Annotated in this window: 190 protein-coding genes and 1 tRNA gene (2 of these 191 only partly in view); 114 read left to right on the plus strand and 77 right to left on the minus strand. The window is 39.9% G+C overall.

Features of this window, described 5'->3' with window-relative positions:
* Both ACXACJ_RS17500 and ACXACJ_RS17505 read right to left on the minus strand, forming a co-directional pair.
* Nucleotides 1-289 carry the beginning of a hypothetical protein gene (locus ACXACJ_RS17500; protein WP_475135705.1) on the minus strand. It extends 947 nt beyond the left edge of the window, so the window shows 289 of its 1,236 coding nt (coding positions 1-289); the start codon lies at nt 287-289; its stop codon lies beyond the left edge, outside the window.
* 61 nt (nt 290-350) lie between these two features.
* Nucleotides 351-545, minus strand: a complete 195-nt coding sequence (locus ACXACJ_RS17505) for a hypothetical protein (protein WP_475135706.1) — start codon at nt 543-545, stop codon at nt 351-353.
* Nucleotides 546-876: 331 nt separating this feature from the next.
* Between ACXACJ_RS17505 and hpt the strand changes: the two genes are divergently transcribed.
* The 12 genes from hpt (at nt 877) to ACXACJ_RS17565 (ending at nt 15,035) form a co-directional block, all read left to right on the plus strand.
* Nucleotides 877-1,428, plus strand: coding sequence for a hypoxanthine phosphoribosyltransferase (gene hpt / locus ACXACJ_RS17510; RefSeq protein WP_475135707.1), 552 nt, complete (start codon nt 877-879; stop codon nt 1,426-1,428).
* 44 nt (nt 1,429-1,472) lie between these two features.
* On the plus strand, nt 1,473-2,051 hold the full coding sequence (locus tag ACXACJ_RS17515) for an adenylate kinase (RefSeq protein WP_475135708.1): 579 nt from the start codon (nt 1,473-1,475) through the stop codon (nt 2,049-2,051).
* Nucleotides 2,052-2,127: 76 nt separating this feature from the next.
* Nucleotides 2,128-3,135 carry a GTPase ObgE gene (gene obgE, locus ACXACJ_RS17520; RefSeq protein ID WP_475135709.1) on the plus strand — a complete coding sequence of 336 codons (1,008 nt, stop codon included), beginning with the start codon at nt 2,128-2,130 and terminating at the stop codon, nt 3,133-3,135.
* A gap of 133 nt (nt 3,136-3,268) precedes the next feature.
* Nucleotides 3,269-3,772 carry a PEGA domain-containing protein gene (locus ACXACJ_RS17525; RefSeq protein ID WP_475135710.1) on the plus strand — a complete coding sequence of 168 codons (504 nt, stop codon included), beginning with the start codon at nt 3,269-3,271 and terminating at the stop codon, nt 3,770-3,772.
* Nucleotides 3,773-3,973: 201 nt separating this feature from the next.
* Complete coding sequence (locus ACXACJ_RS17530; RefSeq protein WP_475135711.1) at nt 3,974-4,558, plus strand: nucleotide exchange factor GrpE; 585 nt, start codon at nt 3,974-3,976, stop codon at nt 4,556-4,558.
* 1 nt (nt 4,559) lies between these two features.
* Nucleotides 4,560-5,675 carry a molecular chaperone DnaJ gene (gene dnaJ / locus ACXACJ_RS17535; protein WP_475135712.1) on the plus strand — a complete coding sequence of 372 codons (1,116 nt, stop codon included), beginning with the start codon at nt 4,560-4,562 and terminating at the stop codon, nt 5,673-5,675.
* Nucleotides 5,676-5,798: 123 nt separating this feature from the next.
* A complete protein-coding gene (locus ACXACJ_RS17540) occupies nt 5,799-6,689 on the plus strand; it encodes a hypothetical protein (RefSeq protein ID WP_475135713.1) in 891 nt (296 codons plus the stop codon).
* 150 nt (nt 6,690-6,839) lie between these two features.
* Nucleotides 6,840-7,754 carry an ABC transporter ATP-binding protein gene (locus ACXACJ_RS17545; RefSeq protein WP_475135714.1) on the plus strand — a complete coding sequence of 305 codons (915 nt, stop codon included), beginning with the start codon at nt 6,840-6,842 and terminating at the stop codon, nt 7,752-7,754.
* A complete protein-coding gene (locus ACXACJ_RS17550; protein WP_475135715.1) occupies nt 7,751-9,049 on the plus strand; it encodes an ABC transporter permease in 1,299 nt (432 codons plus the stop codon). Before ACXACJ_RS17545 ends, ACXACJ_RS17550 begins: the two co-directional genes overlap by 4 nt.
* 128 nt (nt 9,050-9,177) lie before the next feature.
* Nucleotides 9,178-10,410, plus strand: a complete 1,233-nt coding sequence (locus ACXACJ_RS17555; protein WP_475135716.1) for a pyridoxal-dependent decarboxylase — start codon at nt 9,178-9,180, stop codon at nt 10,408-10,410.
* A 233-nt stretch (nt 10,411-10,643) separates the two neighbouring features.
* Complete coding sequence (locus ACXACJ_RS17560; RefSeq protein WP_475135717.1) at nt 10,644-13,493, plus strand: TonB-dependent receptor; 2,850 nt, start codon at nt 10,644-10,646, stop codon at nt 13,491-13,493.
* Nucleotides 13,494-13,496: 3 nt separating this feature from the next.
* On the plus strand, nt 13,497-15,035 hold the full coding sequence (locus ACXACJ_RS17565; protein ID WP_475135718.1) for a hypothetical protein: 1,539 nt from the start codon (nt 13,497-13,499) through the stop codon (nt 15,033-15,035).
* Nucleotides 15,036-15,051: 16 nt separating this feature from the next.
* Here the strand turns inward: ACXACJ_RS17565 and ACXACJ_RS17570 are convergent, their stop codons facing one another.
* Complete coding sequence (locus ACXACJ_RS17570; protein ID WP_475135719.1) at nt 15,052-15,660, minus strand: outer membrane beta-barrel protein; 609 nt, start codon at nt 15,658-15,660, stop codon at nt 15,052-15,054.
* Nucleotides 15,661-15,861: 201 nt separating this feature from the next.
* Between ACXACJ_RS17570 and ACXACJ_RS17575 the strand changes: the two genes are divergently transcribed.
* From ACXACJ_RS17575 to ACXACJ_RS17590, 4 genes are all read left to right on the plus strand, one after another.
* The gene (locus tag ACXACJ_RS17575; protein WP_475135720.1) at nt 15,862-17,082 is read left to right on the plus strand and encodes a sensor histidine kinase; all 1,221 of its coding nucleotides are present in this window, start codon (nt 15,862-15,864) and stop codon (nt 17,080-17,082) included.
* 184 nt (nt 17,083-17,266) lie between these two features.
* On the plus strand, nt 17,267-18,775 hold the full coding sequence (gene atpD / locus ACXACJ_RS17580) for a F0F1 ATP synthase subunit beta (protein WP_475135721.1): 1,509 nt from the start codon (nt 17,267-17,269) through the stop codon (nt 18,773-18,775).
* An 8-nt stretch (nt 18,776-18,783) separates the two neighbouring features.
* Nucleotides 18,784-19,032 carry an ATP synthase F1 subunit epsilon gene (gene atpC / locus ACXACJ_RS17585; protein WP_475135722.1) on the plus strand — a complete coding sequence of 83 codons (249 nt, stop codon included), beginning with the start codon at nt 18,784-18,786 and terminating at the stop codon, nt 19,030-19,032.
* Between the two features lie 104 nt (nt 19,033-19,136).
* Nucleotides 19,137-19,730 (plus strand): 2OG-Fe(II) oxygenase, encoded by a 594-nt coding sequence (locus ACXACJ_RS17590; RefSeq protein ID WP_475135723.1) that lies wholly within the window; start codon nt 19,137-19,139, stop codon nt 19,728-19,730.
* Between the two features lie 28 nt (nt 19,731-19,758).
* On the opposite strand, the gene ACXACJ_RS17595 is transcribed toward ACXACJ_RS17590, so the two are convergent.
* Nucleotides 19,759-20,445, minus strand: coding sequence for a hypothetical protein (locus ACXACJ_RS17595; protein ID WP_475135724.1), 687 nt, complete (start codon nt 20,443-20,445; stop codon nt 19,759-19,761).
* Nucleotides 20,446-20,530: 85 nt separating this feature from the next.
* On the opposite strand from ACXACJ_RS17595, the gene ACXACJ_RS17600 reads away from it, so the two are divergent.
* From ACXACJ_RS17600 to ACXACJ_RS17610, 3 genes are read left to right on the plus strand one after another with little or no spacing between them, the layout of a single operon-like run.
* Nucleotides 20,531-20,869, plus strand: a complete 339-nt coding sequence (locus ACXACJ_RS17600) for an MGMT family protein (RefSeq protein ID WP_475135725.1) — start codon at nt 20,531-20,533, stop codon at nt 20,867-20,869.
* Nucleotides 20,870-20,909: 40 nt separating this feature from the next.
* The gene (locus ACXACJ_RS17605) at nt 20,910-21,818 is read left to right on the plus strand and encodes a mechanosensitive ion channel domain-containing protein (RefSeq protein ID WP_475135726.1); all 909 of its coding nucleotides are present in this window, start codon (nt 20,910-20,912) and stop codon (nt 21,816-21,818) included.
* A 17-nt stretch (nt 21,819-21,835) separates the two neighbouring features.
* A complete protein-coding gene (locus ACXACJ_RS17610; protein WP_475135727.1) occupies nt 21,836-22,579 on the plus strand; it encodes a TerC family protein in 744 nt (247 codons plus the stop codon).
* Nucleotides 22,580-22,800: 221 nt separating this feature from the next.
* Here ACXACJ_RS17610 and ACXACJ_RS17615 read toward each other — a convergent pair whose 3' ends face one another.
* A complete protein-coding gene (locus tag ACXACJ_RS17615) occupies nt 22,801-24,243 on the minus strand; it encodes a sodium:solute symporter (protein WP_475135728.1) in 1,443 nt (480 codons plus the stop codon).
* Between the two features lie 237 nt (nt 24,244-24,480).
* On the opposite strand from ACXACJ_RS17615, the gene ACXACJ_RS17620 reads away from it, so the two are divergent.
* From ACXACJ_RS17620 to ACXACJ_RS17630, 3 genes are read left to right on the plus strand one after another with little or no spacing between them, the layout of a single operon-like run.
* The gene (locus ACXACJ_RS17620; RefSeq protein ID WP_475135729.1) at nt 24,481-24,762 is read left to right on the plus strand and encodes an ATP-dependent Clp protease adaptor ClpS; all 282 of its coding nucleotides are present in this window, start codon (nt 24,481-24,483) and stop codon (nt 24,760-24,762) included.
* 30 nt (nt 24,763-24,792) lie between these two features.
* Nucleotides 24,793-25,398 (plus strand): recombination mediator RecR, encoded by a 606-nt coding sequence (recR, locus tag ACXACJ_RS17625; RefSeq protein WP_475135730.1) that lies wholly within the window; start codon nt 24,793-24,795, stop codon nt 25,396-25,398.
* A gap of 35 nt (nt 25,399-25,433) precedes the next feature.
* The gene (locus ACXACJ_RS17630; protein ID WP_475135731.1) at nt 25,434-26,162 is read left to right on the plus strand and encodes an ion transporter; all 729 of its coding nucleotides are present in this window, start codon (nt 25,434-25,436) and stop codon (nt 26,160-26,162) included.
* A gap of 61 nt (nt 26,163-26,223) precedes the next feature.
* On the opposite strand, the gene ACXACJ_RS17635 is transcribed toward ACXACJ_RS17630, so the two are convergent.
* Nucleotides 26,224-26,682: a hypothetical protein gene (locus ACXACJ_RS17635; protein WP_475135732.1), complete on the minus strand. Its 459-nt coding sequence runs from the start codon at nt 26,680-26,682 to the stop codon at nt 26,224-26,226.
* Between the two features lie 237 nt (nt 26,683-26,919).
* On the opposite strand from ACXACJ_RS17635, the gene ACXACJ_RS17640 reads away from it, so the two are divergent.
* From ACXACJ_RS17640 to ACXACJ_RS17755, 24 genes are all read left to right on the plus strand, one after another.
* Nucleotides 26,920-28,119: a pyridoxal phosphate-dependent aminotransferase gene (locus tag ACXACJ_RS17640; protein WP_475135733.1), complete on the plus strand. Its 1,200-nt coding sequence runs from the start codon at nt 26,920-26,922 to the stop codon at nt 28,117-28,119.
* Nucleotides 28,119-29,114: a bifunctional heptose 7-phosphate kinase/heptose 1-phosphate adenyltransferase gene (locus ACXACJ_RS17645; protein ID WP_475135734.1), complete on the plus strand. Its 996-nt coding sequence runs from the start codon at nt 28,119-28,121 to the stop codon at nt 29,112-29,114. Before ACXACJ_RS17640 ends, ACXACJ_RS17645 begins: the two co-directional genes overlap by 1 nt.
* Nucleotides 29,114-29,437 (plus strand): cupin domain-containing protein, encoded by a 324-nt coding sequence (locus ACXACJ_RS17650; protein WP_475135735.1) that lies wholly within the window; start codon nt 29,114-29,116, stop codon nt 29,435-29,437. The genes ACXACJ_RS17645 and ACXACJ_RS17650 overlap by 1 nt, the downstream gene beginning before the upstream one ends.
* A 47-nt stretch (nt 29,438-29,484) precedes the next feature.
* Complete coding sequence (locus tag ACXACJ_RS17655) at nt 29,485-29,880, plus strand: DUF1801 domain-containing protein (protein WP_475135736.1); 396 nt, start codon at nt 29,485-29,487, stop codon at nt 29,878-29,880.
* Between the two features lie 103 nt (nt 29,881-29,983).
* Nucleotides 29,984-30,997, plus strand: a complete 1,014-nt coding sequence (locus ACXACJ_RS17660; RefSeq protein WP_475135737.1) for a sensor histidine kinase — start codon at nt 29,984-29,986, stop codon at nt 30,995-30,997.
* A complete protein-coding gene (locus ACXACJ_RS17665) occupies nt 30,994-31,686 on the plus strand; it encodes a LytR/AlgR family response regulator transcription factor (RefSeq protein ID WP_475135738.1) in 693 nt (230 codons plus the stop codon). Before ACXACJ_RS17660 ends, ACXACJ_RS17665 begins: the two co-directional genes overlap by 4 nt.
* A 186-nt stretch (nt 31,687-31,872) precedes the next feature.
* Nucleotides 31,873-34,182 carry a TonB-dependent receptor gene (locus tag ACXACJ_RS17670; protein ID WP_475135739.1) on the plus strand — a complete coding sequence of 770 codons (2,310 nt, stop codon included), beginning with the start codon at nt 31,873-31,875 and terminating at the stop codon, nt 34,180-34,182.
* 9 nt (nt 34,183-34,191) lie between these two features.
* A complete protein-coding gene (locus ACXACJ_RS17675) occupies nt 34,192-34,980 on the plus strand; it encodes a DUF4249 domain-containing protein (protein ID WP_475135740.1) in 789 nt (262 codons plus the stop codon).
* 24 nt (nt 34,981-35,004) lie between these two features.
* On the plus strand, nt 35,005-35,256 hold the full coding sequence (locus ACXACJ_RS17680) for an acyl carrier protein (RefSeq protein ID WP_475135741.1): 252 nt from the start codon (nt 35,005-35,007) through the stop codon (nt 35,254-35,256).
* A 130-nt stretch (nt 35,257-35,386) separates the two neighbouring features.
* Entirely contained in the window at nt 35,387-35,770 is a 384-nt protein-coding gene (locus ACXACJ_RS17685; protein WP_475135742.1) for a hypothetical protein, read from the plus strand.
* Entirely contained in the window at nt 35,751-36,326 is a 576-nt protein-coding gene (locus ACXACJ_RS17690; protein ID WP_475135743.1) for an RNA polymerase sigma factor, read from the plus strand. The genes ACXACJ_RS17685 and ACXACJ_RS17690 overlap by 20 nt, the downstream gene beginning before the upstream one ends.
* Nucleotides 36,327-36,383: 57 nt before the next feature.
* Complete coding sequence (locus tag ACXACJ_RS17695) at nt 36,384-36,566, plus strand: hypothetical protein (protein ID WP_475135744.1); 183 nt, start codon at nt 36,384-36,386, stop codon at nt 36,564-36,566.
* Between the two features lie 358 nt (nt 36,567-36,924).
* The gene (locus tag ACXACJ_RS17700) at nt 36,925-37,767 is read left to right on the plus strand and encodes a 3-keto-disaccharide hydrolase (RefSeq protein WP_475135745.1); all 843 of its coding nucleotides are present in this window, start codon (nt 36,925-36,927) and stop codon (nt 37,765-37,767) included.
* Between the two features lie 122 nt (nt 37,768-37,889).
* Nucleotides 37,890-39,020: a glycoside hydrolase family 43 protein gene (locus tag ACXACJ_RS17705; protein WP_475135746.1), complete on the plus strand. Its 1,131-nt coding sequence runs from the start codon at nt 37,890-37,892 to the stop codon at nt 39,018-39,020.
* A gap of 114 nt (nt 39,021-39,134) precedes the next feature.
* Nucleotides 39,135-40,622, plus strand: coding sequence for a bifunctional metallophosphatase/5'-nucleotidase (locus ACXACJ_RS17710; protein ID WP_475135747.1), 1,488 nt, complete (start codon nt 39,135-39,137; stop codon nt 40,620-40,622).
* Between the two features lie 74 nt (nt 40,623-40,696).
* A complete protein-coding gene (locus tag ACXACJ_RS17715) occupies nt 40,697-41,383 on the plus strand; it encodes a response regulator transcription factor (RefSeq protein ID WP_475135748.1) in 687 nt (228 codons plus the stop codon).
* Nucleotides 41,380-42,750: a sensor histidine kinase gene (locus ACXACJ_RS17720; RefSeq protein ID WP_475135749.1), complete on the plus strand. Its 1,371-nt coding sequence runs from the start codon at nt 41,380-41,382 to the stop codon at nt 42,748-42,750. The genes ACXACJ_RS17715 and ACXACJ_RS17720 overlap by 4 nt, the downstream gene beginning before the upstream one ends.
* Nucleotides 42,751-42,888: 138 nt before the next feature.
* The gene (locus ACXACJ_RS17725; RefSeq protein ID WP_475135750.1) at nt 42,889-44,187 is read left to right on the plus strand and encodes a TolC family protein; all 1,299 of its coding nucleotides are present in this window, start codon (nt 42,889-42,891) and stop codon (nt 44,185-44,187) included.
* Between the two features lie 18 nt (nt 44,188-44,205).
* Nucleotides 44,206-45,312, plus strand: coding sequence for an efflux RND transporter periplasmic adaptor subunit (locus ACXACJ_RS17730; RefSeq protein ID WP_475135751.1), 1,107 nt, complete (start codon nt 44,206-44,208; stop codon nt 45,310-45,312).
* A 5-nt stretch (nt 45,313-45,317) separates the two neighbouring features.
* Nucleotides 45,318-48,410, plus strand: coding sequence for an efflux RND transporter permease subunit (locus ACXACJ_RS17735; protein WP_475135752.1), 3,093 nt, complete (start codon nt 45,318-45,320; stop codon nt 48,408-48,410).
* A complete protein-coding gene (locus tag ACXACJ_RS17740) occupies nt 48,407-49,372 on the plus strand; it encodes a bile acid:sodium symporter family protein (RefSeq protein ID WP_475135753.1) in 966 nt (321 codons plus the stop codon). Before ACXACJ_RS17735 ends, ACXACJ_RS17740 begins: the two co-directional genes overlap by 4 nt.
* An 83-nt stretch (nt 49,373-49,455) precedes the next feature.
* Nucleotides 49,456-50,247 carry an N-formylglutamate amidohydrolase gene (locus ACXACJ_RS17745; RefSeq protein WP_475135754.1) on the plus strand — a complete coding sequence of 264 codons (792 nt, stop codon included), beginning with the start codon at nt 49,456-49,458 and terminating at the stop codon, nt 50,245-50,247.
* 2 nt (nt 50,248-50,249) lie between these two features.
* A complete protein-coding gene (hutF, locus tag ACXACJ_RS17750) occupies nt 50,250-51,635 on the plus strand; it encodes a formimidoylglutamate deiminase (protein WP_475135755.1) in 1,386 nt (461 codons plus the stop codon).
* Between the two features lie 163 nt (nt 51,636-51,798).
* Nucleotides 51,799-53,076: a serine hydrolase domain-containing protein gene (locus ACXACJ_RS17755; RefSeq protein ID WP_475135756.1), complete on the plus strand. Its 1,278-nt coding sequence runs from the start codon at nt 51,799-51,801 to the stop codon at nt 53,074-53,076.
* A 13-nt stretch (nt 53,077-53,089) separates the two neighbouring features.
* Here ACXACJ_RS17755 and ACXACJ_RS17760 read toward each other — a convergent pair whose 3' ends face one another.
* Nucleotides 53,090-53,980 carry a DUF72 domain-containing protein gene (locus ACXACJ_RS17760; protein ID WP_475135757.1) on the minus strand — a complete coding sequence of 297 codons (891 nt, stop codon included), beginning with the start codon at nt 53,978-53,980 and terminating at the stop codon, nt 53,090-53,092.
* Nucleotides 53,981-54,311: 331 nt separating this feature from the next.
* On the opposite strand from ACXACJ_RS17760, the gene ACXACJ_RS17765 reads away from it, so the two are divergent.
* The 4 genes from ACXACJ_RS17765 to ACXACJ_RS17780 all read left to right on the plus strand — a co-directional run bounded on the left by ACXACJ_RS17765 (nt 54,312) and on the right by ACXACJ_RS17780 (nt 59,060).
* Nucleotides 54,312-54,944 carry a lysophospholipid acyltransferase family protein gene (locus ACXACJ_RS17765; protein WP_475135758.1) on the plus strand — a complete coding sequence of 211 codons (633 nt, stop codon included), beginning with the start codon at nt 54,312-54,314 and terminating at the stop codon, nt 54,942-54,944.
* A gap of 48 nt (nt 54,945-54,992) precedes the next feature.
* On the plus strand, nt 54,993-56,138 hold the full coding sequence (locus ACXACJ_RS17770; protein WP_475135759.1) for a hypothetical protein: 1,146 nt from the start codon (nt 54,993-54,995) through the stop codon (nt 56,136-56,138).
* Nucleotides 56,139-56,253: 115 nt separating this feature from the next.
* Nucleotides 56,254-58,833 (plus strand): COR domain-containing protein, encoded by a 2,580-nt coding sequence (locus ACXACJ_RS17775; protein ID WP_475135760.1) that lies wholly within the window; start codon nt 56,254-56,256, stop codon nt 58,831-58,833.
* 2 nt (nt 58,834-58,835) lie between these two features.
* Nucleotides 58,836-59,060: a VF530 family protein gene (locus ACXACJ_RS17780; protein WP_475135761.1), complete on the plus strand. Its 225-nt coding sequence runs from the start codon at nt 58,836-58,838 to the stop codon at nt 59,058-59,060.
* A gap of 41 nt (nt 59,061-59,101) precedes the next feature.
* Here ACXACJ_RS17780 and ACXACJ_RS17785 read toward each other — a convergent pair whose 3' ends face one another.
* The 6 genes from ACXACJ_RS17785 to ACXACJ_RS17810 form a co-directional block, all read right to left on the minus strand.
* Nucleotides 59,102-60,478 (minus strand): cystathionine beta-synthase, encoded by a 1,377-nt coding sequence (locus tag ACXACJ_RS17785; protein WP_475135762.1) that lies wholly within the window; start codon nt 60,476-60,478, stop codon nt 59,102-59,104.
* Between the two features lie 264 nt (nt 60,479-60,742).
* A complete protein-coding gene (locus ACXACJ_RS17790; RefSeq protein WP_475135763.1) occupies nt 60,743-61,714 on the minus strand; it encodes an alpha/beta hydrolase in 972 nt (323 codons plus the stop codon).
* Nucleotides 61,715-61,719: 5 nt separating this feature from the next.
* Nucleotides 61,720-62,652 carry an aspartate carbamoyltransferase catalytic subunit gene (locus ACXACJ_RS17795; RefSeq protein ID WP_475135764.1) on the minus strand — a complete coding sequence of 311 codons (933 nt, stop codon included), beginning with the start codon at nt 62,650-62,652 and terminating at the stop codon, nt 61,720-61,722.
* Complete coding sequence (gene pyrR / locus ACXACJ_RS17800; RefSeq protein ID WP_475135765.1) at nt 62,652-63,200, minus strand: bifunctional pyr operon transcriptional regulator/uracil phosphoribosyltransferase PyrR; 549 nt, start codon at nt 63,198-63,200, stop codon at nt 62,652-62,654. The genes ACXACJ_RS17795 and pyrR overlap by 1 nt, the downstream gene beginning before the upstream one ends.
* A 53-nt stretch (nt 63,201-63,253) precedes the next feature.
* Complete coding sequence (locus ACXACJ_RS17805) at nt 63,254-64,819, minus strand: hypothetical protein (protein ID WP_475135766.1); 1,566 nt, start codon at nt 64,817-64,819, stop codon at nt 63,254-63,256.
* Nucleotides 64,819-65,226, minus strand: coding sequence for an EVE domain-containing protein (locus tag ACXACJ_RS17810; RefSeq protein WP_475135767.1), 408 nt, complete (start codon nt 65,224-65,226; stop codon nt 64,819-64,821). The genes ACXACJ_RS17805 and ACXACJ_RS17810 overlap by 1 nt, the downstream gene beginning before the upstream one ends.
* A 102-nt stretch (nt 65,227-65,328) precedes the next feature.
* Here ACXACJ_RS17810 and polX point away from each other — a divergent pair, with 102 nt between their 5' ends.
* The 4 genes from polX to purT all read left to right on the plus strand — a co-directional run bounded on the left by polX (nt 65,329) and on the right by purT (nt 69,591).
* Complete coding sequence (gene polX, locus ACXACJ_RS17815; protein ID WP_475135768.1) at nt 65,329-67,041, plus strand: DNA polymerase/3'-5' exonuclease PolX; 1,713 nt, start codon at nt 65,329-65,331, stop codon at nt 67,039-67,041.
* Complete coding sequence (locus ACXACJ_RS17820; RefSeq protein WP_475135769.1) at nt 67,034-68,050, plus strand: glycosyltransferase family 9 protein; 1,017 nt, start codon at nt 67,034-67,036, stop codon at nt 68,048-68,050. The genes polX and ACXACJ_RS17820 overlap by 8 nt, the downstream gene beginning before the upstream one ends.
* Nucleotides 68,047-68,313, plus strand: a complete 267-nt coding sequence (locus tag ACXACJ_RS17825) for a hypothetical protein (RefSeq protein ID WP_475135770.1) — start codon at nt 68,047-68,049, stop codon at nt 68,311-68,313. The genes ACXACJ_RS17820 and ACXACJ_RS17825 overlap by 4 nt, the downstream gene beginning before the upstream one ends.
* A gap of 123 nt (nt 68,314-68,436) precedes the next feature.
* Nucleotides 68,437-69,591 carry a formate-dependent phosphoribosylglycinamide formyltransferase gene (purT, locus tag ACXACJ_RS17830; RefSeq protein WP_475135771.1) on the plus strand — a complete coding sequence of 385 codons (1,155 nt, stop codon included), beginning with the start codon at nt 68,437-68,439 and terminating at the stop codon, nt 69,589-69,591.
* A gap of 350 nt (nt 69,592-69,941) precedes the next feature.
* On the opposite strand, the gene ACXACJ_RS17835 is transcribed toward purT, so the two are convergent.
* Entirely contained in the window at nt 69,942-70,517 is a 576-nt protein-coding gene (locus tag ACXACJ_RS17835; RefSeq protein WP_475135772.1) for a helix-turn-helix domain-containing protein, read from the minus strand.
* Nucleotides 70,518-70,587: 70 nt separating this feature from the next.
* Between ACXACJ_RS17835 and ACXACJ_RS17840 the strand changes: the two genes are divergently transcribed.
* The 9 genes from ACXACJ_RS17840 (at nt 70,588) to ACXACJ_RS17880 (ending at nt 84,868) form a co-directional block, all read left to right on the plus strand.
* Entirely contained in the window at nt 70,588-71,283 is a 696-nt protein-coding gene (locus ACXACJ_RS17840) for an HAD-IA family hydrolase (protein WP_475135773.1), read from the plus strand.
* Entirely contained in the window at nt 71,280-72,578 is a 1,299-nt protein-coding gene (locus ACXACJ_RS17845) for a DUF5690 family protein (protein ID WP_475135774.1), read from the plus strand. Before ACXACJ_RS17840 ends, ACXACJ_RS17845 begins: the two co-directional genes overlap by 4 nt.
* Nucleotides 72,579-72,582: 4 nt before the next feature.
* The gene (locus ACXACJ_RS17850) at nt 72,583-73,689 is read left to right on the plus strand and encodes a TIGR03364 family FAD-dependent oxidoreductase (RefSeq protein ID WP_475135775.1); all 1,107 of its coding nucleotides are present in this window, start codon (nt 72,583-72,585) and stop codon (nt 73,687-73,689) included.
* Nucleotides 73,690-73,881: 192 nt separating this feature from the next.
* Nucleotides 73,882-77,139, plus strand: coding sequence for a SusC/RagA family TonB-linked outer membrane protein (locus ACXACJ_RS17855; RefSeq protein WP_475135776.1), 3,258 nt, complete (start codon nt 73,882-73,884; stop codon nt 77,137-77,139).
* A gap of 20 nt (nt 77,140-77,159) precedes the next feature.
* Nucleotides 77,160-78,710: a SusD/RagB family nutrient-binding outer membrane lipoprotein gene (locus ACXACJ_RS17860; protein ID WP_475135777.1), complete on the plus strand. Its 1,551-nt coding sequence runs from the start codon at nt 77,160-77,162 to the stop codon at nt 78,708-78,710.
* 161 nt (nt 78,711-78,871) lie between these two features.
* Nucleotides 78,872-79,951, plus strand: a complete 1,080-nt coding sequence (locus tag ACXACJ_RS17865; RefSeq protein WP_475135778.1) for an alkaline phosphatase family protein — start codon at nt 78,872-78,874, stop codon at nt 79,949-79,951.
* A 123-nt stretch (nt 79,952-80,074) separates the two neighbouring features.
* A complete protein-coding gene (locus tag ACXACJ_RS17870) occupies nt 80,075-81,736 on the plus strand; it encodes an alkaline phosphatase family protein (protein ID WP_475135779.1) in 1,662 nt (553 codons plus the stop codon).
* A gap of 110 nt (nt 81,737-81,846) precedes the next feature.
* Nucleotides 81,847-83,172 carry a (R)-1-hydroxy-2-aminoethylphosphonate ammonia-lyase gene (gene pbfA / locus ACXACJ_RS17875; RefSeq protein WP_475135780.1) on the plus strand — a complete coding sequence of 442 codons (1,326 nt, stop codon included), beginning with the start codon at nt 81,847-81,849 and terminating at the stop codon, nt 83,170-83,172.
* Nucleotides 83,153-84,868 (plus strand): metallophosphoesterase family protein, encoded by a 1,716-nt coding sequence (locus tag ACXACJ_RS17880; protein WP_475135781.1) that lies wholly within the window; start codon nt 83,153-83,155, stop codon nt 84,866-84,868. The genes pbfA and ACXACJ_RS17880 overlap by 20 nt, the downstream gene beginning before the upstream one ends.
* Nucleotides 84,869-84,950: 82 nt before the next feature.
* On the opposite strand, the gene ACXACJ_RS17885 is transcribed toward ACXACJ_RS17880, so the two are convergent.
* Nucleotides 84,951-86,303 carry a PhoH family protein gene (locus ACXACJ_RS17885; RefSeq protein WP_475135782.1) on the minus strand — a complete coding sequence of 451 codons (1,353 nt, stop codon included), beginning with the start codon at nt 86,301-86,303 and terminating at the stop codon, nt 84,951-84,953.
* A 189-nt stretch (nt 86,304-86,492) separates the two neighbouring features.
* Here ACXACJ_RS17885 and ACXACJ_RS17890 point away from each other — a divergent pair, with 189 nt between their 5' ends.
* The 3 genes from ACXACJ_RS17890 to ACXACJ_RS17900 all read left to right on the plus strand — a co-directional run bounded on the left by ACXACJ_RS17890 (nt 86,493) and on the right by ACXACJ_RS17900 (nt 89,692).
* Nucleotides 86,493-87,860 (plus strand): Gfo/Idh/MocA family protein, encoded by a 1,368-nt coding sequence (locus tag ACXACJ_RS17890; protein WP_475135783.1) that lies wholly within the window; start codon nt 86,493-86,495, stop codon nt 87,858-87,860.
* Nucleotides 87,861-87,980: 120 nt separating this feature from the next.
* Nucleotides 87,981-88,610 (plus strand): ABC transporter ATP-binding protein, encoded by a 630-nt coding sequence (locus tag ACXACJ_RS17895; RefSeq protein WP_475135784.1) that lies wholly within the window; start codon nt 87,981-87,983, stop codon nt 88,608-88,610.
* The gene (locus ACXACJ_RS17900) at nt 88,607-89,692 is read left to right on the plus strand and encodes a hypothetical protein (protein WP_475135785.1); all 1,086 of its coding nucleotides are present in this window, start codon (nt 88,607-88,609) and stop codon (nt 89,690-89,692) included. The genes ACXACJ_RS17895 and ACXACJ_RS17900 overlap by 4 nt, the downstream gene beginning before the upstream one ends.
* A gap of 45 nt (nt 89,693-89,737) precedes the next feature.
* On the opposite strand, the gene ACXACJ_RS17905 is transcribed toward ACXACJ_RS17900, so the two are convergent.
* Nucleotides 89,738-91,519 carry a sodium:solute symporter family protein gene (locus ACXACJ_RS17905; RefSeq protein WP_475135786.1) on the minus strand — a complete coding sequence of 594 codons (1,782 nt, stop codon included), beginning with the start codon at nt 91,517-91,519 and terminating at the stop codon, nt 89,738-89,740.
* A gap of 80 nt (nt 91,520-91,599) precedes the next feature.
* Between ACXACJ_RS17905 and ACXACJ_RS17910 the strand changes: the two genes are divergently transcribed.
* The 12 genes from ACXACJ_RS17910 to ACXACJ_RS17965 all read left to right on the plus strand — a co-directional run bounded on the left by ACXACJ_RS17910 (nt 91,600) and on the right by ACXACJ_RS17965 (nt 109,001).
* On the plus strand, nt 91,600-92,490 hold the full coding sequence (locus ACXACJ_RS17910) for a nucleotidyltransferase family protein (RefSeq protein WP_475135787.1): 891 nt from the start codon (nt 91,600-91,602) through the stop codon (nt 92,488-92,490).
* Nucleotides 92,490-93,518 (plus strand): phosphotransferase enzyme family protein, encoded by a 1,029-nt coding sequence (locus tag ACXACJ_RS17915; RefSeq protein ID WP_475135788.1) that lies wholly within the window; start codon nt 92,490-92,492, stop codon nt 93,516-93,518. The genes ACXACJ_RS17910 and ACXACJ_RS17915 overlap by 1 nt, the downstream gene beginning before the upstream one ends.
* Before the next feature lie 40 nt (nt 93,519-93,558).
* The gene (locus ACXACJ_RS17920) at nt 93,559-94,128 is read left to right on the plus strand and encodes a YceI family protein (RefSeq protein WP_475135789.1); all 570 of its coding nucleotides are present in this window, start codon (nt 93,559-93,561) and stop codon (nt 94,126-94,128) included.
* 26 nt (nt 94,129-94,154) lie between these two features.
* Nucleotides 94,155-94,652, plus strand: a complete 498-nt coding sequence (locus ACXACJ_RS17925; protein WP_475135790.1) for a cupin domain-containing protein — start codon at nt 94,155-94,157, stop codon at nt 94,650-94,652.
* Nucleotides 94,653-94,725: 73 nt separating this feature from the next.
* Complete coding sequence (locus tag ACXACJ_RS17930) at nt 94,726-97,761, plus strand: CHAT domain-containing protein (protein WP_475135791.1); 3,036 nt, start codon at nt 94,726-94,728, stop codon at nt 97,759-97,761.
* An 18-nt stretch (nt 97,762-97,779) separates the two neighbouring features.
* Nucleotides 97,780-100,734: a CHAT domain-containing protein gene (locus ACXACJ_RS17935; protein ID WP_475135792.1), complete on the plus strand. Its 2,955-nt coding sequence runs from the start codon at nt 97,780-97,782 to the stop codon at nt 100,732-100,734.
* 18 nt (nt 100,735-100,752) lie between these two features.
* Entirely contained in the window at nt 100,753-103,734 is a 2,982-nt protein-coding gene (locus ACXACJ_RS17940) for a CHAT domain-containing protein (RefSeq protein ID WP_475135793.1), read from the plus strand.
* 18 nt (nt 103,735-103,752) lie between these two features.
* Nucleotides 103,753-106,725, plus strand: coding sequence for a CHAT domain-containing protein (locus tag ACXACJ_RS17945; RefSeq protein ID WP_475135794.1), 2,973 nt, complete (start codon nt 103,753-103,755; stop codon nt 106,723-106,725).
* Between the two features lie 213 nt (nt 106,726-106,938).
* A complete protein-coding gene (locus tag ACXACJ_RS17950) occupies nt 106,939-107,481 on the plus strand; it encodes a sigma-70 RNA polymerase sigma factor region 4 domain-containing protein (RefSeq protein ID WP_475135795.1) in 543 nt (180 codons plus the stop codon).
* A 7-nt stretch (nt 107,482-107,488) separates the two neighbouring features.
* Nucleotides 107,489-108,193 carry a tetratricopeptide repeat protein gene (locus ACXACJ_RS17955; RefSeq protein WP_475135796.1) on the plus strand — a complete coding sequence of 235 codons (705 nt, stop codon included), beginning with the start codon at nt 107,489-107,491 and terminating at the stop codon, nt 108,191-108,193.
* Nucleotides 108,194-108,313: 120 nt separating this feature from the next.
* On the plus strand, nt 108,314-108,634 hold the full coding sequence (locus ACXACJ_RS17960) for a heavy metal-binding domain-containing protein (protein ID WP_475135797.1): 321 nt from the start codon (nt 108,314-108,316) through the stop codon (nt 108,632-108,634).
* Between the two features lie 151 nt (nt 108,635-108,785).
* Nucleotides 108,786-109,001: a hypothetical protein gene (locus ACXACJ_RS17965; RefSeq protein WP_475135798.1), complete on the plus strand. Its 216-nt coding sequence runs from the start codon at nt 108,786-108,788 to the stop codon at nt 108,999-109,001.
* Nucleotides 109,002-109,049: 48 nt separating this feature from the next.
* Here the strand turns inward: ACXACJ_RS17965 and ACXACJ_RS17970 are convergent, their stop codons facing one another.
* The 3 genes from ACXACJ_RS17970 to ACXACJ_RS17980 form a co-directional block, all read right to left on the minus strand.
* Nucleotides 109,050-110,138 (minus strand): hypothetical protein, encoded by a 1,089-nt coding sequence (locus tag ACXACJ_RS17970; RefSeq protein WP_475135799.1) that lies wholly within the window; start codon nt 110,136-110,138, stop codon nt 109,050-109,052.
* A gap of 5 nt (nt 110,139-110,143) precedes the next feature.
* A complete protein-coding gene (locus ACXACJ_RS17975) occupies nt 110,144-111,232 on the minus strand; it encodes an MBOAT family O-acyltransferase (RefSeq protein WP_475135800.1) in 1,089 nt (362 codons plus the stop codon).
* A gap of 396 nt (nt 111,233-111,628) precedes the next feature.
* Nucleotides 111,629-112,681, minus strand: a complete 1,053-nt coding sequence (locus tag ACXACJ_RS17980) for an SGNH/GDSL hydrolase family protein (RefSeq protein WP_475135801.1) — start codon at nt 112,679-112,681, stop codon at nt 111,629-111,631.
* Nucleotides 112,682-112,878: 197 nt separating this feature from the next.
* On the opposite strand from ACXACJ_RS17980, the gene ACXACJ_RS17985 reads away from it, so the two are divergent.
* Both ACXACJ_RS17985 and ACXACJ_RS17990 read left to right on the plus strand, forming a co-directional pair.
* Nucleotides 112,879-113,919, plus strand: a complete 1,041-nt coding sequence (locus tag ACXACJ_RS17985; RefSeq protein ID WP_475135802.1) for a GHMP family kinase ATP-binding protein — start codon at nt 112,879-112,881, stop codon at nt 113,917-113,919.
* A 4-nt stretch (nt 113,920-113,923) separates the two neighbouring features.
* Nucleotides 113,924-114,616, plus strand: a complete 693-nt coding sequence (locus tag ACXACJ_RS17990; protein WP_475135803.1) for a nucleotidyltransferase family protein — start codon at nt 113,924-113,926, stop codon at nt 114,614-114,616.
* Here the strand turns inward: ACXACJ_RS17990 and ACXACJ_RS17995 are convergent.
* The 11 genes from ACXACJ_RS17995 to ACXACJ_RS18045 form a co-directional block, all read right to left on the minus strand.
* Nucleotides 114,609-115,709: a glycosyltransferase family 4 protein gene (locus tag ACXACJ_RS17995; RefSeq protein ID WP_475135804.1), complete on the minus strand. Its 1,101-nt coding sequence runs from the start codon at nt 115,707-115,709 to the stop codon at nt 114,609-114,611. The two genes, ACXACJ_RS17990 and ACXACJ_RS17995, sit on opposite strands and share 8 nt — an antisense overlap.
* Nucleotides 115,706-116,530, minus strand: a complete 825-nt coding sequence (locus tag ACXACJ_RS18000; RefSeq protein WP_475135805.1) for a sulfotransferase family protein — start codon at nt 116,528-116,530, stop codon at nt 115,706-115,708. The genes ACXACJ_RS17995 and ACXACJ_RS18000 overlap by 4 nt, the downstream gene beginning before the upstream one ends.
* The gene (locus tag ACXACJ_RS18005) at nt 116,523-117,476 is read right to left on the minus strand and encodes a glycosyltransferase family 2 protein (protein ID WP_475135806.1); all 954 of its coding nucleotides are present in this window, start codon (nt 117,474-117,476) and stop codon (nt 116,523-116,525) included. Before ACXACJ_RS18005 ends, ACXACJ_RS18000 begins: the two co-directional genes overlap by 8 nt.
* Nucleotides 117,473-118,372, minus strand: coding sequence for a sulfotransferase family protein (locus tag ACXACJ_RS18010; protein ID WP_475135807.1), 900 nt, complete (start codon nt 118,370-118,372; stop codon nt 117,473-117,475). Before ACXACJ_RS18010 ends, ACXACJ_RS18005 begins: the two co-directional genes overlap by 4 nt.
* 1 nt (nt 118,373) lies before the next feature.
* Nucleotides 118,374-119,318, minus strand: a complete 945-nt coding sequence (locus ACXACJ_RS18015) for a sulfotransferase domain-containing protein (protein WP_475135808.1) — start codon at nt 119,316-119,318, stop codon at nt 118,374-118,376.
* Nucleotides 119,305-120,261 carry a DUF4915 domain-containing protein gene (locus tag ACXACJ_RS18020; protein WP_475135809.1) on the minus strand — a complete coding sequence of 319 codons (957 nt, stop codon included), beginning with the start codon at nt 120,259-120,261 and terminating at the stop codon, nt 119,305-119,307. The genes ACXACJ_RS18015 and ACXACJ_RS18020 overlap by 14 nt, the downstream gene beginning before the upstream one ends.
* A gap of 78 nt (nt 120,262-120,339) precedes the next feature.
* Nucleotides 120,340-121,203, minus strand: coding sequence for a sulfotransferase (locus ACXACJ_RS18025; protein WP_475135810.1), 864 nt, complete (start codon nt 121,201-121,203; stop codon nt 120,340-120,342).
* Nucleotides 121,200-122,480 carry an oligosaccharide flippase family protein gene (locus ACXACJ_RS18030; RefSeq protein WP_475135811.1) on the minus strand — a complete coding sequence of 427 codons (1,281 nt, stop codon included), beginning with the start codon at nt 122,478-122,480 and terminating at the stop codon, nt 121,200-121,202. Before ACXACJ_RS18030 ends, ACXACJ_RS18025 begins: the two co-directional genes overlap by 4 nt.
* Nucleotides 122,481-122,558: 78 nt before the next feature.
* Nucleotides 122,559-123,677, minus strand: coding sequence for an acyltransferase family protein (locus ACXACJ_RS18035; protein ID WP_475135812.1), 1,119 nt, complete (start codon nt 123,675-123,677; stop codon nt 122,559-122,561).
* An 11-nt stretch (nt 123,678-123,688) separates the two neighbouring features.
* Complete coding sequence (locus ACXACJ_RS18040) at nt 123,689-126,082, minus strand: polysaccharide biosynthesis tyrosine autokinase (protein ID WP_475135813.1); 2,394 nt, start codon at nt 126,080-126,082, stop codon at nt 123,689-123,691.
* Entirely contained in the window at nt 126,079-126,759 is a 681-nt protein-coding gene (locus tag ACXACJ_RS18045) for a polysaccharide biosynthesis/export family protein (protein WP_475135814.1), read from the minus strand. Before ACXACJ_RS18045 ends, ACXACJ_RS18040 begins: the two co-directional genes overlap by 4 nt.
* A gap of 592 nt (nt 126,760-127,351) precedes the next feature.
* Here ACXACJ_RS18045 and ACXACJ_RS18050 point away from each other — a divergent pair.
* Together ACXACJ_RS18050 and ACXACJ_RS18055 are read left to right on the plus strand one after the other, a co-directional pair.
* Nucleotides 127,352-128,443, plus strand: coding sequence for an O-antigen ligase family protein (locus ACXACJ_RS18050; protein ID WP_475135815.1), 1,092 nt, complete (start codon nt 127,352-127,354; stop codon nt 128,441-128,443).
* A 127-nt stretch (nt 128,444-128,570) separates the two neighbouring features.
* Nucleotides 128,571-130,010: a family 20 glycosylhydrolase gene (locus tag ACXACJ_RS18055; RefSeq protein WP_475135816.1), complete on the plus strand. Its 1,440-nt coding sequence runs from the start codon at nt 128,571-128,573 to the stop codon at nt 130,008-130,010.
* A gap of 1 nt (nt 130,011) precedes the next feature.
* On the opposite strand, the gene ACXACJ_RS18060 is transcribed toward ACXACJ_RS18055, so the two are convergent.
* From ACXACJ_RS18060 to hflX, 3 genes are all read right to left on the minus strand, one after another.
* On the minus strand, nt 130,012-131,112 hold the full coding sequence (locus tag ACXACJ_RS18060) for a DUF1972 domain-containing protein (protein ID WP_475135817.1): 1,101 nt from the start codon (nt 131,110-131,112) through the stop codon (nt 130,012-130,014).
* A 431-nt stretch (nt 131,113-131,543) separates the two neighbouring features.
* Nucleotides 131,544-131,615, minus strand: a tRNA-Arg gene (locus tag ACXACJ_RS18065).
* Nucleotides 131,616-131,642: 27 nt separating this feature from the next.
* Complete coding sequence (hflX, locus tag ACXACJ_RS18070) at nt 131,643-132,842, minus strand: GTPase HflX (protein ID WP_475136795.1); 1,200 nt, start codon at nt 132,840-132,842, stop codon at nt 131,643-131,645.
* Nucleotides 132,843-133,009: 167 nt separating this feature from the next.
* On the opposite strand from hflX, the gene rfbC reads away from it, so the two are divergent.
* The 10 genes from rfbC to ACXACJ_RS18120 all read left to right on the plus strand — a co-directional run bounded on the left by rfbC (nt 133,010) and on the right by ACXACJ_RS18120 (nt 143,684).
* Nucleotides 133,010-133,555 (plus strand): dTDP-4-dehydrorhamnose 3,5-epimerase, encoded by a 546-nt coding sequence (gene rfbC, locus ACXACJ_RS18075; RefSeq protein ID WP_475135818.1) that lies wholly within the window; start codon nt 133,010-133,012, stop codon nt 133,553-133,555.
* Nucleotides 133,552-134,292 carry a tyrosine-protein phosphatase gene (locus tag ACXACJ_RS18080; RefSeq protein WP_475135819.1) on the plus strand — a complete coding sequence of 247 codons (741 nt, stop codon included), beginning with the start codon at nt 133,552-133,554 and terminating at the stop codon, nt 134,290-134,292. The genes rfbC and ACXACJ_RS18080 overlap by 4 nt, the downstream gene beginning before the upstream one ends.
* Nucleotides 134,293-134,295: 3 nt before the next feature.
* A complete protein-coding gene (locus ACXACJ_RS18085) occupies nt 134,296-135,276 on the plus strand; it encodes an SDR family NAD(P)-dependent oxidoreductase (RefSeq protein ID WP_475135820.1) in 981 nt (326 codons plus the stop codon).
* Between the two features lie 93 nt (nt 135,277-135,369).
* Nucleotides 135,370-136,773, plus strand: a complete 1,404-nt coding sequence (locus ACXACJ_RS18090; RefSeq protein ID WP_475135821.1) for a tetratricopeptide repeat protein — start codon at nt 135,370-135,372, stop codon at nt 136,771-136,773.
* The gene (locus tag ACXACJ_RS18095) at nt 136,774-137,535 is read left to right on the plus strand and encodes a phosphosulfolactate synthase (protein ID WP_475135822.1); all 762 of its coding nucleotides are present in this window, start codon (nt 136,774-136,776) and stop codon (nt 137,533-137,535) included.
* Between the two features lie 2 nt (nt 137,536-137,537).
* Nucleotides 137,538-138,476 carry a polyprenyl-phosphate transporter gene (locus ACXACJ_RS18100; RefSeq protein WP_475135823.1) on the plus strand — a complete coding sequence of 313 codons (939 nt, stop codon included), beginning with the start codon at nt 137,538-137,540 and terminating at the stop codon, nt 138,474-138,476.
* The gene (locus ACXACJ_RS18105; RefSeq protein ID WP_475135824.1) at nt 138,477-139,214 is read left to right on the plus strand and encodes a shikimate dehydrogenase family protein; all 738 of its coding nucleotides are present in this window, start codon (nt 138,477-138,479) and stop codon (nt 139,212-139,214) included.
* Nucleotides 139,215-139,290: 76 nt separating this feature from the next.
* Nucleotides 139,291-141,312, plus strand: coding sequence for an excinuclease ABC subunit UvrB (uvrB, locus tag ACXACJ_RS18110; protein WP_475135825.1), 2,022 nt, complete (start codon nt 139,291-139,293; stop codon nt 141,310-141,312).
* A gap of 84 nt (nt 141,313-141,396) precedes the next feature.
* Nucleotides 141,397-142,161, plus strand: a complete 765-nt coding sequence (locus tag ACXACJ_RS18115) for a hypothetical protein (protein WP_475135826.1) — start codon at nt 141,397-141,399, stop codon at nt 142,159-142,161.
* A 170-nt stretch (nt 142,162-142,331) separates the two neighbouring features.
* On the plus strand, nt 142,332-143,684 hold the full coding sequence (locus tag ACXACJ_RS18120; RefSeq protein WP_475135827.1) for an ammonium transporter: 1,353 nt from the start codon (nt 142,332-142,334) through the stop codon (nt 143,682-143,684).
* Nucleotides 143,685-143,772: 88 nt separating this feature from the next.
* On the opposite strand, the gene ACXACJ_RS18125 is transcribed toward ACXACJ_RS18120, so the two are convergent.
* From ACXACJ_RS18125 to ACXACJ_RS18140, 4 genes are all read right to left on the minus strand, one after another.
* Entirely contained in the window at nt 143,773-145,677 is a 1,905-nt protein-coding gene (locus tag ACXACJ_RS18125; protein ID WP_475135828.1) for a DUF3857 domain-containing protein, read from the minus strand.
* Between the two features lie 3 nt (nt 145,678-145,680).
* Nucleotides 145,681-147,594 (minus strand): DUF3857 domain-containing protein, encoded by a 1,914-nt coding sequence (locus ACXACJ_RS18130; protein WP_475135829.1) that lies wholly within the window; start codon nt 147,592-147,594, stop codon nt 145,681-145,683.
* 168 nt (nt 147,595-147,762) lie between these two features.
* Nucleotides 147,763-148,368, minus strand: coding sequence for a superoxide dismutase (locus ACXACJ_RS18135; RefSeq protein ID WP_475135830.1), 606 nt, complete (start codon nt 148,366-148,368; stop codon nt 147,763-147,765).
* Between the two features lie 31 nt (nt 148,369-148,399).
* Nucleotides 148,400-148,885, minus strand: coding sequence for a nucleoside deaminase (locus ACXACJ_RS18140; protein WP_475135831.1), 486 nt, complete (start codon nt 148,883-148,885; stop codon nt 148,400-148,402).
* Nucleotides 148,886-148,979: 94 nt separating this feature from the next.
* Between ACXACJ_RS18140 and aspS the strand changes: the two genes are divergently transcribed.
* The 8 genes from aspS (at nt 148,980) to ACXACJ_RS18180 (ending at nt 158,737) form a co-directional block, all read left to right on the plus strand.
* Complete coding sequence (aspS, locus tag ACXACJ_RS18145; RefSeq protein ID WP_475135832.1) at nt 148,980-150,725, plus strand: aspartate--tRNA ligase; 1,746 nt, start codon at nt 148,980-148,982, stop codon at nt 150,723-150,725.
* A gap of 76 nt (nt 150,726-150,801) precedes the next feature.
* Nucleotides 150,802-152,868 (plus strand): GAF domain-containing SpoIIE family protein phosphatase, encoded by a 2,067-nt coding sequence (locus tag ACXACJ_RS18150; protein WP_475135833.1) that lies wholly within the window; start codon nt 150,802-150,804, stop codon nt 152,866-152,868.
* 22 nt (nt 152,869-152,890) lie between these two features.
* Complete coding sequence (locus ACXACJ_RS18155) at nt 152,891-153,235, plus strand: STAS domain-containing protein (RefSeq protein ID WP_475135834.1); 345 nt, start codon at nt 152,891-152,893, stop codon at nt 153,233-153,235.
* A complete protein-coding gene (locus ACXACJ_RS18160) occupies nt 153,225-153,644 on the plus strand; it encodes an ATP-binding protein (RefSeq protein ID WP_475135835.1) in 420 nt (139 codons plus the stop codon). The genes ACXACJ_RS18155 and ACXACJ_RS18160 overlap by 11 nt, the downstream gene beginning before the upstream one ends.
* Nucleotides 153,645-153,651: 7 nt before the next feature.
* The gene (locus ACXACJ_RS18165) at nt 153,652-155,568 is read left to right on the plus strand and encodes a peptidylprolyl isomerase (RefSeq protein WP_475135836.1); all 1,917 of its coding nucleotides are present in this window, start codon (nt 153,652-153,654) and stop codon (nt 155,566-155,568) included.
* Complete coding sequence (locus tag ACXACJ_RS18170) at nt 155,555-156,430, plus strand: peptidylprolyl isomerase (RefSeq protein ID WP_475135837.1); 876 nt, start codon at nt 155,555-155,557, stop codon at nt 156,428-156,430. The genes ACXACJ_RS18165 and ACXACJ_RS18170 overlap by 14 nt, the downstream gene beginning before the upstream one ends.
* Nucleotides 156,408-157,766 (plus strand): peptidylprolyl isomerase, encoded by a 1,359-nt coding sequence (locus tag ACXACJ_RS18175; RefSeq protein WP_475135838.1) that lies wholly within the window; start codon nt 156,408-156,410, stop codon nt 157,764-157,766. Before ACXACJ_RS18170 ends, ACXACJ_RS18175 begins: the two co-directional genes overlap by 23 nt.
* Before the next feature lie 5 nt (nt 157,767-157,771).
* Nucleotides 157,772-158,737 carry an AAA family ATPase gene (locus ACXACJ_RS18180; protein ID WP_475135839.1) on the plus strand — a complete coding sequence of 322 codons (966 nt, stop codon included), beginning with the start codon at nt 157,772-157,774 and terminating at the stop codon, nt 158,735-158,737.
* Here ACXACJ_RS18180 and ACXACJ_RS18185 read toward each other — a convergent pair.
* Together ACXACJ_RS18185 and pheS are read right to left on the minus strand one after the other, a co-directional pair.
* On the minus strand, nt 158,734-159,597 hold the full coding sequence (locus tag ACXACJ_RS18185) for a 3-hydroxyacyl-CoA dehydrogenase NAD-binding domain-containing protein (protein ID WP_475135840.1): 864 nt from the start codon (nt 159,595-159,597) through the stop codon (nt 158,734-158,736). The genes ACXACJ_RS18180 and ACXACJ_RS18185 overlap by 4 nt on opposite strands.
* Nucleotides 159,594-160,613, minus strand: coding sequence for a phenylalanine--tRNA ligase subunit alpha (gene pheS, locus ACXACJ_RS18190; RefSeq protein WP_475135841.1), 1,020 nt, complete (start codon nt 160,611-160,613; stop codon nt 159,594-159,596). The genes ACXACJ_RS18185 and pheS overlap by 4 nt, the downstream gene beginning before the upstream one ends.
* Nucleotides 160,614-160,685: 72 nt before the next feature.
* Here pheS and galE point away from each other — a divergent pair, with 72 nt between their 5' ends.
* From galE to ACXACJ_RS18210, 4 genes are all read left to right on the plus strand, one after another.
* Complete coding sequence (galE, locus tag ACXACJ_RS18195; RefSeq protein WP_475135842.1) at nt 160,686-161,705, plus strand: UDP-glucose 4-epimerase GalE; 1,020 nt, start codon at nt 160,686-160,688, stop codon at nt 161,703-161,705.
* A gap of 112 nt (nt 161,706-161,817) precedes the next feature.
* Nucleotides 161,818-163,131, plus strand: a complete 1,314-nt coding sequence (locus ACXACJ_RS18200) for a UDP-glucose dehydrogenase family protein (RefSeq protein ID WP_475135843.1) — start codon at nt 161,818-161,820, stop codon at nt 163,129-163,131.
* Nucleotides 163,131-164,114: a UDP-glucuronic acid decarboxylase family protein gene (locus ACXACJ_RS18205; protein WP_475135844.1), complete on the plus strand. Its 984-nt coding sequence runs from the start codon at nt 163,131-163,133 to the stop codon at nt 164,112-164,114. The genes ACXACJ_RS18200 and ACXACJ_RS18205 overlap by 1 nt, the downstream gene beginning before the upstream one ends.
* A 40-nt stretch (nt 164,115-164,154) precedes the next feature.
* Nucleotides 164,155-165,522, plus strand: a complete 1,368-nt coding sequence (locus tag ACXACJ_RS18210; protein ID WP_475135845.1) for a capsule assembly Wzi family protein — start codon at nt 164,155-164,157, stop codon at nt 165,520-165,522.
* Nucleotide 165,523: 1 nt separating this feature from the next.
* Here the strand turns inward: ACXACJ_RS18210 and ACXACJ_RS18215 are convergent, their stop codons facing one another.
* Both ACXACJ_RS18215 and ACXACJ_RS18220 read right to left on the minus strand, forming a co-directional pair.
* Entirely contained in the window at nt 165,524-166,897 is a 1,374-nt protein-coding gene (locus tag ACXACJ_RS18215; protein WP_475135846.1) for an exopolysaccharide biosynthesis polyprenyl glycosylphosphotransferase, read from the minus strand.
* A 95-nt stretch (nt 166,898-166,992) separates the two neighbouring features.
* Entirely contained in the window at nt 166,993-168,507 is a 1,515-nt protein-coding gene (locus tag ACXACJ_RS18220) for a capsule assembly Wzi family protein (RefSeq protein WP_475135847.1), read from the minus strand.
* A gap of 147 nt (nt 168,508-168,654) precedes the next feature.
* On the opposite strand from ACXACJ_RS18220, the gene ACXACJ_RS18225 reads away from it, so the two are divergent.
* Nucleotides 168,655-169,329: a hypothetical protein gene (locus ACXACJ_RS18225; protein WP_475135848.1), complete on the plus strand. Its 675-nt coding sequence runs from the start codon at nt 168,655-168,657 to the stop codon at nt 169,327-169,329.
* A gap of 72 nt (nt 169,330-169,401) precedes the next feature.
* A complete protein-coding gene (locus ACXACJ_RS18230; protein WP_475135849.1) occupies nt 169,402-171,009 on the plus strand; it encodes a capsule assembly Wzi family protein in 1,608 nt (535 codons plus the stop codon).
* Between the two features lie 9 nt (nt 171,010-171,018).
* Here ACXACJ_RS18230 and ACXACJ_RS18235 read toward each other — a convergent pair whose 3' ends face one another.
* From ACXACJ_RS18235 to ACXACJ_RS18255, 5 genes are read right to left on the minus strand one after another with little or no spacing between them, the layout of a single operon-like run.
* Complete coding sequence (locus ACXACJ_RS18235; protein WP_475135850.1) at nt 171,019-171,780, minus strand: WecB/TagA/CpsF family glycosyltransferase; 762 nt, start codon at nt 171,778-171,780, stop codon at nt 171,019-171,021.
* Nucleotides 171,761-172,924: a glycosyltransferase family 4 protein gene (locus ACXACJ_RS18240; protein ID WP_475135851.1), complete on the minus strand. Its 1,164-nt coding sequence runs from the start codon at nt 172,922-172,924 to the stop codon at nt 171,761-171,763. Before ACXACJ_RS18240 ends, ACXACJ_RS18235 begins: the two co-directional genes overlap by 20 nt.
* Nucleotides 172,921-173,823, minus strand: a complete 903-nt coding sequence (locus ACXACJ_RS18245) for a glycosyltransferase family 9 protein (protein ID WP_475135852.1) — start codon at nt 173,821-173,823, stop codon at nt 172,921-172,923. Before ACXACJ_RS18245 ends, ACXACJ_RS18240 begins: the two co-directional genes overlap by 4 nt.
* Before the next feature lie 15 nt (nt 173,824-173,838).
* Nucleotides 173,839-175,272 (minus strand): O-antigen ligase family protein, encoded by a 1,434-nt coding sequence (locus ACXACJ_RS18250; protein WP_475135853.1) that lies wholly within the window; start codon nt 175,270-175,272, stop codon nt 173,839-173,841.
* A complete protein-coding gene (locus tag ACXACJ_RS18255) occupies nt 175,269-176,174 on the minus strand; it encodes a glycosyltransferase family 2 protein (RefSeq protein WP_475135854.1) in 906 nt (301 codons plus the stop codon). The genes ACXACJ_RS18250 and ACXACJ_RS18255 overlap by 4 nt, the downstream gene beginning before the upstream one ends.
* Before the next feature lie 181 nt (nt 176,175-176,355).
* Here ACXACJ_RS18255 and ACXACJ_RS18260 point away from each other — a divergent pair, with 181 nt between their 5' ends.
* Nucleotides 176,356-177,339 (plus strand): tail fiber domain-containing protein, encoded by a 984-nt coding sequence (locus ACXACJ_RS18260; protein ID WP_475135855.1) that lies wholly within the window; start codon nt 176,356-176,358, stop codon nt 177,337-177,339.
* A gap of 33 nt (nt 177,340-177,372) precedes the next feature.
* On the opposite strand, the gene ACXACJ_RS18265 is transcribed toward ACXACJ_RS18260, so the two are convergent.
* The 27 genes from ACXACJ_RS18265 to cysC all read right to left on the minus strand — a co-directional run bounded on the left by ACXACJ_RS18265 (nt 177,373) and on the right by cysC (nt 207,946).
* Nucleotides 177,373-178,629 (minus strand): oligosaccharide flippase family protein, encoded by a 1,257-nt coding sequence (locus ACXACJ_RS18265; RefSeq protein WP_475135856.1) that lies wholly within the window; start codon nt 178,627-178,629, stop codon nt 177,373-177,375.
* A 15-nt stretch (nt 178,630-178,644) separates the two neighbouring features.
* On the minus strand, nt 178,645-179,718 hold the full coding sequence (locus ACXACJ_RS18270; RefSeq protein WP_475135857.1) for an exopolysaccharide biosynthesis protein: 1,074 nt from the start codon (nt 179,716-179,718) through the stop codon (nt 178,645-178,647).
* 2 nt (nt 179,719-179,720) lie between these two features.
* Nucleotides 179,721-182,288: an SLBB domain-containing protein gene (locus ACXACJ_RS18275; protein ID WP_475135858.1), complete on the minus strand. Its 2,568-nt coding sequence runs from the start codon at nt 182,286-182,288 to the stop codon at nt 179,721-179,723.
* An 81-nt stretch (nt 182,289-182,369) separates the two neighbouring features.
* Nucleotides 182,370-183,500 carry a glycosyltransferase family 4 protein gene (locus ACXACJ_RS18280; protein ID WP_475135859.1) on the minus strand — a complete coding sequence of 377 codons (1,131 nt, stop codon included), beginning with the start codon at nt 183,498-183,500 and terminating at the stop codon, nt 182,370-182,372.
* Between the two features lie 120 nt (nt 183,501-183,620).
* Nucleotides 183,621-184,451 (minus strand): glycosyltransferase, encoded by an 831-nt coding sequence (locus tag ACXACJ_RS18285; RefSeq protein ID WP_475135860.1) that lies wholly within the window; start codon nt 184,449-184,451, stop codon nt 183,621-183,623.
* 96 nt (nt 184,452-184,547) lie between these two features.
* Nucleotides 184,548-185,609: an EpsG family protein gene (locus ACXACJ_RS18290; protein WP_475135861.1), complete on the minus strand. Its 1,062-nt coding sequence runs from the start codon at nt 185,607-185,609 to the stop codon at nt 184,548-184,550.
* Nucleotides 185,606-186,553, minus strand: a complete 948-nt coding sequence (locus ACXACJ_RS18295) for a hypothetical protein (RefSeq protein WP_475135862.1) — start codon at nt 186,551-186,553, stop codon at nt 185,606-185,608. The genes ACXACJ_RS18290 and ACXACJ_RS18295 overlap by 4 nt, the downstream gene beginning before the upstream one ends.
* 55 nt (nt 186,554-186,608) lie before the next feature.
* Nucleotides 186,609-187,844: a glycosyltransferase gene (locus tag ACXACJ_RS18300; protein ID WP_475135863.1), complete on the minus strand. Its 1,236-nt coding sequence runs from the start codon at nt 187,842-187,844 to the stop codon at nt 186,609-186,611.
* The gene (locus ACXACJ_RS18305) at nt 187,841-189,094 is read right to left on the minus strand and encodes an oligosaccharide flippase family protein (protein ID WP_475135864.1); all 1,254 of its coding nucleotides are present in this window, start codon (nt 189,092-189,094) and stop codon (nt 187,841-187,843) included. The genes ACXACJ_RS18300 and ACXACJ_RS18305 overlap by 4 nt, the downstream gene beginning before the upstream one ends.
* Nucleotides 189,081-190,088: a pseudaminic acid synthase gene (gene pseI, locus ACXACJ_RS18310; RefSeq protein ID WP_475135865.1), complete on the minus strand. Its 1,008-nt coding sequence runs from the start codon at nt 190,086-190,088 to the stop codon at nt 189,081-189,083. The genes ACXACJ_RS18305 and pseI overlap by 14 nt, the downstream gene beginning before the upstream one ends.
* On the minus strand, nt 190,075-190,605 hold the full coding sequence (locus ACXACJ_RS18315) for an acyltransferase (RefSeq protein ID WP_475135866.1): 531 nt from the start codon (nt 190,603-190,605) through the stop codon (nt 190,075-190,077). The genes pseI and ACXACJ_RS18315 overlap by 14 nt, the downstream gene beginning before the upstream one ends.
* A complete protein-coding gene (locus ACXACJ_RS18320) occupies nt 190,562-191,638 on the minus strand; it encodes a hypothetical protein (protein ID WP_475135867.1) in 1,077 nt (358 codons plus the stop codon). Before ACXACJ_RS18320 ends, ACXACJ_RS18315 begins: the two co-directional genes overlap by 44 nt.
* A gap of 1 nt (nt 191,639) precedes the next feature.
* Nucleotides 191,640-192,827, minus strand: coding sequence for an ATP-grasp domain-containing protein (locus tag ACXACJ_RS18325; RefSeq protein WP_475135868.1), 1,188 nt, complete (start codon nt 192,825-192,827; stop codon nt 191,640-191,642).
* Nucleotides 192,820-193,506, minus strand: a complete 687-nt coding sequence (gene pseF, locus ACXACJ_RS18330) for a pseudaminic acid cytidylyltransferase (RefSeq protein WP_475135869.1) — start codon at nt 193,504-193,506, stop codon at nt 192,820-192,822. Before pseF ends, ACXACJ_RS18325 begins: the two co-directional genes overlap by 8 nt.
* Nucleotide 193,507: 1 nt before the next feature.
* Entirely contained in the window at nt 193,508-194,719 is a 1,212-nt protein-coding gene (gene pseC, locus ACXACJ_RS18335; protein ID WP_475135870.1) for a UDP-4-amino-4,6-dideoxy-N-acetyl-beta-L-altrosamine transaminase, read from the minus strand.
* Nucleotides 194,716-195,732, minus strand: coding sequence for a UDP-N-acetylglucosamine 4,6-dehydratase (inverting) (pseB, locus tag ACXACJ_RS18340; protein WP_475135871.1), 1,017 nt, complete (start codon nt 195,730-195,732; stop codon nt 194,716-194,718). The genes pseC and pseB overlap by 4 nt, the downstream gene beginning before the upstream one ends.
* Complete coding sequence (locus tag ACXACJ_RS18345; protein WP_475135872.1) at nt 195,713-196,789, minus strand: Wzz/FepE/Etk N-terminal domain-containing protein; 1,077 nt, start codon at nt 196,787-196,789, stop codon at nt 195,713-195,715. The genes pseB and ACXACJ_RS18345 overlap by 20 nt, the downstream gene beginning before the upstream one ends.
* A 28-nt stretch (nt 196,790-196,817) precedes the next feature.
* Complete coding sequence (locus ACXACJ_RS18350) at nt 196,818-199,451, minus strand: polysaccharide biosynthesis/export family protein (protein ID WP_475135873.1); 2,634 nt, start codon at nt 199,449-199,451, stop codon at nt 196,818-196,820.
* Nucleotides 199,452-199,604: 153 nt separating this feature from the next.
* Complete coding sequence (locus tag ACXACJ_RS18355; RefSeq protein WP_475135874.1) at nt 199,605-200,027, minus strand: UpxY family transcription antiterminator; 423 nt, start codon at nt 200,025-200,027, stop codon at nt 199,605-199,607.
* Nucleotides 200,020-200,502, minus strand: a complete 483-nt coding sequence (locus ACXACJ_RS18360) for an ArsR family transcriptional regulator (RefSeq protein WP_475135875.1) — start codon at nt 200,500-200,502, stop codon at nt 200,020-200,022. Before ACXACJ_RS18360 ends, ACXACJ_RS18355 begins: the two co-directional genes overlap by 8 nt.
* A 185-nt stretch (nt 200,503-200,687) precedes the next feature.
* Nucleotides 200,688-201,821, minus strand: coding sequence for a DegT/DnrJ/EryC1/StrS family aminotransferase (locus ACXACJ_RS18365; protein WP_475135876.1), 1,134 nt, complete (start codon nt 201,819-201,821; stop codon nt 200,688-200,690).
* Nucleotides 201,821-202,876 carry an NAD-dependent epimerase gene (locus tag ACXACJ_RS18370; protein WP_475135877.1) on the minus strand — a complete coding sequence of 352 codons (1,056 nt, stop codon included), beginning with the start codon at nt 202,874-202,876 and terminating at the stop codon, nt 201,821-201,823. Before ACXACJ_RS18370 ends, ACXACJ_RS18365 begins: the two co-directional genes overlap by 1 nt.
* Nucleotides 202,876-204,174, minus strand: a complete 1,299-nt coding sequence (locus ACXACJ_RS18375) for a nucleotide sugar dehydrogenase (RefSeq protein ID WP_475135878.1) — start codon at nt 204,172-204,174, stop codon at nt 202,876-202,878. Before ACXACJ_RS18375 ends, ACXACJ_RS18370 begins: the two co-directional genes overlap by 1 nt.
* Complete coding sequence (cysQ, locus tag ACXACJ_RS18380) at nt 204,171-204,938, minus strand: 3'(2'),5'-bisphosphate nucleotidase CysQ (protein WP_475135879.1); 768 nt, start codon at nt 204,936-204,938, stop codon at nt 204,171-204,173. The genes ACXACJ_RS18375 and cysQ overlap by 4 nt, the downstream gene beginning before the upstream one ends.
* Nucleotides 204,938-206,200, minus strand: a complete 1,263-nt coding sequence (gene cysN, locus ACXACJ_RS18385; protein ID WP_475135880.1) for a sulfate adenylyltransferase subunit CysN — start codon at nt 206,198-206,200, stop codon at nt 204,938-204,940. Before cysN ends, cysQ begins: the two co-directional genes overlap by 1 nt.
* Nucleotides 206,200-207,105 (minus strand): sulfate adenylyltransferase subunit CysD, encoded by a 906-nt coding sequence (gene cysD, locus ACXACJ_RS18390; RefSeq protein WP_475135882.1) that lies wholly within the window; start codon nt 207,103-207,105, stop codon nt 206,200-206,202. The genes cysN and cysD overlap by 1 nt, the downstream gene beginning before the upstream one ends.
* On the minus strand, nt 207,092-207,946 hold the full coding sequence (gene cysC, locus ACXACJ_RS18395) for an adenylyl-sulfate kinase (protein WP_475135883.1): 855 nt from the start codon (nt 207,944-207,946) through the stop codon (nt 207,092-207,094). Before cysC ends, cysD begins: the two co-directional genes overlap by 14 nt.
* Nucleotides 207,947-208,011: 65 nt before the next feature.
* On the opposite strand from cysC, the gene ACXACJ_RS18400 reads away from it, so the two are divergent.
* The 7 genes from ACXACJ_RS18400 to ACXACJ_RS18430 all read left to right on the plus strand — a co-directional run bounded on the left by ACXACJ_RS18400 (nt 208,012) and on the right by ACXACJ_RS18430 (nt 214,947).
* The gene (locus ACXACJ_RS18400) at nt 208,012-208,692 is read left to right on the plus strand and encodes a heme exporter protein CcmB (RefSeq protein ID WP_475135884.1); all 681 of its coding nucleotides are present in this window, start codon (nt 208,012-208,014) and stop codon (nt 208,690-208,692) included.
* Nucleotides 208,693-208,750: 58 nt separating this feature from the next.
* On the plus strand, nt 208,751-209,413 hold the full coding sequence (gene ccsA / locus ACXACJ_RS18405) for a cytochrome c biogenesis protein CcsA (protein ID WP_475135885.1): 663 nt from the start codon (nt 208,751-208,753) through the stop codon (nt 209,411-209,413).
* Nucleotides 209,414-209,418: 5 nt separating this feature from the next.
* Entirely contained in the window at nt 209,419-209,676 is a 258-nt protein-coding gene (locus tag ACXACJ_RS18410) for a CcmD family protein (protein WP_475135886.1), read from the plus strand.
* Nucleotides 209,677-209,744: 68 nt separating this feature from the next.
* Entirely contained in the window at nt 209,745-210,143 is a 399-nt protein-coding gene (locus ACXACJ_RS18415) for a cytochrome c maturation protein CcmE domain-containing protein (protein WP_475135887.1), read from the plus strand.
* An 18-nt stretch (nt 210,144-210,161) separates the two neighbouring features.
* A complete protein-coding gene (gene ccsA, locus ACXACJ_RS18420) occupies nt 210,162-212,693 on the plus strand; it encodes a cytochrome c biogenesis protein CcsA (protein WP_475135888.1) in 2,532 nt (843 codons plus the stop codon).
* A gap of 79 nt (nt 212,694-212,772) precedes the next feature.
* Nucleotides 212,773-214,062, plus strand: coding sequence for an aminotransferase class V-fold PLP-dependent enzyme (locus ACXACJ_RS18425; RefSeq protein ID WP_475135889.1), 1,290 nt, complete (start codon nt 212,773-212,775; stop codon nt 214,060-214,062).
* A 108-nt stretch (nt 214,063-214,170) separates the two neighbouring features.
* The gene (locus tag ACXACJ_RS18430) at nt 214,171-214,947 is read left to right on the plus strand and encodes a Rossmann-like and DUF2520 domain-containing protein (RefSeq protein ID WP_475135890.1); all 777 of its coding nucleotides are present in this window, start codon (nt 214,171-214,173) and stop codon (nt 214,945-214,947) included.
* A 1-nt stretch (nt 214,948) separates the two neighbouring features.
* Here ACXACJ_RS18430 and ACXACJ_RS18435 read toward each other — a convergent pair whose 3' ends face one another.
* The 4 genes from ACXACJ_RS18435 to ACXACJ_RS18450 form a co-directional block, all read right to left on the minus strand.
* The gene (locus ACXACJ_RS18435) at nt 214,949-220,543 is read right to left on the minus strand and encodes a DUF8202 domain-containing protein (RefSeq protein ID WP_475135891.1); all 5,595 of its coding nucleotides are present in this window, start codon (nt 220,541-220,543) and stop codon (nt 214,949-214,951) included.
* 288 nt (nt 220,544-220,831) lie between these two features.
* Nucleotides 220,832-227,689: a DUF8202 domain-containing protein gene (locus ACXACJ_RS18440; protein ID WP_475135892.1), complete on the minus strand. Its 6,858-nt coding sequence runs from the start codon at nt 227,687-227,689 to the stop codon at nt 220,832-220,834.
* 152 nt (nt 227,690-227,841) lie between these two features.
* Complete coding sequence (locus ACXACJ_RS18445) at nt 227,842-229,005, minus strand: AIR synthase related protein (RefSeq protein WP_475135893.1); 1,164 nt, start codon at nt 229,003-229,005, stop codon at nt 227,842-227,844.
* Nucleotides 229,006-229,080: 75 nt separating this feature from the next.
* Nucleotides 229,081-230,686, minus strand: partial view of a CHU_0125 family OmpA-like outer membrane integrity protein gene (locus tag ACXACJ_RS18450; protein ID WP_475135894.1) — the 3' portion only. 470 nt of this gene lie beyond the right edge of the window; 1,606 of the gene's 2,076 nt are visible here — the last part of the coding sequence; the start codon falls outside the window, past its right edge; it ends in the stop codon at nt 229,081-229,083.

The raw sequence follows: 230,686 nt of genomic DNA on the forward strand, positions 1-230,686 counted from the left end.
TTTTTCTTACAGGTGTCCCGAGCGTATCCAAAAGGAAAAGATTTAGGTTTGGCATCTCATACGCTAATACCTTATTATCATATATGGCCTTTGTATATGGTGTAATATGGTAATAGTGAACAGAATCAAAAAGAGGAATACTATCCTGAATTCTCACAAAAGCCTTAGTCTTTTCTAAATTCAGGTTAAAATCAAAGTCAAGTCGAGTATGAGTTGTTTTTTCTCCTCCGCAACTCACGGCAAGAAGTAAAACAAAAAAAATTACTAAAAATTTTAAATGTGTATTCATTGAAAAAAACCCTCCAATATCCAAAGTATACTAGAGGGATTCGCTTAATTTTTTAAGATTATTATTCTGGTGTAATAATTATTGTATAGCAATCCCTTGGATCCCAATCACAATCTGGAAATTTCTCTCCATTAATTATTATTTCGATATAAGTAGACCATCCCTCTGTAGGTTCTTGAGCCTCAACCCGATCAAAAGTCAACACCGATAACCCCAACAAAGCTACGGCAATAAAAACGTACTTTATTTTTTTCATAAGTATAATATTTTAGTTATTTATAATAATACCACTTAAATTTAAATAAGTATTTTACAAATAATAATTATTTCAATTTATATTTTTATAAAATTAGCATATGTACCTCGAGATACCATCATTATTTTTCGGCAGCATATTTAATTTTCTAAATATTTAAGGTTGTTTCCTTAATAGGAACCGGAAAAACGAGAACCTCTCTAGGGACATCATTTAGATAAAAAAAAATTACACAATTCATTCAAGCCGAATAAATGTTATATAAAATCAACCGCTCTCATTTGTTAATTTACCCCCACAAGTAACTCATGATTTTCTATCTTTGTCACCTATGAATCACAATGAAACTGAAGTGCGCATACATGACAAAAGCTTCTTCATATACATAACTTCTAAACAAATTCAAGAGAAAGTCAATGAAATTGCTCAGCAAATAGACATTGAATATAAAGACAAAAACCCACTTTTGATTGGCATTTTGAATGGATCATTCATGTTTGCCAGCGACTTGATGAAGGAGATTTCTATTCCATGTGAAATCACTTTTATCAGAATGTCATCTTACAAAGGCGTTAGAAGTTCTGGAGCTGTTAAGCAGGTTTTAGGGCTTCAAGAAAATGTTTTCGGCCGCCATGTAATTCTAATTGAAGACATTGTAGATTCAGGCCTCACCATGGAACAAGTAATTGCTTTCTTTCAAGAAAGAGGCCCTAAATCGCTTAAGATAGCAACGCTTTTGGTGAAACCAGAAAAGGTTGAAACCGACATAAATCTTGACTTCGTAGGCTTCGAAATTCCCGAAAAGTTTGTGGTAGGTTATGGCCTAGACTATGATGCCCACGGGCGAAATCTCAAAGATATTTATCAATTGAAGGGCGAGTAAAATTTCCTTCACTATATTTGAACCCTCAAAATCCGATCTAGCGAATGGTAAACATAGTTCTATTTGGCCCTCCGGGTGCCGGAAAAGGCACTCAAAGCGAAAGAATAATCGATAAATTCGGGCTGAAACACATCTCTACAGGAGACTTATTTAGAAAGCACCTGGGAGAAGGCACTGACCTTGGAAAAAAGGCACAGTCGTTTATGGACAACGGCAAGCTTGTTCCAGATGAAGTGGTGATTGGCATGGTTGAGGACTTCCTAAATGCCAACTCAGAGGCCAAAGGCTTTATTTTTGATGGTTTTCCAAGAACCGTTGCTCAAGCAGAAGCTTTAGACGAGCTTTTGAGTAAGCACAACACAAGCATTGCCTGTATGATTATGCTTGATGTTCCTCAAGAGGAACTTAAAAAACGTTTATTGGAAAGAGGCAAAACTTCCGGTAGAGCCGATGACCAAAACGAAGAAAAAATCAACGTAAGAATTCAGGAGTACTTAGATAAAACCTTACCAGTAGCTGCGTTTTACGAAAAGCAAAACAAAGCTTGCAAAATTAATGGCGTAGGTTCGATTGATGGCATTTTTGAGCAAATCTCTGCTTCAATAGAGCCACATCACAACTAAGCCTTTCAGAAAAAATATTAATTTGGAGAAGATCGGTGTATGTCGGTCTTCTTTTTTATTTTCATAAGCTGCAATTATGGGCAATTCCAACTTTATCGACCATGTTAGAATTTATTGCCGTTCGGGCAATGGAGGTTCTGGTGCTGTGCATTTCAGAAGAGAAAAACACGTTCCTAAAGGAGGGCCTGATGGTGGCGATGGCGGCAGAGGAGGCCATATCATTCTTCGCGGCAACAAACAGATGTGGACATTACTCCACCTCAGATATCAGAAACACGTTTTTGCCGAGAACGGAGAAGGAGGTAGCGGCCATGGAAGTACTGGAGCCGATGGAAAGGACATCATCCTCGATGTGCCTCTTGGAACCGTAGCCAAGATTTCCGAACCTGAAGAACAATATCTGTTCGAGATAACTGAAGATGGTCAAGAAGTGGTTTTGATGCCCGGAGGCCGCGGAGGTTTAGGAAATACACATTTCAAAACATCCACTAATCAGACTCCTCGATTTGCCCAGCCCGGTGAACCTGGAAAAGAAGAACTGATTGTTCTTGAGTTGAAATTGTTGGCCGATGTTGGACTGGTAGGTTTCCCAAATGCGGGTAAATCAACCTTGCTTTCGGTGATTTCGGCAGCTAAACCTGAAATAGCAGATTACCCTTTTACCACTTTAGTGCCTAATTTGGGCGTGGTTCCTTACAGAGACCACCGCTCTTTTGTAGTAGCCGACATTCCCGGTATTATAGAAGGTGCTTCGGAAGGAAAAGGCCTTGGATTGCGTTTTTTAAGGCATATTGAGCGAAATTCCCTGCTTCTTTTCTTAGTTCCTGCCGATGCGGATGACATTGCTAAAGAATACGATATTTTGCTAGTAGAGCTTACCAAATACAATCCTGAATTATTGGACAAGCAACGGGTGCTGGCCATTTCAAAATGCGATATGTTGGATGAAGAAATGATGGAAGAAATGAAAACAATGCTTCCCCAAAGCTTGCCAACACTTTTCATTTCTTCAGTAGCTCAAATGGGCCTTCAAGAATTGAAAGATTTACTCTGGAAAAAGCTGACTCAAAACGAGTTAATATAAACCACAAAGATTAAGTCTTCTTATCAAGGATAATTTTCTATATATAAAGAACATATTTATGTGTTTTTTATATTTTTTGACATAAGTTATTTATTACTTTTAAGCCTATATTTTTTATTTAAACAAGAAGTTCATGCGTAAATCAATTGCTCTTAGTCTAATTATTTCATTTGTGTTTCTATCTAGTTGTGCATCCATAATTCATGGAGCATATCAGGATGTCACTTTTTCAAGCAGTCCCTCTGGAGCTAAAATTTTTGTTGATGGAGTAAATCTAGGAACTACCCCTAAAACTGTAGAATTAAGAAGAAAAGGGTACCGAAAAGATGACTTAGTGAAGAAGAAGGAGTATCAAGTCAAAATCGAGATGCCTGGTTATTTCCCATATGAAGTATCAATTAAAAGGGAAATGGATACATGGTTCTTAGGTAACATAATATTCGGAGGCATCATTGGTATTATCATTGACGCAGCCAACGGAGCAATGTATAAGCTTACTCCTGACCAAATAATAGCTCAAATGGCAAAGGATAATCAACAAGCTAAATTAAGTAGTGACGATGATGCCCTAAGTATCTTTGTAACACTTGAAGTAGACCCATCGTGGGAGAAAATTGGTCAACTACAAGTAAAATAGACTTAAAAAAAAATCAAATAAAAAGCCGCTAAAAGCGGCTTTTTTTTGTCATATATTTTGACATTCGGCCATAATTATCCTTTGAACTCATGTCAGATTGACACAGAATTTGGCTTGGCAATATAATTGCAGCCTCGCGCATGTTTTTATGCAATGAATAAGGCGCAAGTCGCACCCATTCAGTAAACATATTTTACACCGATGAAGAGTAAAAACGAAACGTTGGAAAAGGAAGAAGAAAAAAAAGCAGCTGAATCAGTAGAAAACACTGAGAATCAGGAGCAAAACGAAGAGCAAAAACAGGAAGAAACTGTAGAAGAAGCTCCAGAATTATCGGCTGAAGAAAAACTTGAAATAGAATTGGCAGAAGCCAAAGACAAGTATTTAAGGCTATATTCTGAGTTTGAAAACTTTAGAAGAAGAAATGCCAAAGAAAGAGGCGAATTGATCAAAACGGCTTCGGAAGGTCTTATGAAAGACTTAATCCCAACGGTTGATGATTTTGAAAGAGCCCAACAAGCCAATGAAAAGCAAACCGATGTGGATTCTATTAAAGAAGGCTTTAAGCTAATCCACAACAAACTTTTCAAGACTTTAGAGACCAAAGGTTTGAAAGTAATGAAAACAGAAAAAGGTGATGATTTTGATGCAGACTTGCACGAAGCCGTTACTCAATTTCCTGTTGAAGACGAAAAACTGAAAGGTAAAATTATTGATACAGTAGAGAAAGGATACTTCCTTGGAGAAAAGGTAATCCGATTCGCAAAAGTGGTGATAGGAGCATAAAATGGCAAAAAGAGACTACTACGACATATTAGGGGTAAGTAAATCGGCAACAGCAGATGAGCTCAAAAAAGCTTATAGAAAGCTTGCTATTAAATATCACCCCGATAAAAACCCTGACAATCCAGAAGCTGAAGATAAGTTTAAAGAAGCAGCCGAGGCTTATGAAGTATTGAGCAACGCTGAAAAGAAAGCTCAATACGATCGTTTCGGTCATGATGGCATGCGCGGTGGCTTTGGCGGACAAGGTGGCGGCATGAACATGGATGACATCTTCTCTCAATTTGGAGACATCTTTGGTGGTGGCGGTAGTCCATTCGAAAGCTTCTTTGGAGGCGGTGGCCGTAGCACCCGTCAGCGTAAAGGAAGCAACCTAAGAATTAAGCTTAAGCTTACCTTAGACGAAATTGCCAATGGTGTTGAGAAGAAGATTAAAGTAAATCGACTGATCAATGCCGAAGGAGTTACCTTTAAAACTTGCCCAACTTGTGGCGGTTCTGGCCAACAGAAGAAAGTGGTAAATACTATGCTGGGTCAAATGGTTTCTGCCAGTACTTGTAGCACTTGTCATGGTAGCGGAAAAATCATTGACCACAGACCAACAGGCGTAGACAGCACTGGCTTGGAAATGAAAGAGGAAATTATTCCAATTAAAATTCCTGCAGGTGTGGCCGAAGGCATGCAACTTTCAATGACGGGCAAAGGTAATATGGCTCCTGGCGGAGGCATTGCTGGTGACCTATTGATTGTAATTGAAGAAAAGGAACACGATGAACTAAAGCGCGATGGCAACAACGTGGTTTACGATTTGTACATCGGCTTTACCGATGCCGCATTAGGCACTAGTATTGAGGTACCAACCATTGAAGGGAAAGTTCGCATTAAAATAGACCCAGGAACTCAAAGCGGAAAAATTCTTCGCTTGAGAGGAAAAGGAATTAAGGATTTGAACGGTTACGGAAAAGGTGATCAGCTGATTCACGTCAATGTTTGGACACCTAAAAAGCTAAGCGCTGAAGAAAAGCAAATGCTTGAAAAACTGAGTCAATCAGAAAACTTTCAGCCGAAACCCGATAAGAACGACAAAGGATTCTTCGAAAAAGTTAGAGAATTCTTTTAACATTCTATAAAACTTAAACTAAAGGCCTCAAGAGTTAAATACTGCTTTTGAGGCCTTTTTTATTAGCTGAGGCCACTTTTTTAAATAATGAAACCCTATTTCCTGTTCAACGTATTCTAGTTCATGCTTAGGGTATTTTTACTGGCAATCATGTGTATGGGGATTGCGGGGTTGGATGTGAAGGGACAGAAGAAAGACCATTTTTCAGTGAAAAATGATGTCTCCTGTGAAAAGATACACTTCTTTTTAAAAGCCAGCTCAGGAACATGCGAAATACGAACCAGAAATGGTGAAACGCCTATTAACATAATGGGCGTAAGTGAAGAAGAATATGTAACCCCCGAATTTGGCCAACAACAACAAGGCGAAGTACTAAACGCCTGGCTTAATTTAAACGAAAGCGGAAAAGAGGGTTTTTCAAGCAAACTTTCAAAGATTTTCGCCAGAAAATCGACCGATGGAAAAAACTACTGGAGCATTTATTTCACCGACTACAAACCCTACGATTTAGACCTAAACTACGGTGTAGGAAAAGCCTATGTAGACCTTTCTGACATTGCTGTCGAAAAATTGAAAATAACTTCGGGCAACGCCCACGTAAAAGTAGGTTATCATTCTAAAATGAAGAACAAGGCAGAAATGGACACTTTTCTCGTGAATGTAGATTTAGGAGATGTGGAAATTGATCGCCTAAATATGGCCAGGGCAAAAACTGTTTTGGCTGAAGTAGGTTTCGGTACGGTGACTATGAATTTTGAAGAACTTCCTGAAACATCGAGCGAAATATGGGCACGTGTGGGAGCTGGAAATTTAACGGTTAATTTACCGATGGAATCCATTCCTATGATGATCAGGATTAAGGACACTTCTTACAGAAAAGTGAAAATGCCAGACAATTTTGTGCCCATCAGAAGCAACGTGTACGTAAGCCCTTCATATAATGAAGATTCCCCAAATCTATTAGTATTCAACATAGACCTTTCAATGGGCAGCGTTATTTTTGCCCAGAATTAATTTACCAAGTGGTTTAAATTCCGAAAAGCCGTAGCATTACCCGCTCAGCAGAATCTAAGGTTTCTTCCAAAAAGGTTTCTCAATATTTGATTACATTTAAAAGTATCACACACTTTTATCAAACTTAGTAATCACTCAAACCTCAGTATTTTGAATATCCTAGAAGCCAACAATGTATCTAAGAGCTATGCCCAGCATAGAGCTTTGAACAATGTGAGCATAAACATTCCGAAGCAATCCATTTTCGGTCTTCTTGGCCCAAATGGAGCGGGTAAAACCACATTGATCAGAATCATCAACCAAATTATTATGGCTGATGAAGGAGAAATCGTAATTAACGGAGAAAAGTTAGATCCAAAGCACATCCAGATTATCGGTTATTTACCGGAAGAAAGAGGGCTTTATAAGAAAATGAAGGTGGGCGAACAGCTGATGTTCTTGGCTCAACTGAAAGGCCTTAGTTCTGGTGAAGCTCGCGAAAGAGTTAAAAAATGGCTTTCGAAGCTTGGCCTTACGGAATGGGCAGGCAAAAAGGTTGAAGACCTTTCTAAAGGAATGGCTCAAAAAATCCAGTTCATTGCTACGGTTCTTCACGAACCTAAACTTCTGATTTTGGATGAACCTTTTTCTGGTTTCGACCCCGTTAATGCCAATTTGATCAAAGACGAAATTTTTGAACTTCGCGAAAAAGGTGCTACCGTTATTTTTTCAACCCACCGAATGGAATCTGTTGAACAACTTTGCGAGCACATCGCTATGATCAACAAGTCGGAAAAAATTCTGGACGGCACCAAAAAGGAAATCAAAGACTCCTTTAAATCGAATAAATATACGGTTCAGTACAAAGGAGAATTTTCAGATTTAGACCCCTCCTATTCACTTTTAGAAAACCGCATTTTGGAAGATAATCTTTTCGAGGCCATCATTCAATCTCCTAGTGGAAACAACCCTAACGACCTTTTGCGTCAATTGATCAATAAAACCGAGGTTCATTCATTTATGGAGGTTATTCCTTCTGTAAATGACATTTTTATTCAAATCGTGGAAGGAGGTAAAAAATCATGAAACAGATATTTCTAATTCTAAAAAGAGAATACACTACCCGAGTTAAGAAAAAGTCGTTTTTATTGGCTACCATTCTAACTCCACTTTTATTCCCAACCATTGTTTTCGGAATCATTTACCTTTCTACAAGAGACGGTGATTCTGGGCCAAAAGAAGTCTTTGTTTTAGACGAAAGCGGATATTTTCAAAATGAATTCAACGATGCGGATTATACATACAATTATGTAGATGGCACTTTAGAAGAGGCCAAAACCCAATTTCAAGAAGAAGGGGCTTACGGCTTAATGTATATTCCAAAAATTGATTTGGACGACACATCAAAAACCTTCTACGATGATTTCGCTTTCTATTCCAAAACCAACCCAGGCATGCAAATCATGCAAGGCTTTTCAAGCGACATTAGAAAAACACTGGAGAGAATTAAGTTAGACCGATCTGGTTTAGACCCTGCCGTGATCAATTCACTTAAAGTTTCTGTCGATCTGGATTCTTACAATGTAACTGAATCTGGCGAGGCTAAAAAAAGCAACTCAGGCTTAAGCTACGGGGTTGGCTACCTTTTCGGCTTCTTGATTTACATCTTCATTTTTGTTTACGGAAGCCAGATTATGCAATCCGTACTGGATGAAAAAACAAGTAGAATTGTTGAAGTGATTGTTTCTTCGGTTCGTCCATTCCAATTGATGATGGGTAAAATCTTAGGCGTTGGGAGCGTTGGTTTAACTCAGCTTTTAATTTGGGTTTCATTAGTCACTTTGCTTTCCACGGTTGGATTTTCAGTAATTGGTGGCGGAGTTGAAATGGGACAAACTGCCGACTTAAGCCAATCTCAAGAAGTAGCAGCTGAAGTGCAAAATGCGCTTAGCTCTATTCCAATTACCCAAATTGTACTTTGTTTTCTATTCTACTTTGTAGGCGCTTATTTACTCTATTCAGCATTGTACGCTGCGGTGGGTTCAGCTGTAGACAATCTACAAGATGCCCAACAATTTATGTTCCCAATCATTGTTCCTTTGATTGCGGCTATTGTTGCGCTAAACGTAGTATTGCAAGACCCGAACAGCACCATGGCCGTAACGCTATCCATGATACCATTTACTTCTCCTATTATTATGATGGGGCGTTTGCCATTTGGTGTACCAACCATCGAATTGATTGCCTCAATGGTGCTTCTAGTTTTAGGATTTATAGGTACCACATGGGTAGCGGGAAGAATTTACAGAGTAGGTATTTTAATGCATGGCGTGAAAGTGAACTGGAAAACCATTAGCAAGTGGTTTACAATGAAGATTTAAGACACACCTTACCAATATCAAAACATCAAAGGCCAGGTTTTTACTTGGCCTTTCTTTTTGCCTTCCGTAATACCAGTTCACTAAAAAAATGAGAAATTGCGACCCAAATAGAAATGGAAATTTAGAATATGTACTGGGAAAGCTATTCGCACAAAAAAATTAAAGACACCGTATTCAAAGCACTCAAACAAAACCTTGATTATAGAGAAAAACCTGTTCTAGGTTTACCTGCCTCTTACCTTGATACCGAGGTTTTCTATGATGATGCGCCATTCTTAAAAGATGCGCCATTCCTAAGTGCCTTAATTGCCAACCCAAACCACATCGGCTGCCACACGCTTAATGAATCGGAAGCTGCATTTCAAGGAACACATAAAATCGAAAAAGAACTGATCGACCTCTGTGCTCAGCAAATTTTTGAAGGAGGAAAAGACGATTTTGACGGTTATGTAGCTTCAGGCGGAACTGAAGCTAATATTCAAGCCATCTGGATTTTGAAGCGCTATTTCGAAGTAGAATTCAACGCCAAACCAGAAGAAATTGGAGTGATCTATTCTAAAGACGCTCATTATTCAATGCCAAAGGCTTCGAAACTATTGAGTTTAAAAGCGTTTGTCACCCAGGTAGACGATAGCACAAGAAGAGTAACAAAAGAAAGCCTTTCGGAAAATATAGAAAAGGCGAAGGAAGAAGGCGTAAAACACTTTATCGCTATTATGAACATGTCAACCACAATGTTTGGCTCTGTAGATGACATTGTTGAAATAACAGGTTGGCTTGATGAATTAAAGGTAGATTACATGGTTCATGTCGATGGTGCTTTTGGAGGCTACATCTACCCTTTCACCACTTCGAATCTCGACTATACTTTTCAAAACCCGAAAATCAATTCCTTCACCTTGGATGGACACAAAATGCTTCAATCTCCATATGGAACGGGCATCTATCTAACCCGAAAAGGATTTATGGAATACGCCCTTACGGAAGAGGCAAACTATGTTAAGGGAAAAGATTACACATTAATCGGAAGTAGATCTGGCGCAAACGCTATTGCGGTTTGGATGATTATGCGCACTTATGGTTCAGATGGCTGGAAAGCCAAAATTCAAAGACTTATGGCAAAAACCGATCGTCTTTGCAGCAACCTTAGCGAAAGAGGCATTGAGTACTTCAGAAACCCAGAAATGAACATCATTACCATTCGAGCTAAATATGTATCACCCGAACTAGCGCATAAATATTTGCTAGTGCCAGATGCCCATGGCAATAATGTGAAGTGGTGGAAAATTGTGGTGATGGACCACGTAACCCAAGGTCTAATAGATAGCTTTTTAAACGATTTGGATGCTGAACTTCAATAGTAATTATAGCTACTAAACATCCGAATATCATATGCATCACCACTTAAAATCTACCATATAATATTCTGTCATTTTTATAAAACACAAGCCAAAACAACCATCCTATCCATTTAAACTCGTTATTTACTGTTTGTCAAGATTTTCTCGAGGTATAGTTTTTTTTAACTATTCTTAAATCAAATTGCAAGTAGCAAAACTTAATCAAACCGAATTATTAACTCAACTTTTTAAAAATGATATCAAGGTATCTATTACTTTTTTCAATATCATTTATTTTCTTGTTCCAAACTCAAATGGAAGCACAAGTTCTATTTGGTAGAGTAATAGGTAAAGAAAGTAAAAAGGCTGTGCCTTATGCAAGTATAAAGCTTATCGGCTCTAAATATTTAAATAAACAAGTTGGGGTTTCGGCAGATGAAAATGGACTTTTCTCTCTGGCGGTAGCCAATTTCCCTGTTCAAATTGAGGTCTCTTCCGTTGGTTTTAAGCCTAAACAGTTAGAGGTTTTAAAGCTATCAGACAATTTAATAATAGAACTTGAATCTGGATCCACTCTTCTAGAGGATGTAATAATTTCAGGAGAAAAAATATCTCAAGAAGAGCTTCGCTCCCCTATACAAATTGAGAAGCTATCCATGAAGGAGTTAAAAAATACTGCTTCTTTTAATTTTTATGATGCCGTTACAAATCTCAAAGGCGTTGATGTAGCAACCCAAAGCATTATCATTAACACAGTGAATACTAGAGGATTTAACTCTAATACTAACTTAAGGTTTCGTCAATTTACTGATGGCATAGATAGTCAGGCACCAGGCTTAGGTTTTTCTTTAGGGAACATTGTTGGGCCAAGTAATCTCGATGTAGAATCCTTAGAACTTATACCTGGCCCAACAACATCAAAATATGGAAACGGGGCATTCAACGGAGTTCTGGATATGAAGTCGAAAAACCCATTTGATTATCAAGGCTTGAGTTTCGAAGTTAAAGGTGCATCCTTAGGAACAGATGAGTATGATTCGCAATTCATTAGTATAGGTAATGACTTTATAAAAGAAGGAGCCCTTAGATTTGCGACAGCATACAAAGACAAAATTGGTTTTAAAATAAATGGCTCTTTCCTTTCTGGGGTTGATTTTAAAGCAGTCAACTATGACAACATTGGTCCTGGTGCAGCATTTGAAAACACTACAAATTCCGATAACCAAGGTATCAATGGAGTTAATATATATGGAGATGATAGAGTTGCCTATATGGTTGTCCCTCTTCGAGTTTCAAATCCTAATGGTGATGGAATTTTTAATATATCCCCAAGAGATACTGCTTTTGCTGTAACAAGAAAAGGCTATAAAGAAGAAGACCTAGTGAATTATAATGCAGAAAACATAAAATTAAATGGTGCTCTGCATTTTAGATTTAATGATAATTCAGAACTATCCCTTGCATCATTTTATGGTAAGGCATCAACTATGATTACTGGAGATGACAGGATAGCACTGAGAGACTTCTCTATACAACAGCATAAAATCGAATTAAATATTAAATCATTTAATGTTAGAGCTTACACTACGATGCAAGATGCTGGAAACACCTATAATGTGGGAAGATTAGCTGAATCATTAATTCAAACCGCCAAACCTGATGCCATATGGTACAACCAATATGAAAGGTTATACAGAGGAGGAAGAGGAGGTTTTCAGACAGCGAGGAGAATAGCAGACACTGGATTTCCAGGAAACTATTTAGCTCGATTTGAGCCAGAAACAGAAAGATTCGATTCGCTAAGGTCAAAGATAATCACCTCAATAGATCCTGGTTTTGGTGCCAAGATTTTCGATAAATCAAAAATTTATCACCTAGAAGCAAATACGAAAATCAAGAAGTGGGGCGACTTCTTCTCAGATTTTGAGGTTGGCATGAGTGCCAGATTGTATGACCCCGAATCTGCGGGGACAATATTTACCGATAGTACTGGGAATAATGTAACTAACTTTGAAATTGGAGCATTTGCTGAGGCCAGCCATAAAATAGATGATAAAACAGAAGCCACAGCATCGTTAAGAATTGACAAAAACGAAAATTTCAACATCATATCAAGCCAACGGATATCAGCGGTCAGACAAATCAAGAATAATACTTTTTTAAGAGGCTCATTACAAAGAGGGCAAAGGTTACCTAACATAAGAGAGCAATTTTTTAACCAAAACCTTGGGGACTTAACCATAGTCGGGGGGTTACCTCAAGTTGTCGGGGCTTACGACCTAAACAATAACGCCATTTTGCAGAGTTCAGTAGAAGCTTACAATGAAGCTATAAGCAATGAAGTAAACAGAATTTTAGCTCAACCTGATGCAACTGTTAATGTTGAAAATTTGAGATTAAGATACCTAAATATCATTCAAGACGGAGTAATTGGCTCAAATCAGCTGAAAGGAATCAAACCTGAAACTATTACGAGTTTAGAATTCGGTTTCCGCAGTTTAATTGAAGAAAAACGCCTAATAGAAGCAATCCTATATATCAACCACTATCAAGACTTTATAGGTGTAACAAGAGTAATTAAACCTCGTACAAGCCCTACGATAGATTTACTTTTAGCAGCAGAGCAGGCCAATAACCCAGGAGCAAGTGACCAATATTATATATCCGATAATTCAACAAAACCAATTATTACGCAAGGCTTGGAATTAGTTTATGATGTTACGAGTGATGGAGGAACAAATTTCGCTATCAATATGACATTTGCTAATATCATTCAAAAATCAAACGATTCACTCACTCCTGGTTTCAACACTCCTCCTTTCAAACTTAACATGAGTTTAGGCCATAGCGATATAGCCCCTAATTTTGGAGCCAAATTATCGTGGAGATACCGCTCAAAATATGACTGGGAGAGTAATTTTGTTGATGGTGAAATTCCAAGCTATAACACCTTTGATTTCCAATTTACCTATAGGATACCTTCAATCAATACTGCAATACGTCTCGGAGGAAACAATGTGTTGAATCAAGCTCAATTCAATGCATTTGGAGGCCCTGAAATAACCTCATTCTACTACATATCGCTCACCTTTGATCCTTTTTAAATCATGCGAAATCAATACATAAAATCTTTTATAGGTATAAATCGCTCAATTTTATTTTTTGGAGTTTTTTTAACCATTTGGAGCTGTCAATATGAGTTTCCTGAGAAACCAAAAGATATAAAAGATGACTTAGGCGAAATTGACTTTAATAATCCAGTTTTTTTAGGAGGAACCCAATTTAGTGGAGTTAGTAATGGTGCGATATCAACATCTTCAAGTTCTAGCTCCATTCCTCAAATTCTACTAAATAAAATTCATGGTTTAGAATCTTCCAGTTCTTATCCATCACCTGCTGTGAGCTCTGAAAATGGTTTCAATATATACGAAAATTCAAGTTTTAATTCAAGCGTTGGTCAATACCGATTAATATATCCTTCATTAGATACTGGAGACTTCACAACAGTTCTAACAGAGGGAGATCCTTTTCAATATATTAACCCAAATGGGACACTTAGTAATTTTTCTTTCCCTCAAACACAAATATTGGATTTCACTGAATCCAACAGAATTCAAAATCCATATTTACAAGCTTTCTATTCTAGCCTTAGTCAAAGCATTCTTAAAAGTATAGAGGAAATGTCTCCCTCCTTTTTTCTCTTAAATCTAGGCTATGAAGACATATTAGCATACGCATCCAATGGGGCTGAAGGTCAAAGCAATGTTTCTAATCCCGAAACACATTCATTCGGTGATTTGATCAGTGAAGAATTGTTTGAACAGAAGCTAACCGAAACAGTTGAAGGATTGTTAGCTTCCAATCCAAACGCAAAAGGATTGTTGATGAATATACCTGATTTCTTGAAATTCCCATTTTTCACTGAAGTTAAATTTGATATTACTCCTTATATCCAAGGAACTCCATTATATAATCTAACTGTACAGGCTGCTGCCCAATATAATACCCAGCTCGATAATTATTATCAGCAAAACCCCAACATACCATATTGGGAAAGAAGACCCTATCTGGACTTTGCTTCGGATAGAGCCTTCAATTGGGGCATAATTGTAACAGACAAAGATTTGGATGAAGCATATGGTTATACAGGGGAACCATTACCTAAAATACGCCATGCACACAGAAAAGATCTTATTTTTCTCCCTCTGGAAACAGTCCTAAATAAATCGAAAGGACATTTTTACACCAATGCATTAACCGAGAAAGAATACTTAAAAGAAGTAGAAGCTCAATTGATTTCTTCCAAGATAAACTCTTTCAATCAAATCATAGAATCTGTTTCCTCTCGCTATAATGGACGGATATCAGTAGTTGATATGTTTTCCTATTTTCAACAGATGTATGAAGGCTTTGATCCATTCCTTAACAGAAGGGCAGATGGAAAAGAAATTAATGGGGTCTTATTTTATCCTGGAATAGAGAAATTTGGGATTTTCTCAGCTGACGGACTTAACCTTAACCCCAGAGGAAATGCTCTAATTGTAAATTTGATCATTGAGGAGCTCAACAATTCATTTGGAGCAGAAATACAGCCAGTAGACCCAAATTCATTTCAAGGAACCCACATCTATCCATTTGATCAATAGCAAAAAGTAATTATAACTAGTTCGCAATTTTCAGCAACAAGAAGAACTGAACATATTGGTTCTTCTTGTTGCTTTGATCTAAGATTGGGTCGTAGTCCGAAATATTGGTGAAAGCTTTGTTATAGCGAAGGCCCAAATCCATAAAAAAATCGACCGAGTAGCTAATGCCCAAAGTTCCGGAAAACTCCCAATCATTACTGTAAGCACCTCCGATATTTACCCTATTTCCTTCGCTTGTGTGATTATATGCTTTTGAAAGGCGTAAAATCTCCGGCCCTGCGCTAATTTTTACTCTATTGTTCAAAAAATAATCGAACAAAATTGGGCCGCCCCAATAGTTGAATTTATAATCCAAATCAGCGTTGTCAATTTCGGCTCCTTTTAAGGTATAGCCCGGTTCAATGGACATTCCCACCCCTTTAGCCAGTGGAAAACTCAAAACTCCCGACACGCTGAATCCTTTAATGGTTTGCAATTCATAGTTGCCTTCTCCCTGCTTTGAATTCATTGAAGATAGATTGAACCCTCCCTTTATGGCAAAATAGACACCATCTACATTTTGAGAAAAACCATTATGCTGAGCAACCAAGAATAAAATTGCTATTCCTAAAAATCGAAGCTTCATGTTTTGTCTGTAAAAAGTGAAATTAAAATTAGAAAGATATCTTAAATAAAAAGCTTTTACCTTACTTTTTAACTTAAAAATCACATTCTAATGATAAAACTCTTACAGATTTAATACTTGATAAAAATGAGTTTGTCTCTTGAAAAGCTAATGTCATAGTTGTTTATACATTCATTTCAATAATTTTCGTTACTTCCCAGTATGCAAAATCCGTTCAAGGGTTCATTAAACATCGACTTCTACAATAACCAGTCTACTATTAAATACATCATTTTAATAGTAGCTGTAGTAATTGGCATTGGGTCAATTATTTACACGTCTCAACTGGTAAAAGTCTTGAAACAGAGAGAGCGTGACAACATCAGTCTTTGGGCCAAGGCGGTTGAATTTTCCACAATAGATGAAGGCCCCAGCTTAACCTTTATTGCGAACAACATTATTCGCCCCGACAACTCACTTCCTGTAATCATATTGGATTCAGCTACCCAAAACATCATGGCTCAGCGGAATGTGGAGCCCAACGATTCATCATTAGATGCCGAAGACGACCCCAATATTCAGAGAACGCTGAATAAAATGAAAAGCGAAAACGAGCCCATTCCGATTGTTATGCGCGATGGCCCGAATGGAAGCATCTCTAGCGTTCAGTATGTGTATTACAGAAATTCGAGATTACTGAGGCAGCTTAGCGCCTATCCTTATATTCAATTGTCGGTAATTGCCATTTTTGGCTTCATTGCCTATTTAGCTTTCAGTTATTCAAGAAAAGCGGAGCAAAACAGGGTTTGGGTAGGCTTGGCTAAAGAAACGGCTCATCAATTGGGCACTCCTCTTTCTTCACTTATGGCTTGGGTAGAATACTTAAAAAGTATGCCCCAGATGGAAGGTAAAGAAGATATTATTGTAGAACTGGACAAGGATGTTCATCGCTTGGAAATGATCACTTCCAGATTTTCCAACATAGGTTCTTCTCCTATACTTAAGGATGAAAACCTGCTAAATGCCATTGAAAATACCATCAACTACTTGAAACCTCGAGTTTCGTCCAAAGTCAGTTTTCATATCGATGCTGATGCACCACATCTGACCGCAAAGATGAACCGCCCTCTTTTCGAATGGGTTGTTGAAAACATTGTAAAAAATGGAGTGGATGCCATGAGTGGCATTGGGAAAATCACCATCACCATAGGGCAAGAATCAGAAAATGCGGTATTTATCGACATTCAAGATAATGGCAAAGGAATAGCCAAAGGCAAAATTAAAGAAGTGTTTAAACCTGGTTTTACTACCAAAAAAAGAGGCTGGGGTTTAGGCCTTACTTTGGTAAAACGCATTGTAGAAAATTACCATCTCGGACGTATTTTCGTCAAATCATCTCAGACTGATGTGGGAACTACTTTCAGAATTATTCTTCAAAGCTAAAACCAGAAACCATCACTCCGTCAAGGTTTTAACACGAAATACTGCGAAAAACGAATCACTTTTGGAGTAGCAAACTTTCGGGGTCTCATTTTCTTTACAACCCTTTGGTTTAATCGATATTAGACCTACCTTTGCACCCAGAAAAGTAAACCCCATTTTTCCTATCTTAGATAAACAATAACGAATGGCAAATATTGGAAAGATCACCCAGGTAATTGGGCCTGTAGTGGATGTAAGCTTTGATGCCGCTGGAGCGAAATTACCAAACATCCTTGATGCTTTGGAAGTAACCAAAGAAAATGGTCAGGTAGTAGTGCTGGAGTGTCAGCAACACCTAGGTGAAGACAGAGTAAGAACCATCGCGATGGACTCTTCTGAAGGTCTTACCAGAGGAATGGACGTTGTAGACACTGGATCTGCAATCTCAGTTCCTATCGGTGAAGATATTAAAGGTCGTTTGTTCAACGTAGTAGGTCAAGCTATCGATGGTATCGATCAGCCAAAAGGAGAAAAAACTCTTCCTATCCACAGACCAGCTCCTAAGTTCGAAGATCTTTCCACTTCAACTGAAGTTCTTTTCACAGGTATCAAAGTAATCGACCTTATCGAGCCTTATGCAAAAGGTGGTAAAATTGGTTTGTTCGGTGGTGCCGGTGTAGGTAAAACTGTATTGATCCAAGAGTTGATCAACAACATTGCAAAAGGACACGGAGGTCTTTCTGTATTTGCAGGTGTTGGAGAGAGAACAAGAGAAGGAAACGACTTGCTTCGTGAGATGATTGAATCTGGCATCGTTAGTTACGGTGATGATTTTATGCATTCTATGGAAGAAGGCGGATGGGATCTTTCTAAAGTAGACAAAGAAAAATTAGCTGAATCTAAAGCTACCTTCGTATTCGGTCAGATGAACGAGCCTCCAGGTGCGAGAGCAAGAGTGGCCCTTTCTGGTCTTACTATCGCTGAATACTTCCGTGATGGTGATGGCGAAGGTCAAGGAAGAGATATCCTCTTCTTTATCGATAATATTTTCCGTTTCACTCAAGCAGGTTCTGAAGTATCGGCCCTTCTAGGTCGTATGCCTTCTGCGGTAGGTTACCAACCAACCCTTGCTACTGAAATGGGTGCCATGCAAGAAAGAATTACTTCTACTAAGAATGGTTCGATTACTTCTGTACAGGCCGTTTACGTTCCTGCGGATGACTTGACTGACCCTGCTCCTGCAACTACTTTCGCTCACTTGGATGCTACTACCGTACTTTCAAGAAAGATTGCTGAGCTAGGTATCTATCCTGCGGTAGATCCATTGGATTCTACTTCAAGAATTTTGACTGCTGAAATCCTTGGTGATGAGCATTATGACTGTGCTCAAAGAGTAAAAGAAACGCTTCAGCGTTACAAAGAACTTCAAGATATCATCGCTATCCTTGGTATGGACGAATTGTCTGACGAAGATAAATTGGTTGTATCAAGAGCAAGACGTGTACAAAGATTCCTTTCTCAGCCATTCCACGTTGCTGAGCAATTTACAGGTTTGAAAGGTGTTCTTGTAGACATTAAAGATACCATCAGAGGTTTCAACGAAATTCTTGATGGTAAGCATGACGACCTTCCTGAAGCTGCATTCAACTTGGTAGGAACCATTGAAGAAGCTAGAGCGAAAGGTGAGAAACTATTGGCAGAAGCCACTAAATAAGAATGTCTATGCTACTAGAAATAGTAACACCAGATAAAAAAGTCTTCGAAGGCGAAGTGAGTTCTGTCACGTTTCCAGGAGCAAAAGGCGAGTTTCAGGTTTTAACAAACCACGCCCCAATGATCAGTGCCCTTGGCAGAGGAAAAGTGAGCATTATGGCTTCTGGTAAAAAAGAAGAATTGCTTATTGATGGCGGAGTTGTTGAAATTTTGAACAACAACGTAGTCGTATTAGCCGAGTTGGTTATTGAAGAATAGACTCTATTAACTGTATTATATAAAGCCTTTCTGAGCAATCAGAAAGGCTTTTTTGTTTTTGCGTGTTCAGAATTAATCCTAGATTTGGCGAAACACTTTTTAATATGTCGGTTACTTTTCCATTTGGACTACCTCAAAATCCCCACTTCGCAGAATTCATTTACTATAGCGACCTTTTTCTTTCACACGAAGTAAACCGAGTTCGATCTTTATGGGACACACATGAAACGCAAGAGGCGAAATTAAGTGCCGGGCAAGAAGCCACTGAGGACAAGGATTTACGCAGATCTAAAGTGACATTTATTGCTCCTGACGACCAAAACCAATGGATTTACCAGAAGCTAGCCAGCGTAGCCATTCAAAGCAACAACGAGCGCTACGGCTTCGATATTCATGGCTTTCACCACGGTTTGCAATTAGCGCGTTATGGCGAAGGAGATTTTTTTGATTGGCACCTTGATTTTGGACCCGGCCAAACTTCTAACCGGAAACTGAGCATTTCGGTACAACTTTCGGATTCTGATGAATATGAAGGCGGAGATCTTCAGTTTATGATCAATCAGAAAATCGTAAACGCTCCAAGAGCTAAAGGTACCATAGTGGTGTTCCCTTCATTCATCATTCACAGAGTAACACCAATTACAAAAGGTGAGCGCCAATCCATTGTGGGCTGGTTAGCTGGACCTCCTTACAGATAAACTACGATTTGTCAGAAGTTAATTTCCTTCACTTAACCTCTGTAAGCTCAATATTTACGCTTCCGTAAAGCCAATGATCTTGAGCCACAACGGCCCCAGACTCCAAGGTAAGGTAGTTTTCCCATGTAAACTCCATTCCGCCTAATGGCAAAATGGAAACCCACATTTTAACTGAAGTAGGACGGCCAAATTCGTCCAAAAACCAGACATAGCTATCGCCTGGCGTTGAACCACCTTGCGTGTAAGTCACCATTAAACCTTCTCTCCCATCACCAAGTGTAACTAGCTTTCTTTCAGTACCAGGATCAAAAGCTTTGAAGGGAGCACAGAGCCAAAAACTATCGTTATTAAAAAAGTCCCAAGCTTTTTTAATCAAGTCGGCAGGTTCTTCCTTTAAATGATTCGGAGCTTGAAGAATTTCACCTGATGCCGTTTCTGGATTCAATTCAATTTCGATCTGATCCCAACGCACATTCACCTTGTTCTGTACTCGATCCCAATCGTAATGATGAATGCCCTTAAATGTCCAAGAAACGGTTTCTGTAGTATCCCAAGCAGCTTTATTTAGCGACTCCATCATTTTAAGAGCCATTTCATCTGCTTTGGCACCAGCTTGCCCCTCAGGCTTCGATTCATTTTTAATCAAATAGAAAATGAACAAAAAGGCGATTAAAGCAATCAAGCCAATAGACAATATGCGAAACAGCTTTTTCATATTTTAGGGTTATGGTTTAAGGCAAATCTGAAATTGAAAACGGATTGAAACGTTACATTGCCCTTCTTCCTTATAAATTTACAGTATGGCGAAAGATCACACTAATTTTTTTAACGATGTATATGAGGTTGCGCGTTTAATTCCTGAAGGAAGGGTTACTTCATACGGAGCGATTGCTACCTACTTGGGCACCAAAGGCAGTTCCAGAATGGTGGGCTGGGCTATGAGCGCAGCGCATGGGAAAGCAAACGTGCCTGCACACAGAGTGGTTAATCGGGCGGGCATTTTAACCGGTAAAAATCATTTTGAAACGCCCACCATCATGCAAGAACGTTTGGAAGCCGAAGGAGTAAAAGTGGTAGATGATAAAATTCAGGATTTCAAAAATGTTTTCTGGAACCCCGTGGACGAACTCGGATTGTAAAAGATTAAAATCCTCTACTTTTGCCAAAGATTTTGATTGAATGATCAGGAAAAAACCGACACGAATAAACCGCCCCTTAGATCAGGTGAAAGAAGAAGGTAGAAAACGCGTATTCTTCATCTTGAAAATCTTATTGCTGATTTCCATACTAACATGGAAAGATCAGTTTGGAGGCAGTTACGAAAGATTTAACAGCGCCTACGGCCATATTTTACCAGCCATTTTAAACTATGTCACGGGTATTCTTATTATCTCCTTCGGAAGGCTTTCACTGGTATATCTTTACCTTAAAAGAAGACACAAAGAAGACGATTTCAAGGATAATTTTATTCTAGGCATCAACAGAATTGCTTCCATTCTTTCGGTAGTTGTTCTACTCATTTCCGTATTGGTTTATTTCGATATAGAAGCCAAAGAATTTCTTACCTCACTGAGTATTGTAGCTGCCGCAATCGCCATCATTTCCAAGGACTACATCGTGAATATGATCAATGGATTGATTCTGATGTTCTCTAACCAGCTCTCGCTAAACGACTACATTAAGATCGATGAATTTGCGGGCAGAATTCTGGACATCAACTTGATGAATATCATTTTATTGAGCGATGAAGACGAGATAATTTACGTTCCGAATACTTTGGCCATCAATGCCAGTGTGATTAACAGCACCAAGAAGAACTTTAAAAAATTAAGCTTCGACTTTGAGCTTTCTCCCGAAACATTGGGCAACCCCGATAGTTTGGAAGATTATATTGTTGAAGCACTAAAAGCCCAATTCAAAAATATCAACCTGGAGAAATTCAATTTGAAAGTAGCTGATATTAAGAAAGATACCGTAAGCTTAAAACTTTATATAACGCTGGACAAGAAGGACAAAGACCTTGAAAAACCAGTGAGAAGATTCATCAACAAAACAATTTTGAACTACGCTGCTGAAAACAAAAAATAGCAGTCAATTTTTATTCAATGGAAGCACTACTTACATCGCAGGGACTTATCGCCCTTTTAACCCTCGCTTTTTTAGAGATTATTCTGGGCGTGGACAACATCATTTTCATTTCTATCATTTCAAACCGATTGCCTGCCAACCAGCAGAAAAAAGCCAGAAACACAGGGCTTGCTTTGGCTTTGGTTATGCGAATTGGCCTTTTGTTGGGAATTAGTTGGATCATCGGTTTCACTGAACCGCTATTCACTTTACTAGATCATGGGGTAAGCATTAAAGACCTGATTCTAATTGTAGGTGGTTTGTTCCTAATTGGCAAAAGCACCACGGAAATCCATCATACTTTAGAAGGTGATGAACAACATGAATCAAAAAACAAGGCCACCACTATTGGCAAAGTAATACTTCAAATTGTAGCGCTCGATGTTGTATTCTCTTTCGATTCAATTCTTACCGCGCTAGGGCTTACTGAAGAAATTCTGATTATGATTATTGCGGTAACACTGGCCATGTTTGTAATGATGACCTTCGCTGGCAAAATCAGTGCTTTTATCAACAAGCACCCTTCTTTGCAAATGCTCGCAATGTCCTTCCTGATTCTGATTGGGTTTATGCTTGTACTAGAAGGCATTGGCCACCATATTGAAAAAGGATATATCTACTTTGCCGTGTTCTTCTCTCTAACTGTTGAGATTCTAAACATGAGAAAAAGAAAGAACGATATGGCTGTTAAACTCAGAAAACGTATTGTGGGAGACAAGTAATTAATCTTGCTCAATTCTCCCTTTCAAATCTTCGGTAAAGGCTGTTTTATCATCTATATAAATGGCCAGTACCGAAGATTTTTTTCTTTCAGAAATTCTTAGCTTAAATGAGCCATTGATAAAACCCTCATGCCTTTCTTATCCTGAGCATAGCGAAGGAACTAGTTTCAACAAAGAGTCCCTTCGTATCCTCAGGGAAGAAAGTTTCCTTAAAACTCAATTCAGCCCTTCCATTTAGCAATGGCCAGCATACCCACAAAAGTTAGAGCTCCATTCAAAATCAGAATAAAGAAGCCGAACTGAAACCCGTTGAACCAAACGGCTGCATTAGCATCGATAATGTATGAGATGAGCGGAGAGAGCAAACAAAGCGGCAAAACCAATTTATCGCGCACCTGAAGCTTGGTTAAAAGGCCGAACGAAAATAAGCCCAGCAAAGGCCCATATGTATAACCAGCAGCAGTGAAAATGGAGTTGATAACGCTGTCGTCATTTATGGCATTAAAGACTAGAATTACCAAAAATAGCAGTATGGAAAAACCGACATGCACTTTCAGGCGAATAGGTTTCTTTTCTGGCTCAGCTCTTTTTTCGAAGTTCAGAAAATCGACACAAAAAGCCGTTGTAAGAGCAGTTAAGGCAGAATCAGCACTTGAATAAGCTGCAGCAACAATGCCCAATAAGAACACCACCCCTGCGAAAGTGCTTAAATGATCAAGTGCTATTAATGGGTAAAGATTATCGGTTTTAGCAGGGATTTCAATACCGTTTTGGCCTGCATACAAATAGAGCAAAGCACCCAAACCAAGAAAAAGCAAATTAGCAATGACCAAAACTACACTGAACCAGAATACATTTTTCTGAGCATCGCCCAAACTGCGGCAGGTCAGGTTCTTTTGCATCATATCTTGATCCAGGCCTGTCATTACAATGGCAATAAAAGCACCCGAAATAAACTGTTTGAAAAAGTCCTTTTTATTGTTCCAATCGAAGAAGAAAATCTGTGAGTAATCGCTCTCTCGAATTTGGCCAATAGCATCACCAAAGCCAATACCCATTTCTTTGGTAATCAAATAAATGGTAACCACCACAGCAGTTAGCATAAAGAACGTTTGAAGCGTGTCAGTCCAAACAATGGTTTTAATGCCTCCTTTGAATGTATAAACCCAAATCAGCGCAATGGTAATTAATACTGAAACCCAAAAAGGAATTCCGAAGCTATCGAAAAGGGCAAACTGAAGTACACCTGCTACCAAAAACAATCTGAAAGCCGCGCCTACAGTTCGCGAAAGCAAAAAGAAAAGCGAGCCCGTTTTGTAAGACCAAAACCCGAATCTTTCTTCCAAATAGCCATAAATGGAAACCAAATTCAGGCGGTAATACAAAGGCATAAGCACAGTGGCGATAACAACATAACCCACCAAATAGCCCAAAACTACCTGAAAGTAAGAGAAAGAGCCTGCGCCCACCGCACCAGGAACAGAAATGAAAGTGACACCCGAAAGCGAAGCGCCTATCATTCCGAAAGCCACTAAATACCAAGGCGATTGCTTATTGGCCGTAAAAAAGGTTGCAGAATCAGCCTTTTTAGAGGTAATTCTGGCAATAATGATCAACAGTAAAAAGTATCCGCCAATAATGGCAGCAACTAAACTTGGGCTCATGTAGTGTAGGTTTTAACTCGAATATCTCCTTAGGTTGATTGGTAAACAAGACTTTCCTAAAAAGATTACAAACTTAGTTAAGATAAGTGCTTTGTTTCATTTTGACTGCGCAACTTGACATAACCCCATGAATATCAGACAAAAATAATTTACCACAAATAAATTCAGGGAACCTTCTAAAGTATAGAATGTTTACTGAGCAAACGAATTTTCGTACATTTGAAAAAATTTCGAGATATGAATTTTAACTATCAAGAAGAAGAGTTAGTCGAGGTGCTCGACAAAACAACTGATGAGGAGTTATGCGATTTGGTAGTATTCAATGATGATGTCAATACTTTTGAGCACGTAATTAACGTGCTTATGAAAGTTTGCAAACACACTGTAGAACAAGCCGAACAATGTACATACCTTATTCATTTTAAAGGAAAATGCACGGTTAAGCATGGTTCTTTTATTGAATTAAAACCTATGTGCGAAAGCATTCTTTCTGCCGGCATTACTGCTACCGTTCTATAAATTATCTAGCCTTAATTCTTCGATTTACATTTGAACTTCCCTCCTAAAATTGTTGAAAACGCAATAGAGGAAATCTCCAAACTACCGGGCATAGGCAAAAAAACCGCCCTTAGATTGGTGCTCCATCTGCTAAAACAAGAACCGATTAATACCACACACTTAACCAATTCCCTAAACGAATTGAGGGAAGGCGTAAAGTATTGTAGCACCTGCCACATTATTTCCGACACTACGGATTGTACCTGCAAAACCATTAAGCGCGATTTGACCACAATTTGCGTGGTTACAGATACGCCCGATGTAATTGCGGTAGAAAACACCGCCCAATATCGTGGCCTTTACCATGTTTTGGGAGGCGTTATTTCACCTATTGAAGGCATTGGCCCAGCCGATATTCACATTGATTCGCTGATAGCGCGAGTAAAAAACAGCGAACCTAGAATTGAAGAGGTGATTTTGGCCTTAAGCCCTACCATGGAAGGTGACACTACGGCCTTTTACATTACCAAAAAACTTAAGGAGTTTGACGTAAAAATCACTTCGATTGCCCGTGGTATTCCTATGGGCGGTGAGTTAGAATACACAGATGAAATTACTTTGGGCCGAAGCATTATGACCCGTTCGGAGTATAAATAGATTTTTCTTTCCTTTTATTCCTATTTTGCCATGAAATGAGGAAAAAGTTAAGACTAATCATTGAAGACAATACAACAAAGCAAGGAAGGCTCTTTGACTATTTTGTTCAAGGCTTAATCTTGCTTTCTCTGATTTCCTTTTCAATTGAAACCTTACCAAATAATTCGAATGAGTTAAAGAAGGTGCTTTCTTTTATAGAAATCAGTTGTGTAATGATCTTCTCTTGCGAATATCTGCTTAGGGTTTATGTAGCTGAAAAACCACTCAAATACATATTTAGCTTTTATGGAATAATTGATCTTTTCTCCATTTTACCATTCTATTTAAATAGAACGATAGACTTAAGAGCGTTAAGGTCTTTCCGTATCCTACGAATATTCCGAACCCTAAAACTCATCCGTTATAACAGAGCCCTTCACAGATTTCATATTGCAGCAAGAATCGTTAAAGAAGAGATGATTTTGTTTTTCATAGTTACTTGCATTCTCATATTCCTATCGGCTTCAGGCATTTACTTCTTTGAGAACGCGGAACAACCCGAAACATTCAGTTCTGTTTTTCACAGCCTTTGGTGGGCAATTGTAACCCTAACTACGGTTGGTTATGGTGATTCAATTCCAGTTACTATGGGAGGTAGAATCTTTACGTCCTTTGTGTTGATAATAGGAATCGGAATTGTCACAGTTCCTGCCGGGCTAATCGCCACAGCTTTAACCAAAGCAAGAATTATTGAAGAAGAGGAGATACAAAAAGAGTATGATTAAAAAAAAGGACGACACTTGATCAGAATGTCGTCCTTTGTTGATCTATTGCTACGGCTAATGCCTAATTGGTTTCTAAAACGCCAGCTGCATAAAATCGCTGAATATTCAGGGCTGAAAGTAGAATCTCCAAATGATCTAATGCGTCTGCTATGGTTCTTTTGGTTTCGTAATCCCGTTCTTCCGCTACCAACTGGTCTACTTCTTTGTAAACCTTATCGATTCTTCTTTTCAAAAGATCGATCATCTCCAAATCACTATACTTCAAAAACTTCATTTGAAAATAGATGAATACCGGAGCCCATTGTTTGCCGTGTAGTAATTCAATCTCCTTGCTCGAAGCACCAATCCCTTTGAAAAGAAGAGATTTAGTTGCTGCCAAATTACTTTCGTGAATTGCGAAGTAATCTTTCGCATCTTCCGAAAGGCACATATCGTGCATAAAGTGAGCAATTTTAGCCGTGTTAGCGATCTTTAAGATTACGGCCTTCATTCTTTGGTGATTCGATTCTACAGTTTTCATAGCGTTTTGGATTTGCACATATAAATGTGATAATCGTGCCAAAACAGAAAAACATGCGAAAACACTACAGAAAAGGCATTTACTCTGCTAAAGCTTTATGCCAATGCAGGGTAATTTTTTCTACAAATGAGAATTTTTGGGTCGAATTGAAAGAACACTTTTCGCTTCGTCAACATTCCTTTCAGTTGTTGGTACTACATTCTATAAATCCCTACTTTTGCCCCGTATATAAAGAACATGTCTACAATGGTATCTGATCGAGTGAAAAACATGGCCGAGTCGGCCACGCTTGCCATGGCCGCTAAAGCCAGAGAGTATAAAGAGCAAGGCATTAATGTAATTAGCCTAAGCTTAGGAGAACCCGATTTCAAAACCCCTCAACACATTCAAGATGGCGCCAAGGCCGCTATTGACGAAGGCAAATACTTTGCTTATCCGCCAGTAAACGGTTATGCCGACTTGAGACAAGCCATTGTTAAAAAGTTTAAGGAAGAAAACGGACTTAACTATACTGCCGATCAGATTGTGGTTTCTAACGGAGCTAAGCAATCTATTGCCAATATCTTCTTAGCCCTTTTGAACGAAGGTGACGAAGTAGTGGTATTTTCTCCATTCTGGGTAAGCTACTCTGCCTTGATCGAATTGGCGGGCGGTGTACCTGTTTACATCAAAGGAGGCATTGAATCAGACTTTAAAGTAACTGCAGATCAGCTTGAAGCTGCTATCACGCCAAAAACCAAAGCGGTTATTTTCTCTTCTCCTTGTAACCCTACAGGTTCTGTTTTTACTAAAGTAGAACTAGAAGCCATTTCTAAAGTGGTTTTAAAGCACGAAAACCTTGTGGTTATTGCCGATGAAATTTACGAGCACATTAACTACACCGGAGCTCACGCCAGCATTGGTGCTATTGATGGCATGCTGGAAAGAACCGTTACCGTAAACGGAATGGCCAAAGGTTTCGCCATGACGGGCTGGAGAGTTGGTTATATTGGCGCTCCAACTTGGATCGCCAAAGCCTGTAATAAAATTCAGGGTCAGTTAACTTCTGCCAACTGTAGCATTGCCCAAAGAGCCGCTTTAGTAGCTTTAACCACCGATCTTGGCCCAACTCAAGAAATGGCCAAAGAATATTTAAGAAGAAGGGATTTGGTGAAAGAACTTTTAGACGAAGTTCCTGGCTTTAAAACCAACCTACCAACCGGAGCTTTCTACTTCTTCCCCGATGTAAGTGAATTATTCGGTAAATCTGATGGTTCTACCACCGTCAAAGATGCCAACGACCTAAGCATGTATATTCTAGAAAATGCCCATGTTTCTGTTGTAACCGGAGATGCTTTTGGCGATGAAAACTGCATAAGACTGTCTTACGCAGCTTCTGAAGCCGATCTTCGCGAAGCCATCAAAAGAATTAAAGAAGCAGTATCAAAATTGAAATAATGTCGCATACCAACGTCAACGATCTTTTCGAAGCATTTTCTAAACTCAAAGTACTGGTTATTGGAGATGTAATGGTCGATTCTTATGTATGGGGAAAAGTTTCTCGCATTTCGCCAGAAGCGCCCGTACCCGTAGTTTTAGCCGAAAGAAAAGAGAAGAGACTTGGTGGCGCTGCCAATGTAGCACTCAATGTACAGTCGTTGGGTGCTACACCTATACCTTGTGCCATTGTGGGCGAAGACCTTGATGGCGAATTCTTTTTATCTCGATTAGAAGACAAAGGCATTCCTAGCAAAGGAGTGATTACCAGCGCTGAAAGAGAAACCACCGTAAAAGAGAGAATTCTTGCAGGTTCTCACCAAATGCTCCGCGTAGATACCGAAACGGATCGTGATTTAAGCGAACTCGAACAAAAGTCACTTCTTCAGCATATCAAAAACCTATTGCCTGAGTGCGATGTGGTGATTTTTGAAGACTATGACAAAGGAGTTATCAACCCAACCATTATTTCAGAAACCATAAGCGAGGCCAACCGTTTGGGCATTCCCACGGTAGTGGATCCCAAAAAGCGCAACTTTATGGATTATAAAGGCGCCACACTCTTCAAACCTAATTTGAAAGAGCTTCGCGAAGGTTTGGGAATAGCAGTTGACCCCAAAGATCTGAACTCCATCCGCGAAGCTGTAAAACTGCTTCAGGAAAAACTGAATGTAAAAATGGTGATGGTAACGCTTTCAGAACATGGCGTTTTCATTAAAGACAACGGAGACACTCACCTTATTCCAGCACATGTGCGTCAAATTTCAGATGTTTCCGGAGCTGGTGACACTGTAATCAGCGTAATGGCCTGTGCCTTGGCTTCTGGTTTATCGGCTAGTACATCTGCGGCTATCGCAAATTTAGCAGGTGGTTTGGTTTGCGAATATGTTGGCGTTGTGCCTATCAATAAAGAGGATTTAGCCGAAGAAATCGAAGACAACGAAATTCTGAGCTAATGCCTTTCATTAATCTCGAACATGTAGAAGCAAAGGAAATTGTGCCAGGTTTTACCGCCAGAATGGTGCATTCCGAAAACATGACCTTGGCTTATTGGGACATTAAAGCGGGCAGTGTATTGCCTGAACATTCACATCCTCACGAACAAGTTGCTGCGCAGGTAATCAGCGGGGAATTTGAACTTACCCTTGAAGGAGAAACCAAGCTGATGAAAGCAGGCGATATAGCCGTTATTCCTTCCAACGCCATCCATTCAGGCCGAGCCATTACCGACTGCCAACTGCTCGATGTTTTTAGCCCTGTAAGGGAAGATTATAGGTGAGGGAAAGGATTTCTTAGATTTGATTTCCACTTTAAAAGTCTATAGAAATGCCAAACCTCCTCCGCTACTCCGGTAAAGACATTCAGGATATAGACTTTGATTTTTGGCTCGAACAAAAAGCTGAAATACTTAGGCCACTTGCTGCTCAATGGATGGAAGCAATTAAAAACGTTGGTCCCGAAGTAGAGACCATTATTCACGACAATTACCCTATTGGCTGCATTGAGGACGCACCTTTCGCCTATGTGAATGCCTTCACATCGCATGTAAATGTTGGTTTTTTCTATGGAGCTTATCTACCCGACCCTTCAGGAATATTAGAAGGCACAGGAAAACATATGCGCCATGTAAAGCTTAGACCTGGTACTGAGCATAATGAGAAAGCTATTTCTACTTTGATAATGGCAGCTTACAAAGACATAAGGAATAGGCTGAACTATTAATCAAACCATACCTTCTTCCACAAACTCCTTCCCTTTTTCTCATTTTTTTGAGGTGGGACAATAATATCGTTGGTTTGTAGAGTAAATCTGATTCACAAAAGAAATGAAGGTCAAACCATTCACCTTTGCAACTCATACACTGATATGGATATTACTTCTGGTAATTCCATACGTTTCTACCGATCAGGTTTATAGCGCATTGGATGCTTCCTCTGACAAAAGGTACTTGCTGCTCTGCCTAGCCCTAAGCTCAATTCTGATCATTGTCTTTTACTTCAACTATCTATTTCTAATTCCAAAGTACCTCCTCACCAAAAGGTATTGGCTTTACTTTGTATTATTATTCCTAGTGATTGTTGCCGTTTTTCTGATTTCTGGAATGATTTTCTTCTCTCCCGATTTCAAATCAGAAACAGTGCCCGAAACGGAGAAGATCTTTCCGGTAATTATCGTCAACTCCTTTCTATTATGGCTGCTTTCCATAGTGTCGTCTATCTTGTGGACAGGTTATAACAGACTGAAGCAAACCGAAAGTGAGAAGCTTTCAGCTCAAATTGCCTCGCTCAAATCACAAATCAATCCACATTTCCTGTTCAACACCCTAAATAACATTTATGCCACTGCCATAGATAGCTCACCAAAAACAGCCGACATGGTAGACAAGCTCTCTGAGATGATGCGCTATTCCATGAAAAACTCTCAGCAAGACTTTGTGCTTCTTGAAGATGAAATAAACTATGTAAGCAATTTCATCGAGCTGCAGAAAATGAGGTTAGACCGAAGTGTTAAACTAGAATTCAATAGCCCGGAAAGCATACCTTCCTTGCGAATTGCACCTATGCTGATAATACCATTTGTTGAGAATGCTTTCAAGCACGGTGTCAATTCTGAACAGAAAAGTCATATTAAAATTGAAATCTCGATGGAAAAGGAGCAGTTTCAACTGAATGTCACCAACAATAAAGTTGATGTTCAAAGGGATATCTCTGAGAGCAGCGGTTTGGGTATTGAAAACACAAAACACCGGTTAAATCTGAGTTACCCATCAAAGCATCTTCTGGTAATTAACGACAGAGAAAAGACGTTTTCAGTCTCACTACATATCAACCTACAATGATGAATGCCATTGCCATAGACGATGAACCTTTAGCACTTTCTGTGATTCTATCCTTGTGCGAGAAAAGCGATAGCGTTAGTCTCATCAAAACCTTTACCCAGCCAAGTGAGGCACTAAAGCATTTGAAGAAATTTCCAGTAGACCTTATTTTCTGTGACATTCAGATGCCAGCAATGACGGGCATTCACCTGGTCAAATCAATGCAGCAAAACACCATGGTAATTTTTACCACAGCCTTTAGCGAATATGCGGTTGTTAGCTATGAACTAAATGCTATCGACTATTTGCTAAAACCTATTAATCAAAAGCGGTTTTCAAAAGCCATTGCTAAGGCCAAGGAATACTTCGACCATATTCATCAGAAAGACAATAGTGAAGAAAAAAGCATTTTCGTTCGTGCAGACTTCAGTTTAGTCAAGATTCCTCTGGACGACATACTTTATATAGAGGGGCTGGCAGACTACCTGAAAATTCACATCAAAGACCGAAAACCTGTTGTGGCCAGAATGTCCATGAAGTCAATGATGCAGAAACTACCTGAAACAGACTTCATAAGAATACACAGAAGCTTCATTTTACCTTTCAAAAGCATTGAAGCTGTTAGAGGAACCACCATCAGTATTGGAGAAAATGAGTTCCCAATTGGAAAGACATACATCAAAGACTTTTTTGCTCGATATTCTTCTTGATCGGTCTTCAACATAAGCCTGATTATAACTCATCTTAAGCCAGAACTCGTCCTTCTTCGCTCAATCCTAGCCCTTCTTCTCAAAAAATTTGTGGGCACTCCTGTTTGCTACACTTTCGTGAAGTCAAAAACAAAATTTCACAAATGCAGAGTGAGTCGAAATGTCACTCTGCAACAATTCACGAGTATGTATAGGAAATCATCAATAATCGCCCTACTGCTTCTTTTGGGAACTCAGCTTATTCTGGCTCAACAGAAGCACACCATCAGTGGCACAATCAAAGACAAGGAAACAGGTGAAACCATGATTGGTGTAACCATTTATCCTCTAGAACTTTCTGGAGTTGGAGCAATATGCAATGAGTATGGCTTTTATTCTCTGACCTTACCTCAGGGAGAATACCACATTGTTTACACATTCATTGGATACAAAACCGATACGGTTCTGGTAAACCTTAACGCAAATGTGAAATTAGATCGAGCTCTATCCGAAGAGGTTTTAGAGATGCAAGAGGTTGTAGTTACAGCAGAACGGGAGGACGACAACATTACCAAAGCCGAAATTGGCGTGGAAAAGCTGGATGTAAAGGAGGTGGCCAAACTGCCTGTCATCTTTGGCGAGAAAGACGTGCTTAAGACTATACAATTGTTGCCTGGTGTGAAATCGGCCGGTGAAGGAAGTAGTGGCTTCTTTGTGCGAGGTGGTTCAACAGATCAGAACCTGATCTTGTTGGACGAAGCACCGATATATAATGCCTCCCATCTTCTGGGCTTCTTTTCAACCTTTAACAGCGATGCCCTGAAAGATGTGACCATCATTAAAGGGAACAGTCCTGCACAATACGGAGGAAGACTATCGTCTGTACTGGATGTTAAAATGAAAGAAGGCAATAACCAGAGATACACTCTTTCTGGCGGAATTGGTCTTATAAGCAGTAAACTCAGCCTCGAAGGACCAATTGTAAAAGACAAAGGTTCATTCATAGTCTCAGGTAGGCGTACTTATGCTGACCTATTTCTAAAACTCACAGACGACTTTAAGGATAACTCATTGTATTTCTATGATTACAATGTGAAAGCCAACTACCGGATCAATGATAAGAACAAACTCTTTCTTTCCGGGTACTTTGGTAGAGACAAATTGCTAGTTGGTGCCTTTGGTATTGATTGGGGAAACAAAACCGGCACCCTCAGATGGAACAGCTTAATAAGCCCGAAGCTCTTCTCTAATACATCAGTGATTTTCAGCAACTACAGTTATAAACTGGGCATTACTAGTGGAGACAGTTACCTAAATATTAACTCAGAAATTACAGACTGGAACTTCAAGCAAGAGTTTCAATATTTCCCTGACTTTAAAAACTCTATCCGCTTTGGATTCAATAGTATCCACCACAATCTTGTTCCTAATCGGTTTACAGGAAATGTCATTGATGAGCCTCAAAAGAGTGGCAGATACGGTTGGGAAAACGCTGCCTTCATCAATAATACCATGGAGCTAAACCCTAAATTCACTCTTGACTACGGTTTGCGTTTCAGCGCTTACTCCATACTTGGCGGAGACACCTACAATATTTATGATCAAGGTGTTCTTACAAATAGCATAGTGTTAGAATCGGGAGATTTTGGGAAAACCTATTATAACCTTGAGCCTCGAATGCAATTCAATTTCTTGCTCAATCCAACCAGTAGCATAAAAGGTGGCTACGCCCGAAATACACAGCATATGCACTTGTTGAGTAACAGTGGCTTCAATACTCCCACAGATCAATGGATAGGTAATTCCTACAACATTAAACCTGAAATCTCAGATCAAATCAGTTTGGGCTATTTCAGAAACTTCAAGGATAATCAATACCAGTTCAGCGTTGAAACCTATTATAAAAACCTCCAGAACCAGGTAGACTATAAAAACGGGGCTGACATTAATTCTGCACCCGACATTGAAAGTGAGCTGCTTTATGGAAAAGGAAGAGCCTATGGTGTTGAATTATTAATAAAGAAAGCACAAGGCAAATTCACAGGTTGGGTTGGCTACACTCTTTCCAAAACCGAAAGAAAGATTGAAGGTATCAACAACAGCAATTGGTACAATGCCAAGCAAGATCGCACCCATGACCTTTCTGTAGTGACCATGTATGAGCTGTCGGATCGCTGGTCACTCTCAGGTCTTTTTGTTTATAATACCGGTAATGCCGTTACCTTTCCAAGTGGAAAATATGGTATTGGAGACAATACGGTTTTCTACTATGACAAGCGCAACAGCTACCGCGTTCCGGCCTATCACCGCCTTGATTTTGGTGCGACCTACACAAAACCACATAAAAACAAAAGGTTCGAATCTTCGTGGAACTTCAGCATTTACAATGTCTATGGCCGACAAAATGCATTTTCAATTCGGTTTGAAGACGATCCAAGTGATTTGACAAGAACCAGGGCAATGCAGACATCACTCTTTCGCTGGGTTCCTTCAGTTACCTACAATTTCAAATTCTAAGACATTATCATGAAAAAATACATAAGCATCTTTTTGGTCATTTGTTTCTTCACTTCGTGTGAAAAAGAGATCGATCTAGATTTAGACAATGCCGGTTCACAGATTGTGATTGAAGGCAATATTTCTGACCAATCCGGTCCATACAGGGTAAGGATCACTAAAACGGTCGGCTTTTCTGACCCTAACAGCTTCCCTCCTGTTTCTGGTGCTATAGTCACCATTTCTGACAATGAAGGGACAATAGACAACTTAACAGAGACTTCCCCCGGCATTTATGAGACAAGCATTATCTCAGGTAAATCTGGAAACACCTATACCCTAAATGTTAATGTAGAAGGCAAAGAATATTCTGCTGTTTCAACTATGCCAGAAAAGGTCAGTTTAGATACCATTCAATTCGATGAATTCAATGAACCCGGAGAAACAGACACCTACTCCATAGTTCCACTGTTTATCGATCCCGAAGAGTTTGGCAATAACTACCGCTTTTTCTTCACTGCGAATGGCATTGCAGATAAGTCCTTTCAGGTGACTAATGACAATATTGGTAATGGAGGGCTCAACCAGCAACCATTCTTCAGCGATGACCTGAAGTTTTATAAAGGCGATAACATAGAGGTAACTATGCTCTGCATTGATTTAGACACCTACAACTACTATTATACTCTGTCTCAAATTGAAGAGAGCGGTCCAGGCGGTGGGGCAACCCCATCTAATCCACCGAACAATATTACTGGTGGCTCATTGGGTATTTTCTCCGCTTACACAACTGAAACAAAAACCGCGATTATCAGGTGATAACAGACACATCAAGATTAAAAAGTGAAATCAGAAACCAGAAGACAATATTTTAATGTCATCAGGCAACTGCTCATTAAAACCGGAGTTCCAAATTCACAAATATCTCCCAAAACGATGTTAAGGGATGATTTAAAACTAGACAGCAACGACTACTACTTCCTAAAGGTCGATATCGAGGAGCTATTCAATACCCCCATCGATATCGACCTCGTTTTTGAATCGAAAACGATTTCTGACTTGGTAACACTTCTTGTAAATTCAATACCAGAATAATTTTGGTTAAACCATTAATATTCAACCCATTAATTAGAAACCAGCAAAAAATTCACTATCAACCTAAAATATTTTCTTGGCTCGGTTGTCTACCTAATCAAGAGCATAGATTAATGATCGCAAAATGAGAATGAAAGGGTTTATATTTAAATACAGGTTCATCTTCTTTCCACTGTTTGGAGCCATAGCCTTGACCTTATTCGGGTCGGTTATTATGCTGCTGTGGAACTGGCTAATGCCCGAAATTTTTGGCTTAACCACCATCACTTTCTGGCAGGCACTTGGGCTATTCGTATTATCAAGACTCCTTTTTTCGGGCATGGGACCAAAAGGTAAACACAACCACCGTGGAAAATGGGGATCGCATGCCGGGCGTGAAAAGTGGATGAACATGAGCCCAGAAGAACGCAGGGAGTGGTTCAAAAAAAGGAAGTTTGCCGAGTGGCAAAGCCGTATGGAAAATTTCTGTTCCGATTCAGAAACCCACGAAAAAGATGCTCCTCACGGTGAGTAAAACTGAACATAGGGAAAATATTGAAAGACAGATTAAGGAGCATCAGCCCCGAATTCGATCTTTCATTAAAAACAGGGTGCGAACCACCGAAGACGCTGAGGATATAGCGCAGGATGTGTTCTATCAGTTTGTGCAAACCATGGACACTACGCACAATCCGATAGAAAATATTTCGGGCTGGCTGTTTCGTGTGGCACGAAACCTTATCATAAACAAAAACAAGAAAAAGAAAGAAACCAGCCTTCCGATTGATGCTGACGCAGATGAACAAGATGACATTATTTCATCCTTGTTTCCACAGGCCGATGAATCCGAAAGTCCGGTAAATGTATATATCCGCTCACTGATGTGGGAAGAACTGGAAAGAGCACTAACAGAACTTCCCCTTGAGCAACGCGAAATCTTTGAACTGACAGAACTGGAAGGATTGCCTGTAAAAGAGATTTCGGAAGTAACAGGAGTGGCCGTAAACACTTTGCTTTCAAGAAAGCATTATGCGGTAAAATTTCTTCGGAAAAGGCTCCGATCAACTTATGAAGAACTGATAAATCAATAATTCAAAACAACCTTACTCAAAACTATTACTATGATCCACGTTTTTAAAACTTCTGTAATGAGCGAAAATCAGGCTAGTCTCGTGGGCTCATTTTTGAATATTTTGCTGCCTTTGGAAAAATGGAATTTCGATCTGGAAGACTGCGATAAAATACTTCGGGTAGAAGCCGCTGAAATTCCTCCACAAACTGTAATCACCATTCTCAACAGCCAAGGCTTTGATTGTGACGAGCTGCCTTAGAGATGCTTTAATTCTAACCGACAGAACTACAACTTTCCAAAAGCTCTAAACTTTTGGAAAGTTTAATCCCCTTCATTGATCCAAAGTTCTGAACTAGCATTTATACCAAGCATTCAGAGCGAATGTTTAGGAGAAATAACCACTACCACTTCAGATTTTAAAGAGAGCGATTTAAGCGTTCCGCTTTTAGGGAAGTTTTTAGATAAGAAGTAATTTCCAGCAGAGCTTTCCAAAAGTCTAGAACTTTTGGAAAATTTATCATGTCCCTTCCCTCCTACCACTCATGGATTTGCAAGGCAATAAGTGTTGAAATACTATAATTACTTCTAACTTATTTCTCATAATCAACCTTAGTACCATGAAGCCATTTCTTTTTATAGGCACCTGCCTTCTTTTTATCTCCTGCCATTCTCCAAAACAATCCGAAAAACAAGAAACCAGCCAATGGACAAACCTCTTCAATGGTAAAGACCTTTCTGGTTGGGACACTTACGTAGGTCCCAATTACAATCCGGAAACCAAACAATTTGAAGGCGAAAACATGGGCTTAAACAACGACCCAAACCATGTTTTTTCAGTAGTAGAAGAAGATGGAGCTTCTGCCTTACGCATTTCGGGAGAAAATTTTGGAGGTATTTCCACCACTCAAGAATTCAGCAATTTTCACTTGCAGCTTCAATTCAAATGGGGCGAACTTAAATGGCCTCCACGCGAAAACTCAAAGCGCGATAGTGGTGTGCTCTATTTTGCTGTGGGTCCACATGGCGTGGATGCCAATGCTTGGATGCGCTCTCAAGAGTTTCAAATTCAAGAAGGCGACTGTGGCGATTATTGGGGTGTAGCAGGTGGCGCATTTGATATTCCGGTGGTAAAGGATGGTGAAAACTTCATCTACGACCCGAAAGGAGAGAAAATGTATTTCAGCGAAAACAGCGAAAATAACAGACATGTAGTGAAAAGCCCTGATGGAGAAAAGCCGACAGGCGAATGGAATACAGTCGATTTATATTGCTTCAATGGAACTGCCGTGCATATGATCAATGGAAAAGTAGTGATGGTGCTTTACAATTCGCGTCAAATTGAAGGCGAATCATTAGTGCCTCTAACCAAAGGGAAAATTCAAATTCAGTCCGAAGGCGCAGAGGTTTTCTACCGAAACTTAAAAGTTGAAAATATCAGTGAGCTTCCTGAAGGGGTATAAACAATTGCCTGGAACTCAACTTTCTCAAAGTTTAAAACTTTACGAAAGTATATTCATCTAGAACAGAGCTTCACAAATTCCATTCAACATGCATTCGAGATGCTTTTCATTAAATTCACTCCATGAAAAAAGCCCATTACCTACTTTTAATCGTTTCAGCCATCATTGTTTCCTGTAAAGAGAAGAAGAAAGAAACCACCAACGAGACTATAGCAACTTATGCGAACCCGATAGATGTAGAATTTGGAGATCCATATATTCTGAATGACGGAAACGGCACTTACTATATGTATGGCACGGGCGGTGGTGCCGAAGATGGATTTGCAGCCTATTCTTCTACTGACTTGGTTAATTGGAATTTTGAAGGCCAAGTGTACACCGGCAATACAGCAGATTCTTGGAACGAAAAGTGGTTCTGGGCTCCGGAAGTTTACAAACGAAACGGCAAGTATTACATTTTCTTCAGCGCTCAATGGAAAGAAAACCCCACCCATGAAGAAGAAAACTTTATGATTGGCGTAGCGGCATCGGACAAACCCACTGGTCCCTTTACCGATCTTTACGATCGCCCCATTTTCAATCCTGGATACCCCATTATCGATGCCAACGTACTTTTCGATAAAAACGGAAAAACGTACCTGTACTATTCACGCGTTTGCTATAAACATCCTGTAGAAAGCGAAGTGGCAGATTGGGCTCATGAAAAAGGTTTGTATAATGAAATCGAAGAAAGTTGGGTATATGGCGTTGAGCTTAAATCCGATTTTAGTGGAGTAATTGGTGAACCTCAGTTATTGCTGAGACCGCCAGTAAATATGGACGATGAGCAAGCGGAATGGGAAAGTAGATCGGTCACTTCTCAAGAAATCAACAAAAGATGGACGGAAGGCTCTTTTATTTTTGAGCGCAAGGGCACTTACTACATTATGTATTCTGCCAATTATTTTGCTGGTAAAAACTATGCAGTGGGTTACGCCACAGGCGATAATCCGCTGGGCCCATTTACCAAAGCGGCCAACAACCCTGTATTGCAAAAGAATATTGACCAAGGAGGCGATGTAACTGGCACGGGCCATAACATGGTTTTGTTCAATGCCGATAGTTCTAAAATGTACACTGTGTATCATGGCAGAACTACCCAAAGTGGCGATAATAGAGTAGTTTTCATTGATGAAATGCACATTAATGAACAAGGTCAGCTTATCGTAGATGGCCCAACTACAAAATCTCAGCCTCTACCTTTCAAGCCATAAGAAGATACTTTTCATGCCACTTTCCTATGATTTAAAACATGGGAAAGTGGAACTCCAGCGCTTCACACCCTTCTATTTTCTTACCTTTATTCCTGCTATTAAAATCCATTTTTCATGAAAACCATCATCCAATTTTTCTGTCTTGCCTTTCTTTTATCGGCCATTTCTTGTGCTCCAAAAAAGTCAGAAAAGGTAGAGTTCATTATCCTTCAAATGAATGACGTTTATGAAATTGCTCCATTGGAAGGCGGTAAAGTTGCAGGCATGGCACGAGTAGCTACAGTGCGAAAGAATTTGCTGAAGGAAAATCCGAACGTAATCACCACCCTTTCGGGAGATTTTGTGAGCCCTTCTTTAATAGGAACTTTGACTTACCAAGGCGAGAAAATCGCGGGCAAACATATGGTGGAAGTGATGAATGCCCTTGGTGTTGATATTGTAGTGCCTGGCAATCACGAATACGATATTAAGGAAGGAGAATTACTGAAACGCATTGCTGAATCGGAGTTTGACTGGACTACCACCAATGTTTTTCATGTGGTAGATGGAAAAGTAACCGACTGGCAGCAAAACGGAAAGGCTTTTCCAGACCATATCATGAAGACTTTCGATGGCGTTGATGTTGCTTTTTTTGGTAGCACCGTGCCCTTCAACAAAAAGGATTACGTTAGCTATACTGACAAATACGCGTCCGTAAAGCAAGTGTATGAAAAGGTGAAAGATGAAGCCGAAGTATTGGTCGGCATTACGCATTTGGAAGAGGAAATGGACGATTCTTTGGCTACTTATTTTGTGCCAGAACTCGACCTTTTATTAGGTGGCCACGATCATACCAACATGAAATACAACTTTGGCAAAACCATTATGACCAAGGCCGATGCCAACGCAAAAACTGTGTATGTTCATCGCGTGAGTTTTGACAAAGCAACGGACAAAGTCAGCATTAATTCTGAGTTGGTTCATATCGATTACACCATTCAAGAAGACCCTGAAGTGAAAGCTGTCGTAGACAAATGGGTCAACATTTCGAATGAAAGCATGGCGGCCATGGGATACACACCGGATGAAATCGTAATGACAACTTCTGACACTTTGGATGGCCGAGAAAGCAGTATTCGCTATGAACCTACAAACTACCCAATCATGACGGCCGAATCATTTCTATTTGTGGCTCCACAAGCCGATTTAGCTGTTTTTAACTCAGGCTCTATTCGCCTGGATGATCAGCTTACAGGAACCATCACCGAATATGATATTTTGCGCTCCTTCCCTTTTGGTGGTGGCATCGCGCTCGTGGATTTAAAAGGAGATGTGGTTGAAAGAATTCTGGAAACCGGCACCGTAACCAATATTGGGATTGGTGGCTATTTGCAGTTGGCTAATGCAGAAAAGAAAACAGACGGATGGTACATTAAAGGCGTAAAACTTTCACCTAACAAAACTTACAAAATGGCCTTACCTGAATTTGTTATGGGCGGAGGAGAAGCCAACCTTGAGTTCATCAAAAACTACGAAAGCCAAGCCACAAACCCAGAAAGTTTTGGAGACATCAAAAATGATGTCCGAGATATTATTATGGCTTATTTTAGATCGTTGGACTAACAATAGTAGTAAAGTCGAATAGACTGACCTTGATACCTTTCTATTAAATTCTAGTTATTAGTATTTTTGCTGCGATGAAAATACTAGTCATAGAAGACGATCCTACCTTAAATAAAAACATCAATGAGGCACTAACTGCCGAAGGATTTAATGTTGAGAGTGTCTTTGATGGGCTATTAGCTGAAAAATTACTTCACCGAGAAACATTCGATTGTATTGTGATGGACATTAATCTACCTGGAAAAACTGGGTTTGATCTCTCCAAAACATTCCGGTTTTTCAATCTTGACACTCCAATTATTATGCTAACCGCTTTTGACGAATTGGAAGATAAAGTCAGAGGTTTTCAAAATGGAGCAGACGACTACCTTACCAAGCCTTTCTTCATGAGAGAACTTATCATTAGAGTTAATGCATTGATCAAGAGAGCCAAAAACAACAAGTCAGATGCTGGCGAAAATGCTCCCATTATCGCAGGAGACATTACCATTTTCCCTCTACAGAAAAAGGTTCTTCGGCAAGGAAAGGAGATCTCTTTTACACCGAGGGAATTTCAAATACTCAAAATGCTTTGCCAAAACAAAGGGGAGCTTGTTGCCAAAAAGGAACTTATTTCTGAAATATGGGGAAGCTCGTTCGATGCTAACACCAATACTATTGAAGTGTATGTGAATTTTTTACGCAAGAAGCTAGATAAGCCCTTTGGGAAGAATAGCATAAAGACAAAAGTGGGTTATGGCTATTATCTGGATGTAGAATGACTATCCGCAATAAAATATTAATATACTTCTCTAGCACAGTCATTGTGCTGTCTGCCATTTCTTTGATCATCATTTACATTCTATTCTCAGAATACAGAGAAGAACAGTTTCAGCAACTACAAAAAGATAAGGTCAGATATACAATAAAGCTCATTATTGAATACAAACAAATGAGCGAGGAGCTTGCCAGTATTATGGATGAGCTTACAATCCATGACTTTTATGACGAAAAAATGCTGGTATTTGACTCAAAGAAGGACCTTATCTTCTCCAGTATTGATGATCTGCAGATTGAAAGCTATGGACACATTCTCAATGAACTCTCTCCTGCCAAACAGTGGATTGAAACTAAAGAGGGAGAATATGACATAGTTGGGGTTTATCTGGAAAACAATGAAAAAAGCTACTATGCTATTAGCAAGGCCTTTGATGCTGTTGGCTATTCTAAAATGTATTTCCTAAGAAACGTTCTGATCGTACTGTTTACAGCCATTGTTGTTGCAGTAAGCTTTGTGGCACACTTCTTATCTAATAGAATATCAAAACCTCTGACAAAACTGGCCGAAAAACTTGGCACACTGGACCTAAGTGGAGAACTCACTCCTGAGTTAAAACCAGAAACTTCATCTTACGAGCTTGAATTGCTCACTGAAAGGTTCAACCAACTTTCAAGAAGAACCAATGAGGCCTTTGCTTTTCAAAAACACACTATTCAGCACATATCTCATGAGTTGAAAACCCCCATTGCTATACTAGTCTCTGAACTGGAGAAACTAAAAGACTACTCCGATGTAGCCAAAATTAAAACGGAACTAGATCATCAAATCAATAAGGCCAAAGCTTTGGGAGATATAATAAAGGCACTGCTTGAAATTTCTAAAATAGAGTCCGGGCAAAAGATTTACTCCGAGAACATCCGTCTAGATGAACTGATCTTTGATATCATTCAGGAGCTAAATAGCATTCACCCGGATTTCAATTTCGAGGTTAATTACGAACCTGAAGATATAGACGAAAATACGCTGGCCTTAAAAGCTAATAGCATGTTAATCAAACAGGCTTTTCAAAACTTACTTGCCAACTGCATAGCATACTCTGACAACAAAAAAGCCGAAATAAAAATAGACTGCACCAACCCTGAGAAATTAAAAATATCCGTGATCAACTCTGGTAAAACCCTTTCCAAAGAAGAGGCCAAATACCTATTCGATCACTTTTTTAGAGGTGAAAATAGCCGTGGCAAAACCGGGTTCGGCCTAGGTTTGGTTCTTGCTAAAAAGATATTTGCCTTTAGCAATGGTAGTATTTCCTACTCATCCACTCTTCCTAATGAGAATGCCTTCAACATAGTTTTTTCTGCAAGCTAACTGTTTTAAAACCTCTCCAAAAATTAGTAATTAACTGGCTTTCAATGGTTAACACACAATCCATTTAAGCTCAATTTTATTCGCTTTAAGGTTTTCTTAAGATTGTTGCCCTCACTTTTGTGGACTTAGAGAATTACTATGAACCATATAAAGCGCAGCACCCTTTTTTTCAGCCTTTTAATCCTTTCTATATCCACCAAAGCTCAAGACACCTTAAGATTAAGCAGTCAAGAATATGAAGCCATTTTTCTGAAAGAGAACCTATCTCTAATGGCTGAAAAGCTTGAAATACCCCAAGCTGAGGCTCAACTCATTCAAGCCAAACTATGGCCTAACCCAACTATTACCTTAGACCAGGTAAATCTTTGGGCTACACCAGGCCAAACTGGAGGAAATGAGGTAGTTCCTCCTCTCATTGGCGACTTAGGTAGAAACCAACAGTTTGCCTTTGAAATTGAGCAATTGATCATTACAGCAGGCAAACGCAAGAAGCTGATGGATTTGGAGCAAGTCTCAATAGAAAAATCCAAACAATATTTTGAAGACATATTGAGAAACCTCAAACTCGAATTCCGAGGCCAACTCATAAACCTTCAACACTTACAGTTTAGCAAGAACATTTACATCAATCAGTTAAACTCTGTGAGACAACTCACTCTGGCTTATCAAAGACAGGTAGAACTAAGCAACATTGCTAAAGGAGAGCTAATACGTCTTAAAGCCCTTGAGTTAGATATGGCTAAAAACATCAACTCCATTAACACTGAAATTCATAGTGCACAAAAAGAATTAAAGCTTTTAATGCACCTATCTCCAGCTACCTATATTGAAGTTTCACCTGACGGGTATTTCAAAAAAACTGACCATCTAAAACTACTGATGGTCAACGACCTAATTATTGATGCCAAAGAATTTAGGCCCGACTATCAATTGGCAATCCTCGAACAAAGCTATACTAGCAAATTGCTCGATTATGAAGTAGCTCAAAAAACTCCAGACCTTGCCCTAAAGGCATTATATGATAGAAATGGTAGTACCATGCTCAACTTTGTTGGCTTTGGAGTTTCCATATATCTCCCCTTTTTCAACCGTAATCAGGGAAACATTAAGCACGCACAGATTGGAGTAGAGCAATCCGAAATCTTGGCAAAACAAAAAGATGCAACGGTTGAACAAGAAGCTGCATTGGCTTATCAGAACCTACTTAATGCTATTGATTTTATAGAGAGTATCGAACCTAATTATGAGAATTCTCTAGATGAACTTTTAGAAAGTTACACTACCAACTTCACTAACCGCAACATCAGCCTATTGGAATATCTCGACTTCCTTGATGCTTATCTGGAAAACAAGAAAATCATTTTGGAAGCCACAAAAGACCTCAATGAGAAAGCTGAAGAATTGAATTATGCCATTGGCAAAGAAGTGATCAACTAAATCATCAGAAAAAAGAAAATGAAAAATAAGAATCAATTGATTTGGGCACTCTTTATAGTAGCCCTATTGTCTGCTTGTGACAATAACAAAGAGCCACAGAACGATCATATAGTAGCTGACAAATTCTGTTTAGATGACTCCTTCAAAAGTAAAATTTCCCTTGAGCAATCAATTAAAAAACCTGTTACTGAAGGAATTCACCTCACGGGTGCAGTAGAGCCAAATCCTGACAAGGTGATTCATTTCATAAGTCTGGTTGGAGGTATAATTTCTAAAACTTATTTCTCATTAGGCGATAAAGTTAATGAAGGCCAGGTTTTGGCAGAGTTAAAAAGTACAGAGTTAAGCAGTCTGCAGGCCGAACAAAAAAACCTTACCTCTCAGGCCAAAGTAGCTCAAAAGAAATTGGACGCAATACAGGCCATGTATAGCGATGGCATTTCATCTGAGAAAGACCTCATTGAAGCCCAAACCGATTTGGACATTATTGAAGCAGACCTAGAAAAAGTAAGAGCCTATCTGAGTTTTTTCAGTGCAAGTGAAGAAAAGGGTGTTTTCCAAATTAAAGCCCCCGCCTCGGGTATAATAACTGAAAAATCAATCACGGCAGGGAGCCAAATTTCAGCAGAGGGCGAATCATTATTCACCATTTCAGACCTGAGCCAGGTATGGGTTATGGTGAACATTTATGCCTCCAATGTAACCAGCATAAAAGAGAATATGCCTGTTGAAATTAAAACACTCTCCTATCCTGATGAAACCTTTAAGGGCAGCATTACCGCCATTTCACAAGTATATGACGATGAAGCAAGAGTGCTAAAGGCAAGGGTGGTATTACCCAATGACAACATTAAACTAAAACCGGGCATGCTAGTAGATGTCATGGCTTCGAAAGAAAGCAACACAGAAGCAGTAAGCATATCCACAGAATCTATTGTATTCGACAATAACCAGAACTTTGTGATTGCATATACTTCCGACTGTGATCTGACCATAAAGAAAGTTGAAATACTCACTAAAAATTCAGGACTCACTTTTATTGCTTCTGGACTACAAGAGGGTGAAAAAATCTTGAGCAAAAACCAGCTTCTCATCTACGAACAACTTAAAAACTTTCAGAACTAAAAACTATGCAGAAGTTTGTACAAAACGTAGTTGCCTTCTCCCTCAAAAATCACATCATTGTTTTTTTCCTGACGGCATTATTGCTTGTGGTGGGAATAATCAGCTACATCAATACTCCCATTGAAGCCTTCCCAGATGTAACCAACACACGAGCCCGAATCATAACCCAGTGGCCCGGAAGAAGTGCTGAAGAGGTAGAAAAGTTTGTTACCCTGCCTATAATGAAGCAAATGAACACAATACCTAGAAAAGCTCAGGTGCGTTCAATTTCTCTTTTCGGACTTTCAGTGGTTACGGTAATCTTTGAAGATGAAGTAGAAGACTTTTACGCTCAACAATATGCTGCCAATCGCTTGCAAGGAGTTGACTTGCCTGATGGTGCAGATGCCGGAATAGACCCACCTTACGGGGCTACTGGAGAGATTTTTAGGTATGTTCTTAAAAGTAAACGACCAATTAAGGAACTCACCTCCCTTCATGATTGGGTAATAGAAAGAGAGCTAGTTTCAGTTCCTGGAGTTGCCGATGTAGTGAGCTTTGGAGGAGAAGAAAAAACCTACGAAATCAAAATTAACCCAACAGAGCTTGCCAACTATGACCTATCACCTTTAGAGGTCTATGAAGCTGTTTCTAAAAGCAACATCAATGTAGGAGGAGATGTAATTGAAAAGGGCAGTCAGGCTTATGTTGTTCGGGGAGTTGGCTTGCTCGAAAGCATAGAAGACATTGAAAACATTCTGATCGAGGTAAGAGGCACAACTCCTATTCTTGTAAAGCACGTGGCTGAGGTTCAGGTATCGGCCAAGCCACGACTTGGAGTAGTGGGTCTGCAAGATGAGGATGACCTGGTAGAAGGTATTGTAATTATGCTAAGGGGAGAAAACCCCGGTGATGTGATCACAAGATTGAAAGAAAAAATTGCTGACCTAAATGATCGGGTTCTACCCAAAGATGTAAAAATAGAACCTTTCATTGACCGTACTGAACTAGTTGATGCCACTATTCACACCGTGAGCAAAAACATTGTAGAAGGAGTTCTATTAGTTTCAATCATTGTCTTCATTTTTCTTTTCAATTGGAGAACAACTGTAATTGTAGCTTCCGTAATTCCTCTTTCCTTTCTTTTTGCCATTGTATGCCTTCGCATTCAGGGTTTACCAGCCAACCTCATTTCAATGGGTGCCATTGATTTTGGTTTATTGCTTGAAGGAACCCTGGTAATTGTGGAAACCGTCTTTGTCTCAATGGAAAAGAAGGCGCATCATTTAGGCATGGATCGTTTCAATCGAATTGGAAAAATGGGATTAATTAAACGAAGTACCGGAAGCGTTGCTGGTTACATAGTGTTTGCCCAAATTATTCTCATTGTAGCACTTCTACCAATTTTCTCCTTTCAAAAAGTAGAAGGAAAAATGTTCTCTCCACTAGCCTTTACCCTTGGTTATGCTTTGGTAGGCTCACTACTTTTAAGCATTACCTATGTACCTGCCATGTGCAAGGTTATGCTCAGAAAGAATATTCAGGAAAAGGAGAATATGATATCCAGATTCTTCAGAAAAGGGCTTTTCAATTTATTCTTATGGAGTAATAAAAGTAGAAAAGCAACAGTAGTTGGCTTCGGAATCATTCTTGCTATTTGCACGGTGAGCTTTATGTTCTATGGATCAGAGTTTATTCCAAAACTCAACGAAGGTGCTATTTATGTAAGAGCAACCCTCCCCAACAGTGTAAATATTGAAGAGTCGAACAGGCTAGCTAAAGAAATGAAAACTAAGCTTCGTGAATTTGAAGAAGTAAAGTTCGTACTCAATCAAGTTGGCCGACCGAATGACGGCACCGACCCTACCGGTTTCTTTAACATTGAATTTCATATTCAGCTCCACCCAGATAAAGAATGGGAAAGAAATATAAATAAGGATGAGCTAATAGAAGAGATGCGACAGTCATTACAAGCATACCCTGGAATTGTTTTTGGTTTTAGCCAGCCTATTCAAGACAATGTGGAGGAATATGTGGCAGGAGTAAAAAGCTCTTTGGTGGTTAAAATCTTCGGTGAAAACCTGTTCGAGTTAGAAAACTATGCTGATCAAGTGGCCAATAGTATTCGGAATGTAGAAGGTATTGAAGACTTGAACGTTTACCGAAATATTGGCTTACCAGAACTACGAATTCAATTACACGACAGCAAAATGGCGCGCTATTCGGTAGATGTTGCCGATGCTCAAGCCGTGATTGAAATGGCCATTGGAGGAAGAGCCGCAACGAAGTTTTATGAAAACGAACGGATTTTCGATGTGAGACTAAGGTTTGCCAAAGAATATAGAGATGATGAAGTTAAGATTGGAGAAATTCTTATCCCTGCCAAAAATGGCAAGAAAATTCCACTAAGAGAGATTTCAACCATTAGCTATATAACTGGACCAACCTTCATTTATAGAGAAGGCAGCAGCAGATACATTGCAGTAGGTTTTAGTATTGAAGGGCGAGATTTAGGCAGCACTATTGCCGAAGCCAAAGCTAAGGTAGAACAAGAAGTGAAATTACCTCAAGCAAATAAAATGGAATGGGCTGGCGAGTTCGAAAGTAAAGAAAGAGCGAGTAAGCAATTGGCTGTAATCGTGCCTGCCGTGCTGTTGTTGATACTCTTCCTATTATATTTCAACTTTGGCACCATCAAAGATACTTTGATTGCCACCAGCACCATCCCATATGCTTTCATGGGTGGGTTTATTTCCCTCTGGGCAACACAAACCATTTTTGGTATATCAGCAGGTATTGGATTTATTATTTTATTTGGTGTAAACACGATCAATGGTATCATCCTTATAGCAGTAATGAAGGAAAATATGAGAAGAATGCCCCTGCGCGAAGCTGTTTCCAATGGGGTTTACAGTAGAATTCGGCCGATTGTGATGATCGCACTTATGGGATCAATGGGCTTGTTGCCTGCGGCACTTTCAACAGGGATGGGCTCAGAAATTCAAAAACCTCTAGCCATTATGATTGTAGGTGGTTTACTGATTTGTATGGTTCTCTCATTAACCGTTTTGCCTCAGGTATTTTATCTTGCTTATAGAAAAGAGCAACACAGAAAATGAAAATAAAAATTGATGGCTTTGTATTGGCCATAATCGCTACCGTTTTAATGGCTTATATTTTCCCCCAATGGGGAAGTAGCCAAAGCCAAGTTCCGTTGGGTTTGATCGGTAGCATTGGCGTTTCGCTAATCTTCTTTTTCTATGGATTAAAACTCAGCCCTGATAAAATCAGAAACGGACTCAGAAACTGGAGGCTGCATTGTTTAGTGCAGCTTTCAACATTTGTGCTTTTTCCTTTGATCGTATTGGCTGTTCATCCATTGATTGGTGAAGAAGGCCAAACACTTTGGCTTTCCTTTTTATTTCTGGCCGCTTTACCCTCCACCGTTTCTTCATCCGTGGTTATGGTTTCTATCGCCAAAGGAAATATTCCAGCCGCCATTTTCAACGCCAGTATTTCAGGGCTAATAGGAATTGTTGTCACTCCTCTTTGGATGGGCCTTTTCTTAACCAATACAGCGAGCGATTTTAGCTTGGGCAGCATTTACCTAAAACTGATTACTGAAATCCTTATTCCGGTAATTCTAGGCATTATGCTCCAGCGTTTCTTGGGGAAATATGTTCAGCAATACAGCCGCTATTTAACCCTCTTCGATAAGTCCATTATTCTACTGATTATCTATAAAAGCTTTGCTGAATCGTTTAGCGAAAAGGTGTTTAGTTCGGTAAATCTACTGGACCTGTTTATTATCGCTTCTGCGGTAATCGCACTTTTTATGATCGCCTATTTCCTCACTGGTTTTATGGCAAAAAAACTCGGCTTCAATTCGGAAGATAGTATCACAGCACAATTCTGTGGAACGAAGAAATCACTTGTACATGGCACCGTTTTCTCCAAAATTCTTTTCCCCGCCACTATGCCAACTGGCCTAATTTTACTTCCATTGATGCTATTCCATGCAATGCAAATCTTTATAATCAGCGTAATAGCCACTAAGCTGGCGAAGAGAGAAACAAGCTAAAACCGAGTTTTTCGTTCCCCAACTTCCATGTTTAGGTATGATTTGTAGCTTTGTTCAAACGGATCAAATTACGATCGTAGCCTATGGATTTATACAATATTATTGAGCCTCAAGTCGAGGCTGTTCCCATCATTATCAGCTCGCCTCACTCGGGCACTTTTTTTCCTGCGGAAGTTGCCGCACAGCTGAAATCAGAATACACCGACAAACCTGATGATACAGATTGGTTTATCGACAAGCTCTATGATTTTGCTCCTGCCATGGGCATAACCATGATTACTGCCAATTACAATCGTTGGGTAATCGACCTTAATCGCGACCCAAATAGTCAACCTTTGTATAATGATGGCCGCGTAATTACTGGGTTGGTGCCAACCACTAATTTCAATGGAGAAGCATTGTATAAAGAAGAGGAACCAGATCACGAAGAAATCGAAAGAAGGCTTGAACATTACTATTTGCCATATCATCAAAAGATTGAAGAACTTATAACTTCTACCAAAAATAAGTTTGGAAGAGTACTGTTATTCGATGCCCATTCTATCAGAAAAGTGGTGCCGGGAATAAGAAAAGAGGCTTTCCCCGATTTGATTTTAGGAGACAATGACGAAACTTCAGCAAGTTCAAATATTATTGAAACAGCCTATTCCGCTTTGGGCAAGGGAAATTATGATCTTCAACACAATCACCCTTTTAAAGGAGGCTACATTACACGTTCCTTTGGAAAGCCAGAAGAGAACGTTCATGCCCTTCAACTCGAAATGGCGAAAACAAATTACATGAACGACTCAGAAACGGAATATGACGAAACTCGTGCGAATCAAATCAGAGCCGTTCTGCAAAATCTATTTCAAGAATTAATTAAAGCACTCTAGGCATGGCAAAAGCATTCAAATTCAAAGCCCTGTTAACCAATGAAGGTTGGCTGGAAAATGCGTTGGTCGAAGTTGATTCAGAGGGAAACATTGAATCTATTGGAATTGCATCTACGAGTAACTTGAATGCCGAATGGGTGGAAGGTTATGCCTTGCCTGGCTTTCAAAATGCGCATTCACATGCGTTTCAATATGCTATGGCGGGTTTGGCCGAATTGCATGAGGGCGCTGGTGTTCCTGATGATTTCTGGAGCTGGCGTTCGGCCATGTACGATTTGGCATTGCAAGTTGGGCCAGAACAACTCGAAAATATTGCGGCCATGCTTTATGCTGAAATGGCAAGGCATGGTTATACGGCAGTAGCGGAATTCCACTATGTTCATCATGATCAAAATGGGCAGCCTTATAACAACTTGGCAGAGCTTGGCGAAAGACTGATAGCTGCGGCTGAAAAGGCTGGCATTCAAATTACTTTGGTGCCCATGTTCTACCAAAAGGGGGGATTTGGTAAACCTGCAGAAACGAAACAAAGGCGTTTTATTTCTTCAACCATTAATGATTATTACAAACTTTTAGAAAGTAGCGAAAAGGCGATCAAAAACTACAAGCAAGCGAATTTAGGCCAAGGAATTCATTCCTTAAGGGCGGTTGATCCAGAAGATGTCATCAAGGTTTGTCAAGATTTCAGAGATGATAAACCCTTTCATTTTCATGTTTCCGAACAATTGAAAGAAATTGAGGATTGTCTGGCCTTTCATGGTAAACGACCTGTGGAATGGCTGCTGGAAAATGCAGAGGTGAATGAACATTATCACTTGGTTCATGCCACACATTTAAGCGATAGCGAGGTAAAAGGAATTGCAAACGTAAACGCAAATGTAGTGCTGTGCCCTACTACGGAAGGCAATCTTGGCGATGGTTTGTTTAGGTTCAAAGATTATCAATCTTTCAATGGCTCATGGAGTATTGGTACCGACAGCCATGTAAGTTTAAATCCTTTGGAAGAACTGCGATTACTCGATTACGGCCAGCGTTTGACTTCGCATAAAAGAACCACCTTCTTTGAGCCAGAAAAAGGGAATAGTGGCTTTAACGCCATTGAAATGGCTTTGCAAGCTGGAAGAAAAGCCATGGGCAAATCCAGTAAAAACTTCTTTGAAGTAGGCCAATCATTTGATGCCATTGTGGTCGATGCAAAAGCTCCGTTATTGGCTTGTTCTGCTACAAAACATTTGTGCAACACCATAGTGTACTGCACGGATGCATCGCAAATGCTAGGCACCATTGTAAACGGAAACTGGATAGTAAAAGAAGGAAACCATCATCGGAAAGAGCAGATCACACATGACTTTGTAAAAACGATGAAAGAACTTCAGTCGAGACTTTGACTTAAAATTATAGCTTTAGGAAAGTTTAGAGCTTTTCTAAAGCTATTGCCACCAGAAACATCCGTAAGAATTACGTTTAAACTTACTTATTCGAAAAAGTATTTTTAACTTCTACCTAATTCTGTTCGGCTCAGCCCAACAACTTTTTAAACACCTACGGATTATGGATTCAAAATATGCTCAAAAGCTATTTCTATTGGCTTTTACTCTGTTTATCTCAACCTTTTCATTTGCTCAGAATTTAACTCAAGCCGTTCCTGAAGAAGTAGGAATGTCTTCTGAAAGGTTGAAGTTTTTGACCCAAACCTTTCAGCAATATGTAGATCAGAACAAGGTATCTGGTTCAGTAGTGCTTTTAGCTCGAAAAGGGAAAATCGCCTATTTCAATGCTTTTGGAAAAAGTGATTTAGAGAAAAATCAAGCGATGGAAAAAACTTCCATCTTCCGTATAGCTTCCCAAACCAAAGCCATTGTAAGCGTGGGCATAATGATGCTTCAAGAAGAAGGTAAACTTCTGATTACCGACCCCGTAGGCAAATACATTCCAGAATTCTATGAAACCACGGTAGCCGAACCGACCAAAGACGGCAAATATAAAATCGTAAAAGCCAAAAGGCCCATCACCATTCGCGACTTACTTACGCATACTTCGGGTGTCGGATATGGAGAAGGCTTGGGAAGCGATAAGTGGAAAGAGGCGGGCATTCAAGGCTGGTATTTCGCAAACAGAGAAGAACCTATTTTAGAAACCGTAAAGCGAATTGCTAAGCTTCCTTTTGAAGCCCAGCCGGGCGAACGATTTGTTTATGGTTACAGCACAGACATTTTAGGTGCACTGATTGGTGTGGTTTCTGGCCAATCGCTTGACGAATACTTGCACAGCAAGATTCTAGATCCATTGGGCATGAGTGACACACACTTTTATCTGCCAGAAGGCAAAAGAAACCGACTTACAACTGTTTATTCTCCAGAAGGCAATAGCCTTAAAAAAGCACCAAGTGTAGGCGGAATGGTCGATCAAGGTCAATATATCGATGGACCAAGAACGAGCTTTTCTGGCGGTGCTGGCTTATTGAGCACTGCGGAAGACTACGCGAAATTTCTTCAAATGATGCTGAATAAGGGAAGTTACAATGGCCATCGCATTTTATCGCCAAAAACCGTTGAGCTGATGACTGTAAACCATCTTGAGCAAGCCACATTTCCTTGGGTTCCTGGCACTGGTTTTGGTTTAGGGTTTTCCGTAGTAAAAGATTTTGGCGCGCGTGGAATTCCAGGTTCTAATGGTGAATATGGCTGGGGTGGAGCTTACCACAGCACATATTGGGTCGACCCAGAAGAAGATTTGGTAGTCGTCTATTTCACTCAGCTAATCCCTGATGGTGGTTTAGACGACCACAACAAATTAAGAACCTTGATTTACCAAGCCATTATGAACTAATGGCTCAAAGTGCTTAAAACAGATTTGTTTGACTGTCTTGCTGGTTTGGAACGTGTAAATTATAACCTAGCTCATTGTTCAACCTTTTTATAAAATAGGCAGAAAGTAACGGTGATGCTTGTTCAAGATTCTGGTGAACAAAAAAGTAGATGTCTTCCAGTCCACCGATTTCAATCCAGCTTTTGATTCGGTCAAACCAATCGTCCAGTCGGGCATAATCACTTTCATGATTGGCACCAACATAGCGGATAAAAGCTTTAGGAGTGGTCAAACGCATGTGGAGCAAGTCGCGTCTGCCAGCAGTATCGGTGATAATATTGGTGGCATTATTTTCTTCTAATAACGTATAAAATTTGCTGGCTACTTTAGGTTCATTCAACCAATCGGTATGCCTAACTTCTACTGAAAGTGGAACTCCTTTGGGGAATGTAGTAATATAATGCTCCAGTCTATCCCAATTCTTCGGAGCAAAATTATCATGAAGTTGGAGAAATGTCGTTTCCATTTTTTCTCCCAAACGCGATAGAGCATGCACAAAATCATCTGTGTATTGTTCTGCATCGTTTAAGCGCTTTCTGTGGCTAATCATCTGATTGAGCTTGGGAAAGAACTTAAAATCAGCGGGAGTTTTTTCGTACCAGCTTTCAAATTGTTCTGGGCTGTAATTGTAAAAAGTAGCATTCAGCTCAATACTATTGAACTGGGTTGCATAGTAAGTTAGCTCATCTTTTGTGCCTTTGGGGTAAAAGCCCTTTAAATCAGTTTTGTTCCATTTGGCACAACCCACATAGATTTTGGGTTTATCTTTAAAGCCAGAGGCTTTTAAAATTCGCTCTGTATCCGGATGATCTACCGGTAAAGTAAAGTCAATATTTTCTGGGTGGGTAACACTTCCGAATTTCATAGCCTTTCAAATTTTCACCAAGATAAAAAATCCATAAAAAAAGCCCAGACCGGTTAGGGTAAGGGCTGCAAGTAAAGAGTTAGGTTTCATCCGTTTCCTTTGAAGAAGCAGCAATCTGGATGAAAAATCGCTGTTCTTTGTCATTAAATTTCAGGTCAAATCTAAGGACCAGTTCGACATAAAAAAATTATTTTAACTTATTTTCAGAAAAGATTTTGTCATCAAAAAGCTAGCGCAAATACTCTACACTGCTTGGTGTGCCATTTGGTTTGTCGGTATTATGTTAATACTGATGCCCTTAATCGTCATTCCCATACTTATAAGCCGTAAAATGGGCGGTTTAAGCTACTTTTTTGTTCGCGCTTGGGCCTTTCTCTTCTCATTAACATCATTCATTCAGTTTAAAACCCACAACCGAAATCTCGTTCGTAAAGGCCAACCCTATATTTTCGTGATTAATCACACTTCCTTTTTAGATGCCCCTGCGATTCCCATGGCAATTCCTTCAGAGTTGAAAGCCTTGGGTAAAATCGAGCTCTCTAAAATTCCCGTTTTTGGTTTTATTGTTGGGCGGTTTGCGGTTTGGGTTGATAGGAAAAATGAAGAAAGTAGAAAGGCCAGTGTTCAAAAGTTGATTGAAAATTTGAGCAGTGGGGTTTCCATCATGGTAGCGCCCGAAGGCACCCGTAATGAAAGTTCTCAACCTCTTCTTCCTTTTTATAGCGGACCATTCCGTTTAGCTGTTGAAACGGGCATTCCTATTATGCCATTGATTATTCACGATGCCAAAAAACTAATGCCTAAAAGTCAATTAGGTTTGAAGCCAGGGGTAATTCACAATTATTTTTTACCTGAAATTTCCACAAAAGGATATAGTCAAAAAGACGTTCCATTGCTCAAAGAAAAGGTTTTTGAATTGATGAAAGCTAAAATCGTAGAGCTGGATGCGCAAAATAAATCCTAATTTGGCACTCATTTTGGAAAAGGCTAGATCAACCAAACATTAAAGCTTATGAAAACTTTTTTACAGTCTACTTTGGCGCTTATGCTGCTCACCCTCATAAGCTGCGCTACTGGTAAAAACGCACTCGATAAAGGCAATTATGAAATTGCACTCGACAGAGCCATCAACAGACTTCAGTCAAACCCTGACAATAAAAAGTCGCAAGATGTTTTACGAGAAGGCTACCGATTAGCCTCAAACTATCACAAAGATTACATTCGGATGCTTACGGCAAACAGCGATCCTTATCGTTGGGAAGCCATTTATTACCAGTATAAACAATTGAATAGTTATTACTCGCAGATTCAGCGTTGCCCTGCTTGTTTAAGTTTGGTAAAGCCTGCTTCTTATATCAATGAGCAGCAAAATGCTGCTCAAAAAGCGGCAGATTATCAATTACAATTGGGTAGAAACGCTTTGGAAACGAATACCATTGAAGGCGGACGAGAAGCATTCAAGCATTTTGAATTCGCTTTGAACTTCAACAGAAACATTCCTGATATCGATAATCTTTTAACAGAAGCTAGAGATATGGGAACCATTAGAGTTTTGGTTGAGCCAATTCCAATGCATTCAAGAAGGTTGAAGTTGAGCAATGCTTATTTCGAAAATAGAATTCTGGAATATTTAGACAATTATAGCCAAGGCAGGTTTGTTCAGTTTTTCACTCAAGATGAGGCCCAACAAATTGATCTTCAGGCAGACCAGATTCTTTCAATGACTTTCGATGATTTTGTACTTGGCCAAATACTGATAGAATCAGAAACTGTTGAAGTTTCGCGCGATAGCGTTGTGGTAGGCAAATACACCGACAACGAAGGCAAAAAGCACGATGTTTACAATACCGTAAAAGCCAAATTAACGGTAAATCGTAAAACGCTTTCTTCTCAAGGTGTAATGAATTTTGAAATCAGAGACGCTTATACAGATCGTATTCTAACCAACAGGAAATTACCAAATCAAGACGTTTGGGTACATGAATGGGCTTCTTTCAACGGAGATGAACGTGCCCTCACCAAAGAAGAAATTGAAATGAGTAAAAGAAGAGAATTGCCTCCACCAGCACCTGAAGACCTTTTTATGGCTTTCATCGATCGCATCTACGATCAGGTATTAGGCAATATCAGCGGTTTCTACCGAGATTCCGGGATATAACTTTGACAACTCTACTTATTCGTAGGCTTAAAGAGAACGTAGAGTCTTTATTAGATAGTTGTGAATTTGAATCTAAAAATCAATTCTCTAATATTATCTTAATATTTAATTCCGCATGTTCGATCAGCAAAATAAATTGGCCCTTGACCTGATACTAGAAGCAGAACAAACAGGTCAAAGTTATCTTGATCTTTCGGGCTTGGGCCTTTGGGTATTACCGCCAGATATAGGTAAGCTCGATCAAATTAACGATCTAAATTTAAGTAATAATAACCTTTTCAATCTCCCTTTTGAAATTAACGAGTTAAGTAGACTTAGATTTCTGGACTTATCCTATAATAACTTTAACCATCTTGAATTTGACTACGTAAGGCTTTCTGGTTTGATTGATATAAATCTTCTTTGTAACCAGTTCTTTTATATTCCAGACTGTTGCCTCTCCCTGCCTTTCATACAAAATATTGAGATCGGAGGCAATCCACTAATGAACAGAGTTCCTTTGGAGATTATGGATGACGGCTTTTGGGCTGTTGCAGATTTTTTGGAGAGTACCAAGAAACTCAGTGAGACTAAAAGAATATTCGCAGCTAAGCTCCTTCTAGTCGGAAATGGAGAAGTAGGGAAGACCACTTTGATGAAGAGTCTAGTAAATCCTAATTTTGCTATGGACTTAGGAAAAGAACAAACCACACATGGCATTACAATTAAGAAATGGAGTTTAAATTGCCATTTTGAGGCAATTGAACCATACTACAACGAATATGAAGATTATGAAGATTATGAAATTAAATATGTAGATTATGAAATTGAATCTAACGAAGATGATTTTGAAGAGGGTGATGAATTTCTAGAAACTGAATTTTATGTCAGAAGGTCGGTAGACTTAAATGTGTGGGATTTTGGAGGGCAGGCAATCTATCATTCAACACATCAATTTTTTCTTACAGCTCGCTCAATCTACCTGCTTATTTGGGATCCACGCAAGAATGAATATCAGGTTTCTTTAGAATATTGGTTAAACGCGATCAAGCAGCTTAGCAATAACAGCCCTGTTATTGTCGTCATGAATAAGTCAGATATTCGAATTCAGCATATTGATGAGGACCAATTAAAACAGACATTCAATAATATACATGCTTTTTTGAGGGTGAGTTGCCTGACTCTTGAAGGGATACAAAAGCTCCGTGAAGAAATTGAAAAGGTAATTTCTAACCTACCTCACATAGGTGATAGATTACCCAGTTCTTGGATTTCAGTAAAAGATGATTTAAGCTCAAGAGCTAATGAGAATTACATAAGTCTTTCGGATTATTTCGCAATTTGCCGTACTTATAAATTGACTCAAACAAAAGCGGAATTCTTAAGCAATTATTTACACGATCTTGGTATAATTCTTCATTTCAAGAATGATAAGCTACTTACTGATACTGTTATTCTAAATCCAGAGTGGGTGACGGCAGCGGTTTATGCATTAATAGATGCTAAAGAAATACAAAAGTCTAATGGGCGGTTTGAATTCTCACAACTTGACTCCTACTGGCATAAATCTCTTTACCCTAGGGACAAACATCACGAGCTTATACGGCTTATGGAAAAATTTGAGCTCTGTTTCAATATTCTAGGAACATATGATTACATAATCCCAGAGCTTCTACCCCCTAGTTATAATCCTGAAAGAGTAAAGCATTACCCCGCCTTACAATTTAGATATGAATATAGATTTATGCCTTCTGGGGTCTTTACTCGTTTAATATGCCGGGTTTACAATTTATTACAACCCAATAAGTATTCTAAAACAAGAGCCATTATTAAATATGAGAATTCAGAAGCAGATATAATATATGACCTTGCGAATAAGGAACTACAAATATTGCTTTTTGGTGAGGAGGCAAGTGAGCTTTTAGGCATCTTAAAAAATCATATTCAACAAATAAATGTTAGCTTGAATCTTAAAGAGGGTATCGATATTCATGAAAAGATTGCGTGCAATTGTGAAGAATGTATTGAGTCCAAATCTCCTTATTTCTTTAAATTTGAAGTTTTACGAAAATACAAACTAAAGGGGAAATCGACTATTGAATGCCATAACAGTGCTATCAGTGTTGACATAAGTAGTCTAGCCCGTGGTTATTCTAGAAGAAACTCGAGTCAGAACCTTTTGAATTCATTGATTCTTGCAGCATCTCAGCTTCAAGGAATAGCTTTGAAAATAGATAAAGATGAGGACTTAAGAAACAGCTTTATAGCAAGCATCCTTGTTGCTCAAGGCGTTATGGCCAAAGAGCAAGCACGATACGGAAAATCTGCTACTGGTAAACAATTAGGAGAGCTTGACATTAAAATTGAAGAACCTAGTGGTCTCCCATTGAGTGTATTTGAAGGTTTTAACCTTAAACACTTAGATCGTACTGTCATAGAGAACCATTTAATAAAAATATTTGGATATGATCCCAATGGCTTAAAAAGAAATTATATTATGGTATACTCTGAGGCTCCCAATTTTCACAAACTCTGGAATAACTATTTAAAATTCATTCCTTTAATAAGTTTCAAATATCCATTGCACTCTAGTATCAAGGATAAATCGCTCGAATATAATTTAGGAACAGGTTTGAGAATTGCACAAACTGTTCATGAAAGAGACGGTAAAAGAACTGATTTATTTCACATCTTCGTGAACCTAAAAGTTCTTTAGCTATGACCATTGCCTCTGAATCTCAACCCAACAATCCACTGCATGGCGTTAAGCTTGCAGACATTCTAGAATTTTTAGTGAAGGAATATGGATGGGAAGAACTTGGCTACAGAATCAATATTCGTTGTTTTACGCACAATCCATCCGTAAAATCCAGTCTTACTTTCTTGCGGAAAACACCATGGGCAAGAGAAAAGGTAGAGCGCCTCTACCTTGATTCTATTTAAGTAAGCTCAATAAAAAACCCCGATTTCTCGGGGTCTATTTTTTAATTGTTCGTCATGGCTTGAAGCAAATCGTGCCTCGTAATGATATGAACTTCATTAGCCGCATCGCGAACCATTACAGCTGGGTTGTCCTTGGTGATTACCGAAGAAAGAACATCCAAAGTATTATCTGGTGAAACAAACTGGAACGGCTTATCCATAATTTCAGAAACCTTTTTCTCTTTCACCTCCGCATCATCAATAATAAGAGCCAAAAGTTTTGAATCTACCAAGCTGCCCACAAACTCGCCCTCATGCGTTACGGGTAACTGAGAAATCCCTTTCGAAGTCATCAATTTAATGGCTTCAGCCACTGTAGCTTCTTGTGTAATCGAAGTCAGTTTTCCGTTGCCATTCTGATGCGTAAGTACGTCAGCTGCAGTTTCAAAAGTTCTGTTCTCCACAAATCCATGATCTTTCATCCAGTTGTCATTGTAAAGCTTACCCAAATAGCGTGTTCCGTGGTCTGGCAAAATAATCACCATTACATCGTCTTCTTTCAAATTCGATTTGGCCCATTCCAAAGCGCCCGCTACTGCCGAACCACACGACCAACCACAAAAAAGACCTTCTTCTCTGGCTAATCTTCGGGTCATAATCGCTCCATCTTTGTCTGTAACTTTCACAAAGTGATCGATCAAACTGAAGTCTACATTCTTAGGCAGAATATCTTCACCAATGCCCTCAGTCAGGTATGGATAAATTTCCTTTTCGTCAAAAACTCCAGTCTCCTTATATTTTTTGAAAACCGAACCATAGGTGTCAATACCTACAGTTACAACTTCGGCTTTTTGTTCCTTTAAATATTTTGATGTTCCACACATCGAACCGCCCGTACCAACACCAGCAGCATAATGTGTGATTTTGCCCTCTGTGTCTCTCCAAATTTCTGGCCCTGTGGTTTCATAATGAGCCGCAGTATTGGAAAGGTTATCGTATTGATTTGGGTAAAAAGAATTCGGAATATCAGCGTTTAACTTTCGAGCAACCGAGTAATACGAACGCGGATCATCAGGCGAAACATTCGTTGGGCAAACAATTACTTCTGCCCCTACAGCTCTCAAAATGTCAATCTTCTCCTGCGATTGTTTATCGGCCAAGGTAAAAATACATTTGTAGCCTTTCGAAATGGCCGCAAGCGCCAAACCCATTCCTGTATTTCCCGAAGTTCCTTCAATTATGGTTCCGCCAGGCTTCAGCTTACCCTCCTTTTCAGCATCCTCAACCATCTTCAGCGCCATTCTATCCTTCATCGAGTTGCCAGGATTAAAGTATTCCACTTTGGCCAAAATAGTACCGGGAATACCCTTGGTCACAGAATTGAGTTTTACCAGAGGTGTATCGCCAATGGTTTCAATAATCGAATTGTAATATTTCATGCTTAAAAAGGTTTACTCAAAATTACGATTTCTAAAATTCAATTAGGCAAACGTTTGTAAAAGGATTATTACGACAATTTTTCCTTTTTGGGCGTGCCCCTGCGGGTCGGGCTATGCGCTCCAAGTCCTCGCCAAACGCACAAAAGCCAATACACTGCGGGCTTTCCGCTGCTATCCCTCACGCGAGCGCTTACCGACATTGCTCAGGAAAACAAACAGCCCAACTCACTTAAACGACTTTCAGGGCTTTTGTTTTGAAAAGAGTTACTTTCTTAAAAAATCGTTCACAGCTTTGGTGTAACGCTCTTTATACTCAGGGCGAGTGTAAATACGAACATGTTCAGCATCTGCAAATGACTCCGAAGTTACATTAGGCAACCCTTCGATTTCTTTCTCTACGATTCTAGCAGGTGTTGTAGTATCGCCAGTTCCGTAAAGCACTAGCGTTGGCAGTGGGTTATTCTTCAGTAAATAAGAGAATTTCATGTTTTGTCCCCAATCATCAATCTTATGGTCGAATTTATTGAACGACATATCATAGATGAAATCAGGAATTCCCATTTCATCACTAGCCACTTTTGTGGTTTCATAAATATTGCTGAGTGGGCTCGCCAAAATCAATTTCTCTACGGTCAAACCTTCTTTCTGCTCAAATTCAACCAAATCTGGTCTGTTCACAGCTGTAGCACTTGCCATGGCGCCCATGGAAAATCCCCAAAGCACAAAATGATTTTGCCCATAATCATCCTTCAGCATTTTCATAGATGCCACAATATCTTCAGCAAATTCATAGCCCAAAGCCGTAGCCGAAGCTTCCGATTTCCCTGAATTTCTCAAATCAGGGATAAAAATATTGTAAAGGGAATCAAGGCCAGTTTCACGAACCAACTCCAAATATTTCATAGTTTTAAGGCGGTTACTCGTACGCCCATGATTGATCATTAAAGTCTGTGTAATTCCTTCTTTGGAAGCTGGCATATACCAACCGTTCAAACTCAACCCATCGAAAAGCGTTTTGTAATCAACTTCCTTATAGTTGTCAAAACCATAATCGGCCGGAGTTCTATGATCTCCAATTTCAAACTTGGCCAAAAGCTCGGGGTTGCTAGTTACCGATTCGAAAGTATATGGTTCATAATCGGTAATCATATGTACCATGTACGGTAAAAGTAGGAAATAGAAAGCCGCAATCACCAGCAGAAGGCCAATGATCATGATTTTGAAAAACTTTTTCATGGTTCTTAATTTTTAGAGAGGGAAGCCAGTAAATACAGAACCGCCATACGGACAGCCACGCCATTTTCTACCTGATCGAGAATAATAGCATTATCGGCATCGGCCACATCGCTGTTCAATTCCACCCCGCGGTTGATTGGCCCAGGGTGCATAATCACAATCTCCTTATTTAGTGAATCAAGCAACTTCTTGTTCACCCCATAATAAAGCGAATACTCCCTTAACGAAGGGAAATATTTAATCTGTTGGCGCTCCAACTGAATTCGCAACACATTGGCTACATCACACCACTCAAGCGCCTTTCTTACGTCCAATTCTACCTTAACACCCAAAGAAGCAATGTGCTTTGGCAGTAAAGTAATCGGCCCACAAACCATTACCTCTGCTCCTAATTTCTGAAGCGCAAAAATGTTAGAAAGCGCTACGCGCGAATGAAGAATATCTCCAATAATGGCTACTTTTTTGCCTGCAACTCCACCTAATTTCTGCCTGATAGAATAAGTATCGAGAAGAGCCTGAGTGGGATGCTCGTGTGTGCCATCTCCAGCATTTACAATATTGGCTTTAATATGTTTAGCCAAAAAGTGCGGAGCACCTGGGCTTGAATGGCGCATTACAATCATATCCACTTTCATGGATAAAATGTTGTTTACGGTATCTAAAAGCGTTTCTCCCTTTTTAACCGAGCTACTTGCCGATGAAAAATTGATAACATCGGCAGAAAGTCGTTTTTCGGCCAATTCGAACGAAAGGCGGGTTCGGGTAGAATTTTCGAAAAAGACATTGGCAATTGTAACGTCTCTGAGCGAAGGCACTTTCTTGATCGGTCTGTTGATCACGTCCTTGAACTCATCGGCAGTTTCAAAAATAAGCTCAATATCTTCAGGGGTAATATCCTTGATTCCTAAAAGATGTTTGACACTCAACTGCTCCTGCATTATTCTTCTTCCTTATTAATTAGCCAAATATTATCGTCTTCAACGCCTTGCTCCTTCCACTCCACAAGTACTTTCTGAGAATCCAATGTGTTCACCTGCCTTCCCACATAATCGGGTTTAATAGGCACATGACGCGAGTATTTTCTTTCTACCAAAACCAGCAATTCTACTTTTGCCGGACGCCCGTAAGCAATCATAGCATCCATTGCTGCGCGAATTGAACGGCCAGTGTAAAACACATCGTCAATCAGAATCACCTTTTTGCCTTCAACCAAAAAATCAATTTTGGTTTCATTGGCTCTTTTTGGTGAATCTCTTCTTCTGAAATCGTCTCGGTAAAATGTAGAATCCAGATAACCCAAATCTACTTTGGCATCGGTAAACTCATGAAGTCTTTCTTTGATGCGTTCGGCAAAATAGATACCTCTAGGCTGAAGCCCTAAGATTACAGTATTATCAAAATTCTGGTGGTTTTCTATCAGTTCCTGACAGAGACGGCCAATGGTTATGGCCAATTGTGGATGTCCTAAAAGGAGTTTGCGTTGCATTTCAAGCGTCAAATATACTAAAAGGATTGGCTACTCTAAACGGGATTCAACAATTAATCGATTCCAGATGCTTTTGGTGGCTTTTTGATTGTGATTTTGTTTATGAAAAACACCTTTTGTTGCTCCGTTGATTTATCGACCGAACGGACATTCTGAACGCCATAAATGACAAAGTAATCTCCGTACCAACGTATTGTTTTCAAGCTGGCCTCATATTCGTACTTCAGTTCATCTCCGTCCGACAATCTCAATTCCTGAACAATTCCCTCGCTCTCACCTGTCTTATCCATCACTTTGGCGTGGATCTCCTTATCAACATAAAAAGCGTATGCCGCATGATCTCCATTCCATGAGAAAGCTCCATATCGATCGAGTCCTCCGCTCATTTCCTGGCCTATTTCGAACCAGTCATCCCATTGAATTTCACCTGTTTTATTCAGCACTAAAGTGTAAGCATGCGTAAAATCGTACTCTGAAGTTCTGGTACTTCCCATGCCCGGAGTTGAATAGGGATAACCGTAATTAGGCACGCCAACAGGATAATAGGCTCTTCCAAAACCATTGTAGGTATAAAAATCATTTTCGGTTTTGTTAAAGCCTCTAACAAATTCCCCAAAAACCACTAATTGATTATTTTCCTCGTGCATTTCACGGAACATAGGGTGCAATCTGTAATGGCCGTCTTTCCCACTTTTTTTGAGCTTTAAAGCTCGCTCTTTATACCTAGCAGCTCGCTTTTCTCCCATGTAGTCAAAAAAATGAGGCAGTTCGCCAAAACTGTAATAGTTCATGGTTTGCTTTCCCTTTCTATCGATATAATTCACAAAATAGCCCGCTGGGCTGGTTGTATTTTTATAGCCATACAAGCCCACAATCACTTGGCTGATATCATTGATGCTAGAAGAAACCGCTGTAATGAGCTGATAATCCAATTTGGTTTCAATGGTATAATCACGAATGGCATTGCCCAAGTAATCGTAAGTATTCACAATGATGGTGCGGTCCTTTCTTTCATTTTTTTGGGTAGCCAAAACATTAAAAGTAAGGTTGTCGCTGTTGATTTTTACTTCGACAAGCTCCGAGTTGTTCTGATATACGTTGGAAAGCGTTCTTACTTTATCGTTTTCAAAATCATAAGCCAGTACCACAGGACGCATTTCGTAAAGCCCGCCAATCACCGCAGTATTTTTAATAACCTCAAATTCTTGAACATCCATTTCCAAAAGCTCTTTGGGCTCATACTCATCGATTAATCCCGACTTGTTGTCCAATCTCAAAATTTTGATTTTCGATTTGGCCGGAGTATCCTGAAGCATTAAATAGGTTTTACCATTCACAAAATGGTAGCCCAATAAATTATATGATCGATTGATTTTTACAGTGTCCGCCTGTTTAAGCGCCATATCACTATCCAGCTGAGTGATATACAATTTGTATTCCTTGCCCGAAGTACGAAAATCGGTTTGAACCATCGTTAAACCGACTTCTTCATTAGAAATTACAAGCACATCATCTTCGCGAAATTCAAACTCGCGTTCATATCGGCCATGAAATTCCACTTGTGCTAGAACCAATTTTGCACATGAAAAAAATAGAAATACAAGGGTTAGCCTTTTCACTATGATTTTGATTTTTCTATAATTATATCAAACTCTTCTTGGCTCACTGGCTGAACTGAAAGTCGGCCAATACGAACCAAAGCCATATTTTGAAGCCTATCATCCGCCTTTACTTCATCCAAAGTAACTGGCCGATTCAGTTTCTCCTTCGCCACAAAATCTACCACCACCCAGCGATCGTCATCAGTTGTTGGATCGGGATAGAATTCTTTAACACATTCAGCAATTCCCACAATGGATTTTTCGTCTACACTATGATAGAAAAAAGCCAAATCGCCAACCTTCATGTCTTTCATGTGTTTACGGGCAGCATAGTTGCGAACTCCGTCCCAATGATCTTGACCCTTCGCCACAAGATCGTCCCAAGAATAAGTATTAGGCTCCGATTTGATCAACCAATAATTCATAAAGAGTTATTTTTAATTTAGCTTTCGATGGAATTTAGGAAATGTTCCAAGATTAAAAAAGGAACAGCTCATTGCAATTGATACAGTAAAAACTCTTCTATTTTGGATAATAGCACCATTCTAAAACAACTGAAGCTTCAGGCAGCCCTTATGGAGCTTCACGATGAAAACAGCTTTAAAATTCGCGGTTATCAAAATGCCATATTCAACCTCGACAAAAGCGATATCGAACTTGGAAATCTTTCCTTAACCGAGCTGGAAAAGTTAGATGGAGTGGGCAAAAGTATTGCCTCTACAATCAACGAAATTAACTTAAAAGGAGCTTCTGCAGCATTAGAAGAGTATTTAGCCACAACACCAGAAGGCATTGTTGAACTTTTGGACATCAAAGGCATTGGCCCGAAAAAAATAAAAGTGCTTTGGAAAGAACTGGGTATTGAAAGTGGTCACGAACTGAAAGAAGCCGCCAACTCAGGGCTTGTTGCTAAACTCAAGGGCTTTGGCGAAAAAACTCAGCAAACCATTATCAATGCGCTGGAATTTAAAGAAGCCAATGCCAATAAACTTCATTATGCTGAGGCTGAAGTACTAGCCGAAACCATAATCAGCTCATTAAACGGCCTTTCTGAAAGTTTCAAAGTTCAGGAAACGGGTGCGCTCCGAAGAAAAATGGAAGTGATTGATATCATTGATATTCTTGTGGGTTGCGATTCCATTAATGAAGCTGAAGAACTAATCAACACTTCAGAAGATTTTAAGCAAGAAGAAAGCTTTTCGGGGCCGCTGACCTGGCGAGGTTATTTTAAAGAGCAGCTTATTCCCGTTCAAATTTCCTTCTGCAAAACAGAAAACTTTGTGAGAGAGCAGTTTTTAAGAACCGGCAGCAATTTGCATGTTCATATTGCTTTGCAAGAAGGCAAAACTCTGAAAGATGTAGTTTGGCAAAAAGATTTTGATTCCGAAGAAGCTATTTACCGAGCAGCCGGAATGGACTTTATAGAACCAGAATTACGAGAAGGAACTTTCGAAATTGAAGCCGCTAAAGCAGGTAATCTTCCAAAGCTTGTAGGCATGGAAGATTTAAAAGGCATTTTGCACAATCACTCTACGTATAGCGATGGCAAGCACAGTTTGGAACAAATGGCTACGCATTGTAAAGAATTGGGCTACGAGTATTTAGGCATTTGCGATCACAGTAAATCCGCCTTTTACGCTAATGGATTGGATGAAGATCGTGTGATTCAACAGCATGCCGAAATTGATGAACTGAACAAAAAATTAGCCCCGTTTAAAATATACAAGGGCATTGAATCGGATATTCTGTACGATGGCCAGCTGGACTATGCTGATGAGGTTTTGGCCAGCTTCGATTTTATTGTGGCTTCAGTCCATTCCATTTTGAACATGAAGCAAGAAAAAGCCACACAGCGACTTCTCACAGCTATTGAAAATCCTTATACCACCATTTTGGGGCACCCAACTGGAAGGCTTTTACTTCGCAGAGAAGGCTACCCGATTGACCATAAAGCAGTGATTGATCATTGCGCCAAACATAACGTGGTAATCGAAATCAATGCTAACCCTTGGCGCCTGGATCTTGACTGGAGATGGGTTCATTATGCCCTTCAGCAGGGAGTTAAACTATCCATCAATCCCGATGCACATGCCATGGAAGGCTATCAGCATATGCGATATGGTCTTTTGGCGGGCAGAAAAGGAGGCCTCACAGCCGACATGACTTTTAATGCACTTTCTTCTGAAGAAATCGGGAAGTTCTTTACTGAAAGAAAAGCCAAAATCACGGTTAATGGCTAAACAGAAAATACTTGTTATCCGCTTTTCTTCCATTGGAGATATTGTGCTCACTACGCCAGTTATGCGGGCGCTAAAAACTCAATTGGACGATGCTGAAGTTCATTTCTGCACTAAAAAACAATACGCCAATATTGTAGAGCACAATCCTTATATCGATAAAATTCATGTGCTGGAAAAGGAGTTGAATCCGCTCATCAAAGCCCTGAAAGCTGAAAATTTCGATTACATCGTTGATCTTCACAACAATTTAAGAACGCGAATAATTAAGGCTCGGCTTTCAAAACCATCTCACGCTTTCGACAAGCTGAACTGGGAAAAATGGTTGATCGTGAATTTCAAAATCAACAAACTCCCTAATGTTCATATTGTAGATCGCTATATGGAAACCGTGGCTCCTTTAGGGGTTAAAAAAGATGCCTTGGGCCTTGACTATTTTATTCCTGAAAAAGATGAAGTTGAAAAAGATTGGCTGCCAGAAACGCATCGTGAAGAATATGTAGCTTTTGCCATTGGTGGCCAGTTAGAAACCAAAAAACTTCCTTTAAGCAGAATGATTGAGCTTTGCGATAAAATCAACAAGCCGATTATTCTTTTAGGAGGAAAAGAAGATGCCGAAAACGGAGAAAAGCTTGAAGATTTCTTCAACAGAAAATACGAGCAAGAAGACCAAAAGAAACCGCTTGAAGAGCTTGGCAAAAAAGCCTTGATCTACAATGGCTGTGGTAAATTCAACTTGAATCAATCGGCTTCCATTCTAAAAGGCGCCAGTTATGTGTTTACTCACGACACTGGGTTAATGCATATTGCCGCGGCATTTAAAAAGAACATCTTTTCTATTTGGGGCAACACGATTCCGGAGTTTGGTATGTATCCGTATCAAACCAAATTTACCATTCTGGAAAACAAAAAAGTTGATTGTCGACCATGCTCCAAAATAGGTTTCGACAAATGCCCAAAAGGCCACTTTAAATGTATGAATGATATTATCTTTGACTTTTGGCTGCCATGAAACCGACTACCAAACAAATACTTTCTGTTGTGCTTTTTGCCATTTCCGCAGTGTTGGAAGTTGGCGTAAGAACCGAGTTTATAAACCCTGAAAGTTTCTTGACCATTTCAGGAATTACGTTGGCCTTGCTTTTAGTGGGTTTAGGTTTGAATGTGAGCATCATCAGAAAAATGGGAGTACCCGACCCAATCAAAAAGCGAAGTCAAATTATCGGAATAGCACTTTCAGCATACGCACTATTACTTTATGTAATTTTACCATAACCTAAGAGCCTCTTTTAGCTAGCTTTCATTAATTCAGCTTTAAGAAATGCTCTATTCATAGCAAAAAGCGATAAACTTATTTGCTATATTTTATATTTGCTCAACCAATCAACTCGAATTGTTATGTTAAAAAAGATACTTCTACTGGGATCTGGAGAACTAGGAAAAGAATTTGCAATTGCTTGTCAACGGCTTGGGCAGCATGTAATTGCGGTTGATAGCTACGATCACGCGCCAGCCATGCAAGTGGCCGACCAATTCGAAGTGATCAACATGCTTGATGGAAAAGCTTTAGATAACCTAATAGAAAAACATCAGCCAGACATTATTGTTCCGGAAATAGAGGCCATTCGAACCGAAAGGTTTTACGATTACGAAGCGCAGGGAATTCGTGTAGTGCCCAGTGCTAAAGCCGCCAATTTTACCATGAACCGCAAATCCATTCGCGATTTGGCAGCTAAAGAACTTGGCGTTAAAACCCCAAAATTCCTTTATGCTTCAAGTTTAGACGAGCTGATTATTTCGGTGAATAAAATTGGCGTTCCGTGTGTGGTAAAACCCCTTATGTCTTCTTCAGGCAAAGGTCAATCTGTTATCAAGGACATCACTGATATTGAAAGCGCGTGGAAAGCCGCAGGGAAAGGCCGAGGCGATTCTGGAAAAGTAATTGTAGAAGAATTCATTCCATTCGAATCTGAAATTACGCTCCTAACTGTAACGCAAGACAATGGACAAACGCTCTTTTGCCCACCCATCGGCCATAGACAAGAACGAGGCGATTATCAAGAAAGCTGGCAACCGGCAGCGATCAGCGAAACCCAATTAAAAGAAGCTCAAGAAATTGCTGAAAAAGTAACCAAAGCACTAAAAGGTTCAGGCATTTGGGGTGTAGAATTCTTCTTAACGAAAGACAGCGTATATTTTTCTGAGCTTTCACCAAGGCCTCACGACACCGGCATGGTAACCCTAGCTGGCACCCAAAACTTTAATGAATTTGAATTGCATGCAAGAGCAGTTTTAGGTTTACCAATCCCGGGTGTCGATCTGCATAGAAATGGTGCTAGCGCTGTGATTTTAACAGAATCGGCTGGCACAAACCCAGTATATTCTGGCCTAGAAAAGGCTGCCGAGTTTCCAAGTTCTGACTTCAAAATATTCGGTAAACCTGTAACAAGACCATTCAGAAGAATGGGTGTGGCTTTGGCTTATGGCCCTGAAAGCGTGGAAGAACTACGTGAAAAAGCGCAAATTATAGCTTCAAAAATTACGGTAAAGTAATCCTCAAAATATTCTGTTTAAAGAGCCTAGTTTATGGAGCGTTAAACCTTCTTAAACTAGGCTTTTTTGTTATTCACCTAGTTCGTGAAACAAGCAGAAGCTATATTTCTTCGATTCAAAAGTTGACAAATATTCAATTCAATAGGTTATTTCAAATTAACTTTAAGTTATCTCAACTTAGTAAAACAGGCTTTCCAATTTAAAATAACTAACTGAATTTCAGTAATTTAATTATTAGCACAAAGTGAACTAAGTTACGATTTCGTTAAACTCACATTCCTCGTTTGGGCTCAAAATTTCTCTCTCTAATTTTACATATATGAACTTTTAAAGCGAGAACATTTCGGCAATTACTCGCCTGAGTTCATAAAATAAGCTTTGAACAGTTTAGCGCGTGTTGCGCCAGGGTTTTTGAGAGAATGAGGGATTTGTCCATTAAAATAAAGGGTATCGCCTTGTCGAAGGTGAACTTCTTCATCTAATAGGCCATAAATAACTTCCCCTTCCAGCAAATAAACCAGTTCATAAGAATCGTTCGCCAAAGGCTTTCTAAAAATGCCTGGCAACACGGTAACTGTAACCACTTTGACGGGGTGGTTGTGTATGATTTTTGACATCAGGTTTTCGTAAACAAGGCCTTTGGAATCGTATCGTGCTTCAATTTCTCCTTCTCCTTTTCTGATAAGGGTGTACGAAGCCTCGGGTTCCTCATCTACTGGCTTTACAATTTCAGACAGAGGTTCGTCAAGCGCCTCAGAAATTTTGTAGAGCACAGGCAAAGAAGGCATCGTTCGGAAGTTTTCAATTTTGGAAAGCAAACCCGGAGTAATCCCACTTTTTAAGGCTACTTCCGCCAGGTTCATTCCCTTCTCCTTTCGAACGTTTCGAAGCTTTTTGCCGATGGCGCTCAGTATGTCAGATTTCATGCAAGTATCGAATTGGAATTTCTAAATGTAAGCAAAGGCATGGATTACGTGCCTCATATCAGTGTAAAGAATGATTAAAAAAAGTGTGAAGATGGTGGTCTTCGATATGGCCGGTACCACGATAGACGAACAAAAAACGGTGTACAAATGTGTAAGAGAAGCCCTTTCTGAATTTGGCTTTGAATACACTTTGGAAGAAGTGGTGAACCGAATTGGAGGCATGAACAAACGCGAAGGCATTTCCCTGCTTATGAAGGCTGAAGATGAAGCGGTTACTGAAGAAGCCGTTCAGGTAGTTTTCGATTCTTTCAAAAGAAATGTAGAAGAAGCCTACGAAAAGGGCGATGGCCTAAAAGAAATGGATGGCGCAAGCGACCTCTTTACACACTTTAAATTAAACAACATAAAAGTTGTACTCGATACAGGCTATTTCAGAAGCACGGCCAATTTATTAATCGAGAAAATGGGTTGGATGGAAAACAGCTTAATCGATTTTTCAGTGACTTCTGATGAAGTAGAAACAGGCAGGCCAGCACCTCTGATGATCCAAAAAGCCATGGCAAAATTTGGCATTGAAGATTCTGAAGAAGTGGCCAAAGTAGGCGACACCCGCTCGGATATTGAAGAAGGTAAAAACGCAGGCTGCACTTTGATTGTAGGCGTAAGCTCCGAACAATACACCAAAGCAGATTTGCTCGAAATGGGTGCCACACACGCCATTGACAGGCTCGAAGAACTCAAAGCAATTTTAAACCCGCAGCAATGAGTCTAAAAGCATACTTGCATAAAGCCGATCATAAAGTGGTTGCCCTGGTAGGTGCATTAGCAGCATTCGGCACCTATTCCTGCATGTATGCTTTCAGAAAACCCTTTACCGCAGCCACATTTGATGGCTTCGAATGGCTTGGCATTGACTACAAAATATGGCTCATTTTTGCTCAAACCGTTGGCTACACGCTCTCTAAATTCTACGGTATCAAATTTATTGCAGAGCGCGGCCATCAAGGCAGAGCCAGGCTGATTTTGCTGTTAATCGGCATCAGTTGGATTGCTCTTTTGCTCTTCCCTCTCATTCCAAAACCCTTTAACATTTTGATGCTCCTTATCAATGGATTCCCTTTAGGAATGGTTTGGGGCTTAGTTTTCAGTTATCTGGAAGGAAGAAGAGCCACCGAATTCATGGGTGCATTTTTGGGGGTTAGTTTCATTTTTTCATCGGGCTTGGTAAAAACAGTTGGAGCCGAGTTAATGCTCAATTTTGGTGTTACTGCTTGGTGGATGCCCTTTTTTACAGGTCTTGTCTTTGTTTTACCCCTTTTACTTTTCGTTTGGGTTTTAGACCAAACCCCTCCACCAACTCAAGAAGATATTGCGCTTAGAAACAAGCGCGAAGCCATGAGCAAATCGGAGCGAAAAAGCTTCTTTTGGCAATACGCTTCAGGCATTTTCTTACTCGTTATCGCCTACGTATTTCTGACTCTCTTGAGAGATGTCCGCGATAATTTTGTCTCTAATATTTGGGCAGAACAAGGCTATGGCGAGCAACCCGGCATTTTCACTCAAACCGAAGTTCCCATTTCGTTAGCCGTTTTGGTGATCATTTGCCTTCTGGTTTTTGTGAAGAACAATCTCAAAGCTTTTATGATCAACCACCTGTTAATTGGCAGTGGTTTCATTATCATTTTCATTGGTACTTACCTTTTCTCAAAGGGCCAAACGGGAGCTTTACCCTGGATGGTAACCGTAGGTTTCGGCCTCTATTTAGCCTACGTGCCTTTCAATTGCGTGATTTTTGATCGCTTTATGTCGGCCTTTAAACACAAAGGTAATGCGGGATTTCTCATGTATGTGGCCGACAGCTTTGGCTATTTGGGCAGCATGGGTTTTCTCTTCTACAAAGAATTAGCGGGTTTTGGCGATATGTCTTGGACTCTGTTTTTTCAGAACTCCCTACTCGTAGTATCGGTGCTGGGTGTACTGATTACCACCGCAGCTGCGGTTTATTTCAAAAGAAAACATCAACGTCAATCAGAGGTGCCAGCTCAGTTGGTTTTGAATTAAAATTATGAAGAAAGCTATTGTCATCGGAGCCGGAATTGTAGGCTTAGCCACAGCCAGAAAGCTAGCTTTAAAGGGCTATCAGGTTGAAGTGATTGAACGGAGCGAAAAAGCTCAGGGAGCTTCAATCCGAAATTTTGGTATGGTTTGGCCGGTGGGTCAGCCCAAAGGCCACATGTATGATCGCGCCATGACTTCAAGGTCGATTTGGAAGCAAGTAGCCACTGAGGCCGGTATTTGGCATGGTGAAGTAGGCAGCCTCCACATGGCCTACTTACCAGAAGAACTGGCCGTAATTGAAGAATTTGTCGAGGCCAACCCTCAATACAAAATATTAAAACCCGAAGAAATTGAATCGGAGGCAGTAGTAAAAAAAGGCTTAAAGGCAGCCTTGTGGAGTAACGAAGAATTGATTGTGGACCCTAGAGAAGCCATCGCGAAAATTCCATCTTATCTGGAATCGAAAATGGGAGTCAAATTTCATTGGAATTCCACAGCGGTAGAGGTATCGCATCCAAAAGTGAAAACTTCCAAAGGCAATGTACTCGAAGCTGATTTGATTTTTGTTTGCAGTGGCGCAGATTTCGAGACACTCTATCCTGCTTTGTTTGCAGCGCAACAGATTACAAAATGTAAGCTTCAAATGATGCGCTTGGTTAGCCAACCCAATGATTGGAAAATTGGCCCAGCGCTTTGCGGAGGTTTAACTCTGGTTCATTACGAAGCCTTTAAGCAAACCGCTTCTCACGCAAAACTGAAAGCCTATTATCAAGAAAATCACCCAGACTTATTGCAATGGGGGCTGAATGTGATGGTTTCTCAAAATGGCAGCGGAGAATTAACCATTGGCGATTCGCACGAATACGGAAACGACTTAAGTCCGTTCAATCAAGAATTTATCGATCAAATGATTTTGGACTATCTAGCCACATTTGCCGATTTCAAAGATTGGACCATCGGTTCGCGCTGGCATGGCATTTACCCTAAAATGACCAATGGCGCTACGGAACTCATTCTAACTCCGGAAGATGGAGTAACGATAATTAACGGCCTTGGCGGAGCAGGAATGACCTTGTCTTTCGGCTTAGCTGAGGAAGCACTAGAACAATTTTGATTTTCGACTCAACCACTAACCGAAACGCTTATGTAAAAAATCTTTACCCAACAAAAAAGAAGCACTCCCGCAGAAGTGCTTCCCCAATTTGTTCCTGCGGCCTAACTCATCTTGGCGGAAGCTTTAGGCCGATTAAATCAAATACTAATCAAAGCAACCATTAAAAGTAAACTTCAATTAACGCTACAAATTATGAAAAAATGCGCTACTAAGCTTGCCCAAACATCGGCATGGCTTATGGCTTTAGCCTTAATCTTGGGAGTTTTCAATACTTCGGTATTGGCAAACGAACTTCCTGCTCGTGTAGACAAAACAATTTCGGGTACAGTGTACGATGCTTCTTCTGATACCCCGCTCCCATTGGTTACAGTTTCTGTAAAAGGCACTGGCCTTGGTATGGTAACCGATGCAGATGGAAAATATAATCTTACTGTTCCAGACAACGCTACTACCCTTGTATTCTCATTTATTGGTTACGAAACCATTGAAGAGCAAATTGGCAACAGAACCACCATTAACGTAAGACTTAAAGAGTTAGTGACTTCTTTGGAAGAAGTAGTAGTAACTGCTTTGGGTGTTGAGCGTGAATCTAAAGCTTTAGGATATTCCGTGCAGGAAATGCAAGGTGAAGAAATGACCGAAGCAAGAGAAACCAACATGGTGAATGCACTAAGTGGAAAAATTGCCGGTGTTCAGGTTACAGGTTCAGGAACTACCATTGGCGGTTCTTCTCGCGTAATCATCCGTGGTGAATCTTCATTGAACATCAATGCCAACCAGCCACTATTTGTTGTAGACGGCATTCCAATCAGTAACAACGTAAATGGTTCTTCAGGAAGTAACAACCTTGAAGTTGACTACGGTAATGCTGCAGGTGAAATCAACCCTGACGACATCGCTTCAGTTTCAGTTTTGAAAGGCCCAGCTGCGGCTGCACTTTACGGTTCAAGAGCTGCGAACGGTGCCATCTTGATCACAACTAAATCAGGAAAAGGCAAAAGAGGATTGGGCATTAGCATCAATTCTAATGTAAGCTTCGAAAACCCACTTCGTTTACCAGATTGGCAAAACACTTACGGCCAAGGAAACAACGGTCAGTTTGAGTTTGTTGACGGTGCTGGTTCTGGTATTGCCGATGGTGTGGACGAAAGCTGGGGACCAAGATTAGACGGAAGACTTATCACTCAATTTAGCTCTCCTAGAAATGTCGATGGCTACAGAGGTGGTGATTTAAATGCTCCTGCGGGTAGCACAATCACTCCAACACCTTGGGTGGCTCATCCAGACAACATCAACGATTTCTTTGAAACTGGTGTAACACTTTCAAACAATATCAGCTTAACTTCTTCCAACGATTTTGGAAATGTGCGTTTCTCTTGGACCAATCTTGATCAGCAAGGCATGGTGCCAAATACAGATTTGAAGAGAAATACTTTGGCTCTAAAATCAAGCTTGAACCTAACTGACAAACTGAAATTCAACGCTTCTGTTAACTACATCAATTCTCAAAGTGGAAACAGACCAGCCATCAGTTATGGTACTGAAAGTTTAATGTACTTATGGATTTGGTACGGTAGACAGATCAACACGCTTAACCTTAGAAACTACTGGATGCCAGGTTTAGAAGGCGTTCAGCAGTTCAACTATAACTACAACTACCACGATAACCCATACTTCACAACTTACGAAAACACCAACGGACAAAACAAAAACAGAATGTTCGGTACTGTTTCGGCTAGTTACCAATTCACCAATGAATTGAGCTTGATGGTAAGAACGGGTATGGATTACTACAACGACCTTCGCGATAGAAAAAGAGCTTTCAGCACTCAGCGTTTCCCTCAAGGAATGTACAGAGAAGACAAGCTTTACTTCTACGAACAAAACACCGACTTCCTTTTTACTTACAACAAAGAAGTGAATAGCAATTTCGCTTTCACCGTTTCTGTTGGTGGAAACCAAATGAAGCAAACCAACAACTCTAACCAAACGGTTGCTCCTCAGTTGTTGATTCCTGGTATCTATAACTTCTCTAACTCAGCGGTAAACCTTCAAGTAAGCCAATACGACCAAGAGAAGAAGATCAACTCGCTTTATGGTTACGGTCAGTTTGCCTATAAAAACATGATTTTCTTGGACGTAACAGGTCGTAACGACTGGTCTTCAACCTTACCAGCCGACAACAACAGCTACTTCTACCCTTCTGCTACTTTGAGTGCTGCTTTAAGCGACATTTTCGTTCTTCCAGCGGCAGTTTCGTTCGCAAAAGTAAGAGCAGCTTATGCTGAAGTTGGTAACGACACCAACCCTTACAGCTTGTCGAATGTATACAACTCGAGCACTGCTTGGGGTGGAACGCAGGCCAAAACAGAATCTTCTACTTTGGCAAACAGCGAGTTGAAGCCTGAAAGAACTGCTTCTTACGAACTTGGTGCCGATTTCAGATTCTTTGGTGGCCGCTTCGGGGTAGATTTCACTTACTACGACAATAGAACCAAAGACCAAATCATTCCGATTACTTTGGACATTGCCACAGGTTACAGCAGCCGAATTATCAACGCTGGTGAAATTCAGAACAACGGTATCGAGTTAATGTTGAGCGGAACTCCAGTAGCGCTTACCAATGGCTTCAGCTGGGATGTAAACGTAAACTTTACCCGCAACAGATCTAAAGTAATTGAGCTTGACGCAAGTGTTGACGCGTATACTTTAACGGAAAGAAACGGAGCTTATGTTCAAGCCAGAGAAGGCGAAAGAATGGGCGAAATTTACGGTGTTGGTTTCGCAAGAGTAAAGGATAAAAACAGCCCTTACTACGGCCAAATTATTCACTCGGCTGAAGGCACTCCTTTAAGAGATACAGAACTTGTAAACCAAGGAAACTACAATCCGGATTGGATGATGGGCATTCAAAATTCCTTTTCTTACAAAGGTCTTTCTTTAGGCTTCTTGTTTGATATCCGCCAGGGAGGAATTGTGGTTTCAAGAACCAAAACCATTGGTAGTACTTCTGGTCAGTTGAAAGAAACGCTTTACGGACGTGAGAATGGATATGACCTTTCAGAAGAAGGAAACGGTATTGTTTCTCCGGGTGTAATCCAAAATCCTGATGGTTCTTTTACGCCTAACACCATCAAAATTAGTTCAAGAAACTGGCATAACCGCTACTACGAAAGAGACAACGTAGAAGCTGCTAAATATGACGCTTCTTATGTGAAGTTGAGAGAGGTAAAAATCAGCTATGACCTTCCATTGAGATGGTTCGAAAACAATTTCATCCAATCTGTAAAAGTTTCTGCTGTAGGCCGAAACCTAGCATTATGGACTGACAACCCACACTTCGATCCAGATGTAATGGCCATGAGCGGAGGAACACTTCAGCCAGGTATCGAAAACATGGCTTACCCTTCTGCCAGAAGCATCGGCTTCAACTTGAACATTAAATTCTAAACCCATCTAAATAGACAATAATGAAACTTTTCAATATAAAAGCGAGCATCGTTGTATTGGCTTTATTCATCGGAATATCGTCTTGTGATGATGGATTCGAAGAACTGAACAAAAACCCAAACAGCCCAGAGCAGGTGCCAGCATCTTTGCTTCTACCAACCATTCTTAGAAACTCAATAAACGAAAACGCAGGTTTGGCGTGGGGCTTAGGAAACGTAGTAATGCAGTATTCTGCAAAAATCCAGTTTACCAACGAAGACCGTTACAACTGGGGGCCAGAATCTTCTCCTTACAACTCTTACTACAACGCCATGCGCGATGTGGAGAATGTGAAGAAAATTGCTGAAGAAAGTGGCAACGATAACTACAAAGGTGTGGCTTTAGTGATTGAAGCTTGGATGTATTCTGTACTTACTGATAGTTACGGAGATTTACCTTATTCTGAAGCTACTTTGGCTAAAGATGGGGAAAACCTTCCAGCTTTTGATACACAGGAAACCATTTACCAAGGCATTATTGCCAGCTTAAACGAAGCTAACGATTTGTTGAGCACAAGCGGCCAAGGCATTGATGGCGACATCCTTTTCAATGGCGACATTATGAGATGGAAGAAGTTTGCTAATTCACTTTTATTGAGAATCCATATGAGATTGTCTGACAAAGTAAACCCAAGCAGCGCAATGCAAGCTATTGTGAGCAACCCTACTCAGCACCCAATTCTTGAAAGCAATGATGACAATGTAGCGTTGCAGTATCTTTCTGATCTTCCAAATCAGCAGCCACTTTACACTACGCGTTCAGGTTCATTTGATGAGTATAGATTAAGCGAGAAAATGGAGAATACTTTGAAGTCGCTAAACGACACCAGACTTTTCGCTTATGCGCAACCTACTACTGAATCAGGAGCTGGTTTAGTGGGAGATTGGGACGATTACCAAGGTGTACCAAACGGTTTGGCCGATGAAGAAGCGCTTCAATATTCACCAAGTGGCGATCCAACCAAAGGTGGTTCAAACTTCATTTCTAGAATCGGATTGATGTTCTCTTGTTCAGCTTGTAACTCATTGGCTTCTCCAATCGCAAGACAAGCCATGTTAATGAGCTATTCAGAATTACAGTTCATTTTGGCCGAAGCTAGAGAAAGAGGATTTATCAGCACGGGTTCCGCTGAAACTTACTACCAAAACGGTATTCAAGCTTCATACGATTACTACGATGACAGACTTTCTGTAGGCGGTTACACTGCTATTGAGCAAGCCGTAAAGGCAGAAGCCTCTTATTTTACACAACCAGACGTTGCTTATGCTGGTACTCAAACCGAAAAACTTCAGAAAATAGCGACTCAGAAATGGATTGCTTCTTTCTTCAGCGGTTTAGAGGCTTGGTTCGACTGGAGAAGAACAGGTTATCCTGAAATCACTCCTGGCCCAGGTGCAGTGCAATCAACCGTTCCGGTAAGATTCATTTATCCATCAAGCGTTCAGGCTTTGAACAAGCAGAATTACACTGAGGTAATCCAAAGACAAGGCCCAGACAACTTGAACACCAAAGTTTGGTGGGATGTGAATTAATGAGAAAGAACAATTAATTACTTTTAAATACACGGGGCAGTTTAAAATTATGCTTGCGTCACCCTGAACTTGTTTCAGGGTCTGCAAAATCAGAGCAGGGATTCTGAATCAAGTTCGGAATGAAATGAAAATTTAAACTGCCCCGTACTAAACTTCAAACCATGAAAAAAACAGTTGTAGCCTTACTTTTCAGCATTGTGGCCTTGAGCGCCTGTGCACAGCACAAAACAGAGAACGTTATCCTCATTTCTCTGGATGGATTCAGATGGCAAGAGCTTTACTCTGGAGCAGATGAAAGCCTAATCAGCGACAAAAAATATGTTGAAAACACTGAAGAGCTTTCTGAACTTTTCTGGAAAAACAGCCCAAAAGAAAGAAGAGAAACCTTAATGCCCTTCTTCTGGAATGTAATCGCTAAAGAAGGTCAGCTTTTAGGCAATAGAGAACTGGGAAGCGAAGTAAACTGCACTAATACCATGTGGTTTTCATACCCTGGCTACAACGAAATTTTAACGGGAAAGGCTGATGACAGCCGAATCACTTCCAACGACAAAATCCAAAACCCTAACGAAACCATTCTTGAATTCACCAATAAGCAGCCCGGTTTCGAAGGCAAAGTGGCTGCATTCGGTTCATGGGATGTTTTCCCTTATATCATCAACGAAGAAAGGAGCGGAATTCCAGTAAACGCTGGATTCGAAAAATCTACCGATGAACCACTTTCCGACAGAGAAGTATTTCTAAACCGCCTTCAAGATGAAATTCCCGGCCCTTGGGGAGGCGTAAGACTTGATGCCTTCACTCATCATTTCGCCATGGAATACATGAAAAAACATGCGCCAAAACTGTTATACATCTCTTACGGTGAAACCGATGATTTTGCCCACGATGGCGAATACGATCACTACTTAAAATCAGCTCACCAAACCGATGAGTTTATCAAAGAAATTTGGGAGTACGTTCAGTCTACTCCTCAGTACAAAGACAAAACTACCTTGATTATCACCACTGACCACGGCCGTGGCACTGAGCCAAAAGATACTTGGAGAAGCCATGGAAGTGACATTAAAAACGCTGGTCAAATTTGGATGGCCTCAATAGGCCCTGATACTCCGGCAAAAGGCGAGGCAACAAAAGGCCAGAACTACCAAAACCAAGTAGCGGCCACAGTAACCGAACTTTTAGGCTTGGACTACAAATTAGAAGGCGCAGGCAAGCCTGTAAAAGGGTTTATTAAATAAGAAATTAGATTAGGTTTTTAGTACCCAAAGGGTGAATGAGGCTTAATCTGAGCCTCTTCTCCCTACTTTCTTTAGCTAAAAACACACTGCCGAAAACCCGTTTCGGCTTCAACCTTACTAGCAATGAAATTATTAACCAAAAGAAATTTCACAGCCTGTATTTGGGCTGTGCTTGGCATCGCCTTGCTCTTTAGCTGCGATTCCAATAAACAAAAACAACTCGCAAAGCATGTCATCATCATTGGTGTTGACGGGATGAGTCCCGATGGAATCCGCCATGCAGAAACACCAAACATGGATGAAATGATGGCCAATGGAGCATCGTCAATGATAGCCAGAGGAGTGTTACCAACAGTGAGTAGCCCCAACTGGGCTTCGCTTATTATGGGTGCAAGTCCTGCTCAGCATGGAGTCACTTCCAACGACTGGAGAAAAGACAAAAACAATATCCCAACCCAGATTTCAGGTTCGAGTGCTTTCTTTCCCACCATTTTTAAAGTAGCCAAAGACCAGCGTCCTGAGTTAAAAACCGCTATTATTTACGACTGGAGCGGGTTTGGTAACCTCTTCGATCACAGCGATCCCACACATCAGGAAAACGCCAAGGGCGAAGAAGCTACAACTGAAAGAGTGGTAGAATACTTCATGCAGGAAAAACCGAATTTCCTTTTTGTACATCTCGATCACGTAGACCATGCCGGTCACAGCGAAGGTCACGGAACTGAAGCTTATTATGAAGCAGTTGAAAAGGCCGATGAACTGATTGGGAAAATTAAGGCAGCCGTAGAAAGTAGCGAAATGGCTGAAAAAACGGTGATCATCGTCACTGCCGACCATGGCGGTGTAGGAAAAGGCCACGGTGGTGAATCTCTGGCAGAAATTCAGATTCCATGGATCGCCTCTGGCAAATCTATTAAGAAAGGACTGAAGCTGAAGAGCGCTATCAATACGTATGACACACCAGCAACAGCCGCTTACTTGTTGAACATCAAAACACCACAAGCCTGGATTGGGAAACCAGTTTTGGAAGCCATAGAAGGTGAAGAAGTTGAGTTGAATTACTTTGCTCCCGAGACTTTTCAACAACCGGAAATTTCTCCTAAAGCCGATGTGTATTCAGATGGAGGTGGCCTCTTTGTGGGTAAAACAGCCACCTTGGAGATCAAAAATCCAAACGGCTCAGGAACTGTCAGATATACCCTGGATGGAACCGTTCCAACCAATGGCTCTACGGAATATGCAGGCGCTATTGAGGTTTCAGAACACACCATTGTCAAAGCCGCCATGTTTAAGAATGGAGCGCGAGTGAGCCAGATTGAAAGCGGCTTTTTCAGATTCATACCCAACGAAAAAGGTCACGGACTGAGATATGCTGTTTACGAAGTAGATGAAATGATCCAGTTACCAATTTTTGCTGATTTCACACCCGTATCGAAAGGAATAGCATTAGAGCCATCGCTCGATCAACTTGCTCAGATTCGGGAAAGTAATGTAGCTATTAGCTTCGATGGTTTTATTAAAATCGAAACCTCAGGCAATTACACATTCTTTACCAAAAGTGATGATGGAAGCAAGCTCTTCATCGATGGAAAGGAAGTAGTCAACAATGATGGTGACCACGGAATTACAGAACAATCAGGAAATGTGACTTTGACTCAAGGCATGCACACCATCAGAATCGAATACTTCAACGGAGGAGGTGGTAGCTGGCTGGGTGCTTTCTATCAAGGCCCCGGAATACAGAAACAACCCATTCCCGGCAGTGCTCTTTTTGTTAGTCAATAGTCAGTGGTCAATAGTCAATGGTAATGAACGCGCCCAATGACCATTGACTAATGCCTAATGACCAATTTACCAGTTTCCCAATCACCTAATTCCCCAATCAACCAAGTACCATGGCAGTAAATCAAGGAGAACAAATAGGAGCTTTAAAACAACTCACACAGCGAGAAGGCGTGGATAATGAATTACTTCAGCGTGATGCGGATGTCTTTTTTCATCAGACACTTTCCACTCCGGTTTTCAATACCATTAGCAAAGCCGAAGGTGCTTATATCTATGACGGACAGGGGAAGAAGTATCTCGATTTACATGGCAATGGTGTCCATACCATCGGTTATAATCACCCTAAAGTGGTGGAGGCGTTGAAACATCAGTTAGATGTGAGTTTTTCATTTGCTCCCAGAAGGTTTACCAATGAACCTAGTGTTTCTTTGGCGGAGAATCTGGTCCGGATTGCTCCTGAAGGGCTCTCCAGAGTTCTTTTTTGTCCGGGAGGTTCAGAAGCTATTGAAATGGCGGTGATGTTGGCGAAGCATCATACCGGCAGGCATAAAACCCTGTCATTCGAAGGTACTTTTCATGGAGCAGGCTTTCAGGCCGTTTCGATTGGAGCTGATCCGCATTTTAAGGAAGGCCTTGGGCCAATGATGCCCGGAGCCTTGCATCTTCCTTTGCCTGATTATTACCGAAATCCCTGGAACAGCGATGATCAGATGTTTATCGATGAAATGTATCTGAAGCAGTTGAGTAAAATGGTTCAGGCCGAAGGAGAAATAGCAGCTTTGGTCACTGAACCGATTTTCTACAATAGCACGGTTCCCACACCATACTATTGGCAGCAGGTTCGAAAGCTCTGCAATCAGCATGGCATTTTGCTGATCTTCGATGAGATCTACACCGCCTTTGGCCGAACCGGAAAGATGTTCGCTTCGGAGCATTTTGTAACTCCTGATATTCTGGTAGTCGGTAAAGGCTTTGGAGGTGGAATTGTGCCTTATGCCGGAATTATCGGAAAGGAAGAACTCAACACTTTACTGCATAGATCTATCGGGCATTATACCCACGAAAAGAGCCCTTTTTGCGCAGCAGCGGCCAAAGCTGTGATTGACGTGCTGGAACAAGATGAGTTGGTTCAAAGAACCGCAGCACTTGGTAATTACTTCAAAGCGGGACTGGAAACTCTTCAGAAGCGATTTGAGATCATAGGAAATGTAACAGGGCTCGGTCTGAACCTGGGAGTTGATTTGGTGAAGGACAGGAGCACGAAGGAGAGAGCCATTGACAAGGCACATCAACTGATGGCCTATTGCTTTGAGCGAGGAGTTTCATTCAAACTCATACAGCAAAATATCCTCAATCTGAAGCCCGCATTAGTGATTACCAGAGAAGAGATTGATACGGTTTTAAATACCCTGGAAGATGGATTGGAGAATCTATAAGCTAACTATTCTGTTGGTATTGACTACTGCGTGCGGTAAGCCTTCCAATACCCCGACATTTCGATCATACACTTTAGAAGTCGATCAACAAATCACGCAAAAGCTCAATCAGATTTTGCCTGAACACCGGGCTGAAGGTGTTCAACTTAAAGATAACTGGCAAGTGAACCTGGAAGATGAGCGGGGAGGTTTAGATGTGTCTGTTCCGGCTTTTGGTAGAGAGATCATTTCTTTGCCTCATAGAATTAATCTTCCTGATCATTCCATGTGGTACCAGACCAAAGTGAATTTGGAAAAGGGCGTTTTGCATATCAATGCAGATGATGGGGCGCAACTTTGGCTTGATGGGCAAAGAACCAAACCGGTGAAGGGGAATTATTATCCGATATCAAAGAGTGGTGAACAGGAAGTTGCCATTCGAGTGATTAACAATGCTATGGCAGGAGGTTTGAGATCAGTTCAGTTGATCGGTGAAAACCAATGGAAAGCTAAGTCTGATGTTATGGAACGAAGAGAAATGCTTCGGGAAATTCTGGCTAAACGGGCACTTTTAACCAATCTGGAAAAACCTGTTCAAGCACTCATTCAAAAGGCTCTTGAGGAGCCAAATCTGGAAAACCTTTTAGAAGCTAAGGGGTCACTTAGTGAGAAGCCTGTTCTTCTGGCTGAACCAATTCTGCAAAGAGATGCTTCAGGACAAACTTTTTTAAGATGGGTGAGTAGTGAGGATGGCAATTCTGAGTTGATTTATGGCTCAGATTCCATTGCACTGGATCAGCGAAAGATGATTTCTGGTGAGGATGGTGTGTTTTTGACTCCAATTGACGAGTCGGTTCAATTTTATCAGATCAAACAGAAAGAGTTTGTTTCTCCGGTATATAAGCTTCAACTTAAAGTAAAAAGCGAGAACCAACGATTTATGGTTTGGGCCGATAGCCAAAGTGGTTGGCCGGTTTTCGATTCCATCATGAGAATGGTCAATTATTACGAACCTGAGTTTTCTGTCGGAGCTGGAGATTTGGTGAATCAGGGAGATGATGAACAGGAATACCTTCGCTTGATGCGGTCTCTTCATCAAGGCGGATTTGTGCATTATCCGGTGCTGGGAAACCACGACTATGATGGATATTATGAAGAGCTTAAAGCTCAGAATTATGATCAATTCTTAGGCTTATCAGGGCAGAGGAATTACTTCTCATGGAGAGAAGGAGCACTCGCCTTTATTGCACTCGATTTAAATGAAAGCTTCCCTGTTGGTCTTCCTGAATCTTCTGAGCAATATCAGTGGTTTTTGAGTCAGCTTAAATCTGAAGCCTGGACTTCGGCAGAATGGCGCTTTCTGGTACTGCATCATCCGCCATATTCTCAGGGTTGGCCAGGATACGAAGGTGAGATTTCAATCCGGGAGTTACTCGAACCACTTTATGAATCAGCCAAAATTGATGTGGTGATAGCAGGTCATACCCACGACTATGAGCGTTTGATAAAGAACTTCGGTAATGAGCAAACCGCTTTTGTGGTTGTTGGTGGAGCTGGAGGAGGGCTGGAACCCATCGAGAATTCACCTCAGCCCAAAATGGATACCGTGATGAGTGTCCATCACTTTGGCTTAATCGATGTGAAAGGAAAGCAGCTTAATTTTCAGGCTATCGACCTTGAGAAGAAGGTGATTGATTCTTTTAAAATGAGTCATTAAATCCGTCTTCTTCAAAAGAAAAAGTCACCTTGGCACACCAGAAGCTTATGAAGAGATTTAAAAAAGAGGCTTCTAAAGCCTCTTACAACATCTCATTCGCTAGATTGGCTAACTCAGAACGCTCACCTTTTTCTAAAGTGATGTGGGCGTAAAGCGGATGATCTTTCACCCGATCGATTAAGTAAGAAAGGCCATTGGATTGAGAATCCAAGTATGGTGTATCGATTTGGTAAATATCACCCGTAAACACAATCTTAGTGTTCTCCCCTGCCCTTGTAATAATCGTTTTGATTTCGTGAGGAGTGAGATTTTGAGCTTCGTCCACAATAAAGAAAATGTTGGATAAGCTTCTACCGCGAATGTAAGCCAAAGGCGTAATCAGCAGCTTTTCTTTGTTCACCATTTCGGTTATGGCTTTAAACTCCTTATCTGTTTCCTTATACTGATTTTGGATGAATTTAAGGTTGTCCCAAAGCGGCTCCATGTATGGATTCAGCTTCGATTTTATATCTCCCGGCAAATAGCCAATATCTTTATTGCTCAAAGGAACAATTGGCCGAGCCAAGTAAATCTGTTTGAATTCTCTTCTTTGCTCCAAAGCACCAGCCAAAGTCAAAAGGGTTTTACCTGTACCCGCCACACCTTGGATTGTAACTAATTTCACCTCGGGATTCATAATGGCGTGAATGGCAAAAGTTTGTTCCGCATTTCGAGGTTTTATGCCAGAAACAGGGCGTTTATCTACCTTTTGAATACCATCTTCCTGCGCATGATAATACGCAAGCACAGAATTCTTATCGCTTTTTAATATAAAATACTGATTAGGAAGCGCCTTTTTTCGTTTCAGAACCTCTTTGGGGCTTACAGTTCCATCCTCATAAAGGTGGTTTACTAGCTCTGAATCAACCTTTTCAATTTCAATTTTCCCCTTACGAAGCGACTGTACATTCTTGATTTTACCAGTTTCGTAATCTTCGGCCGCCAAGCCCATCGATTTGGCCTTCAACCGAAGGTTAATATCCTTGCTTACCAGAATCACATTTCGGCCCGGGTTCTCATCGCGCATGCGCAAAGCAGCGTTCAAAATGCGGTGGTCATTCTTCTTTTCACCAAACACTTTGTTCGCGTCCAGTTCACCTTCTCCCGACCCAGACTCCATAATTACCTTGAAACTTCCACGGGTCTTTCCATTGAGGGGAATCCAATCTTGAAGCGATTTGTCTTTGGCCAGCTTATCCATTAGGCGGGTAAACTCACGCGCCTCAAAATTCTTGGTATCGTTACCTTTTTTAAACTGGTCTAGCTCTTCTAAAACCGTAATGGGAATCCCTATATCATGTTCTTCAAAGTTCATGATGGAAATGTGTTCAAACAAAATTACGGAAGTGTCCAGTACGAAAATCTTCTTATCACTCAGCTTCTTAGCTCTTGGCATATCGGAAAGGTCAGGATTGAATAGAACGGTTGTTTTAAGTTAGTAAAATATCATGTCAAACAAGCTGGGCGAACACTATTAATAGAAAGTTAACATGTTAAAAAACACAACCCGCTGGTAATGAAATATTTAATTTTTTAAGTCGCGCTTAAAAATTGACTAATTTCAAAGCCGATCAATTTTTTGACTATGACGCAACCAAATTCCAGAAGAAACTTCATTAAAAACACCGCTGCCGCTGGCGCGGGAATTTCCTTGATTTCACCATCGCTTTTGTTTTCTGAAACCAAGAAAGCCAAAATCAGATTGGGCTTTATTGGCACAGGGGAAAGAGGTCGAAGCCAACTTTCGGTAGCGCTTTACCGAAACGATGTTGAGGTAACAGCCATTTGTGATTTAGATACTGCCGCTTTGCAAAAAGCGGAGGATATGATTACGAAAAGTGGAGCTAAAAAGCCCGTTCGATTTAGCGATGGAGAGCAGGCCTATAAGAAAATGCTCGAAATGGAAAATCTCGATGCGGTGTACATAGCCACTCCTTGGTTATGGCACGTGCCAATGGGTGTAGCGGCAATGAGAGCTGGAAAAGCAGTTGCTATGGAAGTTTCTGGCGCCACTGATATTCAAGAATGCTGGGATTTGGTAAATGCCCATGAAGAAACTGGCACTCCATTTATGTTTATGGAGAACGTATGTTACCGAAGAGATGTAATGGCGGTTTTGAACATGGTTCGAGATGATTTGTTTGGCGAAATGGTTCATTTAGAAGGCGGTTATCAGCACGATTTGAGAGGCGTTAAGTTTAACGATGGAAAATCGGCTTATGGCGCGGGAGTAGAATTTGGAGAAAATGGCTACAGCGAATCAAAGTGGAGAACCAACCATTCCGTACATCGCAACGCAGAGCTCTATCCTACTCACGGTTTAGGCCCAGTTGCTAGCGCCATCAACATCAATCGTGGTAACCGATATGCTTATCTTACCTCAATGGCTTCTAAAACCAGAGGTTTGCACGAGTATATCGTCAATCATCCAAAAGGAGGAAAAGATCATCCGAATGCTAAGGTAGATTTCAAATTGGGGGATATTGTTACCACGCTGATCAAAACAGTGAATGGAGAAACAATCACTTTAAACCACGACACCAATTTGCCTCGACCATATTCTTTGGGTTTCCGTTTTCAAGGTACCAAAGGCCTTTGGATGGACATTAACGATTCACTTTATGTTGAAGGAAGAGGCAAAGCCCACACTTGGATGGACGACAAGGAATTAATGGCAGAATATGATCATCCCCTTTGGAAGAAATACGGACAGCAAGCCTCCACTGCCGGCCATGGCGGCATGGACTTTTTTGTTCTTCACGCCTTTATTGAAGCTTTGAAAAGAGAAGCTCCAATGCCAATCGATGTATATGATGGCGCTTCTATGATGGCGGTAACTTGCTTATCGGAACAGTCTATTGCGCAAGGAAGCGAGCCTATTCAATTCCCTGACTTTACCCGAGGCAGATGGATCAATCGTAAACCAATCTTCGCTTTTGATGATACTTATTGATTAAGAAAACACTCAGTCTGTCGCAGGTTCTCTGGATCTGTGGCAGATTTAAAATAATGCAGTCAAGCATTTTCTGTATTCACATATCCTTTACACCTCTCAATCGTATTGGATTTTCATATGCTCACACTTACCCACTTCAAAAAATCTTTTGGTAACGAAGAAATCTTGAACATTCCCTCCATAACTATGGAAAAGGGAATTCATTGGATTAAGGGTAAAAATGGATCTGGCAAATCAACCCTATTTAATTGTCTGGCTGGGCTTTCTCCCTGCCAAGGAGAAATTAAACTGAATACGCTTGACCTAAAAAGATCACCAGAACAATATAAACTCAAGGTGAATTACAGTCAGTCGGAACCTGTTTTTCCTGACTTTCTCACGGGTAATGATCTCATTCAGTTTTTCGCAAAACTGAAAAAAGCACCTGAGTCGCAACCTAAGTTTCTTATGAATTTGCTTTCTGTTGAAGGCTATGCCAATAAACCTTTTGGAACTTATTCTTCCGGAATGGCCAAAAAGCTTTCCGTTTTGCTGGCATTTTTAGGTTCTCCAGAATGGATTATTCTTGATGAACCCCTGATCACGCTTGATACAAATGCTCAAAAAATAGTCAGTGAAATGATTGCTAAGGCATATGAAGAAGGTGTTTCTTTCATATTCGCAACACATCAAGATTTTGACAATGCCCTGATCGAAGCAACGCATAGCTATTTTGTTGAGGACAAAACTCTCATGCCTGAAAAATGAGAATAACCTTAAGAGTGTTTAACAAGGCCCTCATTAAACAATTCTATAAAGAAAATACCGGATTTTTTCTTGTAGTAATTGGCTTGGGCTTTGGCTTTTTAAAGGTTAATCAACATTTGGAAATCGCAGCAGTGTTGGCCAGCAAACCGCTCTTTTATCTGATCCCCTTCGGCCTCTGGATTTTCTATTCTCTTAAAACCTACCTCTTCATTTTAGAGAAAAACAGACTGAAGGAAAACTACTGGTTTTCTTACCTCATTCTTGCTGGAAAAACAGAGCGAAGGCTAATTTCCATCGCTCTTCAAGCACAGCTTTTAGCTCTACCTCTTCTGTACAGTGTTTTTTTGGCCTCAATAGCTTTTCAATTAAAACAATGGAATGCTTTTTTGATCTGGACTTTGCCCAACCTTTGCCTTTGGCTGGTTTCAAGTTATTTTTTAGATAAGGCATTGACTAAGCCCATTGACCAAAAGAATGTAAAAATCGTGGCGAAAAACTTTGCTTTCGGATTACCAAAAAAGCTCTCCACACTTTTCATCCATCATCTGCTAAATCAAAAAAGTCTACTTCTACTGGGCACCAAACTGATTTCCATTGTCGTGATATTCGGGGCTATTCTGATATACAATATGGAAAAATCAGACCTGCGCATTTTAAGTTTGGGTTTACTACTAAGTGCTGGCATCAACACAAGTTTCTCATTTCTCTATTTTAGATTTAACCAAAACCAGCTAGCGCTTTTTAGAAACCTACCGATTTCAAAAACCCAATATTTTGTTGCTCTTATTTTTAATTATGCCTTGCTCTTAATCCCTGAGTATTTCTTTCTTTTTAGCAATGTAGGATTCAGAGAAAACTCATTGTTTTTAGTGGCAAGTCTAATATTCCCATTAGCGCTTTTGGTCTTCTTTCAAAAGTTACTCGACCTCTTCAAGTTAAAAATTGAAGCTTTTGCTCGACTTATTTTTTTGCTGATCGCAGCTTTATTCTTTGTAATTCTCGGCCATATAGACACTTTTATTCTTGGGATCAGCTTACTGGTTCTGGCTTTTATTGCATCACAAAAACAAACCCACAACTAAGGCATAGGCACAAAAAACCTTCTTACTTATCAATCTAAACCCTTTCTAAAAACTCAACTTCTTCCAGGTGTTTCTTAAGAGTATAACCGCAACAATGGTAATGGCGAGTAATATTAAGGCAGTAGAAGTATTGCCATAAATGAACATGCCTACGGAAAACAAAGCGCTATACACCACGACTATACCCAGAACCATCGCGAGTAAATCAATGCTAAATCGGCCTGTTTTTTCTTCTAGAGAAATTCCCTTTTTAGCAGCTATTTTCTTGAAGCCGTTCCAACCATTTCCGTAAGGTTTCACAGAATTAAAGAAAGTCGCCAACCTTTCTGTATCGGTTGGTTTGGTGACTAAGGTTACCGCAACCCAAGCCAAAGTGGTAATGCCCAGACTTAATAAAAGTTGATAATCCGTAGGAATAGAAGTGAGATATTCTGGGCCTGTTTTTTCATAAAAAAGAAGAGCAAGAATAAAAGAAACCACCATTCCGGTAATTTCAGAATAGGCATTAATTCGCCACCAGAACCAGCGCAGAATAAAGATTGAACCTGTTCCTGCTCCCACTTTCAACAAAATTTGGAAAGCATCATAAGCACTGGTAAGCACCAAGGCAAAAAGCCCTGCAAAAGCCATCAGCAAAACAGTTGAAATTCTACCTACGTTTACCAATTCCTTTTCGCTGGCATCGGGCTTTACAAAACGCTGGTAAAAATCATAAGCGATGTAAGATGACCCCCAATTCAAATGAGTTGAAATGGTGGACATGTAAGCCGCTATTAAAGAAGCGATCACAATACCCAAAAGTCCAGCTGGCAAAGTGAGCAACATGGCAGAATACCCTAAGTCATTACCTAATTTTCCATCGGAAATATTTGGGAAAGCCGAGCGAATGGCGTCCAAATCAGGAAAGACAACTAAAGAAGCCAAAGCGATTAAAATCCATGGCCAAGGGCGAAGCGCATAGTGTGTAATATTGAATAACAAAGTAGCCGAAACCGCATTCTTCTCATCCTTAGCAGAAAGCATTCGCTGAGCAATGTAACCTCCCCCACCAGGTTCGGCACCAGGATACCAAACGCTCCACCATTGAACGGCTATTGGAATGACCAAAAGGGTAATGAAAAGTTCTCTATTATTAAAGTCAGGAATTAGATCGAGTTTGGTTTGAACATTCGGGTGAGATAAAAGCTCATTCAATCCCCCAACTTCTGGTAAGTTGACAATGTAAATGGCCGCTGCAACTGAACCGACCATGGCAATTAAAAACTGAATAAAATCGGTAAGAATTACTCCTCTCAATCCACCCATGGAACTATAAGCCACCGTAATAACCGAAGCATACACCACGGTTTTCCAAGGTTCCAAGCCAAACATGACTTCACCAATTTTGATAGCCGCCAGCGATACAGAAGCCATAATCATGATGTTGAAAAAAACACCGAGATATATCGCACGAAACCCTCTTAAAAAAGCAGCTTCTTTTCCGCTGTATCGGCTTTCGTAAAACTCCAGATCTGTCAACACTCCAGAGCGTCTCCAAAGCTTAGCATACACAAATACGGTCAGCATTCCCGTAATCAAAAAAGCCCACCACGTCCAGTTTCCAGCCACACCATTTTGGCGAACAATATCGGTTACAAGGTTTGGTGTATCGGCCGAAAACGTAGTAGCCACCATGGAAACTCCCAAAAGCCACCAAGGCATATTTCGGCCCGAAAGAAAGAATTCCTTGGAGTTTGTTCCTGCTTTTTTCGAAAGTCGGAGACCGATAAAAAGAAAAACCGCAAAAAATGCAAAGATGATAATCCAGTCTAAGGTAGCGAGGCTCATAATTAAAGATTTAATAAATTGACTTGTCTAGAGTTTTTCGACAACTTCGAACCAACAAGTATAAATAAAATAGATCAATTATGGACCTAACTTTGGTAGTACTGGCAGCCGGAATGGGAAGCCGTTATGGTGGCAACAAACAATTAGACGGAATTGGCCCTAACGGGGAGATTATTATGGATTACTCAATTCATGACGCCATTAAAGCCGGATTTTCTAAAGTGGTATTTATTATAAGAACGGATTTGAAAGAAGCTTTTGAAAATCACTACGCAGAACGCTTCAACGGTCAAATCAAAATGGAGTATGCATTTCAAGATCAATACACCGAGCATACCGCTGAATATGAGGCCAATCGCAAAAAACCTTGGGGAACAACTCACGCTATTCTTTCTGCAAAACACCTAATCAACGAGCCTTTTGTAGTAATCAATGCCGATGACTATTATGGTCAAGAGTCTTTTCAAGAAGTAGTTGATGCCATGAAAAACCTGAAGGATAATGAATATCTCATTATGGGTTACGAGTTGGTAAACACACTTTCCGACCATGGTACTGTAAACCGTGGTGTTTGCCAGGTTGATGACAATATGAAACTAACCGGCATCAAAGAAACTTTGGCGATCAGCAAGGATGGCGATGAGATTTCTTACGAAGAAGATGGCGTTAGACATACATTGGCACCAAACACTTATGTTTCTATGAACTTCTGGGGCTTCCCAACTACTGTTCTTCCGCTTTTTGAAGAGAAGTTTGTTCAGTTTGTAAAAGACAACAACGAAGATCCAAAAGCAGAGTGTTTCATCCCTGTAGAAGTTGACAACCTTATGGCAGAAGGCAAAGCTAGCGTTAAGGTAGTGCCTACTTCAGCTTCGTGGTTGGGCGTTACTTATCAAGAAGATAAACCACACGTGGTAAATGGCATCAGCCAAATGGTGGCCGATGGAAAATATCCTGAAAAAGTAGGTTAATGGATGCCGTTACCCAAACGGCTTCCCTTTTCCAAATTGAAGGTAAAATTATAGATGTGGCTCCTTTTGGCGGGGGCCACATTAATTCTACCTGGAAAGTCAGTACCGACAAAAACGCCTACCTTCTCCAAAAAATCAACACTCTGGTTTTCACCCTACCGGAAATTGTTGTTCAAAATCGCCAATTGCTCGAAGGCATTGCCAAGCCTAGCATTCTGGTGAATCAAATTCCAACTTTTGAGGGCAATCTTTCCGTTTCTAACGCTCATGGTTTTTTTAGAATGCAAAACTATGTTGCCGATGCTTACGCGCCTTCTCAAGTAGAAAAAGAGGAAGAAGCTTACGAGGCGGCTAAAGGATTTGGTGAGTTTTTAAATCAAACCCAAACACTTTCTTCTGCCTTATTTTCTGAAACTATTCCAAGCTTTCATGATTTAGAATGGCGATTGGCTCAATTGACAGATGCCGTCACAACCAACAAAGTGGGCAGATTAACTTTGGCTGAAGAGCTTTTAGCTCAGGTGAATGATTTTCTGTGGATTAAAAACCATATGAAAAACTTAAAGGAAAAAGGCTTACCAATCCGAGTTTGTCATAACGACACCAAAATTGATAATATCCTTCTCGATAGTAAAAGTCATAAATTCAAGCATGTAATTGACCTTGATACTGTGGGCCCTGGCTACATGCTCTACGATTTTGGCGATATGATGCGAACCTTTGTTTCACCTGCTGCCGAATCGGAAAAAGACCTTTCTAAAGTAGAGTTTAGAGTTCCATTTTTCGATGCTTTAAAAGAAGGTTTTATGGAATCGGTGCAGTCATTTCTTCAACCCGAAGAACAAAAAAGTCTATACTTTGGCGGCATGTACATGACCTACATTATGGCGGTCAGGTTTTTGGCCGATTATCTAAACGGAGACACTTACTACCGCACTCATTTCGAAAATGAAAATTTCATTCGTTCCAGAAATCAACTCTTCTTACTAGATTTAATGAACAAACATAAAGCTGACTTGGCTTTTTAAAGTGCCCTTTGTGTTTGTCAAACCCTTAACTAAAACAAAAATGAAAAAGCTCGCATTCCCCCTATTTCTTCTAACATTTCTTTTTTCGTTAAACCTGAATGCCCAAACTTGGAAGGTAGACCCTGCGCATTCAAGCATACTTTTTAATGCCAAACACTCCGGAATTTCATTTGTAAACGGAAGATTTGAAAAGTTTGAGGGCACTGTAGAAGGTGGTAATGGAGAAGATTTCACCAACGCCAAAGTATCTTTTTCGGCAGAAGTAGCAAGCATTAACACTGGTGTGGAAGGCAGAGACAATCACTTGAAATCTGCTGATTTCTTCGATATGGAAAATCATCCTACCATTTCGTTTAAGAGCAAATCTTTTACGAAAACTTCAGATGGCCATTACAAAGTTGTGGGTGATTTAACGATGCGTGGAAACACCAAAGAAGTTACCTTAGAAGCAACCCATTTTGGAACTATCGATACGAGAAACGGTGGAAAAAAAGCGGGTTTTCAGATAAAAGGAACAGTAGATCGCAATGAATTTGGCGTTTCTGGCGCAGGCGGTTCGGTTGCTCCAATGATTGAAATTATCTGCAATATTGAAATGGCTTCTGAGTAATTCTATTTCTTTAAAAGGCTAATAAATTGAACAAATCCGCTGAATACTGGATAGAAAAACTAGGTTTGGAGCAACATCCAGAAGGTGGCTTTTACAAAGAAACTTACCGCTCGAAAGACCGGATACACGAAAGCAAACTTCCAGATCGATACAAATCTTCTCGGGTTTTCGGAACGTCCATTTACTTTCTGCTTACCAAAGAAAGTAAGTCCATGTTTCACAGATTAAACTCGGATGAAATTTGGCATTTTCATGTGGGGGGCGCTGCCCAAATTCATTTTATAAGCCCTACTGGTGAAGCCTTTTCAAAAACAATAGGCTCAGATTTAGATAGTGACCAACAACTTCAAGTGGTAATTCCTAAGCACAATTGGTTTGCCGCGGAAGTTACTCAAGGGGACTTTATTCTGGTTGGATGCACCGTATCCCCTGGCTTCGAATTTCAAGACTTTGAATTAGCCAAAAGAGACGATTTAATTGAGCTTTTCCCTAGCCAAACAGTTATTATACAGCAGTTTACTTAATCATTATTATCCAAAAACGACTTGGATTTTTCAAATATGCTCTGACAGATTTATTCTGTACTTTTGCTGTTCTATGCTCTTACTGTGTCGATTAAGATTTAGCAGAATTGCAATATTCATAGGTCTCTCTCTAGGCCTGGTAGTTTGCCATTTCAGCTTTGCACAGAAGATAAAATACAATCATTCTTCAGATCAACTGGAAAAAGCGGCTGCACTTTATAAGGCCAAGGCATATGAAGAATGTTTGGAAGCCTATTCCTCCATTATTGAAAAGGCTTTAAACACTAAGCATTACGAAGAGGCTGTTTTTGCACTGGAAAAAAAAGGTAATGTTTTAAGGCTTCGCAATAGAAATGAAAAAGCTATTCAAACGCTTGATTACGCCATAAAATTAGCTTCATCAAAGCTTCCACAAGACCACATTCTTCTTTCAAAAGTTTATTACAGAAGGGGAATTATAGACCACAGGCTTCTTCGCTACAGAAAAGCAAAGGCCTATTTCGACACTGCACTGGTCAAATACGATAAGGCTTCAGCCTACGATTCCAGCTTCTATTTCAACTTGATTGAATACAAGTATTACGCTTGTGAGTATCTGCAAGAAAGTTATGATACGCTGCTTACCTATTTGAATAAGTTGGTTGTATTGGAAACTGAAAATCAGAAAAGAAACTTCAGCCCCAACAAGGTTCTTGAACTGATGAGCGTTTTCCCAAACTTATACATTCAACAAGGCGATTATGAACGCGCTTTGGCTCAAGCAGTTCAGGCTTATCAGTATGCTCAAAATCACAGAAAATATATTTCGCCAAAATACTTAGCCGAGGTATTTTTCGATTTGGGCACCATTCTTTATTTGAAAGAAGATTACCATACGGCTATTAAGGCTGTGGAAGAAATCATGCCTTTGATAGAAGAGACGCCAAGGGATGAAATGCCTGAATATTACGCATTCTATAATCTCTTGGGAGCCAATTACCAAGCGGTAAACAAACATGAACTTGCCTTGGAATGCTATAGAAAAGCCTTGGAATTACCCAACCATTTAGACAATGGTGCCATTGACAAACAGCATGGCATTTTCAAAGCAAATGTCAAAGTCAATATTGCAAGATGCCATCAGGATTTGAAAGACCTTCTAACCGCCAAAACGTATTTCGATGAGTTTTTAAAAGAGTTCAAAAATGTTTCCTTTGCTGAAAGCCCTGATCTTCGAACCATCTATAAATTCCATGGCAATTATTTTCTATTCAAGAAAGATTGGCAAAGGGCCCTACTCTTTTATGACTTGGCTTTAAGAAGCGGAATACATGAATACACAAGCTCGATCAAAGAATTTCCTAAAGTAAAAAAAGAAGCTTTTTCCAGAGATGATATGGTCATTTTGGCACACAAAGCTACAAGCCTCTACCATCATGCTATCTATCAGGATTCAGAACTTTCAGGCCTTATCGCTGCCGAAAACTATGTTTCAGAAATGCACGAAGTACTTTCTGCTAACAAAGAGCAATTCTTAAACTCCAGCGGAAAGCTCTTTATGAGTAAAGACTTTAAAGAGCTTTACGAAACCGGCACAGGAGCCTCATTAGCGCTTTACAAAAAAACAAATGACATTGCTTATTTCGATCGCGCTCTCACGCATATGGCTCAAGGAAAATCGCAGCTGCTGATTGAGCAAATCGGCTTATTGGAAGCCGTAAACAACAGACTTATTCCCCACCAACTTAAAGTTGATTTAGTAGAGGCCACTCAAAAGTTGGATAGTTTAGAAGAGAGCGTCAGCATTATCATTGCTGAAAACCCCTTGGATAATCGGCTTTCGCGTTTACTAAAGCAGCAAGTAGACTGGAGCGATAGGATTAAAACGCTTAAAAAAGAAGTCGCCAGTTTATCCTATTCCCCAGAAAAGAAAATTTCCGTTGAAGGCATCCGGCAGGACTTCGATATTAACAGCCCAGGAAAAATTTTTATAGAATACTTAGATGCCGACAGTATTATATATGCCGCAGCAATTTCAAACCAAAGTCAGACATTCCATAAGATTGTTAAAGATTCGGCTTTTACAGCATCCATAGAGACGCTTCTTCGAGAAATATCTTCGGCTCCCGCTACCACAAGAAAAAATTGTGTTGAGAAATTTAGCCCAGCTGCTTCCCTGCTTTACAAAGCACTAATTGAACCTTTCACAACAGACTTGGGAGAAATCAACGAACTCATTATAGTGCCTGATGAAGAGTTAAATAACCTTCCTTTCGAACTTTTCTTGAAAACGTGGAAAGGCACTGAATCCCGCTTTAAAGAACTCGATTATTTAATGAAGGGAGTTAATGTGACGCACCTCTTATCTTCTAAAATGAGTTTTCAGAATTCTCTAGAATATTCAGGAAAAGGCATCATTGGTTTTGGCTATTCAGGCACAACCCCAACTCAGCAAAGAGCCGGTTTAGGTGAGTTGCCGGGCGCATTTAAAGAAATTCAGTTTCTCAGGTCGAACTTTCTAGGTGATTTTTTCACGGGAAAAAGAGGAACCAAGCAGAAATTCCTGAAAGAAGCAGGCCAGTACGATATCATTCATTTAGCAATCCACGGTAAGAGCGACCCTTCCGACCGTTTCAGGTCCTCGCTCGTTTTCAACGGGGAAGATGACTACAACCTCACCGCATCGGACCTTTACAGCACTGACCTGCGGTCAAAGCTGGCAGTGCTCAGCGCCTGCGAAACGGGCATCGGAAAGGTAAGCGAGGGGGAAGGCACCTTCAGCATTGCCAGGGGCTTTGCCATTGCCGGGGTTCCCGCTATCGTCACCACGCTGTGGAAGGTAAACGATATCTCGGGCTCCAAAATTTCTAGGCTATTTTACGAAAACCTAGAGAAAGGAATGGACAAGGCCGAGGCCCTCAGGCAGGCCAAAATACAGTACCTCAGCGAGGCCGACAACCTTACAGAAAGTCCTTTCTATTGGGGAAACTACATCCTCATTGGCGACCCCGAACCCATTATGCTGAAGAAAAAAGCTGCGGTTATATGGAAATGGCCCCTTGCACTGCTCTTTGTCTGCATTGCCGCAGGTTTTATTGTGCAGAAAAGGAAAAGAGTTGCTAAATTTTAAGCAGAACTTTTTCAAACTATGCGCCTTAGGCTCTTTCTTTTTCTTTTTCTCGTAAATGGGGCAGCACTCATTGCCCAAAAAACAAAATACGAATACTCATCGCCCGAACTGGAAAAAGCGGTAGAACTCTACCGGGAAAAGCAATACGAAGCCTCCCTTTCTGCATACTCCGAGATCATTTCAAACGCTATCGGGCAAAATGATTTTGAAAAGGCAGTATTTGCCATGGAAAAAAAAGGGAACGTACTCCGGCTAAGGGGGCGCAACCAAGAGGCCATACAGTTGATGGACAGCGCCATTGTTTTGGCAAAACAAAAACTGCCCAAAGACCATATCCTGCTCTCAAAGGTATTCTTTAGAAGAGGGGTTATTGATCATAGGCTTTATAAATTTTATCAAGCTAGAAACTACTTGGATTCAGCCGAATCTATTCACAATAGAGCTTCCTCTTTCAACTCAACATTGCTGTTCAACATTATTGAGTATAAACTTTATGCTTACACTTACTCAGAAGGGTCGTTTGACACAGTTACTAATGCCTTAGAAAAGGTACTAAATTTTGGTTCAGGAGAATTATCAACAGATAAAGAACTTCAATTCCTGCAAAGCTATTATCTAATCTACCACCAGAAGGGCGACAATGTTAGAGCCTTAAATTATGCCATCAGAGCATATAGATATGCACAACGTAATATCAACGAAGTTTCTGATAGAAGCTTAAACTCGGCTTTCTTCAGTGTCTGTAAAATACTGTTCCATCAAAAACAGTATGATATGATATTTCAACTAACCAACAACCTGGAAGAGGATCTTGAAAAAATTCTTATTACTCAAACAGTAATGAATATTATAGCTGCTTCCTATATGGAAGTATCTAATTTTGAAATGGCTCTTTTCCATTTTCAAAAAGCATATAAACTATCTCAAGCAGAACCTGGCTCGTTTTCATATGATAAGTTTTCTCACATGCTAGAGTGCAACATGGCCATTTGCTATTCAAAAATGGGAGAACCTAAAATAGCAAAGGAATATTTTGATAAATCGGTGAGTGGCTTAAGAGAAGTAATATCTTATCCAAACCCAGATTTTCAATCCGTATTTAATGCCTTTGGAGAGTATTACAGCAAGCAAAAAGACTGGAAAAATTCCCTTATAACCTACGATTCTGCCTTGCGCCACGGGATCATTGAGTACAATACCTCCATAGAATCTTTCCCATCTACCGAATCCCACGAGTTTTCCAGTCAAGAACTGATAATTCTAGAGGATAAAACTAAGAGCCTTCTTTCTCTAAGTCTATCATCCCATCCCTCAGACACCTCCCTCCTTATTGCAGCAGAAAACTATGCTGAGCAAACACACTGGTTAATCAAACAGAACAAAAGCAAATACCTAACACAAAAAGGTAAGATACTTTCAAACTCAGAATTCAAAGAAGTCTATTCTGCAGGTACTGCTGCCTCACTTGAGCTCTACAGGGCAACAAAGGACGAAAAGTACATCGACAGGGCGCTGACCCACATGTCCAGGGGAAAGGCCCAGCTCTTCCTTGAGCAGGCAGGGGACCTAGGGGCGTTAAGAAACCAAAACCTGCCCATTGAACTAAGGCAGGCCTTCGTTTCGGCAAGCCAAAAAACTGACAGTCTCGAGGATCGGGTAAACAAGCTGCTTTCCCTCAACATAATGACCGAAGAACTGCCAGAGGCTCTCGACCTTCAGGTCAAATGGGCCGACTCGCTCAAAAACATCAAAAAATCGATTGCCAGCCTGGCCCCTGTCCAAGAGGAGGACATTTCCGTTGGGGACATCAGGAAACGGTTCGGCCTTTCGGGAAAGAAGGCCTTTGTGGAGTTCCTCGATGCAGATTCGGTAATGTACGCTGTGGCCGTGTCGGAAAAAAGAACGGCATTCGAAAAGATCAAAAAGGACTCCCTGTTCAACAATGCACTGGACAGCATGCTTGCCATGGCGTCATCACAACAGGGCCCCGTACCAAAGAAGTTCGCCAAAACAGCGGCATACCTGTACCAAAGGCTACTGGCCGGATTGGAGGATCAGCTCGGTGGCTTTGAGGCCATAACCGTAGTGCCCGATGAAAAACTGGCACTCCTGCCCTTCGGCCTGCTGGCAAAAAGCTCAACGGGAAAAGAGCAGTCTTTCAAAGAGGTGGACTTCCTGTTGAAAAGGGCCAGTGTGAACCACCTGTTCTCATCAATGGCCAATTTTCAGGACGAAGGGCAAAAGGAAGGAAAAGGGATACTCGGGTTCGGATACGTGGGCGAGGGGATCACGGACGAAAGGGCCACCATGGGCGGGCTGCCGGGCGCAATGAAGGAGATCGAGTTCCTTAGCTCCAGGTTCAGGGGCAGCTACTTCATGGGAAACAGCGGTACAAAACAGAAATTCCTGAAGGAAGCAGGCCAGTACGATATCATTCATTTAGCAATCCACGGTAAGAGCGACCCTTCCGACCGTTTCAGGTCCTCGCTCGTTTTCAACGGGGAAGATGACTACAACCTCACCGCATCGGACCTTTACAGCACTGACCTGCGGTCAAAGCTGGCAGTGCTCAGCGCCTGCGAAACGGGCATCGGAAAGGTAAGCGAGGGGGAAGGCACCTTCAGCATTGCCAGGGGCTTTGCCATTGCCGGGGTTCCCGCTATCGTCACCACGCTGTGGAAGGTAAACGACATCTCGGGCTCCAAAATTTCTAGGCTATTTTACGAAAACCTAGAGAAAGGAATGGACAAGGCCGAGGCCCTCAGGCAGGCCAAAATACAGTACCTCAGCGAGGCCGACAACCTTACAGAAAGTCCTTTCTATTGGGGAAACTACATCCTCATTGGCGACCCCGAACCCATTGTGCTGAAGAAAAAAGCTGCGGTTTTCTGGAAATGGCCCCTTGCACTGCTCTTTGTCTGCATTGCCGCAGGTTTTATTGTGCAGAAAAGGAAAAGAGTTGCTAAATTTTAAGCAGAACTTTTTCAAACTATGCGCCTTAGGCTCTTTCTTTTTCTTTTTCTCGTAAATGGGGCAGCACTCATTGCCCAAAAAACAAAATACGAATACTCATCGCCCGAACTGGAAAAAGCGGTAGAACTCTACCGGGAAAAGCAATACGAAGCCTCCCTTTCTGCATACTCCGAGATCATTTCAAACGCTATCGGGCAAAATGATTTTGAAAAGGCAGTATTTGCCATGGAAAAAAAAGGGAACGTACTCCGGCTAAGGGGGCGCAACCAAGAGGCCATACAGTTGATGGACAGCGCCATTGTTTTGGCAAAACAAAAACTGCCCAAAGACCATATCCTGCTCTCAAAGGTATTCTTTAGAAGAGGGGTTATTGATTATAGATTAAATCATTTTTATTCCGCCCTAGAATATTTTGACTCTTCTTCAGAAAAATATGAAAAGGCATCCGCTTATGACTCAGCATTTTATTATCGCCTAATAGAGTTTAAATTCTATGGATATCAATTTTCGGAGGGCAATATAGATTCATTAAGAAAATACATTAACGAGTTACTGCTTTTGGACAGCATCAAGCAAAGAACACAACACAATCCAGGAGCCCATCTTCAATTGATGAGAAGTCATTCTGAAATTTTTAATCAGTCAGGAGATTATGACCGAGCTTTCGTTGGCTTACTTAAAGCATATCTGTATGCAAAAAAATATCCTGAAGAAATCTCTAATGATAATTTGGGTGATTTAATTTTTTCCTTAACAAAGGTGATTTTCTTCAGGCGAGACTACAAACACACACTTGATATTATTGATGATTTCTATGATGAAATTAAACAGCCTCAGAATTATGTCTTTTTTGAAGAGTTAGAACAACTCAAAGGGGTGGCATATCTTGGTTTGGATAAATTTGAAGACGCAGCCAAACTTCTTATAAGGGCTTCAAAATCTTCCATATACAATGAAGACGGAGTTATTAGACCTGTTGCATTGATTTTTAATGCATCCATGAAAACCAACATAGCCATTTGTTATGAAAACTTGAAAAAAAACTCATTAGCCCAATTTTACTATAATCAGGCTACAGATGAGCTGAGGTCAATGCTAGAATATCCTAACCCCAATTTCCAAGAATTATATCATATATACGGAAAATATCTGCTCAAAAGGCAGAATTGGGAAAAGGGCTTAATTATTTTAGATTCTGCTTTAAGAAACGGTGTACCTCAATATACCTCAAGCATGCTGTCTTTTCCCTCGCTCACCGATAAAACCTTAAGCAACCTTGATCTGAAGTGCCTAAATGCTAAAACAATAGCACTTTCATTTTATGCTCTCACTCAAGAAGACCCCATCCCCTTTTTAAAAGCAACAGAGGCCTACGCTGATCATACCCATCGCTTAATAGCTGAAAACAAGGAAAAGTACCTAGAAGCTGCTGACAAAATATTCCTAAGCAAGATGTTCAAAGAACTCTATTCTGCGGGGACTTCATCTTCGTTGGAGCTCTATCGGACAACAAAAGACGAAAAGTACATTGATAGGGCACTGACCCATATGTCGAGGGGAAAGGCTCAGCTCTTCCTTGAACAAATGGGAGATCAACAAGCCATCAGGGGGAGAAATGTAGCTCTGGAGACCAAAAAAGAATTTCTCATCGCATGCCAGAAAGCCGACAGCCTCGATGCCATTGCAAACACAATGATGGATGTTAACCCCTTAGATGAAAAGCTTATGCCCATCTTGGAAGAACAAATTAAATGGAAGGACAGAATCAAACAAATCAAAAAATCGATTGCCAGCCTGGCCCCGGTCCAAGAGGAGGACATTTCCGTGGGGGGCATCCGGAAACGGTTCGGCCTTTCGGGAAAGAAGGCCTTTGTGGAGTTCCTCGATGCAGATTCGGTACTGTACGCTGTGGCCGTGTCGGAAAAAGGAACGGCATTCGAAAAGATCAAAAAGGACTCCCTGTTCAACAATGCACTGGACAGCATGCTTGCCATGGCGTCATCACAACAGGGCCCCGTACCAAAGAAGTTCGCCAAAACAGCGGCATACCTGTACCAAAGGCTACTGGCCGGATTGGAGGATCAGCTCGGTGGCTTCGAGGCCATAACCGTAGTGCCCGATGAAAAACTGGCACTCCTGCCCTTCGGCCTGCTGGCAAAAAGCTCAACGGGAAAAGAGCAGTCTTTCAAAGAGGTGGACTTCCTGTTGAAAAGGGCCAGTGTGAACCACCTGTTCTCATCAATGGCCAACTTTCAGGACGAAGGGCAAAAGGAAGGAAAAGGGATACTCGGGTTCGGCTACGTGGGCGAGGGGATCACGGACGAAAGGGCCACCATGGGCGGGCTGCCGGGCGCAATGAAGGAGATCGAGTTCCTTAGCTCAAGGTTCAGGGGCAGCTACTTCATGGGAAACAGCGGTACAAAACAGAAATTCCTGAAGGAAGCAGGCCAGTACGATATCATCCACTTGGCAATCCACGGCAGAAGCGACCCTTCCGACCGTTTCAGGTCCTCGCTCGTTTTCAACGGGGAAGATGACTACAACCTCACCGCATCGGACCTTTACAGCACTGACCTGCGGTCAAAGCTGGCCGTGCTCAGCGCCTGCGAAACGGGCATCGGAAAGGTGAGCGAGGGGGAAGGTACCTTCAGCATTGCCAGGGGCTTTGCCATTGCCGGGGTTCCCGCCATAGTCACCACGCTGTGGAAGGTAAACGACATCTCGGGCTCCAAAATTTCTAGGCTCTTCTACGGAAACCTAGAGAAAGGAATGGACAAGGCCGAGGCCCTCAGGCAGGCCAAAATACAGTACCTCAGCGAGGCCGACAACCTTACAGAAAGTCCATTCTACTGGGGAAACTATATCCTCATTGGTGACCCCGAACCCATTGTGCTGAAGAAAAAAGCTGCAGTTATCTGGAAATGGCCCCTTGCGCTGCTCTTTGTCTGCATTGCCGCAGGTTTTATTGTGCAGAAAAGGAAAAGAGTTGCTAAATTTTAAGCAGAACTTTTTCAAGCTATGCGCCTTAGGCTCTTTCTTTTTATTTTTCTCGTACACGGGACTGCACTCATTGCCCAAAAAACAAAATACGAATACTCATCGCCCGAACTGGAAAAAGCGGTAGAACTCTACCGGGAAAAGCAATACGAAGCCTCCCTTTCTGCATACTCCGAGATCATTTCAAACGCTATCGGGCAAAATGATTTTGAAAAGGCAGTATTTGCCATGGAAAAAAAAGGGAACGTACTCCGGCTAAGGGGGCGCAACCAAGAGGCCATACAGTTGATGGACAGCGCCATTGTTTTGGCAAAACAAAAACTGCCCAAAGACCATATCCTGCTCTCAAAGGTATTCTTTAGAAGAGGGGTTATTGATCATAGGACACGCACCTACTTCAGTGCAAGGACTTATTTTGATTCTGCACAAAACTTTCACAATAGAGCTTCTTCCTTCGACTCTACCTTGCTATTTTCTATTATCGAATATAAACTTTATGCCTACATATATTCGGAAGGCCCCTATGATACAATCCACAATAACTTGAACAAGGTCATGAACTTCGGTTCAAAAAAACTATCGCCAGATAAGAAGCTTCAATTCTTACAAGATTCCTATACCATCTACCACCAACAAGGCGATGATGTGAGAGCCTTGAATTATGCTGTCCAAGCATATAGATATGCTCAAATAAACCTAGATGAGGTTTCAGAAGAAAATCTGTACACATCCTTTTTTAATGTTTGCAAAATCTTATTTCATCAAGGGCATACAAAAATGGGTATTGACCTAATCAACAGCTTTAAGGTATCTCCCGAAAACATTCCATTTATGTCATTTTTCAACAACTTATTGGGTGCTCTTTACACTAAAGATTTGGAGTATGAAACCGCTCTTTATTATTTTCAAAAAGCACATGACCTATCTCTGGAAGCATCCGATACGGACGATATCCTTCTGTTTTCACATATAATAGAAGGTAATATTGCGGTCTGCTATTCCTATTTGGAAAAATTTGACTTTGCTCAACGATACTTTGATAAATCAATAAATGGGCTTCATGAAAGAATATCCTACTCAAACCATGAATTTCAGTTTGCTTTTTATGCCCTAGGAGAGTATTTCAGTAAACAAAAAGATTGGAAAAACTCCCTCATCATGTCTGATTCTGCTCTTCGCCACGGGATCATTGGATACAATACCCCTATCGAATCTTTCCCTTCTACCGAATCCCACGAGTTTTCCAATGAAGAACTTTCAATTCTAAAACACAAAGCTCAAAGCCTTTTCTTTTCGGCCATCACTAACACTTTGGACACCTCACTTCTTATGGCCGCTGAAAATTATGCCGAGCAGACCCACAGGCTTATCAAACAGAACAAGAACAAATACCTGACGCAAAAAGGGAAAATAGTATCCGGTGAAGACTTCAAAGGGCTTTATTCCGCAGGTACTGCTGCCTCACTTGAGCTCTACAGGGCAACAAAGGACGAAAAGTACATCGACAGGGCGCTGACCCACATGTCCAGGGGGAAGGCCCAGCTCTTCCTTGAGCAGGCAGGGGACCTAGGGGCACTAAGAAACCAAAACCTGCCCATTGAACTAAGGCAGGCCTTCGTTTCGGCAAGCCAAAAAGCTGACAGTCTGGAAGATCGGGTAAACAAGCTGCTTTCCCTCAACATAATGACCGAGGAACTGCCAGAGGCTCTCGACCTTCAGGTCAAATGGGCCGATTCGCTCAAAAACATCAAAAAATCGATTGCCAGCCTGGCCCCTGTCCAAGAGGAGGACATTTCCGTTGGAGACATCAGGAAACGGTTCCGCCTTTCGGGAAAGAAGGCCTTTGTGGAGTTCCTCGATGCAGATTCGGTAATGTACGCTGTGGCCGTGTCGGAAAAAAGAACGGCATTCGAAAAGATCAAAAAGGACTCCCTTTTCAACAGTGCACTGGACAGCATGCTTGCCATGGCCTCATCACAACAGGGCCCCGTACCAAAGAAGTTCGCCAAAACAGCGGCATACCTGTACCAAAGGCTACTGGCCGGGCTGGAAGAGCAGCTCGGTGGCTTTGAGGCCATAACCGTAGTGCCCGATGAAAAACTGGCACTCCTGCCCTTCGGCCTGCTGGCAAAAAGCTCAACGGGAAAAGAGCAGTCTTTCAAAGAGGTGGACTTCCTGTTGAAAAGGGCCAGTGTGAACCACCTGTTCTCATCAATGGCCAATTTTCAGGACGAAGGGCAAAAGGAAGGAAAAGGGATACTCGGGTTCGGATACGTGGGCGAGGGGATCACGGACGAAAGGGCCACCATGGGCGGGCTGCCGGGCGCAATGAAGGAGATCGAGTTCCTTAGCTCCAGGTTCAGGGGCAGCTACTTCATGGGAAACAGCGGTACAAAACAGAAATTCCTGAAAGAAGCAGGCCAGTACGACATCATCCACTTGGCCGTGCACGGCAAGAGCGACCCCTCCGACCGTTTCAGGTCCTCGCTCGTTTTCAACGGGGAAGATGACTATAACCTCACCGCATCGGACCTTTACAGCACTGACCTGCGGTCAAAGCTGGCCGTGCTCAGCGCCTGTGAAACGGGCATCGGAAAGGTAAGCGAGGGAGAAGGTACCTTCAGCATTGCAAGGGGCTTTGCCATTGCCGGGGTTCCCGCTATCGTCACTACGCTGTGGAAGGTAAACGACATCTCGGGTTCCAAAATTTCTAGGTTATTTTACGGAAACCTAGAGAAAGGAATGGACAAGGCCGAGGCCCTCAGGCAGGCCAAAATACAGTACCTCAGTGAGGCCGACAACCTTACAGAAAGCCCTTTCTACTGGGGAAACTATATCCTCATTGGCGACCCCGAACCCATTGTGCTGGAGAAAAGAAATGGAATTAAGGCCTATGCAATCCCCTTATTAATCATTCTAGTGCTTATTTCTCTGATTATTGGGAGAAGAAAACAAGCTCATAAGCCGATAAAAGCCACTGAAGTACTTAAATAACCACAAACAAATTTGAAGAATAACTTTAGAGCTTAGTACCTAAATTAAGGTATTCAATAATATGACAATCAGCAGAAAAATTATTGTTTGATTTTTCATTATATCCTTTACTTTCACCTAGAATATTCTTTCAAATGACATTTAAACCCCTTTCTTTGCAATGCTTTTGTAAATCATTGTTCCATAATCTCAGTCTTCTTTGAATAGAAAAAAGTGAGCTTTTCAGACAAACAAATCGTTGAAATTCTTACTGGCAAACTCAAGCCTTTTAATCAAGCTATCCAAGAGCTTTATAGCGCGCATTATCCAGATGTGAAGGATTTTATTCTAAAGGAAGGTGGATCAGAAGCGAAGGCTGCAGAAATATTTCAAGCTAGCTTGGTCAAGCTCTTTCTTACGGTGAAAAAAGGAAAGTTTGATCCAAGCATATCCATCGGTCAATATATTTTTCAATATTCTGAAGAAGCTTGGCAACAACATTTGGACAACTCTTCCAATTCGAACCTTTCTAAATTGACTACAAACAGCTCTTCTGAGCTGTTCATTCAAGCATCAAATGAGCAAATCAAGGTTTATTTAAAACAAATTGGAGGTGAGTGTGAGAGTTTTCTCGTAGACTTTTACTTTAAAAAGCTACCTGTTTCAGAAATCTGCAAGAAATATAATTTGGAAAATGAAGAAGCATCGCACAACTTGAGGCGTGAATACATCCAAAAATTGATTAGATTAATACAAAACAATAAAAATAAGATCTAGCACTGAGATGAATAACGATATAGATATAAGGTTATTAGATCTATACATTGAAGGAAAAATCAGTGCAGATCAGGTATTGTGCTCAGATGGAGGCATTCCCAATGCTGCTGAGTTAGAAAAAGCCATACACGACTACCAAGAACTGATCATTCAACTTGAAGCAATTGGTTTTGAAAGTGAGTTGAAAAAGGCACATGATGGTTTTTCTTCCAAAGGAAGAATTATTCCATGGCAAAGAATTGTTGCGATTGCTGCCACTTTTATTCTGATCGCTGTCTTGTCTTTTCTTGTTTGGCAATCAAAACAAGAACCTGAACTGGAAGACTACTTCACACATTTTGATCAGCTAGTTACTTTCAGAGGAGAAGAAGAGCCATTCTATCAACGGGCTATAGAAAAGTATTCATTGCACAAATATGAAGAAGCATTCCAGTTGTTTGAGGCTATTCCAGCTGATTCTCTCAATAATGAATTAAAATTTTATGCTGGGGTAAGTGCATTAGGAAGCCAAAACTTTGTTGACGCTATCCATTATTTCGTAACCATTGGTGTCGAGCCCAGCAACATGTATTATGAACAAACGCGCTGGTATTTAGCCTTAAGCTACTGGCAAAACGGAGAATCTGACAAAGCCCTAAAAACTCTACATATGATTGAAAAAGGGCAGTTCAAGTACAAAGAAGCTCAAGAGCTTACCACCAAGCTAAGCTGATTCAAAACCCGATCAGTAGATTTCCAAAGCCGTTCATCCGTTAAAGAAAACTTCACATCTACAATTGACGAAAGCATTGTTGTGCATTTGCACAATTGTTTAACACTCAAATAAACTCAAATGCTTTTAACAACAACCCCCACAATTGAAGGACATCAAATCAATACATACCACGGTGTAATTACTGGAGAAGCAATTATAGGTGCCAACTTATTTAAAGATATTTTTGCCAGCATAACCGACTTAGTTGGTGGCAGATCTGGATCTTACGAAAGAGTTCTTCGTGAGGCCAAACAACACGCCATGAAGGAATTAGAATATGCCGCTCAATCGATTGGCGCCAATGCAGTAGTGGGCATTGATTTGGATTATGAAACCGTTGGGCACAACGGCAGCATGCTGATGGTAACGGCTAGCGGAACGGCCGTCTCTTTCAGTTAAGAATTTATTTCCGCTCTACTCTTTGTGAAATGCCCTTCTAAATCCATTGAAGGGCTTTCCACATGTAAGCCCTATGAATCTAAACCTTAGGTGAGTGCTCTTGTTGTTCTAAAGAGAAGTTTGAACTACAAACAAAAAAAGCAAGAATAACATGTCATCTTTATACAATTCCACTCTCACTGGAACCTCATTCTCCTTAAGTCTTATACTCTTCTTTCAAAAGTCTATCTACAAACCTAACGACCCTGACAAGCAAGATTTTCTATCACAAAACCCAAATTTGATTTGGGGTATTTTAATTGGAGTTTTCGTGATTGCCACAATTTTCTATGTGGTTGCCACAAAGAGAAAAGACCACAAAGAGTAGATTATACAATCCTGTTATTAAGTAAAACAGGCGTTACGGGTCTTATTTTTAATCCTCAACCTTAGGAGGGAAAACTTTAAAATATCCTTCCTTACCATAGAACAAGTCTCTCCAATTTTCCATTTGAGAGCGGTCTGGCCAATTCATTTCAATATTATCGGAAATAAATTCTGAGAGCTTATAAGAGCAGACTGTCGCTCCTTTGTAAGTTAAATGTTGAGGACCATCATAAACATCTTCGAAACAATCAGGAGAGAATAAAAGCGAGTCGAAAGGTTCTTGCAAATTGAGCCATGGTCTATTAAATAGGTTTAATACTTTGTTTAGGCTATCCCTTCTAACATCATAACCTAAAAGATGATCGGGATACATTGGAATTGTTAGGAACATCAGTTCCACTCCATTCTCTCTACATAGTTTATCTATTTTTCTTAGGTAATCAATTGCCGATTTGCTCGGTACTTGATTAGCCATATTATAAGCCGCCCCATTGGTTTTATACATTTGAAGTGTCTCTTTTGTCAAAGGTCGCATTTGTTGAAAAGCCTCTCCTAAATATGGAGCCTCAATTTGATCAGGGATGTTATTCTTATATAAGGATGAATCTACTCCAAAAATATTATGATGGTTTCTTAAGGTTGCCGACCACGCGTAGAAATAATTATTTGGTGTGAACAACTCTGGAGTTGAAAGAAATTTTGACTGCACATCTCTCCTTGCTCCAAAACTTTTAAACTGATTAGAAAGCTGGCCTGCATTAAGGCGGTGATAATCGAAATTCGTAGCAGCAAAAGTTTCTACCACCACCAGCTTAGGCAGGCTAACCTTAAAAGCCTCAACCAAGCTAAAATAGGTTTCTCCCAAGCGAGTCCCACCCGCTCCAATGGAATAAACATTTGCTTTTAGATTAACACTCAAAACCTTAGGTCTTATTCCATAATGAACTTTGGAATTGCCTACAATGAGAATATCAACTTCATGGTCTTCTGCAAATTCATAGAAACCATCCCATACCCTTATTGCTGGAGCCAACCGATCATCAGGCTGAAAAATGTCCAACTGATCTGTGATAGACAAAGCCGTTACGACCACCACAGTAATTAGACAGATTTTAATGACAAAATTTTTAGGCTTCATAACCATCAAAACTGAAAGTAAATAAATGCACTATCTCTAACGGCTTCGCCATATACTCCAAAGTAAATTATGCCTAATGTCAGGCTGAAATACACCGACCAACGCACCAAAAAATGTTGCTTAAAAAACAGCTGTAAAACATTTCTTCTTTCTTGAACAATTTCAAAAACATAGAGCCCAACTAAAAGGATTACAGAAAACCAAAACTCTGAATGCCAAAGTCCAAAAGAGTAAACATCAGAAGTATAACCAAAACCTAAGTTCGCAATCATTTCAGTGGCTTGTGTTACAGATGGAGCTCTGAAGAAGATAACTACAAAAGCGAAAACGAGTAAAAGCAGAAAGCCCTGAATCACTTGGCGCATTAGAGAATAGCTAGACCTTTCTAAAACTGGGTTTAACAATAGCAGATAAATACCACTTAAAACACCCCAAATAATAAAATGCCAAGCAGCACCATGCCATAAGCCACTCACTAAAAACACGACCATAACATTAATGGCTTGTCTGATTCTGCCTTTTCTGCTCCCCCCTAATGCGATATATAAATAATCTCTAAACCAGCGTGTCAAAGTAAAATGCCAACAACTCCAAAAATCGGTTGGGGTTGATGCTAAAAATGGTCTCCGGAAATTAGTGGTTAATTCTACATTCATAATTTTCGCGCAGCCAATAGCAATTTCAGAATACGCTGAAAAATCCAAATACACTTGAAAGGCAAAAAATAATGCTGCCAAAGTAACAGAAAGTCCGTGAGCCTGCTCATAATTTGCATAAACCTGATCTACATAAATCCCTAAACGGTCTGCAATCACCATTTTCTTGAACAGGCCACCTGCAATAAAAACAAGCCCCTGCCGGACATTTACATAATCGAATCCCTTTAAATTTTTGAGCTGAGGAAGAAGTTTGCCTGCTTGTTCAATAGGTCCAGCAACCAATTGAGGCCAGAACGCTACATACAATGAAAAAATGCCGAAATGAGGCTCTGAAGATATTTTCCTTCGATGCACATCAATCGTGTAACTCATACTTTGTAGGGTATAAAATGAAATGCCCACAGGAAGCAAAAGCCTGAGATAAACCTTTGGCATATACCAGCCAATTGCTTGTGTTAAAGCTTCTGCTGATTCAATAAAAAAGTTGAAATATTTAAAAAGGAAAAGTATACCCAGGTTAAAACAAACGCTTAATAGTAGATAGAATTTTCGCAGTTTTTGGGAATCCGTTTGGTCAATCTTGATTGCCGCAAAGTAATCTATGGAAGTAGAGAAAATGATTAATATCAAATATCTCCAATCCCAAAATCCATAAAAAAAGTAGCTCGCTGCCAAAAGCCAAATCCACCTTAGCTTTTTGCCTAACAAAAAATATCCGGTAATTACCACCAGAAAAAAGAACAAAAAATTAATAGAGTTGAACAGCATATAACATCAAAAAAGAAATACTTGATTCAAAAAATAACAAGCTCAATTTTTTAGAAAACTAAGCTACTCATCGGCTCTTGGTTCAAGAAGCTTCTGTGATTTAATAAATTCAAAAATATTCCTTGCATAAACCTGATGTGTTTCAACATTCGGATGTCCATCCAACGGGTGAAACATCATTTCTTCTGGCTCTTTGTTTTTCATTCCCAAAGTTGCGTCAACAAAAGCCAAGTCATTTGATAAGGCAATACGTTTTACTTTATCGATTAGACCATTATCTGGCAACAATGAATAATATGCTACCACAATTGGAATATTCTGAACATGTGTTTCTTTGCTTATTCTCCCCAAAAAATCCTCCACATATGCTTCGTCACCTGCTGTCCATGCTTGTGCCAAATCTGGGCTAAACTCACCTCTCTTGCTATTCTTCCGAGCTATTCTTGCCTTCTTAATTTCCTTTTCTAAATAAGACATATAAAATAAGTCTCTGCGCCCTCTTTCTTCTGCCTTGGTTAATGATTCCTGTCGTTCTTCTTCACTCATACCCAGACTTTCAGGAACCGAAAAATCATTTTCTCCGCAAAAGCCCAGAATTATTAAATCAGGTTCATACTTCAAAACCTTTGTTTTCAATACAATGTCATAGTCCACCAAGCTATAGCCTCCCACACCAAAGTTGAGTACTTCAACTTTTGAACTTGCTCCATTTTTATTGAGAAGTAATTCCAGTTGCTTAGGATATGTCTCTTCATCACTCACTCCTGTGCCCATGGCGAATGAGTCTCCTATAACTGCAACCCGCTTCGTGTTCTCTGGCTTGTTTTGCTCATATTCCCTGTCGCGCATACCTACACTATTGGTAGAAAAATGAGAGAATTTGAAGACTGTGTCCAAATTAGGTTTTAGCTCCCACGACAAGCCTTCGGTTTTTGCCTTTTCAATAAGGCCAGAACCTGCTCCAATAGGTTTAAATGAATTCATTTTAACGTAAGAAAAGCCATTCATTCCGAACCAATAGTACCTAACCACGCCCTCGGCCAGCACAATCCCTATTCCAAAAACAAGAATTGTAATAACTAATTTGTAAAGAATCTTTCTGGTCTTCGTCTTCATAAAGAGGGTAAAACCCTTTCGGTTAAGCAATATAGGACTTTAGCAAAAAGGATTTTGAAGCCATTGGAATTATGTTCGCATGTCCATAAAGTTCGTTTCCATCTCTTACCCAAAAACATTATTTTTACTTTGAGCAGACTTTATTTCCTAAAGTCATTCAACCATAACCTAGTCAAATTGCACAACCGAATTGTTCTATGTCGAAAACCATTTTTAGAGCTTCTGCCCCTCTGAGGCTCGGTCTTGCCGGAGGCGGAACCGATGTAAGTCCTTACTCTGATATTTATAATGGAGCGGTGGTTAACGCTACCATAAACATGTTTGCAACGGCTTCAATCATACCAAAAAAGGGAGACACAATCGTTTTTAATGCCATCAACCAAAACCACATAGAAACTTATGGCTTAAATGACACTAGCATTTCAACAGATGGCCCATTAGAACTTGTCAAAGCTACTTATCTTAATCTGAGAAGGAGATTTAATTTTGTTGAAAAGCCTATCGAAATCACCATTCATAGCGATGCTCCAGTTGGTTCAGGACTTGGTTCATCATCCACTTGCACCGTGGCTCTGGTAAGCGTATTAGCCGAATTTTATAAGCTTCCTCTTTCTACTCTAGATATTGCCCGATCGGCATATGAGATTGAAAGAGAAGACTTAGGCATTTCTGGAGGTAAGCAAGACCAATATGCGGCAACCTACGGAGGCATAAACCTTATGGAATTTTATGACCATAATCGGGTACTTGTAAATCCGATTATAGTTAAAAAGAGCGTTTTGCAAGAATTGCAGCATAATTTGGTTTTGTATTTCACCAATAGCAGTCGTTCTTCATCGGTGATTATCAAAGAACAAATAGACAACGTAAACAACCAGAAAAACTCGTCCATTGATGCTATGCATGCCCTCAAGTCTCAGGCTTTGAACATGAAGGATGCGCTGATTCAAGGAGAGGTAAACCAAATTGGTGAAATTCTAAAAAGAGGTTGGGAAGCAAAAAAGGCAATGGCCCAAGGAATTTCTACCCCAACTATTCAACAAGCTATGGAAAAGGCAATTGCGGTCGGAGCTTCCGGTGGCAAAATTTCAGGCGCAGGAGGTGGTGGTTTCATGTTTTTATTCTGCCCAGAAAATACTCGATATGCCGTAATTGAAACTTTAGAATCCATGGGGGGCTATGTAAAACCCTTCACATTTGTAAAGTCAGGAGTTAAGAGTTGGAAGCAAAAATACTGATGCCATGTTCGAAGAAGCTATAATCATTGCAGGAGGTAAGGGCACCAGACTAAGTTCTGTGCTAAGTGACCGACCTAAGCCCATGGCGCCCATTCATGAAGTGCCCTTTTTGACCATTCTGCTGAACTATCTTCAGATGTTTGGCATAAAAAAGGTAGTGCTTTCTGTGGGCTATATGCACGAAAAAATCACAGAGCACTATGGCGATCAACACGAAAACGTAGTTCTGGAATATAGTTTTGAAGACCAACCGCTTGGAACAGGGGGAGCTATTAAAAAAGCGTTGAGCAAGTGTAATTCCAATCACATATTAGTAATGAATGGCGATTCCTTTTTTGAGGTAAAGCTCCATCAATTCTATAAACACTTTCTTTCTTATGAAAGTGTAGCCCAGTTGGCCTTAAAAGAAATGGACGATATTTCAAGATTTGGCTCTGTTTCTATTGATGAAAATCGAATGATTTCAAATTTCAATGAGAAAGGAAAAACAGGCAAAGGCCTTATTAATGGCGGTGTTTACGCTTTAGACAGAAATAAAATATTGCCCTTTTTGGAAGCAGATGCCTTTTCATTTGAATATGATTTTTTGAACAAAATGGCAGGTGAACTGCCAATCAGTACAGTCACTTCTAAAGGAACATTCATTGATATTGGTACACCTGAATCGTACCAAAAAGCTTTGGAAATATTTAAATAAGAGGCAGATAATTGTCGGCTATTTTAAACCAGTCAAAATCAGTTTCAATGGTTATTTTAGCCTGATCGCCTAATCTTTCTGCATCGGTAGCATTTGCGTTTTCTTGAATAACCCGAGCTAAGTCATCAGGATTCCCTTCTTTAAATAATAGTCCATTCACTCCATGCTGAATTAGCTCCTTATTGGGTTTTAAATCAGATGCGATCACTGCTCGGCCATAGCTCATAGACATCAACAGTACACCACTTTGGTAGATTTCTTTATAAGGCAAAACCACAAAATCTGCAGCGCTATAGAACAAATCCTTCTCTTCTTCTTCAATATATCTAATGATCGACAAAATGTTTTTCCCAATTCCTCTTCTATCAATAATGGCCTGATACTCGGAAAAATCATCTCTCCATGGTTTCCCTGCTATAATAAGCTCTACATTTTCAAGCTCAGGAAATGCTTCGAGAAGAACATCTAATCCTTTTGATTTTCTGATTTGTCCAAAAAACAGAAAATAGGTTTTATGCTGGTCAAGCTTCAACTTGCTGCGGGCTTCAGTCTTTTCCAGTGGATTAATCACCTGAAAATGTCCTCCATGAGCGATAATATGTACAGGAGTTTTCAGCGTAGGCATTCCCTTCTTTATCAGATCGTAACAAAATTGGTTATGAACAATGATTTCATCCGATAAACGATTGTACTGCAATTGCTTCAAAAAGCCCTTTTCTTGAATGTCGAAAGAGTTCACATCATGAACAATCACAATGGATTTAAAGCCATAAATCTTGAATAAAAAGAGCACGAAACAGTTGATCAATGAAGCCTCAAAAACATGATAGATTTGTGTCTTCACTCCATTCTTTTTTGCTATTCTAATGCTCTTAAGCGTTGCTTGAAAAAGCTCCTTTAAACCAGCAAAGTCGCGCTTAATATCTCTGCTAAATACTTTTACACACTCCGCTCTGGAAAACTCATTATTCTCCAAATTAGAAAAGTAAAAAGTTTTAATTCCTTTAGCTTCGAACGCATCTAGAAGACATAAACTATAATAATGATGTCCTCCTTTTACCCCAACAAAATCTACTATACTGACCGCCCTCATATCCTCAAATATTTTTTTGCTTGTTCAAAATCAGTCTTATAAAAGAATTCCAAATCACGCTTAGCCTCTGTTGGCATTTGCTCATCTTCTTCGGTGAACTTCTTTGCCAAACTCAAAGGAACCACCCTCTTTAATTTCCTTCTTAAAGAAGCGTTCTTGTAGATTTTAGAAAGAAAAGCATTCTTAAAAGCTATGGCTTCATTGGATCTAGGCTGAACAATTGGCTCGCTATCAAGCTCCAAAAACTTCAAAACTCTTGGGATTACTTCTTCCATGTTATTCTGATTCAAGGCCACAAATACATTTTCTTTCCCAAAAACATTAATGTAAGATTCAACCTGAGCCGCATAAAGGCCCAATTCAACATATTGGTGATAGTACTTCGCCAGCTCTCTATGATTAGAAGTTTTATTAATGATTTTGTCGAAACTTTCGGACACCAAGCCCAAACGCTTATCCATTTTATAATGTGAAAACGCTCTATCCGCTGGGTTTCTTAAGAGTATTATGATTTTTGCTTCAGGGTTGTAGTCATGAATATTTTCTGCGACCTGGGCATATGGAAGATATGAAACGCTAGCTTCGCCATAATATAAGGCCTTATCGTTGGGAGCAAGTAGGCGTTGATAATTCTCAAGCGTTTTAACATCGTCTGTATTATAATAAAGGCCCTTTTCTTGCAAAACCTGATAGCTAAAAAAATTGGGTTCTTTCATTTCCATCATTTGCACCCTTGAATGCTGACTTAGATAATCCGCCAAAAAAGTAGTGCCACATTTCGCTGCCCCTACTATAAATAAATTTGCTTGGGGTCTATTCATGTTTCAGAAATACTCGATTGAACATTCTCCAAAAATTAAGTTCTCCTGCTAGTGCAAATTTCGAAAGTCTTATCAAAACCCTCAATTTGGCTCTGTAAGCTTGCTTCGGATAGAATTTTTGGTAAAAACGAATCAGGTTAGAAAACTGATAGAACATGGCAAATTCACTTTTCCCTTTGCTCTGAAAACTATTTTTGGTTGCTCTTCCCTGCTTATGAAAAACGACACTGGAAGTAGCACAAAGCGTACAAAAGCTCATCATTTTTGCCCTGATTGACCAATCCAATTCTTCAAAATAAAGAAAATACTCTTCGTTCAGAAGCCCCACTTCGCTAAGAAAATCCATGCTAACGAACATCGATGCTCCCAACACCATATCGAATTCTTTATCGTATCCATCGTATTGGCCAGAATCAATTTCACCCGAACCCAATAGCTTAACCTTTGCAACCTTTAAATCTAAATAACCTCCAATGGTTTGAATCATTTCGGGCTGATCGTAGAACAAAACTTTTGAACCCAAAACCCCAACTTTAAAACCTTCTTTGCTTTTGGATACATGCGTATTAATCAAGGCTGTTAAGGCTTCCTGATCAACCTTGGTATCGTTATTCAATAGCCATACATAATCCGCAAAAGCCGACTGCTGCGAAAAACGCATAGCGATATTGTTTCCAGCCGCAAAACCTCTATTTTCTTCAGAAAGCATTAAAATAAGTCTCTCCTCCGCTAGATGATCAGGCAATTGTTCTGGATGAAGAACCTCTCCAGAATTGGCAATTGTATATTCTGTTAAAACAGCTTTAGAATCGTCTGTTGACCCATTTTCCACAACCAGAATTCTAAAATTCTGATGGTTCATTTGCATCAAGCTTTCAATGCATTCAATGGTATCTTCGGCTCCATTGTAATTCACCAAAACAATATCAACAGCCGCATTTATCATTTTACCCAATTTGGTTTTGGATGATCTATTTGATCTAGAAATTGACCCAATTCAGCATTGAATGGCGCATAAAACTCTTCTAATTCCGACTGTACATTTTCCGTTTTTGCGCTCTCCACTTTCTTTTCATTTAAAGCCCCATAAACCGACCTTAAAGCGGATTTTAGCTTCGGGTTATTCCTGAAAAACACTTCGAAGCGGGCATTAAAATTCATAGCTATTTTATGCAAAAAGAAGAGCTTACCTTCGCGAGTATTGTTGTGTTGATCGAAATCAATTTCTTCAGCAACACTCGAATCGATATTTAAGAAATTGTAGACCTGTTGAGTAATCTCCTTAGGTCGGGATATAAATTCTTCAAAGAAAACCAGTTTCAAATCTTCTCCAAAAACCTCAAACCATTCCTTTATATAATTTATATATACACCTTCGCGAACCCCTCTATTGAGTGCGTTATCTACAAGTTCTCCAGAGTGATATTCCTTCTTAGATTGAGCAATAAACTCTTCTATTTCTAGCCTTTCATTTGGAGCTATTCGAGCATTATAATGATGATAAAACGAGAAAAATCTATCTACAGGATTTCGAAGGATTATAAGCAGTTTTGAATTTGGGAAGTTACTTTTTAAAAATTCGGCTAATCGCTTACCTCCGTATAGATAGCTAGGACTCGCTTCCATTTTTATCCCCTCTTGCTCTGGAAAAAAGCTCGAATAAGCATTCCTATCCAGTTCAAAATGGCCATCATAAATACCTTTGGTGAAATAGTGAAGCTCTTTTTTTACGCAGCCGTTAATCTGATCATGTGCTTCCAAATATCGAAACATGGATGTTGAGCCCGATCTGTGAACACCGATTATGAAAAAATTGGAAGGCATAGTAATATTCAATTCCATATTAAGGTTTCCAGTGAGTTAATTCCTTAAGGATCAAACCCTCTAACTGTCTTATGTCTTCTTTAAAATACTCATAAGCGGCTTCTCTCTCCAAGTCTTCCAATTCTGGAAGATCGGCCTTTTTGAAAACCAAATTTGAGATTTTTGGAGCCAAAGCCTGAACGAACTTATTTGATTTTATGCCCTGTATAGCTGAACTATTAATCAACTTGCCCACCATTCCATTTTTTGGCAATTTGGCAGCGTTGTGCTTTTGTGATAAATCGAACTTATCACTATCTTCTATATCCAAAAATTTAGTGAGTTTGTCGGAAAGCACCTTGGGATCTGTTTTTAACTCTTCATGGAAGATGATCATTAGCTGCTCTGGAGGGAAAGTATCCATATATCTCTTCACTTGAGCCGCATACAAACCTAAATCAACATATAGATTCGCATTTCCCCAAAAGCGAGGTTTGATCAAATCCTCTTCAATAGCCTCCACAAACGAATTCTCTTCAAAACCCATTCTATGATCCATGAGATAATGCGAAAAGGCACGCTCGATTGGGTTTCTCAAAACAATAAGGATTTTTGCTTTGGGATTGTATTCAAAAATACGTTGAGCAGCCACTTCGGACCAGAGATAAGATGCTGAAGCTTCAGCTATTATTTTTTCACTTTCAGCCTCTTCAAAAAGCATTTCATATTGGGCAATATCCCTGATAAAAGCTTGATGATGACTTTTAAGAGGTTTTTGAGAAAGGTATTTTTTTAGGTCGAAATCTACCCGAATGGCAAATTCCTTTCTGAAATTGCTCGGCTGAATATCTGATGAAAAAAAATGCGGTTCCTTTATTGGTGAAAAATAGATTTCAGGGTGCTCACTCAAGTTTTTTTGAAGTGCCGTTGTACCTGCCTTAGCTGCTCCCACCAAAAAAAGATTCACCTTTTTAGATGGGCTCATAACTGTCTATTTTATCCGCCATTTTATAGAGTGCATCTAAAAACGTTTTAGGCACGCTGTATAGGTTATTTACTTGCTCAACATTATTCAGCTCCCATTCTTTCACTATTTGTTGGCTGTTGGCATCAATTGAGAGAACTCTGTTTTTCTTTTGTTCTTCGTTATCTAAAAACTTGAAATAGCGTCTTCTTGGAGAAGATATGCCAGCGAAAAAGTGGTTAGTTCCTTCATCCAAACAGCCTCCTCTTCCCCAACCGTTTAGAACAATGCTATTTACCGATTGCCAATCCTGATCGTAAATATTCAGGTCGCCATGACCACTATCAAAAACCCAATAGTTTCCCAAAACTCTTCTTACAGAATGAGGAGCTTTCATTTTAAGTTTATGCTGCTCCTCCATATCCACGCTGAGAATTCCTCCTCCTCCTTGCGACTTGATCAATTTCTGCGCTACTCTTTTTACAATTTGCTCTCCCGTAACATGATGCACAAGCAAATATTCCTTACCGTTATACCCTTCAAAAATCTGATTACAGTGGAATTTGTTAACTCTAATTTCATCATTAGCATCGATAGAGCTTTCATCAATTTCATCGATTTTTCCAGGTGAAAGTTTTAGCCGTTGAACTACTTCGCCCTGCTTATAGTCATAAGCGATTACTTCATCATAGTAAGTGTTCGAAATCCATAATGTTCCATCAATAATCGATATTTCATGAACACCACGAAGCTTTGGAATAGAAACGGGACTGATACTACCTTCTCCTGAAGTATCTATGAGAACAATATCTCTTCCGGAAGTGATGAAAAAAGCATTTGGGTTTTCAGGTAAAAAAACCATTGAACTAAGGCCAAGCTCTCCCCAACTGCTGAACAAATCGGTATGTTTCACTTCTAAATCAAAGTCGAGAAACTGCAAAGTATTTATCTCTTGTCGGCTCATGCTCCTATCATTGACATTCGCATTGATGGAGCCAAAAATTAAGATGAGGTTGTCTTTAGAAATCAAGGTATGTTGTGGTTAGGGTTGATCAAATCCGAACTCTTCAAAAAAGAGATTCAACTGTTTTTTATGGAACACTTCTAATAGCTCTACATTTTCTACAAACTTGTAAGCTCCTTTGCTATCAATAGTGTTAACCGAATTTTCAAGCATTAGCTTGGTTATGCTAAGACCTGTCAAGTCAATTATCTTTTGAAGCTCTTGTTCAGGTTTAGCCATCAATTGCTCGTAGACTAAGGTAACCGACTGCTCTTTATATCGCTCACAATGCTTTTGATTGAGTTTCATATACTCAATTGCTAGGTCGATGCCTTCTTCTATGTTGAGAACTCTGTAGGACTGCCCGTAAACAGGCCTTTTTTGCATTCTCTTCTCCTTTACAGTAAGTTCCTTCCGTTTACTATACTGCTCAATTCTCTTTTCTTCCCTAAACTTAAGGCTCGCAGCAACATCCACAGGATTTCGCACAATGTTGATGATTTTTGCTTCGGGAAAAAGCTCCATCCAAAGGTTAAGGGTAATGCTATTTACGGGATCCTTCCAGCCCCAAGGCTGCTTCAATTGCTCAACGGAAGAATGTTTAATTGCTCCAGAAAGCCCTAGAAACTCATATCTCTTATAATTTTTTAGTTGCCATTTTATAGCTCTAGACGCTGCCGGAATGAATTCTGGATTTATATCCTGAAAGGTATTGGGTCTATCCCATGTTGAACTGGCTTGAAAAAGCAACCATTTATTGATGTCTTGAAAGAAAATAGCTTCACGGTTCTTGAACATCTTCTTCCCCATAAAAACACCCCATTGTTGGAGTATTTCCGTAAGCAGCGTGGTCCCAGACCGGTGCATTCCGATAACAATTATAGGTGGATTACCTTTCTTCATCGTTTAAAGGATAAATGTTCAAAAGAAATTTTATGAGCAAAAGCAAAGGGATAGGTTCCAAAAAGACGTTTAACCTGACTGGCCACTAGGAGATTTCTGACTACAATTGCCCCTCCTAAGGCAACAACTGACCCGTAGATTCCAAAAGGAACAGACAAAACCAACATCAGAACTATAAAAACTACCAAGGATATCATACTTAACCTACTCTGGAGTTTTTGATGACCCGTCATCATTAAAATGACCGTCATTGAACCATGACAGACATTTTCATAAGTAACCAAAGCTAAAAGGCATAAAAGCATCCAATACTGTACAAAATCTACATTGAAGAAACCCAATACAAATTTTGAAAACAGAACTACAAAAAGCATTAAAGGCAGAGCCATAAAAGCAGAAAGCTGGGAGTTTTTAACAATGGCTTCAGAAATACCAGTCGAATTATTTTGCGCTCTATGTTCAGAAAAAACAGGAGCCATAATTGAATTGATTGACCTTAAAGGGATTCCAATAAAGGCGGTTATTTTAGATAAAACTTGATAAGCCCCTACCGCGCTTAATGGAGCAAACAAACCTACTAGAAAAACACCTCCCCAATTCCATAAAGGGCTAGAAGCATCCGAAACCATCATTGGCCAGCTTTCTATCAAAATGGATTTACTGTTTTTTTGAAATGTAGATTTGGTTAAAGGGTTAACATACTTGAATACCAACAAGCAAGAAATAATGGCCAAAACCGAAATGGCAATGTATTGCGAAAACAGAGGTAATCGGGCATCACTCCCACTGCTCAACAAAGGAATGAGTACAAAAAGCCCAACAAATGAAGCAGCTCCGTTCAGAAAAAACGAATAGGTCATAATCTGTTTAAACCCTCTTAAAACACCAGAATTCAGGTGCAAAATCATCAAAGGAGCGAAGAAGAAAGAAGTCGTTTTCAGAAAATTCGACTTTTCGTCTAAGTCGAGCAGGTTCGCTAATAAGGGGCTGGCAAAGTAAATCAATATGGTTCCAAGAGCCGCACCAAGAAGGTTCAATAAAACCAGCTTTCTGTAATACCCTGAAATATTAGAATGCTCATTATTGGAAACCATTCTAGCAACTTCTGATACCGCATGACTATCTAACCCTACTTTCAAAAATATGACAGTAAGGTAAAGTACAGACATGTTTATGGACATAATTCCTAAGCCCGTAGCTCCAAAATACTTGGCTACCAACCAGGTGAAAATCACTCCACTGAACAACCCAAACACTCTAAAAAAGAGTGAACTCATCGTTTTTTTAAGTACGAATTTAGAGTTATTACCTGCTTGAGTTTTAGATTTCACACTCAGTAAATTATATACCTTATACTAATGAATTTTAGGAGCCGAAGACCATCGGATTTTCATCATTGGACGCTCAATCAGCATAAAAGTCACTGATGAAACAATGACCGTTATGGCTAAAAAAAAGTAAATCTTCAAACCATCCGGAACCCCGAACAAATCGTTTCTAACAGCCTTCAAAACAGGAACATGAAAAAGATAAACACTAAAGCTTATATTTCCGATAAACCTGAAAAAATCCCATTCAAAAATTTTTCTAATGTACCCCAACCCATATTTGCAAGCATACAATATTAACCCCCATAAAAAAGCAAAAGGAAGGAAAAGAAGGCTCTCCTGAAAATCCACCGATTCACCAGTAAGCTTCTGAAAAAGAGGCGTTATCATCGCAAAAACCAACAACACACTTAGTGTCCCTAACCATTCAATCGGTTTAGATTTAGAAGTTTGAGAAGAAGCTTCATATAACGAAAGCCACGTTCCCACCAGAAATACCGACAGATACTTAAGAGGAGAGACATCGGAAAAATGAAAAATTTGATGCCCCCATAAGGCCAAACCTGCTAGGCTAAGAAAAAGAAGGCTAAATAGTATCGTAGAAAGCTTCAAATACTTGAAACTTAAATACACGATGAACGGAGAAATGAAGTAGTACTTAAATTCCACGGGAATAGACCAAAATATATTTTCTCCCTTTACAAGAAGAAGATGAAGCGGTATGTCCGAAATTGTATTAATACTCGTGGTATAACCAAAATGATCTAGAAGGTAGTAGAGTACTAAAGCCAAAAAGAACAAGGGATAAACACGGAGAAATCTTCTCACAAAATAATTCTTCCAAAAAGCACTGTTAGCCCTTTTAGTTTGAAAAGCCCTTACAATTTGTCTGTCGAGTAGATAAGCTGAAAGGATAAAAAACAGATACACACCCATTTTACCTGCTCCACTAAAGTCTAAAAATCTATGAAAGTAGATTTCTCCATTGCTTGCATGAGAAAACAACACCAATAAAACTGCAATGCCTCTTAGCCCATCTAATGCCTTAAAGTGATCCTTCTTAAAATCGTTAGCAAAGAAAACCTCCCTGAATTTTCTCTTTAAAGAAAAGGGTTGACCATGAACAGAAAGAGCATTTGTATTCATTATGCTTTAAATCAAGTCCGTTTAAACAGTCTTCCTAAACCACTTCCTTTACCATCATCTTCAAAATATCCGCTTTTGTAGTAATAAGCAGAGTACCCCGTTCCATACGCAGAATTTGACTGGGTAAATTCGTTTAGAACGATGTAGAAATTCTTCAAATTATATTTTTCGATAGTTTCTTGAGGCAACGCAAGGAACGATCTTCTTGAATAATTTGCCCTTAGCACATAAATAGAACAACTAGACAACTTCATGGCAAAAAGGCCATCCGACACAATCCCGATAGGTGGAGTGTCCAATATGATGATCTCATACATTGATTTAGCTTCATCAACCATTTTAGCGAAGCTCTCTGATTGTAGAAGTTCAATCGGGTTTGGAGGAATTACACCTGAAGTTATATAATGAAAATTCTCATTATCCGACACTCGGATTACTTCGGATAAGGCTTTATTCCCTGTCAAAACATTACTTACACCTGAGTTGTTTGCGGCATCAAAAAACTTATGAACCTTTGGCTTTCTCATATCCAAGTCAACTAAAAGAACTTTTTTGCCCAAATTGACAAAAGAGTTAGCCAAGTTGGCTGAAACAAAGGATTTACCTTCCCCACTTACAGTAGAAGAGGTAGTAATTACTTTTGCTCCTGATCCTTCCATTTCAGGCACAAAAAACTCAAGATTAGTTCTTAAAGAGTTGACAGATTCACTAAAAATAGACTTTCCTCTATCGGTTCCTCTAACAATGGTGTTCTCCTTATCAACCTTGGTTTTGGTAACAACTCCAATAACAGAAAGGTTAGAATCTTCTTCGATATCTTGCTTATCATATACTTTGTCATCGAAAAAGGACAAGAAAGCAATAATACTAATAGCAATGATAAAAGCACCTGAAGAAGCGATCAAGATCAATTTGGTCTCACTCATTGCATTTGGCTGAATATTTAAACTAGCGCCATCTAAAAGTTTGGCGTTAGCCGTGATCGATGCTTTTGAAATTTGAGCAGAAAGCTTGCGCTCTAATAACAAAGCCAATACTTTTTCATTCACTTCAAAATTTCTAGATAGGTTCATATACTCTCTCTGAAAATCAGGGATATCTTTATATTGATTAAAAACCTTATCGATTTTAGACTGAATAAAGTCGCTACTTTCTTGAAGTCTGCTAATGCTAGAATTGATATTTCCCTCTAAGGTTTTCATCAATTCTTCAATTTGGGCATCAGTTTCTTGCAGTCTTCTATTCTTTGGGCCTAGTGTTGTTGCTTGATTAATTCTAGCCAATTGAAGTTCATTCAGGTTAGTCACCAACTTGATTAAATAAGGGTCTACTAACTCTTTAGTGCTGATACTCGAAAGTTTTTCGCTGGACTTTTGCGAGAGCTGTGCTTTGAAAGACCTTAGGTTCATCAACTCAATATCCACCAGTCGCTTTTCTGCTTCCAGCTGATAAATGGTTTGCATACTTTGGCTTGCCTCGCCTTCAATATTTACCAGATTATTTTCCTCTTTGAAGTCAGCAATTCTCGCTTCGTAGTTATTTACCTCTTCACTCAATGTCTTAAGTTGATTATCGATAAAACTGATGACGTTTGTAGCGGTTTCTGATTTGCTCTGAAGTTCATCTTCCAAATAGACTTCACAAAGTGAGGAGAGAAAATCACGGGCAAAAATTGGGTTGTTCCAGCTAAAATTAATGTTGAGAATCGAAACTCTTTCACGAGGTTGAGTCACCAAAAGTCTCTTTTGAACCACAGGAACTAAATCTAAAACGTTTACTGGCTTAAATCTATATTTGTTTCCTGCTTCGAGCTCATGGGCATATTGATCGGCAGAAACTTCAATGGAGAATTTCTCTCCATTTAATTCCTTTTGCTCACCAAAGCCACCTTCAATTATTTGTTCGTTCTCGTCAAACTCTACTTTTAGCTTATAGCGAGTTTGGGAAAGGATTTCAATATTATATGTGTATTTAGGGCGTTGCAACTCTCTAGAAAGCGTATATAAAACTACCGGAGTACGCCTGTAAAGAGGGTAGGAATTTAATGGCCCAACTTTGCTGTAGTTTATCTTATACTGCATTTTTACCAAAGCCCTTTCCACAAGGTTTTTGGTTTTGATGACTTCGGCTTCTGTTAAAATTTTATCCGTTCTGGTAAAAGCCGTTTCGAACAAGTCTGCTGATAGAAACTCCGAAGCACTATTATCATCTATGATTTCAACAGTTGCTTCCGAAACAAAGCTGTTGTTTCTATAACGTGTATAAATTTTAACCAGGCCAACAGCCAAAACCACCAACAAAAGTGGAACATACCACTTGGATTTTAATGCCTTTACCGTACGCTGAATTTGGATTTTATCTGAAACAACTTCCTGGTTATGGTTTCTCTTTATATCCCTACTCATCTTCTCCTATCAATTAATAAAACCATAGACACAATAACTGAAGCGATTGAAGTAAACCAGAAATAGTTTCTCGCATTTTCAGTCAAGTTTTTACTCTTAATTGGCTTAATGAAAATGAGGTCTCCATCTTCTATCATAAGTTCCGAACGAGAGTAATTATTGATGTTAGTAAGATCCACCTCAAAAACCTTGGCTTGATCTTCACCTTGCTTAATAATTGAAATTACCCTGCGGTCAGCATAATTTGTAAGCCCGCCAGCTTCTGCCAGTAAATCCGTAATATGGCTCTTACCTGGTTCAATAGGATACTTACCAGGCCTTAACACTTCTCCTAAAACTTTAGCAGAAAGGCCATAATCCATCACATCTATTATTGGGTCATTGATATGGTCTTTATAAAGAGAAACTAGTTTCTCTGAAAGTTCTAGCCTTGTTAAACCTTGAACTTTAACATTTCCTATTATGGGGAGAATAATTGAACCGTCCTCTCGAACAATAAAGTCATCCTGATAGGATTGTGCCTTTTCCTGGCCTACATTGGCTGTGGGCAAATCATAGGAACTTAAAAACCTAACCCTAACCACATCGTTTGGCTCAAATCGGTGTAATTTGGGAAAAACAACTTCCGCCCCACCTACAGATGGTGAAGGCTCAATATTAGTATTTTGAAATAGCACATTGTTTTGAGAGCAACCCGATATTAACAGAGTTAAAAAAATGCAATTTAAAAAAGTAAAATAACTATATTCCTTTCTCACCCTTTGCAAGCGTTGTTTTTTCATTTACAAGCATTTAGCTTTCAAAAATAACTTAATACTTATTAACATAAAAAAAGAGCACAAACTAAAAAAATGCAATTGGCCTAAAATGATGATTCTTTATCAAGTCAAATCATTTCAAATCAAAAAAACACTACATTCAAATACATTAATTTGATTTTTGAAGCAAAAACCAAATGTCTCAACATTCAGAATATTTAGATATCACGATAATTAACTGTTTTCTTCTATAAAATTTTAGTGGTTATTTTTGTGATTCATGGTAGAGACTACTCCTTTAATCTTAAAACGAAATCCTTTAACTCAATCTATTTTAGCATTTCTGCTTCTTATTGAGTTTAATGTTTTCCTCAATGTCCCTATCCCATTTTTCCACGAACTTAGCAATACAGCATTACTAATTATCCAAGTCGTATTCCTGTTTTTCTACGTTGCCAAGTCGTTGAAAGAAGGGAGCTTCAGCAAACTCCTTTTTTTAGTGCTGCTCATCATGATTGTCCCTTTTATAAGTGCCTATCAAGCAATGGCGGTTTTCAAACAGCCTTTTATATATGGTCTTCTCGCGGATAGGGGGAAATTCTACATTATTTCGGCCTTAATGCTAACCTACGCGTTAGAGAAGGACTGGTTCACGATATATGATCTTGAAAGCGTTGTCAAGAAGGTAGCCATTCCTTACTTTCTAATTTCCTTATTTCTGTATGCTTTCGTTCCTCCTTCATTGTTTGCGGGCACTTCATTTGCAGTAATGTCTACGAATAAAGGAGTGAAATATAACATAAATCACTTTTTTACTATTTTCTTATTCTTCTATAGCATCTATAAATTCAACTTTGAACGGAATAAAAAATACTTACTGATCGCTGTCGCTGTCTTAGGCTACCTCATTGTTTTTGTAAAAGGGAGGTCCTTATTAGCAGCCATCTTTATGGGCATTTTATATTTCATTGTATTTCAGCTTTCTTATAAGAAGAAGATATTCTTTGTATCGGGTTCCCTGCTTGGAGGAGTTTTATTCTTAAGTGTGGGAATTCTGTTTTTTAGCGGCACACTTTCTTCCATTTTTCAGCTTTTTTCTAGTGGACTCAATGTATTCATTGGGGGAGAAGTTACAGACGGTTCTGCAGCTTCGAGAATTGATCAGGCGGCTATTGCTTGGGAAGGCATTGACCAACACCCTTGGCTTGGAAATGGGTTTGTGAGTAGCCGATGGAACGAAGGTTTTGGAGGACTTTTTGAGCACTTTTTCCCATCAGATATTGGCTGGCTTGGCATTTTATATCTGAATGGAATTGTTGGTTTTCTTATTCTTATCATACCATTTATTCTGCCTTTCAAATATGGCATTAGGGTTGAGAAAAGCTCTAGAGATACCTTTATGGTAACCATCCAAACTTTTTTAGTTTACCTCTTCTTTCATAATATTTTCGCGGGCTTTGCTGTTAAGAAGATTGGTGTGATCGCATTTTTCTTCGGAATTATGTACTACTACAAATATATTCATCCATCTAAGGTTAATAATTTAGCAAGTGTCGAAGAAGCTAATGAGCAAGAATTTCAACTCAAAGAATCTCACAGTTAAAAAATCTTTACTTAGCCCATAGACTTATACCAGTCAAATGAGTTAAGGAAGTGGAAGATTTACTTTAATTATAAAAAGGCTTATGAATCGCTTTCTCTGCAATAAAGGTTTTGAACTAGTAAAGCTCATGTCTTTTTTACTTTTAATGATCTTTGGCACAAGCTTAAATGCCTATCAAATCCCTGAAAGGGCAATGAGAAATAAGGGGATGAGAGTGGTTGCCAATAAAATTTCTGCTCCGTCTTATAAAAGAATAGAAGGTAAACGTTTACAGCTTTCCTATAAAAAACTGACTTTCTCCAATCAGAATCTGGGTTTTGCTTCGGAAGTGATTAACCAGACATTCGGTCAAAACACACCCGTATCTAATGGCTCAGAATTGGAAGTCCGAACTGAAATACTGAGTTCAATTTCAGAAATAGACAACCTTAAAATCAGTCAATCTCTAAAAAATCAAGCCTATATTCTGGAGTTTGGGGCCGAAAAAGTCAGCGTAAAAGCACTGAACCAAGCTGGTATTTTAAACGGCTTAGCCAGTTTGGAATTTGAAATATCTAAAGGCCCAAAACCTCAAATAAAAGGTGAGAAAATAGTGGATTGGCCAGATCTTGAAGACAGAATTCTCCACATCAACTTAAAAAACATGACCATACAGGGCTTGGATGAAGCCCTAAAGAGAGCATGGAGAGGGCATTTCAACAAAATCATTGTAAAACTTACGAATTCAGTAAAGTTTGAAAGCATCAAATCCTTATGGAAACCTGTTTTACTAGAGAAGCAAGATTTTAAAGAATGGGTTCAGAGAGCTGCCGAACTAGGCATCGATATTATCCCTCACCTAGCCACACTAACTCACCAAAACACAGAATTCATTAACCAAGAAACCTTCCCCAAATTAATGCTTAATGAGAGAACCTACAACCCTAACAATGAGGCGGTTTACGATTTAGTTTTCGCATACATCGATGAAATTGTAGAGCTTATCCACCCAAAAGCTCTCCATATTGGGCACGATGAATTGGTGGGTATAAAGCCTGAAGAGGTGAAAAAATTTGGCCCATTACTCAAACCAGAAGACTTTTTAAAAGATGTAGTAAAGCTGAATAATTACATTAAATCGAAGGGTATGCAAACATGGATGTGGGGAGACATGCTACTTTACCCTGAAGAATTCCCTGAAATGCATCAAGGTTCCCTTAACGGAAATAAAGCTTATGCCAAACTCCGAACCCAGATACCTAAAGACGTTGTGATTTGTGATTGGCATTACAAACATTACAGACAAAAATTAAGTCAAAAACTTAACTTCCCGAGCTTAAATACTTTTATCAAAGATGGTTTCGCTACATATGGGGCCACTTACAACGTACCCGAAATCACTAGAAAATTCTCAAATTACGCCTACAATTTGAAGAATGAAAAGGTCAAAGGCATGATAGCTACAACTTGGACTACGCTATTGAAAGGGGCTACTGAAAATGACCGGCAATCTGATCACTGGCAATCCTTTGACCGAATTGTCCAAGATTCTGCAGAAGCGTTTTGGAATGCTAGTAGAGTAAATTAGACTAAAAAATCTTAGCGTATTTTTGAGCTATATCTTCCCAGCAATATTCCTCAAAAGCAACCTTTTTGAGGTCATTTCCGATTTGGAGTAGATCGTATTCGTTTCGTTTCGCAATCAACTGAACAAGGTCTTTGCTTTCGTTGAAATACATCCCATAACCTTTCATTGTCACCTTATTGAAAGTAACATTTTTAGCAATTATAGGCACTCCCGACCTCATTGCCTCAACTAAAGAAGGGTTTGTGCCTCCTGCAGAATGTCCATGAATATATAAACTACATCTTTGTCTTAAGGCCTCAATTTTAGCCTGATCATATATTGGATCAAATAGTAAAATATTAGGGTTATCCTTAAATTCTGAGTAGAGGGATTGACTAAAAGCATTAACCTGCCAGTTCCCAACAAAAACAATTTTTAAACCATTAGTTTGGTTAGAAAAAGCTTCCAAAATAGGCCTTACATTGTTCTCTGGAACGATCCTACAAAGAGCCAACGCATAAGAGAATTTAGGAATAAGTCCATTCTGGAAATATCGCTCAAATCCGGCATTATCGGTTTCAGAGCCATATGGAATCAACTGGAAATTCTTTCTTTTATAAAGAGGGGATATAACCTCTATCATTCCTTCGTTATCAATCACAATTTCAGTGGCATACTTCATAGAAATGGATTCTGAGAACTTCAGAAACATTTTAGCAAAGCTCCTCCACTTATCTCTCTTCCATTCCAAACCATCAATATGAACGATAGTCTTGACCTTGAAAAGATTTATGAAAGGTAGAATAATGGCTCCTGTAACTCCTAATATAAGAAGAGTATCGTTTTTCCTGAATGCATGCAAGATTGACCAAATATCGTAGAATACTGCCTGCCACCCATTGGCTTTCAAGGGAATGTAACGGAGTTTGGCACCTAAATATTCGCTAGGCCTTTGATCATAATGCTTCGAACTGCAATATACAGTGAGCTGGAAGTCAGCGGAAAGGTGTTTCACCAATTGCTCGGAAAGCGTTTCAAATCCACCATAATTCGCTGGCACACCTACACTGCCTATTATGGCGACTTTTTTAGGCAAATGATGACTCCCGTTCTTCATGCCCATATCACCAAAATTTAATTTTAGCTACGGGAGAATTAGACATAAGTATACCTATATAAAAACAGCAAAATATAAAGCCTTGAGCATATAGACTTTCTGTATCCATTTGAAGGAAGAACAGCAATTTAAGTAACGATTGATTGAAGCAAAAAATAGGACTTAACCTATAACACAAAGATTATACTATTTCATGAATTTTAAAATAGCCAAAAGAAAGAAGAGATAAATAAAGTTTTCTCAATACAATAACCTATTGAAAAACAAATCATTAAAAACCAATAGGCACCATTCTAAGCAAAACTATCAAGAACACACCTCAATCAAAACAAACAATTATTTATTATTAAATTTACATTTTTCAAAGACAACTAGCTCTTGGGGGTTTATTTTGTGGAAAAAACAAAAAGCCATCGAATGATGGCTTTTGATAGCAGTAGCCCCGCTAGGAATCGAACCTAGATCTAAAGTTTAGGAAACTTCTATTCTATCCATTGAACTACAGGGCCATTTCCTATGAAGGAGGGCAAAATTAATTAATAATACGTGTCTTTCAAGTAATTCGGGAAGATGGTAAAATGCCTCTTTTTCACCTTCTCTAAAATCACGTCTTTCAGTTCATTTATATTTTCCTTTTCAGTAGCCGAAATAAATACCACATCTTTTCCTTCTTCGTTGAGATAGGTTTTTTTCAACCTTTCAATAGTCATAGGTGGATTTTCCATTTCGGCTTCAAGTTCAGGGTCGAGGTTTTCGTTTAGCTGATCAATTTTATTGAAAACAGTAATAGTTGGTTTATCTGCCGAGCCAAGATCTACTAATGTTTGATGAACCGTTTCCATCTGGTCTTGGAAATATGGATGCGAAACATCGACCACGTGTAACAAAATATCCGCTTCGCGAACCTCATCTAAGGTAGATTTAAACAACTCAATCAAGTGAGTTGGTAGTTTTCTAATGAAACCCACTGTGTCCGATAAAAGAAATGGGATGTTATCAATCACCACTTTTCTTACCGTAGAATCAACTGTGGCAAAAAGTTTATTTTCGGCCAATACATCGGCTTTGGTCATTAGCCTCATAAGAGTAGACTTGCCAACATTGGTGTAGCCAACCAGCGCCACGCGAACAATATTCGTTCTGGATTTACGCTGAACGGCATTTTGCATTTCAATTTTCTGAAGCTTCTTTTTCAAAACCGTAATCTGATTTCTAATCATCCTACGGTCAGTCTCAATCTCCTTCTCTCCAGCTCCACCACGGGTCGCAGTCCCCCCTCTTTGCCTCTCCAAGTGAGTCCACATACGGGTAAGGCGAGGAAGTAAATAATTCGACCTAGCCAGCTCAACCTGAGTTTTTGCTTGAGCGGTTTGCGCTCGATGAAGAAAAATATCAAGAATCAATAAGCTTCGATCATAGATTTTTACCTTTAATTCCTTCTCCAAATTTCGCATTTGTGAAGGGCTCAAATCATCATCAAAAATTACCACCTTAATGTCTTCGGCAGTGATATAAGTCTGAATTTCTTCAAGTTTTCCCTTGCCCACAAAAGCACGCACCTCAGGTTTATCCAAGCGTTGAGTGAAAGACTTCACTACCTCCAAACCCATGGTTTCAGCCAAAAAAGCGAGCTCATCTAAATATTCCACAACCTTTTCCTCAGGTTGCTCTCTATTGATTAAGGCCACCATAATGGCCGTATCTTTTTCTGTATCAGTTGTTAAATATCCTCCCATAAAGCTTTCAAAATTAGCACATATCGATGCGATTTCTAAATTCGCCTTACAAATAGAACTATCCATCTAAACATTGGTTAGAAGATGCTATTTTCAAGTTAGGTTTGAGATGAAAAGCAATTTGATTGTTAAAAACAACACATTAAGTTTAACACAAATTCCAAAGCATGAAAATTATTGAAACTCCTATAGCCGATTTATATGAGATTGAACCAAATGTTTTTGGTGATAAACGAGGTTATTTTTTCGAGTCTTATAGAAAAAATACTTTTGAGGAGTTGGGAATTAAAAGTGACTTTGTTCAGGATAATAAGTCATTTTCAGTAAAAGGAACCTTACGTGGAATTCACTATCAAGCAGGCCCTTATACCCAAGCCAAACTTGTGAGAGTAATAATGGGAAAAGTCTTAGATATTGCCGTTGATTTAAGGCATAATTCACCAACCTTTGGGCAATATCATTCTGTTGTTTTAGACGCAGGAAGACACAACCTTTTTCTTGTACCTGAGGGTTTTGGCCACGGATTTCTAGCTTTGGAAGACAGTGTATTCTCATACAAATGTTCTAATTACTACAATAAAGAATCAGAAGGCGGTGTAATCTGGAATGACCCAGATTTAAATATCGACTGGCAAATAGAAAATCCCATCGTTTCTGAAAAGGACAAACTTTTGCCTACTTTTGCGGAATACAAAAAAGACCCAACATTTTGAGTATCTTTTCTTTTCTTAAGAAAAATAGTGCTGCACAAGCCTCTGTTTCCCCAATAAAAACAGATGTTCACTCTCACCTGATTCCAGAATTGGATGATGGTGTTCAGTCCATCGAAGAGTCTATTGCTATATTGAGAGAAATGGAAGCGCTTGGCTACGAGAAAGTGATTACAACACCGCATTCCATGCCCGGCACTTATGACAATTCTGCAGAAACTATTTTACCGGGTTTAGAAAAAGTAAGAAAAGCCATAAAAGAAGCAGGCCTTTCCATTCAGTTAGAAGCTGCTTCCGAATATTACTTGGACGAGGCCTTTATTGACCTGATTGATTCAGACGCGCCTCTTTTAACTTTTGGCGACAATTACGTACTCTTCGAAACGGCCTTCATGAACCAACCCCCTCAATTGAAAGAAGTAACGTTCAAATTGAGCTTAAAAGGTTATAAACCGGTTTATGCCCACCCTGAGCGATATATGTACCTCCACCAAAGTCAATATTTGTTAGATGAGCTTGTGGACAGAAACTTATTCTTTCAAATCAACTTACCGTCACTTACAGGGGCTTATTCCAAACCGGTTCAGAAATTTGCTGAAAAGCTAATTGATATGAAAGCCGTTAAACTTGTAGGTTCCGACTGCCACAAAATGGCCCATATTGAATTGCTGAAATCAGCTACTCAAACCAAATACTTTAAAAAATTGGCAGACTTAGACCTGCTGAACAACACCCTATAACGTATGATATTTGTTACTGGCGCCACAGGTTTGCTCGGAAGCTTCATTTGTCGCGAACTTTTAAGCAAAGGTCACAGCATTCGTGCTGTAAAAAGAGAATCGAGCCAATTGACGCTTATTGAAGATATTGCTGGCCAGATAGAATGGGTTCATGGCGACATGAACGATACCACTTTTCTTCTTGATGCGCTTGAAGGAATAGAAGGCGTTGTTCATGGTGCAGCTATCATTTCTTTTGATAAAAGAGATGAGGAGCGCATGTACAAAACCAATGTAAAAGGTACTGCCGATTTGGTAAATGCCTGCCTAAAAAAAGGCGTAAAGAAGTTTCTTCAAATCAGTTCTGTAGCCGCTATTGGCCGAAAACCAGGCCAAAAATTTATTGATGAAAAAGATAAGTGGGAAGGTACTGAATACGATTCTGTGTATGCCCGCTCTAAATACCTTCAAGAATTAGAAGTGTGGAGAGGAGAACAAGAAGGCCTTCAAGTTAAAATCATTAATCCTTCAATTGTACTCGGCCCTGGTCTTTGGGGCAATGGAAGTACTTCGGTTTTCAAATATGCGTACGGCTCAAAAACTTTTCACCCTGAAGGAACTGTAAATTTTGTTGACGTGCGTGATGTAGCCGAAATTGCCGTAAAGCTTTTAGATTCCGACATTCATAGCGAACGTTTTGTGGTGAATGCCGGCACAAGCGATTACCAATCGTTCTTTGCAAAAATTGCGCAGAGATTTGGCAAAAAAGCACCTTCGCGTCCTGTGCCCTATTGGCTTCTGAAATTGGCCGTAAAACTGGAGTTTCTTCGTTCAAGAATTACAAGAACCAGCGCGTTAATAACCAGCGATACCGCCAAGCTTTCTAGAATGCAATACCACTTTAGAAACGATAAAGTTAAAAAAGCACTCAACTTCGAATTTAGGAGCTTAGACGATACACTTGACTGGTGCGTTAAGGAACTAAAATCGATGCATAAGCTTTAAAAGAAATACGCAAAAACGGGTTTGAAAAAATTCCGTTTGCGGAATAGTTTAGGAATCAATTATTCCTTACTTTGAAGAAACCATTCTACATCAATGCAAGAAGACTATCCGAGCAGAGAAGAGGAACGCGGGCTGATTAAGAAATTCGAGGAGCAACTCAAGCAGAAATCATTTCACTTTTTCGATATCGCTGAATTTGAAACCATAATTCAGTACTATATCGATCATTTGCAATTCGGAAAAGGACTTAAAGCCTGCAAACTAGCTATAGATCAATTTCCTTTTTCACAGGAAATCAGCTTGCTTATGGCGCAATGCCACATAGGCAAGGAAAATTATGAGGAAGCTCTAAAGGTGATTGACGATGCTCAAAATTTACATCCAAACGATGTGGAATTGAACACGGTTAAAGGCACCATTTATTCCTTTCTTGGCGACTATAAAAAGGCGGTTGAAGTGTTATTGAACACACTGGATTATGCTGAAGACAAATCCGAAGTGTTCTACAACGTAGGCATTACCTACCAAACCAATTCGAAATACGAAGAAGCAATCGGCTATTACAAAAAGGCCATTGAAGAAAATCTAAATCATGAAAATGCCCTTTACGAACTGGCTTACTGCCTTGACGTAACGGGTAAGCTTGAAGACAGTGTAGATTACTACAAGCAATTCATCGATCAAGACCCCTATTCAACTTATGCTTGGTATAACTTGGGAATTGTGTTGAATAAGTTGGAGCGCTATGAAGAAGCTGTTAAAGCTTACGACTACGCTCTGGTAATTGACGACACATTTTCTTCAGCTTGGTTCAATATGGGAAATTCCTATATGAACCTAGATATGTTTCAAGAGGCGCTTGAAGCTTATAAAAATACGTTAAGCAATGAAGGGCCTTCAGCCGAAACTTATTGCTGTATTGGTACGGCCTATGAAAAATTAGAGCAATACGAGTTTGCCATTAAATACTACAGAAAATCTTCAAAACTAGATCAGTTTTACGAAGATGCCTGGTATGGAATCGGCTGCTGCTTGGCTTGCCAGGATAAATACTACGAAGCCATCCACTTCTTCAACAAAGCCTTAAAACTTGACCCTGAAAATGCCAACTATTGGCTTGCAATTGCAGATGCCGAACAACAAGTAGGCAACTATGTTTCGAGTTTTGAAGCCTATCAAGAAGCTGCCATGCTAGAACCTGTCAACGAAATGATTTGGCTCGATTGGTCTCTTCTTCATTACGAACAAGGCGAACATATTAAGGCCATTGAACTGATAGAGAGAGCTTTGGAAGAATCTCCAGAAAATTCTGACCTGCTTTACAGAATGGTGGTTTACCAAATCTCGGCAGGTAGATACAAAGAAGCCTTTGCTTATCTGGAAAATGCCTTAATTTTGGACTTCGAAAATCACGAGGTTCTTTTCGATTACTTTCCAAAATTGGAAACCCAAAAGGCCTTATTTAAGATCATAGATCAATACCGAAAGAAAAATTAAATGCATTATTTTTTGAATAATGTGCCCGAGAGGACACAAAAACCAAGAGAAAAAGGTTTCACCATGGCCATGGACAAAGGCCTTAGCGTGAGACAAGCTGAGGATTTCGTAAGCGTATGTGGCGAGCATGTGGACATTGTGAAACTAGGATGGGCAACTTCTTACGTTACCCCTAATCTTCAGGAAAAACTGAATGTGTACAGAGAAGCGGGAATTCCTTTCTATTTCGGAGGAACTCTTTTCGAAGCTTTTATTATCAGAGATCAGTTTGACGACTACAGAAAGGTTCTGGATAAATATCAAGTTCCTTTTGCCGAGGTTTCTGACGGTTCTATAGAAATGGACCACGATAAAAAGTGCGAATACATTAGCGAATTGGCAAAACAGGTTACCGTTCTTTCAGAAGTAGGTTCAAAAGATGCAGAAAAAATCATTCCTCCTTATAAGTGGATTGAATTGATGCAAAAGGAATTGGATGCTGGTTCTTGGAAAGTAATTGGAGAAGCGAGAGAGAGCGGCAACGTTGGCTTATTCCGTTCTACTGGAGAAGTGAGATCTGGTTTGGTTCAAGAAATTTTGACTAAAATTCCTTTCGAAAAAATCATCTGGGAAGCTCCACAAAAAGCCCAACAAGTATATTTCATCAAACTTATGGGTGCGAATGTAAACTTAGGAAACATTGCTCCAGAAGAAGTTATTCCACTTGAAACCATTCGCTTAGGCTTAAGAGGCGATACTTTCGACCACTTTCTTGACATTTAAGCATGAAGGGCATTAAGAGCTTCATTCTTCTCTATTTAAAGGGGATTGCTATGGGTAGTGCCGATGTTGTACCTGGTGTTTCGGGTGGGACAATCGCATTTATCACTGGCATTTACGAGACACTTCTCGATTCTATTCGCAGTGTTGATTTGGAGGCTTTGAACTTGTTGAAGCAGCTCAAAATCAAAGCGTTCTGGCAACACATAAACGGAAGTTTTCTGGTGACTTTACTAGCAGGTATTGCCACCAGTATTCTTACCTTGGCCAAGGTGATTACTCACCTACTTAGTGAATATCCAATTCAAGTTTGGTCGTTCTTCTTTGGCCTAATCGTAATTTCTGCCCTTATTATTCTTAGAGAAATTAAGCAATGGAGCCTTGGTGTTTTTATCGCCATAATTTTAGGCACCTTAGCCGCTTATTTCATCACCTCATCAACTCCGGCCGAAACGCCAGAATCTAGTTGGTTCTTATTTATAGCCGGAGCTGTTGCCATTTGTGCAATGATTTTGCCTGGTATTTCCGGAGCATTCATTTTGCTCATTTTCGGCAAATATGAATACATTCTTTCGGCCCTTAAAGAATTTCGCATTACCGATATTGTCTTCTTTGCACTGGGCTGTGTTGTAGGTTTATTGAGTTTTGCCCGTTTGGTAAGCTGGTTGTTCAAAAAATACCACAACATTACGGTGGGTATTCTCTCCGGATTTATGATCGGTTCGCTTTACAAAGTTTGGCCGTGGAAAGAAGCCATTGAAACGTATGTAGATCGCCATGGCGAAATCAAACCTTTGGTTGAAGCCAACGTGCTTCCGAATGAGTACTTTGCCAAAACAGGCGCAGAACCGTTTTTTCTTGAAGCGATTCTATTTGCCGCAGGCGGTTTTTTGCTTGTATTGGCTATCGATAGAATTGCAGCTTTCTTAAATCCAGAAAAATAAATGCGAAAGTTTGGACTGATTGGTTTTCCGCTCGGCCATTCCTTCTCCAAAAAATACTTCACAGAAAAGTTCGCAAAGGAAGGGATTGACGCTGAGTATGAACTTTATCCATTAGATGATATTGAAGAGCTTTCAGCTTTGATTAAGAACACGTCAAAGCTGAAAGGCTTGAATGTCACCATTCCTTATAAAGAATTGGTACTTCAATTTTTAGACGAAGTGGAAGAAAAGGCTTCAGAAATTGGAGCCGTCAACACCATCAAAATCAGTAAAGGAAAGCTCACCGGTTACAACACCGATTACATAGGCTTCAAAAATTCTTTAATCAAGTTTGTTGGTGCCAAGCCAATGCCCGAACAGGCCCTAATCCTCGGTACGGGTGGAGCTTCAAAAGCTGTTCAAGCCGCTTTGGGAGATTTATCCATAGATTTCAAACTAGTTTCTAGAAACCCAGAAAAAGGCGAACTCAGCTATGAGGAAATTAAAACCTCAAGAGCAATTGCCAACCATCAGCTGATTATCAATACAACTCCGTTGGGAATGGCCCCAAATACAGATGCCTTGCCTGATCTGCCTTATGAGCAATTAACGCCAGCGCATATGTTGTATGATTTGGTTTACAATCCGTTGGAAACTGCTTTTATGAAAAAGGGAATGGAGGCCAATTGTTGGATTAAAAACGGATTGGAAATGCTCTACGGCCAAGCTGAAGCGGCTTGGAAGATTTGGAACGCCTAACCGTTCCGCAGAAAAGCTGAACTAAAAACGTGCTGACCTAGTTTCGCATAAGGTCACTTTAGCTTAGATTTACCTTATGCAATTCGAAATCACATCTCAATTTGAACCTACCGGAGACCAGCCATCAGCCATTAAGGCTTTAACCAAAGGCATTGAAGCGGGTGAGCCAGGGCAGGTTTTATTAGGCGTTACTGGTTCAGGAAAAACCTTTACTGTGGCCAATGTGATTCAAGAGGTGCAAAAACCCACATTAATTCTAAGCCACAATAAAACACTGGCCGCTCAGCTTTACGGAGAATTCAAGCAGTTTTTCCCAAATAATGCGGTCGAATACTTCATTTCATATTACGATTATTATCAGCCAGAAGCCTTTATTCCAAACAGTAATCTGTATATAGAAAAGGATCTTTCCATTAACGATGAAATTGAAAAGCTGAGACTGAGTGCGACTTCTTCCCTACTTACAGGAAGAAGAGACGTAATTGTAGTGGCTTCTGTAAGTTGTATTTATGGTATTGGAAACCCCGATGAGTTTGGCAAAAACGTGATTCATCTTCAGGTTGGAGATATCGTTTCACGGAATCAACTGCTATTCTCCTTGGTCGATATTCTCTATAGCCGAACCGAAGCGGAATTTAAGCGAGGAACCTTCCGTGTGAAGGGTGATACTGTAGACATTTTTATTGCTTATGGTGATTTTGCTTACCGGATTTATTTCTGGGGAGATGAAATTGAAGCCATTCAGATGATTGATCCACAGACTGGCAAAAAGCTTTCGGACGAAAAAATCATCACCATTTTCCCTGCAAATCTCTTTGTTACGGGAAAAGATGTTCTTCACCAAGCCATTCACGAAATCCAAGACGACCTTGTAGACCGCATTCAGCAGTTTGAAGACGACCGCAGATTCTTGGAAGCCAAACGACTGAAAGAAAGAACCGAGTTCGACATGGAAATGATGCGCGAACTAGGTTATTGTTCTGGGGTTGAAAACTATTCTCGTTATTTCGATAGAAGAAGCCGAGGCCAGCGTCCTTTCTGTTTGCTTGACTATTTCCCCGATGACTACTTAATGGTTATTGATGAAAGCCACGTTACAGTTCCTCAAATTAGAGCCATGTGGGGAGGCGACCGTTCCAGAAAGGAAAATTTGGTAGAATTCGGTTTCCGATTACCATCGGCCATGGACAACCGCCCTTTGAAATTCGATGAGTTTGAAGGCCTTGTGAACCAAGCCATATACGTGAGCGCCACGCCAGCCGAGTACGAGCTTACCATAACTCAAGGTGAAGTTGTAGAGCAAATCATTCGCCCAACAGGGCTTCTCGACCCAATTATAGAAGTTCGCCCTAGCCCTAACCAAATTGATGATTTGATTGAAGAAATCGACATCAGAGTTCAAAAAGAAGAGCGCGTTTTGGTGACAACACTTACCAAACGAATGGCAGAAGAACTTAGCAAATACTTAGAAAGAGCGAATATTAAGGTTCGTTACATCCATTCCGAAGTAAGCACACTCGATCGTGTGGAGATTTTAAGAGAACTTCGATTAGGTGTTTTTGATGTACTTGTAGGTGTAAACCTACTGCGTGAAGGGCTTGATTTACCAGAAGTTTCGCTAGTTGCTATTCTTGATGCTGACAAGGAGGGCTTCTTGAGAAATGAGCGCTCTTTAGTTCAAACCATTGGAAGAGCTGCAAGAAATGAGAACGGCCAGGTAATTATGTATGCCGATAAAATTACCGATTCCATGAGAATGGCCATTGATGAAACTAACCGAAGAAGAGCCATTCAGCAGGCCTATAATGAGGAACATGGAATAACTCCTAGAACGGTTAAAAAATCGAAAGAAGCCATTATGGGACAAACTTCGGTAGCCGATTCCAAAAAACAGAAAAAGAATTACTATGCTGAGAGTGAAGGCGTTTCTGTTGCCGCAGATCCAGTTGTAGCGTACATGGGCAAAGAAGGCTTGGAAAAAATGATTCAGAAAACTCAGAAATCAATGGAAAAAGCCGCTAAAGAACTCGACTTTATTGAAGCTGCCAGATTGAGAGATGAGCTAAACGAGCTAAAAGAACTTCTGAAAAAGCAGTAAAAATCCAGCTTCAAAAATATTTCATATTCAAAAATGTGACCTTGAGACAAAGCTCCGTCAAATGGCTCAAACACAAATTTGAAAATGAAAAAGTACGCATTTATAGTTCTCATTGCCCTTACACTCACTAGCTGTAATCAAAAAGAGAAGACCTTATTATTAGAAAATTCTGAATTAAGCTCCAAGATTGACAGCCTTCAGTTAGAGTTGGTTACAAGCCAAAAAGCTTCCTCCACTTTAGTTCAGGCCATGACGTTGATGGACTCCATTGATTTAGGCAGAAAGTTAATTCGCATGTCACTAGAGAACTCGGATTCCAACGAAGAGTTCTTAGAGCAAATGAGCGAATTGAACACTTTCGTAGCTCAAACCACTGAAAAGATTGCCAGTCTTGAAAAAACAATCAAGGAATCGAAAAGTGCTCAAAACACCTACGCCAAAAACTTGAAAGACTTAAAAGCTGAGCTTCAACAGCAAAAAGATGCTATCGCACTCTTACAAGCCAAGTTAAATGACGAGCAAAGCAACAATCAAAAATTGACTGCGCTTAACAATCTTCAAGCTGAAACCATTTTGAGCCAAGATGAGCAAATAGCAGTTAAAACTTTAGAGATCGAACTAATGGAGCGCCAGATTAGCGAAATGAATTCTGCCTTCAAAATTAACGAAGCCGATGCACATTTTACTAAAGGAGAAGCTTATGCTTTGGCTGCTCAAAGAACCAAATTGGCTCCGGCTAAGAAAAAGGCAACTTATAAACTGGCTTTGGAAAACTACAGAAAAGCATTCGATTTGGGCAGAGAAGATGCCAAACCAAAAATCGAAACGATTGAAAAGAAGCTTCACTAAGCCAAAATACGAAAAGCCGCTCAAAGCGGCTTTTTTTATGATCTCATTTCAAACGATTTCACAGAATTAGCAATCATACACATCATTTTAAAACCATTTTTTGCTTCATTTACAGAATATTGATGTTTTTAAGCTTAAATTTATAGCTGAAATCAATAGACCAGCGAAAAATGATTAGAAAAAAGTGGATTCCCGGATTTGCCATTTTAATTCTCGTGGCACTAATAAGCTTATTTGATGTAAGCAATGGAGAAGTTGTAGCAGACGCAAACATCGATGGAGCTGATACAGCATGGATGTTAGCCGCTACAGGTCTTGTATTACTAATGACGCCTGGTCTTTCCTTCTTTTATGGAGGCATGGTAAACAAAACCAGTGTTATTTCTACTATGCTTCAAAGCTTCATTTGCATGGGAATAATCACTTTGGTGTGGGTCGCTTTTGGATTTAGCTTGGCTTTTGGAGACAGCATTGGTGGAATAGTGGGCAACCCAACTACTTTTGCCTTCTTTAAAGGTGTTGGAGAAGCCACTCAAGCAGATCTAGCTCCCACTATTCCATTTATACTTTTCGCTTTGTTTCAAATGAAATTCGCAATCATCACTCCTGCATTAATCACAGGAAGTTTTGCTGAACGCGTAAGATTTTCGAGCTTTTTACTTTTCATCATTCTTTTCAGCATTGTGATATATGCTCCTTTAGCTCACATGACGTGGCATCCTGAAGGATTCTTGAGAAAATGGGGAGTATTAGATTTTGCCGGTGGAACTGTAGTGCATATGTCGGCTGGATTTGCTGCCATAGCCGCGGCAATTATTCTAGGAAAAAGAAGAAACCATGGGAATGGTGATCACCAACCGGCCAATGTGCCATACGTTTTGCTGGGAACTGGCCTGCTTTGGTTCGGTTGGTTTGGCTTCAATGCAGGTTCTGCTCTTGGCGCCAATTCTAGCGCTGCAATGGCCTTTGCTACCACTACCGTAGCTTCGGCAGCCGCTATGTTGGCCTGGGTTTTCTACGATGCGCTTATGGGAAGAAAAATTTCAGGCATGGGCGCTTCTATTGGGGCCGTTGTTGGATTGGTAGCCATTACTCCTGCAGCTGGTTTTGTTACCGTTGGCCAAAGTATATTCATTGGTGTAGCTGGAGCGATTGTTTCCAACATTGTAGTTTACTACAAAAACAAAACAGGAATTGACGATACCCTAGACGTTTTTCCTTGCCACGGTGTAGGAGGTATTGTCGGAATGATTTTAACAGGTGTTTTTGCCAAAGATGTAGGATTAATTTATGGAGAAACCACTACATTTTTCCGTCACCTAGCCGCTGTATTTTTAGTAGGCGCTTTTACTTTCGGTTTATCTTACCTACTTTTCAAATTGACAAATATGATCATTCCTATGCGTGTAAGCAGTGAGGCAGAAGATATGGGATTGGATTTAAGCCAACATGGCGAAAGCATAGTAGATCAAAAAGTACATACTGCAGAAGAAATTGAAAAACTTATGAAGAAGGCTTCGTGATTCGGCCTTTTTCAAACCTTCAAACAACTAAACTACAACTACTTACTTATGAAAAAAGCTGCCAATTGGCAGCTTTTTTTGATGTTTTCTAGGTGCCTCCAATCAACACCAACTTACTCTTATCAGCCCGAGCAATGTCTCTTCTGAAATTCCGATAATCATCATAGCTAGAGGCTGGAAATCGGCCTTTGTGCATTTTTATCGTTCGTACGTAAGTCACTTGATTCGTAGCCTCGTCAAAAGAGTATGTTACATTATAATTTCCAAAAACACTTTCAACATTAACAGGATCGGGATTGAACTCTAACCTCAGTTTCTCCGGCAACTGAAAAGTAATACTATCCACATCCATATATGCATATTTAATGATAATAGGAGATTTACGATCCGCATTTTTCGGAGGTGTGACATCCTGACGATTCATAATGTTGGGCACAAAAAAGAATCTTTTACCTGTTTTAGTAGCATATTTCCTCATCCCCAATTCCACCTTTCTCGTAATTCTTGGGGATTCTGTTTTCTCTTCATCAAAAGAAAACTCGCCCAGATCAAACGATGGTATGTCTATACTGGACAATAGATGTTTTCTCTGATCTTCCCTCCCAATCTTGATCACACTTGCATAATCGTCATACTGCCTACCTTCAAAAACAGTCTGAATTGAAGCTTTAGCATTGCCTTCCTCATCCAAAGTAACCAGCCCTTCTCTAATCTGCTTGTTTTCTTCCATGGGATAACTTGGCGTTTTCACCAATTTCCCTCCATTTTCTGTAATCATTAGGGCGTGCCTATCAGCCGTAAACCCTCCTAAGAAGTTAAAGGGAGCCGTTTGACTTGTACACTCTAACCAAACCGTATCCTTTTCCATAGGCACAGATAGAATTACATGGTTGAATTGATTGCTTGGAAAGTCTACAAGAATATCATCTTCGTCATCCCCGGCTCGTACCAGCGTATAAAAAGCCTTGATTCCGACTTCCTTCAAAAGACTGTATGTATAGTTCGTTAGGGCTTTACAATCTCCATAACCATTGTTAGCAACACTCATTGCATCAAAAGTCTGAAAGCCCCCAATGCCTAACTGAATACTCACATAGCGAGTTTGAGACTGCATATACTCATAAACAGCTTTTATTTTCTCCTTATCAGATGATAGGCCAGCAGTTAATGACTTTAGTTTTGAAATAACATTTTCAGGAAGTTTATCTCTACCCTTATTTAATTCATAACTCCACTTACCGAAGTTCTCCCAATTGTCCATAGTTCCAGAATAGCCTTCCATACTAAAGTTAGTAGGAGCCAAAATCACATGAGGGCTCATATCATATACCGAAAGGCCTCTATATTCAGATTCTAGAGCAGGCAAATTCGATACATGCCAACGATAATGTTCCTTGGCATCATCCTTCTCTATTTCTACCTGTCCCTCGTAGTTACTTTCTCTGTATCTGAGGCCAAAAGCCAAAGGCGTTTCCACAACGAGCTGAGCATTTTCAACAGATAACCCCTGTGATCTTCTCATGTTCCAAACAGGGTAATAAACTGACGAACGCTGAGTTTTTTCAAATTCTATTTCTACTGTGTAAGGATAGTCAAAGCTATCAGGGAAATAAGCTTTGACCCTTTCTGAATCGTACAGAGAACCAGCATCAGTATAGTTAATATCTTGAATTTCAAACCCTTTTACTCTTTTAGCAAGCTTCCCTTCTGCATCATAAATAGTAATGTCTATTTTCTTGATTTTATCAAGCTCATCATAGAACTCAGTAAATTGAGCAAACCTATCTCCATCTTCATTGAGAATTGTAATTGCCCTGCTCACCTTGAAAACTGACTTTTCCAAGTCTTGAATTTGCATGTAGGTATCCCACTTTCTAATCACAGCATCGGCATCGATTTTGAGATTTTCAGGAATGGTTTTAGCATTGTAATCCTGAGAAAATAAGCAGTTTGAGAACAAAGCTGCTAAAAAAATGAAGCTCAACTTTTTCATGGCTTAGGATCCCTTCTTTTTAAAAACTATCTGCTCTTCTTGCTTAGATACTATTTGATTAAACAATTCTCTTAACGCACCATATTCTTCAGGTAAATATTGGGTTTTAGACAAGTTGAGGCGAATTACGATCTGAACTTGCTCTCCCATTTGCCCTCCCATATAGGTATACTTACCACCATTCTCAGGAAGCGACATACTCAAATTTTTGGGTAATTCTTCCACTTCATAACCCTCAGGGATATTGATATTATAGATATAAGTATTCTGAATAGGTGCGACAAATTCGACTGGGTATACCCTAGTTTCTAATTTGAAGGGATTTTCCTTCACATACTTTAAAAGTAAGGGATTAAGGAAGATTTTATCCCCCAAGAAGTCCACATTGCTGTCATGAACAAATTTATACTTAGCCCTAACTTGCATTCCAGGAGTTTCAGCAGATTCAATGACTAATTCCTCAATTTCACTTTCTAATGTTTCAAAAATCTCCTTTCTATCTTCATCTTTTTCGAGGTCTGCAAGTAATTCTTTAGCTCTTGTAGAAGCAATACCACGGAATATAACGTCCATATCTCCTTCTAAGACATCATCGTCATTGAAGCGGATGTTTCCCGAAATCACTTGGCCATCCACCTCATTATTTGCGTACAGGTTTACCCATTCTGGTCCACTTGCTGAAATTTTAAGACCCTCACCATTTAGACATCTAACCGGTAGAATATTAAAGGGTCTTAACTTATCCGTTGCATCTAACAAATACGTTTTATCTCCAATAGTAGCGGAGGCAATTGTGGCATTAAACTGATTAGCGAGAGGAACAAATTTATTAACGTATCCATGGCTTCGTGTGCTCAGAAGCACTGGATCAGCTGTTATTCCAGCATTACGCAAAAACATAATGAGTGTCATATTGATCTCTGCCGCAGTTGCTTTTCCTTCATCCCAAGTTTGCCTTGGTTTGTTCATCATATAAATACCCAATCGATCATTCCATTCATAATGATCTCTGACATAGTCAAAGATTTCTATAAGGCTGGCTTCATCATTTTTCCAGGGTTTATCTTCCGGGTAAATCCTTTTGACCTGAGACGATGACTCGAGTGCCTTTCCAAAGTCCTCATCTCCAATCAATTCCTTATTTATGGCTCCCCAATCTTGCATAAAGACTTCAGGCTTATATCCAGGGACACTTATTGCTTTTATTTCGAATTGAATCCCCGATCTAAAATTCTCCATGCTAGTAACATGCAACTCCTTATCAAGTGAAGGGACATCCTTCATAATAATGTGATACTTGTCTTTACTAACATCGTTATAGACTGGCCGAACGTAGCCTTTCATCATGGGCTGATAATCTCCATATTTTGGAATATCAATGTAGAATTCTGAATAACGAACAGGTATAGATGATTGAAAAATCCAGCCAGGTAGATACGTTAGGCTACCAGCTTTTTTCACGAAGGTATATTCAATTATTGAACCTACCTTAACTTCAGGAAAAGAAGCCTTCTTTGTCCAACGTTCATCAGTTACTTTTTCATCCACCCAATCCCTTTTTCCAACTTCAGTAACCTTAATTTTCCCATCCACCAAATTGTAAGTAGCGGCTTTTAGTTTTGAGATGTTCGCATCTCCTTTGTTATAGTTAAGGACCACATCGCCCCACTTAAAGCCAGATTCCTTTAAAATTTTAATCCGAACATGTTGGATCATGTACATATTAAAATCCCTCTCATTAAACTCCACCACTCCTTTATCCAAAAGGTAAACAGCGGCAGCTCCAGAATCAGCCTGATAAACTGTCATTTCTAAGTCTGACTTACTGATATCACCAAATTCAAACTCCTCTACTTGAGCATTTAAATCAAAAAAAGCCATACAAAGTACAGCTAACCACAAGGCTCCTCTCTTCATCTTAAAAATTCACATTATTTGAACCTTCAAAATAAAGGAATTTGCCATACACATCAATAAAAATATAATTTAAACATTTATTAATTTTATTTGACTTAAGTACACCTGTCCTAAAGACACAAAAAAAGGCCACCAAATGGTGACCCTTTTAAATCAGTTTAAGACTAATTACTTAAACAAATCGTATCTTCTGCTTACTTCTTCCCAGTTGATTACGTTGAAAAACGCAGCAATGTAGTCTGGTCTTTTGTTCTGGTAGTTTAGGTAATAAGCGTGTTCCCAAACGTCTAGTCCTAGAATTGGAGCTCCTCCACAGCCAACTTCTGGCATTAAAGGGTTATCCTGATTTGCGGTAGAGCAAACCTCTACTTTGCCTCCTGATTGAACACAAAGCCATGCCCAGCCAGACCCAAAACGAGTAGCTGCAGCATTAGCAAATTCCTCTTTGAATTTTTCGAAAGAACCAAAAGCAGCGTTAATAGCTTCAGCCAAATCGCCTGTTGGTTCGCCTCCTCCGTCAGGAGACATTACTGACCAAAATAAGTTGTGGTTGTAATATCCACCACCGTTATTTCTCACTGCAGCGTTTCCAAAATCTTCAGCCAATATGCCTTCAATAGACTTGTGCTCCATTGGAGTACCTTCTATAGCTGCATTTAGTTTGCTGGTATAAGCTGCGTGATGTTTATCGTGATGGATTTCCATCGTTTTTGCATCAATGTGTGGTTCTAGTGCATCGAATGCATATGGTAAATCTGGAAGTTCAAATGCCATGGTTAGATCTATTTTATGGTTTTACAAAAATTTATTGCGGCCTTAAGTTAGAAAAAAACTTCTTCAGAAGTTCTCCACTCTCCTCTTGCAACAAACCAGATACAACTTCTGTTCTCGGATGAAGAAGATTTTTTTCATGTAAGCTAAATCCCCTTCTTTCATCTTTCGCTCCATACACCAATTTGCCCAATTGAGCCCAATATTGAGCTCCTGCACACATTACGCAGGGTTCCAAAGTGACATATAACGTGCAATCATTTAAGTATTTCGCACCTAAATAATTGAAAGCAGAAGTGAGCGCCAGCATCTCGGCATGGGCGGTTACATCATTCAATTGTTCTGTTTGGTTATAGGCTCTGGCGATAATTCTTTTATTGGCTACCACCACCGCCCCAACAGGCACCTCTCCTTTTTCGAAAGCTAAATGGGCCTGTTTTAAGGCTTCGCCCATAAAAAATTCGTCACTGTGTATTGAAAGTTCCAAAGTCGATTCTGGTTTGAAACACAAAGTTGACATCAAAAAAATGACTCTTCATGTTTGGAGCATAATATTAGCCCCATTTGCTAAAACTATTACTAAATTTGCAACTCATTTTTAAGGCAAGCATACCATGTTAAGAACACACAATTGTGGCGAATTAAGAGAAAGCAATGTAAATGAAGTAGTAACGCTCTGTGGTTGGGTACAAAGGTTACGCGACAAAGGCGGACTGATGTGGATTGACTTACGCGATAGATACGGAATTACCCAGCTTTCTTTTGAAGAAGGCTCAACTTCTGCTGAAGTTCTAGAAGTAGCCAGAAAATCGGGACGTGAGTTTGTGGTTAAAGCTACAGGTACTGTGGTTGAACGCTATTCTAAAAATGATAAAATCCCAACTGGATCAATCGAGCTAAAGGTTGAAAACCTTGAAGTGCTGAACCCGTCCAAGGTTCCTCCATTTATTATTGAAGATGATACTGATGGAGGTGAAGACCTTCGAATGAAATATCGCTACTTGGATTTAAGAAGAGGCGAAGTGCGCAACAAACTTCAGCTTAGATCTAAACTAGCCATGGCGGTTAGAAATTACTTGGATTCACAAGATTTTATTGAAGTTGAAACTCCAGTTTTGATCAAATCTACTCCTGAAGGTGCTAGAGATTTTGTGGTTCCATCTAGAATGAATCCTGGAGAATTTTATGCACTTCCTCAGTCGCCTCAAACTTTTAAGCAACTTTTGATGGTTTCTGGCTTCGACAGATACTTTCAAATTGTAAAATGCTTTAGAGATGAAGACCTTAGAGCAGACCGTCAGCCGGAGTTTACTCAGATAGACTGCGAAATGTCGTTTGTAAGTCAGGAAGATATTCTCAATACTTTTGAAGGCATAACTCGCCATCTTTTCAAAACCGTTAGGGGTGTTGAATTGAATGAATTCCCAAGAATGAGTTTTGCTGATGCCATGAGCAAATACGGTAACGATAAACCTGATATCCGCTTTGGAATGGAATTCGTAGAACTGAACGATCTTGCCCAAAACAAAGGATTTCAAGTTTTCGATCAAGCTGAATTAGTCGTAGCCATTTGTGCAAAAGGCTGTTCTGAATACACCAGAAAACAGCTAGACGCCCTCACCGACTTTGTAAAAAGACCACAAATTGGAGCCAAAGGCTTAGTGCATGTTAAATGCAATGCCGATGGATCATTTAAATCTTCAGTGGATAAATTCTATTCTCAAGAAGATTTGAAAGAGTGGGCCGAAAAAGCTGGAGCAGAAGCTGGAGACTTATTGTTAGTACTTAGCGGAAAAACCAACGAAACCAGAAAGCAAATGAGTGAATTGCGTTTGCATATGGGTAAAGAACTTGGCCTAAGAGATAAAAACACCTTCCAGCCACTTTGGGTGGTTGACTTCCCTCTTTTAGAATGGGACGAAGAAACCGAACGCTTCCACGCAATGCACCACCCATTTACTTCGCCAAAGGCTGAAGACATGGCTTTATTGGATACCGACCCTGGAAAAGTTAGAGCAAATGCCTACGACTTGGTAATCAATGGTGTTGAAATTGGTGGTGGTTCCATCAGAATTCATGATAAAACCACGCAGCAACTGATGTTCAAACATCTTGGTTTTACAGAAGAAGAAGCAAAAGCTCAGTTTGGTTTCTTAATGGATGCCTTTGAGTTTGGTGCTCCTCCACATGGTGGTATTGCTTTCGGCTTCGATAGGCTTTGTGCTATGTTTGGCGGGTCAGACAGTATCAGAGATTACATCGCCTTCCCTAAAAATACTTCGGGCAGAGATGTTATGATTGACTCTCCATCAACCATCGATCAGGCACAACTGAAAGAGCTCGGTATTAAATTGAGTTAAACCATAGGTCAAACTTTTCAGTTTGACCTTCTTCCATATGGTATAATTTGTAAATTCGGGCTTTGCCATATTAAGGATGAAAGCCAAGCTTACCAACAAATTCTACATGCGCTTCAGCTTTGTGCTGGCTTTGTTGCTATGGCTCATCCTTACCCTGCTGGACGAACTCCAAATTTTAGCCTTTAGAAACCAGCTAGATCTGGGCATTTCACGCTATGTACCCATACTTATCGTGGATATGTTCTTGGTCTTTGTGGTGCTTTATTACCGCTTAAGAATCCATAAGGTTGAAAGTACCGATTTTGTGGATCTGCTTTGGCGGGTGTTCGCCATTGGCTTGGTGGCCACACTAATATCGCTTTCCATTGGTCTTTTCAACGATTCAATAGCCGATTCTGCTTTAGATCACAACCCATTTCTGGAAGCCGTATTCTACAATGTTCGGTTTGGACTCATTTCGGTATTCCTAATTTCCACATTTACCGTTTGGAAAAAGCTTATTCTATATCAGAAATCCAAAAGATTACTCATTTGGTGGAATGTTTTTGAAAGCTTCATTCTGCTTTCAGTCTTCTTCAACTTTACTCATCAGATACTTCAGAACCATCTGATTTTTCAGCTATTATTTGGGCTAATCACCATAATGGCTTTGGTACTTTCAGCCAATTTAAAGTGGGTTGCGTATCTGAATTTTCGCCAAAAGTGGAAAAGCATTTTGCTGATTTTGCTCATCACCATTTACTTGGGCTATTTCTTCACTACAATTTATGTGGCCGAACCCGAGGCTATGGAGCAGTTCAAGCCCATCGACAACTTGTTTGTCATTTCGCTTTTTGTCTTTTTACTTTTCTATTCCATTTTCTCACTGTTGGTGATTCTTTTCAACTTACCTACTTCTTCAGTATTTGAAAAGAAAATGGAAGAAGCCATTAATTTTCAGCGCCTTAGCCAATCCATTCAGCAAGGAGAAGATGAAAATCAGATTTTCGATGTATTGCTTACCAGTTCAATGAGTGCGGTTTCGGCCGATGCAGGTTGGTTAGAAATCAATAGAGCCAACAGCACTGAACCCGAGGTAAGAAGAAAAAACATAAGCCCAAGCAACCGACAAGAGGTTATTGAGCAAATTCAAAAGAGCAAGCAAAAAACAGTACTCAAAAACCCGCTTTCAAAAGCTACCGAACAAGATCAGATTTTGGTGGTATTGAAAAAAACCAATTTCCGTTCGGTATTAATTGTTCCGCTAGTAATTCAAGACGAAGTGGCTGGCCATATGTATTTGGTCAACGAACTTAGTGACGGCTTCAATAAGGAGATGATCAACATCATCAACACTTTTGCCAGTCAGGCTAGCATTTCTATTGAAAACTTTAGGCTTTTGGGAGAAGCTTTAGAAAATGAGCGATATCGCAAAGAGCTGAACATTGCCAAGAAGGTTCAACGCGCTCTTCTTCCAGTAGAACTTGACCATGACGACAAGTTTCAGATTCATGCATTTACGCAAGCCGCTGCTGAAGTTGGTGGTGATTATTACGACACTTTCCGTTTAAGCGAACACAAATTTGCTGTGGTTATTGGTGACGTTTCTGGCAAAGGAACTTCGGCAGCATTCCACATGTCGCAAATGAAAGGTATTTTCCAAAGTTTGGCACAGCTCGATCTTTCTTCCCGCGAGTTCATGATTCGGTCAAACAAAGCTTTAAGTGCTTGTTTAGAGAAAACCTCATTTATTACGCTCACCTATTTTATAATAGACACTGAGGAGCAAACCATGGAATTTTCCAGAGCCGGCCATTGTCCAACACTTTATTATTCGGCTCATAAAAAAGAGGCAGAATTTTTGGAGAATAAAGGCTTGGGTCTGGGGATTCTTCGAAACGATTCGTACGAAAAGTATGTGCACGTAAATCAGGAGAAATTCCATAAAGACGATGTTATCGTGCTCTACACCGATGGTATTTCTGAAGCCACAAATCTTAGCGGAGAAGAGTTTGGCTTCGATAAAATGAAAACCATTTTAGAAGAAAACGCTCAGTACGATGCCATTTCTATCCAAAAGATTTTTATCAGCAAACTCTACGAGTTCTGTCAAAATAAAGATTTAGATGATGATTATACCATGGTGGTGATCAAGTTTAGATAAAGAACGTATATACAAAAGGCCTATGTTAGAAATTTTACAAACCACAGAAAACCAATACGTATCAATTGCCGTTAAGGGAGATGCTGACGCTAGTTCATCTATCAAACTAGACAAAGCAATCCGAACTGCTTTTGACGAAAACCATGAAAACATCTTAGTCGATTGCACTGACCTTAACTACATTTCTTCGGCTGGCCTTGGCGTGTTTATGTCCTACATCGAAGAAATAGATCAAAACAACACCACATTTATTATTTACGGTTTATCCGATAAGGTGCTAAAAGTATTTGGCATACTTGGGCTAGACCAGTTGTTAATCATAAAAAAGACAAAAGAAGAGGCTTTAGCAGAAATCGATGGCTTATAATTTTAACATACCATACAGCAAAAACAAACTCAGGCTCATGCGCAAGTTTGTCAGCGATGTGCTGCACGAACACCGTGTTTCTGATATTGAAACCAACATGATGGTGCTGGCGGTTGACGAAGTGTGTGCCAACATCATTATCCATGGTCAACCAACCGCAGAAGAAGATCACGTGAAAATCACGATCAGCTTCGATTCACATGGCATTTGGTTCGAAATCATTGACAAAGGAGCCGCTTTCGACATACTAAAGTACCATGAACCCATTCTTGGCGATTTGATTAAAACCAAACAAAAAGGTGGCGTGGGTATTATGTTGGTAAAGAAAATCATGGATGAAATTGAATTTGAATCCTCCAACTCACAAAACACTTTACGCCTTTTCAAAAAGGTTGAATTCGAGAAGTAATCTTTCTATGAAACTTTCCTACACGCTACTTTTTCTGTTGGCTATCACTTTTTCTTCTTTTGCTTTTCAAACAAGCAACACCATAGCCACCATAAACAATGAGCCTATCTCATCGGCAGAATTTCTATATGCTTACCATAAGAACCGAAAAGATGGCGGAGCAAATCAATATGACTCTCTTCAAAAATATTTAGACCAATACATCGATTTTAAATTGAAAGTGTTGGCGGCTCACAATGCTGGCATTGACACCACTCAAGCCTTTATTGATGAATACAACGGCTACATCAGCCAAGTTCAAAAACCTTATATGCAAAACCCAAATACAGAAGAAGATCTGATTTTGGAAGCATATAATAGATTAAAAGAAGAAGTTCATGCAGCGCATATCTTAATCAAATTCAAGAATGAAGCAGACCCCACAGATACGTTAAGGGCATATCAAAAAATAGACAGTTTAAGGAAAACAGTGCTTTCCGGTGTTCCATTCGAAGAAGTTGCCAGAAAAAATTCAGAAGACGGATCCGCCAGAAACGGTGGCGATTTGGGCTGGTTTTCTGGCCTCACCATGGTTTATCCGTTTGAAAATGGCGCATATGAAACTCCAGTTGGTGAAGTTTCAGGCATTATCAGATCTCAATTCGGCTATCATATCATCAAGGTTCTGGACAGAAGGCCAACGCGAGGAAAGGTGAAAACATCACACATTTTCTTGACCAAAAATGGCCGTTCTGTTGAAAATGGAAATCAGTTAATGAAAACCATTTACGATTCGCTACAAAATGGAGGCGATTGGAAAGAACTAGTCAAAAAATATTCAGAAGATAGTCGTACCAAACTCAACAGTGGCGGTCTTCCTTTAGCAGGAACAGGCGAACTGCCCGATGAATACCTAGACATTGCCCACAGCCTAAAAAACGAAGGCGACATTTCTAAACCTACTGAAACTTCATACGGATGGCACATTGTGAAACTTGATATGAAACAAGAAATGCCTTCTCTTGAAACTTTAAGAGATAACATTTCAGAAAGGGTAAGACGATCAGGCAGAAACCAGATTGATTTGGACGAACTGGTGAAAAAGCTAAAAACGGAAAATGGCTTTAAACAAGATTTTCAACAGTTAAAAAACGTAATCGAAAAGATTGAGAAAGTTGGCCTGCCTAATGTTGATGTAGAAAATCAAGCCAAACAAGAGATTTTCTCTATTGGTGAGAAATCATACAGCTATGGTCAATTCTTCAGCAGTTTGGGCAACGCTAACCAGTTCTCTGCATCAACACTTTGGAATCGGTACAAGGTTTTTGAACGCGAGCAGCTCATGGAATATGAAAATCAGCTTGCTTCTAAAAAATATCCAGAATTTGGCTTTCTTCTGAATGAATACAAAGAAGGCCTTATGCTTTTCACCATTATGGAAAATCAAATCTGGAACAAGGCCGCAGAAGACAGTACAGGACTCAAAGTGTTTTTTCAAAATCATCAGAAGGACTACCCTGCTCCGGAAAGAGCGCAAGTTTGGGTAATTGAAAGTACAAACGCTGATGTGCTTAAAGACATTCTAACCAATGTTAGCTGGCAAAAAGGAGAAAATCTTCCGGATGTGATTGAAAGCAAAATAGATGGAGAACTCTTTGATGAGTTAAAAATTGCTAAAAGAACATTTCTAAGGGAGGATTTCCCTAATTTCGCTCAAAATTGGGAAGAAAAGGTCCTTATTGGCGATACTACCGAAAATAGAATTTATGCCATTGACGAAATAATTGCAGCTGGTAATTATCGTTTAGACGAAGTAAAAGGATTGGTAATTTCGGATTATCAAGACTATTTGGACAAAGCTTGGGTAGCCCAACTCCGCAAGGAAAATAAAATCAAAATCAACAAAAAAGAATTGAAGCAATTAGCTTCTCATGAAAACAGGTAAGCTCTACATATTTCTTTCGCTAACGCTTATAGCAGCTTCCTGTGAATTTCTGGGCTTGGAATCCGAAAATCAGGTTGAAGACACAAACAACTTGGTGGCCAGGGTGGGCAATACTTTTTTATACAAAACTGACCTTGGTAGCCTTACCCAACCGGATACTCCTAAAGAAGATAGCATTCGCATAGTTGAGAAATACATAGACAACTGGATTAAAAAAGAGCTTTTTATTAAAGAAGCGAATACCACTAAGCAAATCAATCAGGCTGAGATTCAAAGAAAAGTTGAAGCCTATAGATATACGCTCATTTCTTATGAATACCAGCGATTGAAGGTAGAAGAAGAACTGAACCGAGAGGTTAGCGATGAAGAAATAAGACAATATTACAGCGATAACATCGAGAATTTTCAACTGAGGCAAAACATTCTGAAAGGCAGATATTTAAAAATATCAAAAGAGGCGCCTAAGAAACCTGATGTCCGTAAGTGGATTAAGTCCAACAGAGAAGATGACCTGGAAAAGCTTAGGTCATACTGTTTTCAGTTCGCAAACGATTATTCACTTCAAGATTCCACTTGGTTGAATTTTGATGACTTGACCAAAAATTCACCCTTTTCTACAGTAGAAAATAAGGTGCAGTTTTTAAGAAGAAACCGATACGTTGAAGAATCCAACTCGCTTTATCTCTACTTATTTAGTATTCATGAATACAAACTTTCCGAACAGGTTTCACCTTTGGAATATGTGAAAGAAGACATCAAAAACATAATCATAAACAAGCGAAAAGTAGATATTGCCAAGAGTCTGGAGAATCAAGTGTATGAAAGAGCAAAAGAAAAAGATGACTACGAGATTTATAAATAGAGTAATTGCCGCCCTTGTTTTTGTGGCCGTATTTTCTTCGAATGCCCTATTTGCCCAAGACACTCAAGGCGAAGTGGTTGATAAGATCATTGCCAAAGTAGATGATCACATTATTCTGAAAAGTGAAATTGAACAAGGCTACGCAAGCTTTTTGGCCAGTGGGCAAGCTTCTTCTTTTACAGGGGATGCTCGTTGTTTGATCATCAGACAGCTTATTGAAGACAAACTTCTTTTGGCTATGTCAGAAATTGACTCGGTAGAAATTGACGAAAGCCGAGTTGATTATGAAGTAAACCAACGTATGCAAAACCAATTGCAACGTGTTGGCGGAAACGAAAAAGTGCTTGAGGAAGCCTATGGCAAAACCATGGATCAAATCATGGAAGAAATAAAGCCAGCTATTGAAGAACAATTGCGAGTTCAAGAACAAGAGAATAATATTCTTGCAGATGTAAATGTAACTCCTGCAGAAATCCGAAAATTCTTTAACTCAATTCCTAAAGACAGTTTACCGCTTTACAATACAGAATATGAAATTGGTGTAATTATTAAAAAGCCAGAGCCAAATGATGCTGAAGTAAAACGCGTAAAGGATGAACTACTCAAAATTCGCGAAAGAGCACTTAAAGGAGAGAACTTTGAAATTCTGGCTGTTCAGTATTCTGAAGGCCCTTCTGCTCCCAACGGAGGAAATTTAGGTTTCGCTACAAGGGGAAATTTCGACCCTGCTTATGAAGCTGGTGCATTGGCGCTAAAGCCCGGAGAAATTTCCATGCCTGTGGTTTCTTCTTTCGGGGTGCATTTGATTCAAATGATTGAAAAGCGTGGAAACGAGTTCAATACGCGTCATATCATCATGATTCCTAAGCCTACTCAAGCAGACATTCAAAAAGCTTCAAACTATTTAGATAGTCTTCGAAACGAAATCATGGCGGACAGTATCACTTTCGAATCTGCTGCAAAACAATATTCTGATGATGAAAGAACGAAACTGAATGGCGGCTTTATGAGTGGCCAATTTGGCTCTTCAAAAATCCCTGCCGATCAATTAGACCCTACTCTCTACTTCAAAATCGAAGAGATGAAAGAAGGCGACATTTCTAAAGCTGAAATCGTTGACAGTCCTGACGGCTCTAAAATAGCTCAAATCATTTATTACAGATCTAGAATTAAGCCTCACAAAGCCAACATGACGGACGATTATGAAAAGCTAAGAGCGGCAACTTTACGAATGAAACAAGCAAGGAAAAGAGCAGAATATATCGATCAGAAAATGAAAGAGGTGTATATTATGGTCGATCCTGAATTTAATCGCTGCGGCATAGTCAACAACTAATTAGTATGGAAGAAACAAAATCCGATGTAGTACTAGCAAATAAGTTTTTTGAAGACTTTCATCTTCTAAAAAAAGAAATTTCAAAGGTAATTGTAGGGCAAGAAGAAGTCGTGAATCTACTTCTTACTTCCATTTTTTGTCAAGGCCATAGCCTATTGGTAGGTGTTCCTGGTTTGGCAAAAACCTTACTAATTCATACCATTTCTTCTGCGCTGGACTTAAAGTTTAATCGGATTCAGTTCACTCCCGACTTAATGCCTTCTGATATTCTTGGTGCCGAAACCTTGGATAAAGACAGAAACTTTAAATTCATTCAAGGGCCTATTTTTGCTAACATTATTCTGGCAGATGAGATCAACCGTACGCCTCCTAAAACGCAGGCAGCACTTTTGGAATCGATGCAAGAATACAGCGTAACAATCGCTGGTCAGCACTATGCTTTGGAAAGGCCTTTCTTTGTTCTCGCTACGCAAAACCCTATTGAGCAAGAAGGTACTTATCCTCTACCTGAAGCTCAGCTCGACCGTTTCTTATTCAATATTCAACTTAATTACCCTTCATTTCAATCCGAAGTAGACATTGTAAAAGGAACTACTACAGACGAGCAGAAAAAGGTGGAAAAGGTGCTGGGTGCGAAGGAAGTATTGGCATATCAGCATTTGGTAAGAAGAGTGCCTGTTGCTGATAATGTGATTGAATATGCGGTAGGTTTGGTGCATAAAACGAGAATTGAGTCGGAAAGAGCTCCAGAAATTACCAAAAGCTATGTGGACTGGGGAGCAGGGCCAAGAGCTTCGCAAAACTTGATTATTGCCGCGAAATGCAATGCCTTGATCAATGGAAAATACTCTCCTGATATTGAAGATGTAAAAGCCGTTGCCAAACCAATTTTAAGGCATAGAATTGTGAGAAACTTCAAAGCTGAAGCCGAAGGTATTACCATAGACAAGCTTATTGAAGAACTGCTTTAGGCTGAATAATCGTAAAATCCCTTACCTGATTTTCTACCATGGTGGCCAGCGTCAACCTTTTGCTCTTGTATGCGAGAAGGTCTGAACTTTCCATCTTGATGAAAAGCATTAAACATAGATGTCGTCACTGAAAAATTAGTGTCCACTCCTATTAAATCCATTAGTCTAAAAGGCCCCATTTTGAAGCCAGAAGCTTCTACCAGCTTATCGATGCCTTCTACATCAGTAACGCCTTCTTCAAGAGCTTTAAGGCCTTCTACATAGAAATGGCGCGCCACACGGTTAACAATAAACCCTGGAGCATCTTTGGCCATAACAGGCACCTTTTCGAGCTTCTCTGCTAGCTGAAAAACAGTTTCAGCAGTTTGCTCAGAAGTTGCTGCACCAGAAATTACCTCTACCAACTTCATAATATGCGCTGGGTTGAAGAAATGCATACCCACAAATCGTTCTGGGTGTGCCAAATCACGACCAATTCTCGTAATCGGAATAGAAGATGTGTTAGACGCCAGAATGGCTTCTGGTGCGTTCTGTGATTCTAAATCTGCAAAAAGCTGTTTTTTAACGTCAAGCTTTTCTACAATGGCCTCAATAATTACATCGGCCACTAAATCGCTGAATTGAGATGAAAACGAAATATTGGATAGGGCTGTCTCTTTTTGGTCTTCGGTTACCTTTCCACGGGCAATGCCCTTTTCAAGATTGCTTGAAATGTTCTGCTCAGCTTTTGCTAAAGCATCGGCTTGCAAATCATACAACACAACTTGATAACCTGCCAAAGCAGCAATTTGGGCAATTCCTTGCCCCATTGTTCCCGCTCCTACAACTCCAATTTTTCGAATTTCCTCTAGCTTCATCATAAGGTTTTGAATTGCTTCAAAAAGCGAATATCATTTTCCGTAAACAGTCGCAAATCTTTAATTCCATACCTAAGCATTGTAATTCTTTCAATTCCCATTCCGAAAGCAAAACCTGAATAAACTTCAGGGTCGATACCACAATTGGCCAAAACATTCGGATCTACCATTCCAGCACCTCCAATTTCTACCCAGCCACTGTATTTACAAATGTTACAGCCATCACCATGGCAAATTTGGCAAGAGATATCTATTTCAGCACTTGGTTCAGTAAAAGGAAAATATGAAGGGCGAAAACGCACTTGCGTATCTTTAGTGTACATTTCCTTTGCAAAGTGGTAAAGGGTCTGTTTCAAATCAGCAAACGAAACGCCCTTATCTACATATAAGCCTTCCATTTGATGGAAAACACAATGTGCCCTTGCCGAAATCGCCTCATTTCTGAATACACGGCCAGGAGAAAGCGTGCGAATTGGCGGCTTCTCATTTTCCATTACTCGAATTTGCACTGAAGAAGTGTGCGTCCGTAAGGCGATATCAGGATTTTTTTCAATAAAGAAGGTATCCTGCATTTCCCTTGCAGGGTGATTTTCAGGAAAATTCAGAGCCGTAAAGTTGTGCCAGTCATCTTCAATTTCTGGCCCAGAAGACACGTTAAAACCTATTCTTTCAAAGATTTCGATGAATCTTTGGCGAGTTGCTGTCAATGGATGAATAGAGCCAAAGTCCTCTTCGATAGCTGGTAAAGTAAGGTCGGCATGGTTTTCCTTCTGCTCGGAACCAGACTTCAAGCTGTCTATATGAGCCTGAAATTTATCTTCTGCCAATTGCTTTACAGCATTCACTTCTAGGCCATAAGCCTTTTTATCTTCCGGAGCGATATTTCTCATGTTAGCGAAAAGTTCACCAACTACACTCTTGCGACTAATGAATCGCATTCTGAAAGCTTCTAATTCCGCTTCAGTTTTTACAACGCTCTCGTTTAATTCTTTCTTAATCTCTTCAATCGAACTTGCCATCTCGAAGTAATATTTCGTACAAAAATAGGATTAGATATTAATTAATCCCTGTAAGCTTCTAATTTTGTCTATATGCAGAACATAGTTGTAACAGGTGGAGCAGGTTATATAGGTTCACACACCGTTGTGGAGTTGCATAATGCGGGTTATAACCCCATTATTGTCGATAACCTTTCAAATTCCAGAGCATCGGTTCTGGATGGTTTGAAGAATATCACAGGAAAAGATTTTACTTTCTACGAAATAGATTGTAATGACAAAGAAGCTTTTTCAAAGGTTTTTAAGGATCAACCCATTGATGGTGTTATTCATTTTGCGGCTTACAAAGCGGTTGGTGAATCAGTAGAAAAGCCTCTTGAATATTATGAGAACAACGTTGGTTCATTGATTACACTCATCAAATTGATGAGAGAAGGGAAAGTTGATAAATTGATTTTTTCTTCATCATGTACTGTATACGGCCAACCAGACCAACTACCAGTTACTGAGCAAAGCCCTAAAAAAACTGCAGAATCCCCTTATGGGAACACAAAGCAGATTTGCGAAGAAATTATTGAAGACACAACCAGTACGGGAAAGGGCCTGAGAGCCATTGCACTGAGATATTTCAATCCCATTGGTGCGCATCCAACTTCTGAAATAGGAGAACTTCCTTTAGGCGTACCTAATAACTTGGTTCCTTTTATTACTCAAACTGCCGCAGGCTGGAGAAAACAACTCACCGTTTTTGGAGATGATTACGATACCCCTGACGGAACTTGCATTAGAGATTACATTCACGTAGTAGATTTAGCCAAAGCGCATGTAAAAAGTTTAGAATATCTAGACAATAAGCCCGAACTTACCTACGATATCTTCAACTTAGGTACAGGTAGAGGCAATACTGTTTTAGAAATTATTAAAACTTTTGAATCAGTTAGTGAATCTCCCCTCAATTATAAAATTGGACCAAGAAGAAGTGGCGACATCGAAAAAGTATATGCCGATGTTACTAAATCTACAGAGCAACTCAACTGGAAAACTGAAAAAACGCTAGAAGAATCATTAAGGGATTCTTGGAACTGGCAGCAAAAATTAGAAAAGAAGAACTAAGATTCTTTTAATCGAAGAAAAACCCATATTTAACCCTCATTTAGAGTCAGTTATCTTAAAAACAGTCAGCCATTACCATTTTTAAAAAATCTTTGGAGAAAATTAAAAGCTTATGAAAATAGCAGTTGTCGGAACCGGATATGTAGGCCTTGTAACAGGTACTTGTTTTGCAGAAGTCGGTATTGATGTTACTTGTATTGACATTGACAAAAAGAAAATAGATGGATTGAAAGAAGGAATCATGCCTATTTATGAACCAGGGTTAGAAACCATGGTAAAGAAAAACTATGAAAAAGGCAGACTTCACTTCTCCACTAATCTAGCCGAAAGCATTCAAGACTGCGAAGCTGCTTTTATTGCAGTAGGTACACCTCCAGGTGAAGATGGCAGTGCCGATCTTAAATATGTTTTGGCCGTTGCCAGAGAAATCGGTGAAAACATGAACGAGTACATGGTAGTAGTTACCAAAAGTACTGTTCCAGTGGGAACCGCTCAAAAAGTTAAAAAAGAAGTTACTGAGGCTTTAGCCAAAAGAGGAGCCAATATTGATTTTGATGTAGCGTCCAATCCTGAATTCTTAAAAGAAGGAGCTGCTATCGCTGATTTCTTAAAGCCAGACAGAATTGTTGTTGGTGTAGAGTCTGAAAAGGCTGAAGAAATTATGAAAAAGCTTTATAAGCCTTTCTTGTTGAATGGTCACCCAACAATTTTCATGGATGTTCCATCAGCTGAAATGACAAAATATGCCGCTAACTCTATGTTAGCTACCAAAATCAGTTTCATGAATGACATCGCCAACCTTTGCGAAATTATGGGAGCCGATGTTAACATGGTAAGAAAAGGAATTGGAAGCGATAACCGAATTGGAAATAAATTCATTTACCCAGGTGTGGGTTATGGTGGTTCTTGTTTCCCTAAAGACGTAAAAGCTTTAATCAAAACTGCTGAAGATAACGGCTATTCAATGTCTGTACTTAAAGCGGTTGAAGAAGTAAACGAAAGACAAAAATCAGTGATGGTTCGAAAAGTGAAATCTCATTTTGGGGAAGATCTTTCAGGGAAGACTTTCGCAGTTTGGGGCCTTTCATTTAAGCCAAAAACTGATGACATGAGAGAAGCTCCTTCAATCGTGATCATCAACGCTTTATTAGAAGCTGGTGCACAAGTAAAAGCTTACGACCCAATTGCTATGGAAGAAGCTAAGCATGACCTGAAGGACACCGTTACTTATGCCAAAGATGAGTACGACACTCTAATTGATACCGATGCCCTATTGCTGGTTACAGAATGGCCAGAATTCCGAATTCCGAATTTCGAAGTAGTTTCACGACTTATGAAAGGCAAAGTAATTTTTGACGGAAGAAATATTTACGATAAGGCAGAAGTAACTGGCCTTGGTTTCGATTACTATGGAATAGGGATATAATGAAAAGAATTTTAATCACAGGCGCAGCAGGATTTCTGGGGTCACATCTATGTGATCGGTTCATCAAAGAAGGTTATTATGTGATTGGTATGGACAATCTAATTACAGGCCATATCTCTAACATTGAGCACCTTATGCCCTTAGAAAACTTCGAATTTTATCACCATGATGTTTCAAAGTTCGTCCATGTTTCAGGCAAATTGGACTATATCCTACACTTTGCCTCTCCAGCTAGCCCTATCGATTACCTTAAAATCCCAATTCAAACGTTAAAAGTTGGTTCTCTTGGCACTCACAATCTATTAGGTTTAGCCAGAAATAAAGGTGCCAGAATGCTCATTGCTTCTACTTCAGAAATATACGGAGACCCCTTGGTTCACCCACAAACTGAAGAATACTATGGCAATGTAAATCCTGTCGGTCCACGAGGTGTTTATGATGAAGCTAAGCGCTTTCAAGAGGCTATAACAATGGCTTATCATACCTACCATGGATTAGAAACAAGAATTGTAAGGATTTTCAATACCTATGGCCCTAGAATGCGACTGAATGATGGAAGAGTTCTTCCTGCATTCATTGGTCAAGCTCTTCGAGGAGAAGATTTAACAGTATTTGGAGACGGGTCCCAAACAAGATCTTTTTGCTATGTAGACGATCAGGTGGAAGGAATTTATAGACTTCTATTGTCCGACTATCCTTACCCGGTAAACATTGGTAATCCTGATGAAATCACAATTTCGCAGTTTGCTGAAGAGATCATTAAATTAACAGGTACAGATCAAAAAGTAGTTTATAAACCATTGCCAAAGGATGACCCTATGCAGCGTCAGCCTAATACTACCAAGGCAAAGGAAATCCTAGGGTGGGAGGCCAAAGTTTCTCGAGCAGAAGGATTGAAGATTACTTATGAATACTTCAAATCATTGCCAAAAGAGAGGTTGTTTGAAAAAGATCATAAAAACTTTGAAGCTTATATCAGATAAGTTTGCAACCACACATTATTAAAACGTGTCAAAACAGGGTATGAAGCAATTTCTTACCCTGTTTTTATTTTACATAGCTACTCCAATTTTTGCCTTTCAAGAGGAAGCTGATAGCATCAACTCGCTGAACTTAATAATAAGTCAAGGAGCTTATATTTCTACATCAGACAAAGCTCCCTTTTGGATTTCAGGAAACAACGATGGTAGATTTAGCAAAGTCAACCCTAACGCTCTAATCAACAATATTGAAATTGAAGGAGAATATTATAGCCGCAAAATTTTTAAACTTAATTATGGCTTAGAGTTACAAAATTCTATCTCCAAACACTTTCGCAGCATTCCAATTCAAGCGTACGGAAGCTTAACAACCAAGCTTATAAAGTTCACAATAGGTAGGAAAGTTGAACAATTTGGTTTTAACTCCTCATCAGGATTCGGAAACCTCATAAATGGCAACAACGCCTTACCTCTTCCTAAAATTTCCATTCAAACCAATGGTTGGCTAAATACGCCTATCAACTTCTTATTTGTGAAAGCATATATGGCTCATGGCTGGTTTGAAAAAGATCGGTACCAAAGTAAAGCCTTATTACATCAAAAATACCTCTACCTTAAGTTTAAACCATTCAACGAACTCCTTGAGCTAAATATTGGGCTTACACATAATGCTCAGTGGGGAGGCAAAAACCTTTCGAGTGAAACTAGTCAACCAGCAAGTTTTCAAGATTTCCTCAGAATCTTCACAGCTAGTAAAGGGGCCAAAAAGGCGAATGTCAATGATCAAATTAATGCTTTGGGCAACCATTTGGGTTCTTACGATTTTTCACTCAAAACACGATTTGGAGATAGAGAATTATCGATATATACTCAACTTATGTGGGAGGATGGTTCAGGATTAAAGCCAAAAAACTGGGGGAATGGTATATATGGCATTAGTATTTCCACTAAAAAGCAAACTACACTTACAAACTTTGATTTAGAATATATCAATACCAATGTTCAAAAAGGTTCTCTCATAGGTTCGGAGCCCGATAATAATTTCAACAATTTTCTTTACATGAGTGGCTGGAGCTATCGAGGACAGATCATTGGTAGTCCTGTTTTTCTATTGCTCAACCCTAACTCTATTACTCTTTATAGAATAAAAAATGTTGTGACTGGTTATGCTTCTTCAATCTCCTCAAGAATTAATGGAATTCAGATCAATCTATCTTTCAGAGCCTTCAGAAACAGCGGAACCAAACGTGAAATAATCAACCCCGCTATCAATATAAAGTCTTTATATTTAAGTACGGCACTACCTATACAGGGGGGAGAAATTAGAATGAGAACTGAATATAATTGGGGAAATTATATTCGCACATTGGGTCTAGAACTTCAATTTATAAAAACTATTAAACTGAGGTAGTTTAATAGGCATTCTTTCCCTTCCCTACTGAAAAAACAGTTAATACAATAATCTTAATATCAAGAAAGAATGTCCAATTTTGGAGGTAAAATCTATCTAGGCGTACTCTCGAACTCATATGATGTAACTCTCGAATTTCTCCTCGGTAGCCCATTGCTTGTGCCAATCCTGTAACCCCTGGTTTTGAAGCATGACGTTTTGCGAATTTCTCTACCTGAGTTTCATACACCTCATTTAATGTTATAGGATGTGGTCTTGGCCCAACAATCGACATTGACCCTAAGAATACATTCACAAATTGAGGGAATTCATCCAAACTAGTTCTTCTTAAAAAGGCTCCAATTTTAGTCACTCGTGGGTCATTCTCTGAAGCCCATTTTCTGTCCGCCTCTTCATTCAACACCATAGTCCTGAATTTATAGCAGTAGAATGGAGTGTTGTTCTTGCCATGACGCAGCTGTTTAAAAAATACAGGACCTCTGGACTCAAACTTTATTAGTATACCGAAAAGAGGAATCATCCAGCTTAAGAAAGCTAGAATAACGAACGAAGAGAACAGCAAATCAAAAGCTCTTTTTACCATTCTGTTCGTTTGATGATCCAAAGGAAGATTATTGATATCAATAATCGGAATAGCATCATACCTTCTAAGAACAAAAGTTTTAATTGCTTCAGTTTTAAATTCTGGAAGGAGTTTAACCTTTTTTAGACTTGAATCACCAATTCTTACTGCTCTTTCGAGAATATTTTGTGGCACTTTTTCGCTAACATATATATGATCTATATCTAAAAGGTTTTCCTCTTGAAAATCAGAATATTCTCCCAGCTTTGGATACCACTCGTGATCTCCTTCTTCATTACCATAAAACCCTAGGCATCTAATTCCATAATGGCTTTTCCTTTTTAGAGTATCATAAAGCTTTTTTCCCAACTTATCATCCCCCAAAATAACAGCATACCTAACGTTGCCTCCAAAGGCTCTATATTTATCAAGTACTAAATGAACAGAAACCCTGTAAATGGTTAACCAGACAAAGAGTAAAAGAATCAATGTTATAAAGAAATGTCTTTTGAGCTCTTCCATTTCAGCAAATAGCCAAAACATTGAGATAAGCGCTACAAAGACAAATACACTGATAAACGCTTTACGAAAAGTATTGTAATAGCTTACTGCTCTACCAATTTTATAGTCCTTATTAAAATACGATACAATAGGCCAAATTGAAATATAAACTAAGAAAAGCAAGGTATAAGGTTGTTCTAAATAGACAGCTCCTTCCGCAACCATATGGGCACAAAAAAATATGATGGAAAGAACCACAACCTCACCAGAGATAAATAAAAAGGGGAAGTATTTATTAAACCTTTTTTTCACCAATTACCGTCCATTTATATCACTAAAGCAACAAAAAATTAAATTCATTCAAATATAGAAATCCTTGCCATGGTTATTAAGGAGTTTCTAACAAATTAATAATTTGACAACGCATAGGAAACAGAAATCTGCATTCCCTTAGCATTATACAATTGACCACTATCTACAGCAAATATAGCATTTAAGCTAAGGTCTTCGATTCCAAGTATCTCAAAACAGGTAAATTCGATTGCAGAATATAGTTGATTCCTATTTGGAAGATATACGTATTCAAAATTAGGGTCAGTTTCTATACCCGCCCATTTAAATCTACCCTCATAAAGCCCTGCATAAGTTCCATAGTTTTTTGAATAGGTAACCAAAGACTTAAATTTAATCTTAGAGCCAAACATAGCGTCAACACCTAAATGAAATGCCGAAACCCTGTTATTAGCTATAGACACACCATAATCGGGATAAGGTTGCAAAAAATTTCGGGTAAAATCATAGGTCAAAAAAAGTGGATTTCCCATAACTAGGCCACGGTATGTCCACCCTGAGCGGTATAACCAATTATTATAATAATCATCTCTTTCCCCGAATTCAAACCCTTTATTATCATCTCTTGTTTGAACTTCGTCAGTTGGATCTGGTAAGCCCTTGCCGCTTTGCCATTTTGACTGCAGTACTTCGAAATGTACAGCCTTAAGAATTTTTGAATGCTCAGGAAGTTCCCAATAAAGACCTAACAGGAAGTCTTTAAAACTTATATACTGCATGCTTCCTTTATCCTCAAATTGCTTTTGAAAATTCAGACTTAAAGAATGCTCTCCAAGTGTCTTTCTAAGAGTGAATTCTGTAATACCCAAATGATTGCCCAATCCATTACTTTCACCTTCCGAGGTGCCTCTTGGATTAGGGATACCTTGTCCTTTTAAAACCCTTAAAAAATCAGCGAAATCGCTTGGTTGTCTATCCCCTTGTGGGGAAACGCCACCATACTGTGCATAATGGATTATACCGGAAGACATTTGTAGGCCTAAAAGTTTACTCAAATCAACCATTCCATGAATACCCTTTCCATGTAAATACGCCCCAGATATATATCTATTCTTCTCTAGTTTTCCTTGGCTTATAAATCCCTTGACCTTAAAAAACCCACGCGTAAAAGGCACATTCTGGTAATTTTTAAGGCTTAGTTCAACCATAGGTACAGGAAGCGCATTTTTACTCAATGCCAACGAGCCTGAGGACAACCCTGTATTGAGACCTCCTCTAGACTTCTTAATTCTACCCACTGCTAGCTCCAAATCATTGAAGGCCGCAGAGACATATCCTTGTGAGATAATTTTGTTTCTGAAATCAAAACCCGTTTTAAAAGTCCACTTCGGACTAATGCTGCGCTTATAAAAAACCCTCCCTCTTAAAAAAAGTTGATCATTTACATCAACCTCTCCGAACTGGTTATTTTGTAAATAATGGGGAGCAAAAGAGTTTTGAGATGATATTATTGAGCCGAAACCAACTTCTGCAAACAAAGTGTCCTTTAAATACTCATTATATTCTTGGCCAAACAAACTGGTTATGCTCAAAAAAAGAAAAATGGCGCTCAAAAAAATTGTTGACCTCATAATTTACACTTTGGGTAAAGATACGCATCGAAAGAATAGGCCTTGATACCATAAACGCCTAATTTAATTTCATATACAAATAGACTCATAACCTTTTAATCTTGCTATGTTTGTAATTACCGTTTAAAGGCTGCTAAAAACAGGTAAATGAAACACTATAAGTTACTTTTCACTCTATTCATTATATTTTTATCTACTGGGTGCTTTAATGATGAATTGGTTGCGGACTATATTGTCTACTCTAATGATTTTGAAAATGAGTCTTTAGATCAAATTGATAATGGCAGAACAATAACTTATAGAAACAGCAAAGTACTTGGGAATTTCAATAATGACGGGTTTACATTACACCTAAATGATCTTCCTGATCATAATTACCTGAACATCTCATTTGATCTTCTTATTCACGATTCATGGGATGGGAATTCTAATGGATTAGAACCAGATTTACCCGATTTGTGGATTATGGCCTTGAATAAAGACTTCCCTGAAACAGAAGCTTCAAAATATAGACTAGAATATTCCTTTTCTAATGGTTATTGTGACAACTATTTTTGTCTATGGCAATCCTTTCCCAACCCATTTCCTTTTAAAGCAAGGCCAAAAAAGGGAGCTTCATCCTTTGGCCCTGGTCTTTGCCACTACAAATCGGATAATAGGGGAACATCCATTTATAAAATAAATAAGACTATTCATCATAAAGACAAAGCTTTAGTTTTAGATTTTTTTGATCAGCTATATCAAACCAATTCACCCGACCCAAAATGTGACGAAAGCTGGTCCTTGGATAATTTGGAAATTAGAACGCTAACTATTCGATAAATGCGTAACAGGCTATTTATAATCCTTTTCTTACTATTACCTTTTAATTTCTCATTTGCGCAAAGTGTTCCCATGGGATCCTCTTATGCTCAAGACTATCTGAGAAGACAGCAGCTCTTAGGGAAGTTAGACTCGGCCTATTCATTTAATATTCGCCCATTGATTTTAGGCAAAAACGGTATCTACGTTGATAGTACCATTTTTAATTTTGAGGAATATGCGCCCACGGTAGCTACATTCTGGAAAGACAAAGGCAGAGTAAAATTATTACCAGCAGAAGTGAACTTTACTTTCGACAGCCATCACCCTTATAGTAGAAATGATGGTGCCATGATTCGTTCTAAAGGAGCACAAACCTTAGTATCAGCCGGGGTCTACGCTGAAATCGGACCATTAAGTTTACAGTTAAAACCTGAAGTTGTTTATGCCCAGAATAAAGATTATCCAGGATTTCCAGAATCGTTTGATGATCGTAAATGGGCAGAACGGTATGTTTGGTTCAATAGAATTGATCAGCCAGAAAGATATGGAGATGGGGCTTACAAAAAAGTTCTTTCAGGTCAGTCAAGTATCAGACTAAATAAATGGGGGTTATCCTTAGGTCTAAGCACAGAAAACATTTGGTGGGGGCCTGCAATCAGAAATAGTATAATGATGAGCAATAATGCTCAAGCTTTTGAACACATTACCTTTAACACCACTAAACCAATAAAATCCGCCATCGGACATTTTGAATGGCAATTAGTTTCTGGAAAACTCGAGTCTTCTGGATACTACCCACCAGACACTGCCCGAACACAAGGTACCGCACGAATATATATCCCTAAAAATGAAGATTGGAGGTACTTCCAGGGATTCACGTTTAGCTATTCTCCCAAATGGATTCCTGGTCTATCCGTGGGCGCTACTAGATGGGTTCAAATATATTCTGAGTTCGCCAAACTCCATAATGATTATATGCCAGTATTTTCTAACCTGTTCAGAAAAAATGATGAGTATGGCACTCTTGATGAAAATCAAAGGGATCAGGCGGCAGGAGTATTTTTTAGATGGAGATGGCCAGAGGCGAAGGCAGAAATATATGGAGAGTTTCATAGAAATGATGCTTCTTTTAATTTTAGAGATTTAATTCTAGACAGTAACCATTCCCGAGCTTCAACTATTGGAATCAACAAACTATTCACTACCCCATCTTCCAATTCTTACTTTCAGGTTAATTGGGAATGGACTCAATTGGAACAAACTGCGGGTAGGGTATTTAGGAATGCTTTAAGCTGGTATATACACTATCAGGTTCGACAAGGCTTCACAAATAATGGAGAAGTAATGGGAGCCAGCATTGGGCCAGGTAGCAACGTGCATTATTTAAGTGTGGCATGGACTAGAAATACTACGAGAATAGGTGGTGCAGTAGAAAGGCTCGCTCATAACAACGATTTTTTTCGATTTGCTTTTGAAGAAATAAAAGATTGGAGAAGATACTGGGTTGATTATAATTTCCATGTTTTTGCTGATTTCAAACTTCCCCATTTAATGGTAAGTAGCAACGTATTTTATACTAGGGCGCTCAATTATCAGTGGGAATTATTTAATAACCCCAATAACAAGCCTTACTATGCAAATGGTACCGATGTAGGTAATTTACATGTGGAATTGAAAGTAGCTTATCTGTTCAAATAAAAACAAGCCTTAATAAGGCTTTCTAAGCAAAAGCTTGTGTTTGAAAAATCTTAAAACAAAATGACTGTTTGTAAAGAGGTATCGTTTCCAAAGTCTTTTGGGCTCTACCGATAATCTGAACAACCATTCAAGGCCATTATTTTGCATCCATGCTGGCGCTTGTTTTAAAGTTCCAGCATGGAAATCGAATGCGGCACCTACTGCCATCATTACAGCTTTCACACTTCCTTTATGTTGAGCCACCCAAAATTCTTGTCGGGGACAGCCCCTACCTACAAGAACAATATGAGCACCTGAACTATTAATTTTCAGGATATCCATTTCATCTTCTTCGAGCGTAGCTTCTCTGAATCTATCGATGTGTTGGCCTGAAATTTTTATGTTTGGGAATTCTGATTCAATGAAGTTTTTGAAACGATCTGATGTGTTCTGATTACTTCCATACAAATAAACCCCTAACCCTTTTTGATTGGCAGCCCTGAGTACTTCTAATGTAAGTTGAGGACCGTAAACCCTATCCTTCATGTCTAGTTTGTAGAAGCTGTTCAACGCCCAGCGTACTGGCTGGCCATCAGGAACAATCAAATCAATATTATCAATTACAGAACCCAAATTACGATCAGTAAGGCTGGTCATTAAACCATGAACCGCCAACGCTGAAACTCCAAAACTTTCATGCTTAGCTGCCCTTTCAATGATTATATCCGTTGCCTTTTGGTAATCAACATTGGCATATTGGGGAAGAAACAATCTATATTTTTCGAATTCCATTCTTTTCTTCTATAACTGAAGTATACAAACCGATCAGATTTGTATAACCTGTTTCCTTTGTGTAGTTAATTTCAAAATCTTTAAAAGCTCCTTCTCCCAAGGATTTCGCCAAAGCTTCATTATCCAGAGCATTAAGACCGAGAATTAACTCTGATCGGCTCTGATAAGAGAGACCATTCACTCCATTATTTATCATACTGGACATAGCCCCAACATTCCTTGCAATCACTGCTTTTTTCATAGAAAAGGCTTCCAGAATAACCATAGGCATTCCTTCATAATATTTTGAAGGAAACAAAACCGCTCTGCAAGTTGCCATTTTTTCAAGAACAATTTCCCTCGATTGCGGACCTAAATAATTTGCATTTTTAAAAGCTTCGAAAATACTTGGGTTGTCCGACTCCCCTATCAAGGTGAATTTTATATTTGGGCATTCTCTAATGGCAAAAAGTAAATCTTGTAATCCTTTAGAATCATCCAGCCTTCCTACGAACAGAATATCTTGGCCATAAGAAATCTCAAGAGACAAAGGTTCTAGAAAATTCGGCTTCACAGTAATCTTTTCTGGTAGAATACCCCCATCCAAAATCTTCTGTTTATGAAAATCCGTGAGGCAAACATACCGGTCAATGTCTTCCGTCCAAGTTCTATGATTTCTATGGTATTGAAGCGCATCTGCTGTTATGGCTGTGGTCAGGAATGAGTTTCTGTAGCACTTATATCGGATTGAATTGAGAAGAGATTTACCCACACAATTCTCGCAGACTTCACCTTCTCTGAACAAAAGAGAGTTAGTACACAAAAGCTTATAGTTATGGAGAGTTTGCACTACAGGAACCTCCAAGTCCTTACAAACTTGGTAAACGGCCGGTGTAATGATTGGAAAAACATTATGTACATGACAAATATCTGGCTTTACCTTCTCAATGATTTGTCTAATCTCCTCAGCACTCTTTCTTGAATATCTCTGGCTTAGCATCAACTTAGCCAACTCAAGTTTGGAATAAGCTTCTAAGTCCGTACTATCCTTTAAATATTGTACCACTTCATGGCCGTTGGACTCGAGCAGCTTTCGTTCTTCTTCGACTACGGTTTCTTCCCCTCCTCGTTTTTTATATTTATTATGGACTTGAAGGATTCTCATAAATCACCTGGCTTTTGAGCTCTCCATAGTTTTAAAATTTGATTCCTTACCAAGTCTACATCAATTTCCGTTGTGGCTGGAAAATCATAATCAAGATCAGCTACTTCCTCAAACGACATTGCCTTATTGGCGAAAATAGCAGATTGGTTCACATTCAGTGAATAGAGGGGATTGGTTGGGCCATAAAGAATTAAGGATGGAATATTGAATGCTGAAGCTGCCTGTTCTCCAAAAGAATTTACCCCCACAAAAAGTCTAGCCTGTTTTATCAATTCAAAGCTTTGCTTTAAACTAAGTCTGCCTCTAAAATCAACCGATCCTTCAACCAAAGGATCGGTTTCAACCCCAATTTGAAAAACGGGAATATCTTCATTTTTAAGCAATGAAAGTAGTTTATTCCATCGTTCTTGTTGCCAATTTCTGTCTGAGTTCCAACCTCCCGCTTGTGGTTGAATAACCATGTAAGGTTTCGAAGTATCAATTTCATTAATAGCTTGGGAAGGCAATTGATAAGCATAATCCAGATTCTGGGGAAGGCCCAAAAAATCAGCCATAATTTTAGGAATTCGCTTATCCTCTTTTCTCAAGAAGGAGAAGTCATAATGCTCATACATTACCCAAACCAAAGGAAAGTCGAGAATGGAAAATTTATCTTTGGTTTTAAAATCGTAAACTTCGGCATGGGCCACTACAACATTCACCTCCGTTTGAGGATGAAGTTCCATAAATCTGTAAAGAACCCCAGTACTAAAAATATGATCACCAATGCCTTGCTTGCGTATGAGTGTAATCTTACGCTTACTAATTCTCTTAAAATAAAACAATGAAATACGGCTAACCCAGTACTGTGTAAGAATGGCTAAAGTTTCTTTAAAAGTATACTTTTTGGTAGTACGCACGTAACGCTAATAATTCTAGATATCTGCTTCCAATGTCGCTTTTGCCGACAGCCCTTTTGCAAATGCATTGTATTTCAGTTTATGATATTGGGTTTCGCTATAACCCACCATCCACCAAGAAACTAGCGAAACATATAAATATGTTTCAGCATTTGCGGTAAATAATGGCAATAATAAGCCGAATTTTACTGAAGCAGCAACAAAAGGCACAATTTGTTCTTGTCTATTTTCTGCCAACCTAAAGGCTCTCCAACTGTCTCTTATCCCTAAGAAAATCATTATGATGTAAAGCAACATACCAAAGACTCCCAGTTGAACCCCAAAAATCAAAAACTGATTTTCTCCTCCAACCTTCAACTCATCTTCAACCCCTCCGGCATTCCCACTCATGGCCAACCCAATACCCTGAGGGTTCTGAATCATGCTATCGACCCCTTCTGCCCACTCAATCAGGTGAGTAATGCTCGATGAATTCTGAAAGGAGAGCGTATCTTCCACAAAATATCGCATATCGTCAGGGGCCAGAAACCAAACGTAGAAACCCAAACAAACTATTACAACTGCCACAGCTTTCAAAAGCTTATAATATTTGAGCATAAAGGCCATAAAAACCAGCACCATCATAAAAGTCACCATGGTTGCCCTAGAATAAGCCAGCAATACACAACAAAAGGTAAAGAAAAGAAGCAATAGATATTTAGCTCGATTGGCATTGAACTTCATAGAAAGAAGAAAAATTAGCGAAGCGGAAAAAACAATCAGCATGGAAGCTGCAAACTCAAGTGGATTAGCAAAAAAAGATCCGTACCTGGGTTGCCCACCTTGAGCTTCAAAAGTCCATTTCAAACCATAATTGCCAGCGGGTTCAATATCATGAATGGCTTGATTATATTTTGCGTAGCCTATTACGGAATGGAAATGCTTGCCAAATAGCTTTTCACCTATTACAACTATAAAGGCCAATACTGTAATTACAAAGATGACATTGAAGATGTTCTTCCATTGTTCAGAAGATAAAGCGACACGCCTGCCAAAAAAATAGGCTAATATCAAAAGCAAAATATTCTTGAAATAGGTGGCTTTAGCCATAAAGGCGGCTTCTCCCAAAGGAAGTAACATATAACTAAATGAAAGAACTCCAAAAAGAATAAAAGCCCAATCTAAGCTGGAAAAACGGTAACCTTTAGCTAAAGGATTGGCCTTTTGCCCAAATACCCAAAGCGTGAGCCCGTAAAGCACCAAAATCTCTTTTGAATACTGGATCAGCTTTATCAGAATCTCAGATTCTGTGTGATCAAAAACAAAGGCTAGAAAAACGATATAAACAGGTAAAAAAGCAGCAAAATACAACAGCAAATAATGGTAATAGCCTTTACTTATTTGCATCATAATAAAGATGTAAAAGGCACCATATGCCGCCAAGAGCAATATTGCCAGTAATGCCATCATTGAGTTAATCCATCTCTAAAACCTCTCAATACTGCCTTTAACTTGGTAAATCTTCTCCTTATCAAAAAATAGCCCATATAGCCGATAAATTTAAAAAACTGATTTAACCATGGCCCGATGGGATTAAAAAAATCCGAATGTTTACGAAGAAGATACAAATGATTTCGGACATTCAAATAATGCATAAAGGGAGACAGGTACCCTTCCTTACCCTTGTCGCTACTTTTCAACGAAGCCATGGACATATGGTATACTATACTTTCTTTAACTAAAGCCAACTGAAAACCTGCCTTTCTAATTCTAATTGACCAGTCAACATCTTCGTGATAAGCAAAAAACTTTTCGTCAAGTAAGCCCACTTTTTTTATTACAGAAGCACGCAGCATTATACAACAGCCCGTAATCCAATCCGTCTCCTTAACAATTTTGGATGAAACATTGGCCAGCGCATCACCTTCAAACTTGGTTTTTGACACACCTAAAAACCGATTGGTCCTTCCTCCTGCATTCCATACTAACTCTTTGTGGTTCAAGTCCAAAATCAGGGGTTGAACTGCCCCTAATGTAGCATCGGACTTTAAAGAATTCACCAATGGCAAAACAAAACCTGGATCAACTTCTGTATCGTTATTGAGAAGCATTATGAATTCATTGCCATCCTGCAATGCTTGGTTAACAGCAACATTGTTCCCTCCAGCAAAACCTAGATTATCCTTATTCTGAATGAAGTGAACCTTGTCTCCAAATTCCTTTTTTAAAACTGGGCCCGACCCGTCTGCAGAGGCATTGTCAACCAAATAAATATTTATGTGAAGATAATCCGTTTGAGAAAGGCTAGCTAAACATGCCTTAGTCAGTTCATAACCATTCCAGTTCAACAAAACTATGGCAACATTCTCCATAAGAATCTTTAAGAAGGCATTCTAGTCAAATGACAAAGCTAACATATTTATAAGCCATAACCCATAAAGAAAATGAACGAAAATTAAATACACGAATTTCACACCTAAATAATTAAATTAATTAACCAAACAATCAGCATTACTATATTTATATTATGTTTTACTTTTAAAATCAAATAATATGAAACGATTTTTACTTTTCTCGTTATTTACCTTCTTATCATATTTCAGTGCTCATGCCCAATGGAACTTATACACTAACAATTTCTCAACAGGAAATCTTCGATTAGGAACTGCTCCGTTCACTACAAAACTACTCTACGCTCAGGCTAGCAATACAGATGCTACAGCAGTTTTTGAGAACACGAATACATCTGGAAATGGTGTGCTGATCTCAGCAGCCTATGACCCCCTTAGAGTAGGCGGCTATAATAATCTAAATGGCAACTACCTTATTGTAAAACGTAACCCAGGTAACTCTGCGTATGCTAATGTTGGTATAAACACATCAACACCCGATTACGCATACTCTCTAGATGTTGCAGGAAGCATGCGAGCGGGAGGCTATTATACATCGAGTGACAGAAGGCTGAAAGAGGACATTAGACCTGATGTACAGAGCTATCAAGGATTATATTCTTTAAAAACTTATGAATACAAATACAAAGAGAGGCAAGACGACAGAACACACTTTGGGGTAATGGCCCAAGAGATAGCTGAGGTATTCCCAAATCTAGTTTCTGGATCTGAAGAGAAAAGCCTGAGTGTCAACTATCAAGAAATGATTCCTTTGCTCATTAGAGCTGTGCAAGATCAAAAGCAAACTATAGATATACTTCAGTCAGAATTGGGTGAACTAAAAGCAAAACTATCAGAAAACCCTGAAGTTAAAGGCCTAATGCAATTGGAAGATGAACAAATGGTAATTTACCCTAACCCTTCCAAAACTTCGACCAAAATTTCTTTCAGCAAGGGGCAAAACAATGCGACTGCGTCCTATATTCAAATTGTAAATTTAAATGGAGAAACCGTGAAAAACATCAATCTCCAAGGCAATAACTCATTGGAGTTAAATACCGAGGATCTTCAAAAAGGAGTATATTTTGTACGCTACTTCACGAATGGAGAACTAAAAGAAACAAAGCGAATGCTTATTGAAAAATAGCTGATTAGAAAAATTTAGAATAGGAGAACCAGCTTATAAGGCTGGTTTTCTTTTTATCAGTATGTAATGGATAGTAAAGCTAAACACTTCGGAAATCATTAAGGAAATGGCCAATCCGTAACCTCCCCAATAATAACAGCCCACAATGCTGAATATCAGCATCACCACTGCGGAAACCCAAGTGGCCTTGGCCAACACATCTTTATATTCCGCAACTAGAATTTTGATCATGTTCACCACATTCAGCATGCCCAAAAAAGGAATAAAAGAGAGTAACCTAAGTACGTTAGCACTATAATCCACAAACTCTCCCCCTACAATTCTAATAACCCAAGAAGAACCGATTGAAAAAACCAAGCCTACCAAAAAAGTAATAGACAAACCTCCCCAATAGGCCCGTTTTAAATAGGATTCAAAAGCTTTTTTGTCTTTCTCAAATAGCCGCGAAGCATTTTGCAAGATGGACTGCGTTAAGAAAACCGGTATCATTCTGAGCAAAAAAGCCACTCTTTGCGCTAAGGCGTATCGGCTCAACTCAATGTCAGAAACAAAATTTGTTAGTATAATTAAACCTCCATGTACTGAAATATGCCCAGCAATGGTGGAGAGAAAAAACTGAAAATTTTCAATTATTCGCTCTTTGATTTGCTTCAGTTTAACCCAATAGAATTTGAGCTTCAGTTTTCGGTATACATATATAAGGAGTAGTAAATTGACAAGCAGTGTGGAACCCCCAAAAGCAAAATTGACAAAAGGGGCATCTTCGTATGACTGCACGAAAAGATAGATCAAAACCAAATAACCCAGTTTGGAAATACCATTGGCTAAAGAAAGCCATGATAGACGATCGAAGCCCTGTAGAATAAAAATTGGGTAAACGGCTTCTGCCAACAAAACCACAAGCGAAAAAATTAAAATGGTTGAATAGTTGGGAAAGAGGCCAAACAAATAGGTAAAAACAAGCATTCCTACAGCCAAAATAGTAGCCAATAGTACTTTTGTGACTACGATCTCATTGGTTAGGCGAGATTGACCCGAAATATCACTTGTTATCAAAGCGAGTTGTTTGGGCCCATTCAGATGAAACCCATAATTCACGATAATGCTAAGCAGCATTACAATAGACAATGCCAAGCTTACAAGCCCATACTCATCCTCACCCAAACGCTGGTAAAGAATGGGATTCGCCAACAGCGCGACAATAACATTGACTCCCTGATTTAATGAAAGATGAAAAAAATTGGCAAATGAAACGCTTTTCAGAAGTTTTGATAATGACTTGAATATCATTTCTCAAACTTTTGATTATTGTTTCGCAGAATCTTCCTGCTCCAATAATGAAGTGTATATCCGTATCAAAGTGAAATACGCAACCATTAAGAAGCCTCCTAAAAATAAACCTATTACCAAAGCTTTGTACCATTTCATATGGTCATCGGCCAAGGGTAATACTGGTGAATCGATGATTTGGATTAAGGGAGTATTGTTTCGGTGTGCAATTTTAGCGATCTCTAAATTCTTTACGATTTCTTGATACACAACTGAAGAAGCTTGAATATCAATTTGAATCTTTTCCCTAGGAAGCCTACTACTGGAACGCAGCGGATTCATGTTGGGGTTCTGTTCTTCAAAAAGCGCCAAAGCTTGTAAAGAAGCATCTAAAACCCTTTTAACACTATCGGCCTGATGTGAGAGGACTTCTAGGTTTTCTCCTGTTTTTTGTGTTTTTGCCTTTAGATAAAACTCATTAACATGCTCTACCAGAACTTCGTTAAAAGTCTTTGCAAACAATTGATCTTTAGAAGTGTAAATGACACTTAAAATACTCAGCTTTCTATTAGGCTTCGAAACTACTAGATTCTTCTCTCTAATATCCTTTACCACTTCTTTCAAAAGACTATCATGGCGAACCACCATTTCCTGCTCAGGTATTTCAAAGTTTATCCCTAATTTCTCCCACTTCTTTTCAAGTTTATTTTCTCTGGCATACCAAGAAATCAATCGTTCATCGCCATGAGTTGAAACTTCCCGAGTGAGTAGAGTCTGCTTCATCATGTTATATGAGGTATAGAGCTCTACAATGTTATCCAGCTGGAAAAGCACATTGTTTTCTGACATTCCGCCAATATTAACCCCCGCCAGACTAGCCAAAGAGCTCAGTTGGCCCAAACCTCCCGATTCACTTTCTAATACAAATCGGGTTTCAGCCGTGTAATTTGTGCTTTTAAATTGATGATAGGCAAAGAATAGCCCCCCAATTAATACAGCCCCTACAATAACTTTTAACCCAACTGAAAGTAAATAACCTATCCATTGTCTTAGGTTATTAATTAAGCCCGCCAGTGAAACCTTCTCTTCAGGGATATACTGCTTTTCCATGGCTAAAAGTTAATTTGGCTGATAAGCAAAGCTAAAGTAGCCAAGCCACTAGTTATCCCAATAATTTCCCCTGGGGCAAAAGGAATCTTAGGTGCTTTGGAAGGCACAATAATTTCAGAGCCAGGAGCTACCATAGGATAAGATTTAAAGAAAAGGAAGTGGCGTGTTCTGGCAACGCTTCCGTTGGCGTAAATCACATATGAATCCTTTCTTTTGGCACGATTGTCAAAGCCTCCTGCCTTGTTTACAAAATGCTTTAAGTTCTTATGTTGATCAAATAAAACAGTTGTTGGGTACAACACTCTTCCTCTTAATCGTACTGTTTCCTGCTCTTTCGGAATGATCAGTACATCTCCTTCTTCTAAAATCAAATTGTCTTTTGAAGAAGGGTCATCCAAAATAGCTCTTAAGTCAATACCTATCGCGTCCGATTCCTTGGTTTGAATATCTCCAGATAAGGAGTTTCTCTGAACAATTTCCTTTAAGCGTTCACGCTTTGCAAATGAAGCCAAATTGGAGTTGTTTGCTTCATTACTTTTCCCTGCCAGAAGTTCATCATTTACCCTTTTTACTAAAGCCAGTTGCGATTCAGACATTGAAGAATCACCAGAGTTATAACGTTTCATAAGGTCTTCCAAATCCGTAATTCTTTGTTCCCAGTCTGTGGTCTGTTCGTTAAACTCAGTTTTGCGAAGTAAGGTAGCACCTGATACATAAGCATATTTATTGATTCCTCCAGCCCTTTCTACTAAACTTGAAATTCTTTCATTCTGATTTTTGATAGCATATTGTCCCGGATAAATAACTTGTCCTTCAATCTCAACAAATTTTTGGGTGAAAAAATCAGGGCTCTTTCTGACCACGATATGATCATAAGGCTTCAACACAAAAGTATTGCTACCAATACCTAAATCTGAATTGGCATCAACAACAAATACTTCTGAAATATTTCCTTCAATAGAATTCCCAAACCTTCTGGTTATTTCAACCCTTGAAGCAGAAGCAGAGGCTTTAAAACCACCAGCCATTGCTATTATATCTTCTACTGTTAAATTCTCTGAGTATTGAAAAACGCCTGGGTCATTAACCTCACCGGAAACCTCGAGATATTGTTCTTCTCTCAGATCATAAATTGAAAACACCTTTACTAAATCTTCTCTTTGCAACTCGATGTCATTAATGTTTCCGTTCATCAAGTCCTTTAAGTTAAAGGCAATATTTTCAGTAGTTAGATCGGGATTAGATCTGATGATAACGGCCCTGTTTCTACTGGCATCTCCTCTCAATCCTTCTGCCTTTTCAATCAAACTCTTAACAGAAAGATTCTCCGTGATGGCATAATTACCTGGGCGATATACAGCACCTTCAATTTGAACTCGATTTAAAAATCTATCTAACACTTCTCCCACCTTATATGAATCGCCAGATTTGGTATTGAAAAGCGCAAATTGCGATTCAAAAACATCAGCCACTATTTTTTCGCCATCCAAATTTCTAGTGACACTTACTTTCTCTGTGTACGCGTTCTCACTAAAACCTCCAGAGAACGTAAGCAAATCAGCCAATGACTCATCAGGCTTTAATTCATAAAATGCGGGCCTTTTTACGGCACCTCTAATTTCAATTCTATTGGTATAAGGCTTTACAATAATCACATCATTATTCTGAAGCTTTACATTCCCTAAATCAACCCCATTAATCAAGTAATTGTAAGCATCTACAGTCGCTATCTGCTTATTATTTCTTACGACTTTTATTTCTCTTAAAGTTCCCGTTTCTGAAATTCCTCCAACAGTAAATAGTACATTAAAAACAGAACTAAATGCACTAACCGTATACGTTCCTGGTATAGTTACTTCGCCCACAACACTCACATTAATAGATCGAATTTGACCTAGAGAAACAGAAATGAAAGTATTTGGTTGAGAAGATTTCAATCCAGTATACTGCTCAGATAGGACTGATTTTATTCTATTTTCAGCCCCTTTAATGGTCAAACCAGAAAGAAATATGGGGCCAAAGTTTTCAAGTAATATACTGCCCTCAGAGTTGATCTGAGACTGATAGTATTGCTCTGATTTACCATAAACGTCAATAAATACTTCGTCTCCTGCTCCCAAGGTATAATCAGAGGGAGTAGGTATATTAACATTGGGTTGGAAACTTAGCTTGTTATTGCCATTCTTGAAAAAGTCAATCCCAAAAACATCAGATTTTATATGTCTAAATGTTAAAGGGTCTGACCAACTAGAAGAGTCATTTGATTGTCTAATACTTCTTTCATCAGGTGCTGCTTTACCACTAGCAAAACGAGTACTCTTAATCTTCTCTATACGATTATTTAATTTGGAAATTTCAGCAATTGATAGGCCCTGTTGCTGAGCCAAAAGAAATAGGTCCTTCTGTGAATAGCCCATAGAGGATGACCTTTGCAATAGCATTTCAATCTGTTCATCAGAAAGATCATCAACTTTAATATTGGTGAAATTAGGTAATGTTTGAGCGTAACACACCCCAATTAAACAGAAGAAAAGGATAAAAATAGAGACTTGTCTCATTAACCGAGCCATAATAATATTTTAGCGGTATTTAGCACGCAAGATAAGAGAAAACGCTAGAAAAATGGCTGTCTAAGCTTTGAATAGGAAAAGTTAGCTTGCCGACTTTGAAATTGGAACCACCTTACCTCCAACTTTACGCTTATTTTTATTCCTCTCTCGAAGTTCTTCTTTGCGCTTATCAATCATTGATCTAAATATAAATTCTATGATGGTACCAAGGGCTAAAGCCGTAATTAATAATGTGGGGAGTACTATGGCATCTTCAAACCCTTTTAAAACCAAGGCCAAAAGAACAAAAATGATATTTACAGTAATCAAAATCCCCGTTGCTTGGGCATGGCTACATCCCAATCTAAGTAAGATGTGGTGTAAATGCGTTTTATCAGGATGCATTGGTGATTTACCTCTTAACATTCTTTTGATAAATACACGCAAGGTGTCGTATAAAGGGACTATCAAAACGGCTAATGCAGGAGCCAAATTTGATTTGAATTTATTTGGATCAGAATCTAAAAGTAGGTAGTTGCTATCGATAAATTTAATGGTAACAATGGACAGGAAGAAGCCAATTAATAACGAACCTGTATCACCCATAAATACCCTTGAAGGTGCCCAATTAAATTGCAAGAAAGCAATTATGCCTCCCAAAAAAGCAAAACAAAGCATTGCATAAGCGTTCGCATCTACCAAAAAAAACCAAGCTCCAAAAAAGACTGAAGCTATCACGCCTATACTACCAGCTAAACCGTCAATACCATCCACCAAATTGTAGGCATTGGTGATTACAATTATGGTAAACAGAGAAAGGCCATAACTGACAAACAGTGGGATTTCATGAATTCCGAAGAGTCCATAAAGGGACATCAACCTAATATCGCAAATCACAACGACAATAAGGGCTGCGGCTATTTGCCCAAATAATTTCTGGATAGCTCTAAGATTAATTAGATCATCTCTAAAACCAATAATAAACATGATCGATAAAGCCGAAAGAACATATTTAATTGATCTCAATTCTTCAAATGGTGTCCAAATGAGAACAGAAATAGCAAACCCTATAAATATAGGTAGGCCACCCATTGATGGGGTTTCTACCGTGTGGATTTTCCTTCCGCCTGGGGCATCTAGAAAATTTCTTTTTTTAAAAACCTTAATGAAAACAGGGAATACCAGAAAAGTAATTAAAAACGCAGTACCTGCTAAGAGAAAAACCTGGTCCATTAATCAACAACTTAAGTTCCTTCATGAAGGAAAGAGAAATATTGCACGAATATCCACTTTATATTTTAAAGTATAAAAAAAGATACCAAAAAACATGTTCTACTAATCAAATAAGCAAATTCAAACTTTCTCTCGTGACTTACCATATGCTAACCTTAATATAGGTAAAGGTCCTAACCTCAAAAATGTTCTTATTAAAATGTTCCTGTTGTATTGTACCCAATTAAAAAAACCCATTTTTCGAATATCCCGTAAAAATTCTATCTCATTCATAAGATATTTCCATCCTCTTCTTCGATTTACAAGCATATCAACGCCCGTCCTCGCGTGTACTAAGGGTTCTTGTATATTATGAACATGATATCCATTTACTAGAAACCTAACCCAAAGTTCATAATCGTCTCCAACAGCACTGTAATTCTTATAAAGACCAATATCTTCAATTGAACTTTTCCTAAAAATCACAGTCATGTGATTAAATGGACATCTCCATTTCGCATAATTTAAAATTTGAGAATGACTCTCTGGAACACTTCTAACCCCTAGTTGAACGGACAAGCCTTCATCATACTCAATAATATTTGAACCTATCAGATCTACTTCCGGATTACTTTGTAAAAAATTCATTTGTTTTTTAAACCTCAGAGGCACGGAGAAATCATCAGCATCCATTCTTGCAATCCATTCACCGGTTGCGCTTCTAATACCTGTATTCAATGCGTTAGCCAAACCCTGATTTTCCGAAATTACAACATGTACAATCTTAGAATCCCTTTTCTTCCAAGCACTTACAGTACTAGCCAGTTCTTCTCCAATTGGTCCGTCTTGTACTAGAACAATTTCATCTGCTTTATATACTTGGTTACAGATTGAATCTATAGCTAAATCCAGAGCTTTATGATCATCACCACTATAAAATGGCAAAACAACACTCAGATTAACCTTTTCCATATTTGTAAAAATTAAACTATTAATAGAAACTTCATTTATTCCTCAAAGATGTATCAATCAACTCAAGGACCCGCAATACTCTTATATTTTTTATTGTTATAAGCTTCCCGGGAACAAGAAATTATAGTAGGGGAAACCTCCATGCTTTCCTAAATTGAGAGCCACTTCAAGCTCAAAAAATAGAAAGAGTAACAAAGCCACAATTTTTGGGTATAGTGCTTTTTCTTTAGAAAGTATGACAGAGAAAAAGACAACTTTTACGTAAATCAAATAGGCAAGAAGCCTATTAAAAAGGTGAAACTCAATAGTGAGAATATAGCCTATCAAAGCAAAGAAGAGAATCTTAAAGTAAATCGACTTACCGTAATTATTGAAAGAATAATTTAGGACAACAAAACTCACAAAAATCCAAAACAAAAAAGCCATGCCTGATCCAAGCTGTTCTGCTTCAAGGAATTTGCCCCCTCTATCAAGAAAACTGCTATAGCCTGGCGTTACAAGCATTAATAGAAAAAAGATAAAATAAAGTTTTTTGGACAAATACAATATGTAAGAAGCACCGGTTAGAATAAAGATTACAGGTCTATTCAATTTTACATACCTTAATGGGTAAACAAGAACCAGAAAAAGAGCACTCTTATGAACTAATAGACCTGTAACAACAATAATGATCAAGTACTTCCAGAAATATCCTCTTTTTATAAAATCGATGGCATACAAAAATATAACTATGGCAAGCCCTTGTCTTACCTGATCATTCACCATAAATAAGAGTTCCGAAACATAAAAAAAGAAGATTCCCTCACGTAAAACATTCAACCCTCTCAAACCTAAAATCAACACTAGAAAAGTTAAAAAAGAAAAGGTAGCTAAAACATAAACATGGCCCTCAAAACTCGAATCAAATGCTTGAGTTAAAAAATATAGTAAAGGCTCAACATCCAAAACTTTACCGAGACGAATGGCATGAAACATTCCGCTATAGCCTTCATAATCATTTCCAACGTTATACCTGAAGCCAAAGAACAATGTGTAAAGGCAGGCATTCAATAAGTCTAGAAAATTGAACTTTTGGAAAAACTTAACCGAGACATATGCCAAGCCAACATTAATTACTAAAGCAAAATTATATATAAAGAAGCTATGCCAGTCTATCATTTCAACAATTCCTGCAATTCCTTTTTAGACAAGAAAAGATCTAAACCCCAATTCTTATTTGCTATACTCCTTTGCTCTTCGGTGATAACATCGGAATAGATCATATAAGCTTCAGCTATTTCATTTTTTTGTCTATAGTGAAAATTGTTTTGTTTTCCCTCGGTAAGGAGCTTTTTACCAATTTCATTTTTGCTTTCAACGTTAGTTTCTTCTTTAATGTAAATAAGTCGTTTATCTAAGGCTGTACAATAACCGACATGTGTACCTACATTATTAGTTATAACCAAGTCCGACAACTCAATAATGGATCTCAATCTGGGCAAAAAAGACTGTTCATACTTAGTGCCTGCTGAAAAGACCAAAAATCCATTTTGCTCATATTCATTGACTAAATTTTCATTTCTTGCATCCAAATAGTAAAGACAAACAATCTTTGTATCAAAAAACTCTTCTAAAGAAGAGAGCTTTGAATAGATTTTGTCCAAATCATAAGTCTTTTTCAGATCCTTTGTGCTATGAGCAGGAATAACAAGTAGGGTTCTACCTATTTTATTCTTAAGAGTTTTGAAATTAATAGTATTTAAAAATGGTTTTGCATAGAGAATATAAGGGCCTATGGCAAATGAATCCCTGTTAGGGAATTTACTTCTTAAGAGAGAGGCTCTTTGTTGACTTATTGTGATCATTTTCTTCGGAAACCAGTGTAATTGATCGGGATGGATATAGTCTTCAAAAAAAAGACCATGTTCGATATAACACGGTAAATCAAAATCCTCATTAATATAATCACAGATAGCAGAACCGATTCCATAACAGTTATTGTCAAAAACTGAAAATCTAGGAAAATAAAAATCGTCTTTGATCAGACTTTTATAATCAAGAAATGAACCAATCTGATCTCTTGAGCTTAAAATAGTCCCGTTTTTATAATATGAACTTTTCAATCGTAGAACAAACCGTAAAAGTTTAACTAATAATTTGCTCCTTATAAGCAATGGCTTAATTCTCGCTTGCACTATTGGTAATTGTTATTACAGCTATAAAACCCTGAAGCATATTCGAAAACGTAAACTTCTTCTTAAACATTTCTATCGATTCAAAGGACATTGCTCTTAAATCGAAATTGACCAAGCTTTTTAATACTTTGCAGAGTTGGGCTGAATCTGGATCTATAAGAAAACCGTTAACCTCATCATCTATCATTTCTGGAATTCCTGCTACGATTGATCCAATTATTGGCAAACCTAACTTTTCCGCTTCAATGATCGAAATGGGGAGTCCTTCATCCTTACTAACCAATATATACAGGTTACTTTTTCTCAAATAGTCATTGACATTAGTCACTGCCCCTGGCAATTCAAAGTAACGCTCCCATCCCTTTTTAACAATTGAGTTTGCAATTTTAGCCCTTTCAGGCCCCTCCCCTAAAAAAGTAAAGTGAAATCGGCTTTTTTCAGTTGAAGAAAGTTTCTCAAAAGCTTCGAGTATTAAATACTGTGCTTTTCTACTATTTATTGTTCCAGCACAAACTAAATTGAAGTTGGAATAATCTCTTTTTGAAATCATTTCTCTGACTTCTTGCTCTTCACCATCCAAATAATCATCTATTCCATTATAGAAAAAACTTAACTTATCTGGATCCACCCCATGATTTCCTTCCCTAAACGTTTTAAGTCCATTTTGCGCAATAAATATCATCCTATCAACCCTGCTGTAGGTCCATTTCAGCATTTGATAAAGTTCTTCCCTAAATGCCGATTTTTTTAGTGACGGATAATACTCTTCTAACATTGATAGCGGCACCCCACTATTATGTTGGAATAAGATGACTTTACCTTCAAAAGAATCAGGAACATGTTTTAAAAAGTAATAGCAATCAAAGTTGTCGTCAAAGACATAAATATCTGCCGATTTTGGTTTCTGCTTTAAATAATTTTGAATTACCCTTTGCGAGTGGGATAAATACTTAGCATTAATTATCCTTCTCAAAAAAAAAGAGGAAGACGGTTTTATTTCATTAATTAATCTATTCGCAAAACCTTTGATAAAGGACTTGATATGGTTCCCCTTTTTTCTTTCATTAGACAAAAACGAATCCTTCGTAAACAACTCATAATCAATATTTTTAGAGAGAAAAATATGCTTATTATTTAGAAATCGTCTCAAATTTTTGCTTGGCCCACCATTAACATGTAAACTTCGACTATATATATGATGTACTTTTATTGTTTTCATGGAGCAAATTTTAATCTTAAGCCTTTCTTGTAACACCAGTAAATAGACATTATAGAAGTAACTGCCTCTGATAGTAAAACTACGATTGCCATCGAAAGCAAAGAAATCCATCCCATTGCAATCAAGAAAAGGAGTGAAATCAAATAGAAAATCCCTGAGGTAATTATTGACCAACTAAATTCTTTAGAATAGCCAAAAGCAAATAAAAGCTGTCTTCCAAAAAAGACATTTAACGTTACCGGAATTAGGACGAAAATTAGCAAGTTCAATAACTGAAATGAGCTTTCGATGACCTTGCCAGATAAAAATTGAATAACCCAACTTCCAAAAGAGTACACGGCTATGATAACCAATAAATTCAATCCCAATGTCCCTATAAAAGCTCTCGCCACAAAAGTGACATCCTTTCTTTTAACCACCTGCGGGAAAATTGCTTGAGAAATTAGAGTTACAGGAACCCTGGCAACATTCACTACCTTTTCTGCTAAATCATAAAATGCAACACTTTCCAACCCAACAAAGGCCCCAATAAGAATTTTATTTGCTTTGATGTAGAGTTTAGAAATATTAGCTAAAAAGATGGGCCAAGCTTGTTTGGTATATTTCCTGACATCATCCATTGATGTTCTTTCTAATTTAATTTTGAATTTAATACTGATGTAAGCAAAACAGACTATCCCACTAATGATTACTCCAATTATATTAAAAAGAGGCACAAGGATATAATCCTCAGGAGCATGTACAAAAACAACTATAAGAATAAGATAAGTTATTCTCATAATTAGCGTCATGATGGCTACAAACTCCATCCTTTCTATTCCTCTAAAAAACCAAGAAGGGATAAAAATCTCTATGATGCAGACCCAAGAAGAGAGAATTAACAACAAAGGATTTTGATAAATAAAAGGAATAAAAATCCCCAAAATCGAGATTATCAAAATCAATCCACATAAAAGGAAAACTCTTGAAATAGTAACTGCACTAAGAATTCGACCAATCAACTTTGAGTCATTTACGTTTTCTCCAACTTCTCTAACTGAAGTGGTATTAAATCCGAATTCAATTAAAACCTGACCGTAGGCCATAATTGATTGTGCAAAAATAATCAACCCATATTTATCTATACCTATTGACCTAGTTAATAGAGGAATTACAATTACCGGAATCAATAACTCAATAAATTGATTAATGGCTAAAAAACTCAGGTTCTTAAAAACCGGTTTTGCTGCAATCTGTTTAAACAAAATCATCAATATTGACTGGCGTTCCCTTTTTCAGGTCCCTTCGAGCCGTCCTGCCCACGACCTGCCCCTGCAGTTCCGGGGGGGCCCCGTGCCCTGGCCTTACGCTTTTAAGGTGTTCCATGGTGACCTGCTCCCCCTGGGAAATATCCTTGGCAACAAAGAGCGACCTCCGCCTGAGCTTGTCCTTTTCCGACACATCGTAGGTGACCCTGCCCAGGGAGCTCTCGGCACCCCTTACCGCATCCACCATCGCCCTGAACTCGCTGGGCTCCATGGAGAACGATGAGTCCGGCCCACCAAGGGACCTGTCCAGGATAAAGTGCTTCTCCACAACCTCGGCCCCAAGGGCCACCGCAACAGTGGGCACCAGGCTTCCCATGGTATGGTCGGAAAGCCCCACCTTAACCCCGAAACGCTCCTTCATGTCCAACATCGCCATGAGGTTGGCCTGGCCAACGGTCGCTGGGTACTGGGAGGTGCACTTCAACAGGGTTATGTCGTTGTTGCCCTCACCACGGCAGGCATCCACGGCCGACCGAATGTCCCCGATCTCGGCAACCCCGGTGGAGATTATCATCGGCCGCCCCTTCGAGGCCGCATACCTGATCAGCGGGATGTCGGTGATCTCGAAGGAGGCTATCTTATACCTCGGCACATCCATGGACTCCAGGAAATCGACCGCACCAAGGTCGAAGGGGGAGCTGAAGAACTCAAGGCCAAGCCCTTCGGCAAGGGCCTTCAGCCTAGGCTGCCACTCATAGGGCATCGCCCCCTCGCTGAACACATCGTAAGGCCTCAGCCCCTTCCACGGCCCCTCCTTGCGGGGGCCAAAAAACTCGTTGTCAACATCCATGGTCAGGGAATCTGCCGTGTAGGTCTGGACCTTAACCGCATCGGCCCCGGACTCGTGCATGGCGACAACGGTCCTTTCGGCAAGCCCAAAATCGTTGTTGTGATTGGCGGAAAGCTCCGCTATTATGTAAGTCTTATTTTTCCCCATCGGACGTTCCTTTTTTTCCTGTAAAACCAATCGGCCTGGCAGGGACCCCGGCCACCGCCAGGCCATCCCCAAAGCTCTTGGTCACAACGGCCCCGGCAGCAACCACACAGCCCCTGCCCAAGGTTACCCCGGCCATTACCGAGGCGTGGGCCGCAAGCCAGCTGCCCCTGCCCACACGCACGGGGCGGGCATCATAACCGCCAAAACGGTAGCTCCCCCCCTTCATCAGGTGGTTGGAGGCCGTTATGGAGACAAAGTTCCCTATTAGAACCTCATCTTCCAAATATATCTCGCCCTGCCCCAGATAGCTGTTGAAACCTATGTAGACATGGTCGCCCACGCTCAGGCCGTTGGGGTTATAGATAAAAGCATTGCTGCCCACCTTGAAGTTCTCGCCAAAAGACCTGAGGTAGGGCTCGTAGAGCCTGCCCCTCGAACGGTCACCGTGGGGGCCATCGGGGATAAAAAGCCCCCTAAGCTTCAGGTAGAGCCTCCCCGTTTTTGTCAGTTCCTTCAAAACCTTTAAAATTTAAGTATTCACCGTTTATCAACTCGTATATAGATGAGGGGCCCGGATGGATGCCGGCAAACAGCCCCTTACCCTTTTCGCTCATTTCCCTTCTTTTGGAATAGGAGCCCAACAACCCTTCAACAGCACCCGATATCTCGCCCGGGGAAAGCTCCCCTATCGTGCCCAGGCTCAGGCCGGCCCCCTTGGAGGCCACCCCATCGGTAATCCCTTTCTGGACATCGTGAATGGAGATGGCCACGAAAGGGAGCCCTACAGCGCACGCTTCATAACGGGTGAGCCCCCCGTTGAGGACCAGCAGGTCCGCCCCTTTCATCTCACCGGGCATATCTTCCACAAAGCCCTTAAGGCAAAACCCCTCGTTCTCACCACAAAAGCGGAAAAGCTCCCGGTAATCGGCCGAACGGGGGGAGAGCAGGACCGTCACCTCCAGTCCTTTGCCCTTCAGTGATTCGACCACTTTTTTTGTAATGGAGAAAGGGTCCGTCCCCCCTGCGGACACCAAGACCCTCTCCGCCCTTTCCTTTACCGAGTACTCCACATTAAAGAACTCCTTCCTCACCGAAAAAAACTCCGGGCCTGCGATAACCCTGGTCCGGGATGCCTCCCCCACTCCGGAATATTCAAACCGGTCAATGCTAGGGAAGAGGCTGAGCCTTTCGTACCTTGAAGAAAGCCCGAACAGGAAAAGCGTGACCGAAACGATGAAGACCGGCCTCGGGGCACCCTGCAAAAAGCGGAAAAGACGGTACTCGTCTTCCACCAGGTCTATCAGTACCACATCAACCTCCCCGTCCTCAAGAACGCCCTCTGTCCTGGCCCTCAGTGAAGCGTCCCAAAAGCCCGCCCTGTAACAGGGAAAGGGCCCTACCCCATCCCCAAACTCAAAATGCTCGTCCACCAAAAACGACACCGACCAGCCGCTCCCCGAAAATTCCCTCGCCACACCAACGGTCCTGGATACATGGCCAAAGCCTATCTCCCTGTTGCCATTGGTGACTATAAGTACAGAACGGGGCATGCTATATTATATTGAACCTGAGATTATCATGGTAGGCCTGGGCAAAGAGCTCAGCGGACCTTGCGTCAACGCCCCCTGACACGATCCTGCCTATCCTGTCGGTCCCCTTCCTCAGCCTGCTCACTGCCGAGCCCCTGGGGCAGGTAACCTCAAAGTCGATCAGGAGGCCCGAGGGTGCGTTGCCGTCCGAAAAAGACTCGAAAACACCGTCCCTGTCCGCTTCCACTATCCTTGCAGCCACAGGAAGGGAAAGGCTTGCCTCCAGGCATACCCCCTCACCGACAGCGCTTTTGATGGCTTCCCCTACCCAGTCGATGCCGGTATGGTAACGCACCAGCTCCGGAAGGCACGTTGCCCCGATCCTGGCCCCCACCTCTATTACCTTTACCCTTTTGGTACGGCCGTCCAGGATCACATCAACGTTGGCCGGGCCATCCTCTATGCCCAGGGCCTCGATGACCCCCTTTATATCTTCCACGGCCTGCGACAGGCCGGCCCCCTCAAGGCCCACAAAGGGGAAGGAATGCCCTATGGGCACCATGTAAGGGGCAGGGGAAAGCGTATCGTTGTGGAGCAGTACCAGCTCGCACCTGCCGTTGACGGAAAAGGTCTGGGCCCCGAACTCGACCCCCTCGATGTACTCCTCGACCAGTACCGTACCCTGACGGGTATGCCTGTAGGCCTCCTCGACCGCTCCGGCCAGCCCCGCCAGGCCCGACACCTTGGTGATACCCCTGCTGCCAGAGCTGTCCGTGGCCTTGACAACGACAGGGAGCCCAAGCTCGGCAACGGCCGCCTCTGCCCCCCGCAGGCCGTCAACCTCAAAAAAGGCCGGCTGGGCACCGGGCGTGCCCCTCAGCCTCTCCCTGAAACGGGACTTTATGCTGCAGTCCATGGCCGTCCGGTAAGAGACGCCCTTGAGCCCGAGCATATCGTTGACATAGCCCACCGCGGGCACGCCATGGTCGCTCTGAAGGGTCATGGCTCCGTCAATACCCTCCTTAGAGGCAACGCCAAGCACCGCCTCCCTGTCTATAATATCGACCGCATGGGGGGCATCGGACAGCCCCATGCCCGGGGCGCACGGATCACGGTCCACTGCGACCACCCTCAGGCCAAGCTCCCTGGCCCTCAGGATGGCCGGCACCTGGCCAAAGCCCGCCCCTACTATCATAATGGTCTTACTCATCGTTCATAAAGCTGTATTTAATTTCCGCAAGCCTCCAATCCTCCAGGGTATCTATGTCCTGCGCCTCGGCCCCCGGGAGCAGTATGCCCTTCCTCCTAGTCCCGCGCAGCCCCTTCTCCCACCTGGCAAAGTAGAACTGGCCGGCATCATAGTACGCTGGGTCAAGGTCCTGGGACCTTGTAGTTAAATGTTCCGGGCTCAAAAGCTCCACATAACCTTCCACATCCCTTTTAAGTGCCCTCTGGATGGGGTATGGAAACTCGACCACAGGGCGCACCAAGTCAACCCTGGGGTCTTCCGACAAAACCCGGTATGCCTCATGGAGCCTGGCAACCCTGATCAGGGGGGCCGTTGGCAGGATGCAGCAGAACAGTTCCGGGTGACCCTGGGCAGTCTTCGAATATTCCGCCCTGACCTCATCGATGACGTCAGCAAGGGTCGCAAAGTCCCCGGAGTTTTCGGCCGTCCTGAAAAAGGGGACCTTTGCCCCGTACTCCTCGGCCACACCGGCAATCTCCACATCGTCCGTTGAGACGATGACCTCTTCAAAAAGGCCGCTTGAAAGGGCCGCGCCTATGGAATAGGCTATTATCGGCCTGCCGTGAAAATCCTTTATGTTCTTCCGGGGGACCCTCTTGCTCCCGCCCCTTGCCGGTATGATGCAGATAGAGCCGCCCATATCAGGAATAGAAGGCCCTTATCAAGTCAACCACCCTGGCCTGCTCCTCCAAGGAAAGCGTGGGGTACATGGGCAGGCTGAGGCACTTCCCATAGTAGGCCTCCGCATGGGGGAAATCCCCGGCCTTACTGCCGAGCCCCATGTAATACGGCATCAGGTGGGTAGGGACATAGTGTACCTGGCAGAACACATTACGCTCACGCAGGTAATTGTAAAGCCCGAGCCTGTCCTCAACCTCCACAACATATAGGTGGTGCGCATGGCCGCTACGGGAGGATTCAGCCTCAAAGTTCCTATCGGTTACCTGCACAATGTCCCGGAAGGCCCGCCTGTAGGCAGATGCGATTTCCCTCCGCCTGGCAAGGCCCTCATCGGCCCTTGCCAATTGGCTGAGGCCAAGGGCACAATTGATGTCGCTGATCCTGTAATTAAAGCCCAAGGACTGCATTTCCATGTACCAGCCGGGGTAGGACCCGTTGCCTTCCGTGCTGCCGTTGGCCAGGCCGGGGGCGTTCATGAACTTGGACACGTCCCTTGTTATCCCGTGGGTGCGCAGCTCCAGGAGCCTGGCGTACAGCGCCCCGTCATTGGTGGTGACCATGCCCCCTTCACCCGTGGCAATATGCTTTACGGGGTGGAAGGAGAATATCGACAGGTCGGCATACCGGCCGCTGCCCGATTTTACCGTTTCGCCAGCCCCGTTCACGAAAAATGCTCCGGGGGCATGGCAGGCATCCTCAATGACCCAGCAGCCAAACTCATCGGCAAGCGACCTAAAGGCCTCCATATCGGCCGCACGCCCGGCAAAGTCCACCGGGATTATGCCCTTTATCCTCCCCTCAACATCGGATTCAAGCAGGCCCCTTACCGAGGCAACATCCAGCAGGTAGGTCTCCGGGTCGATATCGGCAAACAGCACCTCTCCGCCACAGTACCTCACACAGTTGGCCGAGGCCGCGAACGTAATGGGCGTTGTGACCACCCTGTCCCCGGGCACCACACCAAGCGCCAGCGCATTGAGGTGCAGGGCGGCAGTCCCGTTGGCAACCGCAACAGCGTACCTTGCCCCAACGTAGGAGGCAAAGGATTCCTCGAACTCCTTGACCTTCGGCCCCTGGGTAAGGTAGTCGCCACGCAGGACCTCCACAACGGCATCTATGTCCGCCTGTGAAATGTGCTGCTTCCCATATGGGATCGGGCTATACTCAATCATATTTCGAAGCTAGGGTCAACATGTTCCCTGATAAGTGCCCTTAGGCTGTCTACGGTCTCCCATTCACCGTTCTCCCCCGAATTGTAGGAAAAACCCTTGGGGACCTTTGCGTAACCGTTATCGGCCAAAAGCGCCTTCAACTGCTTGGATGGGACCGTTGGCACTATCACGTAATACTTGCCAAAATCGTAGGTGTTGTAGGCATCGGATGCCGTGATCATCTCCTCGTGGATCTTCTCGCCAGGACGTATGCCCACAACGGGCCTGCTGCACTCCGGGCCTATAGCCTCGGCAACGTCCGTGATCCGGTAGGATGGTATCTTGGGCACAAACAGCTCGCCACCAACCGCATGTTCAAGGGCGTGCATGACCATGTCAACACCCCCCTGCAAGCTGATGTTGAAGCGCGTCATCTCCGGGTCCGTGATCGGGAGCTCGCCCGAAGGCCTCCGCTTTATGAAAAAAGGGATCACCGAACCGTTGGAACCCATGACGTTGCCGTACCGAACCACCGAAAAACGGATCGGGTTGCCCCCCTTTATATTGTTGGCCGCTATAAAAAGCTTGTCCGAGGTAAGCTTGGTGGCCCCGTAAAGGTTGATCGGGGCACAGGCCTTGTCCGTGGAAAGCGCCACAACACGCCCAACCCCCGTCTCTAGGGACGCGTTTATCACGTTCTGCGCTCCGTCAACGTTCGTACGGATACACTCCTCAGGGTTGTACTCCGCTATGTGGACATGCTTCATCGCGGCAGCATGGATCACATAATCAACACCCTGGAAGGCCCTGCGCAGACGGGACAGGTCTCGAACGTCACCTATGAAGTACCTGATCTGGGGATACTCCGAGGAAGGAAAGTCCTGGGCCATCTGGAACTGCTTCTGCTCGTCCCGCGAAAATATGATCAGCTTGCGAACTCCCGGAACCCTCTTCAATATATGGGACGTCAGAGACCGCCCAAGAGAACCCGTCCCTCCCGTTATCAATACAACCTTATCGTTTAAAAACATCATTTATTATTAAATAATTCTTTATACTTTCTAGAGTCAAAATTGAAACTGCGAAAATGATAGTCAAAAAGAAACTAGCTACGAACACCATAGGTATGGCATAAAGTTTTCTTAAACTAGATGGCTTCACAGGAACACTAAGCTTATCTATTTGACGAATTCTAATCTGCTTTTTCTCCTTTTCGATGAGCTCTTGCTCATATGTCTTCTGAGTTTGAATTAAAAGTTGCGATGCCATACTCTCAAGCCTTTCCAATTCTCTTAATTTCTCGCTTATTACATAGCTTGTAATATTTATATTTTCATCTCTAAAAGAGGCAAGCTCTAAACTCACACTATCATAATGTTTCTCTTTTTGCTCCAGAATGATTGAAACAAACTCTAATTGTTCCTCTTGTCCCTTATTTATGTAATTTTCAACGTACAGTTCTAGAGCAGATGAAAGTTTACTTAATATCATGGTAGAGGCTAGAGGGTCTTGCAATTTAACTTCCATTGTTATCAAAGACCTCTCTAATTCGTAGTCAAAGCTTATTCTTTTAGATAACTTATTAACAATATTTTCTTCATCTCTTGAAAGCCACCTAAAATCATACACTTCATTTGAAACAGAATTGGACGGCCTCGATTCGCCTCGGACAATATTCATAAGCCCACTTGATAGCGATTTAACAAGTCTGCTGAAAATATTATCATTGAGGTCATCATCAACATAATTTTTTAATAGGACGGTCTCTCCATTTTGAAGCGTCACTGAATCATCTAATATATCAATAAGAAGGTCTTTACTTTTAAGAAATTCTTCATACACTTTAGGATTAACCGAACTTCCTGCGTCTGAAGAAGGTAAATCAATCCCGGCAAATTGTGCTAAAGAAGACGCAGCAGACAAGCTATTTCCCTCGTTACTGGTAACCAAAAATTCAGCCTTAGCTGTATATTCTTTCGGAGTTGTAAAAACCATAACCAACAAGGCAAAACATAAACAAGAAAAGACCACGAATAATCTTCTTCTAAATCGGAAAACGTAACGAATAAAATCAAGAGTTGTAATTTTCATAAAATCGAGCCGGCCTAGGTGATTAAAATTACTTACTTAGTCGATCAACAACCAAAGCTAAAGTGGCCACTGAGCCTATTGCAGCTATAATAGATTGATAATTAAATGGAGCTCTTTCAGGCTTCTTACTAACAAAAATTGTCGAACCAGGCTCTACCTTTGGGTAAAATTTAAACCAAAGAAATCTACTTACCCCTCTTCTTTCACCATTAGGGTATTGTATATAGCTTCTACCTCTCTTTGCCGTAATTAGGAAACCACCTGATTGTTGGATATAATCCTTAAAGCCAAATGTATCATCATATCGAACATTTAGTGGGGAAGTAACTTCTCCTGCCACTCGTACAGTCTCCAACTTACCAGGAATAGAAATAACGTCTCCCTCTTTAACAATAAGGTCAAATTTGGAGCCCGGGGCTTCCAGAATTTTTTTCAGATCAATAGCGACAGGTTCTTCTTCCTTGATCTCAATTTCTTTAACAAGAGAATCCTTTGCTGAAATATCCTCAATCAAATCTTTTTTTAATTGAGCCCCAAGTCTATCATTGTCTGTATCCAATTCAGCCCTGTTCTCAATCTTATCTAACCTCTCTATGAGCCTTACCTGACTGATGTTTTTTAATTCTGATTCATCTCCAAGTACCTTTTGGCGAAGCTGTTGCAAATACTCTTGGCTGATTTCATCATTGGATTTAGAATCTGAAAACTCAGTTTTTCTAATAAGAATGGCTCCTCTAGCATCTGCATAAGGTGTTAAACCCTTTGCCCTTGAGAGAATATCGGAAATACGCTCATCCTTTCTACTAATCGTATAGATACCAGGAGCCGTAACCTCTCCCTCAACTGTTACTTGTTGTTGTATGGTATAACCCGGAGATCTTCTTATATATACCTGATCAAATGGTTGGAGTAATTGCTCAACGCCCTCTGAATTCAAGGATAAATCTTCATCGATAGAGATATTTATAATTTCTGCTGCTGCGTTGATGCTTTTATTCTTGTTCCTCCTAGATATTTCTACAAGTGCACCAGAAGCTGATTCCTTTAAACCTCCTGCTAAAACAATCAGATCTTTCACTGTCATATTATTAAAGAATGGGTATACCCCACCATCCAATATCTCTCCAGTAATCTGTACATGATATTCTTCTCGGATATCGTATATAGAGGAGATTTTCACAACATCTTCCCTAACAAGTTTTATATCAGACTGTTTGCCCGATAGTAATGCGGATAAATCAATGGGGATAGTCGATTGAGAGAAATCCTCTCCTGTTCTGTAAATAGTAGCTCTAGCCAAATAGGCATCTCCTCTGATTCCATCGGCCTTTTTTAATAATTGAGTTAAGGTTAGGCCATCCGTGAGCTCATATTCTCCTTCTCTATAAACTGCCCCACTAATAATCACTCGATTAGAAAAGCGATCTAAAATGGCACTTACTTCAATTAGGTCCCCATCTAATGGGTTAAATGATTTAAACTCTTCCTTGTCTACATCAATAATTTGTCTTTCACGCTCTCCATTTCTCTTAACGGTTACTGTAGCTTGAAAAGCTTTACTCGTAAATCCTCCTGCGTAGTTCAATAAATCATCAAAATTCTCATTGTCTTTCAACTCAAAAAGTCCCGTGGTTTTAGTCTCACCGTCAAGTTCTACTCTGTTTTGAAATGGTTTTACAATAATAATGTCACCATTTTTGAGTTTCAAATCACCAGATCGGATACCATTTGAGAGGTATGGATAAATATCAATTGTCGAAAGAAGCTTGTTGTTTCTAATAAGTTGAATATTTCTAAATGTCCCTTTCTCAGTTGGGCCACCAGCGGCATAAAGTGCGGTGTATGCAGTAGATAAAGATGGAAGTGTAAAAATTCCTGGATGTTCAACATTTCCCACGACCTCAATATTGATTGACCTAATATTTCCTAAACTCACCTGATAAAAAATAGAGGGTTTGCCATTAGATTCAGGCTTAAGACCTCTGTAAATCTGGCTTAATCTATCAATGATTTTTGATGAAGCTTGCTCCATAGTTAAGCCATTAACGTATATAGGAGAAAGATTTTCAGGCCTGACCGTTCCTTCAGAGGAGACTTGCATCCTCAAAAACGCCTGAGTAGCTCCCCATAAATCCACAACTATTTCATCATCAGGCCCAAGTTGATAATCGGATGGTGTAGGCAACCTTAGGTTTGGAGTAAATGTTAAACTCTCTTTTTTGAATATATCAAACCCGAAAATCTTACTTTCTTCCTCCGTAATTTCTGGAAAATCCTGACCTGTTTTCCATCCAAATTGAATTTCATCTTGATTTTGAACAGCACGAATGGAGCTGTTCTCGTTAGATTGAATCTGTGTGGGAGAACTTGATATACCAAGCCTAATCTGTTCAACTCTTCTTTTCAATTTGGAAATTTGAATTTCAGAAACTCCTCTTTGGCGGGCCAATTCAATCAATTGTTGTTCTGTGAGTCCGCGCTCTTCAGCTTGTTTCATGTAAGCAATAATCTGCTCATCCGTCATTTCATCTACATTGATAGACTTGGGATCAAATGATGTCAAAGATTGCGCACTGACATTTGAAATATCAGCCAAAATAAAAATTACCAGAATGGGCAATGCAGCGGAAACGTTCCTAAGGAACAATCTTAAAATTTTCAATGGAAAAAAATTAATTTAGCTTATTACTAGAGTTCGCAAATAAAACGATTACAGTTGGTAAATCACAAGAAGCGTTATCCCACTTTTTGTAAATAAGTCAGGCTAACTTCAGCCTGCAACTGAATGCCTAAACTCGAAATGGACAAAGTTGCTCTATTTCCTCTCGACTCTCTCTACAACTCCACTTTGACCTGCCAATACTCCTGAATTGACATTTATACTATCCCCCCTTGAAAGTGATACCGCCTCAGCCATAGGGTTTTCTTCCAAAAAGCTTTTAATATTGCTGATCTCGGCATCTCTGATAACTGCTGGCTTACCAAGCCAATGAACATTAGACACTATACCAGAATCTCTAAGCACTTCAATCCTTTCATTTTCACTTACCTTGGCAAATAAATAAGATGAAAAAACAGGCTCAGTAACTCTCTTTTTTCTGTCGGACCATTGTTTTAGAACAGTCCTAGTAGGGCAATACACATTGAACCCCTTCTGTTCAAGCCTTTGGGCAGCCTTTTTCTCATTTCTAGGTTTAGTATAAAAAGCAGTCCAATATGATTCGTTCGTATTAATCATGCCATAAAAGTAAGTTGGTAGATATATCAAGATTTATTAGAGAAGCTTCTTCCCTAGAGTAAACAATATATTGGATTTTTTTATCTATCAGTTTTTCAGCTCGCCCAATAAGGCTTATCAAATAGTGCTGGTCTGGGTTTCCTATAAAAACAAGACTAACTATTCTAGATTCCCTTCCTATGGCCAAATCACCTGTAAGATAAACCTTATAGATATCACCCAAATTTGACACTACTTCATCGACTACGTTCTGAAGTCCAGTATATTTCAACAAAATACTTCTCACTTCTCCAAAAAGAGGATATTGTACATTAGCTCTGAATACCTTCTTATTGCCCACTAAGTCTGACTTAAGCATTCCAGCCTCTTCAAAACGATTAAGTTCTAAACGAACCGAATTCGTGCTTTCATTAAACTCTTCGGCCAAGCCACGTAAATAGGCACTGGATTCTGGATTTAAAAAAAGCCTAAGCAAAAGCTTTATTCGAGTTCGTGAAGATATTAAGGCTTCTAACATTTCAATAAAACATGTGCATTAAGCACAGCTTCGCCACCTGAGTCACATAAAAAGAAACCCAATAACGAGTAGCAAAACTACTCATTATTGGGTTTCTTAAAAACTTTTAATGCAATAATTATATATTAAGAAAAGGTTAAAGACTATTTCATTAAAAATGCCTCTACTTCCTTAATAATCAATTGCTGCTGCTCTACTGTCATTTCTGTATGTATAGGTAGAGAAATTACTCTAGAGCATAAATCTTCTGTGGTTACCATATCCCCTTCCTTATATCCATAGTATGAGTATGCCTTTTGAAGATGGTTAGGCACAGGATAATAAATCATAGATGGAATGCCTCTTTGCGCCAAATATCGATTCAAATCATCTCTTTTTCCAGCATCCTTCAACTTTAGGGTGTATTGATGATACACATGATTCGAAAAGTCAGCCACAAAAGGAATTTCTAGTGAGTTCAATTTACCAAATGCTTGGTTGTAAGCATTTGCCACTGATTGTCTGGCAGCATTATAATCGTCTAAATATTGAAGTTTCACTTTCAATATTGCCGCTTGAATACTATCCAAACGAGAATTTACACCTATAGAATCGTGATAATACCTTTTAGTTTGACCATGATTTACAATCATTCTCAATTTTGAGGCTAAATCATCATCATTGGTCATGATGGCACCGCCATCGCCATAAGCTCCCAAATTCTTTGAAGGGAAAAATGACGTAGCTCCAGCATTCCCAATCGTTCCTGCCTTTTTTACTTCTCCATTTGAATAAGTATAACTTGCCCCAATGGCTTGAGCAGTATCTTCAAAAACTTTCAGATTATGGTTTGAAGCTATTTCCATTAACGGCTCCATATGGGCACATTGTCCATATAGGTGAACCGGTACAATTGCAACCGTCTTATCTGTAATTTTGGATTCAAGATCTGCCAAATCAATATTGAATGTATCAGGATAAACCTCTACAAAAACAGGCTTGAGCCCTAATAAGGCTATTACCTCGACAGTAGCTACGTAGGTGAAAGATGGAACCAAAACTTCTGAACCTTTTGGGAAATCATAAGCCATCATTATGATTTGAAGCGCATCGGTTCCATTTGCACATGGAATTACATTCTTTACTCCAAGATACTTCTCCAAGTCAGCCTGAAATTCTTGAACTGCGGGTCCGTTGATGAAAGTTGCCGAGTCTAAAACCTTATCTATCTCAACTCGAACTTCATCTTTGATTTTGGCATATTGACCTACTAGGTCAACCATTCTTATAGGTTCCATTATACTTTATAAAATTCTCTATACCACTTCACAAATTCGCCTACTCCATATTCTAAAGAAGTTCCTGGCTTGTAACCTAGATTGTCAATCAAATCCTGAACATCGGCATAAGTAGCCGCTACATCTCCCGCCTGCATTGGCATAAAATTCTTTTTAGCCTCCACACCTAACGTCTTTTCAATAGTAGAAACAAAGTCCATCAATTTTACTGGAGAGTTGTTCCCGATATTGTACACCAAATATGGTGCTTTAGATGAACCCGGATCTGGAGAAGCACCCGTCCAAGATTGATTACCAGTTGGGGGATTATCATTAACCCTAATTACTCCTTCAACAATATCATCGATATAGGTAAAGTCTCGGGACATTTCACCATTGTTGAAAATATTAATCGGATTGCCTTCTAAAATAGCCTTTGTAAAAAGGAAAAGTGCCATATCTGGTCTTCCCCATGGACCGTAAACAGTAAAGAAACGCAGACCGGTAGTTGGCAAGCCAAACAAATGACTGTAAGTATGCGCCATTAATTCATTGCTCTTCTTGCTTGCAGCATAAAGGCTTATGGGGTGATCCACATTATGATGAACCGAGAATGGCATAGTTTCATTCAAACCATAAACCGAAGAGCTACTGGCATAAGAAAGATGTTTTACTTGATTGTGTCTACAAGCTTCAAGAATATTGACAAAACCAATAATATTACTATCTATATAGGCCCTTGGGTTTTCGAGGCTATACCTTACCCCGGCTTGAGCGGCCAAATTAATTACCTTGTCAAACTTTTGACTTTTAAAAAGAGCATTGACATTGGCGGTATCCTCTAATTGTAACTGGATAAACTTGTAGCCTTTGTATTTCGTGCTTTGAACCAGTTCATTATAAGAAATTTTATTATGATCAATTCCTGTCAAAGCCAAACGACCATGCTTTACACGAATGTCATAATAGTCGTTTACACAGTCTAACCCAACAACTTCATCTCCTCTTTCTAATAGCTTTTGAGCCAAGTGAAAGCCGATGAAACCTGCCGTTCCAGTAATTAGAATTTTTGCCATTATAATCTCGAGGTTATTATTTCCCGTGGAAGGAACGATTTCACATCATATACAACTGAACCAGCATTAATAGAATCACTGGTTATCATTTCTTTGAACTCTTTATGAGATACAGCCAACACAAGACCATCATATGACTTCAAATCTAAGTTATCCTTAGAAATCAAATCCAAGCCATATTCATGTTTCACCTCATCGTTGTTAGCCCATGGATCAAAAACATCCACATTCACCTCGAAATCCTTAAGTTCAGTTACAATATCGATGACCCTTGAATTTCGAATGTCCGGGCAGTTTTCTTTAAAAGTAATCCCTAAAACCAAAACTTTAGAGTTGTTAATTACTTTACCCTTTTTCATCAAAAGTTTAACCACTTGACTACCAACATAAGGGCCAATGCTGTTATTCAGTCTTCTTCCAGCCAATAGAATTTGAGGATAATAGCCTACCTTTTGAGCCTTTTGAGCCAAATAATATGGATCTACTCCAATACAATGCCCTCCAACTAAACCTGGCCTAAAGGGCAAGAAGTTCCATTTCGTACCTGCTGCTTCAAGAACATCTACTGTATCGATATCCATTTTGTTGAAAATCATAGCGAGTTCATTCACAAAGGCAATATTAATGTCTCTTTGAGAGTTCTCGATCACTTTGGCCGCCTCAGCTACTTTAATACTAGCTGCTTTATAAGTACCAGCAGTGATCACGCTTTTGTAAAGTTGATCCACTTTCTCAGCAATCTCAGGAGTCGATCCAGAAGTTACTTTCAAAATCTTCTTAACTGTATGTTCTTTATCGCCTGGATTAATTCTTTCTGGGGAGTATCCACAGAAGAATCCTTCATTATATTTCAAACCAGATATTTGTTCCAAAACAGGAACACATCTCTCTTCAGTTGCACCAGGATATACGGTCGATTCGTAAATTACTAAATCACCTTCTTTCAAAACTTTACCAACCGTCTCTGAAGCCTTAACCAAAGGCGTCAAATCTGGGTTTCTATCATCATCAATTGGAGTTGGCACTGTAACTATAAACACGTTACAATTCGATAAATCATTGATAGAGCTTGTATTGTATAATCCAATGTCGCCATATTTCTCGATCAATACAGACTTCAGCAGGTCATCTTCAACTTCTAGTGTGTGATCGTGCCCGCTATTCAACTCATCAATTCTACCTTGATTGATGTCGAACCCTAGAACTTTATATTTTTCTGCAAAAGCGACAGCCAGAGGTAAACCAACGTAACCTAATCCAATAATTGCAATTTTGCTTTCTGACATATTTGTACTCAATGAGCGCTAAAAAATGGATTTAAAAGATTCTCTTTGTTATATATTAGATCTTGGTCTTCTTGGTTTTTAACTTGATAATTTAGCTCCTTCAAAACAGCATGGGCTGCTGCTGTATCCCATTCCATAGTTGGAGCAAAACGTGGGTAAATATCTGCAAGGCCTTCAGCCAGCATCATAAACTTTAAAGAGCTACCCATACTCACTATCTCTGGATCAACCAAAGTTTCAAGAAACTGCTTAGTTTCATCATTTAAATGTGAACGTGAAGCCACAACGCGTAAACCAACCTGTTTTAAGTCTAAAGGCTTAGCAAGAGTTAGTTCTCTTTCTCCTTCTTTTGAGAAGAGAAATCCTCCCATACTCTTTGCCGCGTAATACAACTTATCGATTACAGGAGCATATACTACTCCGAGAATTGGAATCCCATCTTCTACAAGAGCAATGTTTACAGTAAATTCACCATTTCTTTTGATAAATTCCTTTGTGCCATCAAGAGGATCCACAACCCATAAACAACTCCAAGAAGACCTCTCCTCATAAGGAATTTCCCTCCCTTCTTCGCTTAAAATCGGAATTTCAGTTTCCTTAAGAAAAGAAACGATAACTGAATGCGCTGCCTTATCTGCCTTGGTTAAAGGCGAGTCATCCTTTTTATGTTCAATGCTGAAATCCTCACTTTCGTAGATCTCCAGAATAGCTTCACCTGCTTTCAAAGCAGCTTCTTTTGAGATAGAAAGCAGGTTTGATAGTTCCTTTTCAGTCATCAGATAATCATTCCTGCCGCAACAGTTTCATTTGTTGATTCATCTACCAAAATAAGAGACCCCGTTAGTCTGTTTTTTCGGTATGCATCCTTCATCAAAGGTTTGGTTGTTCTGAGTGAAACTCTGATAATATCGTTCATTCCAACATTTTTATCACTTTCATCTCTATGCAAAGTATTGATATCTAATTTGTAATGGACATCCTTGATCATGGCCTTTACCTCATTATTTGCGTGCATCAATGTAAACTTAGTTCTAGGCTGCAAGCCTCTATTATTGAACCAACATAACATGGCATCAAACTCTTGAGAAACATCAGGCTGATTGTTTTTGCGAACAATCATATCTCCTCTGGCAATGTCGATTTCATCTTCTAAAGTAATACTCACCGACATAGGAGCAAAAGCTTCTTCTACTTCGCCATTCATGGTATGTATACCACTGATTTTTGAAGAAAAACCTGAAGGAAGCGCGACTATTTCGTCACCCTTCTTAAATACGCCACCAGCTACTCTACCCGCATAACCTCTATAATCATGAAACTCGTCCTTTTTAGGTCTGATTACAGTTTGTACAGGAAAACGGCAGTCGATATGGTTATAATCGCTTGCGATATGGATCGTTTCCAAAGTGTATAAAAGAGTAGCTCCTTTATACCAAGGCATATTTTCCGATTCGTTTACCACGTTATCACCATTCAGTGCACTAATTGGGATGAATCGAATGTCTTTAACATCCAGCTTAGCAGCAAAGTCTTGGTAATCACTTTTAATCTGCTCGAATACTTCTTCGCTGTGATCCACCAAATCCATTTTGTTTACACATACAATGAGGTGAGGAATTTGGAGCAATGAAGCAATAAAGCTGTGGCGATAAGTTTGCTCAACCAAGCCTTTTCTAGCATCTACAAGAATTAATGCTAAGTTGGCCGTAGAAGCACCAGTAACCATATTTCGTGTATACTGAATGTGGCCTGGGGTATCGGCAATAATAAACTTACGTTTTGGAGTAGCGAAGTATCGATAAGCCACGTCAATGGTAATTCCTTGCTCCCGTTCATCTTTCAAACCATCGGTTAAAAGAGCCAAATCGGTATGTTCTAAACCTCTTCTTTTACTCGAGCTTTCTACTTGATCGAGCTGATCTTCAAAAATCGACTTGCTATCAAAAAGCAAACGACCAATCAGTGTACTTTTTCCGTCATCTACGCTACCTGCCGTTGAGAAGCGCAATAATTCCATGTCTAGGTAAGAATTTTCCATTAAAAGTATCCCTCCTTTTTTCGGTCTTCCATTGAAGTTTCTGATCGCTTGTCATCGGCTCTATTTCCACGTTCCGTTTGACGAGCGGCTGCTACTTCAGCTACAATTTTTTCTAGATTATCGGCATCTGATTCTATGCCTCCGGTAATTGTAATATCACCTAAGGTTCTGAATCTGATTTGTTTTTTTATTACCTCTTCACCTTCTCTTAAAGTCAAAAACTCTGAATTTGGTAACCAGGTGTTGTTTCTCCAAACCACTTCTCTTTCGTGAGCAATGTAGAGTGAAGGAATAGCAATGTTTTCCATTAAAATGTATTGCCAAACATCCATTTCCGTCCAGTTACTGATGGGGAACACTCTGAAATGTTCTCCTGTCCGTTTCTTTCCGTTGAAGAGGTTCCAGAGTTCAGGTCGTTGATTTTTTGGGTCCCACTGGCCAAAATCATCTCTATGAGAGAAAAATCTTTCTTTTGCCCTGGCCTTTTCTTCATCTCTACGAGCTCCTCCCATAAGTGCATCAAACTGATGCTCCTCAATGGTGTCAAGCAACGTGGTGATCTGAAGCCAGTTTCTTGAAGCGTCTTTACCTGTTTCTTCTTGAACTCGCCCGTCATTTATCGACTTTTGTACAGAGCCTACTACCAGCCTAGCTCCTAGTTCATCAATAAGGTCGTCTCTAAATTTTATAGTTTCAGGAAAATTGTGCCCAGTATCAACATGAATTAATGGAAAAGGAACCTTGGATGGCCAAAATGCTTTTCTTGCTAGGTGGGTGACTACAATAAAGTCCTTTCCTCCAGAAAATAAAATACCAGGATTTTCGAACTGGGCGTAAACTTCTCTAATAATATAGATGGCCTCAAACTCCAGTTCTTGAAGGTGTGTCAAATTATACTTCGACATTTTTATTTATTGTGATTTTCGGTTCAATTATTTCTAACAGCTTATTCAAAAGAATTTTTGGTTCCTCTTCTGCCGTTTTCAGAATTACATCAGGATTTTTAGGTGCCTCGAATGGTGAGTTTATACCCGTAAAGTTTTTGATTTCTCCTTTACGAGCCTTTTTGTATAACCCTTTCACATCTCTCTGTTCACAGACCTCCAAAGGGCAATCGACAAAAACTTCCACAAAGTTATCACTTCCTATCAAATTCTTGACCTGTTCTCTATCACTTTCGAAAGGAGATACAAAGGCCGAAAGAACAATAATCCCTGAATCGAGAAAAAGTTTACCCACTTCTCCAATTCTTCTAATGTTCTCAACTCTATCTTCTTCGGTAAATGCGAGGTCTTTGCATAAACCTTTTCTTACATTATCTCCATCTAGAATGTAGGTTTTATATCCACTAGCATGAAGTTCGGACTCAAGTAGATTGGCCATGGTTGATTTGCCAGAACCTGAAAGACCAGTAAACCAAATGAGCAAGGGTTTTTGCTCCAAGAGTTCTTCTCTTTTGTCACTATTGATCTTAAAAGACTGTTTAAAGATGTTCTCCGCAACACTTTCAGATCTTTTAATTCTGTTTTTTCTCTCTTCACGTCTGTCTAAACCAAAGTTCACTTTGTACCAAATCCTTTCGTGAAAGTAGTAGAGCAACATTTTAGTAACCACTTCTGCTGCTCCTATTTTAAAGCCAGTCATAGGATTGCCAGAAATAATCCATGCCAAAGTCATTGTGTCTATTGTACCAACGATTCTCCAGGTAACCGTTTTGGCTAAATGTCTTGCTTTACTGCTGGCCATATAATTTCTAAAATGTAAATTCGCCCTAAAAGCTACAAACCTAGTATTTATCTTTGCTTTCTTAAATGAAAAACGTCCAAATTTTATCACTGATTAGTAAGGAATTACTTTCCGAATGGAGGCAAAGGTTTGCATTGAATGGTATGATCCTTTATTTGGCAAGTACTGTTTTTGTATGTTATATGAGTTTTGGCCTTAAAGCAGGCGCTATAGAGCCCATTACTTGGAATGCTCTGTTTTGGATAATCATATTATTCACAGCGGTAAATTCTGTAGCAAAAAGCTTTATTCAAGAGTTGAAAGGCCGAGGATTATATTATTATTCCATTGCTAGCCCAGAAGAAATCATCATCTCCAAAACTATCTATAATGCAATTCTTTTACTTGGACTGTCACTGGTAGGGTTCGTCATTTATTCGTTTGTCATGACAAGGGCAGATGAAGGTGCTCAATTCGACACTTTATATTTTGTTATTTCACTTGTATTGGGTTCCGTTGGGCTAGCTTCAAGCCTAACCATGATTTCAGGAATTGCCGCAAAAGCGGAAAACAGTACTTCTCTAATGGCCGTGTTAAGCTTCCCTGTCATATTGCCCATAATTCTAATGGTGATTAAGCTTTCAAAAAATGCTATGGATGGTTTAGAAAGATCGGCCAGCACGGATGAAATATTGGTTTTGGTTGCAATAAATGCCATTATTATCGCGGTTTCCTACTTGTTATTCCCCTATCTTTGGCGCAGCTAAAGGATAAGACCTTTTGAGTTGAAAGTTTAGGCAATTGCCACAACTTAAAGCGAGACTTATGAAGAAAATTTGGTGGAAAGCCCTTTGCGTCATTTTACTGGTTTATATCATCATTGCCGGCTTATTAAATGATGCCCCCCGTCTTGACATTCTTAACGAGACCATTAGAAACCTCCACTTTCACGTAACCATGTGGTTTGGAATGGTAATACTGCTTACAGCTTCTGTAGTTTTTGCCATTAAATACCTCCGATCAGGCCTTGCTATCAACGATGACAAATCCATCGAATTTGCGAATTCAGGAATTCTATTTGGCATCCTAGGCATCATTACCGGTGCGGAATGGGCAAGTTTTACATGGGGTGAACCTTGGAGCGGAGATCCAAAACAGAATGCAGCTGCTATTTGTTTGCTCATCTATTTTGCCTATTTGGTTCTTCGAAACTCTATGAAAGACGAGCAGCAAAAAGCCCGAGTAAGTGCGGTATATAATGTTTTTGCTTACGCAGCTATGATTCCTTTATTGTTCATTCTACCCAGACTTTCCCCTAACTCTCTTCATCCAGGAAATGGCGGCAACCCAGGATTTAATGCTTATGACATGGACAGTAAGCTGAGGATAATTTTCTATCCTGCTGTTATTGGATGGACACTTCTTGGTGTTTGGATAACATCACTAAGAGTAAGGGCAAAACAAATTGAACGTACACTTGAAGATTAACTACGATGAAAAAATATTTTACCATTCTTTTCCTTTTCGTAACCATGGCAATTTCTGCTCAAGATAAAATTGCCATTACTGACAACGATTACGGTAATAATTCTATCGAAATGGCTGATGCCATGAGGTCTAATGGAAAAATTTACGTGGTTGTAGCCGTAATCATGACGGTATTTGCCGGCCTAATTGGATACACCATTTCCGTGGATAGGAAAATAAGCAGATTAGAGAAAGAGGTTTTTAAGGAAAAGGTTAATTCCTAGTGGTTTGTGTTGTAATTTTGCACGCGAATTGAGGCTTCATACCGTTGAAGCCATATAAATATCGTGCTATGAAAAAGTCAAGTATCATTGGAATCGTTGTAATTGCTATCGCAATTGCGATCATCATTTCTACTCAGAGTAACGCCAGCTCTTATGTTACTTTTGGTGAAGCCCAAGAAATGGCTCAAACCGGTAGCAGCAAGAAAATCCACGTTGTGGGTGAATTAAAAAAGAATTCTGTGGGTCAAGTAGTTGGGGTAAACCCAAGCAACGACCACCTTTCTGTTTCTTTTGTAATGGTTGACGACAATCAACAAGAACAAACTGTTTTTTATAACGAGCCAATGCCTTCTGATTTTCTCAGGTCAGAAAAAGTAGTGGTTATTGGTGGTTACCATAACGACAGATTCATAGCCGATAAAATTCTTCTTAAGTGTCCTTCGAAATACGAAGAAACTGCCCTTTAATTCTTAAGCCCTTTTTGAATGATACATACAGGTATTGGTAATACCGGCCATTTACTCATCATTGTTTCGTTTGTTACCTCACTTTTGGCGGCCTTTGGCTATTTCAAAGCAACGCTGAACAATGAAATTGGAAAATCGCCTTGGAACAACTTTAGTAGAACTGTATTTATTATTCACGGATTATCCATCATAGGTGTGGTTGCCACCCTTTTTGCGATTATCTACAACAACTATTTTGAATATCACTATGCATGGAGCCATGCATCTGAAAACCTTCCTGTTTATTATATCATCGCTTCTTTTTGGGAAGGTCAAGAAGGAAGTTTTCTACTTTGGCTCTTCTGGAATGCTCTTTTAGGTTTTATCATCGTTAAAACCAACAGAAAGTGGGAAGCTCCTGTAATGACTGTTTTTTCAGTAGTTCAAGCCTTCCTAGCTTCTATGATTTTAGGTGTTGTGTTTGGAGACCTAAAAATAGGAAGCTCTCCTTTTCTATTGCTCCGCGATGTAGTTAGCGACCCAATATTTCTAATCAACCCTGATTTTATTCCTGAAGATGGAACGGGCCTGAATCCTCTTCTTCAAAACTATTGGATGGTAATTCACCCTCCAATGACCTTTTTAGGCTTTGCATGTTCACTGATTCCATTCTCGTATTGTATTGCCGGCCTTTGGACTGGCCGCTATAAAGAATGGGTTCGCCCAGCGCTTCCATGGACAATCTTCGGTACCATGATTTTGGGAACTGCCATTATCATGGGTGGTTATTGGGCTTACGAAACCCTGAATTTTGGAGGCTATTGGAACTGGGATCCTGTTGAAAATGCCGTTTATGTGCCTTGGCTTATTATGGTGGCGAGTATTCACACTATGATTACTTTCAAGAAGAGTGCAACCGCTCTTAAAACTTCCATTATTCTGGTAATTACAGCCTTCATTCTTATCCTTTATTCTACCTTTTTAACAAGAAGTGGAATTCTAGGAAATGCATCGGTTCACTCATTTACAGATCTCGGTCTCTCTGGGCAATTATTGGTTTATTTGTTCTTCTTTATAGCCATCTCAATAGTTTTTGCGGCTCGGGTTTGGCACGAAATACCAAGTTCAGATAAAGAAGCTTCTACCTATTCTCGCGAATTTTGGATCTTTATCGGTGCACTTACCTTATGCCTTATGGCGTTTCAGGTATTGATTCCAACTTCATTCCCTGTTTTCAACAAAATTGTAGAACTGTTTGGAGGACTTTCTTCGTTAGCCCCACCGGCCGATCAAGTAGAGTTTTATTCTAAATGGCAAATGTGGTTTGCTGTAGGCATCGCTTTCTTATCAGGAACTGGCCAATTCTTCTTCTGGAAGAAAATGGACAAGCAAAAGCTGATAGCCGCACTTACCTATCCCGTGCTGATCTCTTTATTATTAAGTGCTGCCATTTTTGTTTTGGCCAAAATAACCAATCCGGTATTCATCATTATTTTGGTTTCGGGTGTGTATTCTGTTGTAGCCAACACGAAAATCTTAATCGACTTACTCAAAAGCGGAAGCTACAAATTGATTGGTGGTTCCATTGCCCACATTGGTATTGCCATGATGTTGCTTGGCATAATGTTCTCTGAAGGTTACTCTAAGTCTATTTCTCTCAACACCATGACGATTAGCAAGGAATGGACAGATGAGCAAAATCAGACTAATATCCCACTGTTTTTGAACGAGCCAAGCTATATGGATAAATACCAAATCACATATAGAAATGAGCTGGTTCAGGTATATGATGTACCTGGTTATGTAAGAAAATCGAGTTTGAACGACACTGAAGATCCTTACTACAAAGTCACTAAGCAGGATATTGTTGTTGAAGGCAAGGCATATGCACAAGCTGGCGATACGGTTTACCTTCAAAACCCTGAAAACTTCTTTTACCAAGTGGACTACGAGAATGTAAATACCGGTAAAAAGTTCTCTCTTTATCCTCGTATTCAGGTTAACCCTCAAATGGGTGATGTGATTTCTCCCGACATTAAAAAGCTCTGGGGAAGAGATATCTACTCCTATGTTTCAGTAAAGCCAAACTTTGAAGAAGATATAGATTGGAGCGAGAAGGAAGAAATTGAAGTAAAAATTGGCGACCGTTTTTTTGTGAATGATTATGTAGCCGATTTCAATGGTTTGGAAAGAATTGACCAAGTAAGCTTCACCAGTTTAGGGCCAAACGATTTAGCTGTTAGAGCCAACATTACAGTATACGCTGAAAATAATGAGAAATATATCGCTCAACCTATTTTCGTAATCCAAAATAACCAAGTAGGCAAACAGCCCGATGTAATTAAAGAAATCGCTTCAAAAATTACCGTTGAGGCCATTAATCCTGAAAATGACTCTGTGACTTTGGGCATCAATACAACTCAAAAGGATTTTATTATTATGAAGGCCTTGGAGAAACCACACATCAACATTCTTTGGATCGGCACCTTGGTGATGATCGCTGGATTTATCATTGCCATTAGAAGACGATATATCGAATTTATGAAAATGAGAGACAAGGGAGTTGAATGATAAGCTCCCTTTCTAACTTGCTTCCAATTTTCTAAGCTTAAAAATTTCCCTAATTTGAATACCGTAATTTTTTAAGGTTATGGATTCAAGAAGATCATTTATCAGAAGAACTTTTTTAACTGCGGGAAGCCTCTCTTTAACTTCTCTTTTTCAAAAATCTGTTGCAGAAGACGTTAGCGAAGCGATGCTTCAGCTAAATCGACTTTCGCCCGAAATGGCAGCACAAGACGAAGAACTTTGGCTACGTATTCAACAGGCTTATACTACTTCTCCTAACATCATCAACCTAAATAATGGAGGAGTAAGTCCACAACCCAAAGTGGTTCAAGATGCCACCATTCGCTATTACCAATACGCCAATGAAGCTCCTTCTTACTACATGTGGCGCATATTGGATCAAGGGCGCGAACCCATTCGTGATAAACTGGCTGTATTGGCTGGCTGCTCTGCCGATGAATTGGCAATAAACCGAAATACCACTGAGGCCATGAATACAGTCATTTTTGGGATGGACTTGAAGCCTGGTGACGAAATAATCCTCACTAAGTATGATTACCCAAACATGATGAACGCATGGAGGCAACGAGAAAAAAGAGACGGAATAAAGCTCGTTTGGTTGGATTTAGATTTGCCGAGTGAGGATGAAGATGCCATAGTAAAGAAATTCACCGATGCAGTTACGCCTCGTACCAAGGTTTTTCACATTACTCATATGCTCAATTGGACGGGTCAAATTATGCCCGCCAAAAAACTTTGCACAGAAGCGCGAAAAAGAGGCATTGCTTCAGTAGTTGATGGAGCTCATACTTTCGCACATTTAGATTTCAAAATCACTGATTTGGGCTGCGATTACTTTGGGACAAGCCTCCACAAATGGCTCTGTGCACCTTTCGGAACTGGTTTGCTTTACATCAGAAAAGAGAGGATTAAAGATATTTGGCCGCTTTTAGGTTCGCCCGAAGGGCAAGAAGATAATATCAGAAAGTTCGAAAATATAGGAACGCGCTCTTTTGCTACAGAACAAGCCATTGGAGGAGCTCTGAATTTTCATAACGCCATTGGTTCCGCCAGAAAGCAAGCCAGACTTCAATACTTAAAAGAATACTGGGCCAAGCCCGTTTCGGAACACAAGAATATTAATACTTATACTTCATTAGACGGTAGATTTAGCTGTGCGCTTTGCAATTTAGGTGTAGAGGGAATGGATGCTGGCCCAGTTCATAACCGCCTATTTAATGAATATAAAATTCATACGAGCCCGGTTAAATATGAAAAAATCAACGGCCCTAGAATAACGCCTCATGTTTATACTACTAAATATGATTTAGACAGACTTGTGGAAGCCATGTTGAAAATAGCCCAAGGGTAATTAGAGAAATTCACGTTAAAAGAAGTTCTCACAGAAAATGCCCCTCTTCAATTTTTGACCGCTAGAAAGCAATTATGTCTCTCCACTTTGTAGATTAGCACGGTGAGTATGAATGTTGCCATATTAGGAACGGGAAATGTAGCATGGCATTTAGCCAGGAGCTTAGAAAATGCGGGACACATTGTTACCGATATCTACAGTAGAGATATCGGAAAAGCTAAAAGTTTTGCACTCGACTTCTTCAACGCCAACGTTACTAACAATCTCAATTTTTCGAATAGCAAAGCGAACGTCTTTCTCTTGGCAATATCTGACGATGCCATTGCTGAAATTGCTCCCTCTATTCAACTTCCTAAAAATGGAGTTTTGGCGCACTGCTCAGGCTCGGTGCCATTAAAAGCATTGGGTTATGCTCAAACGGAAAATGTAGGTGTATTCTACCCCCTTCAAACTTTTAGCAAAGGTAAAAAGGTAGATTTCTCCGAAATTCCGATTGGTATTGAGGGTGAAAATAAATTCACAGAAAAAATTCTTTTGGCATTAGGGAGAAGTATTAGCTCCAAAACAGAGATAATGGATAGCAAGGCCAGAAAGGTAATTCACCTTTCTGCTGTGTTTGCCTGCAATTTCACTAATCATATGTTCACTATTGCCAAGAACATTCTCGAAGCTCAAAATTTGAATTTCGAACTGCTTCAACCACTGATTGTCGAAACGCTAAATAAATCTTTAGCGATTGGCCCTGAAAATGCTCAAACAGGGCCAGCCAAAAGAGGTGATATGGAAATTCTCGATAAGCACTTTAGTGCACTTCAAAACGACTCTGAGTTAGCAGAAATTTATCGTGTCATTTCTCAGCACATTCTGGATTATTACGCAGAATAACCTATCTCTTAATCACTTTAAGCGTGTAAATTCTTCTATCCCTATCAACAATTCTAATCAGGTTTAAACCTTTAGAGAGTTTCTGAGCATCCAATTCTAACGTGCCTTCTCCTGCATTTACACTTACTGTTTCCTCGGCTAAGAGCATTCCATTCATGCCAACAATTTGAAGTCCTAAATCTTGAGCTGCCTCAACTTTGTATTGAATATTGAGCTTCTCACTATTAGAAACAGGGTTAGGGTAAGCATGGAATGAGGCGGTAAATTCAGCAACTGCAGAGTTTACAACTACACGTTCTACCGAAGAATAAGTGAAGTTCCCATTGGTGTCGGTCTGCTTCAATCGATAATATGAAATTCCAGAAAGTGGTTTGGCATCAACATACTCGTAAGTTCTGAATACATCCGTTGTACCAGCACCTTCTACCACTCCAATTGACTCAAAGTTTTGTCCATTGGCACTTCTTTCTATGGTAAAGAAGGCATTTCCTTCTTCTGCTGCGGTAGCCCAGCGAAGATCAACTTGTTTGTTATCCTTATTCTTTGCTTCAAAAGAAACCAGAGTAATTGGCAATGCTGCAGATTCTAATGATCCAAGTGTGAAATAATCTCCATCTGCCAAATCGAGACTGAACGTAACGGTTTTGTTGACAGAGTTATATGAAGTCGGAGCCACCAATGTAACACCAGAGGTAAATTCTCCATCATCATCTAGCATCAATCGAATTTGATTCATATTATTAGTTCCAACACCATAAGCGCCAGTAACCTCATATAGGTTGAAAGTAACATTCACTTTACCTATTGTTCCTGACTCTTGAACATACCATTCTCTGAAAAGTCTACTTTGAACTTGACTGTCGTCAAACTCAGTATTTCCATCAGCTTTTCCTCCTTCAAGTGGCACGTTCTCGCTTCCCCAAATCATATAAGAGTCATCCGTATCCATTGCCTCCGCTGATTCAATCGTAAGAATGGAGCCACTATTTGAACTTTTTGATTTTTCTTGCAAGAAACAAGAAGCATCATCCCGAGCTATTCCTGCAATATTGTAGTCATATGAGGTTTCCTCACTCCAATCCCAAACTATGCCGCCATCTGCAGCCAAGTAATCCTCCTCGCCTGATTCTGCAGCTCTAGTAATACCATGCTTAATGGCTAAATAGGAATCTACCTGCGCTCTCTCGGTTGCCGATAGCACACTAGAAAACACAATTACTTCGGCAATATCTCCAGCAAACTGGCTTTGCAACCTACTACCACTATTATTACCTATTCCAATAGCTCCATCACTCAAGGAAGCATTGTCAGAGGCAGTGGTTCCTACCAAGTCTGAATCAACATACAATTTAATTCCAGAAGCATCAACAGCTTGAGTTCTAGTGAAAGATGCGATTCTTGGTTTTCCACCATTATAGCTAGAACTACTTACAATGTCATAACCGGATGTATTAGACGCATTCAAGCCTAATTTTCCATTTTGAAGAGATAAGCCATAATCCAAATCCGTATCTCCTGTTCCTGAACTTACAATGGCGGGTGAATCTTCAAAAAATGTGGTACTTCCAGATGCAATGGTCGATGCATAGACAGCAAAAACTGTCATATCCCCACTGGCTACATTTCCATTGTTAGTTCTCAAATAAGAAATAAATTCCTCTGAGCCTGGGTCATAAAATCTTACCGAAGGGTTAAAGTTGAAAACTTGTGTTTTATAGTTAGGTGCAATTGGCGTGCTACCAGAAACTGCAACTGCATCATTTCCTGATCCACTTGCGTCTAGCCACTCACTTACATCGTCCATATCATTTGTAGCATCCACTCCATAATTTGCCTTAAGCCAAAGCGACAGACCACCAGTAGAAACACCTCCTGGATAACAATCTTCTACAGCTGTTCCTAAAGTAAAGAACTCACCATCGGCCAAATCGATATTGTCAAATGTAAGAATGTCGTTTTCCAAAACACCTCCACCAATGGTTCTACCTGAACTCATTGTAGATGAACTTGAAATAATTAATTTGAAATCCTCCGCGTAACTAGAATAAAACAGATTGGTTAGATCAAAGCTAATTGATGTACCACCCACGGTTCCCGTTTCATCTACCTTCCAAACGCGCTCCATTCTTTCTGTAACCCCAGAAGGCACATCAGAAGTATTAACATCAAATAATTCTATACTACCTCCATCATGTCCCCAAACCATAAAAGATTGATCGGCAGTGAAAACATTTTCATTTTCAAGATTGGTTTCGGCAATCTCGCCTAAACCAATGGTTAAAATCGATCCGGATTCCTGGTTTTTCGATTGCTTTTGTGTGAAACAAGAATTATCGTCTCTACCTATTCCAGCTATATTATTGTCATAACCACTATTATCTGTTGCATTCCAAATCGTACTACCTGCTGAGTTCAAATAATCCTGGCCAACCGTTTGATCCAAAGTCAGTCCATATTTTATGGCGAGATAAGATTGTATACGAGCATGCTGATCAACATCATCAGGTCGTGTTGAAAATGATATTACTTCGGAAATTGTACCGTCAAAATACTCATCTAAAGCAAGAGAATTGTTTTCGCTATAGCGCGCTAAATTATAAGCTACATCCGTTTCTGTAATAAGCGTACCAGACGATAAATCGGCCAAATCTATTCCATTGATATTTATTTCGGTAGCACTTGGACTCACAGCGGCATCATCTCTAACACCAGCTAATAAGTTTGTGCCAGCGTATATTTGAGAGCCATACGTAATATCATGAACTCCCGTGCTATATCTGGTAGCCCCCTCTTTACCCACCATATGGGTAAATAATTCTGATGCAAGATCATCATTGGCATCGCCAATAACGAAACCTCCAATATTCGAGAATGCATTATCGCTATCAAAGCCCACAACCACATACGTTCCACTTGCGGCAGTCATATTGGTATTTGGAGTGAAAACGATGTAATAGGCTGTAGTATTGAAACCGGCCAAACCAGCCAGTGTCTCTGAATTTGACAAGTCGAAGTTTACTGAAGGGTTAAAGTTCAGTCCATTTTCAACATAGCTAGGAAGGTTGCTTGAACCAGAAGCATCGTTAGAGGCTGCAAAATCTCCCCAATTAGAAACATCATCACCATCGGCCAAGGTATTTGGACCCAAATCGGCCCTTAACCATAATGATAGCCCTGAAGTAACATTACCAGGCCCACAACTAACAAATCGGGTTCCCAGTGTGAAGTACTGTCCGTTCTCGAAATCCACTCCAGAAAAAGTCAAAGTATTTCCGCTTAAAGTAGCTCCAGTATAGATTTGAGCAGAAGTGAAAGTGGCACCTGATTCTTCTCCACCAATTAGCAAACTAAAATCAGAAGCAGCTGGTGAACCTATATCGAAAGTCATTCCTGATATATCGAAAGAAATAGTATTTGCACCTGTTTCATTCGTTTCGGCTACTCTCCAAACCCTTTCTAGCCTCCTTGCAATAATAGATGGCACATCAGTGGTTTCATCATCTGTCAAATCTCCACCATCATTTCCCCAAATCAACCAAGAGTCATCTTTTGAGAAAGAACCTCCATGATCAATGGTAACAACAGAGTTGTCGTTTTCGCTTTTGGATTTTTGCTGCTCAAAGACTGAAGCGTCATCCCTGCCAATACCCGCGATATCTTTATTGTATTCTAAATAACCACCAATGGATGCGCTATTTGTAGTATTGAAAATAGGCACTCCGTCCGAGTTGTAGTAATTAACTGGTGAAGACTGATCTAAGGTAATTCCATATTTTAAAGCGAGGTAACTTTCAATTTTATAACGTTGAATGGCAGGGAAACTGGCTGGCTCTGAACAGTAGATGAACTCTGATATTTCTCCGAAGTAAGAGTTCGTATTAGAATCGTTCAACACATCATCATATCGTGATGTGCCATCAGAGGCTCCCATTTCAATACCTCCCATTGTATAAAGAAGACCAACGTTTGATAAAGAACCGAAACTTTGACCATTCAAATAACCTGTGATTGTTCCTGTAGTGGAAGAATTACCGTTGTATTCAAAAGTTACGATGTACTCTTTATTAGTATCTACCGGAACACTAACCGTACTGATATTTCCTGAGTTATTCCAAGGTGAGCCAGGGCCATCGTTAGTTCGATTCCATGCAGAAAGATGTAGATTCCCATCGCGCACGTATACAATCATTCCAGTTCCATTTCCCCCTTGCTCATAAATCACCTGTCGGGTTGAAACGTCACTTGTACTTGTTCTAAAAGCAATGTTGAGCCCCTTAGTTGTAAATGGCCCCGGATCATTAAAATCTGAATTTGTATCAATGCTCAGAGAAGTAGAACCTGAGGTAAAGTCTACTGTAGGATTAAAGTTTATATTGGAAGAAGTGCTTCTGTATGTTGGATTGGAAGCTGTACCAGAAACAGCATCATGATCTGCAATCCATTGATCTTGCCAATCGGATACCGTGCTTCCATCAACCGCAGTAGTTACTCCAGCATTAGCTTTAAGCCAAGTGCTTAAGGTTTTCTTATACCCCCCAGGCCCAACAGCGGGAGAAAGACAATTATCTGAGGATACCCCTGCCGAAAGGCCGGCAACCAAATCTAATCCAGAAGTACTAGCTTTTGTGGTATCAGGAAAAGTATTTATATCAGTTAAGTCGTGAAATTCGTCATCAACATCGTATGCAAACAATGAGAAACCATAAATCACCTCGTTTTCTGCAATTCCCAAATCTGTAAAGGATACTGCAATTCCTTGAATACTCTGAGGATTTTGAGAGTAAAGCGTACCAATATTAATGATAGGACTAGGATCAAGACCCTTAGTTTGTCTTCTTAAAATCAAATAGTTATCAAAAGATCGCCCTCCTTCGCTTCCATTACCATCATCATTATCATCTGGCCAATCAGAATCAACTACCTCAACCATCTCTCCGTATGAAGCTGGGTCGCCATTAACGTCTAATGACTTAATAGCCGCAATTTTAATGGAATCATTCCCCCCTCTTTCGATTATTGGAAAAACCGCGCTATCTGGTTGACAAGTCACTATACCCGTGTACCAAATTACATCCAACCTTTCTACCTGAGCCTGAATTGTGCTTAAGCCTTCATCATCAGAGTTTACCAAGATATTATCATAACCAGCATTCAACACCCCGCTCTGATAAAGAGCATCGGCATCACTTACCATATCAGCATCAACATCCACTTCATGGGGGTCAGACACATTATCCAATGAACCCAAAGTATACCAAATGTTGATAAAAAATTGATTATCGGTCCTCCGTATCACCAAGGTATCGGGTAATACAAAATTGTCATAAGTAAATCCCGCTACAGTGTATGAGGCTATTTCGAGATTATCCCCTGTTCCATAATTGACGTTATAGTCCTCGTTTGGAATGATATTATTGATCGCATCCGTTGGAGCAGTAACTAAAGTAGTCGAGGGATTACTTGTGGGAAGAGGACTAGAATAAGTAATTAACTCGATAGGGGTTTGAGCAACTAGGGTAAAGCTGGAGCAGCCCAATAAAAATATTAGGGAAACTGTTCTAAAAAATGACCCGCAGGTCTGGTTTTTCGGCCACATATTAACTCTCGTTCAAAAGTTTGACTATTCCTATTCTAAAGACTGACTTTCGACAGCCACAAACATGGTTAAGCAGGATAAAGCCAAATGCTCAATCGAGTGATTGGTTATTTATGTGATGAAGATTTATGCCGTTGGTAAGACAGCGAGCTTGGTTAAGGCTAAACGGCCGTAAAAATAGAGGGAAATTTGATGAATAAAAATATTTTTTTGTTGTTTAAACTAAAAAAAACGTCATTCAACATCACGTAACGTTTTAGAAAAATAGGGATAACCTTAAGATTATCCCTACTGAATAATAATTTTATATCGATGCACTTTTCGCTCTGAATCAACAATTTGCACCAAATAAATGCCCTGAGTTAAGCCAGAAGTAGACATTTGCCAAGTTTCCTTAGCAGAGAAAGAACCTTGCTTCAAGTGTTTTACTTGTTGCCCTCTTTCATCTCTCACGATTACTTCAATAATTTCTGAAGAAGAATTATTAGGCGAAATCTTCAATTCATCGCCCAAATACAATGGATTAGGGTAAATCGTATAGCCTGATTTCTCTTCTTTTAAGGAAACTACCACTCTAACGACTTCAGAATAAGTACTTTCTCCATTAAAGTCAGACTGTTTTAACCTGTAGAATGAGGCACCATTCGTAGGTACTTTGTCAGAATAGGTATAATCAATTACTGCAGAACTATTACCCGCTCCTTGCAGATTGGCAATGGTGTTGAAGTTTTGACCATCGGTACTTTTTTGCACAGAGTAATACGCATTATTGGTTTCTGAAGTAGTTTGCCAATCTACTTTTACTTCCTTATTAGCAATATTTTGAGCATTGAACGACAATAAAGTAATTGGCAGTGCCGCTTGTTCTTCGGAACCTAAAGTGAAATACTGACCCGAAGTAAAATCAACCGTAAAGGTTACTGTTTTCTTTGCGCTGTTGAATGAAGTTGGCTCAATCAAAGTAGTTCCCGTACTAAAATCACCGTCTGCATCTACCATAAGCCTCACTTGATTTAGGTTATTTGTACCTACTGCATCTTCTGGCCCTGTAATGGTGCTGAGATTATAAGTTAGGCTCACTGAACCCACCGCTCCAGTTTCTTGAACTCTCCATTCACGATTCAACCGGCTGTTGATTCCTGCAGGACGTTCGCTATTTCTAATTGCTTCGATAGCGGCATTATCATTTCCCCATAATAAGAAGGCATCATTGCTAGCAAACGAGCTGATGGACATAGAAACTAGTGCATCGTTATTTTCGCTGTTTGAAGAAAGCTGGCTGAAACAAGAAACATCGTCTCTACCAATTCCAGCGATATCATGATGATAAGTCGCTCCTTGAGAATCGTAATCCCAAATAATTCCTCCGTCACCAGCCAAGTAATCCTGTTCCGAAGCCGAAAGTGAAGAAACCACTCTGGTAATTCCATACTTCAATGCCAAGTAAGTTTCAACCCTTGTGCGCTCTTGAGCCGAAAGTGTAGAAGAAAACACAATTGCCTCGGCAATATCTCCTTGGAATTGAGCCTCATTATCTTGAACAGAATGATTACCAATAGCCCAAGTATCTGCTCCTGTTAAAGCGGTTCCGTCAGATGTTCCAGTACCCACATTCGCAGAATTCACATAAAGTTGAATTGCGAAAGGAGAATTTACATCTCTAGTAGCCGTAGCCATAAAAGGCTCAAAATTATCAGTTCTGGTTGGGTCAGTAGCGTTCAAAGTTGAATTATTGGCAGCGTTGACATATGCCTTACCCTGTGAAAGCCCCAAACCATAATCATTCGTTCCATCAGCATTGGCGCCTATCAAAGCTGGTGCGTCTTGGAAATTAGTAGTAGAACCTTGATACTGAGTTGTTCTGTAAACAGCAATCATAGATAAATCACCGCCCGTAGTATTTGTTCCTGTAGCCGTTTCCATCCATGAGCTGTTAGAAGTATTGGTATCCGTGAAACGAATTATAGGATTACCGTTGATTTGATTGCTCTGATAAGTTGGCTCCACAACGGCTCCTCCACCAAAGTTGGTTTCGCTGGCCGTGTTGCCATTCACACTTTGATCGGCCCAAGTTGCAAGGTTGGCACCATCGGTTGTGGTGCTTGTTCCTTTGTCGGCTCTTAACCATAATTCCAGGTTGGAGTTTACACCTCCAGGTCCGCAGCTCTCGAATTCAGTTGCCAAGGTGAAATACTGTCCATTCTGCAAATCTACATCAGAGAAAGAAATTGTATTTCCGTTGAAAGTGCCACCATAAATAAGCTCTCCATTGGCCATGGTAGGCGAATCGGAAACAATAAGCGCGAAATTATCGGCAACAGATGTGTAACCTAAACCTGTCAAGTCGAACTGGATTTCGGTAGCTCCAACTTCGCCATTGTCTTGAACCTTCCAAACACGCGACATTCTTTCAGCTACGCTCGAAGGCAAATCAGTTGTATTTACCGAAGCATGCGCTGTGGTTCCATTGTCATTTCCCCATAAAAGGAAATCCAAATTGTCGTCAAAAGCATTGAGGTTCGATTCATTATCCGATTCAACACTTCCCAATCCCATGGTCACAATATCATCAGTATATTGAGATTTAGACTGTTTTTGCGACCAACAAGAATTGTCATCACGACCAATTCCGGCTACATCATTATGATAAGTTGAATTATTAGCGTAGGTCCAAAGCACGGTTGAGCCATCCGAAGCAAGGTAATCTCCTTCGCGAATACTTCCAGAAATTACTTCATTCGTGGTTGCGTCATTGTCGCTATTGTTTGTAAGCGTGATTCCGTATTTAATCGCTAAATAAGAATAGATTTTAAGCTTGTTAACATCGGTAATATCGTTGGAATACACGATTACCTCACTGATTGGGCCATTATAAGTACCTAAACTTCCTACTGCACCCACATAATTGGTTCTTGTTCCACTTAAATCCGAAGTACTGTTATCCGTATTTCTTCTAAAGCCTCCGCTACGAGTTTCTTCTATTACTCTTCCGGTTCCATCATATTCACCATAAAGAATAAAGGGTGATTCATTCGGATTGTTATATGCGTTTACTGTTACATCCAAGTCATTTCCCCAGTGAGCAAGCGTGGCCGTAGTGTTATTGTTTCTATAACCGAAGTGAAGGTCTTGGCTACCTACACCACCTTCAGAACCCAGAACAAAGTTCCAGTCACCATCTTGTCTGATTCCAACACCAATCATGGTATAGTCACCAGCATTAGCGGCATCGGTTTTGATGCCCGATAGATTGCCCAGACTCAATCGGTCGTCTGTTCCATCAAAATCTACAGTTGGATGGAAGTTAATATTGTCTGTTGCATTGTTTTTGAACAATGGAGGCGTTCCGTCAGACACTGCATTAATGGCGCTCGATGATTGATCAGACCAAGTAGTTAAATCGGTATTATCTGTTGAAGTTGAAGTTCCTTCATCCGATCTCAACCAAACGTACAAGTCTCCAGTAACTCCACCAGGGCCACAGGCCGAACGGGCCGTTCCCAAAGTAAAATAATCTCCACTATTGAAAACTACATTTTTGAAAGTGACTACATTATTATTGATAGATGCAGCTTGATAATACCTAACAACATTTAAATCCGTGGCAATCAATTGATAGTCGGAAAGCTTGGTTCCAAAACCTAAACCCGTTAAGTCAAAGGAAACGGTTACTTCTCCTACATCATTTACAGATTTACTGGCTCTCCAAACACGAGTTATACGTTCCGTGATGGTTCCCAAACCAGTTACCCCAGTAGTTCTACCTGCATAGGTTGCATTTCCGTTATCATTCCCCCATAAAAGGAAGCTATTGTCGGTAGAGAAAGAATTGGTATTGGACACATTATCCGAAGCGATTGAGCCAATTCCCATCGCTACAATTGCATCAGAATTAATGCTTTTTGACTGCTTTTGCTTTAGAGCAGATTTATCATCGCGACCAATGCCAGCAATATCATTGTTAACGGCCATTACATCGTAATCCCAAATAACGGAACCATCAGCACTTCTGTAATCTCTTTCATCAATAGAAGCTGTTCCTGAATCGTCAGCTCCAGCTCGGGTAATACCATATTTAACTGCCAAATAGCTTTCTACCCTATTTCTTTCATCCGAATCCAAATCATCGGCAAAAACAATCACCTCTGGAATATCTCCAGCAAATTGAGCCGCTGTTACAGGGTCTTGCTGGTTACCTATGGCAACAGTCGCAGGATCTGTCAAAGAAGTATTATCAGAGGTACCAGTCGCTACATTTGCTGAGTTCACAAAAATGTTTAGTGCTCCTGAGGCCGCTTTCACCCTTGTAGATGTCGCAATTCTTGGTACTCCGTCCGAATAAGTTGGACTGGCCGGAGAACGCGTTCCCAAACCATCACCAGCAGCAATTTTTGCGTGAAGTCTTCCACCAGAAAGTCCCAAAGCATAATCTGCTCCAGTACCCGCAGTTTCTCCACCAATAAGGGCAGGAGAAGACCAGAATTCTGTCGAACCTTCATTCTGAGTAGTAGAAAACACAGCCATCAGAGTCATATCATCCGAAGCTGGATTAAAAGATGACTCCAAGAAAGAATTGTTGGTGTTGCCCTGATCCGTAAAACGAACGGTTGGGTTATAGTTAACCGCTCCGGTTACAAAGGTAGGCTCGACAGGAGTTCCGCCTTCATTCGACTCAGAAGCATCGTTATTGTTAATCGACTGGTCTTGCCATGAAAGAACATCTTGACCATTGGTTGTGGTATTGGTTCCTGCATTTGCTTTGTACCAAAGGGCCAAATCGGTTTCTACTCCACCAGGAGCACTTATGTAGAAGTCTGTACCCAAAGTAAAGTATTCTTGGCTGGCCAAGTTTACATCGCTGAAAGTAATGTAGGTTCTGCCATCAATTGTATTAAGACTTCCGCCTGTAATTACAGTTCCGTTTGAGAAATCTCCCAAAGAAGAAGCTCCACCAACAAGCAAACTGAAGTTGTTTACATTGGTTCCTAGACCCAAATCAGTCAAGTCGAATGACACATCTGTAACCCCCACATCATTCATTTCTGAAACTCTCCAAACTCTCTCCAATCTAAAATCGATGGTATCAGGTGTTCCAGTTGCGGTTTCGGTTAATGCGCCTTGATCGTTACCCCAAATAAGCCATGAATTATCTACTCCAATCGATGAATTTCTCTGGATTTGAACCAAGCTACCAGGATTTTCACTTTGCGATCTCAACTGAATAAATTCTGACGCATCATCGCGGCCAATTCCTGCGATGTCTGAATTGTATTCCAAAAACCCACCAATCGATCGGCTTGAAGAAGCATTGAAAATTACGGTTCCATCGGAATTTCTATAATTCAAAGCCGAAGACTGATCGAGCGTAATTCCGTACTTCAATGCCAAATAACTTTCCGTTCTATTGCGCTGGTTAAAGGTGAAGGAACCTGGAGAATTGCTATAAATGAATTCAGCTATACTTCCATAAAAAGAAGCTGCATTGGTTGTTCCGTCTACATAACGGGCATTGCCATTTACATTCCCTAAACCTATTCCATCAGTATTGGCAGAAAGCTGACCCATGTCGCTGAGGGTACCAAAACTTTGTCCGTTGATGTAACCGGTAAGTGTTCCCGTTTGTGTACCATTTCCAAGATATTCGAGAGTCAGAATATATTCTGTATTCGTGGTAATCTCTCGATCACCAGTCAAAGCAGCGGTATTCATAGCATCCCCCCAAACGGTGCCGTTGATATTAAAAGCACCCACATAAATTTCTCCATTCTGAATATAGGCACCAATACCACTAGAAAATGAGCCTCCTTGCTCGTAAAGCTGCTGTTTGGTAGTAATGTCGTTTCCTGTTCTAAAGGCAATGGTAATTCCTTTGGAAGAAGATGCTGCAGTATTGAAATCAGTGTTATTGGCAATCTGAAGTCCGCGCGAAACGCCATCCACAAAATCAACTGTTGGGTTGAAGTTAATATCGTCACTCCCCGAAGCACTTCCATCTCTATAGGTTGGAGCCGTATTTAAAGTAACGGCATCGTGATTTCCCAACCACTGATCTTGCCAATCGGTAACTGTGGAACCGTCTGTTGAAGTTGTGACACCAGCATTAGCCTTAAGCCAAGTATCCAAAGCTTGTTTATAGCCACCTGGGCCAGTTGCTTTAGTCAAGTTATCGTCACTCGCTACGGCTGTAGAAATACCAGCTATTAAATCAAGTCCAGAATTTTCACCTGTAGTTGTTGGGTAGGTATGAATATCGGTTAAATCTATACTTGGGTCTGTTTCATCAACATCATCGGCAAAAATTGAATAACCATATACAATTTCGTTTGATCCTACACCAAAAGCGGCAAAACTAACTGCTGAACCACTAATATTTTGAGGATCCAAAGTAGTTTGTGGCAAGGGATTAGAAGTTGCAGTCTGCCTTCTAAAGACCAAAGAAGTATGAGAAATACCTGTATTTCCCCATTCCGAAGTACCATCGTTGTTTACTTGAACTACGTTGGGGTAATATTCACTCGGCTGACCGTTGATATCAAGCGCCTTAATCGCTGCCACTTTTATATCATCATTTCCGCCTCTTTCAACAATTGGAAATACCGCTGTAGATGGCACTGATGTAACTACTCCGGAATAATAGAGAATATCGATTCTTTCTACGTTTGCGAAGTTGGTGGCATTGTTAACCAGAATATTGTCGTAGCCAGCATTCAGAAAACCTGTTTGGTAAAGCGCTTCTTCATTATCTACTTGTTCCGCGTCTACATCAATAAAGAAAGGAGTGCCTGACTCATTCACCTGATCGTATTCATAGAAGATGATCAACTGCCTTCCTGCATCAGTCCTCTGAATAATCAAAGTGTCTGGTAAAACAAAGCGGTTATAAGTTACTCCGCCTGCTACATACGAGGTTGGGAATAGGTTTTGAACCTTTCCATAATTAACCTGATAAGAAGCATTAGGATCGATGGCTCCACTTGCATCACTCGGTGCGGTAACCGTGTAAGAAGTAGTATTTAAACCAGTAGTGACAGCATTAGTGGTAATGGAAGTGATTGGCGTTTGGGCAAACGCTACATCTTCAAATATTACCAAAACAAGAACTAGGGTAAGCCTTAAGAAAAGGCTAAGTTTCTTTAGTAACAACATCCGGCATTTAGGTGAAATCCAACTACACAAACCCTTTCTAAAAAGGGCTGCAAAAGAGCACCAAAATACCGTGGTATTCAAGCATTTACGGCTTTGATTTCACTAAACCAAAGCCGTAAAATTAAAATAGTTTAAAAAATCCTATAATTTCATTAATAAACAAAGTTGCCATACAGTGAATTGATGTTCACCTCAGCTTTTTTGTTGTTCACAACACTTCCTATCACTTTCGCATCAACTCCAAACGACTTGGATATTTTTATGATTTCATCGGCATATTTCTCATCAATATAAACTTCCATACGGTGACCCATATTGAAAACTTTATACATTTCCTTCCAATCTGTTTTGCTCTCTTCTTGAATCATTTTGAACAAAGGAGGAATATCAAAAAGATTGTCCTTTATAATTCGAACGTCTTTGGCGAAATGTAAAACTTTGGTTTGAGCGCCACCACTACAATGGATCAACCCACCAATTTCATTACGGAAATGTTTTAAAATTTCGACCATGATAGGTGCGTAAGTTCTGGTTGGAGAAAGCACCAGTTTACCCGCATCAAGAGGACTTCCTTCTACCTTATCGGTGAGTCGGTAGCTTCCTGAATAGACAAGTTCATTTGGTACGCTTTGATCAAAACTCTCTGGATATTTTTCTGCCAGATATTTATGGAATACATCATGGCGAGCAGAAGTAAGGCCATTAGACCCCATTCCTCCATTATATTCTGTTTCGTAGTTTGCCTGACCAAAAGAGGCCAAACCTACCACAACTTGCCCCGGTTTTATATTCTCGTTAGTAATTACATCCGAGCGCTTCATTCTAGCGATTACAGTACTGTCTACCACAACAGTTCGAACTAAATCACCTAAATCGGCTGTTTCGCCTCCCGTGCTAATAATATTCACTCCGTTGTCGCGAAGCATTTGAAGCACTTCTTCCGTTCCGTTGATAAGTTCGGCAATAACTTCTCCGGGAATTAAATTCTTATTTCGGCCAATTGTAGAAGAGAGCAGAATATTGTCGGTAGCTCCAACACATAGCAAATCATCAATATTCATGATGATGGCATCTTGAGCAATTCCCTTCCAAACAGACAAATCGCCTGTTTCTTTCCAATACATATAAGCTAGGGAAGATTTTGTGCCGGCTCCATCGGCATGCATTATGTTGCAATAAGCATCATCGTTGCCCATAAAATCGGGAACTACCTTGCAAAAAGCATTTGGGAAAACGCCTTTATCCAAGTTTTTAATTGCGTTGTGAACATCTTCTTTAGAGGCAGAAACTCCTCTTTGCATATACCTGTCGCTCATATTATTGGAGGTTTAAGTCACAAAAATAAAAAAGCCTCCCGAAAGGAGGCCTTATTTATTCTTATTCGTTTGAATCTAGTTGTTATTGTACTCAATTACTTTAAACTCTGTTCTTCTGTTTTGTTGATGTTGAGCTTCCGTACAATTGTCTTGGTTGGCGTTGTCGCAGCCATTTACCAACTGCGTTTCACCATAACCTTTAGCTACTAAACGGGCCCGCGAAATACCTTTCGAAACCAAATAATCAACCGCAGCTTTTGCTCTTCTTTCAGATAAGTCTAAGTTGAAATCATCTTCTGCCCTACTATCCGTATGCGAACTCAGCTCAATTTTGATGTTGGGGTTATCTTTCAAAAGCTGAACCAACTTATCAAGTTCTAGAGCCGCATCTGACCTAATTTCAGCCTTGTTCAAATCATAATATATATTCTGAAGAACAATGGTTTTTTCAAGAATAATGGCATCGAGCACCAAATTGGAACTGAAGCTTTTTGTGGTAAATCTTTCTACCAAATCTTCTTGCTCTACTTTTTCACCGATGGTTGAGAAACCCTTTCTGGTAGTGAAAAAGTTAACCTTTTCTCCAATCAAGATATATTCTTTTTCAGGATCCACCGGAAATTTGAACACTCCTCCACGGCCTGTAAGCTGATCATCCACCAATTCATTGTCGGTAGTCATCAATTTCACTCTAACTTCTGGCAAAACAGTTTGAGTACTGTCTTCATTTAGTTTGAAGGTTATTCCGGTCAAAATGTATTCGATTTCTTTGAGATCGGAAGAATTATCAACAAAGGTGTAAATGTCATCATCTCCTTTTCCACCAGGACGATTAGAACTGAAGAAACCCTCGAAAGGAAAATCGGAGTAAACCAAGCCAAAATCATCGTATGAAGAGTTAATTGAAGGGCCCATATTCTCTATTGAGATTTTTCCGCCAGAATTAACCGCTACAAAAACATCCAGCATTCCAAAACCTGGGTGTCCGCTTGAGGCAAAAAAGAGTTTGTTATCTGGAGAAACATAAGGAAACATTTCTTCCTCTGGTGTATTGATGGTTGGCCCCATATTCTGAACATCGCCCCAACGGCCTCTTTCATTTAATCGAGCTCTGTAAATATCAGAGCCGCCAAAACCTCCTGGCCTATCAGAAGCAAAATAAATCGTTTTACCATCTTGACTGAAGGTTGGGCTGCTATCCCAAGCATCTGGGCTATTGATCGGCATCAATTGAGGCTTCGTCCAACTTCCGTTTCTTAAAGTGGACATAAACAGATCAATATTCAATCTGCCCTTTTTATCGTCAGTATTTCCTTTCGCAAAAACTACCGTTTGTCCATCAGAAGAAAATGCGATAGAGCCTTCATTGATTTCTTCACTATTAAATAGATCAGAGAGTTTTTCTAAAGAAGCGGCATCCACTTTCAATCCATCTGCTTTAACCTTATAAATATCGGTGAAAGGAATTCCGTAGCGCTCAAATTCCGATTGCTCTCTTCCCGTAGCAAAGTAAAGTTCATTGTTATAGAAATATGGGCTGTATTCGGCATTTTCAGTGTTAATAGAAAGGTTTTCAACATCTATGTTTCTCACCTTCAGCTCAATGCTATCGAGCTTATCCAAATTCTTTAATTCAGTCTTAGCGCGCTCTACAAATGGCTCAACCGTTCCATAATCCGCA

The sequence above is a fragment of the Roseivirga sp. AWQ4_251 genome (assembly GCF_056158225.1).

What these genes read in the sequence shown, in the direction of transcription:
- ACXACJ_RS18020 (WP_475135809.1), bottom strand. Translation starts at nt 120,261, where the DNA reads ATGAGCCGACAAGAGATAAATACTTTGCAGTTTCTCGACTTTGATTTA.
- ACXACJ_RS18435 (WP_475135891.1), bottom strand. Translation starts at nt 220,543, where the DNA reads ATGTGGCCGAAAAACCAGACCTGCGGGTCATTTTTTAGAACAGTTTCC.
- ACXACJ_RS17740 (WP_475135753.1), top strand. Translation starts at nt 48,407, where the DNA reads ATGAAAATAAAAATTGATGGCTTTGTATTGGCCATAATCGCTACCGTT.
- ACXACJ_RS18205 (WP_475135844.1), top strand. Translation starts at nt 163,131, where the DNA reads ATGAAAAGAATTTTAATCACAGGCGCAGCAGGATTTCTGGGGTCACAT.
- ACXACJ_RS17695 (WP_475135744.1), top strand. Translation starts at nt 36,384, where the DNA reads ATGAGCGAAAATCAGGCTAGTCTCGTGGGCTCATTTTTGAATATTTTG.
- ACXACJ_RS18410 (WP_475135886.1), top strand. Translation starts at nt 209,419, where the DNA reads ATGAAAAAATATTTTACCATTCTTTTCCTTTTCGTAACCATGGCAATT.
- ACXACJ_RS18400 (WP_475135884.1), top strand. Translation starts at nt 208,012, where the DNA reads ATGAAAAACGTCCAAATTTTATCACTGATTAGTAAGGAATTACTTTCC.
- ACXACJ_RS17965 (WP_475135798.1), top strand. Translation starts at nt 108,786, where the DNA reads ATGTCATCTTTATACAATTCCACTCTCACTGGAACCTCATTCTCCTTA.
- ACXACJ_RS18135 (WP_475135830.1), bottom strand. Translation starts at nt 148,368, where the DNA reads ATGGCATTTGAACTTCCAGATTTACCATATGCATTCGATGCACTAGAA.
- uvrB (WP_475135825.1), top strand. Translation starts at nt 139,291, where the DNA reads ATGCAATTCGAAATCACATCTCAATTTGAACCTACCGGAGACCAGCCA.
- ACXACJ_RS17960 (WP_475135797.1), top strand. Translation starts at nt 108,314, where the DNA reads ATGCTTTTAACAACAACCCCCACAATTGAAGGACATCAAATCAATACA.
- ACXACJ_RS17645 (WP_475135734.1), top strand. Translation starts at nt 28,119, where the DNA reads ATGTCGCATACCAACGTCAACGATCTTTTCGAAGCATTTTCTAAACTC.
- ACXACJ_RS18280 (WP_475135859.1), bottom strand. Translation starts at nt 183,500, where the DNA reads ATGGACCAGGTTTTTCTCTTAGCAGGTACTGCGTTTTTAATTACTTTT.
- ACXACJ_RS17685 (WP_475135742.1), top strand. Translation starts at nt 35,387, where the DNA reads ATGAAAGGGTTTATATTTAAATACAGGTTCATCTTCTTTCCACTGTTT.
- ACXACJ_RS18300 (WP_475135863.1), bottom strand. Translation starts at nt 187,844, where the DNA reads ATGAAAACAATAAAAGTACATCATATATATAGTCGAAGTTTACATGTT.
- ACXACJ_RS18000 (WP_475135805.1), bottom strand. Translation starts at nt 116,530, where the DNA reads ATGAATAGACCCCAAGCAAATTTATTTATAGTAGGGGCAGCGAAATGT.
- ACXACJ_RS18165 (WP_475135836.1), top strand. Translation starts at nt 153,652, where the DNA reads ATGAAACTTTCCTACACGCTACTTTTTCTGTTGGCTATCACTTTTTCT.
- ACXACJ_RS17990 (WP_475135803.1), top strand. Translation starts at nt 113,924, where the DNA reads ATGTTCGAAGAAGCTATAATCATTGCAGGAGGTAAGGGCACCAGACTA.
- ACXACJ_RS17635 (WP_475135732.1), bottom strand. Translation starts at nt 26,682, where the DNA reads ATGAAAACTGTAGAATCGAATCACCAAAGAATGAAGGCCGTAATCTTA.
- ACXACJ_RS18055 (WP_475135816.1), top strand. Translation starts at nt 128,571, where the DNA reads ATGTCTTTTTTACTTTTAATGATCTTTGGCACAAGCTTAAATGCCTAT.
- ACXACJ_RS18125 (WP_475135828.1), bottom strand. Translation starts at nt 145,677, where the DNA reads ATGAAAAAGTTGAGCTTCATTTTTTTAGCAGCTTTGTTCTCAAACTGC.
- ACXACJ_RS18005 (WP_475135806.1), bottom strand. Translation starts at nt 117,476, where the DNA reads ATGATAAATGCGGCTGTTGATATTGTTTTGGTGAATTACAATGGAGCC.
- ACXACJ_RS18150 (WP_475135833.1), top strand. Translation starts at nt 150,802, where the DNA reads ATGAAAGCCAAGCTTACCAACAAATTCTACATGCGCTTCAGCTTTGTG.
- ACXACJ_RS18220 (WP_475135847.1), bottom strand. Translation starts at nt 168,507, where the DNA reads ATGAGGTCAACAATTTTTTTGAGCGCCATTTTTCTTTTTTTGAGCATA.
- ACXACJ_RS17665 (WP_475135738.1), top strand. Translation starts at nt 30,994, where the DNA reads ATGATGAATGCCATTGCCATAGACGATGAACCTTTAGCACTTTCTGTG.
- ACXACJ_RS18170 (WP_475135837.1), top strand. Translation starts at nt 155,555, where the DNA reads ATGAAAACAGGTAAGCTCTACATATTTCTTTCGCTAACGCTTATAGCA.
- pseI (WP_475135865.1), bottom strand. Translation starts at nt 190,088, where the DNA reads ATGGGGAAAAATAAGACTTACATAATAGCGGAGCTTTCCGCCAATCAC.
- ACXACJ_RS17780 (WP_475135761.1), top strand. Translation starts at nt 58,836, where the DNA reads ATGACCATTGCCTCTGAATCTCAACCCAACAATCCACTGCATGGCGTT.
- ACXACJ_RS17890 (WP_475135783.1), top strand. Translation starts at nt 86,493, where the DNA reads ATGACGCAACCAAATTCCAGAAGAAACTTCATTAAAAACACCGCTGCC.
- aspS (WP_475135832.1), top strand. Translation starts at nt 148,980, where the DNA reads ATGTTAAGAACACACAATTGTGGCGAATTAAGAGAAAGCAATGTAAAT.
- hflX (WP_475136795.1), bottom strand. Translation starts at nt 132,842, where the DNA reads ATGGGAGGATATTTAACAACTGATACAGAAAAAGATACGGCCATTATG.
- ACXACJ_RS18325 (WP_475135868.1), bottom strand. Translation starts at nt 192,827, where the DNA reads ATGAGTAAGACCATTATGATAGTAGGGGCGGGCTTTGGCCAGGTGCCG.
- ACXACJ_RS18060 (WP_475135817.1), bottom strand. Translation starts at nt 131,112, where the DNA reads ATGGGCATGAAGAACGGGAGTCATCATTTGCCTAAAAAAGTCGCCATA.
- cysN (WP_475135880.1), bottom strand. Translation starts at nt 206,200, where the DNA reads ATGGAAAATTCTTACCTAGACATGGAATTATTGCGCTTCTCAACGGCA.
- ACXACJ_RS17885 (WP_475135782.1), bottom strand. Translation starts at nt 86,303, where the DNA reads ATGCCAAGAGCTAAGAAGCTGAGTGATAAGAAGATTTTCGTACTGGAC.
- ACXACJ_RS18050 (WP_475135815.1), top strand. Translation starts at nt 127,352, where the DNA reads ATGATTGTCCCTTTTATAAGTGCCTATCAAGCAATGGCGGTTTTCAAA.
- ACXACJ_RS17810 (WP_475135767.1), bottom strand. Translation starts at nt 65,226, where the DNA reads ATGAATTATTGGTTGATCAAATCGGAGCCTAATACTTATTCTTGGGAC.
- ACXACJ_RS17575 (WP_475135720.1), top strand. Translation starts at nt 15,862, where the DNA reads ATGCAAAATCCGTTCAAGGGTTCATTAAACATCGACTTCTACAATAAC.
- pseC (WP_475135870.1), bottom strand. Translation starts at nt 194,719, where the DNA reads ATGATTGAGTATAGCCCGATCCCATATGGGAAGCAGCACATTTCACAG.
- ACXACJ_RS17715 (WP_475135748.1), top strand. Translation starts at nt 40,697, where the DNA reads ATGAAAATACTAGTCATAGAAGACGATCCTACCTTAAATAAAAACATC.
- ACXACJ_RS18200 (WP_475135843.1), top strand. Translation starts at nt 161,818, where the DNA reads ATGAAAATAGCAGTTGTCGGAACCGGATATGTAGGCCTTGTAACAGGT.
- ACXACJ_RS17770 (WP_475135759.1), top strand. Translation starts at nt 54,993, where the DNA reads ATGAAAACTTTTTTACAGTCTACTTTGGCGCTTATGCTGCTCACCCTC.
- ACXACJ_RS17745 (WP_475135754.1), top strand. Translation starts at nt 49,456, where the DNA reads ATGGATTTATACAATATTATTGAGCCTCAAGTCGAGGCTGTTCCCATC.
- ACXACJ_RS17900 (WP_475135785.1), top strand. Translation starts at nt 88,607, where the DNA reads ATGAGAATAACCTTAAGAGTGTTTAACAAGGCCCTCATTAAACAATTC.
- ACXACJ_RS18010 (WP_475135807.1), bottom strand. Translation starts at nt 118,372, where the DNA reads ATGGAATTGAATATTACTATGCCTTCCAATTTTTTCATAATCGGTGTT.
- ACXACJ_RS18425 (WP_475135889.1), top strand. Translation starts at nt 212,773, where the DNA reads ATGGATTCAAGAAGATCATTTATCAGAAGAACTTTTTTAACTGCGGGA.
- ACXACJ_RS17570 (WP_475135719.1), bottom strand. Translation starts at nt 15,660, where the DNA reads ATGAAGCTTCGATTTTTAGGAATAGCAATTTTATTCTTGGTTGCTCAG.
- ACXACJ_RS17670 (WP_475135739.1), top strand. Translation starts at nt 31,873, where the DNA reads ATGTATAGGAAATCATCAATAATCGCCCTACTGCTTCTTTTGGGAACT.
- ACXACJ_RS17820 (WP_475135769.1), top strand. Translation starts at nt 67,034, where the DNA reads ATGGCTAAACAGAAAATACTTGTTATCCGCTTTTCTTCCATTGGAGAT.
- ACXACJ_RS18210 (WP_475135845.1), top strand. Translation starts at nt 164,155, where the DNA reads ATGAAGCAATTTCTTACCCTGTTTTTATTTTACATAGCTACTCCAATT.
- ACXACJ_RS17845 (WP_475135774.1), top strand. Translation starts at nt 71,280, where the DNA reads ATGAGTCTAAAAGCATACTTGCATAAAGCCGATCATAAAGTGGTTGCC.
- ACXACJ_RS17980 (WP_475135801.1), bottom strand. Translation starts at nt 112,681, where the DNA reads ATGAAGACGAAGACCAGAAAGATTCTTTACAAATTAGTTATTACAATT.
- ACXACJ_RS17735 (WP_475135752.1), top strand. Translation starts at nt 45,318, where the DNA reads ATGCAGAAGTTTGTACAAAACGTAGTTGCCTTCTCCCTCAAAAATCAC.
- pyrR (WP_475135765.1), bottom strand. Translation starts at nt 63,200, where the DNA reads ATGCAACGCAAACTCCTTTTAGGACATCCACAATTGGCCATAACCATT.
- ACXACJ_RS17595 (WP_475135724.1), bottom strand. Translation starts at nt 20,445, where the DNA reads ATGAAAAAGCTGTTTCGCATATTGTCTATTGGCTTGATTGCTTTAATC.
- ACXACJ_RS17530 (WP_475135711.1), top strand. Translation starts at nt 3,974, where the DNA reads ATGAAGAGTAAAAACGAAACGTTGGAAAAGGAAGAAGAAAAAAAAGCA.
- ACXACJ_RS17560 (WP_475135717.1), top strand. Translation starts at nt 10,644, where the DNA reads ATGATATCAAGGTATCTATTACTTTTTTCAATATCATTTATTTTCTTG.
- ACXACJ_RS18345 (WP_475135872.1), bottom strand. Translation starts at nt 196,789, where the DNA reads ATGAAAATTACAACTCTTGATTTTATTCGTTACGTTTTCCGATTTAGA.
- ACXACJ_RS17590 (WP_475135723.1), top strand. Translation starts at nt 19,137, where the DNA reads ATGTCGGTTACTTTTCCATTTGGACTACCTCAAAATCCCCACTTCGCA.
- ACXACJ_RS18230 (WP_475135849.1), top strand. Translation starts at nt 169,402, where the DNA reads ATGGGATCCTCTTATGCTCAAGACTATCTGAGAAGACAGCAGCTCTTA.
- ACXACJ_RS18140 (WP_475135831.1), bottom strand. Translation starts at nt 148,885, where the DNA reads ATGTCAACTTTGTGTTTCAAACCAGAATCGACTTTGGAACTTTCAATA.
- ACXACJ_RS18095 (WP_475135822.1), top strand. Translation starts at nt 136,774, where the DNA reads ATGCATTATTTTTTGAATAATGTGCCCGAGAGGACACAAAAACCAAGA.
- obgE (WP_475135709.1), top strand. Translation starts at nt 2,128, where the DNA reads ATGGGCAATTCCAACTTTATCGACCATGTTAGAATTTATTGCCGTTCG.
- ACXACJ_RS17835 (WP_475135772.1), bottom strand. Translation starts at nt 70,517, where the DNA reads ATGAAATCTGACATACTGAGCGCCATCGGCAAAAAGCTTCGAAACGTT.
- pheS (WP_475135841.1), bottom strand. Translation starts at nt 160,613, where the DNA reads ATGGCAAGTTCGATTGAAGAGATTAAGAAAGAATTAAACGAGAGCGTT.
- ACXACJ_RS17860 (WP_475135777.1), top strand. Translation starts at nt 77,160, where the DNA reads ATGAAACTTTTCAATATAAAAGCGAGCATCGTTGTATTGGCTTTATTC.
- ACXACJ_RS17610 (WP_475135727.1), top strand. Translation starts at nt 21,836, where the DNA reads ATGGAAGCACTACTTACATCGCAGGGACTTATCGCCCTTTTAACCCTC.
- ACXACJ_RS17730 (WP_475135751.1), top strand. Translation starts at nt 44,206, where the DNA reads ATGAAAAATAAGAATCAATTGATTTGGGCACTCTTTATAGTAGCCCTA.
- ACXACJ_RS18240 (WP_475135851.1), bottom strand. Translation starts at nt 172,924, where the DNA reads ATGAGAATCCTTCAAGTCCATAATAAATATAAAAAACGAGGAGGGGAA.
- ACXACJ_RS17555 (WP_475135716.1), top strand. Translation starts at nt 9,178, where the DNA reads ATGTACTGGGAAAGCTATTCGCACAAAAAAATTAAAGACACCGTATTC.
- ACXACJ_RS17995 (WP_475135804.1), bottom strand. Translation starts at nt 115,709, where the DNA reads ATGAGGGCGGTCAGTATAGTAGATTTTGTTGGGGTAAAAGGAGGACAT.
- ACXACJ_RS18160 (WP_475135835.1), top strand. Translation starts at nt 153,225, where the DNA reads ATGGCTTATAATTTTAACATACCATACAGCAAAAACAAACTCAGGCTC.
- ACXACJ_RS17915 (WP_475135788.1), top strand. Translation starts at nt 92,490, where the DNA reads ATGGATGCCGTTACCCAAACGGCTTCCCTTTTCCAAATTGAAGGTAAA.
- ACXACJ_RS18040 (WP_475135813.1), bottom strand. Translation starts at nt 126,082, where the DNA reads ATGAGTAGGGATATAAAGAGAAACCATAACCAGGAAGTTGTTTCAGAT.
- ACXACJ_RS17690 (WP_475135743.1), top strand. Translation starts at nt 35,751, where the DNA reads ATGCTCCTCACGGTGAGTAAAACTGAACATAGGGAAAATATTGAAAGA.
- rfbC (WP_475135818.1), top strand. Translation starts at nt 133,010, where the DNA reads ATGAAAATTATTGAAACTCCTATAGCCGATTTATATGAGATTGAACCA.
- ACXACJ_RS18275 (WP_475135858.1), bottom strand. Translation starts at nt 182,288, where the DNA reads ATGGCTCGGTTAATGAGACAAGTCTCTATTTTTATCCTTTTCTTCTGT.
- ACXACJ_RS17825 (WP_475135770.1), top strand. Translation starts at nt 68,047, where the DNA reads ATGAAACCGACTACCAAACAAATACTTTCTGTTGTGCTTTTTGCCATT.
- cysD (WP_475135882.1), bottom strand. Translation starts at nt 207,105, where the DNA reads ATGTCGAAGTATAATTTGACACACCTTCAAGAACTGGAGTTTGAGGCC.
- ACXACJ_RS17945 (WP_475135794.1), top strand. Translation starts at nt 103,753, where the DNA reads ATGCGCCTTAGGCTCTTTCTTTTTATTTTTCTCGTACACGGGACTGCA.
- ACXACJ_RS18225 (WP_475135848.1), top strand. Translation starts at nt 168,655, where the DNA reads ATGAAACACTATAAGTTACTTTTCACTCTATTCATTATATTTTTATCT.
- ACXACJ_RS18440 (WP_475135892.1), bottom strand. Translation starts at nt 227,689, where the DNA reads ATGTTGTTACTAAAGAAACTTAGCCTTTTCTTAAGGCTTACCCTAGTT.
- ACXACJ_RS17865 (WP_475135778.1), top strand. Translation starts at nt 78,872, where the DNA reads ATGAAAAAAACAGTTGTAGCCTTACTTTTCAGCATTGTGGCCTTGAGC.
- ACXACJ_RS18175 (WP_475135838.1), top strand. Translation starts at nt 156,408, where the DNA reads ATGACTACGAGATTTATAAATAGAGTAATTGCCGCCCTTGTTTTTGTG.
- atpC (WP_475135722.1), top strand. Translation starts at nt 18,784, where the DNA reads ATGCTACTAGAAATAGTAACACCAGATAAAAAAGTCTTCGAAGGCGAA.
- ACXACJ_RS18255 (WP_475135854.1), bottom strand. Translation starts at nt 176,174, where the DNA reads ATGGAGAATGTTGCCATAGTTTTGTTGAACTGGAATGGTTATGAACTG.
- ACXACJ_RS18105 (WP_475135824.1), top strand. Translation starts at nt 138,477, where the DNA reads ATGCGAAAGTTTGGACTGATTGGTTTTCCGCTCGGCCATTCCTTCTCC.
- ACXACJ_RS17600 (WP_475135725.1), top strand. Translation starts at nt 20,531, where the DNA reads ATGGCGAAAGATCACACTAATTTTTTTAACGATGTATATGAGGTTGCG.
- ACXACJ_RS17515 (WP_475135708.1), top strand. Translation starts at nt 1,473, where the DNA reads ATGGTAAACATAGTTCTATTTGGCCCTCCGGGTGCCGGAAAAGGCACT.
- ACXACJ_RS18355 (WP_475135874.1), bottom strand. Translation starts at nt 200,027, where the DNA reads ATGATTAATACGAACGAATCATATTGGACTGCTTTTTATACTAAACCT.
- ACXACJ_RS17725 (WP_475135750.1), top strand. Translation starts at nt 42,889, where the DNA reads ATGAACCATATAAAGCGCAGCACCCTTTTTTTCAGCCTTTTAATCCTT.
- ACXACJ_RS18370 (WP_475135877.1), bottom strand. Translation starts at nt 202,876, where the DNA reads ATGGCAAAAATTCTAATTACTGGAACGGCAGGTTTCATCGGCTTTCAC.
- ACXACJ_RS18365 (WP_475135876.1), bottom strand. Translation starts at nt 201,821, where the DNA reads ATGGAACCTATAAGAATGGTTGACCTAGTAGGTCAATATGCCAAAATC.
- ccsA (WP_475135885.1), top strand. Translation starts at nt 208,751, where the DNA reads ATGAAGAAAATTTGGTGGAAAGCCCTTTGCGTCATTTTACTGGTTTAT.
- ACXACJ_RS17975 (WP_475135800.1), bottom strand. Translation starts at nt 111,232, where the DNA reads ATGCCAAAGGTTTATCTCAGGCTTTTGCTTCCTGTGGGCATTTCATTT.
- ACXACJ_RS17790 (WP_475135763.1), bottom strand. Translation starts at nt 61,714, where the DNA reads ATGAAAAAGTTTTTCAAAATCATGATCATTGGCCTTCTGCTGGTGATT.
- ACXACJ_RS17775 (WP_475135760.1), top strand. Translation starts at nt 56,254, where the DNA reads ATGTTCGATCAGCAAAATAAATTGGCCCTTGACCTGATACTAGAAGCA.
- ACXACJ_RS17615 (WP_475135728.1), bottom strand. Translation starts at nt 24,243, where the DNA reads ATGAGCCCAAGTTTAGTTGCTGCCATTATTGGCGGATACTTTTTACTG.
- ACXACJ_RS17760 (WP_475135757.1), bottom strand. Translation starts at nt 53,980, where the DNA reads ATGAAATTCGGAAGTGTTACCCACCCAGAAAATATTGACTTTACTTTA.
- ACXACJ_RS17655 (WP_475135736.1), top strand. Translation starts at nt 29,485, where the DNA reads ATGCCAAACCTCCTCCGCTACTCCGGTAAAGACATTCAGGATATAGAC.
- ACXACJ_RS17955 (WP_475135796.1), top strand. Translation starts at nt 107,489, where the DNA reads ATGAATAACGATATAGATATAAGGTTATTAGATCTATACATTGAAGGA.
- ACXACJ_RS18445 (WP_475135893.1), bottom strand. Translation starts at nt 229,005, where the DNA reads ATGAGCGACAGGTATATGCAAAGAGGAGTTTCTGCCTCTAAAGAAGAT.
- purT (WP_475135771.1), top strand. Translation starts at nt 68,437, where the DNA reads ATGTTAAAAAAGATACTTCTACTGGGATCTGGAGAACTAGGAAAAGAA.
- ACXACJ_RS17720 (WP_475135749.1), top strand. Translation starts at nt 41,380, where the DNA reads ATGACTATCCGCAATAAAATATTAATATACTTCTCTAGCACAGTCATT.
- ACXACJ_RS17705 (WP_475135746.1), top strand. Translation starts at nt 37,890, where the DNA reads ATGAAAAAAGCCCATTACCTACTTTTAATCGTTTCAGCCATCATTGTT.
- galE (WP_475135842.1), top strand. Translation starts at nt 160,686, where the DNA reads ATGCAGAACATAGTTGTAACAGGTGGAGCAGGTTATATAGGTTCACAC.
- ACXACJ_RS17710 (WP_475135747.1), top strand. Translation starts at nt 39,135, where the DNA reads ATGAAAACCATCATCCAATTTTTCTGTCTTGCCTTTCTTTTATCGGCC.
- ACXACJ_RS17935 (WP_475135792.1), top strand. Translation starts at nt 97,780, where the DNA reads ATGCGCCTTAGGCTCTTTCTTTTTCTTTTTCTCGTAAATGGGGCAGCA.
- ACXACJ_RS18100 (WP_475135823.1), top strand. Translation starts at nt 137,538, where the DNA reads ATGAAGGGCATTAAGAGCTTCATTCTTCTCTATTTAAAGGGGATTGCT.
- ACXACJ_RS18030 (WP_475135811.1), bottom strand. Translation starts at nt 122,480, where the DNA reads ATGAGTTCACTCTTTTTTAGAGTGTTTGGGTTGTTCAGTGGAGTGATT.
- ACXACJ_RS18260 (WP_475135855.1), top strand. Translation starts at nt 176,356, where the DNA reads ATGAAACGATTTTTACTTTTCTCGTTATTTACCTTCTTATCATATTTC.
- ACXACJ_RS17550 (WP_475135715.1), top strand. Translation starts at nt 7,751, where the DNA reads ATGAAACAGATATTTCTAATTCTAAAAAGAGAATACACTACCCGAGTT.
- ACXACJ_RS17855 (WP_475135776.1), top strand. Translation starts at nt 73,882, where the DNA reads ATGAAAAAATGCGCTACTAAGCTTGCCCAAACATCGGCATGGCTTATG.
- hpt (WP_475135707.1), top strand. Translation starts at nt 877, where the DNA reads ATGAATCACAATGAAACTGAAGTGCGCATACATGACAAAAGCTTCTTC.
- ACXACJ_RS18115 (WP_475135826.1), top strand. Translation starts at nt 141,397, where the DNA reads ATGAAAAAGTACGCATTTATAGTTCTCATTGCCCTTACACTCACTAGC.
- ccsA (WP_475135888.1), top strand. Translation starts at nt 210,162, where the DNA reads ATGATACATACAGGTATTGGTAATACCGGCCATTTACTCATCATTGTT.
- ACXACJ_RS17605 (WP_475135726.1), top strand. Translation starts at nt 20,910, where the DNA reads ATGATCAGGAAAAAACCGACACGAATAAACCGCCCCTTAGATCAGGTG.
- ACXACJ_RS17895 (WP_475135784.1), top strand. Translation starts at nt 87,981, where the DNA reads ATGCTCACACTTACCCACTTCAAAAAATCTTTTGGTAACGAAGAAATC.
- pseB (WP_475135871.1), bottom strand. Translation starts at nt 195,732, where the DNA reads ATGATGTTTTTAAACGATAAGGTTGTATTGATAACGGGAGGGACGGGT.
- ACXACJ_RS17505 (WP_475135706.1), bottom strand. Translation starts at nt 545, where the DNA reads ATGAAAAAAATAAAGTACGTTTTTATTGCCGTAGCTTTGTTGGGGTTA.
- ACXACJ_RS18085 (WP_475135820.1), top strand. Translation starts at nt 134,296, where the DNA reads ATGATATTTGTTACTGGCGCCACAGGTTTGCTCGGAAGCTTCATTTGT.
- hutF (WP_475135755.1), top strand. Translation starts at nt 50,250, where the DNA reads ATGGCAAAAGCATTCAAATTCAAAGCCCTGTTAACCAATGAAGGTTGG.
- ACXACJ_RS17640 (WP_475135733.1), top strand. Translation starts at nt 26,920, where the DNA reads ATGTCTACAATGGTATCTGATCGAGTGAAAAACATGGCCGAGTCGGCC.
- dnaJ (WP_475135712.1), top strand. Translation starts at nt 4,560, where the DNA reads ATGGCAAAAAGAGACTACTACGACATATTAGGGGTAAGTAAATCGGCA.
- ACXACJ_RS17930 (WP_475135791.1), top strand. Translation starts at nt 94,726, where the DNA reads ATGCTCTTACTGTGTCGATTAAGATTTAGCAGAATTGCAATATTCATA.
- ACXACJ_RS17910 (WP_475135787.1), top strand. Translation starts at nt 91,600, where the DNA reads ATGGACCTAACTTTGGTAGTACTGGCAGCCGGAATGGGAAGCCGTTAT.
- ACXACJ_RS18035 (WP_475135812.1), bottom strand. Translation starts at nt 123,677, where the DNA reads ATGAATACAAATGCTCTTTCTGTTCATGGTCAACCCTTTTCTTTAAAG.
- ACXACJ_RS17765 (WP_475135758.1), top strand. Translation starts at nt 54,312, where the DNA reads ATGGGCGGTTTAAGCTACTTTTTTGTTCGCGCTTGGGCCTTTCTCTTC.
- ACXACJ_RS17880 (WP_475135781.1), top strand. Translation starts at nt 83,153, where the DNA reads ATGGATTGGAGAATCTATAAGCTAACTATTCTGTTGGTATTGACTACT.
- ACXACJ_RS17755 (WP_475135756.1), top strand. Translation starts at nt 51,799, where the DNA reads ATGGATTCAAAATATGCTCAAAAGCTATTTCTATTGGCTTTTACTCTG.
- ACXACJ_RS18185 (WP_475135840.1), bottom strand. Translation starts at nt 159,597, where the DNA reads ATGATGAAGCTAGAGGAAATTCGAAAAATTGGAGTTGTAGGAGCGGGA.
- ACXACJ_RS18235 (WP_475135850.1), bottom strand. Translation starts at nt 171,780, where the DNA reads ATGGAATTCGAAAAATATAGATTGTTTCTTCCCCAATATGCCAATGTT.
- ACXACJ_RS18320 (WP_475135867.1), bottom strand. Translation starts at nt 191,638, where the DNA reads ATGCCCCGTTCTGTACTTATAGTCACCAATGGCAACAGGGAGATAGGC.
- ACXACJ_RS18265 (WP_475135856.1), bottom strand. Translation starts at nt 178,629, where the DNA reads ATGATATTCAAGTCATTATCAAAACTTCTGAAAAGCGTTTCATTTGCC.
- ACXACJ_RS18180 (WP_475135839.1), top strand. Translation starts at nt 157,772, where the DNA reads ATGGAAGAAACAAAATCCGATGTAGTACTAGCAAATAAGTTTTTTGAA.
- ACXACJ_RS17795 (WP_475135764.1), bottom strand. Translation starts at nt 62,652, where the DNA reads ATGCAGGAGCAGTTGAGTGTCAAACATCTTTTAGGAATCAAGGATATT.
- ACXACJ_RS17850 (WP_475135775.1), top strand. Translation starts at nt 72,583, where the DNA reads ATGAAGAAAGCTATTGTCATCGGAGCCGGAATTGTAGGCTTAGCCACA.
- ACXACJ_RS18090 (WP_475135821.1), top strand. Translation starts at nt 135,370, where the DNA reads ATGCAAGAAGACTATCCGAGCAGAGAAGAGGAACGCGGGCTGATTAAG.
- ACXACJ_RS17650 (WP_475135735.1), top strand. Translation starts at nt 29,114, where the DNA reads ATGCCTTTCATTAATCTCGAACATGTAGAAGCAAAGGAAATTGTGCCA.
- ACXACJ_RS17620 (WP_475135729.1), top strand. Translation starts at nt 24,481, where the DNA reads ATGAATTTTAACTATCAAGAAGAAGAGTTAGTCGAGGTGCTCGACAAA.
- ACXACJ_RS18130 (WP_475135829.1), bottom strand. Translation starts at nt 147,594, where the DNA reads ATGAAGAGAGGAGCCTTGTGGTTAGCTGTACTTTGTATGGCTTTTTTT.
- ACXACJ_RS17700 (WP_475135745.1), top strand. Translation starts at nt 36,925, where the DNA reads ATGAAGCCATTTCTTTTTATAGGCACCTGCCTTCTTTTTATCTCCTGC.
- ACXACJ_RS18290 (WP_475135861.1), bottom strand. Translation starts at nt 185,609, where the DNA reads ATGATAGACTGGCATAGCTTCTTTATATATAATTTTGCTTTAGTAATT.
- ACXACJ_RS17970 (WP_475135799.1), bottom strand. Translation starts at nt 110,138, where the DNA reads ATGAAGCCTAAAAATTTTGTCATTAAAATCTGTCTAATTACTGTGGTG.
- ACXACJ_RS18025 (WP_475135810.1), bottom strand. Translation starts at nt 121,203, where the DNA reads ATGAAGAAAGGTAATCCACCTATAATTGTTATCGGAATGCACCGGTCT.
- ACXACJ_RS18285 (WP_475135860.1), bottom strand. Translation starts at nt 184,451, where the DNA reads ATGGAAAAGGTTAATCTGAGTGTTGTTTTGCCATTTTATAGTGGTGAT.
- atpD (WP_475135721.1), top strand. Translation starts at nt 17,267, where the DNA reads ATGGCAAATATTGGAAAGATCACCCAGGTAATTGGGCCTGTAGTGGAT.
- ACXACJ_RS18415 (WP_475135887.1), top strand. Translation starts at nt 209,745, where the DNA reads ATGAAAAAGTCAAGTATCATTGGAATCGTTGTAATTGCTATCGCAATT.
- ACXACJ_RS17920 (WP_475135789.1), top strand. Translation starts at nt 93,559, where the DNA reads ATGAAAAAGCTCGCATTCCCCCTATTTCTTCTAACATTTCTTTTTTCG.
- pseF (WP_475135869.1), bottom strand. Translation starts at nt 193,506, where the DNA reads ATGGGCGGCTCTATCTGCATCATACCGGCAAGGGGCGGGAGCAAGAGG.
- ACXACJ_RS18430 (WP_475135890.1), top strand. Translation starts at nt 214,171, where the DNA reads ATGAATGTTGCCATATTAGGAACGGGAAATGTAGCATGGCATTTAGCC.
- ACXACJ_RS17675 (WP_475135740.1), top strand. Translation starts at nt 34,192, where the DNA reads ATGAAAAAATACATAAGCATCTTTTTGGTCATTTGTTTCTTCACTTCG.
- ACXACJ_RS17785 (WP_475135762.1), bottom strand. Translation starts at nt 60,478, where the DNA reads ATGAAATATTACAATTCGATTATTGAAACCATTGGCGATACACCTCTG.
- ACXACJ_RS17565 (WP_475135718.1), top strand. Translation starts at nt 13,497, where the DNA reads ATGCGAAATCAATACATAAAATCTTTTATAGGTATAAATCGCTCAATT.
- ACXACJ_RS17540 (WP_475135713.1), top strand. Translation starts at nt 5,799, where the DNA reads ATGCTTAGGGTATTTTTACTGGCAATCATGTGTATGGGGATTGCGGGG.
- ACXACJ_RS17525 (WP_475135710.1), top strand. Translation starts at nt 3,269, where the DNA reads ATGCGTAAATCAATTGCTCTTAGTCTAATTATTTCATTTGTGTTTCTA.
- ACXACJ_RS17905 (WP_475135786.1), bottom strand. Translation starts at nt 91,519, where the DNA reads ATGAGCCTCGCTACCTTAGACTGGATTATCATCTTTGCATTTTTTGCG.
- cysC (WP_475135883.1), bottom strand. Translation starts at nt 207,946, where the DNA reads ATGGCCAGCAGTAAAGCAAGACATTTAGCCAAAACGGTTACCTGGAGA.
- ACXACJ_RS17985 (WP_475135802.1), top strand. Translation starts at nt 112,879, where the DNA reads ATGTCGAAAACCATTTTTAGAGCTTCTGCCCCTCTGAGGCTCGGTCTT.
- pbfA (WP_475135780.1), top strand. Translation starts at nt 81,847, where the DNA reads ATGGCAGTAAATCAAGGAGAACAAATAGGAGCTTTAAAACAACTCACA.
- ACXACJ_RS18250 (WP_475135853.1), bottom strand. Translation starts at nt 175,272, where the DNA reads ATGATGGCATTACTGGCAATATTGCTCTTGGCGGCATATGGTGCCTTT.
- ACXACJ_RS17940 (WP_475135793.1), top strand. Translation starts at nt 100,753, where the DNA reads ATGCGCCTTAGGCTCTTTCTTTTTCTTTTTCTCGTAAATGGGGCAGCA.
- ACXACJ_RS18155 (WP_475135834.1), top strand. Translation starts at nt 152,891, where the DNA reads ATGTTAGAAATTTTACAAACCACAGAAAACCAATACGTATCAATTGCC.
- ACXACJ_RS17630 (WP_475135731.1), top strand. Translation starts at nt 25,434, where the DNA reads ATGAGGAAAAAGTTAAGACTAATCATTGAAGACAATACAACAAAGCAA.
- ACXACJ_RS18270 (WP_475135857.1), bottom strand. Translation starts at nt 179,718, where the DNA reads ATGGAAAAGCAGTATATCCCTGAAGAGAAGGTTTCACTGGCGGGCTTA.
- ACXACJ_RS18120 (WP_475135827.1), top strand. Translation starts at nt 142,332, where the DNA reads ATGATTAGAAAAAAGTGGATTCCCGGATTTGCCATTTTAATTCTCGTG.
- cysQ (WP_475135879.1), bottom strand. Translation starts at nt 204,938, where the DNA reads ATGACTGAAAAGGAACTATCAAACCTGCTTTCTATCTCAAAAGAAGCT.
- ACXACJ_RS17870 (WP_475135779.1), top strand. Translation starts at nt 80,075, where the DNA reads ATGAAATTATTAACCAAAAGAAATTTCACAGCCTGTATTTGGGCTGTG.
- ACXACJ_RS17840 (WP_475135773.1), top strand. Translation starts at nt 70,588, where the DNA reads ATGATTAAAAAAAGTGTGAAGATGGTGGTCTTCGATATGGCCGGTACC.
- ACXACJ_RS18305 (WP_475135864.1), bottom strand. Translation starts at nt 189,094, where the DNA reads ATGATTTTGTTTAAACAGATTGCAGCAAAACCGGTTTTTAAGAACCTG.
- ACXACJ_RS17660 (WP_475135737.1), top strand. Translation starts at nt 29,984, where the DNA reads ATGAAGGTCAAACCATTCACCTTTGCAACTCATACACTGATATGGATA.
- ACXACJ_RS18015 (WP_475135808.1), bottom strand. Translation starts at nt 119,318, where the DNA reads ATGAGCCCATCTAAAAAGGTGAATCTTTTTTTGGTGGGAGCAGCTAAG.